229 protein-coding genes, 6 tRNA genes and 3 pseudogenes (1 of these 238 only partly in view) are annotated in these 230,686 nt (G+C 35.4%); 111 read left to right on the top strand and 127 right to left on the bottom strand.

Annotation, left to right across the window (positions count from 1 at the left end; genetic code table 11):
- Positions 1-190: 190 nt before the first annotated feature.
- Positions 191-496 carry a hypothetical protein gene (locus ACMT7R_RS04720; RefSeq protein WP_415310330.1) on the top strand — a complete coding sequence of 102 codons (306 nt, stop codon included), beginning with the start codon at positions 191-193 and terminating at the stop codon, positions 494-496.
- A gap of 79 nt (positions 497-575) precedes the next feature.
- On the opposite strand, the gene ACMT7R_RS04715 is transcribed toward ACMT7R_RS04720, so the two are convergent.
- From ACMT7R_RS04715 to ACMT7R_RS04700, 4 genes are all read right to left on the bottom strand, one after another.
- The gene (locus tag ACMT7R_RS04715) at positions 576-1,151 is read right to left on the bottom strand and encodes a hypothetical protein (protein ID WP_415310329.1); all 576 of its coding nucleotides are present in this window, start codon (positions 1,149-1,151) and stop codon (positions 576-578) included.
- 471 nt (positions 1,152-1,622) lie between these two features.
- Positions 1,623-1,796 carry a hypothetical protein gene (locus ACMT7R_RS04710; protein WP_415310328.1) on the bottom strand — a complete coding sequence of 58 codons (174 nt, stop codon included), beginning with the start codon at positions 1,794-1,796 and terminating at the stop codon, positions 1,623-1,625.
- Positions 1,797-1,934: 138 nt separating this feature from the next.
- Positions 1,935-2,177, bottom strand: a complete 243-nt coding sequence (locus ACMT7R_RS04705) for a hypothetical protein (RefSeq protein ID WP_415310326.1) — start codon at positions 2,175-2,177, stop codon at positions 1,935-1,937.
- A 506-nt stretch (positions 2,178-2,683) separates the two neighbouring features.
- A tRNA-Glu gene (locus ACMT7R_RS04700) sits at positions 2,684-2,779 on the bottom strand.
- A gap of 169 nt (positions 2,780-2,948) precedes the next feature.
- On the opposite strand from ACMT7R_RS04700, the gene ACMT7R_RS04695 reads away from it, so the two are divergent.
- Entirely contained in the window at positions 2,949-3,251 is a 303-nt protein-coding gene (locus tag ACMT7R_RS04695; RefSeq protein WP_415310325.1) for a hypothetical protein, read from the top strand.
- A gap of 141 nt (positions 3,252-3,392) precedes the next feature.
- On the opposite strand, the gene ACMT7R_RS04690 is transcribed toward ACMT7R_RS04695, so the two are convergent.
- On the bottom strand, positions 3,393-3,560 hold the full coding sequence (locus tag ACMT7R_RS04690; RefSeq protein WP_415310324.1) for a hypothetical protein: 168 nt from the start codon (positions 3,558-3,560) through the stop codon (positions 3,393-3,395).
- A gap of 522 nt (positions 3,561-4,082) precedes the next feature.
- Here ACMT7R_RS04690 and ACMT7R_RS04685 point away from each other — a divergent pair.
- Positions 4,083-4,259: a hypothetical protein gene (locus ACMT7R_RS04685; protein WP_415310322.1), complete on the top strand. Its 177-nt coding sequence runs from the start codon at positions 4,083-4,085 to the stop codon at positions 4,257-4,259.
- A gap of 171 nt (positions 4,260-4,430) precedes the next feature.
- On the opposite strand, the gene ACMT7R_RS04680 is transcribed toward ACMT7R_RS04685, so the two are convergent.
- Both ACMT7R_RS04680 and ACMT7R_RS04675 read right to left on the bottom strand, forming a co-directional pair.
- Complete coding sequence (locus tag ACMT7R_RS04680; RefSeq protein ID WP_415310320.1) at positions 4,431-4,961, bottom strand: nitroreductase family protein; 531 nt, start codon at positions 4,959-4,961, stop codon at positions 4,431-4,433.
- Positions 4,962-5,453: 492 nt separating this feature from the next.
- Positions 5,454-6,116, bottom strand: coding sequence for a GNAT family N-acetyltransferase (locus ACMT7R_RS04675; RefSeq protein ID WP_415310318.1), 663 nt, complete (start codon positions 6,114-6,116; stop codon positions 5,454-5,456).
- Between the two features lie 342 nt (positions 6,117-6,458).
- On the opposite strand from ACMT7R_RS04675, the gene ACMT7R_RS04670 reads away from it, so the two are divergent.
- Complete coding sequence (locus ACMT7R_RS04670; RefSeq protein ID WP_415310316.1) at positions 6,459-7,337, top strand: polyprenyl synthetase family protein; 879 nt, start codon at positions 6,459-6,461, stop codon at positions 7,335-7,337.
- Between the two features lie 154 nt (positions 7,338-7,491).
- On the opposite strand, the gene ACMT7R_RS04665 is transcribed toward ACMT7R_RS04670, so the two are convergent.
- Positions 7,492-8,280, bottom strand: a complete 789-nt coding sequence (locus ACMT7R_RS04665) for a tRNA (adenine-N1)-methyltransferase (RefSeq protein ID WP_415310315.1) — start codon at positions 8,278-8,280, stop codon at positions 7,492-7,494.
- A gap of 76 nt (positions 8,281-8,356) precedes the next feature.
- Here ACMT7R_RS04665 and ACMT7R_RS04660 point away from each other — a divergent pair, with 76 nt between their 5' ends.
- Positions 8,357-9,052 carry a hypothetical protein gene (locus ACMT7R_RS04660; RefSeq protein ID WP_415310313.1) on the top strand — a complete coding sequence of 232 codons (696 nt, stop codon included), beginning with the start codon at positions 8,357-8,359 and terminating at the stop codon, positions 9,050-9,052.
- A gap of 72 nt (positions 9,053-9,124) precedes the next feature.
- Here the strand turns inward: ACMT7R_RS04660 and ACMT7R_RS04655 are convergent, their stop codons facing one another.
- A complete protein-coding gene (locus ACMT7R_RS04655) occupies positions 9,125-9,448 on the bottom strand; it encodes a hypothetical protein (RefSeq protein WP_415310312.1) in 324 nt (107 codons plus the stop codon).
- A gap of 120 nt (positions 9,449-9,568) precedes the next feature.
- Here ACMT7R_RS04655 and ACMT7R_RS04650 point away from each other — a divergent pair, with 120 nt between their 5' ends.
- Positions 9,569-10,375 (top strand): metallophosphoesterase, encoded by an 807-nt coding sequence (locus ACMT7R_RS04650; protein WP_415310310.1) that lies wholly within the window; start codon positions 9,569-9,571, stop codon positions 10,373-10,375.
- Between the two features lie 29 nt (positions 10,376-10,404).
- On the opposite strand, the pseudogene carB reads toward ACMT7R_RS04650, so the two are convergent.
- From carB to ACMT7R_RS04635, 3 genes and pseudogenes are all read right to left on the bottom strand, one after another.
- A pseudogene (gene carB / locus ACMT7R_RS04645) lies at positions 10,405-13,721 on the bottom strand (carbamoyl-phosphate synthase (glutamine-hydrolyzing) large subunit).
- 65 nt (positions 13,722-13,786) lie between these two features.
- Positions 13,787-14,908 (bottom strand): glutamine-hydrolyzing carbamoyl-phosphate synthase small subunit, encoded by a 1,122-nt coding sequence (gene carA / locus ACMT7R_RS04640; protein ID WP_415310574.1) that lies wholly within the window; start codon positions 14,906-14,908, stop codon positions 13,787-13,789.
- A 78-nt stretch (positions 14,909-14,986) separates the two neighbouring features.
- Positions 14,987-16,177, bottom strand: a complete 1,191-nt coding sequence (locus ACMT7R_RS04635) for a glycosyltransferase (RefSeq protein WP_415310309.1) — start codon at positions 16,175-16,177, stop codon at positions 14,987-14,989.
- 108 nt (positions 16,178-16,285) lie between these two features.
- Here ACMT7R_RS04635 and ACMT7R_RS04630 point away from each other — a divergent pair, with 108 nt between their 5' ends.
- The 4 genes from ACMT7R_RS04630 (at position 16,286) to purD (ending at position 19,668) form a co-directional block, all read left to right on the top strand.
- Entirely contained in the window at positions 16,286-17,470 is a 1,185-nt protein-coding gene (locus ACMT7R_RS04630; protein ID WP_415310307.1) for a calcium-binding protein, read from the top strand.
- A 31-nt stretch (positions 17,471-17,501) separates the two neighbouring features.
- The gene (gene metG / locus ACMT7R_RS04625) at positions 17,502-17,855 is read left to right on the top strand and encodes a methionine--tRNA ligase subunit beta (RefSeq protein ID WP_415310305.1); all 354 of its coding nucleotides are present in this window, start codon (positions 17,502-17,504) and stop codon (positions 17,853-17,855) included.
- Positions 17,856-18,021: 166 nt separating this feature from the next.
- Entirely contained in the window at positions 18,022-18,342 is a 321-nt protein-coding gene (locus ACMT7R_RS04620; RefSeq protein ID WP_415310303.1) for a hypothetical protein, read from the top strand.
- Between the two features lie 39 nt (positions 18,343-18,381).
- Entirely contained in the window at positions 18,382-19,668 is a 1,287-nt protein-coding gene (gene purD, locus ACMT7R_RS04615) for a phosphoribosylamine--glycine ligase (RefSeq protein ID WP_415310301.1), read from the top strand.
- Here the strand turns inward: purD and ACMT7R_RS04610 are convergent.
- From ACMT7R_RS04610 to ACMT7R_RS04580, 7 genes are all read right to left on the bottom strand, one after another.
- Entirely contained in the window at positions 19,665-20,237 is a 573-nt protein-coding gene (locus tag ACMT7R_RS04610) for a 5-formyltetrahydrofolate cyclo-ligase (RefSeq protein WP_415310299.1), read from the bottom strand. The genes purD and ACMT7R_RS04610 overlap by 4 nt on opposite strands.
- The gene (locus tag ACMT7R_RS04605) at positions 20,224-21,102 is read right to left on the bottom strand and encodes a bifunctional 5,10-methylenetetrahydrofolate dehydrogenase/5,10-methenyltetrahydrofolate cyclohydrolase (protein WP_415310298.1); all 879 of its coding nucleotides are present in this window, start codon (positions 21,100-21,102) and stop codon (positions 20,224-20,226) included. Before ACMT7R_RS04605 ends, ACMT7R_RS04610 begins: the two co-directional genes overlap by 14 nt.
- Before the next feature lie 118 nt (positions 21,103-21,220).
- Positions 21,221-22,042 carry a sulfide-dependent adenosine diphosphate thiazole synthase gene (locus ACMT7R_RS04600; protein WP_415310297.1) on the bottom strand — a complete coding sequence of 274 codons (822 nt, stop codon included), beginning with the start codon at positions 22,040-22,042 and terminating at the stop codon, positions 21,221-21,223.
- Between the two features lie 219 nt (positions 22,043-22,261).
- Positions 22,262-22,897 (bottom strand): DedA family protein, encoded by a 636-nt coding sequence (locus ACMT7R_RS04595; protein WP_415310296.1) that lies wholly within the window; start codon positions 22,895-22,897, stop codon positions 22,262-22,264.
- Positions 22,898-23,125: 228 nt separating this feature from the next.
- Positions 23,126-23,686: a CBS domain-containing protein gene (locus ACMT7R_RS04590; RefSeq protein ID WP_415310295.1), complete on the bottom strand. Its 561-nt coding sequence runs from the start codon at positions 23,684-23,686 to the stop codon at positions 23,126-23,128.
- Between the two features lie 88 nt (positions 23,687-23,774).
- Positions 23,775-23,849 (bottom strand) — tRNA-Gly (locus ACMT7R_RS04585).
- 163 nt (positions 23,850-24,012) lie between these two features.
- Entirely contained in the window at positions 24,013-24,273 is a 261-nt protein-coding gene (locus ACMT7R_RS04580; RefSeq protein ID WP_415310293.1) for a hypothetical protein, read from the bottom strand.
- 146 nt (positions 24,274-24,419) lie between these two features.
- Between ACMT7R_RS04580 and ACMT7R_RS04575 the strand changes: the two genes are divergently transcribed.
- Entirely contained in the window at positions 24,420-24,833 is a 414-nt protein-coding gene (locus tag ACMT7R_RS04575; protein WP_415310291.1) for a hypothetical protein, read from the top strand.
- A 46-nt stretch (positions 24,834-24,879) separates the two neighbouring features.
- The gene (locus tag ACMT7R_RS04570) at positions 24,880-25,848 is read left to right on the top strand and encodes a DHH family phosphoesterase (RefSeq protein WP_415310289.1); all 969 of its coding nucleotides are present in this window, start codon (positions 24,880-24,882) and stop codon (positions 25,846-25,848) included.
- An 18-nt stretch (positions 25,849-25,866) separates the two neighbouring features.
- Here the strand turns inward: ACMT7R_RS04570 and rpsJ are convergent, their stop codons facing one another.
- The 5 genes from rpsJ to ACMT7R_RS04545 form a co-directional block, all read right to left on the bottom strand.
- Complete coding sequence (gene rpsJ, locus ACMT7R_RS04565; protein ID WP_148686504.1) at positions 25,867-26,178, bottom strand: 30S ribosomal protein S10; 312 nt, start codon at positions 26,176-26,178, stop codon at positions 25,867-25,869.
- Positions 26,179-26,189: 11 nt separating this feature from the next.
- Positions 26,190-27,503 (bottom strand): translation elongation factor EF-1 subunit alpha, encoded by a 1,314-nt coding sequence (gene tuf, locus ACMT7R_RS04560; protein WP_415310288.1) that lies wholly within the window; start codon positions 27,501-27,503, stop codon positions 26,190-26,192.
- A 236-nt stretch (positions 27,504-27,739) separates the two neighbouring features.
- On the bottom strand, positions 27,740-28,102 hold the full coding sequence (locus tag ACMT7R_RS04555) for a phosphomannose isomerase type II C-terminal cupin domain (RefSeq protein ID WP_415310286.1): 363 nt from the start codon (positions 28,100-28,102) through the stop codon (positions 27,740-27,742).
- Positions 28,103-28,274: 172 nt separating this feature from the next.
- On the bottom strand, positions 28,275-28,628 hold the full coding sequence (locus tag ACMT7R_RS04550) for a hypothetical protein (protein WP_415310285.1): 354 nt from the start codon (positions 28,626-28,628) through the stop codon (positions 28,275-28,277).
- Positions 28,629-28,950: 322 nt separating this feature from the next.
- The gene (locus ACMT7R_RS04545; RefSeq protein WP_415310284.1) at positions 28,951-32,202 is read right to left on the bottom strand and encodes a class I tRNA ligase family protein; all 3,252 of its coding nucleotides are present in this window, start codon (positions 32,200-32,202) and stop codon (positions 28,951-28,953) included.
- A 237-nt stretch (positions 32,203-32,439) separates the two neighbouring features.
- On the opposite strand from ACMT7R_RS04545, the gene ppa reads away from it, so the two are divergent.
- A complete protein-coding gene (gene ppa, locus ACMT7R_RS04540; protein WP_415310283.1) occupies positions 32,440-32,973 on the top strand; it encodes an inorganic diphosphatase in 534 nt (177 codons plus the stop codon).
- A gap of 3 nt (positions 32,974-32,976) precedes the next feature.
- Here ppa and ACMT7R_RS04535 read toward each other — a convergent pair whose 3' ends face one another.
- On the bottom strand, positions 32,977-34,296 hold the full coding sequence (locus tag ACMT7R_RS04535; protein ID WP_415310282.1) for an AAA family ATPase: 1,320 nt from the start codon (positions 34,294-34,296) through the stop codon (positions 32,977-32,979).
- Between the two features lie 191 nt (positions 34,297-34,487).
- On the opposite strand from ACMT7R_RS04535, the gene ACMT7R_RS04530 reads away from it, so the two are divergent.
- The gene (locus ACMT7R_RS04530) at positions 34,488-35,288 is read left to right on the top strand and encodes a TrmB family transcriptional regulator (protein ID WP_415310281.1); all 801 of its coding nucleotides are present in this window, start codon (positions 34,488-34,490) and stop codon (positions 35,286-35,288) included.
- Here ACMT7R_RS04530 and ACMT7R_RS04525 read toward each other — a convergent pair.
- Positions 35,278-36,144 (bottom strand): NAD(P)H-hydrate dehydratase, encoded by an 867-nt coding sequence (locus ACMT7R_RS04525; protein WP_415310280.1) that lies wholly within the window; start codon positions 36,142-36,144, stop codon positions 35,278-35,280. The two genes, ACMT7R_RS04530 and ACMT7R_RS04525, sit on opposite strands and share 11 nt — an antisense overlap.
- 94 nt (positions 36,145-36,238) lie before the next feature.
- Between ACMT7R_RS04525 and ACMT7R_RS04520 the strand changes: the two genes are divergently transcribed.
- From ACMT7R_RS04520 to ACMT7R_RS04505, 4 genes are all read left to right on the top strand, one after another.
- Positions 36,239-36,445 (top strand): hypothetical protein, encoded by a 207-nt coding sequence (locus ACMT7R_RS04520; RefSeq protein WP_415310279.1) that lies wholly within the window; start codon positions 36,239-36,241, stop codon positions 36,443-36,445.
- 94 nt (positions 36,446-36,539) lie between these two features.
- Positions 36,540-36,704, top strand: a complete 165-nt coding sequence (locus tag ACMT7R_RS04515) for an RNA polymerase Rbp10 (RefSeq protein WP_134482808.1) — start codon at positions 36,540-36,542, stop codon at positions 36,702-36,704.
- Positions 36,705-36,872, top strand: a complete 168-nt coding sequence (locus ACMT7R_RS04510) for a hypothetical protein (protein WP_415310277.1) — start codon at positions 36,705-36,707, stop codon at positions 36,870-36,872.
- Between the two features lie 46 nt (positions 36,873-36,918).
- A complete protein-coding gene (locus ACMT7R_RS04505) occupies positions 36,919-38,145 on the top strand; it encodes an adenosylhomocysteinase (protein ID WP_415310276.1) in 1,227 nt (408 codons plus the stop codon).
- A 223-nt stretch (positions 38,146-38,368) separates the two neighbouring features.
- Here the strand turns inward: ACMT7R_RS04505 and ACMT7R_RS04500 are convergent, their stop codons facing one another.
- Both ACMT7R_RS04500 and ACMT7R_RS04495 read right to left on the bottom strand, forming a co-directional pair.
- A complete protein-coding gene (locus ACMT7R_RS04500) occupies positions 38,369-38,857 on the bottom strand; it encodes a hypothetical protein (protein ID WP_415310275.1) in 489 nt (162 codons plus the stop codon).
- Positions 38,844-39,650, bottom strand: a complete 807-nt coding sequence (locus ACMT7R_RS04495) for an NAD(+)/NADH kinase (RefSeq protein WP_415310274.1) — start codon at positions 39,648-39,650, stop codon at positions 38,844-38,846. Before ACMT7R_RS04495 ends, ACMT7R_RS04500 begins: the two co-directional genes overlap by 14 nt.
- Before the next feature lie 600 nt (positions 39,651-40,250).
- Here ACMT7R_RS04495 and ACMT7R_RS04490 point away from each other — a divergent pair.
- Positions 40,251-40,324 (top strand) — tRNA-Ile (locus ACMT7R_RS04490).
- A 338-nt stretch (positions 40,325-40,662) separates the two neighbouring features.
- Here the strand turns inward: ACMT7R_RS04490 and ACMT7R_RS04485 are convergent.
- Complete coding sequence (locus ACMT7R_RS04485) at positions 40,663-40,914, bottom strand: hypothetical protein (RefSeq protein ID WP_415310273.1); 252 nt, start codon at positions 40,912-40,914, stop codon at positions 40,663-40,665.
- 677 nt (positions 40,915-41,591) lie between these two features.
- Here ACMT7R_RS04485 and ACMT7R_RS04480 point away from each other — a divergent pair.
- Positions 41,592-43,511 (top strand): ATP-binding protein, encoded by a 1,920-nt coding sequence (locus tag ACMT7R_RS04480; RefSeq protein WP_415310272.1) that lies wholly within the window; start codon positions 41,592-41,594, stop codon positions 43,509-43,511.
- 408 nt (positions 43,512-43,919) lie between these two features.
- On the opposite strand, the gene ACMT7R_RS04475 is transcribed toward ACMT7R_RS04480, so the two are convergent.
- The 4 genes from ACMT7R_RS04475 to ACMT7R_RS04460 all read right to left on the bottom strand — a co-directional run bounded on the left by ACMT7R_RS04475 (position 43,920) and on the right by ACMT7R_RS04460 (position 47,558).
- A complete protein-coding gene (locus ACMT7R_RS04475; protein ID WP_415310270.1) occupies positions 43,920-44,618 on the bottom strand; it encodes a DsbA family protein in 699 nt (232 codons plus the stop codon).
- A 152-nt stretch (positions 44,619-44,770) separates the two neighbouring features.
- Positions 44,771-45,190, bottom strand: coding sequence for a hypothetical protein (locus ACMT7R_RS04470; protein ID WP_415310268.1), 420 nt, complete (start codon positions 45,188-45,190; stop codon positions 44,771-44,773).
- Positions 45,191-45,273: 83 nt separating this feature from the next.
- Positions 45,274-46,905 (bottom strand): hypothetical protein, encoded by a 1,632-nt coding sequence (locus tag ACMT7R_RS04465; protein WP_415310267.1) that lies wholly within the window; start codon positions 46,903-46,905, stop codon positions 45,274-45,276.
- Complete coding sequence (locus tag ACMT7R_RS04460) at positions 46,902-47,558, bottom strand: hypothetical protein (RefSeq protein WP_415310266.1); 657 nt, start codon at positions 47,556-47,558, stop codon at positions 46,902-46,904. The genes ACMT7R_RS04465 and ACMT7R_RS04460 overlap by 4 nt, the downstream gene beginning before the upstream one ends.
- Positions 47,559-47,809: 251 nt before the next feature.
- On the opposite strand from ACMT7R_RS04460, the gene ACMT7R_RS04455 reads away from it, so the two are divergent.
- Both ACMT7R_RS04455 and cyoE read left to right on the top strand, forming a co-directional pair.
- Positions 47,810-48,124, top strand: coding sequence for a hypothetical protein (locus ACMT7R_RS04455; RefSeq protein WP_415310264.1), 315 nt, complete (start codon positions 47,810-47,812; stop codon positions 48,122-48,124).
- Positions 48,125-48,199: 75 nt separating this feature from the next.
- Complete coding sequence (gene cyoE / locus ACMT7R_RS04450; RefSeq protein ID WP_415310263.1) at positions 48,200-49,114, top strand: heme o synthase; 915 nt, start codon at positions 48,200-48,202, stop codon at positions 49,112-49,114.
- A 33-nt stretch (positions 49,115-49,147) separates the two neighbouring features.
- Here cyoE and ACMT7R_RS04445 read toward each other — a convergent pair whose 3' ends face one another.
- The 7 genes from ACMT7R_RS04445 to ACMT7R_RS04415 form a co-directional block, all read right to left on the bottom strand.
- On the bottom strand, positions 49,148-49,363 hold the full coding sequence (locus tag ACMT7R_RS04445; RefSeq protein WP_415310262.1) for a hypothetical protein: 216 nt from the start codon (positions 49,361-49,363) through the stop codon (positions 49,148-49,150).
- A gap of 60 nt (positions 49,364-49,423) precedes the next feature.
- Complete coding sequence (locus tag ACMT7R_RS04440) at positions 49,424-51,574, bottom strand: CDC48 family AAA ATPase (protein ID WP_415310572.1); 2,151 nt, start codon at positions 51,572-51,574, stop codon at positions 49,424-49,426.
- Positions 51,575-51,655: 81 nt separating this feature from the next.
- Positions 51,656-51,973, bottom strand: coding sequence for an elongation factor 1-beta (locus ACMT7R_RS04435; RefSeq protein WP_415310260.1), 318 nt, complete (start codon positions 51,971-51,973; stop codon positions 51,656-51,658).
- Positions 51,943-52,122, bottom strand: coding sequence for a zinc finger domain-containing protein (locus tag ACMT7R_RS04430; protein WP_134482821.1), 180 nt, complete (start codon positions 52,120-52,122; stop codon positions 51,943-51,945). The genes ACMT7R_RS04435 and ACMT7R_RS04430 overlap by 31 nt, the downstream gene beginning before the upstream one ends.
- 26 nt (positions 52,123-52,148) lie before the next feature.
- Positions 52,149-53,339, bottom strand: coding sequence for an NAD(P)/FAD-dependent oxidoreductase (locus ACMT7R_RS04425; RefSeq protein WP_415310258.1), 1,191 nt, complete (start codon positions 53,337-53,339; stop codon positions 52,149-52,151).
- Between the two features lie 101 nt (positions 53,340-53,440).
- Positions 53,441-54,613, bottom strand: a complete 1,173-nt coding sequence (locus ACMT7R_RS04420; RefSeq protein WP_415310256.1) for a phosphoglycerate kinase — start codon at positions 54,611-54,613, stop codon at positions 53,441-53,443.
- A 328-nt stretch (positions 54,614-54,941) separates the two neighbouring features.
- Positions 54,942-55,436 carry a 50S ribosomal protein L16 gene (locus tag ACMT7R_RS04415; protein WP_415310254.1) on the bottom strand — a complete coding sequence of 165 codons (495 nt, stop codon included), beginning with the start codon at positions 55,434-55,436 and terminating at the stop codon, positions 54,942-54,944.
- A gap of 54 nt (positions 55,437-55,490) precedes the next feature.
- Here ACMT7R_RS04415 and endA point away from each other — a divergent pair, with 54 nt between their 5' ends.
- From endA to ACMT7R_RS04400, 3 genes are all read left to right on the top strand, one after another.
- Positions 55,491-56,204 (top strand): tRNA-intron lyase, encoded by a 714-nt coding sequence (endA, locus tag ACMT7R_RS04410; RefSeq protein WP_415310253.1) that lies wholly within the window; start codon positions 55,491-55,493, stop codon positions 56,202-56,204.
- Positions 56,205-56,244: 40 nt separating this feature from the next.
- Positions 56,245-56,637, top strand: a complete 393-nt coding sequence (locus ACMT7R_RS04405) for a DUF6659 family protein (RefSeq protein ID WP_415310252.1) — start codon at positions 56,245-56,247, stop codon at positions 56,635-56,637.
- A gap of 919 nt (positions 56,638-57,556) precedes the next feature.
- Positions 57,557-57,868, top strand: a complete 312-nt coding sequence (locus ACMT7R_RS04400; protein WP_134482826.1) for a translation initiation factor eIF-1A — start codon at positions 57,557-57,559, stop codon at positions 57,866-57,868.
- Positions 57,869-58,206: 338 nt separating this feature from the next.
- On the opposite strand, the gene pheT is transcribed toward ACMT7R_RS04400, so the two are convergent.
- Positions 58,207-59,904 (bottom strand): phenylalanine--tRNA ligase subunit beta, encoded by a 1,698-nt coding sequence (pheT, locus tag ACMT7R_RS04395; protein ID WP_415310250.1) that lies wholly within the window; start codon positions 59,902-59,904, stop codon positions 58,207-58,209.
- Positions 59,892-61,457, bottom strand: coding sequence for a phenylalanine--tRNA ligase subunit alpha (locus ACMT7R_RS04390; RefSeq protein ID WP_415310249.1), 1,566 nt, complete (start codon positions 61,455-61,457; stop codon positions 59,892-59,894). Before ACMT7R_RS04390 ends, pheT begins: the two co-directional genes overlap by 13 nt.
- Positions 61,458-61,505: 48 nt before the next feature.
- Between ACMT7R_RS04390 and ACMT7R_RS04385 the strand changes: the two genes are divergently transcribed.
- Together ACMT7R_RS04385 and ACMT7R_RS04380 are read left to right on the top strand one after the other, a co-directional pair.
- Entirely contained in the window at positions 61,506-62,774 is a 1,269-nt protein-coding gene (locus ACMT7R_RS04385; protein WP_415310248.1) for a tryptophan--tRNA ligase, read from the top strand.
- Positions 62,775-62,815: 41 nt separating this feature from the next.
- Positions 62,816-63,088, top strand: a complete 273-nt coding sequence (locus ACMT7R_RS04380) for a hypothetical protein (RefSeq protein ID WP_415310246.1) — start codon at positions 62,816-62,818, stop codon at positions 63,086-63,088.
- Here the strand turns inward: ACMT7R_RS04380 and ACMT7R_RS04375 are convergent.
- Positions 63,080-63,412, bottom strand: coding sequence for a hypothetical protein (locus ACMT7R_RS04375; protein WP_415310245.1), 333 nt, complete (start codon positions 63,410-63,412; stop codon positions 63,080-63,082). The genes ACMT7R_RS04380 and ACMT7R_RS04375 overlap by 9 nt on opposite strands.
- 74 nt (positions 63,413-63,486) lie before the next feature.
- The gene (locus ACMT7R_RS04370) at positions 63,487-63,957 is read right to left on the bottom strand and encodes a phosphopantetheine adenylyltransferase (protein WP_415310244.1); all 471 of its coding nucleotides are present in this window, start codon (positions 63,955-63,957) and stop codon (positions 63,487-63,489) included.
- A gap of 97 nt (positions 63,958-64,054) precedes the next feature.
- Here ACMT7R_RS04370 and ACMT7R_RS04365 point away from each other — a divergent pair, with 97 nt between their 5' ends.
- From ACMT7R_RS04365 to nadX, 4 genes are all read left to right on the top strand, one after another.
- Positions 64,055-64,708 (top strand): ferredoxin family protein, encoded by a 654-nt coding sequence (locus ACMT7R_RS04365; RefSeq protein WP_415310243.1) that lies wholly within the window; start codon positions 64,055-64,057, stop codon positions 64,706-64,708.
- Positions 64,709-64,762: 54 nt separating this feature from the next.
- Entirely contained in the window at positions 64,763-65,935 is a 1,173-nt protein-coding gene (gene purK, locus ACMT7R_RS04360) for a 5-(carboxyamino)imidazole ribonucleotide synthase (protein WP_415310242.1), read from the top strand.
- A gap of 134 nt (positions 65,936-66,069) precedes the next feature.
- On the top strand, positions 66,070-66,612 hold the full coding sequence (gene purE, locus ACMT7R_RS04355) for a 5-(carboxyamino)imidazole ribonucleotide mutase (protein ID WP_415310570.1): 543 nt from the start codon (positions 66,070-66,072) through the stop codon (positions 66,610-66,612).
- Positions 66,613-66,646: 34 nt separating this feature from the next.
- Positions 66,647-67,486, top strand: a complete 840-nt coding sequence (nadX, locus tag ACMT7R_RS04350; protein WP_415310241.1) for an aspartate dehydrogenase — start codon at positions 66,647-66,649, stop codon at positions 67,484-67,486.
- Between the two features lie 4 nt (positions 67,487-67,490).
- On the opposite strand, the gene ACMT7R_RS04345 is transcribed toward nadX, so the two are convergent.
- The gene (locus ACMT7R_RS04345) at positions 67,491-68,111 is read right to left on the bottom strand and encodes a hypothetical protein (protein ID WP_415310240.1); all 621 of its coding nucleotides are present in this window, start codon (positions 68,109-68,111) and stop codon (positions 67,491-67,493) included.
- A 57-nt stretch (positions 68,112-68,168) separates the two neighbouring features.
- On the opposite strand from ACMT7R_RS04345, the gene ACMT7R_RS04340 reads away from it, so the two are divergent.
- Positions 68,169-68,669 (top strand): hypothetical protein, encoded by a 501-nt coding sequence (locus ACMT7R_RS04340; RefSeq protein ID WP_415310239.1) that lies wholly within the window; start codon positions 68,169-68,171, stop codon positions 68,667-68,669.
- A 28-nt stretch (positions 68,670-68,697) separates the two neighbouring features.
- Here the strand turns inward: ACMT7R_RS04340 and ACMT7R_RS04335 are convergent, their stop codons facing one another.
- Entirely contained in the window at positions 68,698-69,759 is a 1,062-nt protein-coding gene (locus ACMT7R_RS04335; protein WP_415310238.1) for a hypothetical protein, read from the bottom strand.
- 349 nt (positions 69,760-70,108) lie between these two features.
- Here ACMT7R_RS04335 and ACMT7R_RS04330 point away from each other — a divergent pair, with 349 nt between their 5' ends.
- Together ACMT7R_RS04330 and ACMT7R_RS04325 are read left to right on the top strand one after the other, a co-directional pair.
- Positions 70,109-70,366, top strand: a complete 258-nt coding sequence (locus ACMT7R_RS04330; protein ID WP_415310236.1) for a hypothetical protein — start codon at positions 70,109-70,111, stop codon at positions 70,364-70,366.
- A gap of 94 nt (positions 70,367-70,460) precedes the next feature.
- Complete coding sequence (locus tag ACMT7R_RS04325; RefSeq protein WP_134482855.1) at positions 70,461-70,700, top strand: hypothetical protein; 240 nt, start codon at positions 70,461-70,463, stop codon at positions 70,698-70,700.
- 6 nt (positions 70,701-70,706) lie between these two features.
- On the opposite strand, the gene ACMT7R_RS04320 is transcribed toward ACMT7R_RS04325, so the two are convergent.
- Positions 70,707-71,633: a hypothetical protein gene (locus ACMT7R_RS04320; RefSeq protein WP_415310234.1), complete on the bottom strand. Its 927-nt coding sequence runs from the start codon at positions 71,631-71,633 to the stop codon at positions 70,707-70,709.
- A gap of 280 nt (positions 71,634-71,913) precedes the next feature.
- Complete coding sequence (locus ACMT7R_RS04315; protein ID WP_415310232.1) at positions 71,914-72,303, bottom strand: hypothetical protein; 390 nt, start codon at positions 72,301-72,303, stop codon at positions 71,914-71,916.
- Positions 72,304-73,995: 1,692 nt separating this feature from the next.
- Between ACMT7R_RS04315 and ACMT7R_RS04310 the strand changes: the two genes are divergently transcribed.
- Entirely contained in the window at positions 73,996-74,505 is a 510-nt protein-coding gene (locus tag ACMT7R_RS04310) for a hypothetical protein (RefSeq protein WP_415310230.1), read from the top strand.
- 1,770 nt (positions 74,506-76,275) lie between these two features.
- On the opposite strand, the gene ACMT7R_RS04305 is transcribed toward ACMT7R_RS04310, so the two are convergent.
- Together ACMT7R_RS04305 and ACMT7R_RS04300 are read right to left on the bottom strand one after the other, a co-directional pair.
- Positions 76,276-77,316, bottom strand: a complete 1,041-nt coding sequence (locus tag ACMT7R_RS04305) for a right-handed parallel beta-helix repeat-containing protein (RefSeq protein WP_415310228.1) — start codon at positions 77,314-77,316, stop codon at positions 76,276-76,278.
- 146 nt (positions 77,317-77,462) lie between these two features.
- Complete coding sequence (locus ACMT7R_RS04300) at positions 77,463-77,825, bottom strand: hypothetical protein (RefSeq protein ID WP_415310227.1); 363 nt, start codon at positions 77,823-77,825, stop codon at positions 77,463-77,465.
- Positions 77,826-78,282: 457 nt separating this feature from the next.
- On the opposite strand from ACMT7R_RS04300, the gene ACMT7R_RS04295 reads away from it, so the two are divergent.
- A complete protein-coding gene (locus tag ACMT7R_RS04295) occupies positions 78,283-78,846 on the top strand; it encodes a methane monooxygenase/ammonia monooxygenase subunit C (RefSeq protein WP_144732171.1) in 564 nt (187 codons plus the stop codon).
- 162 nt (positions 78,847-79,008) lie between these two features.
- Here ACMT7R_RS04295 and ACMT7R_RS04290 read toward each other — a convergent pair whose 3' ends face one another.
- Entirely contained in the window at positions 79,009-79,365 is a 357-nt protein-coding gene (locus ACMT7R_RS04290) for a hypothetical protein (protein ID WP_415310226.1), read from the bottom strand.
- A gap of 536 nt (positions 79,366-79,901) precedes the next feature.
- Between ACMT7R_RS04290 and ACMT7R_RS04285 the strand changes: the two genes are divergently transcribed.
- Positions 79,902-80,318 (top strand): hypothetical protein, encoded by a 417-nt coding sequence (locus ACMT7R_RS04285; protein WP_415310225.1) that lies wholly within the window; start codon positions 79,902-79,904, stop codon positions 80,316-80,318.
- Positions 80,319-81,030: 712 nt separating this feature from the next.
- On the top strand, positions 81,031-81,657 hold the full coding sequence (locus tag ACMT7R_RS04280; RefSeq protein ID WP_415310223.1) for a universal stress protein: 627 nt from the start codon (positions 81,031-81,033) through the stop codon (positions 81,655-81,657).
- A 560-nt stretch (positions 81,658-82,217) separates the two neighbouring features.
- Here the strand turns inward: ACMT7R_RS04280 and ACMT7R_RS04275 are convergent.
- The 3 genes from ACMT7R_RS04275 to ACMT7R_RS04265 form a co-directional block, all read right to left on the bottom strand.
- Positions 82,218-82,436 (bottom strand): hypothetical protein, encoded by a 219-nt coding sequence (locus ACMT7R_RS04275; protein WP_415310221.1) that lies wholly within the window; start codon positions 82,434-82,436, stop codon positions 82,218-82,220.
- Positions 82,437-82,502: 66 nt separating this feature from the next.
- Positions 82,503-82,790 carry a hypothetical protein gene (locus ACMT7R_RS04270; protein ID WP_415310219.1) on the bottom strand — a complete coding sequence of 96 codons (288 nt, stop codon included), beginning with the start codon at positions 82,788-82,790 and terminating at the stop codon, positions 82,503-82,505.
- A 99-nt stretch (positions 82,791-82,889) separates the two neighbouring features.
- A complete protein-coding gene (locus ACMT7R_RS04265; protein WP_415310218.1) occupies positions 82,890-83,957 on the bottom strand; it encodes a cache domain-containing protein in 1,068 nt (355 codons plus the stop codon).
- Positions 83,958-85,129: 1,172 nt separating this feature from the next.
- Between ACMT7R_RS04265 and ACMT7R_RS04260 the strand changes: the two genes are divergently transcribed.
- Positions 85,130-85,603, top strand: a complete 474-nt coding sequence (locus ACMT7R_RS04260; RefSeq protein WP_415310217.1) for a hypothetical protein — start codon at positions 85,130-85,132, stop codon at positions 85,601-85,603.
- Between the two features lie 318 nt (positions 85,604-85,921).
- On the opposite strand, the gene ACMT7R_RS04255 is transcribed toward ACMT7R_RS04260, so the two are convergent.
- A tRNA-Glu gene (locus ACMT7R_RS04255) sits at positions 85,922-86,018 on the bottom strand.
- Between the two features lie 655 nt (positions 86,019-86,673).
- On the opposite strand from ACMT7R_RS04255, the gene ACMT7R_RS04250 reads away from it, so the two are divergent.
- From ACMT7R_RS04250 to ACMT7R_RS04240, 3 genes are all read left to right on the top strand, one after another.
- Entirely contained in the window at positions 86,674-87,057 is a 384-nt protein-coding gene (locus ACMT7R_RS04250) for a response regulator (RefSeq protein WP_415310215.1), read from the top strand.
- Positions 87,058-87,540: an Lrp/AsnC family transcriptional regulator gene (locus ACMT7R_RS04245; protein WP_415310214.1), complete on the top strand. Its 483-nt coding sequence runs from the start codon at positions 87,058-87,060 to the stop codon at positions 87,538-87,540.
- A gap of 841 nt (positions 87,541-88,381) precedes the next feature.
- On the top strand, positions 88,382-88,990 hold the full coding sequence (locus ACMT7R_RS04240; protein WP_415310213.1) for a response regulator: 609 nt from the start codon (positions 88,382-88,384) through the stop codon (positions 88,988-88,990).
- 127 nt (positions 88,991-89,117) lie between these two features.
- On the opposite strand, the gene ACMT7R_RS04235 is transcribed toward ACMT7R_RS04240, so the two are convergent.
- On the bottom strand, positions 89,118-89,423 hold the full coding sequence (locus ACMT7R_RS04235) for a hypothetical protein (RefSeq protein WP_415310211.1): 306 nt from the start codon (positions 89,421-89,423) through the stop codon (positions 89,118-89,120).
- 377 nt (positions 89,424-89,800) lie between these two features.
- Between ACMT7R_RS04235 and ACMT7R_RS04230 the strand changes: the two genes are divergently transcribed.
- Both ACMT7R_RS04230 and ACMT7R_RS04225 read left to right on the top strand, forming a co-directional pair.
- The gene (locus ACMT7R_RS04230) at positions 89,801-90,112 is read left to right on the top strand and encodes a hypothetical protein (protein ID WP_415310210.1); all 312 of its coding nucleotides are present in this window, start codon (positions 89,801-89,803) and stop codon (positions 90,110-90,112) included.
- Positions 90,113-90,529: 417 nt separating this feature from the next.
- Positions 90,530-90,784: a hypothetical protein gene (locus ACMT7R_RS04225; protein WP_415310208.1), complete on the top strand. Its 255-nt coding sequence runs from the start codon at positions 90,530-90,532 to the stop codon at positions 90,782-90,784.
- Positions 90,785-90,996: 212 nt separating this feature from the next.
- On the opposite strand, the gene ACMT7R_RS04220 is transcribed toward ACMT7R_RS04225, so the two are convergent.
- The 3 genes and pseudogenes from ACMT7R_RS04220 to ACMT7R_RS04210 all read right to left on the bottom strand — a co-directional run bounded on the left by ACMT7R_RS04220 (position 90,997) and on the right by ACMT7R_RS04210 (position 93,774).
- Positions 90,997-91,287: a hypothetical protein gene (locus ACMT7R_RS04220; RefSeq protein ID WP_415310207.1), complete on the bottom strand. Its 291-nt coding sequence runs from the start codon at positions 91,285-91,287 to the stop codon at positions 90,997-90,999.
- Between the two features lie 884 nt (positions 91,288-92,171).
- A complete protein-coding gene (locus ACMT7R_RS04215) occupies positions 92,172-92,351 on the bottom strand; it encodes a hypothetical protein (protein ID WP_415310206.1) in 180 nt (59 codons plus the stop codon).
- Between the two features lie 334 nt (positions 92,352-92,685).
- Positions 92,686-93,774, bottom strand: a pseudogene (locus tag ACMT7R_RS04210) (Ig-like domain-containing protein).
- Positions 93,775-94,134: 360 nt separating this feature from the next.
- Here ACMT7R_RS04210 and ACMT7R_RS04205 point away from each other — a divergent pair.
- On the top strand, positions 94,135-94,740 hold the full coding sequence (locus tag ACMT7R_RS04205) for a DDE-type integrase/transposase/recombinase (protein ID WP_415310205.1): 606 nt from the start codon (positions 94,135-94,137) through the stop codon (positions 94,738-94,740).
- Here the strand turns inward: ACMT7R_RS04205 and ACMT7R_RS04200 are convergent.
- The 7 genes from ACMT7R_RS04200 to ACMT7R_RS04170 all read right to left on the bottom strand — a co-directional run bounded on the left by ACMT7R_RS04200 (position 94,710) and on the right by ACMT7R_RS04170 (position 99,884).
- Positions 94,710-95,276: a hypothetical protein gene (locus ACMT7R_RS04200; protein ID WP_415310204.1), complete on the bottom strand. Its 567-nt coding sequence runs from the start codon at positions 95,274-95,276 to the stop codon at positions 94,710-94,712. The two genes, ACMT7R_RS04205 and ACMT7R_RS04200, sit on opposite strands and share 31 nt — an antisense overlap.
- 358 nt (positions 95,277-95,634) lie before the next feature.
- Entirely contained in the window at positions 95,635-96,423 is a 789-nt protein-coding gene (locus ACMT7R_RS04195; protein WP_415310203.1) for a class I SAM-dependent methyltransferase, read from the bottom strand.
- A 184-nt stretch (positions 96,424-96,607) separates the two neighbouring features.
- Complete coding sequence (locus tag ACMT7R_RS04190; protein WP_415310202.1) at positions 96,608-96,748, bottom strand: hypothetical protein; 141 nt, start codon at positions 96,746-96,748, stop codon at positions 96,608-96,610.
- A 425-nt stretch (positions 96,749-97,173) separates the two neighbouring features.
- On the bottom strand, positions 97,174-98,262 hold the full coding sequence (locus ACMT7R_RS04185; protein ID WP_415310200.1) for a sensor histidine kinase: 1,089 nt from the start codon (positions 98,260-98,262) through the stop codon (positions 97,174-97,176).
- A gap of 34 nt (positions 98,263-98,296) precedes the next feature.
- A complete protein-coding gene (locus ACMT7R_RS04180) occupies positions 98,297-98,977 on the bottom strand; it encodes a hypothetical protein (protein WP_415310198.1) in 681 nt (226 codons plus the stop codon).
- A gap of 10 nt (positions 98,978-98,987) precedes the next feature.
- Positions 98,988-99,242, bottom strand: coding sequence for a hypothetical protein (locus ACMT7R_RS04175; RefSeq protein ID WP_415310197.1), 255 nt, complete (start codon positions 99,240-99,242; stop codon positions 98,988-98,990).
- Between the two features lie 153 nt (positions 99,243-99,395).
- On the bottom strand, positions 99,396-99,884 hold the full coding sequence (locus ACMT7R_RS04170) for an integrase (RefSeq protein ID WP_415310568.1): 489 nt from the start codon (positions 99,882-99,884) through the stop codon (positions 99,396-99,398).
- Positions 99,885-101,045: 1,161 nt separating this feature from the next.
- Between ACMT7R_RS04170 and ACMT7R_RS04165 the strand changes: the two genes are divergently transcribed.
- On the top strand, positions 101,046-101,249 hold the full coding sequence (locus ACMT7R_RS04165) for a hypothetical protein (RefSeq protein WP_415310195.1): 204 nt from the start codon (positions 101,046-101,048) through the stop codon (positions 101,247-101,249).
- Positions 101,250-101,303: 54 nt separating this feature from the next.
- On the opposite strand, the gene ACMT7R_RS04160 is transcribed toward ACMT7R_RS04165, so the two are convergent.
- On the bottom strand, positions 101,304-101,615 hold the full coding sequence (locus ACMT7R_RS04160) for a hypothetical protein (RefSeq protein ID WP_415310193.1): 312 nt from the start codon (positions 101,613-101,615) through the stop codon (positions 101,304-101,306).
- Positions 101,616-102,404: 789 nt separating this feature from the next.
- On the opposite strand from ACMT7R_RS04160, the gene ACMT7R_RS04155 reads away from it, so the two are divergent.
- Positions 102,405-102,575 carry a hypothetical protein gene (locus ACMT7R_RS04155; RefSeq protein ID WP_415310191.1) on the top strand — a complete coding sequence of 57 codons (171 nt, stop codon included), beginning with the start codon at positions 102,405-102,407 and terminating at the stop codon, positions 102,573-102,575.
- 347 nt (positions 102,576-102,922) lie between these two features.
- Positions 102,923-103,465, top strand: a complete 543-nt coding sequence (locus tag ACMT7R_RS04150; protein WP_415310190.1) for a hypothetical protein — start codon at positions 102,923-102,925, stop codon at positions 103,463-103,465.
- 421 nt (positions 103,466-103,886) lie between these two features.
- Here the strand turns inward: ACMT7R_RS04150 and ACMT7R_RS04145 are convergent, their stop codons facing one another.
- Together ACMT7R_RS04145 and ACMT7R_RS04140 are read right to left on the bottom strand one after the other, a co-directional pair.
- A complete protein-coding gene (locus tag ACMT7R_RS04145; RefSeq protein ID WP_415310188.1) occupies positions 103,887-104,483 on the bottom strand; it encodes a GNAT family N-acetyltransferase in 597 nt (198 codons plus the stop codon).
- Positions 104,484-104,623: 140 nt separating this feature from the next.
- On the bottom strand, positions 104,624-105,745 hold the full coding sequence (locus tag ACMT7R_RS04140; protein WP_415310187.1) for a hypothetical protein: 1,122 nt from the start codon (positions 105,743-105,745) through the stop codon (positions 104,624-104,626).
- An 86-nt stretch (positions 105,746-105,831) separates the two neighbouring features.
- Between ACMT7R_RS04140 and ACMT7R_RS04135 the strand changes: the two genes are divergently transcribed.
- Entirely contained in the window at positions 105,832-105,963 is a 132-nt protein-coding gene (locus ACMT7R_RS04135) for a hypothetical protein (RefSeq protein ID WP_415310186.1), read from the top strand.
- A gap of 436 nt (positions 105,964-106,399) precedes the next feature.
- Here the strand turns inward: ACMT7R_RS04135 and ACMT7R_RS04130 are convergent, their stop codons facing one another.
- Entirely contained in the window at positions 106,400-107,764 is a 1,365-nt protein-coding gene (locus ACMT7R_RS04130) for a peptidylprolyl isomerase (RefSeq protein ID WP_415310184.1), read from the bottom strand.
- Between the two features lie 508 nt (positions 107,765-108,272).
- Here ACMT7R_RS04130 and ACMT7R_RS04125 point away from each other — a divergent pair.
- From ACMT7R_RS04125 to ACMT7R_RS04115, 3 genes are all read left to right on the top strand, one after another.
- Positions 108,273-108,647 carry a hypothetical protein gene (locus ACMT7R_RS04125; RefSeq protein ID WP_415310183.1) on the top strand — a complete coding sequence of 125 codons (375 nt, stop codon included), beginning with the start codon at positions 108,273-108,275 and terminating at the stop codon, positions 108,645-108,647.
- Between the two features lie 222 nt (positions 108,648-108,869).
- A complete protein-coding gene (locus tag ACMT7R_RS04120) occupies positions 108,870-110,549 on the top strand; it encodes an acetolactate synthase large subunit (RefSeq protein WP_415310181.1) in 1,680 nt (559 codons plus the stop codon).
- A 511-nt stretch (positions 110,550-111,060) separates the two neighbouring features.
- The gene (locus tag ACMT7R_RS04115; protein ID WP_415310179.1) at positions 111,061-111,789 is read left to right on the top strand and encodes an adenylate/guanylate cyclase domain-containing protein; all 729 of its coding nucleotides are present in this window, start codon (positions 111,061-111,063) and stop codon (positions 111,787-111,789) included.
- A gap of 18 nt (positions 111,790-111,807) precedes the next feature.
- Here ACMT7R_RS04115 and ACMT7R_RS04110 read toward each other — a convergent pair whose 3' ends face one another.
- Genes ACMT7R_RS04110 through ACMT7R_RS04100 form a run of 3 tightly spaced genes read right to left on the bottom strand, consistent with a single transcriptional unit; the run spans position 111,808 to position 114,108 of the window.
- Positions 111,808-112,854 carry a ferredoxin family protein gene (locus ACMT7R_RS04110; protein WP_415310177.1) on the bottom strand — a complete coding sequence of 349 codons (1,047 nt, stop codon included), beginning with the start codon at positions 112,852-112,854 and terminating at the stop codon, positions 111,808-111,810.
- 56 nt (positions 112,855-112,910) lie between these two features.
- Positions 112,911-113,243, bottom strand: a complete 333-nt coding sequence (locus ACMT7R_RS04105) for a hypothetical protein (protein ID WP_415310176.1) — start codon at positions 113,241-113,243, stop codon at positions 112,911-112,913.
- A gap of 16 nt (positions 113,244-113,259) precedes the next feature.
- Complete coding sequence (locus ACMT7R_RS04100; protein ID WP_415310174.1) at positions 113,260-114,108, bottom strand: sulfurtransferase; 849 nt, start codon at positions 114,106-114,108, stop codon at positions 113,260-113,262.
- Between the two features lie 105 nt (positions 114,109-114,213).
- Here ACMT7R_RS04100 and ACMT7R_RS04095 point away from each other — a divergent pair.
- The 5 genes from ACMT7R_RS04095 (at position 114,214) to ACMT7R_RS04075 (ending at position 119,401) form a co-directional block, all read left to right on the top strand.
- A tRNA-Ala gene (locus ACMT7R_RS04095) sits at positions 114,214-114,305 on the top strand.
- A 933-nt stretch (positions 114,306-115,238) separates the two neighbouring features.
- Positions 115,239-115,493 (top strand): hypothetical protein, encoded by a 255-nt coding sequence (locus tag ACMT7R_RS04090; RefSeq protein WP_415310173.1) that lies wholly within the window; start codon positions 115,239-115,241, stop codon positions 115,491-115,493.
- A 549-nt stretch (positions 115,494-116,042) separates the two neighbouring features.
- Positions 116,043-117,746, top strand: a complete 1,704-nt coding sequence (locus ACMT7R_RS04085; protein ID WP_415310171.1) for a PQQ-binding-like beta-propeller repeat protein — start codon at positions 116,043-116,045, stop codon at positions 117,744-117,746.
- A gap of 952 nt (positions 117,747-118,698) precedes the next feature.
- Complete coding sequence (locus ACMT7R_RS04080) at positions 118,699-119,010, top strand: hypothetical protein (RefSeq protein WP_415310169.1); 312 nt, start codon at positions 118,699-118,701, stop codon at positions 119,008-119,010.
- A gap of 223 nt (positions 119,011-119,233) precedes the next feature.
- Positions 119,234-119,401: a hypothetical protein gene (locus ACMT7R_RS04075; protein WP_415310168.1), complete on the top strand. Its 168-nt coding sequence runs from the start codon at positions 119,234-119,236 to the stop codon at positions 119,399-119,401.
- A gap of 199 nt (positions 119,402-119,600) precedes the next feature.
- Here the strand turns inward: ACMT7R_RS04075 and ACMT7R_RS04070 are convergent, their stop codons facing one another.
- Positions 119,601-119,846 carry a hypothetical protein gene (locus tag ACMT7R_RS04070; RefSeq protein ID WP_415310167.1) on the bottom strand — a complete coding sequence of 82 codons (246 nt, stop codon included), beginning with the start codon at positions 119,844-119,846 and terminating at the stop codon, positions 119,601-119,603.
- Positions 119,847-119,862: 16 nt separating this feature from the next.
- On the opposite strand from ACMT7R_RS04070, the gene ACMT7R_RS04065 reads away from it, so the two are divergent.
- A complete protein-coding gene (locus tag ACMT7R_RS04065; RefSeq protein ID WP_415310166.1) occupies positions 119,863-120,153 on the top strand; it encodes a hypothetical protein in 291 nt (96 codons plus the stop codon).
- A gap of 80 nt (positions 120,154-120,233) precedes the next feature.
- Here the strand turns inward: ACMT7R_RS04065 and ACMT7R_RS04060 are convergent, their stop codons facing one another.
- Positions 120,234-121,034 (bottom strand): hypothetical protein, encoded by an 801-nt coding sequence (locus ACMT7R_RS04060; protein WP_415310165.1) that lies wholly within the window; start codon positions 121,032-121,034, stop codon positions 120,234-120,236.
- Positions 121,035-121,124: 90 nt separating this feature from the next.
- Here ACMT7R_RS04060 and ACMT7R_RS04055 point away from each other — a divergent pair, with 90 nt between their 5' ends.
- Positions 121,125-121,559: a Mov34/MPN/PAD-1 family protein gene (locus tag ACMT7R_RS04055; protein WP_415310163.1), complete on the top strand. Its 435-nt coding sequence runs from the start codon at positions 121,125-121,127 to the stop codon at positions 121,557-121,559.
- Here ACMT7R_RS04055 and aspS read toward each other — a convergent pair.
- From aspS to ACMT7R_RS04040, 3 genes are all read right to left on the bottom strand, one after another.
- Positions 121,549-122,874 (bottom strand): aspartate--tRNA(Asn) ligase, encoded by a 1,326-nt coding sequence (gene aspS / locus ACMT7R_RS04050; RefSeq protein ID WP_415310161.1) that lies wholly within the window; start codon positions 122,872-122,874, stop codon positions 121,549-121,551. The two genes, ACMT7R_RS04055 and aspS, sit on opposite strands and share 11 nt — an antisense overlap.
- Before the next feature lie 57 nt (positions 122,875-122,931).
- Positions 122,932-123,447: a transcription elongation factor NusA gene (locus tag ACMT7R_RS04045; protein WP_415310159.1), complete on the bottom strand. Its 516-nt coding sequence runs from the start codon at positions 123,445-123,447 to the stop codon at positions 122,932-122,934.
- Between the two features lie 124 nt (positions 123,448-123,571).
- Positions 123,572-123,835, bottom strand: a complete 264-nt coding sequence (locus ACMT7R_RS04040; RefSeq protein ID WP_415310157.1) for a DUF3892 domain-containing protein — start codon at positions 123,833-123,835, stop codon at positions 123,572-123,574.
- 201 nt (positions 123,836-124,036) lie between these two features.
- Here ACMT7R_RS04040 and ACMT7R_RS04035 point away from each other — a divergent pair, with 201 nt between their 5' ends.
- From ACMT7R_RS04035 to ACMT7R_RS04020, 4 genes are all read left to right on the top strand, one after another.
- Positions 124,037-125,041, top strand: coding sequence for an ABC transporter ATP-binding protein (locus ACMT7R_RS04035; RefSeq protein WP_415310156.1), 1,005 nt, complete (start codon positions 124,037-124,039; stop codon positions 125,039-125,041).
- A gap of 95 nt (positions 125,042-125,136) precedes the next feature.
- Positions 125,137-126,387, top strand: a complete 1,251-nt coding sequence (locus ACMT7R_RS04030) for a cysteine desulfurase (protein WP_415310154.1) — start codon at positions 125,137-125,139, stop codon at positions 126,385-126,387.
- The gene (sufU, locus tag ACMT7R_RS04025) at positions 126,384-126,812 is read left to right on the top strand and encodes a Fe-S cluster assembly sulfur transfer protein SufU (protein ID WP_415310153.1); all 429 of its coding nucleotides are present in this window, start codon (positions 126,384-126,386) and stop codon (positions 126,810-126,812) included. The genes ACMT7R_RS04030 and sufU overlap by 4 nt, the downstream gene beginning before the upstream one ends.
- A 78-nt stretch (positions 126,813-126,890) precedes the next feature.
- Positions 126,891-127,859 (top strand): phosphatase PAP2 family protein, encoded by a 969-nt coding sequence (locus ACMT7R_RS04020; RefSeq protein WP_415310151.1) that lies wholly within the window; start codon positions 126,891-126,893, stop codon positions 127,857-127,859.
- Between the two features lie 36 nt (positions 127,860-127,895).
- Here the strand turns inward: ACMT7R_RS04020 and ACMT7R_RS04015 are convergent, their stop codons facing one another.
- Together ACMT7R_RS04015 and ACMT7R_RS04010 are read right to left on the bottom strand one after the other, a co-directional pair.
- A complete protein-coding gene (locus tag ACMT7R_RS04015) occupies positions 127,896-128,237 on the bottom strand; it encodes a hypothetical protein (protein ID WP_415310149.1) in 342 nt (113 codons plus the stop codon).
- 127 nt (positions 128,238-128,364) lie between these two features.
- Positions 128,365-128,523 carry a hypothetical protein gene (locus tag ACMT7R_RS04010; protein WP_415310147.1) on the bottom strand — a complete coding sequence of 53 codons (159 nt, stop codon included), beginning with the start codon at positions 128,521-128,523 and terminating at the stop codon, positions 128,365-128,367.
- A gap of 250 nt (positions 128,524-128,773) precedes the next feature.
- Here ACMT7R_RS04010 and ACMT7R_RS04005 point away from each other — a divergent pair, with 250 nt between their 5' ends.
- Positions 128,774-130,033: a Glu/Leu/Phe/Val family dehydrogenase gene (locus tag ACMT7R_RS04005; RefSeq protein ID WP_415310145.1), complete on the top strand. Its 1,260-nt coding sequence runs from the start codon at positions 128,774-128,776 to the stop codon at positions 130,031-130,033.
- Positions 130,034-130,262: 229 nt separating this feature from the next.
- On the opposite strand, the gene erpA is transcribed toward ACMT7R_RS04005, so the two are convergent.
- The 3 genes from erpA to ACMT7R_RS03990 all read right to left on the bottom strand — a co-directional run bounded on the left by erpA (position 130,263) and on the right by ACMT7R_RS03990 (position 133,772).
- Positions 130,263-130,613: an iron-sulfur cluster insertion protein ErpA gene (gene erpA / locus ACMT7R_RS04000; protein WP_415310144.1), complete on the bottom strand. Its 351-nt coding sequence runs from the start codon at positions 130,611-130,613 to the stop codon at positions 130,263-130,265.
- A gap of 98 nt (positions 130,614-130,711) precedes the next feature.
- Entirely contained in the window at positions 130,712-132,829 is a 2,118-nt protein-coding gene (locus ACMT7R_RS03995; protein ID WP_415310142.1) for an acetate--CoA ligase family protein, read from the bottom strand.
- A gap of 232 nt (positions 132,830-133,061) precedes the next feature.
- Positions 133,062-133,772: a class I SAM-dependent methyltransferase gene (locus ACMT7R_RS03990; RefSeq protein WP_415310141.1), complete on the bottom strand. Its 711-nt coding sequence runs from the start codon at positions 133,770-133,772 to the stop codon at positions 133,062-133,064.
- Between the two features lie 290 nt (positions 133,773-134,062).
- Here ACMT7R_RS03990 and cgi121 point away from each other — a divergent pair, with 290 nt between their 5' ends.
- Entirely contained in the window at positions 134,063-134,620 is a 558-nt protein-coding gene (cgi121, locus tag ACMT7R_RS03985) for a KEOPS complex subunit Cgi121 (RefSeq protein WP_415310139.1), read from the top strand.
- A 60-nt stretch (positions 134,621-134,680) separates the two neighbouring features.
- On the opposite strand, the gene ACMT7R_RS03980 is transcribed toward cgi121, so the two are convergent.
- Both ACMT7R_RS03980 and ACMT7R_RS03975 read right to left on the bottom strand, forming a co-directional pair.
- Complete coding sequence (locus ACMT7R_RS03980; protein ID WP_415310137.1) at positions 134,681-135,214, bottom strand: THUMP domain-containing protein; 534 nt, start codon at positions 135,212-135,214, stop codon at positions 134,681-134,683.
- An 11-nt stretch (positions 135,215-135,225) separates the two neighbouring features.
- The gene (locus tag ACMT7R_RS03975; RefSeq protein ID WP_415310136.1) at positions 135,226-135,900 is read right to left on the bottom strand and encodes an L-threonylcarbamoyladenylate synthase; all 675 of its coding nucleotides are present in this window, start codon (positions 135,898-135,900) and stop codon (positions 135,226-135,228) included.
- Between the two features lie 150 nt (positions 135,901-136,050).
- On the opposite strand from ACMT7R_RS03975, the gene ACMT7R_RS03970 reads away from it, so the two are divergent.
- From ACMT7R_RS03970 to ACMT7R_RS03950, 5 genes are all read left to right on the top strand, one after another.
- A complete protein-coding gene (locus tag ACMT7R_RS03970; RefSeq protein WP_415310134.1) occupies positions 136,051-136,884 on the top strand; it encodes an adenylate/guanylate cyclase domain-containing protein in 834 nt (277 codons plus the stop codon).
- A gap of 81 nt (positions 136,885-136,965) precedes the next feature.
- Entirely contained in the window at positions 136,966-137,568 is a 603-nt protein-coding gene (folE, locus tag ACMT7R_RS03965) for a GTP cyclohydrolase I (RefSeq protein WP_415310132.1), read from the top strand.
- Between the two features lie 202 nt (positions 137,569-137,770).
- Positions 137,771-138,256, top strand: a complete 486-nt coding sequence (locus ACMT7R_RS03960; protein WP_415310566.1) for an AAA family ATPase — start codon at positions 137,771-137,773, stop codon at positions 138,254-138,256.
- Positions 138,253-138,585 (top strand): hypothetical protein, encoded by a 333-nt coding sequence (locus ACMT7R_RS03955; RefSeq protein ID WP_415310130.1) that lies wholly within the window; start codon positions 138,253-138,255, stop codon positions 138,583-138,585. Before ACMT7R_RS03960 ends, ACMT7R_RS03955 begins: the two co-directional genes overlap by 4 nt.
- A 637-nt stretch (positions 138,586-139,222) precedes the next feature.
- Entirely contained in the window at positions 139,223-140,398 is a 1,176-nt protein-coding gene (locus ACMT7R_RS03950) for a VWA domain-containing protein (RefSeq protein WP_415310128.1), read from the top strand.
- 10 nt (positions 140,399-140,408) lie between these two features.
- Here ACMT7R_RS03950 and fsa read toward each other — a convergent pair whose 3' ends face one another.
- The 5 genes from fsa to ACMT7R_RS03925 all read right to left on the bottom strand — a co-directional run bounded on the left by fsa (position 140,409) and on the right by ACMT7R_RS03925 (position 144,788).
- The gene (gene fsa / locus ACMT7R_RS03945; protein ID WP_415310127.1) at positions 140,409-141,074 is read right to left on the bottom strand and encodes a fructose-6-phosphate aldolase; all 666 of its coding nucleotides are present in this window, start codon (positions 141,072-141,074) and stop codon (positions 140,409-140,411) included.
- Positions 141,071-142,009 carry a transketolase family protein gene (locus tag ACMT7R_RS03940; RefSeq protein WP_415310564.1) on the bottom strand — a complete coding sequence of 313 codons (939 nt, stop codon included), beginning with the start codon at positions 142,007-142,009 and terminating at the stop codon, positions 141,071-141,073. The genes fsa and ACMT7R_RS03940 overlap by 4 nt, the downstream gene beginning before the upstream one ends.
- Before the next feature lie 135 nt (positions 142,010-142,144).
- Positions 142,145-143,803, bottom strand: a complete 1,659-nt coding sequence (locus tag ACMT7R_RS03935; protein WP_415310126.1) for a ribulose-phosphate 3-epimerase — start codon at positions 143,801-143,803, stop codon at positions 142,145-142,147.
- 382 nt (positions 143,804-144,185) lie between these two features.
- Entirely contained in the window at positions 144,186-144,425 is a 240-nt protein-coding gene (locus ACMT7R_RS03930) for a hypothetical protein (RefSeq protein WP_415310125.1), read from the bottom strand.
- A 6-nt stretch (positions 144,426-144,431) separates the two neighbouring features.
- The gene (locus ACMT7R_RS03925) at positions 144,432-144,788 is read right to left on the bottom strand and encodes a hypothetical protein (RefSeq protein ID WP_415310124.1); all 357 of its coding nucleotides are present in this window, start codon (positions 144,786-144,788) and stop codon (positions 144,432-144,434) included.
- Positions 144,789-145,117: 329 nt separating this feature from the next.
- Between ACMT7R_RS03925 and ACMT7R_RS03920 the strand changes: the two genes are divergently transcribed.
- The 7 genes from ACMT7R_RS03920 (at position 145,118) to ACMT7R_RS03890 (ending at position 152,755) form a co-directional block, all read left to right on the top strand.
- On the top strand, positions 145,118-146,380 hold the full coding sequence (locus ACMT7R_RS03920; RefSeq protein ID WP_415310122.1) for a S1C family serine protease: 1,263 nt from the start codon (positions 145,118-145,120) through the stop codon (positions 146,378-146,380).
- A gap of 271 nt (positions 146,381-146,651) precedes the next feature.
- On the top strand, positions 146,652-147,431 hold the full coding sequence (locus ACMT7R_RS03915; protein WP_415310121.1) for a metal ABC transporter ATP-binding protein: 780 nt from the start codon (positions 146,652-146,654) through the stop codon (positions 147,429-147,431).
- A 252-nt stretch (positions 147,432-147,683) separates the two neighbouring features.
- Positions 147,684-148,283, top strand: coding sequence for a hypothetical protein (locus ACMT7R_RS03910; RefSeq protein WP_415310120.1), 600 nt, complete (start codon positions 147,684-147,686; stop codon positions 148,281-148,283).
- Between the two features lie 326 nt (positions 148,284-148,609).
- The gene (locus ACMT7R_RS03905; protein WP_415310119.1) at positions 148,610-149,056 is read left to right on the top strand and encodes a hypothetical protein; all 447 of its coding nucleotides are present in this window, start codon (positions 148,610-148,612) and stop codon (positions 149,054-149,056) included.
- 99 nt (positions 149,057-149,155) lie between these two features.
- Entirely contained in the window at positions 149,156-150,928 is a 1,773-nt protein-coding gene (locus ACMT7R_RS03900) for an AAA family ATPase (protein WP_415310118.1), read from the top strand.
- A 32-nt stretch (positions 150,929-150,960) separates the two neighbouring features.
- A complete protein-coding gene (locus tag ACMT7R_RS03895; RefSeq protein ID WP_415310117.1) occupies positions 150,961-151,431 on the top strand; it encodes a hypothetical protein in 471 nt (156 codons plus the stop codon).
- A 13-nt stretch (positions 151,432-151,444) separates the two neighbouring features.
- Positions 151,445-152,755: a hypothetical protein gene (locus tag ACMT7R_RS03890; RefSeq protein ID WP_415310116.1), complete on the top strand. Its 1,311-nt coding sequence runs from the start codon at positions 151,445-151,447 to the stop codon at positions 152,753-152,755.
- 8 nt (positions 152,756-152,763) lie between these two features.
- Here ACMT7R_RS03890 and ACMT7R_RS03885 read toward each other — a convergent pair whose 3' ends face one another.
- A complete protein-coding gene (locus tag ACMT7R_RS03885; RefSeq protein WP_415310115.1) occupies positions 152,764-154,377 on the bottom strand; it encodes a hypothetical protein in 1,614 nt (537 codons plus the stop codon).
- A 113-nt stretch (positions 154,378-154,490) separates the two neighbouring features.
- Here ACMT7R_RS03885 and ACMT7R_RS03880 point away from each other — a divergent pair, with 113 nt between their 5' ends.
- The 4 genes from ACMT7R_RS03880 (at position 154,491) to ACMT7R_RS03865 (ending at position 156,968) form a co-directional block, all read left to right on the top strand.
- The gene (locus tag ACMT7R_RS03880; protein WP_415310114.1) at positions 154,491-155,201 is read left to right on the top strand and encodes a PH domain-containing protein; all 711 of its coding nucleotides are present in this window, start codon (positions 154,491-154,493) and stop codon (positions 155,199-155,201) included.
- Positions 155,202-155,388: 187 nt separating this feature from the next.
- The gene (locus ACMT7R_RS03875; protein WP_415310113.1) at positions 155,389-155,814 is read left to right on the top strand and encodes a hypothetical protein; all 426 of its coding nucleotides are present in this window, start codon (positions 155,389-155,391) and stop codon (positions 155,812-155,814) included.
- On the top strand, positions 155,811-156,359 hold the full coding sequence (locus tag ACMT7R_RS03870) for a winged helix-turn-helix transcriptional regulator (RefSeq protein WP_415310112.1): 549 nt from the start codon (positions 155,811-155,813) through the stop codon (positions 156,357-156,359). Before ACMT7R_RS03875 ends, ACMT7R_RS03870 begins: the two co-directional genes overlap by 4 nt.
- Positions 156,360-156,467: 108 nt before the next feature.
- Positions 156,468-156,968 (top strand): dUTPase, encoded by a 501-nt coding sequence (locus ACMT7R_RS03865; RefSeq protein WP_415310111.1) that lies wholly within the window; start codon positions 156,468-156,470, stop codon positions 156,966-156,968.
- A gap of 98 nt (positions 156,969-157,066) precedes the next feature.
- On the opposite strand, the gene ACMT7R_RS03860 is transcribed toward ACMT7R_RS03865, so the two are convergent.
- On the bottom strand, positions 157,067-157,462 hold the full coding sequence (locus ACMT7R_RS03860; protein WP_415310110.1) for a hypothetical protein: 396 nt from the start codon (positions 157,460-157,462) through the stop codon (positions 157,067-157,069).
- A gap of 320 nt (positions 157,463-157,782) precedes the next feature.
- Here ACMT7R_RS03860 and ACMT7R_RS03855 point away from each other — a divergent pair, with 320 nt between their 5' ends.
- Both ACMT7R_RS03855 and ACMT7R_RS03850 read left to right on the top strand, forming a co-directional pair.
- Entirely contained in the window at positions 157,783-158,421 is a 639-nt protein-coding gene (locus tag ACMT7R_RS03855) for a GNAT family N-acetyltransferase (protein WP_415310109.1), read from the top strand.
- Complete coding sequence (locus ACMT7R_RS03850; protein ID WP_415310108.1) at positions 158,418-159,221, top strand: amidohydrolase family protein; 804 nt, start codon at positions 158,418-158,420, stop codon at positions 159,219-159,221. The genes ACMT7R_RS03855 and ACMT7R_RS03850 overlap by 4 nt, the downstream gene beginning before the upstream one ends.
- A gap of 104 nt (positions 159,222-159,325) precedes the next feature.
- On the opposite strand, the gene ACMT7R_RS03845 is transcribed toward ACMT7R_RS03850, so the two are convergent.
- A complete protein-coding gene (locus ACMT7R_RS03845) occupies positions 159,326-162,946 on the bottom strand; it encodes a hypothetical protein (RefSeq protein ID WP_415310107.1) in 3,621 nt (1,206 codons plus the stop codon).
- A 499-nt stretch (positions 162,947-163,445) separates the two neighbouring features.
- Positions 163,446-163,880, bottom strand: coding sequence for a hypothetical protein (locus ACMT7R_RS03840; protein WP_415310106.1), 435 nt, complete (start codon positions 163,878-163,880; stop codon positions 163,446-163,448).
- Between the two features lie 259 nt (positions 163,881-164,139).
- Here ACMT7R_RS03840 and ACMT7R_RS03835 point away from each other — a divergent pair, with 259 nt between their 5' ends.
- From ACMT7R_RS03835 to ACMT7R_RS03825, 3 genes are all read left to right on the top strand, one after another.
- Complete coding sequence (locus ACMT7R_RS03835) at positions 164,140-165,033, top strand: potassium channel family protein (RefSeq protein WP_415310105.1); 894 nt, start codon at positions 164,140-164,142, stop codon at positions 165,031-165,033.
- A gap of 11 nt (positions 165,034-165,044) precedes the next feature.
- A tRNA-Ala gene (locus ACMT7R_RS03830) sits at positions 165,045-165,119 on the top strand.
- Between the two features lie 361 nt (positions 165,120-165,480).
- A complete protein-coding gene (locus ACMT7R_RS03825) occupies positions 165,481-167,475 on the top strand; it encodes a hypothetical protein (protein ID WP_415310104.1) in 1,995 nt (664 codons plus the stop codon).
- An 827-nt stretch (positions 167,476-168,302) separates the two neighbouring features.
- Here the strand turns inward: ACMT7R_RS03825 and ACMT7R_RS03820 are convergent.
- Positions 168,303-168,587, bottom strand: coding sequence for a hypothetical protein (locus ACMT7R_RS03820; protein WP_415310103.1), 285 nt, complete (start codon positions 168,585-168,587; stop codon positions 168,303-168,305).
- A gap of 1,038 nt (positions 168,588-169,625) precedes the next feature.
- On the opposite strand from ACMT7R_RS03820, the gene ACMT7R_RS03815 reads away from it, so the two are divergent.
- Entirely contained in the window at positions 169,626-170,432 is an 807-nt protein-coding gene (locus tag ACMT7R_RS03815) for a hypothetical protein (protein WP_415310102.1), read from the top strand.
- A gap of 187 nt (positions 170,433-170,619) precedes the next feature.
- On the opposite strand, the gene ACMT7R_RS03810 is transcribed toward ACMT7R_RS03815, so the two are convergent.
- On the bottom strand, positions 170,620-171,264 hold the full coding sequence (locus tag ACMT7R_RS03810) for a hypothetical protein (RefSeq protein ID WP_415310101.1): 645 nt from the start codon (positions 171,262-171,264) through the stop codon (positions 170,620-170,622).
- Between the two features lie 240 nt (positions 171,265-171,504).
- Here ACMT7R_RS03810 and ACMT7R_RS03805 point away from each other — a divergent pair, with 240 nt between their 5' ends.
- Positions 171,505-173,352 (top strand): hypothetical protein, encoded by a 1,848-nt coding sequence (locus tag ACMT7R_RS03805; protein ID WP_415310100.1) that lies wholly within the window; start codon positions 171,505-171,507, stop codon positions 173,350-173,352.
- Positions 173,353-173,479: 127 nt separating this feature from the next.
- On the opposite strand, the gene ACMT7R_RS03800 is transcribed toward ACMT7R_RS03805, so the two are convergent.
- Together ACMT7R_RS03800 and ACMT7R_RS03795 are read right to left on the bottom strand one after the other, a co-directional pair.
- A complete protein-coding gene (locus ACMT7R_RS03800; RefSeq protein ID WP_415310099.1) occupies positions 173,480-174,091 on the bottom strand; it encodes a hypothetical protein in 612 nt (203 codons plus the stop codon).
- 158 nt (positions 174,092-174,249) lie between these two features.
- Entirely contained in the window at positions 174,250-174,882 is a 633-nt protein-coding gene (locus ACMT7R_RS03795) for a hypothetical protein (protein ID WP_415310098.1), read from the bottom strand.
- 625 nt (positions 174,883-175,507) lie between these two features.
- Between ACMT7R_RS03795 and ACMT7R_RS03790 the strand changes: the two genes are divergently transcribed.
- Positions 175,508-175,792: a hypothetical protein gene (locus tag ACMT7R_RS03790; RefSeq protein WP_415310097.1), complete on the top strand. Its 285-nt coding sequence runs from the start codon at positions 175,508-175,510 to the stop codon at positions 175,790-175,792.
- Positions 175,793-175,819: 27 nt separating this feature from the next.
- Here ACMT7R_RS03790 and ACMT7R_RS03785 read toward each other — a convergent pair whose 3' ends face one another.
- Complete coding sequence (locus ACMT7R_RS03785; RefSeq protein WP_415310096.1) at positions 175,820-177,025, bottom strand: hypothetical protein; 1,206 nt, start codon at positions 177,023-177,025, stop codon at positions 175,820-175,822.
- A 450-nt stretch (positions 177,026-177,475) separates the two neighbouring features.
- Here ACMT7R_RS03785 and ACMT7R_RS03780 point away from each other — a divergent pair, with 450 nt between their 5' ends.
- Genes ACMT7R_RS03780 through ACMT7R_RS03770 form a run of 3 tightly spaced genes read left to right on the top strand, consistent with a single transcriptional unit; the run spans position 177,476 to position 179,237 of the window.
- Positions 177,476-178,291, top strand: coding sequence for a tyrosinase family protein (locus ACMT7R_RS03780; RefSeq protein ID WP_415310095.1), 816 nt, complete (start codon positions 177,476-177,478; stop codon positions 178,289-178,291).
- 5 nt (positions 178,292-178,296) lie between these two features.
- Complete coding sequence (locus tag ACMT7R_RS03775) at positions 178,297-178,836, top strand: hypothetical protein (protein ID WP_415310094.1); 540 nt, start codon at positions 178,297-178,299, stop codon at positions 178,834-178,836.
- A 23-nt stretch (positions 178,837-178,859) separates the two neighbouring features.
- The gene (locus tag ACMT7R_RS03770; protein WP_415310093.1) at positions 178,860-179,237 is read left to right on the top strand and encodes a DUF6438 domain-containing protein; all 378 of its coding nucleotides are present in this window, start codon (positions 178,860-178,862) and stop codon (positions 179,235-179,237) included.
- 776 nt (positions 179,238-180,013) lie between these two features.
- Here the strand turns inward: ACMT7R_RS03770 and ACMT7R_RS03765 are convergent.
- The 3 genes from ACMT7R_RS03765 to ACMT7R_RS03755 are packed head-to-tail and all read right to left on the bottom strand — an operon-like array spanning position 180,014 to position 181,386.
- Positions 180,014-180,220, bottom strand: coding sequence for a hypothetical protein (locus ACMT7R_RS03765; RefSeq protein WP_415310092.1), 207 nt, complete (start codon positions 180,218-180,220; stop codon positions 180,014-180,016).
- A gap of 1 nt (position 180,221) precedes the next feature.
- On the bottom strand, positions 180,222-181,226 hold the full coding sequence (locus ACMT7R_RS03760; protein WP_415310091.1) for a PQQ-dependent sugar dehydrogenase: 1,005 nt from the start codon (positions 181,224-181,226) through the stop codon (positions 180,222-180,224).
- Positions 181,198-181,386: a hypothetical protein gene (locus ACMT7R_RS03755; RefSeq protein ID WP_415310090.1), complete on the bottom strand. Its 189-nt coding sequence runs from the start codon at positions 181,384-181,386 to the stop codon at positions 181,198-181,200. The genes ACMT7R_RS03760 and ACMT7R_RS03755 overlap by 29 nt, the downstream gene beginning before the upstream one ends.
- A 90-nt stretch (positions 181,387-181,476) precedes the next feature.
- Between ACMT7R_RS03755 and ACMT7R_RS03750 the strand changes: the two genes are divergently transcribed.
- The 3 genes from ACMT7R_RS03750 to ACMT7R_RS03740 all read left to right on the top strand — a co-directional run bounded on the left by ACMT7R_RS03750 (position 181,477) and on the right by ACMT7R_RS03740 (position 184,914).
- Positions 181,477-181,725, top strand: coding sequence for a hypothetical protein (locus ACMT7R_RS03750; RefSeq protein ID WP_415310089.1), 249 nt, complete (start codon positions 181,477-181,479; stop codon positions 181,723-181,725).
- 444 nt (positions 181,726-182,169) lie between these two features.
- Positions 182,170-183,897: an alpha-keto acid decarboxylase family protein gene (locus ACMT7R_RS03745; protein WP_415310088.1), complete on the top strand. Its 1,728-nt coding sequence runs from the start codon at positions 182,170-182,172 to the stop codon at positions 183,895-183,897.
- Positions 183,898-184,344: 447 nt separating this feature from the next.
- On the top strand, positions 184,345-184,914 hold the full coding sequence (locus tag ACMT7R_RS03740; RefSeq protein ID WP_415310087.1) for a hypothetical protein: 570 nt from the start codon (positions 184,345-184,347) through the stop codon (positions 184,912-184,914).
- Between the two features lie 160 nt (positions 184,915-185,074).
- On the opposite strand, the gene ACMT7R_RS03735 is transcribed toward ACMT7R_RS03740, so the two are convergent.
- The 8 genes from ACMT7R_RS03735 to ACMT7R_RS03700 all read right to left on the bottom strand — a co-directional run bounded on the left by ACMT7R_RS03735 (position 185,075) and on the right by ACMT7R_RS03700 (position 192,626).
- Positions 185,075-185,434 carry a ferritin gene (locus ACMT7R_RS03735; RefSeq protein ID WP_415310086.1) on the bottom strand — a complete coding sequence of 120 codons (360 nt, stop codon included), beginning with the start codon at positions 185,432-185,434 and terminating at the stop codon, positions 185,075-185,077.
- Positions 185,394-185,597 carry a ferritin-like domain-containing protein gene (locus tag ACMT7R_RS03730; protein ID WP_415310085.1) on the bottom strand — a complete coding sequence of 68 codons (204 nt, stop codon included), beginning with the start codon at positions 185,595-185,597 and terminating at the stop codon, positions 185,394-185,396. Before ACMT7R_RS03730 ends, ACMT7R_RS03735 begins: the two co-directional genes overlap by 41 nt.
- A gap of 228 nt (positions 185,598-185,825) precedes the next feature.
- Complete coding sequence (locus ACMT7R_RS03725) at positions 185,826-187,517, bottom strand: hypothetical protein (RefSeq protein ID WP_415310084.1); 1,692 nt, start codon at positions 187,515-187,517, stop codon at positions 185,826-185,828.
- A 24-nt stretch (positions 187,518-187,541) separates the two neighbouring features.
- A complete protein-coding gene (locus tag ACMT7R_RS03720) occupies positions 187,542-188,159 on the bottom strand; it encodes a hypothetical protein (protein WP_415310083.1) in 618 nt (205 codons plus the stop codon).
- 388 nt (positions 188,160-188,547) lie between these two features.
- Positions 188,548-189,912, bottom strand: coding sequence for a hypothetical protein (locus ACMT7R_RS03715; protein WP_415310082.1), 1,365 nt, complete (start codon positions 189,910-189,912; stop codon positions 188,548-188,550).
- Positions 189,913-190,140: 228 nt separating this feature from the next.
- Positions 190,141-190,638 carry a hypothetical protein gene (locus ACMT7R_RS03710; RefSeq protein ID WP_415310081.1) on the bottom strand — a complete coding sequence of 166 codons (498 nt, stop codon included), beginning with the start codon at positions 190,636-190,638 and terminating at the stop codon, positions 190,141-190,143.
- A 154-nt stretch (positions 190,639-190,792) separates the two neighbouring features.
- Positions 190,793-191,191: a hypothetical protein gene (locus tag ACMT7R_RS03705; RefSeq protein WP_415310080.1), complete on the bottom strand. Its 399-nt coding sequence runs from the start codon at positions 191,189-191,191 to the stop codon at positions 190,793-190,795.
- Positions 191,181-192,626, bottom strand: coding sequence for a hypothetical protein (locus tag ACMT7R_RS03700; protein ID WP_415310079.1), 1,446 nt, complete (start codon positions 192,624-192,626; stop codon positions 191,181-191,183). Before ACMT7R_RS03700 ends, ACMT7R_RS03705 begins: the two co-directional genes overlap by 11 nt.
- Before the next feature lie 401 nt (positions 192,627-193,027).
- On the opposite strand from ACMT7R_RS03700, the gene ACMT7R_RS03695 reads away from it, so the two are divergent.
- The 3 genes from ACMT7R_RS03695 to ACMT7R_RS03685 all read left to right on the top strand — a co-directional run bounded on the left by ACMT7R_RS03695 (position 193,028) and on the right by ACMT7R_RS03685 (position 194,614).
- Positions 193,028-193,348, top strand: a complete 321-nt coding sequence (locus ACMT7R_RS03695) for a hypothetical protein (RefSeq protein ID WP_415310078.1) — start codon at positions 193,028-193,030, stop codon at positions 193,346-193,348.
- On the top strand, positions 193,293-193,982 hold the full coding sequence (locus ACMT7R_RS03690; protein ID WP_415310077.1) for a dienelactone hydrolase family protein: 690 nt from the start codon (positions 193,293-193,295) through the stop codon (positions 193,980-193,982). Before ACMT7R_RS03695 ends, ACMT7R_RS03690 begins: the two co-directional genes overlap by 56 nt.
- 125 nt (positions 193,983-194,107) lie before the next feature.
- Positions 194,108-194,614 carry a hypothetical protein gene (locus ACMT7R_RS03685; RefSeq protein ID WP_415310076.1) on the top strand — a complete coding sequence of 169 codons (507 nt, stop codon included), beginning with the start codon at positions 194,108-194,110 and terminating at the stop codon, positions 194,612-194,614.
- 254 nt (positions 194,615-194,868) lie between these two features.
- Here ACMT7R_RS03685 and ACMT7R_RS03680 read toward each other — a convergent pair whose 3' ends face one another.
- Complete coding sequence (locus tag ACMT7R_RS03680) at positions 194,869-195,252, bottom strand: phosphoribosyltransferase family protein (protein WP_415310075.1); 384 nt, start codon at positions 195,250-195,252, stop codon at positions 194,869-194,871.
- 355 nt (positions 195,253-195,607) lie between these two features.
- Here ACMT7R_RS03680 and ACMT7R_RS03675 point away from each other — a divergent pair, with 355 nt between their 5' ends.
- Entirely contained in the window at positions 195,608-195,910 is a 303-nt protein-coding gene (locus tag ACMT7R_RS03675) for a cupin domain-containing protein (RefSeq protein ID WP_415310074.1), read from the top strand.
- A gap of 49 nt (positions 195,911-195,959) precedes the next feature.
- Here the strand turns inward: ACMT7R_RS03675 and ACMT7R_RS03670 are convergent, their stop codons facing one another.
- Entirely contained in the window at positions 195,960-196,820 is an 861-nt protein-coding gene (locus ACMT7R_RS03670) for a metallophosphoesterase family protein (protein ID WP_415310073.1), read from the bottom strand.
- Between the two features lie 60 nt (positions 196,821-196,880).
- On the bottom strand, positions 196,881-198,707 hold the full coding sequence (locus tag ACMT7R_RS03665; RefSeq protein WP_415310072.1) for a hypothetical protein: 1,827 nt from the start codon (positions 198,705-198,707) through the stop codon (positions 196,881-196,883).
- A gap of 309 nt (positions 198,708-199,016) precedes the next feature.
- Between ACMT7R_RS03665 and ACMT7R_RS03660 the strand changes: the two genes are divergently transcribed.
- The gene (locus ACMT7R_RS03660; RefSeq protein WP_415310562.1) at positions 199,017-199,832 is read left to right on the top strand and encodes a DUF421 domain-containing protein; all 816 of its coding nucleotides are present in this window, start codon (positions 199,017-199,019) and stop codon (positions 199,830-199,832) included.
- 235 nt (positions 199,833-200,067) lie between these two features.
- Here ACMT7R_RS03660 and ACMT7R_RS03655 read toward each other — a convergent pair whose 3' ends face one another.
- Positions 200,068-200,544, bottom strand: a complete 477-nt coding sequence (locus ACMT7R_RS03655) for a universal stress protein (RefSeq protein WP_415310071.1) — start codon at positions 200,542-200,544, stop codon at positions 200,068-200,070.
- A gap of 314 nt (positions 200,545-200,858) precedes the next feature.
- Between ACMT7R_RS03655 and pth2 the strand changes: the two genes are divergently transcribed.
- A complete protein-coding gene (gene pth2 / locus ACMT7R_RS03650) occupies positions 200,859-201,218 on the top strand; it encodes an aminoacyl-tRNA hydrolase (RefSeq protein WP_415310070.1) in 360 nt (119 codons plus the stop codon).
- A 198-nt stretch (positions 201,219-201,416) separates the two neighbouring features.
- Here the strand turns inward: pth2 and ACMT7R_RS03645 are convergent, their stop codons facing one another.
- Together ACMT7R_RS03645 and ACMT7R_RS03640 are read right to left on the bottom strand one after the other, a co-directional pair.
- Positions 201,417-202,061: an NADPH-dependent FMN reductase gene (locus tag ACMT7R_RS03645; RefSeq protein WP_415310069.1), complete on the bottom strand. Its 645-nt coding sequence runs from the start codon at positions 202,059-202,061 to the stop codon at positions 201,417-201,419.
- Between the two features lie 94 nt (positions 202,062-202,155).
- A complete protein-coding gene (locus tag ACMT7R_RS03640; RefSeq protein WP_415310068.1) occupies positions 202,156-202,815 on the bottom strand; it encodes a helix-turn-helix transcriptional regulator in 660 nt (219 codons plus the stop codon).
- A gap of 236 nt (positions 202,816-203,051) precedes the next feature.
- On the opposite strand from ACMT7R_RS03640, the gene ACMT7R_RS03635 reads away from it, so the two are divergent.
- The 7 genes and pseudogenes from ACMT7R_RS03635 to ACMT7R_RS03605 all read left to right on the top strand — a co-directional run bounded on the left by ACMT7R_RS03635 (position 203,052) and on the right by ACMT7R_RS03605 (position 214,437).
- On the top strand, positions 203,052-203,996 hold the full coding sequence (locus tag ACMT7R_RS03635; RefSeq protein WP_415310067.1) for a hypothetical protein: 945 nt from the start codon (positions 203,052-203,054) through the stop codon (positions 203,994-203,996).
- Between the two features lie 358 nt (positions 203,997-204,354).
- A pseudogene (locus tag ACMT7R_RS03630) lies at positions 204,355-205,317 on the top strand (multicopper oxidase domain-containing protein); the annotation flags it as partial.
- Positions 205,318-205,646: 329 nt separating this feature from the next.
- A complete protein-coding gene (locus tag ACMT7R_RS03625) occupies positions 205,647-207,353 on the top strand; it encodes a ZIP family metal transporter (RefSeq protein ID WP_415310066.1) in 1,707 nt (568 codons plus the stop codon).
- A 70-nt stretch (positions 207,354-207,423) separates the two neighbouring features.
- Entirely contained in the window at positions 207,424-207,879 is a 456-nt protein-coding gene (gene mntR, locus ACMT7R_RS03620) for a transcriptional regulator MntR (RefSeq protein WP_415310065.1), read from the top strand.
- 242 nt (positions 207,880-208,121) lie between these two features.
- Positions 208,122-210,908, top strand: a complete 2,787-nt coding sequence (locus ACMT7R_RS03615; RefSeq protein ID WP_415310064.1) for a M1 family aminopeptidase — start codon at positions 208,122-208,124, stop codon at positions 210,906-210,908.
- 195 nt (positions 210,909-211,103) lie between these two features.
- Positions 211,104-211,775, top strand: a complete 672-nt coding sequence (locus tag ACMT7R_RS03610; RefSeq protein ID WP_415310063.1) for a hypothetical protein — start codon at positions 211,104-211,106, stop codon at positions 211,773-211,775.
- Between the two features lie 136 nt (positions 211,776-211,911).
- Positions 211,912-214,437 (top strand): DNA topoisomerase, encoded by a 2,526-nt coding sequence (locus ACMT7R_RS03605; RefSeq protein WP_415310560.1) that lies wholly within the window; start codon positions 211,912-211,914, stop codon positions 214,435-214,437.
- A 161-nt stretch (positions 214,438-214,598) separates the two neighbouring features.
- Here the strand turns inward: ACMT7R_RS03605 and ACMT7R_RS03600 are convergent, their stop codons facing one another.
- Positions 214,599-215,144, bottom strand: a complete 546-nt coding sequence (locus ACMT7R_RS03600) for a universal stress protein (protein WP_415310062.1) — start codon at positions 215,142-215,144, stop codon at positions 214,599-214,601.
- Between the two features lie 264 nt (positions 215,145-215,408).
- Here ACMT7R_RS03600 and ACMT7R_RS03595 point away from each other — a divergent pair, with 264 nt between their 5' ends.
- Positions 215,409-217,739 carry an aconitate hydratase gene (locus ACMT7R_RS03595; protein WP_415310061.1) on the top strand — a complete coding sequence of 777 codons (2,331 nt, stop codon included), beginning with the start codon at positions 215,409-215,411 and terminating at the stop codon, positions 217,737-217,739.
- Between the two features lie 119 nt (positions 217,740-217,858).
- Here the strand turns inward: ACMT7R_RS03595 and ACMT7R_RS03590 are convergent, their stop codons facing one another.
- The 3 genes from ACMT7R_RS03590 to msrA form a co-directional block, all read right to left on the bottom strand.
- A complete protein-coding gene (locus ACMT7R_RS03590) occupies positions 217,859-218,266 on the bottom strand; it encodes an ASCH domain-containing protein (RefSeq protein ID WP_415310060.1) in 408 nt (135 codons plus the stop codon).
- A gap of 111 nt (positions 218,267-218,377) precedes the next feature.
- Complete coding sequence (locus ACMT7R_RS03585) at positions 218,378-219,157, bottom strand: SIR2 family NAD-dependent protein deacylase (protein WP_415310059.1); 780 nt, start codon at positions 219,155-219,157, stop codon at positions 218,378-218,380.
- A 149-nt stretch (positions 219,158-219,306) separates the two neighbouring features.
- Positions 219,307-219,807: a peptide-methionine (S)-S-oxide reductase MsrA gene (gene msrA, locus ACMT7R_RS03580; protein WP_415310058.1), complete on the bottom strand. Its 501-nt coding sequence runs from the start codon at positions 219,805-219,807 to the stop codon at positions 219,307-219,309.
- A 602-nt stretch (positions 219,808-220,409) separates the two neighbouring features.
- On the opposite strand from msrA, the gene ACMT7R_RS03575 reads away from it, so the two are divergent.
- Entirely contained in the window at positions 220,410-221,825 is a 1,416-nt protein-coding gene (locus ACMT7R_RS03575) for a hypothetical protein (RefSeq protein WP_415310057.1), read from the top strand.
- Between the two features lie 171 nt (positions 221,826-221,996).
- On the opposite strand, the gene ACMT7R_RS03570 is transcribed toward ACMT7R_RS03575, so the two are convergent.
- The 5 genes from ACMT7R_RS03570 to ACMT7R_RS03550 all read right to left on the bottom strand — a co-directional run bounded on the left by ACMT7R_RS03570 (position 221,997) and on the right by ACMT7R_RS03550 (position 227,295).
- A complete protein-coding gene (locus ACMT7R_RS03570) occupies positions 221,997-222,851 on the bottom strand; it encodes a hypothetical protein (protein ID WP_415310056.1) in 855 nt (284 codons plus the stop codon).
- A 307-nt stretch (positions 222,852-223,158) separates the two neighbouring features.
- Complete coding sequence (locus ACMT7R_RS03565; protein ID WP_415310055.1) at positions 223,159-224,184, bottom strand: LLM class flavin-dependent oxidoreductase; 1,026 nt, start codon at positions 224,182-224,184, stop codon at positions 223,159-223,161.
- Between the two features lie 263 nt (positions 224,185-224,447).
- Positions 224,448-225,914, bottom strand: a complete 1,467-nt coding sequence (locus ACMT7R_RS03560) for an NAD-dependent succinate-semialdehyde dehydrogenase (protein WP_415310054.1) — start codon at positions 225,912-225,914, stop codon at positions 224,448-224,450.
- 340 nt (positions 225,915-226,254) lie between these two features.
- Positions 226,255-226,899, bottom strand: coding sequence for a trimeric intracellular cation channel family protein (locus ACMT7R_RS03555; protein WP_415310053.1), 645 nt, complete (start codon positions 226,897-226,899; stop codon positions 226,255-226,257).
- 78 nt (positions 226,900-226,977) lie between these two features.
- Positions 226,978-227,295, bottom strand: a complete 318-nt coding sequence (locus tag ACMT7R_RS03550; RefSeq protein WP_415310052.1) for a hypothetical protein — start codon at positions 227,293-227,295, stop codon at positions 226,978-226,980.
- A 114-nt stretch (positions 227,296-227,409) separates the two neighbouring features.
- Between ACMT7R_RS03550 and wrbA the strand changes: the two genes are divergently transcribed.
- Positions 227,410-228,042 (top strand): NAD(P)H:quinone oxidoreductase, encoded by a 633-nt coding sequence (gene wrbA, locus ACMT7R_RS03545; RefSeq protein WP_415310051.1) that lies wholly within the window; start codon positions 227,410-227,412, stop codon positions 228,040-228,042.
- Between the two features lie 353 nt (positions 228,043-228,395).
- Here wrbA and ACMT7R_RS03540 read toward each other — a convergent pair whose 3' ends face one another.
- Positions 228,396-229,211 carry a creatininase family protein gene (locus ACMT7R_RS03540; RefSeq protein ID WP_415310050.1) on the bottom strand — a complete coding sequence of 272 codons (816 nt, stop codon included), beginning with the start codon at positions 229,209-229,211 and terminating at the stop codon, positions 228,396-228,398.
- Between the two features lie 102 nt (positions 229,212-229,313).
- Positions 229,314-230,686: the 3' portion of an amidase gene (locus tag ACMT7R_RS03535; protein WP_415310049.1), read on the bottom strand. Its footprint extends 22 nt past the window's final position; the window shows 1,373 of its 1,395 coding nt (coding positions 23-1,395); the start codon falls outside the window, past its right edge; it ends in the stop codon at positions 229,314-229,316.

Genomic DNA, 230,686 nt, shown 5'->3' with positions numbered 1-230,686 from the left:
ACTCATTAAGCAATCACGGCAAGAATTAGAATTTTAACTTGAATAAATATCTGTCTTTTTTACTTGTTTTGGAAAAGGTATTTTACTGATGATGTTCTTGCAAAGTTACTTACGATTTTTCTTCTAGATAAAAATTACATTATAGTTCTCTTTAATTGATAATTATCGGTTTAGTCTAGAAATTATTAGGATGGCTTCATCACTTCTTAACGGTCCTGAAAAACACAATCAATTGGTTGCACATTGTAACTATTTGCTCTTGAAACTTCCTGGTGATGACTATATTCTTCACGACATGGGAATAAGAATTATAGTAGAAGAGCAGATAAATGAAAAAGGTAATAAAACATCTCGACACAAAACCTTTAAGATTCAAGGATTATCAACAGACCCAATTGATTACTGGGATGATAACAAATTAGAGAAGTTTCACTCCAAATTATCACAAATTTTAATGATGATCTACGAAACCGAAGTCAATAATTCCACCATATAAAGATCCGCCTAACTTACAATCTTTCTAAATTGTCTGTGCATGGATAAATTCCAAGCTAAGATAATAGTAATTTTACTACCTATTCAAGGAAGTTAATTGAGCCAAGGATATTATCCCGCAAATATTGATAGTTATTAAAAAATCCACTCAGGCCTTCATCTCCTGATGACGAGATTCTAATAATATACGTACTATTTCCGTGATTAAATTCGGCTACTGTATATGCCGATAGAATATTTCCTATTCCAATCTGTCCCACTGCGGTTACGGAACTTGCCCTCTCTCCATCGATTAAAGTACCGTTAAATGAATTCTCTTCAAAGGTAACTATTTGTAGATCTTCTTTTAATCCTGACAAAGTCAAATTCATTGTATGTTCTGTTATTGATACCTTTTCATCAATACAAGAAGTAAATATACTCATATTCAATGAATCAGGATCACTAATCTGCTTAATACTTTCAATTTGAAAAGTTTCAACCGAACCATCTGATATTTTATCTGTTTTGAATGGGTGCATTAGTGAAATCGCACAATCCTTATCCTCATACAATTCCCATGTAGGTTGAGCGCTTGCAGGAGGAAATGACAAGAAGGCAACGATTATTAAAAATATGATAGGGAACATAATACGTGCTCCCAACTCTTTTTTCATGAATAAAAATATCATTATCAACAAGTATTTTTTAAGGATCATCCTATTATATCCTTTATTGGATAACTTGCATAAACTATGAGGTTTGATATGATTCTTGAACCTTGTATTTTTTTAAAGTTGATATTATTGTTTGGTTAAAGTAAACCCAAATTCAATCATATAACACAGCATAATGATCGTAGCTGCTCTTGCATCTAATATCAGAGAAATATAGAACCGTCAAAAGAGTCAGGTCTTGCATCAGAGTCGGTGGAATTAGCCCTGCAAGACCGTTAAATTATTGGGGTTGTGAAAAATCCGAAATAAGCTTACCGCCTTCCTACCTGAAAGCAGAATTACATACACAATGGTTTAGTAATATAATTTACTACTAGGAGATTAAAATTTGATTATTAGTAATAGAAAGTAAAATAAAAATGAATATAGAATACTGATTCCTTGTATTCTTGTTATCTAATAGACCCACTATTAGGTTAATGAAGTTACAATGTCATACAAGGGAACAGTGAATATGCCTTCTGTTTCTTCGTGACTTAATGCTAAGCTTGCAATATTCCCATTAAATATGCATAATGTAACTGGAACATCGGAAAATGCTGTTTCACCATTAATTTCTATATCTGCAGTTCCTGTGAAAGACATAATATTACCATCCAGGTGTATTGTATCACTACCTGAAGCATCTAAAGGAGTAGCGTCATCGATTCAACTGATAGCAAAAGTGCTATCCGCCTTTCCTGCTAGTGTATAGGATGTTGCGTGCCATGTAAAGTTCTGTAGCTATCCATCTCCAACAGTAAAGATCCAATTACCTCCAATTACCGAACCTACTGAGGGTCCAAGAGACGATTCATTCTGTGTTGCTTCGACTTGTGTTATACTTGGTGGTAAGGTAAGTATTTGGCCAGTATAGCCGGTTACAGAGAAACTGTCAGCGGCTTCGGATCCCTGAGCTAAAGCATACTGAAAAATATTGTTGTTGCTTCCAATTGTGAACTTGCTTGTCAGCAGTATGGGAATCAAAAAAAGCTAATGCTATGGTAGTATTGCTGATTACGCTAAATTTATTCATAGTATATAAGATATCATCACGAAAGTTTATCTAGATGGATATATCGCTTATGAAGATTTGAGTATAATGTGCGGAGAAATCAGTTGATATACAGTTAAAGATTGTATGAATTTAAGACCAATTAAATTTAGGAGGGTATTATGCCTTCCTAAACAAAGGGATTTTAACCTTTAAGAATCGGGTCAAAACCCGCACTTTCGCATGCATTTTTCGTACTTTATTGCATTTGCTTATCAGCATTGGATAAGAATTACTCGAAGATCAAATAGCAGTTTAGTTTAATCACAAATAATTGATTAGATTACTATATGTCGTAGAGGCCTTCATACAACCTACACTAGATTAGGGCCCAAAGCAGTCTTTAGAAAATTGGGCTGTTACTGTATGAATTGTAAATTGTATACGGGAAACGCCTTTCGAGGATCCAAAATGGATGATAAACAAGCACAAATCACGATGCTCCGGCCGGGATTTGAACCCGGGATCTGCGACTCGAAAGGCCGCAATGCTTGACCGGACTGTGCAGCTTTTTCTGCTACTACACCACCGGAGCTTCAAGTTGTTTAATTTGTGGATATTATAAAATCGTTTTTATTTTTCAAATTATTATTATCTCAAATTACCTTTTATATCGAGGAAGAAGAAGATAGTGCCAAGAAAATGACATCAATAACTTGTCAATTTCATTATGTATATTGAAATAATAAGGAAAATTCAAGTATATGTCTATTCTTAATATAACATTGAGTAAGAGACTAGAACCTCCACAGGTCGATACGGATATCATAGTTTCCAAATTGGATGAAAACAGCATTCGATTTCTAGAGGAAGCGTTAAACGATGAAAAGAGATATCTTACAATTTTAACCGTAAAGAGAAATAGTCGAAGCAAGGATAAATTTGGATGTAGAATCTTGTGTAAGGATTGTGAGTTTTTTGTTTGTACCGTTCTACAACCTTTTGGATACAACAAACCAAAAAAAATACAATGTACCAAGTGTGGTTACGTTTATTTTGGTATCTGAAAGAAAAGTTACAATTATTTGGAAAATTTATTTCCCATACCAATTATTGTAAATCAAGAGTTTTCAGGTATTAGGGAACATTCTGCGTGAGAAATTTGAAAAAATTATTTCTCGAACGATTTTAGTCTTGGTTTTTCATACTTAAAACGCGATCCCCAATGCACCTAATACAATCAAAATCACACCTATTATTGCTAGTACAATCCCTAGTATTCTTGCGATCTTTGTTGCGACAGGGGGTAACATACCTGCTACCGCATATAATATCACTCCGATTATTAGGACAATAATTCCATCAATTAATCCCATACTTCTATTGAATGTTTAACAAACCATATTAACTACATAGGAAGAACTTATTAATTACCTTGCAAGCATATATTTTAAAACATTTTATGTAAACTGATTTCATAGTTTTGTCTTAATGTCATAACAAAACTAAAAAATCCATTCACCATGAGGCTTTTTATTGTTACCAATTGCTGGGTCGTGTGTTTCATATTGTGTATATAATTTGCAGCAGGTTTGATTCCCGAGAGTAATTTTCCTGAAAAAAAGTAAATCCAAGAATTTGTGCCAAATTGAATTGTGAGATTTTTGGACAGTCTTAATACTGATAGCAAATAAATAAAAATCTGAATACTATCAAATTGATTATACTCAACGATGGCATGAATTTCCATATTACTTAAACCTGCTAATATTCAAGATAATATTAAAGACCCCGTTGGTGAATTCAAAAACTAGCTATTAATTTACAATTTTTTATAGATATTCTATTGATCATCTTTGAATACTTGAATTGCTGTCGTTTCATACTCTTTAGCTAACATGCCCGGAATAGAATCTTACAAAAAGGAACAAATAATTATAGATGACCCCTGGTATACTGGTCAGATCCCAAAGTCATCACCAGACTTGGAATATCGCCAACTTGAATCTAAATTCTTGTATGCTGGCCACAATGGTCAAATTCAAATGTCTTTGAAAACCTTTCCCAATATTTGATAATTTAATTCAGACAATCAATTATTTTGTTTTTTATTTTATTCTTTAGAACTCGACACCATATTTGGGAGTCGAAAATTTGAGCTGAGAAATATTGAATCCACTGGAAAAAGTACACCTGGTACTTTGTGAGTATTACAACGTCAAGATCGCTCCTATTCCGGGTAGATATCAAGTACGATTCTTAATGCTAGCAATACCGTACTCTTCGAATGACACTAGTTCATTCATTGGCAACCTATTTTTCTTCTTAAATTTTCCGGTAATTTTCTTTTTAGGATATCCAAACCCAACTACAATAACAGGCTTGTAGTCTATAGGTAAGGCAAAGTCGTCACGAATTTTTTGTTCATCTATTCCGGTAAATAAAGCAGATCCTACCCCAAAATTCCACGCCGCTAGCTGCATATTTTGAACAACTTTCCCGGCATCAATTAGATGAAATCGAAAGTAAGGATTGGTTATAATGATAATGGCAAAATTAGCTCCAGATATCCATTTACCACTAGTACTATCCTCAGCCAATTTTTTCAAATTCTCTTGGTTTTGTACTACTATGAATCTCCAAGGCTGGGTGTTGAGTGAACTGCCCGTTAACCTGGCGGCCTCTAGAATTTTTAACCTAATTTCCGAAGGAACCAGACTGCTTTCATCAAATTCTCTCACCTCGAGTTTAGTTACGATGCAATCATATGCGTCCATACTATATTCTCACTGTTTAATCATAATAACTATTTCAGATGAATTTATAATTTAATACTTAGAAATCAATTGCTTTTTGTACAAAAGTCTATCCATAACGTTTTAGAGATTCGACAAGTTTGGTCGAGTCACCCACTTGCTGGCTTGAGTTGGAATAGTTTCAATAATTGTTGGGGGAAAATATTGTTATGGTTATTCAATCATAATAATACTTTTAATTCTAAGTATCATCAAATATCTTAATACTGATAAGATGTTTGATTAAATATATTATGGTACTTGCATACATAGACCCAGACGAATCGTTAGAAATTCTAAACACGCTTCAGCCAATAATATCTAACTATTCATCTAAGAATTGTTCTTAAAAACAGAAGTTAAATAAGCAGCATTAGTCTGATACAGAACACTGAGAAAATAACCCAGACTTTGATAAGGATAGATCAGACGAAAATAGAGATACATTGTTTCAATGGAAAATTAATAGAAGTGTTATTGTTTTGCTGGATCATAATGAGGATTTATCCATTCTATAAAGCTAGCATTGTTTAGAGAGCGAGCATCCTCTAGATAATTAGGTAATATTTTTATGAATTTGAATCCATTTATTAAATCGAAGCTTAAAACTAGGTCATGGAACTCACAATTCACAACTTTTAGAGCATATCCTAGTGGAGTAAAGTTGTTTGAATAATCACAATAATTATACAATCTACCTCCTGCTATCATTCGCTTAAGATTAAATTTCATAGTCAAGTCCTTTCGCCCTTGATAAAGTCTGTGTCCGATACCCTTATGTCTAACTTTTGGATGAGTTGAAATATCTGCGCCATACAGGCTATCTCCAGTAGGCGTGTGTGTAGATAGCATTCCATTACCTGTAATCCCATTCCAAGTATGTTCTGCATATTCTGGATCAAGACTTACAATTAAGCTAGTCGCAGAGCCGACTACCTCTCCATCTAGTTCGGCTACAAGCTGACCTTCTGGAAATACATCCAGATGACTCTGGAGTTCGTCAGGGTGCCATATATTACCAATTTTGGCTAAATCGGCGAAAGACTCTTCTTGTAACTTTACTATTTTAGGAATATCTGATACAATTGCTTGCCTTACAATAACGGAATCGGAATTCAGGACATAAAATGAACTCATCTAGGCTGTATAGAATTACAATATGGATTTATGTTTTTAGTATTTATGCATGCGAGTATATTTTGTTGATCGCTAAGTGCAGAACAAATAGTTGTGCAAGTGTATTTTGTTTAAATGATTTTAGATTGAACTAAATGGACATGGCTAGATTCATATGATTTTTGAGCCCTCAAAGCAAATCGTGAATGTTGAATGACCTTTCACAGATCTGGACAGAAAGCAATTGTGTACAATTTTGACCCATAATATATATATCTGGGCAAATTTTTTAGCACTAATATCGCACTAAACCAAGCATTAATAAGCTCATGTCAGATTATTTATGTAGGCTAGGAATTATTCTTGAATGAAAGAGACTACCAATTTACTCCGTTTATTGAGAGATTTAATGAATATATTGTTAAGATAAATGAGTCATTATCTAAAGAAATTGAATGTTATTCATGGTCTGAATTTTACTTACCACTGAAATATGCCTGCCAAGGAGGCAAGAGAATTAGGCCTCTTATTCTAAATTTAGCTGCTGAAACAGTTCTAGATAAGAATATAGACTCAATGAATGCTAAAATTACAGAAAATATTTTCTCTGTCTCATCTGCAGTCGAGTTGTTACATACAGAGTCTGTTATTCATGACGATATTATAGACTCTGACAATTTAAGACGAGGTCAACCATCCTTTCATGTCAAATATGGTTATAACGCTAGCATCTTGACCGCGGACTTCATTTTGGGAATCATTCTAAATATCAGCGCCAAAGCTAACAATAGCCTGGTAACTCAAGAATTATCCAAAGCTTCTATAAGAATGAGTGAGGGCGAAATGCTAGAATTGAGGCTGGTTAAAAACCACAAAATTTCGCAGGAGCAGTATATAAGTGTGATCGAAAACAAGACAGCATCACTGTTTGAGGCATCTGCAAAAATTGGAGCTATACTCGCCGGTGGAAATGAAACCCAGGTTAATGCATTGGCAAATTTTGGAAGATTACTAGGCATTGCTTATCAGATACATGATGATTTAATAGATTACAATAATGAAGAAAGGTTATTCAATATTTTAGTCAAACAGAACGACGAGGATAACATCTTCATTGAGATTATGGAAAATACTTATCAAAGTTATTCAGACCGTGCTAGAAAAGAGCTTGAAACTATTGAAGTAAGCCATAGGTCAAAAACAATTCTTCGGGAATTGACTAATCTGAGTTCTTTTTCATAATATTTGATATTCGATTCCCATGAATCAATTTCGTATTCAATGGGATTGTTCGTATCCCTAACCAATTTACTAAAATGTCAATCGCCCTGCCACAAACCATCAAAAAATGACCAAATGATAATATACAATCTGAACCCAGTAGAATAAACAAAAATTAACTTTCCATTTTTTTTAGAACTTTTCGAGCAAATCCGAGATAAGTAGTATGTCCAATCATCCGCATAGAGGGTCTTGTTTTGCCTTCCCTTGCTTCTATTTTTCGGATAAAAGTTTCTACGTATTCTGAATCAACAAAGCCGCAATGGAAAAAGTGTGTAGATAACATCTCCAGTTGGTTCATGGTTGGACAAATGCATACTACCGATCCACCACTCTTCATAACTGGATGGACAATATCAAGGTAATTCCAAGGATCCCCCAAATCTATTATTACCAAATCAATTCCGTGAAGTCTACTTATAATTTCTGGATCAAATTTATATTGAGTGACATAATCATTCATTCCGGATTTTTCCAAATTCTTTCTAGCTATGGACATAAAATCCTCGTTTACATCAAATGTATGTACATGACCACCAGGCATTACGATACTTGCCAGGAATGTAGAAAGAGCAGCACTGCCAGTTCCTATTTCCAATACTAGTGATCCATTTTTTAACCCCGTTCTTGCTGCAATGTAACCATAGTCTTTTGGATAAACTATTTGAGTTGTTCTTTGTGATTTCATCACATAATCATAAATGTTAGGAGGCAAAAGGAAAATCTTTTTGTCCTTGTTAGTATAAATATGGGAACCGTATTCTAGGCCTACAGTGGCTCCCACATCAATGATTCCTAAATGGGTATGTAGTTTTTTTTCCTTTTCAACCCTTATCATCCACTTCTTGTCGCTATTGTAAAAATAAAGTACCAACGATCCTTCTTCTATTGACACGCATTTCATTTAAACTGCCGGTTAAATATATATTATTTATACTAGAATCAGAAGATTAATCTAAGCATCAAATCATTCTCATAATATGGTATGGAGTAAAGCCGATGCAAGGGTTTGGAATAGTTTTAGACAACACAAAATGCTGATTGTAAGTATGATCCTCATGCTAGGACTATTAACAGCTGTATCATCTATTAATTCCAGTTTGAGTTTGAAAATAATTCACCAACAGATGGTTAAAGATGAAAATGAATTTTTTCACTTGATAGGGATTGCTCAAAACAATATCAATAAAACGATAGACAATATATATGCAATAGGGACCATTTTTGGTACTGATAATACCAAGTTAGGAAGTTATAGCACTCAAGTAGAGGTTCATCCGTTGAACCCGTTGGAATTAACACCATACGATATTATAATTTATGATAAGGATCAGAATGATCAGATCAAGAATCATTCTGTACGATTTACATTCAATACATCTGACTCTCAGAATTTGAAGAATTTCAATATTCACTCAGTAAATTCAAGGTCGGATATGTTAGGGTTTTATTTTATCAGTGGCAGAATAACTAATGAAATGAGTGCCATTTCAAACAATACTCTTGTAATTGCGACTGTTATGGACAAAGATGAAAAATTACTGGGTGTTTGGAAAGCACAAACCGAGCCGTATAATATCGCCCCGTTTTCCACTGCATCTTTTACAATTCCTGTTACGGATAATAACCAAGGTTTAAGAATAGCTAATTATACTCTTTTCGTTAACAATTCTTGATAAGGTATCAAATTTTATAATAGACCTGAACCCATGAGAAAACACCCAAAACATGAACGAGACACATGAATCTCAATCAGATCTAGGATTTTTTAAAGATAAAACATATTTTTCGATTTCGTTGAACCTTTGTATCGCATTTTCGCTCTGCATAACTGGAGCAAAAGTTTCATCAGTTTTAATTTTTTGGAGTACTAATATGACTTCATCTATTGTAACTCCATGTTTCAAATCGTAATCAACCTGTTTGCAACAATTGGCAATAGTCCCATACCTTTTGTGTTGTCTTTTTTCCCAAATACTGGCTGTTTCCGAGAGACCTGTAATAAATTTCTTAATAGTTTTTTCAACATGTTCTAAATGCCATTGCTTCATGGGAAAACTATTTTGAGTCAAAAAAATATCATATATTATTACACCGAACATACATATAAGTGAAACTTGAAGTGAGATAGGCTCGAAAAAATTTTATAGCAGATGTTCTTTATTTTAAATAATTAGGATAACTTATTAACGATGATTGCTAGGTGTGTTCCGATTTATCCATATCCCGTCTTATCTGTTGAGACATCTGATAATAGAAAATTTCTTGTAATATCTGATATACATATCGGTTGCGAAGATAGAATTAAGCAAGCGGGTATTTATGTTGACCCCAAGGAAAATGTAAAAGATCTCGTTGCCATCCTAATGACAGTTCAATCAAAAACAGGAATTGAGAATTTGATTATTTTAGGGGATGTAAAATCTTCAACCAATGTGATTACAAGGTCCGAATGGGATAACGTTCCTTATTTTATAAAAAATTTGACGAGTAAATTTAATTTGTATATAATTCCAGGGAATCATGATGGCAATTTGAGTCTACTATTACCAGTGGAAGTCAAATTAATGTTGGCAAAGGGAATGCAACTTGATAACATCCTCTTTATTCATGGTCATACGATCCCCAAAATAACTAAGAATTTACAGAAGATTATAGCAGGTCATTTACATCCTATTTTAAAGAAGGAAGGGAGTATACTGAATGGTAAAAAAGTTTGGGTTAAGATTGAACTTTCCAAATCTGATGCTAATCCAAATAATTTAAAAGGCAAAATTGTACGAAATATCGAATTAATACTAATACCTCACTTTAATAACCTTCTCGATTTTTTCACAAGCTCTAACAAATGGCAACAAAGATCCAACAAAAGGTCAGTATTACCTCTCTTGGATACCATGTTAAACAAACAGAAATGGATAATTAATAACGCGTTCGTTTATACTCTGGACGGTTATTTAGTAGGAACGACAGACGATCTAAGTACCATGTTATATTAAGGATGATCCGACACAGAAATAAAATCCAATTAATATTCGTCTACAGGTCTTACTGTAGGCTTGTTTGTTTTGATCCATTCCAATGTCTTGACAAACGAAACTGTGCTTTCTACGGTAGTCAGAACCGGAATACCCATTTCTACTGATTTTCTTCTAATTTGATATTCATCATCTAGCATCCCAACATATTTTTCTATGGTTGAAGTAGAAGGAACATTAATTATAAAATTAATTTTTCTGTCAGTAAGCAAATTCAATATATTTGGTTGTCTATCAGGTTCGCTAATCTTATGAACAAGTTCAATACTTTCAAAACCGGATTTTTTGAAAAATTCAGCTGTATGCTCGGTTGCCAGAATTTTAAAGCCCATTGCGGAAATTAACGAGACTATTGGAGACAATTTTTCTTTATTTCTTATTCCTCCTATGGTAATCAATGCTGATCCATGCGTTGGTAAAGAATAGCCTGCGGCAAGATATGACTTTGAAAGTGCATCATAAAATGTGTTACCAAAACATGCAACTTCACCTGTTGACTGCATCTCCACGCCTAACATTATGTCTGCACCCTCAAGTTGCATAAATGAAAACTGAGGTACCTTGATACCAAAACCAGATTTTTTAAGCCAATGTTCATTATTTATATCGGGCAATTTTTTATCCAGTATTGCTTTTGATGCCAATTCGATCAGATTTAGATCATAGAACTTGGATACAAATGGCATTGAACGAGAGGCACGAACGTTCGCTTCGATGACATAAACTTCGTTATTTTTAACAAGGTATTGAATATTGAGCGGGCCCTTAACATTCAAAGCTCCACCTATTTTTAGAGAATAATCAATGAGAGTATCCATTGTTTCGCGATTTAATCTCCATGGTGGAATGCACATCATCGCATCCCCAGAATGAATTCCAGCGTTATCTATATGTTCTATTATAGAGCCTATCACAATCTTCTCCTGACTACCAATTGCATCAACCTCTACTTCTGACGCATCTTCCAAAAACTTGCTAATTACAATTGGATAATCTGGACTTACACTTGAAGCCTCCATTACAAATTGCTCCAATTGTTTTTCACTCCATACTACCTTCATTGCTGCTCCACTCAATACGTAAGACGGTCTAACTAAAACTGGATAGCCTTCTTGCAGGGCAAAATTTTTAGACTCTTCTAGGCTAGTGAATATTTTCCAAGGCGGTTGTTTTATTCCCAGATTGTCAAGTAATTTACTAAATTTAGAACGATCCTCAGCACTATCAACATCTAAACTTGAAGTTCCTAAAATGTTAACATTATGTTTGTTTAATCGTGAAACCAAATTATTTGCACTTTGTCCACCTACACATGCAACTAAACCTTTAGGGTTTTCCTTTTGGTAGATATCAAGAACTCGCTCCAAAGTCATTTCTTCAAAGTATAGCCTATCAGGAACGTCGTAGTCTGTGGAAACTGTCTCAGGATTACAATTAATGATGGCCAAATCATCTATATTGTTATTTCGAAGGCCATAAACCATATTGACCGTAGCCCAATCAAATTCTACGCTGCTGCCAATACGGTAGGGGCCGGCTCCAAGTACTATAATGGCCTTGTTCATCTGATTCTTGGCAAAAGTTATATCGTCAATAATCCCATTATAGGTCAAATACAAATAGTTAGTCTTTGCTGGCCATTCTGCAGCCAAAGTATCTATCTGTTTTATTACTGGTAAAATACCCAGTTTATTTCTCAATTCCCTTACTTGATCTTCATTCAGACTCCAACATCGACCTATTTGTTTATCAGAAAACCCCAGTTTTTTAGCCTCCCTTAATAAACTCAAATTTAAGTTTGCTTTCTTAAGCTGTTCCTCCTTATCTATAACATTCTTAATTTTTGCTAAAAACCAAGGGTCAATTGAAGAGAGTCTACTGATGTGGTCAATGCTCATTCCAAACTTGATAGCTTTAACTACGTTGAATATTATTTCATCATCAGGATAAATCAAAGAGTATTCTATTTTTTCAATTATGGCTGTCTCTGTATAGCTGGTTACATCCTCTAGCTGTTCTTTCCCAAGGATAACTGGTTCTTCATCTCCAATATTACATACCAGTCCATCTTTACCGATCTCACACATCCTTATTGCTTTTTGAATGACTTCTTCAAAGCTTTTGCCTATAGCCATAACCTCGCCTACAGACTTCATAGCGCTCCCAAGCTTTCGCTTCACCATCTCAAATTTCCTAAAGTCCCAACGAGGCATCTTAACCACCATGTAATCCAGGGCAGGTTCAAAGCACGCAGATGTTACCTTGGTAATCTTATTGACCAATTCAGGTAACGTATAACCAAGGCCAATCTTAGCAGCCATATAAGCCAACGGATAACCTGTAGCCTTACTAGCCAGTGCAGAAGATCTAGACAACCTTGCATTAATTTCTATGGCACAATATTCCTCGGATAGTGGATTTAATCCAAATTGTATATTACATTCGCCGTTAATTCCACAATAACTAGTAGCTCTTAGGGCAGCATCCCTTAGCATATGATATTCTTTATTATTCAAAGTCTGTGATGGAGCAACAACAATATTATCGCCTGTATGAACTTTCATGCCCAACACATTTTCCATATTACAAATTATTACGTTGTTACCTTCAAAATCTCTCATGACTTCATACTCAATTTGTTTCCATTCCCCAACGTATTTTTCTATCAATACCTGATGGACCATACTTAAGGATAATCCTCGTTGAACTATTTCTTGTAAATCGTACTCGTTGTATGCTACTCCACCCCCTCGGCCACCTAAAGTATAAGCAACCCTTATGATTACCGGGAACCCTATTTTCTTTGATATTTTCAATGCTTCTTCGTAAGAATATGCCGTTGCACTATCTAAAACCGGAACGTTACTCTTTAGCATAGCATCTTTAAATTTTTGTCTATCTTCAGTTAGTTTTATACCTTCTATGGAGGTATTGAGCACGTCAATATTGTACTTCTTCAAAATATCATTATCATATAAGTCGACACCGCAGTTCAATGCGGTTTGACCTCCAAAACTTAACATAATTGAATCTGGGCGTTCTCTTTCGATCACCTGTTCCACAAAACTTCTAGTAATTGGTAACAAATACACTTTATCTGCAAACTTATTATCGGTTTGAATTGTGGCAATATTAGGATTAATTAGTACGCTTGTGATCCCCTCTTCCTTTAAGGCCTTGAGGCATTGAGATCCAGAGTAGTCAAAATAGCGGTTAGATAATTAATCTAACTCTCGCCTGCTTCTCCGATCTTTATTGCGCCGCTGCCCAGTACAAGAACCTTACGTATATTCCCGTTTCGAGGCATTAATTGTCATCACAATTACCAATCTAATCAAAACTATCTTCCTTTCGAATTAAATTTATATCTTTTTATGAAGATTCAATCCCTGCTTTTTTAACTAATTCCTTGAATTTTTCGAAAACATACAAGCAATCATCAGGACCCGGTGATGCTTCAGGATGAAATTGCACTGCAATAATAGGCTTATTCTTATGTTGTATTCCTTCAACAGTATTGTCATCTATATTTTTAAACCAGATTTCAAAATCGGTATTCTGTAAGCTATCCGAGTCAATACCGTATCCGTGATTCTGACTTGTAATCAGAGTAACTTTCGAATCTAAATCAATGCAACTCTTATTCTGACCGCGATGTCCAAATTTTAGCTTGTGGGTTTTTGCACCACTTGCTAAGGCAAGGATTTGATTCCCCAAGCATATCCCTAATGTTGGAATTGAATTTTCTATTATCTCTGACGCGGTTGAGATAGTTTGTTTACAAATAATGGGGTCTCCCGGGCCGTTGCTAATCACTACTCCAACTGGGTTATAATCTAAGATGTCTTTTAGTGTTGCATTCCAAGGAAGTCGAACGACACTAAATCCCAATTTAAGCAAGTTCCTAATTATACTAAATTTGGTTCCCGTGTCAATGAGCACAACCTTTAAGTCATTATTTCTATCACCATATAACTTAGGTTCTGAGATTGAAACCTCCGGCATAAAATTATAGGAATCATATTCAAATTTATCCTCAATCAAGTCCTCTGAGCCTTCCATCATTAATTTTCCACTCATTACACCGTGTGAGCGGATTTTTTTTGTCAATTCCCGGGTATCAACGTTGGTAATCCCAGGAATTCTTTCATCGTACATCCATTGATCCAATGTCCTGACGCAAGTCCAATGACTAGACACATTTGATAAATTATTGACAATTATGCCGTTTGTTTGAATCCGGTCTGACTCAAAATATCGAGGTAGACCAAATTCATCCAAGTTATCCATAGAGGGTACACCATAATTACCAATTGAAGGATAAGTAAAACAAAGAATCTGTCCTTTGTATGATGGATCTGTCATTGTTTCAGTGTAACCCACCATGCCCGTATTAAATACAATTTCTCCCGAAATATTAGTCGGAAAACCGAATCCTATCCCTTCAAAAATTGAGCCATCTTGGAGAATAAGCCTGGCTTTAGTATTATTTATTTTATTAAAGAGAGTTGGAATACTTTATCCCCTACAACCCAAAAAATTAAATCATTTATAAATTTTTGTAAAGGTATTTCAAATACTAACCCCGTTGCTGTAATTGTATTCTCTGTCTCTCCACCTAATTTTCGCATTATTTTTAGAGGTCAAAATTGACCACACAAAAGAGAAAGAAACTACCACACAACCTACTGGTGCACCAAGAAAATAAAGTGTATTATGAGTATTAGCTTTCTTTAATTGGTAATAATTTATCATAAAAATACTGACTACGCATAGGATAGAGAAGCTTAACAGTAAATACACAGACAGGTTTGGCTCAGGATTCAAGGCTATCACTAAAAGACAATATAGTATAACTAGAAAAGGAAAGCCCATTAAAAGAAAAATCCCAACAGTCATAACAACAGAATTCGTTCGGTCTGTAAAAAATAAGGGTACAATAAGTCTTTTAAGCGAGTTCCATAATGTACTAAAATCACGTGCCCAAAAGGCCTCGAGTAGATTTTCTCCCCTAAACATTTTCAATTTGTAGCCCTCTTCCTTCAACTTTTTACCCAAGGCACCATCCTCAACAATTTCAGACTTTACAGCCTCGTGAGTTCCGACTCGTTCATAGCATTCGCGGGTGATCACAAAAAAACTTCCAAAAAGATATCCTATTTTTACTCTAGGATCATTTACTCTCATAGGAGAGTACCTACTAAACATGAATACTGAAAGAATCGGCAACACCAACTTGACTATAAGGTTCGGATATTTCAATTTAGGAACAGCAGTAAGCACATCCAATTTTTCCTCCCTAAGAGTATGAACTGAATCCTTGATACTATTCCTTGAATGAATCGTATCCGCATCCGTAAACATCAGATAATTTCCTCTTGAATTTGTATAGCCAATATAGCATGGCCAATTTTTCCCTATCCAGCCTTCTGGCTTAGGTCCTGCCTTAAATATCCGGATTCTTGTATTCTCCTGAAATCGCTGAATAATTTCAAATGTCGAATCAGTCGAATTGTCATCGACCAACAAGATTTCATAATTGTCTATATTTTGATCCAATAGACTAGCAACACATTTCTGTATGTATTTTTCTTCATTTCTAGCTGGAATAATCACGCTTATCAAATCGCCGTCTCCATGATATTCATTACCCTTGAGGATAACTGGGGATAAAGTGAACGATCTTTTCAAAACTACTAAAAGATAAATCCAAATTCCAAAAGCACCTAAAACTATTACTGAGAATAAGAAATTAATAAACAAAGATATATCCAATAAGAATTTAACGCCGATTGTACCATATAAAGACACCCAACAGTCTTAGATCTTTACTAAACATTTTTAAGTTAAAATTATCAATAAGTTTAGTTGATGCCAAAAAGCAAGACCAATAAACTAACAATTAGTTTAATAATAATTGTAATATCAATCATTTTTTTCACCCCAAACTATCAGAGTCAAACCGCATTAGCACAAAGTGATCAAGTTTCAGGAGGGGGCATCCTCTCCTGCGATTTTGTACAATTTTGTTCAAATCCAGTAGAGATAACTAGAAACTTATCGGATTCTTCATCGCTAACTACTTCAGAGCAAACGATAGAAACTACTCAAGCAGCACCAGAGGATGAAACTCAAGCAGCACCAGAGGATGAAACTCAAGCAGCACCAGAGGATGAAACTCAAGCAGCACCAGAGGATGAAACTCAAGCAGCACCAGAGGATGAAACTCAAGCACCTGGAACAACCGAATTAATCCCCGACGTAACTTCGAATATATCCCTAATTATGACCCCTGACTTGCCTGAGAGTTTGGGAGTCGATGAATTCCCGAGTACCATGGAACCTGCATTGCAAAGTGCAAACGATACAATGCAACCCACGGTCGAAGACACTCCAGCGAGTAATTTAAGTGTCATACCTGAAAATATTACTGTAATTACCCCGTCTTCGGAGATTCCACCTTCAACATTAGAGGAAAATGTCACAGTAGCGATCGATAACGAATTAGAAAATAATACAGACAATGTTCTAGACAATGCAACTACAGCATCAAACATTATTCCACTTGAAAATTTAACATCACCTGCGAGTCAGAACCTTACTCAGACGATAGCTGCAAACGAGACCATTGATTCAACTGCTGCAAACGAGACCATTGATTCAACTGCTGCAAACGAGACCATTGATTCAACTGCTGCAAACGAGACCATTGATTCAACTGCTGCAAACGAGACCATTGATTCAACTGCTGCAAACGAGACCATTGATTCAACTGCTGCAAACGAGACCATTGATTCAACTGCTGCAAACGAGACCATTGATTCAACTGCTGCAAACGAGACCATTGATTCAACTGCTGCAAACGAGACCATTGATTCAACTGCTGCAAACGATGTCGTCACGTCTCCTGAAGAAGGGGGACAGGAGCAGGTGAATGTTACCACTACTAATACACCTCAATCAACATCTGAGCAAAGTTCTCAAAATCAACCATCTCCCACAGCATTTCTAGATCCAATCATCAATCCATTTAAAGAACTATTTGGCATAAAATAGCACCTTATAACTTTATTTATAAATGACGAAAATGACAGCAGCTACTAATGACAACAAAACTGAAATTAGCTTTGATGAATTTGCTAAAGTGGACCTCAAAGTTGGGATAATTACGGGTGCAGAGAACTTAGAAGGTTACAAAAAGATCTTAAAAATCACTGTTGACCTTGGTGACGAAAAACGTGTTATAATGTCAGGACTTGCAAGATTTTACAAGCCAGAAGAAATTTTGAACAAGAGTGTAATTGTATGTACAAATCTGGCTCCGCGCAAATTCGGAGAACAAACCTCAAACGGGATGATCTTAGCAGCCACAAATGATGATGGTAAACCAATATTACTTACAGTCTTGGAAGACATTAAACCAGGGTCTCAAGTATCTTAATTCTTCAAGAAATCGGCCTTGTAAATGAAAGGTATTACAAATGAGCAATAATTCAAAAGTCCTATTTAAGGGACGAACTGAGCTATTCCTTTTGTTTTTACATGCGATATTTTGATATACGTTTTAATGATATTATTCCTGACAAACACTCAAAGGTTTTGAGCAAGTGACTGGAAACGAAAAGGCTAATGAACCAGATAATATGGCTCATGAGAGGCCAAAAAAGCATTTGTTTCTACCATCAGGTAATTTTATGTGGGAAATAAGAAGTAAAAAGAACTGGTATACATATTTTATAGACTCTAATAGAGAATATTGTACTTGTAAGGGATACTATTATAATTATAACGAAAAAAAAGGATGTTATCATTTGAAAAAAATAATGGATTGTATTCCCGAATTAAAATACGAAGTCTACTTATACCACGACGATTATGCTATGGAATTTCTAAAAGGAGTGATCCTTCGCATCATTCCTGAGCAATAATCAATTTCAAATATATAATAGTAAAGAAACTTAACGGGTATGCACGGGTTTGAGAATGTACTGATTGTGGGTTCTGGCGGTCGTGAACACGCATTGGGTTGGAAGATCTCTCAAAATGAACATGTCCAGAAGGTCATATATGCTAATGGAAATGGAGGAACTAGCGAGAATATATCAATATCTCCAAATGATATTGAAGGGTTAGCCGAATATGCAAAAAATAATAATTGCTTTACAGTTGTAGGACCAGAAGTACCTCTCTCAATGGGAATAGTTGATTTATTTAATTCATTTGGACTACCAATTTTTGGCCCTACCAAGAGTGCCTCCAGATTAGAGTCTAGCAAGGAATATTCTAAACATTTCATGAAAAAATATTCAATTCCTACCAGTGATTTTCAGGTATTTAGCGATTATGACAAAGCCCTAGATTTTATTGAACATATTGATTACCTGCCTGTTATAAAGGCCGATGGACTAGCTGCAGGAAAAGGAGTATTCGTAAGTAGTAGCAAATCCGAAGCTGTTGATTCAATTGATCTGTTATTAAACAAAAGAATTTTCGGGGAATCATGTAATAAGATAATTATTGAAAAAAGAGTAATTGGAGAAGAGTTGTCTATGATGGCTATATGTGATGGCAACAGTTTTACATTGCTCGATTCATGTAGAGATTACAAGAGGGTTTTTGACAATGATGGTGGCCCCAATACGGGTGGGATGGGTAGTTATTCTCCTCTGCCCGAAATCACAGATATAGAGAGAGAATATATTGCAGAAAAAATATTTCAGCCAGCACTCAAAGGAATGAGTAATGAAGGGAGTCCATTTAAGGGGTTCCTCTATGCAGGATTAATGATAGAGAAGCATACAGGAAAACCCTTTGTGCTGGAATTCAACTCAAGGATGGGTGACCCTGAATGCCAACCCCTCATGATGAGAATGCAATCGGATTTATTCAAATATATCGAGGCTGCTGAAAACCAAGCATTAGATTCGATGAAACCTATCGAGTGGAGTAAAAAGTTTTCAGTTTGTGTTATAATGACGTCGAAGGGATATCCAGACAAGTATGAAACTGGATATACTATTAAAGGGATTAACAAAGAGTATGATCCTGATCTGATGATTTTCCACTCAGGAACGAAATTGAATCAAAATAATGAACTAGTGACAGCAGGTGGGAGAGTCTTAAGTGTAACGTCCATTGGAAACACAATGAAAGATGCGATCAACAAAGCTTATGAGCAGGTATACAAGATAAGTTGGGGCGAAGACCAGCAGCAATTTAGAAAAGATATTGGAGCCAAAGCACCCGGAAACTAGCAGTGAAAGCATTTAGCCTCAATTTCTGTGATCAAGAAGTCCATTTTCGCATCATGCTCACAATGATCGAATTCTTCTGGGTGAACTTGAAAAGTATACCCCAAACCAACAATTGTCAATTTACTAGAAGATATTGACGCTAGGAATTTATCATAGTATCCTTTACCGTAACCTATTCTATTGCCTACAATGTCAAACACTATTCCCGGAACTATTACCAGGTCTAGTTGATTATTCATCACCCCGTGAGTCACATTTGGTTCCATGATATTATATTTTCCCATCCTCAACCCTTTGTTTGATCTGTATTCGTAAAAATTTAGTCTATCGTCGACGAGCGCAGGAAAGCAAACAGTCTTGGAAGTCATTAAAGCGTGATTAAGAATTCTGAAAGTCTGCACTTCATTCAATATCGGGTAGTACAATCCTATAACGCTGGAACTGGAATAGAAATCCGAGTCAATAAGATTACCTTGAATTGTCCAGCTCCTTATAAAAGAATCAAACGAAGACAATGCTTTTCTTTTTTGAAGGTACTGCTTCCTCAAATTTGGTTTATCGGTTTTCATTTTTCTCGGTTAGCAGTCCAGACATCTTACTAGCTTCAACCGTATTCTTTAATAGCATACAGATAGTCATGGGTCCTACTCCCCCAGGGACTGGAGTAACATATCCTGCTTTTTTCTTAACTTCATCAAAATCGACATCACCACACAGCTTACCGTCAATTCTATTTGTTCCAACGTCAATTATGATGGATCCCTCTTTAATCATGTCTGCGGTAAGAATGAAAGATGTCCGTTTGCCGACAGCGGTAATAATTATATCGGCATTTCGAGAAAAATGAGTGAGGTCTTTAGTGTGAGTATGTGCAATAGTAACGGTTGCATTTTTTTTGAGTAAAAGACTCACTAGGGGCTTTCCAACTAGATTGCTTCGATTTATAACTAGCACTTTTAGGCCATCCAGCTCGACATCATAATAATTAAATAATTCCATTATACCAAGAGGGGTACAAGGTATTAATTTTGCTTGATTATTCATTAGCAACCCCGCATTCACAAATGTCAAACCATCTACATCTTTTGTCGGATTGATCTTATTAATGACTTTAGACTGATCCAAGTGTCTTGGCAATGGTAATTGCAATAATATTCCGTGAACAGAAGTATCGGAATTTAGATTCTCAATAATTTGAATTAATTCATTCTCAGAAACTCCCTTATCCAATCGATAATCCAATGTCTTTATTCCAATAGAATTAGCTGATTTTTGTTTATTATTCACGTAAATTATTGATGGAGGGTCTTCACCAATCAAAATGGTTGCTAGGCAAGGTGTTATCCCTGATTTGATCAAGTTATCAATTTCAGTTTTTAGGCTTTCTTTTATGTTCTGTGATACAGTTAACCCATCAATAATTTTAGCTGTCAATATTTAGATATGTAGAAAATGGATATAATTTTAATATTATCAATTCGGATTACTTAAAAACTACGAACTTGCTCCTAGTCCACAATTGCAAAAAAAAGTAATTTAGAAAAATTCTAATTCATTTTGACTTTACCTTTATCTTTGGTGTAATAGACGGTGATTTCAACTTCGCAATTGCAACTTCTGCGGCCTTTTTACCCGACAGTAGCATCGAACCGAATGTTGGACCCATTCTTGGTAATCCATATGTCTCAGTTACCGACATTCCTGCCGCAATCAATCCAGGATATACTTCACCAGTGGAGTTTACTACACCATCTTCTCCTCCTTCGACCCACATTGGATTCATTCCTTTCCAATCAACCAACCCTCTTTGCATAAGTCTCTTCACTGCTACTGAATCGTGGCCGGTAGCATCAATCACTAACTTGCTCTCAAAGGCAACTGGATCAACACATGTAATGTTTCTGGGCAATGCAGATACAGGCATCCAATTGACCACAACACCTCTAACCCTTTTATTTTTCAATACCAAATCATCAAATTTCGTAAGTTGTAAAAATCTTACCCCCGCATCACAAGCAGCAGATATCAATTTTGAACATGCGTCTGGGCCCCACGCAGCATACAGATTTTCATTTACCTTGCGATAAGGTACTCCTAATTCATCCCATACCTTTTGTGCGGGGGCTCTAACAGTTACCGGATTCATCATATATCCACCGACCCAATAACCACCTCCTAAATAATTATTCTGTTCGATAATGAGAGTTCTTAACCCTTTTTTAGCGATTTCTCTTCCGGCTGATAAACCGGCGGGTCCTGCGCCTAAGATTATTACATCTGAATCAGTATATTCTTGAATAGTTTCAAAAAACATTGAAGCTATGGAACGTGTAATTTCCTTCTCACTCACATCAGCAAATATTTTCTTTTCCATAAGTAAATTCCGAGATGGCAATATTAATACATTCTTTAATTAAGACTTGATTTAACAAGTCGATGCTCTAATTACAATGAAATAAACTTGATATGTTGTCAATCCATCAATATTTAATTATATTGAATACAGATGCCTATGCATTCCTAGAAGGTGTTATGCAACAGATCCATAAAATAAAAAAAGAATCCCCTCTCAAGTAAAGTACAAATTATTATACTATTCAATATTGTGCGGAGCCTTTCTTCTCTTTTTGAATATCAAATAGAGTACAATCACACCCGTTAAAGCCCCAATGATTAATGCAGACAACAGAGGAAAATATAACGATAAAGATTCGGATAATTTAACCCAAGAATTGCCTAAAAAGTATCCAGCAAAGACTAAAGCAATGCTCCAAACTAGAGATCCAAGGAATGTAAATAAAGTAAACTTACCAATAGGCATCTTAGCAATTCCGGCAGGAACACTAATTAATTCGCGAACTCCAGGTGCCATCCTACCCAAGAAAACTGCGTATGTGCCATATTTCTCAAACCACTTTTCGGCCGTTTCAATTTTCCTCTCACTTACAAATACATATTTTCCAATTTTTATAATTGCCAACCTTCCAATCTTCAGCGAAATGAAATAAATTAAAACTGCCCCAAAAGTAGCACCTATAGCACCGCATATAGCCATTACAAAGGTTTCAAAATAACCAAAATTAGACTTAAACCCTATAAATCCTGCTAGAGGAAAAATAACTTCACTCGGTATCGGTGGGAAAATTGTCTCTGCAAACGCTGCTAAGAAAAGGCCGAAGTAACCGTACGTAGAAACAAGAGATGTAATGACGTTGATGAGGTCCACCATTGATCAATTCAAGTTAATACCTTAAAATTAATTAGTTTTTGCTATTTTCGAAATTTTGAAAATAAGATTAATAAGTTATCAAAAGTAATTATTACTGTTGACTGACAAAAAATGTGCACTTTGTTTGGTAGAAATTTTAGATGAATCCAAAGTAAGTATTTGCGATGAATGTATGAAATGTGCCGACTGTTGTGTTGGTCTAGAAAAGCTTTAAGTTATCATAGAAAATCAACTTGATTCCACTATTTTCAGAGTATCTGTTAGAGTAATTATTCCAACTACGTTACCCTTTTCACTAACCAATACACATTTTGCAAATCTTACAAGTGACACCAAAGCTTTGGCTGGAGTAGATTCATCCACAAGAGGAGGTGGAGGCTCCATAACCGCTTTTATTTTGACCAAATGAATATCTCTATCCGTATTTTCTATCATGATTTTTGCTAAATCATCTTCCGTCAATATCCCCACTAGTCTTCCTCCATCAAAGACGGGCAATTGACTGATACTGTGATCCCTCATTTTGAGTATAGCCGCGCTGAGTGACTCTTCGCTTTGTATAGTAATTAGATTTCTATTACATATATTTCCGGCCTTAATGGAGGCATCGGATTCCATAGATAGCAGAATTTCAAATATGCGTTTGGCGGTATCGTAACTTGGTTTGCACCTACCTGACTCAATCTGATTAACCATAGAAGTGCTTATTCCGCAGAGAATTGCCAATTTTTTTTGAGTTACTCCTAATTTTAGTCGGGCTTGCTTGATATAATCAAGTCTAGGTAGCATGATAAATATCATTAGTCGAATTCGATTAATAATTTTAAGGGTATGACAAGGTGGTAGGTGATACGCAAAACTAAAATTTTAAAAAATATGCGACGGCCGGGATTTGAACCCGGGTTACCAGATTGGCAATCTGATGTCCTAGACCAAACTGGACGACCGTCGCCTTTCTGACTCTTATAAAATATTGGCTATATTAATTATTTGGTATTACAGAAGCCATGTGCTGATGACCTTGCACTCCATGATCTATGAATTTTGGAGAAATATTGTATGTACAGATTATCAAATTAACTAATAGAATATTGCAAATTTGTCAACTTGACTCCCTAAATTTCTATTTCATGTGTGGGTTCTAAAATTTTTTCTGTTCCAGTAGGCTTTTTCATAACGTTATATTCTTCAAAAAGTGAATCTAACGTATCCTTTTTAACAAAAAACTCTTTTTCAATAAACTCTGTATCGTGATTATCGCTATATTCCCGAATAAGGACTTTGAAAACACCTTTCTTAATTTCCCTCACTAAGAAATCAGCATTCTCACCTTCATAGTTAAAGTAAGTAACATATTCAGAGATAGGTACTTCCAATTTCCTCCAAATAAAGTCAAAAATTAACCAATATTAGTGTATCAAATTAGAAATGACAAGGTATATATCGGATAGCTGCTTGATTCTAGTTTATGACTTCGTGGCTTTTTGCTAATTCTTAAATAGCTAACAGACCCTGTAAATTTATGCACAAAAAGTCTGCTGAGAAAACCCCGATGGTACAAATTTCGGGATCATGTTTAGACTTTGAAAAAGAGAGAGAAACCATACTGGAATTCATAGGCGAATTGGAATGGGGATGTCATTATGGAGCAAAATTTGAATGCTCTTCAGAAGGAAAAACTATGGGTTGGGACTTTTTTAACATGTACTTTGAAATGGAGTTCATCACCACATTAGCGGAAGTGCATCCGAAAATACTAAAAGAAGAGGGGAATATTTTAGAACAACAATTCGTGTTATGGCTAGAGAAACAGTTTAAAAAAATTAAAAAAGACTATCATCTTAAATTAGTAGAAACTCCGTTTGAAATTTCAAAAGGGTTTAGAATTGACCCAGAAGCATATAGGACTGAAGACCGATTATGGGATCTTCGATAAATAATCTCAAATTTTTAAAAGAAATTGTAAATATGAGTTACTAGGATTGAACGTCATTATAGTTTCACATGAATCCGATGTTGATGGAGTTTTTTCAGCTTCGATAGTTCTTATGCGGTATCCTCAAGCCAAGATCCTATTCACTTCATATGGGAAGGTAAATTTTGATAAAATTTCTCAATTGATATATAAGGAGATTATTGAAAAGGCTAGTCCGGGTCTGTTGGTTGTTTGCGATCTGGGGCTAAACAAGGAAATTTTATTGCTAATGTCCGAGTTATTTGAATTTGCCCGCTCAAACAAATGGTCAATTATATGGATAGACCATCATCCATGGCCGCTTGAGGCATTGGAATTATTTGACAAAGAGCCCGAGGGAGATAGGAGATTGATTCTAGATACGTCTGGAAATAAGTGCGCATCAGAGTTAGCATATGAATTTTTTCTAGAAAATAACGTGCGAGCTAAACATTTGGCAATGTTGGCACATACGTCCGACTTCCTAATTAAAGACCAATTTATGCCTCCTTTGCCAGAACTAATCATCTATTACAAAACACTGCCCAACTTTTATACTAGACTGATATATCTTTCTCTAAAAATATCAAATGGGATGCTATGGGATACTGAAATGCAGGAAGAGTATAGAATATTTTCAAGGTTGCGAGATATATCAAAGGCAGAGGCTTGGAGTAAGTTAAAGCAGGTGAACCTAGACGATGATATTAAAATGTTCCTTATACCTACCAGTCCATACATCCAGTCCAGCTTATTCTCCGAAGAAGTATTTCAAAAAACTGATGGAGATATTATTTTTTTTCTGACAAGCGACGGTAAGGTCAGCATACGTCGAAATAATCCAAAGTTAAGATGTAACGATATAGCGGCCGAACTACTGGAAGGTGGCGGTCACAAATATGCAGCAGGTGGAAAAATCAGATCAGACCCATTAAACATTCCCGAAGTAATTATTGAGCTTCGCAATGCTGTTAAAAATTCGCTAAAAATTCAATAAGAATTAAAAAAGATTTTTCTATTGTGTTAATGATACCTCAATATATACATCTTCTGGAATTTTAAGGCGCATCAGCTGTCGGATAGACCTATCATCTGCCCCTAAATCGATTACTCTTCTGTGAACTCGGAGTTCGTATTTATCCCATGTATTAGTTCCCTGTCCACATGGTGATTTTCTGGTTACGACTCTCATCTTTTTTGTAGGCAAAGGATGGGGTCCCTTTAATCTAATACCATTTTTTTCTCCAATATCCTTAATTTCTGTACAGACATTCTCTAATGTTAGTAAGTTGGTACTAGTTAGCTTGATTCTGGCTTCTTGAGGCAACATTCGTCACGCTATTTTTTATTTGGATCGTACTTTTCGGTGATAGTTTTAACGATTCCAGCAGCTATTGTGGTTCCCATATCCCTGAGTGCAAATCTTCCAATTTCGGGGAATTCTTTGAAGGTTTCGATGGCCAGTGGTCTCACAGGTCGAATCTTTACAATTGCAGCATCCCCAGTTTTCAAAAACTTTGGTTTTTCTTCGACTATTCCACCGGTTTTTGGATCTATCTTTGCTACAAAGTCTGAGATAGTGGCTGCAACTTGCGCAGTGTGGGCATGCAATACAGGTGTATATCCAGGAGCCATCGCAGTTGGATGATGGATTACAATTATTTGAGCCTCAAATTCTTTTGCAACACTAGGAGGGCTATCAATATTGCCTATTATATCACCTCTATGAATGGCTTTTTTATCTACACCTCTAAGGTTAAATCCAATATTGTCTCCGGCTTCAGCATAATCCATTTGCGTATGATGAGTTTCTATAGATTTAATCTCTCCAGGAACTCCAGACGGCATGACAATCACTTTCTCGTTTGTTTTCATCTTGCCAGTTTCAACTCTACCCACAGGGACAGTTCCCACTCCGGTAATAGTGTAAACATCTTGAACTGGTATTCTCAACGGTTTGTTAATGGGCTTTTCCGGAGGTGTGAAAGAATCCAGGGCTTCAGCTAATGTTTGCCCCTTATACCAAGGCATATTTTCTGACTTCTTTACTAGATTGTCACCCTTCCATGCTGAAACTGGGATGAAACTGACTTTTGAGGTATTGTATCCAACCATTTTTAACATCTTTTCGACTATTTCTTTGACTTCATTATATCTTGCCTCTGTGTACCCGACATCATCCATCTTGTTTAAGGCAACCACGATTTGTCCTACACCTAGTGTTCTAGATAAAAAGGCATGCTCTCTTGCTTGTCCTCCGGGTTCGGTTGCAGCTTCGGTTTCACCGGGTTTAACAGAAACCACAAGGATTGAAGCATCTGCTTCAGAAGCTCCGGTTATCATATTTTTGATAAAGTCTCTATGTCCCGGGGCATCAATCAGAGTGTAAAAGAATTTAGGGGTCTCGAATTTTTGAAATGCTAGATCTATAGTAATACCCCTTTCTCTTTCATCTTTAATGCTATCAAGTACCCAAGCATACTTGAAAGTATCACCCTTCCCTGTTGCTTCGGATTCTTTAGCAAAAGAATCTATAGTTCTTTGATCGATGACACCTAAATCTACCATTAAATGACCAACGGTAGTTGATTTACCATTATCAACATGTCCTGTAACCACCAAATTCATATGTGGTTTTTTACTTGCGCTCATAGAAGATAAAAATCCATCAGGGGTTTATTTGTATTTCGTTATCTTTTTTATAATAACGTTTTACAAAATCATAAAATTACGAGGGGAAAATTGAGCAGATTGATTTTGCTTGTTTTTTAATCTTGAATACCTCTGTCATATCTTATCGCTGGTTAAAAACATTCTAAATTTTACGCACTATTAAGGATAGAAAAAGTAGCACGTTCTGAAAATCCCATGAAATCAAATTCTAACGCTCATTTTGAATTTCTATTGTATATATCTTCAATTCGAACAATGTCTGATTCATCAAATTCGCCAAAAGAAATTTCTAAGATGGTAGAGCAAGATTCTTGATTAATTATTCTGTGTTTTGAACCTTTAGGAATGAATATGGTGTCATTTTCATTTAGAATCTTTTTTTCACCATCATGTTCTACTGAAACCACTCCCTTAATTATTTTCCACCATTCTTCTCTTTTGTGGTGTAATTGTAAACTGGTTTGAGATTTTGGATTAAGATGCAATAGCTTTACAGTACATTTTTGATTTTCGACAAATTTTTCAAATTTCCCCCAAGGTCTGTTTTCTTCATAAATTTCTATCATTTTATCTAACATTAATGATTCGTCAACCTATATAAAACTAAATATATTTTATATAAATCATGTCAGAAATGTAAAAAAAATTTAACTTATATTAGCAAGAAGAAAACGATTTCAATCATTCATCTCTAAAGTTAACCGATATTACTATAGATAAAATACTCCCAATAAAAGCCAAATCGAAAAGCTATCTTATTGACAATAAAGCATCTTCCAAGGTGTTGAAACATTGCATGAACAAGTTATTGCTCCTATCATAAATCCAATGGGAAAATTCATCAAAAGTAAACACACGTTGGTGTTGAACAGCTATTGGTACATACCCTCCAAATGTAATGACCTGAATCACCACAAAGTCTTCATTTACAATAGCGAGTTCCTGTTCTCCATAATCACTTACTTCATCAAGCAAGGTAGTATACAGTATCACCGGTTTTCCTGTTTCAGCCACATTCTGAGAAAGATCCAAAAGTTTATCTTTAAAATTGTTAATTAAACAATTTTCAAAGGACATTTGTTTGCTTTCCTGCAGACCGGGCACTTTTTTCAATCACCTTAAAGTGGTATTGTAGAATTTATCTACATTAAAGATCATTTCATTTGACTTTTTGACTAATGTTTGTTAATCTCTAATTCTAGTCAAAAGATTTTTTTACAAAACTTGCTCATCCAATTGTTAAGTTGACATTCCAACCCTGGAAACCTCCAAATCTAGTTGAAAATTTCACTAGGACATGTTTGAATATGTGTCCCTACCTGATAGTGAAAAAAGTTTAGGTATATTTTGATGATAGTTTATCATCTTCCAGTGGTTGTCCATCGAATCAAAAGCGTCTTGAACTTTTGATTATTCAGATAAATAATTATTGGATATAGATAGATATATCTCTTCCATCAATTTCTACTTGTTTTGGTTTAATACCTCCATTAGAAATCCTATCAGGGAAAACTATCTTGTTAACTCTAACAAGATTTCTTAGAACATCTTCAAATTTTTGTATCTTACTTATCTCATCCTCACTAAAATTGGAAATATAAGCTGTGTCAAGGATTTTGGTCGGGGAGTAACCTAATTCCTTTCTTAACTGTTGAATATTGCGCGCCAAATCTTTGACCATTCCCTTGATTATAAGCTCATCGTTACGGTGTGTATTTAAGAAAAGAATCAGATTGTCTCGCTCTAATGCTGAATATCCATTCGTGGTATCAAAATCAATATTTACGTCTTCCAAAGTTAACTTAAATGATTTGCCCTCAGAATATTCTAGATCAAGTGATCCTGATTCTTGGAGTTGATCTAGTACAAAGTTTTTGTCCAGCTTATCAAATTTTTCGATGAAAAGCATAATATCGCCTTTTAGCTCCTTCGCAACAGTCTTTCTATTAACTGTCAGATTTGGAATGACAGGAGCATTATTTCTTATCATATCAACCAATTTAGCTGCCTTGTCTGTCCATCTTACCTTTTTAACGATAATATTTTCAATATTCATTTGCTCTCGCAGCAAACCTAGCATACCTTCCATCTCTAGAAACTCTACATCTTGACTAAAAACAAAAATCGACTCCAAGGGCCATCTCCTCTTTAGTTTGAGTTTATTTCTCAAAGAAAAAGACATTGATGATATTTCCTTTATCTTGTCAAATGCGAATTCAACTTTGTCATTTGAAACCTTTTTCAAAAATTCTATGTCTAACGATCTATCAAACAAAATCGATTCAACCCGTTTGAAATTAGATTGATACAAGAATTCCGTGATGAAGGGACAAATTGGATGCAATACAAGATCTAGTGCAAATAAACAACATGACAAAATCTTGTATACCGTAAATCTACGTTCCCTATTTTCCAAATCGTCACTCCATAAATCATACCTTATAAGAGGCACATACGTTTGGCTTAATGAATTGATAATGAAATCCTCAATTTCGTGGCAGGCCTCATGGAATCTACACTCATCTATAAGATTAGTTACATTACGAACCAATTTTTCAAGCTTTGTTAATATCCAAATGTCTTGACTTTTTAGCAGTTTTTTGGAGATTCCCATTTCTGGTTTTTGAGTTGATCCAAGATAATCAAAGACATCATACTCAGCATTTTGTCTATAATAGATATGTAAATAATATAATGTACTTAGCACCTGATGGGGTCTAGAAATCATTTCTTTGGTATCAAAATTTAATGGTTCTATTGGCGATGACTTCCACATAAAGTAAAATCTTACAAGGTCTACAGGGTTGTCTCTTAGAAGAGTAAAGGCATCCACAACATTTCCCAAACTTTTGCTCATCTTATTTCCCTTTTCGTCTAATACGTGACCTGTAAAAAGAAATGATTCAAATGGGGATTGAGAAGCATTCTGCAAAATTACATTTAACATTAATAAGGTATAGGCCCATCCTCTGGTTTGATCTATTCCCTCAGTAAGAAAATAAGCAGGTATCAGTTTATCATACTCTGGATTTGTTAATGAGGAATATGGTGCACTCCCGCTGTTGTGCCATGTATCTAGTACGAATGGCTCCCTGGTCATCTCCGCATGGCATTTGCTGCAATGGATTATTATTTCATCTATCCATGGCCTGTGCAATTCAAAATTTTCGCCATTAGGTAGTTTGGACGCCCTATGAATAATTTCTTTTCTTGAAAATAATCCTTCGATTGAAGAACAATTTTTGCACTTCCATATTGGTAATGGGGTGCCCCAGACTCTTTCTCTTGAAATACACCAGGGGACTTTTTCCTTAATTATTTCAAGAAATCTATTTTTCGGTTGTTCATAATAGTATTTCACGTTTGAAGCTGCTTCAAAGGGCTTATTCTTCAAATTTTCAATCATGTAAAAATATTCTTTTCGAGCTAGCCATACAATCTTGTGGTGAGATCTCCAGCATGTTGGATACTTGTGCATGAGCCTGCTAATTTTTACCACAGAATTTAGTGACTTCATGTCTTCGACGATTTCTGCATCTACATCTCTCACGAATTTATTTTGATATTTGCCTGCATCTACAGTAAAGTATACTCGGTCATCGATAGGCACAAAAATTGGTAACCCTCTCTTTGTTGCAATATCAAAATCCTCCTCCCCATTAGCTGGGGATAAATGTACTAATCCACTCCCTGTGGTAAAATCAACAAAATCTTCGGCAACTACGAAATGAATCTTTTTACTAATCGCAAGTTTACTCAATTCGGGTATGTTACCTAATAATGGATGGATATAGAACTGCCCGTTCAATTCTTTACCTTCAAAGGTATTTATTATCTTATATTCTACTATTTTTAATTCCTTCATAAGTGCTTCAAGCCTATTCTCCGATACAATCCATTTTTCAACAACGTTATCTTGTCTTACCTGTATAGTCACATATTTCGCATGAGGGTTGATGCCCACCAACTCGTCTGTTACGAGAGTAAAAGGCATTGTAGTCCAAACAACTAAGTAAATATCACTATCAGCAAGTTTAACTTTGTAATAAAAAGAAGGATCTTCAACTTGCTCATAGCTCTGGTTAATCTCCGCATTACTAAGAGAAGTCTGACATGAAGGACAATATGCTACTACCCTAAACCACTCCTTGAGAATTCCCACCTCTAGAGCTTTTTTGATGTATATCCATTCTCTTTCTATGTAAGAATCCTTGTAAGTCCAGTAGGCATTTTGGTAATCAAAAGACATTCCAATAAGCTGGTCTACTTCTACCCATTTCTTGTTGTATTCTAAGATTATTTTCTTACATGTTTCTACGATTCTTTCAATGCCCACTTTTCTTAGGTTTTCGGACTTGTTACCTGTCAAGCCCAATATTTTTTCTGCCTGGAGTTCCACAGGTAATCCTTGCGAATCCCAACCGGCACGGAATATCATTTTCTTTTTTTGGATGAAGGATTTTCGATACCAAAGATCTTTTATGATTCTTCCCCTCAAATGTCCTAGATGTGGTTCCCCATTCATGGTTGGTGGTCCTTCTACGTATCCTATAGTTGATGAAAAGTTATTTTGATTATCTATAAAATTCTTGATTTTGATCTTAAAGGAGGGATCATTATAGTAACCTCTAATTTGGTTTTCAATTTCTTTTAAGTCAAGCTTACTTTCCAAATTCATAGTATAACTGAATCCAAGTCTACAACCTCTCTTAAATTTTTGGAAAAACTAGTTCACCTCAATCGCCAACAGCAAAATTATCAAGAAATCTTGATTGAAGTCCACGATCTAGGTCGACTAGTAAAAAGAAAAAACCTGATAGATAGTAAGTTAGCATTTGTGTAAATATGAAAAAGCTTTTTTATGTATAATTGATACATAGAAATATATTAAAAAAAGCGAGAAAAGTTAGACTATATGAATACTTTTGACCAAATCGGGTCTGGAAAAAACCCTCCTAGTAATATTAATGTGGTAATAGAAATTCCCCAAAATAGTAATATAAAGTACGAAGTAGACTCTGAATCAGGAATTCTTTTTGTAGACAGAAAGTTGCATACTTCAATGGTTTATCCGTTTAATTATGGATTCATTCCAAAGACCAGAGAAGAGGATGGTGACCCTATAGATATCTTAGTTTTAAGTAACGATGCATTTTCACCCTTATCAGTTGTGAGATCAAAACCTATCGGTGTGTTAATTATGGAAGATGAGGAAGGTCAAGATTCTAAAATTATCGCCGTTCCCAATGAAAAAGTTGATTATGATTATTCAAAGTATACGGAGATAGAGCAGTTGGATGGCAGAATACTTGACAAAATAAAACACTTCTTTGAGCATTATAAAGAGCTTGAAAAAGGAAAATTTGTAAAGGTTACTGGGTGGGAAAATAGTCAGAAAGCAGAAAAAATTATAAACGAAGGGATTGAACGATTCAGTCAAGCTACCTGATAATTATAATGCCTTAAACTGTTCACTCCAACGTAAATATGCACGGATCATTTCCGGGCTTACACTCGGCTTTCTTACCTTAAACATTTCCTTAAAATCTAACAAGGTCAGTTCTCTTGGAAGAGTGGCCTCGTCCATCGGTTCTCCTTCTTCGAAAAGTTCGTTTACAACTTTTAATTGTGCTGACTGGCAAATATCTTTTATATCACTTGCACTATACGCCTCTGAAAGTTTTGCCAAATCATCCACTTTTACAGTCTGATCTCGAGCTAGTTTTGAAGTGTACTGTTTGAAAAGATTTTTACGTGAAGCTAAGTCAGGCAAAGTAACATATATTCTCTTTTGAAACCTTCTTAAGAAACCTGATTCTAAACTCCAAGGTTTGTTTGTAGCCCCTATCACGTATAGAAAAGAGTCTTTAGATTTACCATTAATACCATCCATTTCGGTTAAGAATTGATTTTTTACTCTTACCTCGCCTCCAACCTCTCCGTTGCGAGTGCCCAATAAGGAATCTATTTCATCAATAAATAACAGAATAGGTATTTTCTCTTTTTCGTGTAACGCTCTAGCAAATGTAAATAGTTTTGAAATATTTTTTTCTGCTTCTCCTAGCCATTTGCTCATCATCGATGCTGCATCGATATTAATAAAATAACCATGTATCTCTGCAGCGGCTGCCGCTGCAAGTAAAGTTTTACCGCATCCCGGAGGTCCAAACAACAATATGCCGCGTGGCCATCCCAATGGAAACAAATCAGCTCGTTTGGTAGGATATACAATAGATTCCCTTATGGCTCTTTTTGCATCATCTAAACCAATAACTTCCTTCCACGTTACCATGGGTTTTTCTTTGAGCACAAGATTTTCTAGCTCTTTACTCAATTCTTGAATCAAATTACCATTGTGGTTGGTTGAATTAGGTCTGTTTCCATGATCATTGTGGTTATTGTTGATCTGAGGATTATTAATTTTGAGTTGAGTATTATTGTGAACATGTTTAGAATTAAGAGTAGACGGACGGTTGTCAATTCTGGCGGGTTCTTTCAAATCAGAACCTGAGTAATCTTGTCGTTTGTCATCGTCTATTATCCCATTTGCCATTTGAATGGCCTTTATCCTATTCTGATATGCACTTGCTCTTTCCAAATATACTCTATTCAGTTTATATTCTGGATAAATTTGAACCAGTTTAATGAGTGCCTCGGTTGCCCTCTGATAAGAGCTAATAGCAGAAGAATGCGACCCCTGAGAATCAAGCTTTATAGCCTCGGCTGCAAATTTACTTGCAGTATTCTCTAATTCCTGTGGTGCAAGTGTCATCGTAGTATATTCTCAAATATGCTTATCAAAGTCTTTGAAAGGATATAAAGTAAACAGAATTCATCTAATCGATAAAAAAATATAGACCTGTACTGAAAAATCTACTGAAGGAATACTTTCTTTTTTTTTAATTAATAATTCAATAATTTTGACTATTGGTCTTACTATACCATTTGCTAAATAATCTTTTGATGTCGAATGCGAATCTAATTAGCAATGAAATTTTGGGTGGATTAGAGGAATTAGGATTATCGAAATACGAGGCATCAGCGTATCTGGGATTATTGGGGAAGGGGATGATCTCAGCCACAGAGTTAGCATTTTGTTCAGGTTTGCCAAGAACAAAAATTTATTTCATTTTAAAAAAACTAGAGAAGAAGAACCTGGTTTTCATAAATAATCAAAAGCCTTTAACATTTCGAGCGCTTTCTCCCAAAGAATCATTTAACAAGTTAATAGAAAAATATGAAAAAAAGGTAAAGGATTTAAGTGATATTATAAATTCTTTGCAGCAAATCAATGATGAGGGATTAGAAAAAAAGGGACTTGAGGAACGGAGGTATTTGATACTGAATCAGATTTTTACTGATAAAAAAATTACAGATCTAATAAGATCCTCCAAGGAAACTATCCATATATCATTGAATTCATGGGGAAATATCCTCCTTAAATCAGTTAAAGATGAAATTCTGAAGGCTGTAATTAGAGGCGTAACGGTGAAAATACTATTTGATCAATATTCAAATGCTGACTCCGTTGTCTTGCCTAACGCTGTTGAGATGAAAAGGGCCAAAATTAGCTCAAATATGTTTATTTTTGATAACGATATTGTTATTTTGATTAACAATGACGGTACCAAATCAGCATATTTTGATTCACATGAAATTTTCAAAACGGTTTTGAGCACTCATTTTAACGATATTTGGCATCTAGAGGATAACCAAAATAGTATAAAGAATACTAAATTTGAACCAATAAACGTTAGTCGCTAATTTTGTCAAATGCCTTCATTACATAGGGTAGTTCATCCAACAAATCTGATGCCACCATATGTAATCCCATCCTATTAAAAATATTGAGGCCAGCCATTCCGTTAAAGTATAATCCAAGGATACAAGCATGTATTGATTCGTATTTGGTAAGGTATCCGGCCACTAGCCCAGATAGAATATCCCCAGTTCCACCGACTGTCATTGCAGGCGTTGTTCTTTGAGTAACAAATGTTTGATCACCATCTGAAACGATATTCCAAAATCCTTTTAAGGCTATAACAAGTCCGTATTCTCTTGCAAATTTAGTGACTAGTTTTAACTGTTCATCTAGTTCTCCCGTAGGAAGAATACCAAACAGCCGTTTGAATTCCCCAGCATGAGGTGTGACAACAGTTTTGGTATTAGTAATATTATTTAAAATTTCAGGAACTAATGCTCCTGCATCAACTATTAATCGAACTTCTTGTTGCAAAAGCCCGTTAATAAGAGCTAAAAGAGATTGAGATTTTGAGAAACTCAACCCCATTCCTATGCCGGCTGCGTCAATTTTTTTAGGGATCATATTTAAAAGTCGCCTAACTGCCCCACTTGTCAATTTGTCGTCTGGAAAAGGAACGAAAATTAAGTCAGCAGAAAAATTCCTAGATGAAGATAAATTGATTTTTGGAATCGCGGTATATACTAAATCGGTTCCGCTCCTAAGTGCGGCAATGGAGGATAACAACGGTGCACCGTGGTATATTCTATTCCCTCCAACTATGAGCGTTATTCCATTTTCACCTTTTCTAGAAAGCTTACTACGTGGAAGGATAATGCTTTTAACCAAATTTGAATCCACAGCAGAATAATTTTGCATTGTTGAATAGTTAATACAAAACTAGATAGGCTATTTAGGATTTTTCTAGATTAGTTAAAAATATAGGTTAACGATATATAGATAGTTAAAGATATTGGAACAAAAAAAGGTCCAAAACTGTAAGTTTAAGCCAAGTGAAAATCCGTTACTTGAAAATTCGGTGGTCCCTCCAGAAATAGATACTCATTATCAACTTTATGGAAAGCACATGTGGGAAGTAGATTATACAGAAAAATGTCCTAGATGTGATAAACGTATTGATGAGTTTGGGTATTGCGCTTGTAATGGGTTTGCAGAGTAGCGAGTAAATTGACTTTTAAGTATAATCCGAGTGCAGGCGTTTAACTCAAATATTACCAAGAATGATTAAATAGCCGGTAAGATATAGAATATGTATGAGTAACGAAGTCATGGGAGCAGTAACTTATGAGTGCATGTCCTGCGGGACCAACGTGACTGCAGAGGAGTTATCATACCTTCCTGAAATAAAGTGTATATGCGGATTTAGAGTATTTAGAAAGGTCAGACAACCTATCATTAAGCAATTAAAAGCGATTTAAGTGAAAATCAGATGTCCTGATTGCAAAAGTGCTGCCGAACTTTCCGATGATTTTTCGTTTGTCAAATGTGAAAATTGCGGATTTGACAAAACTTATGGTGATTATGTAAAATACGTCGCGTATAAGGATGCTCGGTATTCAGATATCCTTAGCGATTACAAGCTATAGTAAGTCAAATTTATTTAATAATTAGATAATTTTTATAACCACAGATTTGAAAGATAGTATCAGTATAGGTAGAAAAGAGTATTTGTGGGCTAAGAACAGAATGCCACTATTAAGTAAGTTGGTAAGGAAATATTCCAACAGCCAAGCATTAAATGGTTTTAGTTTAGGAATGTGCTTACACATTACCAAAGAAACAGCAGTTTTGGTCACAGGCCTTGCAGAGATAGGTGCTAGAATTTCGCTATGCGCTGCCAATCCACTCTCTAGTAAAAAAGATATGATAAGCTATCTACAAGACGCTAATTCAAATATCAGTTTATACACAAATTATCCAGGCGATACCAATTCATTCTACAATAACATGGATAAGGTATTAGATACAAAACCTCAAATAGTAACAGATGACGGAGCAGAGATGCACAAGAAAGCAGTTCTTAGAAAACAAAGTTTGTTAGGAGGAACTGAAGAAACTACTTCAGGGGTCAATAGGTTACGTAAACTTAGTAACTCTGGTTTGCTTTTGTATCCCGTAATAGCTGTCAACGAATCATTTATGAAACAAATGCTTGATAATCAAAATGGAACGGGGCAAAGTGCACTGGAAGGTATTATACGTACTACCGGAACAATCATAGCGAGCAAAAGGATAGTAGTATGTGGTTATGGATGGGTTGGCAAAGGGGTTGCAAGATGCGCACGCGGTATGGGTGCTAAAGTATCGATAACAGAAGTAGAACCCCTGCAAGCGATTGAGGCTTTCTTTGACGGATATGAGGTGAATAATTTGAAGAATTTATTATCAAGTAATGATATCTTCATAACCTGCACAGGTCAGATAAACGTGATCGGAAGAGAACATTTTAGTGAGCTCAAGGACGGAGCGATTCTATGTAACACAGGACATTTTGATGTGGAAATAGATGTCAAATATTTAGATAGAATTGATCCTCATCATTACGAGCCTAAACCAAATGTTACCTGTTATAATATTGAAGACAAATTTAAGGAGAAAAAGCGAATCTACCTCATGACCAAAGGTAGGGTAATCAATCTGGTTGGAGCTGACGGGAACCCTCCAGAAGTAATGGACGCTTCTTTTTCTAACCAGTTTTTAGCTATTGTCTATTTATCCAAATATGCAACCAGATTGGCCAATAAGGTCTACAAACCTCCACAAAAATTAGATAGTAAACTAGCCAGATTAGCTTTATCGGAATACGGGATTAGAATGGATAAGTTAACGCCTGAACAGAAGGACTATTTTAAGAAATAAAAAAGAATTTTTCCTTTTGTACTATCTGGAAGATCCAAAGTTAGGATTAGTTTTGCATTCATGTAAAAATGATTTCCGAGGAGCTTAAATACGCCAACTTGATAAATGAGCAATAATCATCCCAAATGTCGCATGAATGGAAGGAAATCTCATCTTAGTGAGACTATCATCTTTATTGTCTATTGGTAATTCTAAACCCTGGATGAATACTTAACTAAATTTTTCAGGTCTTTGACTTAACAATTAATCTGTTTCCACAATATTCACAAAATTCCAAATTTTTGGTAACGAATTTTTTGCAAATACTACAATATTTTCCAGAAGATCTTGTTACAAAATTCTTTTTTCCTGGTATTACTACTTGTATTGAAAGATGCTTTGCCACGTTTACTAAAGAAAAATCAGTGGATAAGACGGGCACGTTTAGTTGGATACCCAATGCAACAATAGACTGATCTGCCTCAGATAGGACATTCCTGCCTATTTGTTCCTCCATTTTTCTAACTTTAACAATATTCTCATTGGAGGCTTCCATCACGACAACTTTTTTAGTAATTAATAAAAGGTTCAAACCATCAACATTTTTCTTTATGTGTCTTATCTCATCGTAGATTTGAGGTGTAATGTAGTAAGTGTATGTAGAGGTGGTCAGAAAAGGTAATCCCATATAAAAGATATTTGCATCAGTCGCAAATCTATTAGGCGAATCCAAGTTTGGTCAACTGTCTGATCTCATTCTTTTTGAACCTAATAAACATGGCATCTTGATCATATTTTACTATCGAAACAATTTGATTTTTTGGAATTGTTTGTGTAACTTGACCATCCATTATCAGCTGAGTTAAATGATTTGCACTAACCTTTATCACATTTAAAGGCGACACAAATGAAGGCATTCTATTTACCGAGCCAATGGGAGTTATGAGTACACAATCCAAGTGTTCTTGTAATATTGGACCATTATTGGATAAAGAGTGACCGGTTGACCCGGTAGGAGTTGAGATGATTAAACCATCCATTTTTTGATTAAGATTGCAATCATTTATAGTTAACCTAAATACAGGTGTCTTATCAAGTTCAGACCTCATTAAAACGAAATCATTCAATACTGGAACTGTTAAATCATTTCCAATATGAGCAACTATTCTTATCCGTTTGTCTAATATATATTCCCCGTTAAGCAATGGGTCTATGATTGAGTTTACGGAATCCATTGACACTTCTGACAAAATACCACGTGTCCCTCCGGCATTAATACAAAGAACAGGAACATTCGATGGTAACGTTCTAAACGCCTTGATAGTTGTACCATCTCCACCGATTGCTATGGCTAGATCAATATGGGTTTTTAGAATAATGTTTGTTGTATCATTTTTCTCTTTCTTGAATTCTATAATATCAATGCCTTTTTGAACCATTTTATCTTTAAGGAATTTTGAAACTCTATCAGCTTCTTCATTATTTCTCTTAGTAAAGAAGGCAACGATTCGAATTCTCTTATTCAACTAATGTATGTTAAATACCAGGGGTATATTTTTTTACTTATTTTTACCTTTCAAAAATCAAAGAATTACTAAAGTCACATAATTAATTCAAACAAAGTTGTCATTATTATGGCTAAAATGGCTCTATTTCACACTATGAAATTACAGATCTATTATCTGAAAGTAGACGAAGACTACAGAGGCATTTGTATGGAATTTAATCCCTCCCACTTTAAGACTAATAATTTGAGATTAGTATCATCTGCAGCATGGTCTTAATTTATTATCTATGTACTTGAACATCCCCAAAAAGCGAAAACCTAGAATCAAAATCCGCCTCATCAATGTCTACAGTATATCAGAAAATGTAAGGTGATTTAGAGTCAAAGCGATCAAACCACAACGACTATTAACTGTTCTCGATATAATAAATGCTGGTAGCTTATCGCACCCTTTGTCATCAGCAGGAAAATCTATTTCGCGTTCATTCAATGGCCTGGAATGGTCCACATGTGAAAATAAGAGTTTTAAAAACAAATTGTTTTATACAGTAGTTATATGAGCCATGTACCAAAATTACATTTATATTAGAAAAATAGGGCCTTTAAAAACTAACAAATAGGGCCGATAGCTCAGCTTGGTGGAGCGTTCGACTGATAATCGAAAGGCCGAGGGTTCAAATCCCTTTCGGCCCATTGTATCAGCCTATCATATCAGTCAAAGTAACTGAGGCAAATTACAAGGAAACTTTGGATACAGGTCCCCGGATTTAGTAAATCTTACCACACTTTCGAATATGAAACCCTTAGATTATTGCAAGGGGGTATTTTATGAATAAAACCTTAGTTCAAATATGTTTTCATTTGGTTAACATCTTAGAGTCGTACGGAGATATTTCCTATGTGACTCATTTTTAATCGGTGCTGGTTAGTGAGATCACATAAATTTTAAAAATTCCAAAATTTTAATTTGGGGAGTACAGGCAACTTTATGAAAAGATTCAAAATTGAAATTCAAAGAAAAAAATTAGTTTTTATTTACAGGACCCTTTATCCCAACCAACTGCATACCCTTGACCGTACTGTCCTGTTCCACCACTATATGAATAACAGTGGTCATGATCATACCAACCATTCTTGCAACCTTGTATCCAAGCCGAGGATTTTTGAGTATAGTCTGCACAATTATGAGTAGCTGCATTGACATTTTGGATAAGCAAAACTGGAGTCAAAGCCATTGAAGTAACTGCTATTGCAATTACTAACACCCTCAAAGAATTATTCATCACACGTTTTATTGTTATAGATATATAAAAGTTTTAATTGGTTTGGCTCCAGCCATTCAAGATCCATCCTTTTCTTCTAATGTAATATGAGTCAACCATTTTGGAATGGTCACATCTAGGGGGTATCTATTGCAGGAGATCAGAGCATGGATGGTTCTCTCAAGTGGCAACTTAATGTTAATGGTTATCTAGTCCGAATATTAAATCCTGAAGATTATCGTTAATCCGACTGAAATCCATTCAAATGTAAATGTAAATCGGCAGGATGATTCCGTAGTTTCGTAATGAATTATATTGAAACGTCCAAACATGGGGGCCGAAATAAGTCAACTTCAAAATGGATTCAGTATAGGGAACTGAAGTTCGTAATTTTTGATATTTTGAAAAAATAATTACTAATGGGAACTCAAATTGTGAAATAATATTTCATAAATTGTAGTAACCAAAACAAGTCACTATAAAATATACCAGTAAAGAGTAAACTTCAATACAGATAAAGTCAGAACAACAAACTTATTTTGAGACGCAAAGGCAAAAGCTGAATTCAGAAATCTTACTTTATCATTCCAAATATTACTTTTTTCCCCTTATGAAAATCCAGGCCATGAATAGTAATCTATTTAATATTTCATGTTTCTATTATGACTTGATTTAGCACGAAAGTCGCGACGAATATTTTGATTTTACTTATCCCGGTGATAATAGGCTCATTAATCATAACTTCAATTGTATCATTACAAAATATTACTGGAATCAGAGCAAAATTTTTTGATATTTTCGAAATTTCTGGAAACCAATTAGCAAAAAGGCTGTCAGAAGAAGTTCGAGAGGTAACGATTGACCTTAATCATTTATCTAAAAATCCCATGCTCATGAATGAAAGCTTTCCAAAAGCCAAGCAAGCAGAGATCTTACGAGAATACGTCGACTATAGCGATTCAAAATATACAGATGTGGCTATTTACGACTTGAGGGGTAATTTGATAATTGATACTACAAATAAGACTATGAGAGAAAATGTTGCAAATGAGGAATTTTTTAAAAAGGCGCTTGAGGGTAATGCTTTCTTTGATAGCCAGTCAACAACTGAATCATCTGCCAACCATAGTGGATTTCATTTTTCGACCCCGCGCTATGATGCCAAAGGAATACTCAACGGAATTCTGGACATAGAAATTCCAGTTAGTTTCATTCACAATACATTGAATGAAAGTTTATTCTATAACAGTGAGGATGATAAATCTTTTATGTTTGCGGTTAAGTTGTTACACGATAACGGTTTCTTAATTTACGACACAAATTCTAATCAAACGACTACATTGAATAAAGACACTAGTGATACATACCACGATGCAAATCTTACTGGATTGTTGTTGAATAACGGGTTAGATGCTATTGGAGACACCTTGACAATCTCGATTCCACTAATTCTAGGATCAGAGATTTACAACTCAAACGGGAATTGGACTCTTGTTTTTGAAGGAGATCTGTCGACTATAATGAGCAATTATAATAAAACTATAACTAATTTTCTAATTTCAAGTGCTTTAATCCTTATAATTACCATTTTTGTCACCGTTCTATCTGTTAGAAAAATAACTTCACCTATAACTCATTTAAAAAATTCAGCATTGGAACTGAGCAAAAATAACTTTAGTAAAGAGATTATGATAGAAGGCTCTAGTGAAGTCAAGGATTTATCAATCAGTCTTGAGGTGATGAGAAGAAATATAGAAAATTCTAACAAAAATTTAACACGCAAAGTCAAAGAGAGGACTATGGAATTAGAACACGCTAACGAGGAATTGAGGATGAAACAATCCGAGGTAAATCAAGTGAATTCCGAACTCAGAAAATCCACACGTGCAAAAGAAGAGTTTCTCTCTATGGTAAGTCATGAGCTTAAAACGCCCATTACTCCCATGAAGCTTTATGTTGAAATGATACTAAGGGGAGACAAATCAACTAACTTAAATGTTTTTCAAAAAAAGGCTCTTAATATAGTTTATAAAAACATTCTGAAACTTGAAACAATAATCAACGACATATTTACGGTATATAAAATGGAGTCTGACAAATTTCATCTCAATAAGCGGGTTACCAACATAAAAGAAATGATAGAAACAAACGCTGCTGCTTTAAGACCACTTATGATAGAAAAGGAAATTAGTTTTGATACTATTGTTACTACACGTTCAAATGTTTATTGCGATCCGACCAGAATAAGCCAGGTATTGTTTAACTTGGTTAATAATGCGGTAGATCATGTCCCAAATAGAGACGGAAGGATCACAATTAAAGTTGAGGAACAAAGCCTAATGGAAAAGACTAATTCGGACAAATCCTCGCCTCAGGAAATGCAAAAAAGGATCATATTTACCGTAGAAGATAACGGTATTGGGATCAAAGATGAAAACACTGTCGGTATTTTTAAGAAATTCTATCAGATAGATACTGGACTCCGAAGAAAATACGGTGGAACAGGGTTGGGTTTGGCAATTTGCAGGGGCATCATAGAATCCCATGGAGGTTCAATTTGGCTCGACCCCGACTACAAGAACGGTGCTCGTTTTAAATTCTCATTAGAAGGTATCTAAATTAAATATTGTATTAATAGAGAAATTTACCTTGTTTGTTGGGCAAATTGAATATACCGTATATGAATGATAATAAAAATATAGCCGAAGTACCAAAAGACTCTGATATTAAAATTTTTAAGTGCGAGACCATTATCGTAGTCAAGCCCGATTAGTTGAAATCAAGAGTATTGATTGTAACTAGAACCTTTTAAATATAATTATGCCAAATTTTACAAGGTTAGAACCCTTTCATGAATCAAAATAATTATTTTTACATCTTCGGGCTTCAGGACATCTCTTTAATGAATCTAAATAGTCTAGATAAAAAGGTACTTTCAAATCCTAATTCAATAGGTAAATGGATCAGATAATGCTTGAATATTTGATCAAAGCAGACCATTTTTAAAAAGGATAGAAATTATCGGCCTAAAGAGTGTTGTTTAACATTTGATTAACTACGTCATCAAAAACCTCTAATGGTTGTGCGCCTTCTACTGCCGCAATTCTTGTAGAATTTTCCTTAAGGATTAGAAATGTTGGAGTGCTTGCCAAACCTAAATTTTTGGCAAACATATCATTTTCTACTACTAATTGATTGTACTTGTGAGATTCCAAGCAACTGGTAAATTCAGAAATATCAGTCATATTTACATTCTTAGCGAAGCTAATCAAACTGTCCTGAGATATCCATCCAGTGTTTTCACCTCTCGAATTTCTATAAACCTCATCATGATACTCCCAATATTTGTCTTGTTCTGCTGCGCAATAGGATGCTTCTGCCCCTAGAGTAGAAAGTTTATCCTTAGGAAGATCGTTTATGACTAAATCCTTAAAACCAAATCGGACTATACCAGAATCCACATATTTTGAAATCAAATCATCCTTTGTTTCTTGATTAAAACGTGCGCAAAACGGACACTGATAGTCACCGAATTCAATTATATTAATAGGGGCGTTATCATTTCCTATTGCTTTAGCCCCAGGAATTGTCGGAGATGTCAGATTGGAAATCAATTGTTGAATATTCTGAGGATTAGTTGACGAAGATGTATCATTATTATTCCCAAAGTTAGAAAATGCTGTTATCGATCCACCAATCAATAGTGCACCGAATAAAACTGCCATGATTACAACCTTACGATAATTTGTTTTATTTCCTCGCGGCTTCCTATTCCTATGCTTCAATTTATTACAATAAAGAAAAAGTCATACCGTTATTTAAAATAAATATTCCCGTAAACTCAGATTCGCGGGAAACAAACTATCTGGTATATCACTTATTTCAATTTGGAACGAATCAAGTCAAGCGCTCTTTCCGCTGCTTCTTTTTTAGGTAATTGGACAAAAAAAACATTGCTACCGGATGTCTCATGGGGAGCTATTCCCAACATCCCAGACGCAGCCAACGATTCAAAGAAGTCAATTGTTTCATTTGCATATAGCAAAAAGTCGAAATCAAGGTTGCTTTTCAAAAAATTCACGTTCAAATTGACAAAGACATGACTTCCATCATCGAAAATATTCAAGTTGGTATCTATTAAATTCGACTTCCCATAAGACACTTTCATTACGGTTTCAAATAGCGAGGATTCTACTAACAAACATGGAACTTTGACTCCACTATATTCAATCAAGTAATAGCCTAATTTATGGATGTTTGCTATAAAATCTTCAAGGGTATGCAAATCTTTTTTCAATTAATTAAATTAAATGACTCCTCTTATTGCATATTAATATTTATACTGCATATAAATAAAACTTAATTTAATAGCTCAATGAGTCAGCATATCTGAATCGATTTAGCTAGTAACAGTGCCTTTTGAGGATCTTCGGAACTGAATTCGTCACTATCATACTTCTTGCTAAAATAGAGCAGATCCGCAAGTTTCCATTTATCAATAGTCACCAAAGTTGTGCCGTTCTTTTTAATGGAAGTCATATTTGTGGTTAGGATGACTAATTTATCAACGACAGAATTTTTTTTTGTACTTTTAACTATTTTGTCAAAATTTTTATTTTTATCGAAATCTACAGCAATGGATATACCCACCTTCTTTCCCATCTGGTCATTGTATGCCGCATCCAGAAATTCGCCATCAATGATATCTTCATACTTCTTTACGGTCCCTAGTTGTTCAAAATATGTTATCAAATTTCTAACAGCATTTCGCACATTAGCTTCTACTACATCCTTGTCAATAGATATTTTTCTCATCTTAATGAAATCCGATATAGGAATGCCCATAATACTTCCTCTCAACCTCAATCCAGGATACACATTCTTTATGGTATCTTCTATTGACTGTTCATCTATATTTTGAGAATTCTTTGCAGAAGCGACTTCAAAAGCATGATAAAGCACATTTAGAATAGACCTGATATTCCTAAATTCAGGAAATTCATCATAGATAATACGGATTTTTGCGGACAAGTCTTTCTTTTCCAATGCAGTCAGCTTGTCATTATAATGGAGTACATACTGAAGTGCAATATCATTAATTTCATCGAATGAATTGGAACCAGCTAGATCGATTTTAAAATTAGCTTTTTCTAGTCGATCAAAAAGTGAAGGACTTGATTTAGAAATTTCTGCATAGTAGGAAGGTGTAGTCACCACCATCAATATAGCGTATGGAATATGAGAATTTATTAACCCTTTTAAATATTCTAACGAGTTTGGATTGGTATCAAATTCATCAATCTGGAAGATAGTAATTTTGTTAAATAATTTGTAGTTTATTTTTGCAATTGTGGATAACACCATCGTAAGATTCTCGAAGGTTTTAAGATCGGAATAATTTAGGGTGCTTGTTTTAATGATCTCAGTAATTAATTGCATCTCGATTTTAGTAAAATCTTTAGACATCAATTCGAACAAATGCTCGTATGATAAATTCATTTTCTTTTGTGTCAAATGTTCCAGTTTCTCAGAAATAGAATTGCCGTTCAATGAGTCCATAAACCCATACTTGATTACCTTCTTTACGAGTTTAGGGTTTTGTTGATAGTTATCTCTAAGATATTCTATAAATCGAGTTTTAACCGTACTATAATAACCCTTACCAAATCCTGTTACTATAGAATGAAAAAAATTATCAATCTCACGTGGCTGCACCTGAGTTAGGTCGATGTATGAAATGACAGACTTCTCCTCAAACTCATTCAAGGTTTTCATATGAAGTGTTAAGTGTGTTTTACCAGAACCTACATCCTGTATCATGGTTATAACTTTAAACAAGTCTTCATTGTGTAGGTTCTCATTGCCAAGCTTTTCACTCAAATCATCCAGACATGAGTGAATTGAATTTAGAGCGCTAATGTGTCGTTTCCCTCCCAATATATTTGCATTATTAATTGTAGGGGTAGGGCTGCTTGGGAAGGGATTAAGACTCAGGTTATATGGATTCATCATATACACCTCACAAACCCATGAATTATCCCCCTCAGGACTACCCCCTCATAACCACCAGAGGATAGTTCATATTTGTCCGGATATGTTTCAATTAGATCTGATACAAGTGAATAAAACTCTGTACTCGTTATGGTACATCTGGCACATAAATCATCCTTTATTGAGGACAATTCCAACCAACCAATCGATGATGATTTCTCTGCGATCATGGAGTCAAATTGTTCTTTGAATTCCTCAAGATTGATGTTACTAGTATTTTCGTTTGGATTTGAAGTATCGTTCTTTAATGAACCGATCTTTTCTTCAATACGAACAAATGAGCTTTTTACTTCAGACAACTCACAATCAATCTTTTCAACATATTTGAAAATACTATCTGAATAATTGTTTAGTTTGTTTTGGATTCCGATAATAGATTCATAAAGATATTTGAATTTAATGTCAGAAGACAGAAGATATTCGAGATAAAAGTTTTTGCCCCAACAATAAATATATGTTCCTTTTTTTGAAACACAAATCTTATCTTGAACTACCAATTGGTCTAGACTTTCTTCGAAGGTCTCCTCAGGAAACCTTTTCTTTAATTCGGATTTCTTAATTCCAACTGATCCAAAAGAATTAATATCTTCATAAATTATATCTATGTTGGACATATACACAAAGGTATAAAAAAAAGTTAAAAAAAAGATAGTGAAAAAAAAATAATATCCTTGTAAAAAAAAATAAACAATTATAAGAATTATTAGCTTAATGTGACAAGGGAATGATGATACATTATTCTGATCTACTTAATGATGAAAGCACTAGGGTATCTGACCTTATCTACTATTTAAATGAATTAATCACCATTTCCGTTATGATATAAATTAATAAGCAAAGCTTTAGGTACAAGATTGTCTGAAAATTGTCTAGTGACAAGAATACCTACGATAATAATATTGGTGTAGATGAGGTGACCAAGAGAACTAACAGATTATTAAATGACTTCAAAGAAAATTATGTAAGAAACAATAACAATGATTTTGTTAATGATGCAATTACAAATATGGTTGTATGTTGTAAGACTTACGAAAAAATATTTGAAGGATTTATTATCGTTTCACAAATTAATAAAATGCCTCAAGAATTAATAGAAGGATTTGTTAAATGGTCAACTGGTCAGTTAGAAGATCTAAGAGAAAGAATACAAGAAATCGAAAAGAAGAGAGATATGCGTTAAGCAATATAAAGTCCAATTTTTTTGTAGTATCGAATAAGTTAAATTCAGGCATTTGGTCATTAACATTGAATATTAGTGTCTTTGAGTGACCGTGTGGAATCTTCAACTATTAAAGACTATATCGAGGTGTCAAAACCACGGATTGTAATAGTATTGGTTATTACTGCAGTCACTTCGATGCTCGCAGCTACAAGATTCGATGGCACTCCCAATTCGGCATGGGATATTTCGATATTGAAATTATTCTTTTTGATAGTGTGTGGATCGCTTTCTTCAATGGGCGCTAGTGCAATCAATCAATTTTATGATAAAAATATTGATAACTTGATGGTAAGAACTTCCAAACGGCCAATTCCGTCGGGAAGGCTAAAGGCAAATAATGTCTTAATTTACGGGCTGGCCTTGTGTGTTGCAGCAGTGATTTTGGCTTGGCTAACATTGAATCCCATGGCAACTTTCATGATAGCACTTGGCATCTTTTTTTATGTAGTGATTTATACGTTACTACTAAAAAGGAGGAACGTATGGAATATAGTAATAGGAGGATTTGCGGGCAGTGCTGCGGCCATGGCTGGTTGGGCTACAACCACTAATAGCATTGACCTGCTTGGATTCCTAGTAGGGTGGATAGTTTTCATGTGGACCCCACCTCATTTTTGGTGTTTAGCTATTAAAACGAGAGAAGAATATTCAAAGGCCAACATACCTATGCTTCCAGTAGTTTACGGAGACAAAGTAACTGCAAAATATATTTTCACAAACTCTCTAATACTTATACCATATTCGATCTCATTGTATTTCTTTGGGTTAGGTATTTTGTATCTCGTTGTAGCAATTGTTTCAGGCACACTCATGACTATATACCATTATAAATTACTGCAGAACCCTAACCCGGATTTTGCATGGAAGGCTTACAAGGTAACTGCACCATATCTAGTCATAATATTCATAGCAATTGCGCTTGATTCTTTATGGTATTTCAGATTTTAAGTGGCATTTATTTCCAGGAATATACTGATTAAATTAATTTGCTATTTCAATTCGCTTCTTATCTTTAGTAACCCAAGTAACGCGAATGAGACCATAAATCTCCAAATCAAGCAAAACTTTATTTAGTTCATCATCTGGGATGTCAATATCATCTTTAGACAGAGAATTGACAAGATCTTGATCGGTAGTGATACCTCCTAGTTGTTTTATTCTCTCATATATAACATTTCTAATAGGATAGTTCATCAAGACTATTCAATCGCCAGTTCATATTATAGGTTTAGATAAAGAATTGTATGCAGAAGAGGCTCACCCATAAAAAATCTTATCATGAAATTTTGGGATCGCAGTGGTCAACTTTTTTTCGATGGATGAATACCAATTGTGAACATCGTTAGTTATCGACGGCTTTAATGTGTTTAAGGCCTCTTCGAAATCATTATTGAATATCATGTCGGAATTCTTATGGATCGCATTTATTGCGGCTATGCGACATAGAGCAACCAAATCTGCTCCACTAAATCCCTTTGTAAGTGAAGAAATCTTTGTCAAGTCAACATCAGAGGAAATAGGCATTGATGACGTGATTTTCAACAATATATCATAGCGCGATAGTTCATCTGGCGGATTTACAAAAATTATAAGATCAAATCTGCCAGGTCTCAACAAGGATGTATCCAGTAAGTCTGGTCTACTTGTAATCCCAATAACGATAACCCCAAAATTTCCGGAGTCATCCATCTCTGACAATATCTGGGATAAAACCCGCTCATTACCAGACACATCATCAAACGTCCTTGGTCTACCAAGAGAATCCAATTCATCGAATACCACTATACAAGGAGATGAAGAACGTGCCTTCCTGAATATTTCACGTATTGCTTTCTCTGATTCACCAACCCATTTTGATAAAACTTCCGGTCCTCTAACAAATATCATATTCATTGAACCTTCATTTGCAAAGGATTTTGCTAGTAATGTTTTTCCGCAGCCTGATGGACCAAATATAAGGGCTCCCTTGGCAGGTTTTATTCCCATTTTCAAGAATTTTTCAGGTGATATTATTGGTGATAGTAGATTTTCTTTTAAAAGACTTTTTTCCTTTACCAAACCTCCAACTTCATCCCATGTAATACTAGTTGGTTCTACATAAAACTCTCTCAAGGCAGTGGGAATGATCTCCTTCATTGCATTTAGAAAATCATTATGATTTATACGAATACTATTTAGGATCTCTGCGGGCACCTGATTCTGATTTTCGAGGTCGAAATCCGTAAGCGTTCGTCGAATGGATTTCATTGCTGCCTCCCTAGAAAGGGCTTTAATATCAGCCCCTGTATAGCCATTAAGTAATTTTGATAGATCTCTCAATTGCACATCTGGATCAAGAGGCATTTCATGAGTGTGAATCTTCAATATTTCGTATCTTCCGTCCACGTTGTGGATCCCTATTTCGATTTCTCTATCAAACCTGCCTGGTCTCCTAAGTGCAGGATCCAAACTATCTGGTCTATTTGTAGCTCCTAAAACGACCACGTTACCACGATCAGACATGCCATCCATTAGAGCCAATAATTGTGCTACTACCCTCTTTTCAACATCTCCAAAAGTATCTTCCCTTTTTGGCGCTATAGCATCAATCTCATCTATAAAAATAATACTGGGCGCAGATTCTTTGGCCTTTTGAAATATTTCTCTTAGTTTACTTTCAGTTTCGCCATAATACTTGTTTACTATCTCTGGCCCATTGATTATGAAAAAGTTCGCCTTTGACTCAGCTGCCAAGGCCTTTGCAATTAGCGTCTTACCACAACCAGGTGGACCAAAAAGTAGAATTCCTTTATGAGGTTCGATACCTATTTTAGAAAAGACTTCTGGATGTCGTAGAGGCAATTCTACAATTTCTCGAAGTCGTGTTATCTGATTTTTCAATCCTCCAATCTGCTCATATGTCACATGATGACCGGTATGGTATGATTTTTCAGTTCCAATTTTTATTACGATTTTAGTGGATTTTGTAATTCTAACTACCTCCCTTGGAACTGTATTTTGGACTTTAAATTCCAATGAGGTTCCTAAAAAGTTAAGGAGGAACTGCTCCCCCTTAGTTACAGGATATCCATCGAATCGATTATTTAAATAAAGAATAAACTCATCAGAGAAATTCTTTGAGGTATTACAAGCAAGTATTATTTTCTCAGCATCTTTAGGGTCCGATTTCTTTACAATCACATAGTCATTTAAACTCACACCAGCATTCTGCCTAGTTTGACCATCAATGTGAATATAGCTATTCTTCTTATTTTTATCTTCAAAACTATAAGCAGATACGGCTGCTATCTTTTTACCTGCGATTTCGATCACATCACCATCTCTAATCCCAAGTTTGACCATTGTATGGCTATCTAGGATGGCTTTCTTCTTGCCTACATCCTTGATCCTGCATTCAGCCACCTTCATCTTAACGGCATTCGTCTTGCGTAGACTAGAATTAGACTTGTCTTTTTTTTTCAATTGAACCCCAAAAACATATGGTTTAATCTATTTCATTTTGACTGACTGTCTGCTGATATTGATAACTTGCATTTCTCCAGCGCCATCAACTTTCTTGATTGAATCTTCTAACTTTTCCATTTCTCCCTCCGCATCATCTAACAAAAAGTCACCAATTAGTGCGTTTAATCCAAAAGCAATGGGTTCCTTTGCATGTGCCTTTAACTCCATCCCTGGAGGAACATTTTTTTTCAAATGGTCAGCCAATACCTCAATATCAGTTTCGGAATCAGCGGGCAATATTTTTATTCTTGCGACTAGTCTTGCCATGTTATCTACGGCCCCTCGAATCCACAACCAACGCACTTATAAGGCCTTGCAAATTCTCTGCAACTCTGGCATCTCCATATAATGACATATCCGCAATTCGGGCAATAAAATCTAACACAGGCATCATTAGGCATGATTGGCCTATTACAAGAAGTGCAAACAGGTAATTGTAACTGCTTAGACATAATTCCTAAAAAGTTAGAAACCGCATTTATATCTTGCTTAAATCCTTTATTATTTTTCTGTACTCATTACCCATGAACGCGTAAAGCAGGTTCAATGTAGTCTTGGTGTTCAAAAATTGCTTAAGCGAAAACGAATGAAAGTCAAAATCACCGGTATCTGAAATCTTATCAAGAGTGTTGCCTGAAATGTCTGAAAAAATCTTATCAAGGGATTTGTTATCTAACCTTTCAAGAAGTTTTCTTAACAAAAGTAGTCTATCAAATTCTTTGCCAAATCTGGCCAACCATTTTAGCTCATATTTAGGTAAGTATTTAGTTTCCTCACCTTCAGAATGAGAAAGTGCAATAGCTCGGCCAGCATAAATTCCACCCATACCACCAGTGAAAATCCCTCCCGCAGTAGTCGGTTTAGTCTGTCCTGCAGCATCTCCTACAAGTACACCAGTACCTGTGCAAAATGGCTTCACGTATCCATTGATCCATATGGGTGCATAGATTTTTCTAATTATTGAGTACGGCTTACCACGTCTTTTCAAAAAGGATTCTAACAATACATTTGGATTGATATTCCTACCTGCTACTCCAACTTTTCCTTTACCTTCTCCCGTAGGGATAATCCAAGCAAAAAAGCCAGGATAAAGTTCTGCATCAAAGATCACTTCAATAGTATCTTTTTGAATCCATGGAGAATAAACTTCGTACTGACCAGATGGTATAATGTGCCTTAATCCCCTATTAACTAGGGTACCAACTCCTCTAGCATCGACAAAGTATTTGCTCCTGTAAATATCACCCCCCTTGACCTTGACTTTAAATAAATTGTTCTCATAAACTGTAGAAATGATTGATCTGCTGGTATTGATTTCTGCTCCATGTGCCTGAGCTTGAAAGGCGATTTCTTTGTCAAATGACCGGCGGTCAATAACAATTACCTTTTGGTTGGCAGAGTTTACTTCCAAAGAGTTTTCTTTTGTTCTAATGATCGCTCTTCTTATTTCATTATCAATTGTCTTTATCCTTGGGATTATTCCAAGCCCTTCTAGTCCCTTTTGGCTAACGACCCCACCGCAGTGTTCTGGAGTACCTATTTCATGGTCTTCCTCTAATACTAGGACTTTCATTCCTCTCGAAGCCATTTCCCTGGCTGCGAAGAGTCCAGAAACGCTGCCACCTCCAACAATTGCATCAAATGAGTTGGATTCAAGTAATGTTGTCAAGCGAATAAAGTTAATTAAGCAAATATTTATTTTAATTACTTTACTAAGATGGTATATAACATGTACTCTAATTGATTTTTAACACATCAATTCCAGGCATTTCATCTCCTGCTAAGAACCTTAATGAAGCACCTCCTCCTGTTGATACATGTGTTACTTCCTTTTCTGAAACACCTGAAACTTTCATCAGCTTCTAAAGTATCACCTCCTCCAATCAATGTCTTCACGCCTCTCCAATAAGCTAGTGCCATGCTGACTGCTACACTTTTTGTCCCATTTGAAAATATTTCCTTTTCAAAATAACCCATTGGGCCGTTCCAAAAAATAGTCCCCAAGCCGTTGTTATGTATTTCATAGCTAAATTTTTGAATTGTCTTGTCGCCGATATCGTAACCTCTCATATTCTTGGGTATTTCATCCTGAACAATTTGATAAGTATCACTTTGTTCAGAGACCGCCACTTTATGATCTAGCGGGAGGATTATCTTGTCACTATGGGCAGCTAGCGCTCTAGTTACCCAAGGTAAGTAATCTTCTTCAATTATCGATTCTCCTACCGAATGCCCTTTCGCCTTTAAGAAAGTATATGAAGCTGCTCCTCCAATTAGAACCTTGTCTGCCTTGGGTAGCAGGTGATCCAGCGCTCCTATCTTATCCTTAATTTTTACTCCCCCTATTACTAAAGTAAAGGGGTTTGTAGGTCTCTCCCTTAGCAGTGATAAATACTCAAGTTCCTGAGCGAGATTAAATCCTGCAATTCTAGTATCAAAAAATTTTGCGATACCATACGTAGAAGAATGTTTTCTATGAGAGGTGCTGAAAGCATCATTTACATATACGTCTGCAAACGATGAAAGAGTCTCTGAAAATTTTGCATCATTTTTTTCTTCCTCGTGGTAAAATCTTAAATTCTCAAGTAATAATACTTCCCCATTTTTCAAATCATTTACCATTTTTTGGGTACTAATTCCTATACAATCATCTGAAAAGGTAACTCTAGCATTAAATGATGACAAAATTTCGGTTAGTTTTAGTGATACTGGTCGGAGAGAGTATCGAATATCCTTGCCTTGAGGTCTATCCAAATGAGAAGCAAGTATAACTTTGGCTCCTCTTTTGACCAAATATTCAATTGTAGGGATTGCAGATCTTATCCTATAGTCTTCACTTACTATATTGTCTTGTACTTTGACATTAAAATCAACTCGAACAAATATTTTCTTATTGAGATAAAATTTATCATCGAAATCTGTAATAAACTTAATCTGTCCCACAAATTAGTTGAATTTTCTTCGTTATAAAATATTTGTTGTTTATTCATACCTTATTATAATTAATACTTGGGGGATCTCGATATTCAAGAAATCTATGGTAATTTAGATCCGATTCATAAGCTTCTTACGTAAACAAGCCCTCACTTATCATCTATCAATAATTACTTCTAGGATTAAACCAAACATCCGAGCTGTCAGACTTTAATAATTGCTGTAGATGTATGGTATTCTTCCCGCGAGGATTAGCTATTGTGTTAATTAATGAAAATTTTTTGCGAATTGAAAAATTAGTTATTGAAGGATACTTACTTTTTATACTAATTTTTTGTTACTTGAGAGGAGTAATCTTTGTAAAAGTAGGACAGCCTACCTTGCTAGATGCTACTTTAAAGGCCCTTTTAGCGAGTTCCAAATTTTCCTTAGTTACGTATGCCTCATAAATTGTCTTTCCTCGTTCCACTCTTGCAGCTAAGCCAGTTGCCTTACCAAAGGCCCTTCTCATACCTTCCTGCAATCTGTCAGCCCCAGCCGTAGCAATCATCTTATTCTCCCGTAGGAGGACATGAGGATAAACTCTCAATCTAGCGAAAAAGCTCATATCTCCAGCTTGTGCTAAGGTTTTGTTGGCTGCTAATCTCGCTGCCTCAAGTGAATTGTGTCGTATTTGTATACGCTCCGTTACAGTAAGCTCAAGTAAATAATCATAGTCAGCTTTTGCCTGACCAGAGGCAAATCTGGCAATCTTAATCTGAGGCTTTCCAGCTATATATTCACGCCTTACATAAGGCATACCTCTAATTTCTCTATAGTTTACTCCTTTCATTATTAATTCACTATATAATGATTAAATGTGGCTGTTGGCAGTGATTTATGTGTTATGCCCACCACTAAAACTGAAGTTTCTGAAGAAAAAGAAGATGTCAGTCATAGTCCTATTAAAGATAATATAACAAATCAGATGGAAAATCTTACTGAAGGTCAAAAGGACTTTGAAAAGACTGACTCATTGGAAAATCTCACGGATTCAAATTTTCTGGTAGAAGCTAATTATTTTGGCAAAGAAGGAAAAATTGTAATTCAACAGCAAAAGTATCAGGACCAGCTCAGAAATAAAGGATTTGGTGAAAACTTTAATAAAGAATTTTTGCTCAGCAATCTTGAAGCACTATTCCTACTTCAAAGTAACAAAATAAGAATATTAAACAAAACCGAGGAGTTCGATTTTTCGAGCTTTATGAAAACCTTGATTAAGAAGGACAAGAAATTGCTTACCAAGTATCTTGTTTATCGAGATTTGAGAAGTAAAGGATATGTAGTTAAGGATGGTTTTGGATTTGGAACTGATTTTAGAGTTTATGAAAGAGGTGAATTTAATAAAAAAACTTCTAAATACGTGGCAATTGGGCTCAACGAAGGGGCCACAATCAGTGCAACAACTTTCGCAAATATGATTGAAGAGGTAGAAAATATGGGTAAAGGTGCTGTGATAGCTGTGGTAGAAAGAAGAGGAGAAGTTATCTATTACAAAACATCCAAAATGAACTTCTCAGAGAACAGGAAATCAAAGAAAAGAGATAACAATGATACATGACATAAGAATATAATTCGCTAAATATATAGAACAAGTAAAAATGCCCAAAGATAGCGATATTTCAAATTTAAATAATAGGAATTTATGTGATGAAATATTCACAATCGATGGTAATATCAGGTTTGTAGGTTTAGTAAACAGAGAGGGCGAAGTAATAGAAGGAGGTTTCAGAAAAGGGATAGAGCCTTTACTCAATCAAAACGAGGAACAGGAGATGTACTTACAATCTCTTTCTAATATCAACTTCTTTCAGTCATTTTCAGAAAAGTTCGGACCCGTGGATTATTTGGTAATACGGCAAGAAAAAATTACCATGATGACTTTCCCATTTCATGAGAAGATTTTGTGTATATCGACATCATCTAAGTCAGATTTGGATAGGATCAGGGATGAAACAGTAGACCGTCTAAAAAACAACAAAAACCATCAATAAAGTATTAAATAAAGTATTATAACAATATCTTTACAGATGGAAAGAGTAGTTTGCGAAATATGTTTTCATAAAGGTAGTAAAGCCGAGTTTGAAAAAAGTAGTGATTACTGTATTGAATGTATGTGCGATCATGCTATGTGTCCGAAATGCAAAAAGCCATATCATGCTGCAACCATAACAGAATAATTATGCCAAAGAACCGTTATGTTCATATTAAAATATATTGATAGTCGCGTATTTAGTCATGTTACAAAACGATGATGAGTAAGATAGTCCCCCTATTAGGTTAAAAATAACCAATATGAAGAGAATAAACCGGACTGCCGAGTTTTGTAACAATAATGCGTTGAAATTCCTGATTTTTAATAACGCAGGTATATGAAATTATCCAATTTTGGATACTTTAAACTAAATGTTTATACATCATGGAAAATGATGATGTAAAATGGAAATATAAAATTTTCAAAATAGTTAGTAGTATATTATAATATTTATGCAGAATATTATAATATTTATATAGTCAGGAAGTGTATTAGGAAATATAGCCCATGTATAATGAAACGTCATGCAGAATGTGTGGGTGGGAATTGTTAGCTTTACTCAGGTGCAATTTTTGCGAGGAAACCAATTCATGGATTTGTGAAAAATGTGGCAAAACTATTCAGCGATTTCATACACACAACCTTCAACATCTTTCCACAATGACTAGTGTGAATACAATCAGAACAATCTAACAATTCAATGAAAAAGCAACGTCATGAGTGTAGTTTGGCTAATACTTGATACTTTTCGTTCTTTCTTTACCTTATAAATAAAAATGATTTGCGCTGCGAAGAGGAGTCTCGATTGAATATTTGGGTTACCAATTTTGAAAGACAAAAGTATTTATTTAATCTCACGGAACTAGTTATGATTAGAAATAGGTAAGCGCAAAGTCTTAAATGAAGCTCATTTAAAAGAACTAGTCATGCCCCAGGAAGGGGAGTTATTCGGGCGAGTTATTAAATTAGTGGGCGGAGACAATATTATTGTAAAGAGTTCTGACGGGAAGATAAGAACATGTAGAATTAGAGGTAAGATTAAGCGAAGGATGTGGATTCGTGATAATGATTTGGTATTGATAGCCCCTTGGGATTTTCAATCAGATAAGGCCGATATTATATGGCGATACATCAGTGCACATGCTGACAAATTGGAGCAAGAAGGACACCTTGAAGGACTAAATAGGTAAGATTAAATCCTACTGATAAAAATGTACCCCGCCACTGACCCACAATCGAATCATAGTTAGCCTTACACTTTGTGTAAAACTCATCGTGCACTCTCTGACGGGGTTAAACAAACTGAGATTCCCGGATATATATCAGTTAACCTAGAGTTATGAATTTCATTTGTTTATACAAAAACCTGACAATACAATCATACGAGATGATCGTAACCCATAATAGAGCTCCAGATTACTGGTAATAAAAAAAGTTCCTGTTTTATATAAATAAATTATCTTCAGATAATGTGGTCAAAACAACCTCTCTACCCGAATCTTGTTTGTTATTAGTTTCATAATCGGAATTAAAAAAAGCGACGTTCATTTAAGCCCAGTATTTGTATAACACGAGATATATCAATTTCAAACAAACTGACCAAAGTCTTCATATTAAAATTTTCTAAAACTTGAGGATGCACCTCTCCAATGTGTCCAATACGTTTAGAAGTCAACAAGATTTGGGCAGAATGTCCGTCAAGATAAAACTGGGTCCTATCTCTAGGAGTACTAACAGGCAAGTCAAAACAATATCGAAAGACAGATTCTAGTTTTGACTTTATTTCAGAGTAATCAGTATTATCATGAGCTATAGACACACACAGCGACCAATTTTCTCGAACTGAATTTGCTTCGGTTCTAAATATTTTTCCAATCTCAAATAGTTTTTGTGGATATTTTTCATGAATATTAATGGATAACGTGTTAATCATAGACGGAATTAAGCTGGGTCGCAAAATTTCAAATTCAGAATTTTTTGAATCTCCCAACCAAATCAGCTCAGCGTTTGAATCCTTTGCATGGACTAGTGCATCATCCAGTATTCGCTTAGAAATAATACTAGGGTTTACGATTTCAAGAAATCCAAGACCTACCAAGACCTCGCTAATCTTGTCAAAAACAAGCGATTGTATATTCTTCTTTCCGCCAAAATATTCCGAAGGTGTATCCGGCTGTAGATTATTAATCCCATAGCCAATTGCAACCTCCTCCAAAACATCATTTGCTTCGAACATGTCAATTCTATAACTTGGTGCAAAACATTTTACAAAACCTGTGTTGTTAACTATTCCATCACATCGACATTTCCGGAGACTTTCAATTACTTTTCTAGGGGTTAAACACAGCCCCAATAACTTGTTTATTTGATCTATTTCTGCCTCAATGGTTATGGGTTCGAGATTTGGAGATACAACAACGCCTTCGAATGGAGAATGAATGTCCAATGAAAACAAATCAAATCCCATATCGGCAAGTTCATATGAAAAGATCGACAGCATTTCCCTTGCGGATTTGGAATTTGTACCAGTGACTTCTACAAACAAATTTCGTGTATCAGTATCTACTCTTGTTTTCGCTCCGTTAATTATTGGTGGAACCGAAACTACAAAATCGCTGTCATCTTTCAAAACCGGTGCAGATTCACGATCGCCAATAAGATGACCATAACTCCGACCTATGTTTGTATCACATAATATTTGTTCTACGGTTAATTCTACTTGGCTATCTAGCGGAAAAAATTTTCTCGTCCGGGGTGCAAGTACATAATGCAAAGGAAATGTCAACGCGTCATAATTATGGATACCGATGGATGATTTTTTTCTTCTTCTACCTAACCCGTTGTGCAGATCTTCTTGCATTGCAATCAATTGAGTCAACTCAACATCATCGAGATGTACATTTCTCTTCGCTACAAGTCCGTAAATCATTGGCCTACTATCTGCCAAATTCTTATCCACAAAAATGGAATCCCCTGATGAGCGAATTTCTCTGATGCGAGGCAACCCCAATTCTTCTCCTAAAATACCTTTTAAGCCCCTTATTATGCCATTTTCAGAGGCATAATCGGGCCTATTGGGATTAAACTCGATCTTAATGATGCCATTACGTTCATCGATGGCCTCGATATCGAGACCCAAGAAGGGGATATCCTCGGTTAACTTCTCTATGGAAGAACGAGGAAAATGGCGGGTCAACGAGCTAATCCTTACATTCACAACTGGCATTTAGGTACACTCTTAAGCCAACTCAAATTATTTGAGTACAATTCTCTAATATCATCCAAACCAAAACGCAACATTGCTAATCTTTCAAAGCCACCACCCCACGCAAGCACCGGGTTTTTGATTCCCAGTGGTTTTGTTACCTCTGTTCGAAATATCCCCATACCAAATAACTCTATCCATTTATTGAGCTTTTCATTGTAAACCATAGACTGAAGGGAAGGCTCAGTATATGGAAAAAATGTTGGCCAAAATTTTATCTTCTTGATCCCCAATCTTGAATAAAATTCACTTTGAATACCAATGAGTTGTCTTAGAGTAGCATTACTACTAGTATAAATGCCTTCGACTTGATGAAACTCGACTAAATGTTTGAATGTGACTTTTTCATTTCTAAATACCCTGCCGACCAAAAATACCTTTTCTTTATCTGGTGATTTTTCCCAAAGATGTTGAAGCGTAACAGGAGTAGTGTGTGTTCTAAGAACAATGGTTTTGGCATCTTTTATATTCCATTTGTAATTCCAATTAGACTCATGTATTTCGGAAACTACATCGACCAATTTACTTTCTGGTTCTAATGTCGAATAAAGCCCAGATTTGGAACTCAAATAAAATGTATCCTGCATTTCTCTGGCGGAATGATCCTGAGGAATGAATAAGGCATCAAAGTTCCAAAAAGAGGTTTGAGAGAGGTTGCCTTCAATTTCACTAAATCCCATACTTGTCAAAATCTCCTTTACCTCATCTATAAAATCAATTAATGGATTTTTTTTACCAAAATTACTTAACGGCAAAGGTGCCTCGACATCGAGTTGTTCGAAATTGAGTTTTTTCCACTCATGTGAGGTTAGCATTTCCTTATCCAGCTTTCTCGCAAATTTTAGACTAGCGTGTAACATTTCGTTTATCTGCTCCGCATTTTCTTTCAAAAGTCTATATTTTTTCTCACTTTGCTTCTCAATGGTCAAAATATTTGTTCTCCGCACCAAGTCATCATAGGCGATTTTGTCTTCGCCACTAAGTGAGGATGCGTGGATAAATTTTTCAGTTTTTAACCTTTTAATTAGATTTTCCGCCCTCGATGGTAATTCTGCACCTGGAAGAACTCTGACTTTATCTTTTTCAATAATGATCCAATTATTATTTTTTGAATGACGGATGGCTCCGTAGGCTTCCTTCTCATTATTTTGAAATGTTTCGCTCTTGATGACATCTGTAAGTTTATTTTTCCCGTCTTTAACAATATTTACAAGTTTCCTTTCTGGTAAAAGACACTCCGAATTTTCAAGCATTTGAGAATGCAAGGAAACCTTTGTATCAGATGAGTTTGATATTTGAATTAAATTCTTGTACCTTAGCCATTCTATTCCTCGCCTAAGTTGATCCAAGGTTAATCCAGAATCATTAGCCAAATTGATTTCGCTAATCCAATCCGTTTTTTCTTTCAGAATGAGAAGTATTCTTTTCTCGATAGGATGTAAAGAGGAGATTGAGTGATTTTTATCGTTTCTAACTTCATTGCTCTTGCCATCTTCTAAATCATCTTTGTGCAATATTAATAAAAAAAATTAAGAGTGAATGTATTTTTAAACGTTTAAACTTTGGTTCAGGAAAAGAAAGATCCAGATATGACTGGCAGAGAGGAGTATGGGTCATCTAAAGAAGAGGGCATTCACAGTGTTGAGTTTGCGACACATCCTCCAGCCCCGAGCAAGATATCGAGAGATGATTTCAACGTTACTCCATGGGAGGTTGTTGGTTCTGTCGATTATTCCAAGTTAATTGAAAAATTTGGAACCTTTCCTATAAATGAATTCATAATCGACAAGATTAAGAAAATAACAGGAGAAATTCATCCATTTATCAAAAATAAGTTCTTCTTTTCACATCGAGACTTGGACTTGATTTTGAAAGAGTATGAAAAAGGTAATAGGTTTTATCTTTATACCGGAAGAGGGCCGTCAGGGCAGGTCCATTTAGGCCATTTAATGCCATGGATTTTTACAAAATATTTACAAGATAAATTTGACGCAAAGTTGATATTTCAAATCACTGATGATGAAAAGTTTTTATTTAAAGAAAATTCTAACTTTGAGTCAATCCATAAATTTACATATGAAAATATATTGGACATTATTGCAATGGGTTTTAACCCAAAAAGGACCCGTATCATTATTAATACTCGTGATATAAAGTACTTATATAGGATATCAACAGAGATAGCAAAAAGGATCACCTTCTCAACTGCAAAAGCAGTATTTGGATTTGATAATTCAACAAATATTGGCATGATAGGATTTCCACCTATTCAGGGGGCTCCATGTTTTCTGCCTTCATTGATTGAAAAAAAACCGACGCCGGTTCTTATTCCTGCAGCAATTGATCAAGACCCATATTGGAGAGTGACAAGAGATATAGCCGAAAAAATGGGATATCCTAAGCCGGCCCAAATTCATAGTAAATTTATACCGGGCCTGACTAGCGGGGGTAAGATGTCTTCGTCAAGGCCAGATACTGCCTTGTTTACAGTCAATAACCCCGAGACCATAGAGAAGAAGGTTAAAAATACCTTTACGGGAGGTCAACCAACCATAACCCTTCAAAGGAAGTTAGGAGGAAATGCAGACATTTGTCCAGTTTTTTGGTATCTTAATTATCTGTTTGATACGGAAAAAGAATCTCAGGAAAGATATCACGATTGTACTAGTGGAAACCTCCTATGTGGAGAATGTAAGAACGACATGATAAACAAAGTAATACCATTTATGAAAGACATACAGATTAAGCGTGAAAAGGCTAAAGATATGATTTGTAAATTTACGGTTGACGGCAAGGACTTGAACGCTGATAGTGCAATTGAATTTGATTAACTATGAGTAAATTGAATCATTCAAAATCAGAGTTTACTTGTTTGGACAGTTATGAGGCCGAAAAACTATCAAGCATTTTCTCGAAACAAAGAGATGACACGTTGTTTATATACGAAATAGCAAAAATAATTGGCTCTGAAGTGATTGTGAGACTCAAGGATGGCTCACACCACAGCATCATGCTTAAAGACAATAAAAATGCATTAGAATTGTCAATTTTTTTTGGTAACCTAACTCAAAAAAACGGAATTATCTTAGAAACAGTTTATTCCAAGGACAAGGTTATCATTATTTGGAATTATCGTCTAAATTAGATCTCGATTGAATTCGTCCAGGATCAATTGATACACCTTTTCAAAGTACAATGATGTAGTATAAGGCATAAGAGACACATATTGTCTAATTGCATCGAGAACGAGGGGGACAGCTCTCTTAGAAATCTTTATCTCAAATTTCATCCATAAAATTCGATCTTGTTTAAAAACTATTTTTTCTCTTAATTCACTTGAACAGGAGTCTCTTGCTTTGTCCTCAATCCGCTTGTACCAATAGGCCAGTACTTCCGGCTCCATTCCATTTCCAAGGTTTGAAAGATTGCTGCAGTAATCCAGAATTAAATCATCTATTCCGTTTTTCATATCCTCATATTCAGAATTGAGTGGTTATGATTTATCAAACTGGATGAATAAAATTTGAGCAAATAGAGCTATTTTTAAGACAATACCTTTCCTGTGGGATCGATTTCTTTGTGTCTTATTCGTGTAGATGAAATAGGATTTCCATCTTGAGCTAATCTCATGTTTACTAAAACGATCTCTATAGGTAAAAGCCCTTTGTCTGCTCGAATGTTATTTATTTTTTCTCCTTTAATACTAGTTTCAGAACTAACAACAAGACAATCGATATTATCAGAAAACATGAGAGGTCCAAATTCTTCTTCGAGTTTAGAAATCTCATATGATGTGGACTTGATATTGTCCCGGATGAAATTTCTTAAATTTTCATAACGGGATTCGAAGGAATTCCGAAGATCTTTGTTTAGAGTAGATCTTGCAAAACTATCGGAAGTCAACCCAATGACGACAAAAGACCCCACTTCAAATGATTTTTTCAGTAAATCCAAATGACCGAGGTGCAGGATGTCAAATGTACCGCCTGTGGCCACGCACTTGTATTTTTTCAATCAAATCAAAATAATGATAATGAATATATAATCATGCAAATTTGGTTTGCTTTAATTTTGACAAATTTATAAATACCTATTAGGGGATATATCGGTATTGGCATACACTGTTTCAGAGTATATTTGCGAGGACTGTGGTTCATTGCTAACTCATTTGAATCCTACTACATTACAAAGTATTATTGAAGTTCATTCACAATTATGCCCAGTTAAGAGACAAAAAATATTAGCAGCTGCTGAAGCTGAAAAACTTAAGAAGATTAGCTCTGCTAGGAATTCCAGTGTCCCGATGCAAGCTGTTCAAGCTGTCGCTGGTGCACCTCCAAGTGCTGCATCCATTCCCCAACAAACAAGTCAAACCCCCAGTTCAAATGAAATTTCCGATAGCTCCTCCCTTAAATTAACAGGTACGGGTACAGACCATCAAGCTGCTGAAGGCCCAATAGATACAGGTTTCAAATCCACAAGACAGCCTGTGGGTAAATTTCAAGGCATCCAAGTTTGGGGCCCGTATGATGCACCAGGACAGCTTGGGATATGGGGTACAGACGTTTGTGTTGATTTTGACATATGTGTGTCAGATGGCGCTTGCATAGATGCATGTCCTGTCAACGTTTATGAATGGCTAGATACACCGGGTCATCCCGCTTCAGAAAGAAAACCATTTATGATAAGAGAGAAGGATTGTATATTCTGTCTAGCATGCGAAAATGTGTGCCCTCCTCAAGCAATAAAAATATTCAAGAAATAGATAACTCTACAATTTATTTTACCTCTTATTGAACTTATTCATGATAATAATAGATTGACATTATACGATGATAAATTCTCAGTTAATAAACCAATTAAATTAGGAATAATCGGGGGAGGTCAGCTTGGTAAGATGTTGGCCATGGAAGCCAAAAGAATGTCTATGAAAGTAGTAATACTTGATCCCACATTAAATTGCCCTGCATCGAGTATCTCGGATAAGGTTATAGAAGGGAGTTTTTCAGACGAACAGAAGATATATGAACTTGCGAAGGAAGTTGACCTAATTACCTATGAAATTGAATTAGCCAATGCTACAGCCTTAGATAATCTAGAACGGTCTGGGATACAGGTTCATCCCTCACCTAGAACATTATCCATAATCCAAAACAAATATAGGCAAAAAAAATTTCTTAGGGAAAATAATATAAACGTCCCGGATTTTGAGCAAGTTTTAGATGAGGATCAAGTCAACAAAGTCTGCTCCGAATTTGGATATCCTGTTTTACTTAAGGCATGTGAAAATTCGTATGATGGTAGAGGAAATTATCTAATTAGATCTAGTAACGAGATAAAGACTGCCTTGGAATATTTTTCTGGCCGTGAGTGTATGTTAGAAAAGTTTGTCAATTTTAAGAAAGAAATTTCTATTATGATAGCAAGGAATACCTCTGGATGTATTTCCTATTTTCCCGTGGTAGAGAATATTCACGAAGAACACATCTTAAAGACTACAATAGCCCCCGCACGTATTAGTGGAGATGTTGAAAGAAAAGCAATAGATTTGGCGGTGAGAACAATGGAGTCGATTAAGGGCTCCGGTATCTTCGGTATTGAGATGTTTGTAGGTGAAGACAACGAGGTATTAATAAATGAAATTGCTCCTAGACCACACAATTCTGGTCATTACACGATAGAAGCATGTTCAATATCTCAATTTGAGCAACATATAAGAGCAATATTGGATTATCCTATGCCCCAACCTAGTTTAGAATCTGAGGCAATCATGATAAACATCTTGGGACCCGCAGGATTAACTGGCCCATATGTTTTATCTGGAATTCGGGAGACGTTGGCATTACCTGGTGCAAGAATTCACCTCTATGGAAAGGAGGATACAAAACCGAAGAGAAAGCTGGGACATGTAACGATCTTAATATCAGATAATGATCCGCTTGCCACCAGAGACAAGGTCGAACAATATCTCATTGTACAAGAGGCCAAATAAAAGGAATAAAAATTCAAATCACTGCAAAGAGAATTGTTTTTCAGTAATTGGAAAAATCAAGACAATATAAAAAAAGTCAAGATAATAAGAGATTTATTGGACCGCAAAATCAGTCTTCAAAGGCCGGATCAAATATGATATCGAGAGTAGGTATTATAATGGGAAGCGATTCCGACTTAGAAATCATGTCAGAGGCCGTTAAGGTGTTGATAGACTTTGAGGTCGAGTACGAAGTAAAAATAGTTTCAGCTCACAGAACTCCTCACGAATTACTCGAATACGCAGAGTCAGCTAAATCACGAGGAATTGGAATAATCATAAGTGGAGCGGGCGGTGCAGCACATTTACCTGGGATGGTTGCATCATTTACCTCGTTACCAGTTATCGGTGTCCCGATTTGTAGCCCTTCTAACCCCGTTAACGGAATTGACTCCTTGTTCTCTATTGTTCAAATGCCTCCTGGTGTTCCCGTTGCTACCATGTCGATTAACGGAGCAAGAAATGCGGGTATACTAGCTTGCTCAATGCTATCAATCACTGATCCAATTATGTCTGAACGAATTGACAAATTCAAACAAAAAATGAAAGAGGAGATAAAACTGAAAAACGAAAAACTTGAAGAGATCGGACATGACAAATACCTTGACCTGTATCGAAAAACAGCCATGAGGAAATAAATGTATTTGAAACACCATTAGGTAAATAAACACAGTGTCTAAAAATATCTCGCTCATAGGCTGTGGTGCTATAGGACATGAAATAGCAAAAAGCATAGATAAACAACAGGTCCCTAATAGCAGAGTTTCTGCATTGTTTGATGAAGACAATGAAAAATTAGATCAGCTGAAGCAATCATTAATCAATAAACCTGATGGTATTTTTAATAATTTTGATGATTTCGTTAATTCAACTGTGTTCGATGAAACTCATTTTATAATTGAAGCGGCGTCAATAGAGGCCGCTCAACAATATTGCGTTACCTTGCTTGAGAAAGGAAAAGATGTAATGATAATGAGCACAGGTTCTTTTTCTAATTTGACATTTAGCAATAAAATTTACAATCTGATACGAGAAAATGGTCGCAAGGTTTACCTCCCGTCAGGCGCCATAGGCGGGTCAGATATTTTAAGAGCTGTGAGAGCACATATTGATGAGGTTCTGCTCATTACCACAAAAAGTATTAATTCAATTAAGGGTGCTCCCTTTTTTATTAAGAGAAATTTAGATGTAAACACTATTGGTGAGAAAACCGTAATATTTGAAGGAACAGCTGAAGAAGCAATTTCCGAATTCCCTTCTAACATAAATGTGTCGGCACTAGTTAGCATGGCAGGAATTGGATTTCAGAAAACTAAAGTCAGGGTCATTGTTGACCCATTCATATCGACTAATCAACATGAGATAAAAGTAAAATGGAAATTTGGGGAATTCTATATAAAGATAAATAATTATCCTAGTCCATCTAACCCGAAGACAAGCTACCTAGCAGTGTTATCTGCAATTGAGTGTTTGAAGTCTGCTCTTTACAATGATATTCAGATTGGATCTTAAGATATTACTGGGTAACTATTAGCGTAGTAAAACCACGACTCTCTTTCACTACGTTATTTTCTATTTCTTCTATCTTTATGGTGATCGAGATTGCTTCTTGCGTATCAAAATTCTCCGGTTTTATGATGATGAATTCATCTAGTAAATCGGTTGATTCAAAACTTTTGTCACTATAGTTTAGTTCAACCTTGCCACTGGATTCTAACAAGAATACATTTTGTTTGTCGTAATTACATATCCTAACTTGTCTGTTGTGTCTTGGAAAGGATTTTAAATTCAATTTGATAGGTTTTCTCTCATGAAGAACATATCTCTTTTGGTTCGCCGAAGTAACATCTATATTAAAGGGATACCCGGCGGTTGTTTCTGCCATTTTGTTTATTCCATCATTCATAATTATGTCAATTTTTTTAATAGTGTTCCCAAATTTAGAAATCCAATTATTTGTATTTTCGACTATTTCATGGATCCTTTCCTTTCTTTCGTTAGTTTCCTCAGGAGTCAACTGATACCGGTCAACCCAATCCTTATAGTCCCTGCTTATATCTATGATAAATTCGCTACAAGTATTTTGATAATCTTCAATACTAGTAGCCCTTTCAGAATCGCTATCAGAAGCAAACATTGTTGGGTAGATGTATTTAATGTACTTATTTATTAAACTTTAACCGTATGATACGACATGGATGAATTTTCCAGATTAATCGGTGACCTGTCTAATAACATACAGAGTAATATTGAATTCTTTAAAAAGACAGTCGGAAAAAATCCATCCCTTGCGTATTTCAAGCTCAACGAGTTGTCGAAATTTGTTGGACAGAGATATGGTATCACGTTGGAAATTCACTTTCCTGAACAAAAAAAAATTTATGATGTGAATAACTACGGAACTGAGAATCTTAGTATCATAATCGACAAGTTTAGAAAATCATTTCCCCTATCAAGATCGGATATAAAGAAAGAGGCGCTGGCTCAATTTGGGCCAGATGCTATTGTGGTTGACGCATACATGTATGAAGATAAAGAAGGAGTAAGAATAAAATTTGGTAGTAAGTTAGGTAAACCATTTAGGATAGAAGTTTTACCTGGTTCTTTTCATCTATGGTGTAGCATAGATAAAAAAATAGAGGCTTTCTGTAATTGGTTGATGCTAAATGTCTATTCTGATAGAGTCAGTCATTAGACACGACGTACTATATAAAAAATATGGTTTATTGAACCACCAAATTGAATGTAGCGGCCTCTACAAACATTCCAAGGTCTTCTCCTGAAGCAGTTTCAACTATGACCTGTAGATATTTTGGACCAGGAGTGTCAAAAGTGTACGTGAATTGTCCTGTCCCCTCGTTAGCTCTTTGGTTGGTAAATTCATCTATTACGGTCCTGTTTCCATCCATCACGGTATATCCATAAGTTACTCTCTCTACAATATTGTTTCTATCATCAGAAAATATGACCCCAAAATTTGTATTGTTACCAGCCTTGATTTCTGTGGGTTCCCATAGTAACTGAAGGTTGTAAGTTCCCCGTGGTGTCTGGAGATTTAGTGGAGGTACTGGAACTTCTATTTGAGTCTCGGGTAACGGAGGTTGTCCTGTCCCCCTGTCCTTTAATTCATACGTATATTGAATAGGGGCTACGCCGGTAGTTACATCCGCATATGTATCGGCCTTGACGGGATATGGTAGATTCCTATCTATGTATATGTTACTTGTGGCTCCCTTCTTATAGCTAATCAAGGTAGTATCAAAAGATCCGGCAGGAGTCGTCACTTTTGCATTGCCGGAAGGTTTTATTTCTGACCCACCAATGGAGGCTATTTTTCCCCAAGAAGGTGCACTAAGAGACTGGCCAGGTTGGGGAACAAATGCAGTTAACCAGCCTAGGGTAGTAGCATAAGCACCTCTATACTCGTTCATTTCGGGCGGTATCGGTGAGGTCCCCAGTGCAGTGAGGTCAAGATTGCTCAAGTAAAACGTACCATTTATCACATTTCCACTATCAACTACGTAAGTGGGAGCAATCCAATATTGACCTGTTGAATTATATTCTTTAAAATAAATTGTCATTGTAAATGGCTGACCCTGATTTGTATCGGCATTTCTTATTTCATAGGTATAATAAGTATCCGCCTTGGCGCCTTTTCCGACATACCAATTCTCTGATTGACCAAAAGTTGTCTGAATCAATGGGCTGAATTGTAATGTCGATATTCCAAGGATAGTTATTAGAAAAAATACTGTTAGTTTTTTTACGTTGTTTCTTCTAATCATGTATCATTATATCTAGATTATAACGCTTTAAATGTTTACTAATAAGTATCCAAATCACTGATTTGAGAATAAAAGATAAATTAGTATCTAGTTCAATATTAGCAACAATATGTGTAATTGCTCAAAAATTCACTTTTATGATGTGGATTTTAAGTTAAATGGCATGAAAGTAGTACCCTCTTGTAAAAACTGTGGTGATCCCCTCAGCGACGAACAAGCTTCGAAATTTGAAAAAGATTTAATGAAACATTGGGGTTTTGAGGAAAAGAAGTAATTTGGGTCGAAATTTTGACACTTTTTTACGTCACCTTTATTAACATCCTAAATAAAAAAAAAGCAGTGGTATAATATGACCAAGATGTTTAACGTGAATATAGATGCAGAAGGATTTGATGCAAATGAAGCACAAGAGTGGGTTAATGAAATGGGGAATGTTTATGCAGATATGGAAGTCTCTGATGTAAATATTTCGGGAAACAAGATCAGTTTTAAAGCAGGGTTTTCTGGAATGGATGACACAACTGAAGATGACATCAGAATGAAACTAGACGAATATATGACTATGCATGAACTCTTTCAAGCAAAGAATATATCTGTGTCAGCTTAAATAACTTCTATCATTTTTTCTTTGCTTATAAATCCCTATTGAAGCTTATATAAGTTTATAAGTAAGATCGTCGACATTGATATGGTTTTCAAGTATGACTTGTAAAGGTATTTGTATCAGACATAAAGCTCAAAAGCCGGTGGGATCGGGCCGATATGCAAGCGGTCAAAAACGATGCCAAATTTGCGAAATTTTCATTAAATGGGATGGTTTATGGTGTCCGTGCTGTGGATATAGACTCAGAACTAAACCAAGAAACTTGAAATACAAAGCAAAATTGAGAGCAAGGAACAAAACAGTTGAACCACTAGAACAGGCAATAGTGATTCAATAATTTTATTTAGATTAATTCTTTATTAGAATTAATAAGAAAATTTATTTCTTTTATCAAGGTAGTTTTTTCTTTTTTATCAATGTCAGTTGTCCGTCTCAATAATTGTGGATATGAGAGTTTTTGTTCTGGACCCATATAATTGTCGAGTATATAGTTATAAATAAGTAACATACCATCAACATACATCGATTTTTCCCGCAAAAACTGAAGTTTATCCAAAATAAGTCTCTTAGTTGGGGAAGGAATATTCCCTAAAAGGAATTTAAGGGAATTCTCACTTCTATTTAGTACAGAAATGTTAAATCTGTGCGTACCTATAATTTCCAAAATTGAATCAATTCCCTCTCTAATCGTCATCGATTCATTTTGAATAACAGAATTGATTTGATATTTAAGATGAGATGGTCTATGTTCTTTGTTCAAGTACTTATGGATATAATTCCGAAGCGTTCTTAGAGATACCAGCTTCAATTCAAATGAAATAGTGCTTTCATTTGCTCTATTCCTAGATAAAGTGTTTGACAATAAGGATAAATCATATATATTGTTCAAAATCTCACTTTTTAATCTAGATTTAAATGCTCTTCTGTATGTTCGATTTTTCTGTTGGAATGGATTGGACTCTTTGTTTTGAAATAATTGGCCAGGATAATACCCAAAATCAGAGTATCCAATCAAACTGTTCTTATATAACTCCTCGGTGGATAGGAAACGTACTAGAAAAATTTTTTTACTATTTTTATTGCTAGATGAGGCTTGACTAAAATAACGAAGTTTGTGGGGTGAAGATTGTGAATCATTTATCGCTATTAAATTGTATTCACAGCATTCATGTCCTTTAATATTATCATCTGCTCTGCATCCAAGTAGGATTGAATCTGATTGGGGAAGGTTAGCGTTTAAGAATCTAATTACATCTTTATTGCTATCCATGCGCATCCGTTTAAAGTGTCAACAGTATCAATATCCAGCACGAATCTTGGGTAATAACGGATGTTCTCCTTAGTACGTGAATTGTATCACAGTCAACATATCCTAACAATTAAGTTAATTTCCCAATTAATCATATCCCTAAATGAAGTGAAGCATAGCTCATTTAACATGATTAATTATCCAATAAATTCCTAAGATATACTTTGTTTATCAGTAAAGCTAGAAGAAGACGATATCAATACTTGTAAATTCAGCTGGCATGGCAATACCATTGTTTAAGTTAATAATCGGTTGCGTCATCTCTTTCAAATACGGGCCCAATGGAGGCTCCTCGACCAGCACCAGTGAATGTGCCTCTTATTTTTTCAACATCCAAGCTATTTGACAAGTATTCAAGCATTTTCAAGTTGAATCTATGTGCCACAACTATATGAGTACCATGGTCGTAAAAAGCAGGCATTACTCCTAACCCTTCTGTAATAATAGCTTTGATCTTTTCTTCATTTGGCTTTTCGTTAAGGAATATTTCTATCGTATACATGGGAGATTCGTCTCTTTTCATTCGATGAAGCATATCAATGACCAATCTGCTGTCTACTCTTGGTAGTCCAGCCTTCATTGAAATTTCAAAGTCGTCAAATTTCTTAATAATATCTTCAATGCCACTCATCTTTGTTTTTTATAACTTAGTTTATATAATAATTTATCTGATTGCTCCTAATATTGACTGATATTCATCAAATATTGTTATGGTTACAATGAACTTAGAGATTTTCTGGATAATAACATTTTTGATTAGTGTAAATTCACGAGTTACATTTATCACAAAAAGTCTCATTGGTTAAAAATTTTTTAAACTAATAGTTACATCTAATTGTAAATTAATACTACTTATCTAGATATATAACACAATATCTCTGGCTTACCTTTATGAATTATCATCATTATGAGGGATTAAATCCTCACATCAATTGGTGATCTTAAGGGAAACTAATTTATTGATATGATCGAGGGAGACGATAAAAAAATCCAACCATCATACAAAGATTGTCCTGCCGGTAGGAAATAGCCATACAATTCCCAAGATAAGGAAGGATACTATCAACAGCCATCATGATATCAGTATGCGACAATAGGTAAGGCCATTCGACAGGAAAAGTATTAAAGGAATCATATCTAAATTTCATACACTCAAATAAATTCGTATAGATGTTATAAAAAAGATTGTAGAAGATCACTCAAAAATCCAATGAAAGACAATGAACTAACCTTTTCAGTAGGATCATACGAATACTTGCAAGATGAATTCAAGAAGCAGAATCTTATAAACGCGATAAAGAAACTATATCTAAATAAGAAACGTCCTCATCAAATATGGAAAAGTATCGACAATCAAAGATTCAGTTGGGTTATTAGCACCAACTCAGGATAACATTTGAAAAAAGAGAACTGAAGAAGATATACCATCCTACAGACTCCACCTTCATCTATGAGATGTAAAAAAGAAATAATAGTAATTAAAACTTGCAGTGGTACCTCGTAGTTATCCAATCTACCATGTAAACCGAGGTATCAAAGATTAAAAAGATAAATAGAATTCTAAACTTGTTTGGAATACATGATATTGCAAATGACCATACGGAAACATATTGATCTAAGCAATATACAAGCAAACAATTTTTTGATATAATCAAACTAGTTAACCAGAAATATGATTGTATAAAACGGATATTTTTGGTGCTGGATAGCATATAAATACACAAGTCAAACAAGGTACAAAAAAAATCAAACCAGATAATATCAATCAAGAATGGATGAAATATCGTCCTCCAACATGATCTCGAATCAAACCTCATGAAGGTTACCATAGGAAAGGTATGGTTCGAGGGACAATCTACAATTAATTCTACATTCAAGGATTAGTCAATGGTAGGTAAAGTCGTACCTAACCGGACTTGCTATTATAACAACCATTATCTCAGATTCACAACATACTAATTCAGTTTATAGGAAAATAGAGTTGCCATGTTTATATGGCTTAGACGCTATCCGAATCATATCCATCTCTATTTCACTGGTCCAACCGCTATCCGAATCATATCCATCTCTATTTCACTGGTCCAACCGCTATCCGAATCATATCCATCTCTATTTCACTGGTCCAACCGCTATCCGAATCATATCCATCTCTATTTCACTGGTCCAACTGCTATCAAGACTCCTTCAAACAGTGGTCAATCTCTCGTCCAAATGTATCAAAATCTTATCCGTTCAGAGTTTATGGGTGTTAGTTTTCCAAATTTTATGGGAAGGAGTTTGTTTTCTTTATAACTGTAAGTTTATATATAAGTATGTAAAGATATTGGCAAAGCGTATTCCACATGAAATCAAAATCAGGGTTCTTGAACAATGGATTTTTGGCATTCCGGTTAATGCCATAGCTCTCTATACTGGTATAGGTTATGGTAGCGTATACAGAATCGTAGAGTTGTTTAAATCCAAAATTCCAGACTTGGATGTGTTAAGAGCAGTTGCTGTGAAGATATACCAAGAAGGCTTGAGTCTTAGTGACGTGGCATTGGGCATAAGGATAAAAAATTTGTTAGAACAAATGGGTTCTTCTGAGATAGAGATGGAAAAATTACTTACGGAAATAGATATTCATTGTTTCAAAGCGAATCAAACTTTTTCAAATTTTGTTAAAGAAATACATCAAGTTCATAGGTTCGCTATGGGACTAGGGATTTCTATTCACCAAGTCCCTGAATATATTGAACAAAAGAAAAAAGAATTACAGTCATTGCAAATTGAACTAGATAAAATTCATTCACTAATCCTAAAGAGAAAGATCGAGTATCATCGGCTATCATAAAGATCAATTCATTTGGGAATAGTTTTTATGAACTGGATCCCTCTTAGCAATCATAATCAGAAATGGTCGGCTAAATATATTGTAGTATCATACCCAAATAATCATATTCTTTTACAGATGAATGCATCTTATCGTTTACGTAGTTGTTATACCGAGCTATGGATTGTCTTTCAAACTAGTTATTCATAATAATTAAATCACAATCACAATGTGAACTTAATGATGTAAACTCATTTGGTCAAAAATTTATATGATGATGAGCGAAAGAGATCGGTCGTTAATATGATTTTTTATTGAAATAAATCAGTAATTATGGAAAACAATAATCAAACTGGTAAATATATTGCTGGAAATGGAGCATATTATATTCCTAAGAAGGTGTATTCAGATTATGATGATTGCGACTACAAGTTCCAATTCGACTGGATCCCTACGGTTGGATCCTTTCGTGTTCTTTTAATCATTTGATTATTTGATATTATATCAGTACTTCTCTTTTTTCTATCCTGATTTTAATTATATAGATAGAATGTTCGTCTATTACTATTTTTTGCTATTTCCTCCTGATGATTCAAGAAGATGCACAGAGTCTGTTACAGATCGTGGTAAATTTATTAACCCTATCTTACACAGTAAAGTAACACCCGTAGGTTATCTGATAAGAATATAGTCAAAATTATTTAGATTCAAATAGTCTATAAATAATATATTAGATATTAACGGCAATATTATTAACGAAAAAATATCACAAGTGGTAATTGGCCATTTTTGAAAACACTATCAGGCACAACATATAGTATACCATCAGAGCAGATTTTAAATCAAATATAAGGAATCAACGAATTCAAAGCACCTCGTATGCCATCCTGAGCGTTAGAATAATAATAGAACTCTTGAATTATGGTATTTCTTCAAGAAATTGTTTTCAAATGCAGTGACTAATTAACCATTGGAGCAACTACATCAAGCTGTGCTGAATTGTACGGCAAACTCAAGGACGATTCCTTTTCTGATTATGAAAATAGAACCAAAGAGTATAGAATATCGAAATATAACCTAGATATGATCCATGAAATATCCAACAGGATTGCACTTAGAAAGTAAAGATCCCCAGTCTCGATGTTAAAAAAATATTTACTTGACAGTTTTCCTGAATCAGACTATTTTCATAACTCGACTCCCTAACGAATCATCATCTAACAGACATTATTAGCTAATATAATTACATATTGGCGGTGTATGCAAATTTTCTAGACAGCATTATCTTCTATGTAAACATTAAATCTGCATTTATCATAGTACATATTTTTATCAATCAATTTAGGTAAACATTTTGAAAGTTCCTCTAATTTATACATCTTTTTTTGGAACGTTATTTGATACTATTCAATCCTGCTTTGTCAGCTCATTTGCATTGTAGTATCAAAGAATCAAAATCAGATTTCACGATTTAAGTCATGGTTAATTTATTGTCCTAATACGATATGTATTTCTAAACGTTCCTTAGAAAATATATCTGCGTTTTAAGTCAGTTGGGAATAGTAGATTTTCATGATACTGAAGCTCAAAAATATTTAAAAAATGTGAAATTTTTCTTAAAAACAAGATGAAGTAGTTAATAGTTAATCAATATACCAATAATAAAGGTAGTGAATTAATTATTGTAGAAAAATCAAGATAAAATCATACACATGTATTTAATTACTGCACCTGAGAAATTAAATAATTATCTTTAGTTTGCTATAATGTAAATAAAAATTTGTAGGTATTCTATTTACCTAAACAGAGACCTACAGGGACAGATGTATTGCAGTTGTTGTCGTTAAACAGGTTGTTGTTCACATTTAATGGAAGTCCATTTGCATTGTTGATATCAACTCCACCATTATCTAAGATGTTATTTGAAGTTACGACGTTATCACGGCTTTGACCATCAAAGAACAATCCACTAACTGATCCCTGAATGGTATTGAAGGAAACTTCATTTGATGCGGAGTTTACGAAGGTTATTCCTGCAAGGTCATTTGCTTTGAAGAGGTTGGTTACCAAACTGGAGCCTGTTGAAGAGTGTGATGCGACACCTATATTATTGCTAAAGAATAGGTTATTCTCAATTGCTGTGTTTGCTGAACCAGTATTGAATGAGCCTATTTGATTTTGTGTGAACGTTACTTCGGAAATCCTGTCATCTTGACCACCAGTATTTAACACACCTGCTTGGAAGTTTTCAATAATTCCTGGACCGACGATGTTTACGTTATCCATGTCACTAAGCATCACTCCTACTTTAGAAGTCGAGACACCTGGACCGGAGATAGTGTGTCCATTGAGGTCTACTGTTATATCATCTGCTCCGATGATTAACCCGTCTGTTTTACAGTCTAAGTTAGAGGTTAATTTGACGCTTTGTTTGATTACTTCGCCACATGAGACGCTTGCACTTATTGGTGCGGATGCTGCCTCTGGTGCTGGTGTTTCGCTTGCTGTTGCTGTATCCTCTTCTACTGCAGCATCAGTTTCTTCTTCAGAATTGCTATTCTGATTTGCCTGGACGCTGATGTTGTTGCAGCTGCCTACGGTGCTACCTTCAGACAAGCATTCAGAGCTTTGAGAACTTGAACTTGATTGACTAATTCCACTTTGTGAACTGTTGTCTCCATCTTCGCTGTTTTGAGCTGCAGCTTGATTTCCACCGCTACTTCCTCCGCTTTGGGCAAAGGCCAGTGAAGCTGATGATGAAACCGTGAAGCTAAAAACTAGTAAAGACGCTAGTATTGCAATCGATAAGATTTTCTTGGTTTGTATTGCCATTTACAATATGTATATTCTAAAAAAATATATCGATTTTCAGTAATTTTCTAATAACAAATCATATTGGATTTGTAATTGATGATTGTTATATTTATTTCGTCATAAATAATCTATTGGCTCGACTAATCGGTAAATTACAGATTCCCTCACAATGAATCTATAAATTTGACAAAATCTGGAGAATGCACCGATTTAGTCTTGTCCCAAACGTTTAGAAATTTAGGTATGGACTTCATAGCCTTGGCTGATGACATCCACCTCAACCATAGTTGATCATCTATTACCCGAGTTTTATGCAATCGATAAATAAATTCATACAAATCGATAAAGGCCCTTAACATATAAAATTGATCTGGGCTATCTACAAGCGCAAAGCGATCTGCAAAAAAAGGACTCTCTCTTGCCATTTTGATAAATGGTTCTGAAGTTTCAAGCTTCAACCTTGCTTCAATCATACGTGCATATATCTGATATTCGCTCTGAAGCCTCAAGTTTTTTCGATTTACCACTAAGGTAAGAATTGATAAAAATAATAATCCTGAAGTAATGATCGGTAAATATTCTAGCAAACTAACCATTGATCGTTAAGTGGCGAGTTACCATTAAAAAAATTTTGATAAGGTTTATGCAATAATCATTATTTAGTTGTGCTTCTCCCAGGCAGCAAGCCTAAAATTCAATAATAATAGTTATTTAATTAATATCACGTATGAACTCTTCCCATCCGGATCAGAAAGACGAGAAATATGTCTCATGTTCGCTCCCGTCAAGAATTATCTCGATCATCACTCCCGCTAATCAGCAATGCTTTACTTCACAATATCCATTATTTGTTCACTTTTATATAATTTCTATACTATTGACATATAAGAATAGTATTTTCTATATATTGTCCTATTTGCATTTGTAACTTTTATACTTAATATCTTATATACCTAAATCTGGAAGATATGTTGAAGAAAGATTATGGCCCAAATGCCAGCATTAATTCCAAAAGAAGTTGAAATTCAAAGACTAAAAAAGATCTATCTGATGGTCATCATGCTAGGATCTATTGCTGCATCAGTAGAAGTAGATAACTTTGTTGATGGATCACTACACCAAACAGCAATTAGAGATAGTGCATTTACACCAGCTCACTGGTGGTTGTACAGTCACTTTATTGCACTTCCATTAGGTTGGGGATTTGTTGCAATGTATGACAGAAGAGTTCCAGTACTTCGAGGACCAAACAATTCAATGAATACTGGTCTAAAGATCACCATTATCGGTTACTTGGCAACCATGTTTACTATAGGTATCAATGAAATGTGGCACTTTTGGTTTGTTGAAGAGATATTCTCTGTACCAAACCACTGGATGTTTAACATGGGTGTAGTAGTAGCATTTATGGGTGCTTTGGCCTATGTAGTTAGGGTATATGCACGTTTGGTGGAGCTGGGTGCGGAAACGCCTGCAAGAAACCCATACGTAGCAGAAATGTACAAACTAGCACTAGAAGGAAAACTCTACAGCAGATCAGTTCCTTAATTTTTTTATTTTTTTTTTGTTTTAATTATAGTAGAATTTAATCATAAAAAGATAATCAAAATAGTAACAAAGTGTAAGTATTTTCCATAAAGTTTATATAAAATGGATGCCAGCATGATGGCAACAATATTCTAGTTACAATTTATTGATGCTAGGATAATTTTAGCTGATTATTTGTTTTAATTTAGTTATCAATGTAGCAAGTTGTTCAGGTTTCCATGTTCTTATACACGACATATTTTTACCCCCTACTTTGATCTGCTTCGTAAGATATGGCTTGCGCAAATAAATGAACTTTCCATATTCTATAGCATTCTCAACAGTAATTTCCAATTTTTTTTCTTTTTCATTTCTAGCCTGACTTTTATGAAAAGGTAGAATTCCGTCCCAGTATATAGTGTAAGTGCCTACTCTCAATCGTTTTAACAAGCTTCTGCATTCTTCAATTTGTTTAGCTCGAAAGTCTTCAATCTGTTCTTGATCATTAGTTAACGAAGATGACGAAAGTGTAATGGCCATATTATTGAACATTTGAAAATATAATTATAATTAGGTTTAATACAATCATATAGTACGATTGATAGCATCTTTTTTTATAGAATATTTATCGATGTTACCCAGTCAATTCTTTAACCGTTGAATTCTAAATAAAACTAGAAGACATTGAGTTGGAATTTGATTATTAGAGAATTCTTGTTTAATAGATACAGAATCCGAGACAGATAAATTTTGCATCTCTTAATAACAATATTAGAATAAATAATTTTTTTCAGATCAATCTGATTATGAGATACGACGTTATATTTTCATCCAGCAAAATACAAGGATTGTATCAATCGTTAGTGATCCTAATTAGAGAAGAAGATTTATTTGCATGAGGAATATCAATTCGTCTGCAAAAGGTTTTCGTTTTTTTTAATGTCGTATTTGTGCTTTTTTGTAGAATTAAACGTATGTCACAGTAAAAAGTAAATTATCATGACTTTTTAAGTGGAGAAACATCCATATTTTTTGACCATATCTACAAATATACCAGGTTCATAATCATATTATAAGTGAATGACAGTCATCGAAGCGAGTTATTTCGCTATGAGCAGATGATTGAAAATGCATTCGAGCATTATAAGCGAAAATTACAGAATCAAACTAGGCTAGAACAACAAAATAACAACAACCGCGTAGTAATTGCACAGATTAATTTGATTCTACACTCGCTAGAGCTGCAGAAAAAAAACATATTAACTAATTTGATCAGTTTATTTGAAAATTCAGATAATATGAAATCAATGGTATTAATTAATATTTGTTTGCTGCGCAGTGTCCTTAATATTTATTCAAAGGACTTGGATCGGGGTATTGTATTGTTAGAAAACGAGTACGAATATTATTTAAGAGACCATGATATACTAAAGGTAGAAACAGAATTAGTCAACAAAATGATCGAACTTATAAGAATTAGAAATAAGAAATGATAATTAAGAAACGACTAATATGTTAAATTGTTTGTCGTATACATTCTTATACAATTGCAAAAGTAATGTTCAGGTGATATAGTAACTTTCAAAATTTCAATAGGGAAACAATTTCAATTTCTGAAGAGAGACCATAAAGTCAGCGGAATAGTGTTCATGATTCGAATGGTTGGTAAGGATCATCAAATCTATTGGTTTTTTATTCTATATTGATCTCTGTCAATTTGTGTAGCATGTTCCCTCCCAAATAAAAAAGATTGTTCTTTGAAAATTGAATCCATTATCTTCACAATCTTTGTATCCTCATTCCTTGCTGCAACTATCACTGATATCGTGATCTAACAAATATTTGGAATAAAAATGAAAGGTAGGAGACCATATTCGATTCTTTTGGAAATTTCTTTTTTTGAAATAATTCATAAATTATCAATGGGTACGGTAATCATTACTAAAAAAAACGCAATCGTGCAATAACAGAACTTCTTAAATGCTTTGATAAGCGGAAAAGACCATGATAGATAACAAAATAACCAACAGCTCAAGTTTGCTTGCAAGGGTAGCAACATTGGAATGTCTACATTAAATGATTGATAAATTACATACGACTGTATGATCTTACGAAATTTAATTGAAATGATAATAAGTAAGGAAATTTATCTGGCTTTTTCAAATGGTTATTGTCTTATAAATAATATGTTAATTTAAGGATTACATGAGTATAAAAAATGATAGTAATTCTAATAATAAATCAGATAATATTGATTTTAAATATGCCAACAAACCTGAAAATGAAATAAACCTGGTTGGCAATAGTTCTGAATCAATATATAAACCCAGGGTTCCTATTTTTAACAAGATATTAGTAACTTACGACGGGAGTCATAAATCAGAAAAGGCAATTAATTATTCTATATATCTATCCAATATTTCAAGAGCTGAAATTGTTATTCTACAGATTATTGGAAATATAGACAAATTGGAAAACTCCACCATAGATGTGTCTAACAAGTATGCAAGTTCTGAGTCCAATATTTCCGCAAATACAATCAAACAACAAGAGACAAAGAATCAAGATTATTCTGTATATATAGAGGGTAAAATTGTTAAATCGATGGAAGACAAAATTAAGGAAATTGAAAATTCTGGTTTTAAGGGTAAGGTATCGTACAAAATAAGACCGGGCTTCGTAGTGGATGAAATTGTAAAGGAAACAAAAGAATCAAAGTATGATTTGCTCATCATCTCCTCATCTCATATGGATTCTTGGTTAAAGTCGCTGTTCAGCGAAACGAGGAAGATAATTAGTCATGTAGACTTGCCTGTCCTGTTATTACACTAGGTCTGTCTAAGAGGTATTAAGAATTCATTTTCATTGTTAATGCTATTTTAATTATCGAACTAATCAACATCACCTTTCTGTTTTGAAATTGACAATTCTAGAAACTAAAAGTTAAATGCGTTTTGATTATTTGACTGATTATTGTTAAGGTTGAAAAAGGGATGTGAACAACTACAAGCTACCCATTTAGCTATTTATTGGAAATTATCAATCACCCCTGCTGCTGACGGTTTTATGATTTCGTGATATTCTTTCTATCGGCACACTAAGATTGAATGAGTTTTGTTACTTTGCTTTTATGAAAAGGTAGATTAACTTCATCTCCTTTGATAAAGATAGTGAGACATTTTGTATTGTAGACCATACACTATATGGATTCTCTTTCTCTAAGCGGGCGGGTTTTCTGGTATAATCATTTCTACCCTCTCGGGTGTGATTGTCTCCCGTAATGTTTACAGCATTTACCTCTTAAACGGCAGGAATATTTTGTTCAGAACGATACCTGTGATAAACTCAAACAGAACGTGCTTCAACGTAGGTTCGATTTGAAATACAAGATGTCATTCTGCTGCTATATGCGTTCCTTGAACACCCGGAAGTACATACACTTTTGCCTTAACTTTGTATGCACCTTCTACCTGCTTGCTAGTATAATACTCTGAATCCATTATACTTAGACCCCATACAGAGTGAAAGTAATCCCGATCAGAGATTGAAAGCTTATTTTTAACTTTATGATTATTTAGAAAATCCAGATCTAAAGTTGTGTTTCCTCTCAAATTAAAAAGTTAGATTAGATCTCTTTTCAAATATTTATAAATTAAATTTTCAGAATTATTTGATTACTATTGTTCTTTGAGTATCGCGTTAAATTGCATTCCCGTTTCTATATTTATACTCTTGTTGTCCTTTAATGGCTTGTTTATCTTCTTTTTAGTGTTTTCCTTGGCTCGCTTTCTTTTTTCTGCAATTCCCGCTCCTTCTTTCTGCGCAATATAGCAGTCATAAACCAAAGATGAAAAGCCCGCCAGTTCTAATAATTCTGAAGGTGTTATATTGTCTCTATCTAGAATAATTGCCTTTTCGTTCACATATACCTTGTTTTCTCTCTCCACTTTTGTCAATTCAACCATATGGGCTTGTATTTATCATATTTTATAAAAGAATACACTTAGTCGCTATTTAATCCCTTTAAAAAAATGATAATAGGTAATAGTTGCGCTTGAATACCTCTACCTAATCAAGAGAATTACCCATGTGTTTGAAATTGCGAAGACGGGGGTATAAGAAATCTTTCTTTCATCTCCATTTATTTCTTCAACTAATGTTCCGTTCTCTCCGTTCAATGCAAGTTTATAGGACTTTAAGTCTATAAACAAATTATCTTCATCATCATATAAGTTGCTAACATTTTTACTAGACTGTGCCACTATTTTCCCTTTTCCATCTATCAATACAATAACACCTTCATTAGGAACAGCTCTTATTATATCATCTAATGATCGCAAGTTCAACCCTGTTGATAATATACCTGTAATAATGGATTGAGGAGTAGTAACGTTAGTCTTACTCTCATTAAAGGAAGCATCTGCGTAAAGTGGAACTGCTAGCTGTACTTGTTTTAGCCCTGAAGCTGCCGATGTAATCACATTGCCAAGAAATGTAGCATTAGTCGCCATTACACCCTGATAATAGTCTCTAAATGATAAATTAGAGGTGGAAAGATTTTGTTGACGGCTATATGGCTCTAATAAGTATACATCACCATTAGGTAGAAGAAATAATACTGAAACAAAATCCATAGGATAGTTTGACAGTATGTAGTTTGCTATCTGTCTTTTTTCCGGTTCAGATCCAGAAGGGATTCCAGGCGTTTCATCTGTGCCAACAAGGCTAACTAATGATAGGTTTCTTATTTCTGGTAGCTTACCTAAAATTTCAAGAATTGCTTTGGGCTTGTCTAGCCTATTTTCGATCGCATCTGATGCCAAGTTAATAAGTGATTCATCACTACTAAAGGTATCAGACGCTAGAGTGGATATCAGAGATTCTGAGACTGAGGCAGTTGAATTGATTGTTGTTGAACTATTAGTCGAATCAGATATCAACGAATTAAATGCACTATTATTATCTGTGAAACTGCTAATATCACCTGAGTAATTAGAGAAAGTTTGAGCAAACGTACTAGGATTACTTTCAGAATATAGAAAGGTGGTAAAAGTTGCACAGATTATCCCCATTAATACGTAACATGGAAAACGCGTATCTTCTTCTAGATTAAATAGATTTAGAACTTTCATTTGTATGTTGAAAGCAAAATGGCTAAAATATTTTTCTTTAAATATCTAAAATACTAATGGGTGTAGATTCCTAAACTCGTGAATATGGTTGGATAATCCAGATGAAGTAGGTATTCAATCCTCGATAATTTAAACTGCAAGCGTTAGTGGTTGCGTAAATGCTATGAATCAAAGATAGGTACTATTCACATTCCGTCCTATTCATTACATCGACCATAACAAGGACCCAAACATCTTATTCTGGCCCTTAAGAGGTCTACCAACTAATTAAAAGATAAGCGTTTAGATTATCCGGTAATAAAATACTTCATTACTCTTCGGCAATATATATGGACTCTTGTCGTGTCAATAATTTTCACGCTTTGTCTGAGTACAACTGCGACTATAATCAATTCTTTTGTGATTTAATAGATTCCAAGATTCAGCAAAAGTATAATATTCGAGAAATTAATTGTTAGATTACAAATAATTAGATCCTAGGTTTTGCACAAAAGACGCGTAACTAGAACTCTAAGGCCAGATTACAACTATGTTGGAGGCTAAGATCAATCTAGTCTATCACAAGATTATAATCATCGTGTATAGTTAAACCGGGTTGACTGCGGTTATGTTTAATCTTTAAAGATAATTACAATAACTGCTTTCTCATTCTAGTGTCGTATCATAATTAAAGTTGATCTTATTTTGGCAATTTCTTCATCTGTACATTAATATCTTCCTCATGTTTGACACACTCGGGTAAACTTTCAAAAGTCTGAATTTGAGTTATCACTAAATCACTCTTTCCAGACAAAAGTTATAGAAAGGCTCTAAGAAATGACAAGGGTCATTATTCCTCTTTTTTGTATCCGGTTGTTCTAGCTCCTATTAAACATGGTACTTTGTATTCAATCAGGTTCATATTCCTATAGTCATCGAACTAATTATAAAACACCTACATGTACCAAATCATCAGTAGGTGGTAACATAACTCCACTTAATCCAGGATTACAGACGCCTGTAGTTAGGCTAGAAAAACTCAGTTAGGTTTTAACTGAAAAATTGAATTGTTTATTCGTTAATTGATAAATTCAAAGAAATAGAATACTAATTTATGCTCAAAATATTAATTTGAGAGCATTTTGAAAATGCACATGTAAAATTGTAACAAGAATAAAATTGTATATACTGGAATGTTATTTGTAGGTCTTTTGAGCGTTTTGATATCTGGACAATCGGCAGCGGCTCAAACGGTAGTTAATGATGATAGCCTAACTTTGCGAAAGACGGTCTCATCTGTACCTGGTGTGCCATCACCTGGACATGAAGATCATCAAATTGTCTTGGCCTTACCCCTTGTTGGAGACGACAAGATTTGGGTTGGAACAGTATCGTGGATTTCAAGCGAACCTATTGAGGTTGGATTCTTAATAGGACACAATCAAAGTGCAGAGGATAAAGAGCATAGCATGGTGAAAACTCTAAAAGTTAGCAATACCGGCAACACTATTTTTGCCTCTACGAATCTGACTGGTTCCACCCCTGACTTGACTTTTGGAAGTATGGACTTTGCCGTTGACCAATTAGTATTTCATTCTATTAATAACGCAAAGTTTACAGTGACATACGCACTGGATGCCATCGCTAAAGAGATAACTGATAACTAGTAATAGTATCAATAGCTAATGCAATAAAATTTGAATCTGGCAGGTTCAAATCTCGCACTTCACACCTCTTTGTCTTTTTTTATTACGTGCCTATCAGCACAGAATAGGAATTCCTCAAAGATCGAATAGCAGTTTATCGATAGTGAAAGACATTGACAAGATCCTTCATATCTCGTAAAGCCTTTCATATAATCAGCATTAGACTAGGACCCAAAGCAGTCTTTAGAAAATTGGGCCGTTACTGTATGAATCGTAAATCGTATACGGAAAAGGCCTTTCGAGGAGCCAAAGTTGATGGTAAATAAGCAGATAACAGGATGCTCCGGCCGGGATTTGAACCCGGGATCGTCGCCTTGAGAGGGCGAAATGCTTAGCCGGATTGTGTGGCTCGTATTAGCCTCTACACCACCGGAGCTTTCTGTATTTTTTATTAATTTCAGAGGGTTATTAATATAATACTCTGGGAGATTGTCATTCCTTTCATTTGAATCAGGTTTAGCAGGGTAAGTTTTACCTCCATTACGAGAGTATTTTTTGTTTGGGGAAATTATTTTTATTTCCTTACTGAAATTAGTAAGATCTGATAATTTATAATCGATTCCCCCCATCTTACTATATTTGGTAAGATGAGCTGCATGAGGAGGTAGAGAGCTTAACAAGGGTAATTCCTTATCAATAAAGGTCGTAAGTTTCCTCTTAATAATTGACTTCAGCTTATATTCATAAGACTTTGATACACGTTTATGGCCCTCAAGGTATTGAACCTCGGCCTTTGAGAGAAGTGACATAGAGCGGTATTGACAGCAACAAGTTAAAAGATCTTTCGCATGTCTAAATCAAATATAAATATAGATTGCGATTCTGACTGTATTTAATTATTAGGTTGAGTTAAACTATGAATTAAACTTGTCATTTGTGAGAATATGCGTAAATCACATAAATGCATTAAATTACCAACTCTGTGGTTTATTTTAATAATTGTAATCGCGAATGACAAATTTTTTATCGAAAAATAAAGGTGAAATAATTCTTTACATCACAGTTAAATACAATGACTTACAATAATAGATATGTCCACCCTACCATCAGTGATGGTAGTGGACGATGAAGGGGAACTCGCAAATCTTTTTATGAAATTGCTAAAAGGGTCTGGTTTTAATTCTGTTTCTTTCACCGATCCACTTCTAGCCCTTAAACACTTTAGTCAAAATCCCCAAAAATATTCGCTTGTTCTGTTAGAGTTAAGAATGCCGGGTCTCAATGGGATAGAGCTTGCAAAAAGAATTAAAGGATATGACTCTAATGTCAAGATTCTTCTTATTACTGGATTTTTTGATGAAGAATATATCAATAGTGATGAGCTAAGAGAATCTGTAATATCAGATGTGATGCAAAAACCAATCAAATTAAGAGAATTAAAAACCCATTTAAATGAACTTTGTAGGGTGCATTGAATGAAGACTATTTTATCCGGCGGGGTTGACGAATCCGACGTACAAATACTGGACTTGCTGATTCAAAATAAGAACAATAAGCATATATCAACTACTCTAAAAATTCCGCTTTCAACAGTACAGCGAAGAGTAAGAAAGTTAGTTGAAAAGGGTTTTGTTACTTCCAATAATTATATTGATTTTACCAAATTTGGGTTTAAATCAGGATCTCTTCATATATATCTTAAAAATGGAAATGTTGATACCGTACTAGAGAAGATTTCTAAACTAAAAGGAGTTACTTCAATTGAGGTTCATATAGGGAATTCAGACATTATTGCTGGGATAGCATATAAGGAAGGACGTGATCTTTTTGATATAATTGTCAGAATAAAAAAAATGGAAGGAGTAGACAGAATTGTCTGGTCAGAGCGCATCTATGAGTATCCCATCATAGGTAACAACATTTCACTTTTGGAACTAGAATCAATCAAGCAGGATTGATACAATTCTATTCTCATTACAAAGTCAATATCTTTAACATAGATGCGATATTAAATTGAATGCTGGATTTGGCCTGTTCACCTTGAGGAACTATTATTAAACTAAAATGATATTTTTACGTTAAATCAACCAATTTCTAATTCTTACAGTCTGGATTGTAAATTCTAAACACATTAGAGAGAAATAATACTCTTCAAATTTAGAATATCAATTGAACTATTTTATTACAGTATTAAATACTATAACAATAATTTATCAAAAATGTTATATAGTCAGTCCAAGTCAATAGCGTTATTGAAATGAATTCTCATCACAATGATGTAATTAATAATATTCAAAATGGTGAGTTAATTATTAAACCAAAGAAAAGACTAAAGAATATGCTTGTCTGTTTTGTTCATGGGTGTTTGTCTACTCCAGTAGCACGATGTATTCTCTGTTCCAAATTTTCTTGTTATTCACATATTCAGTCGTGCTTTCAGAATCACCCAAACGAAATCGAGATTATAAATTAAGTCAAGTTGAGAACAAAGACCGCTGAAAAAGTGCCCAAGATTAAAATAAATTTATATTTACAATGATTTTTTTGAATACAAGCATGAAAGTCTAGGGCGTCTGTGATTTATCTCTGAATTCTATTTGTTAGATTCATATAGTAATCGATGATTATATATGGAATTTTAATATTCAATAAAGATTAAAGGATCTTAAACATCGTTTCCTTAAACTTGAAATTTGGTGTAAACATACCAAGTTATCATTGTTTTATTATTCACTGATTAAACTTTGTATGAGTTTAAATATCATGTTATCTAAAAAAGTATAATAATGGTGAAATGACTTGTTTGTAAATTTCGTTCATCAGCCAGTTAATCATTCAGAACGTATTATATCAGAAGAAAAAATAAAACTAGGTTCTCTTTATCACTATGAAAATCAACAAGAAAGTAAAAACAGGCATTGCCTTGAATCAACCGAAGGTCAATCTAAGAAAGAAATTGAGAAGGTAGCTGTCGAGAAAAACAATAATAATGGTAGTAATCAGTCATCAAAAGAAGTAAAGCAAACACGAATTTTGATTGCAGAATCAGAGCCCGAATTACTGACATTATTTAAAACATACCTTGACTCGTTAGGTGTAGAATCGGTCGCAGTTGATAATACTGATGAATTCCTATCCGCATTTCTTCAAAGCAAAAATGAGGGTAAAGACTATGATGCTATACTACTAGACACCCATCTGAAAGGGAAAAAGGGTTTGGACGTTGCAAAGAAAATACGAGAAAATAATAAAACACAAAAAATACTCCTGGTTACAACTAGTATGAAAGATCAGTTACCAGTGCATGAATTGCAATCTGCAGCTATCGATGAAAAAGACATCCTTGTAATGCCATTTGCACTTTCCAAATTGTATAAATTGTTAATAAATAATACTTTACTTTCCTAATCACGTGACTTTGTATTTCTGTTTGCATACCCTGACTTGATTTGTTTTCTTCATACGGCAAAATCATTGTCGCTGTATTGTTATATAATCAGCAATCGCATAAAGATTGGAAGTATGTAGTTAGCGTTTATTTCCTCAAAAAGGATTCAATTTCATCAATATACTCTTTTATGAAATAACTAATACAGCTGATTTCCTTAATGTTAAATTCAGTTTCTTCTAGTAGTCTCTTTTTTAAAGTATCAAATAATTTGTCTAATCTGTTTGGATAACCAACTTTAACACTAAATTCTCCACCAACAAAGATAATCTCCAGATACTCTTTAGTTCCTATAATTTGATAAATGCCTAGGCCTCTTAAATAACCGTCAACTCTTATTCTGAGTTGCTTAATGGGGTCGATTATGAATGCATTATCTTTTAATTCTGACATTTACTTTGTCACCTCCTCTTTAGATTGCTCAATTAATTTTCCAATTACTGAATTGAAAGAATCACCAGTCTGACCCAATTTCTTAAGTGCGTTATAATTATGAGTCAATCAGAATTTGTTTGTAACGTTTGTTACTACTAAACCTAATATATGTATTACATTGATATTATATAAGTATTACTCACCATTAGTAATATAGCAAGTACAGAAGTAGATTTCGTCTCACGATTTTTTATTATATTGTTGGGTTAAGTTAAATAACCTCTATTTAATGATGATTTTTCCACTTGAAAACTGTTAAGAAATATAACCTCCGAGTCACATCTTTATTTTGATTTAAACGAAAAGGGTATTAAGCATCAAGTCCTGTTATAGTCATGCTTGTCAGAGTAAATCACATCCATGAATCAGAGAATAAAGTGAGTGTGACATTGCTTGATATAGATGATCTCGGATCAGTTGTTCCTATGAAGGACCTGGTATTGAATGTTCTACCCTATGATGATTCAATTATTGATATATTGAAAACTTCCAATCATGTGATGATTTTCACGGAAGATATTAACAATAATCCTACTACTATAATTTCTGCAATTAATTTGACTGATGAAGAGCTAAACAATGAAAAAGAGAGAATGATAAAAGCAGCCAATAAGGATAAAAATAGCAAATCAGTAAAGGAATCCTAAAAACTTTAAAACTCTAACTGATTTAATTTAATGCTAGTCAGTGGTAGTTTTTCTTAACACTATTAGACTGACTTGGAAGTCAGACTGATTACAGTTTCTCGATTGTTGTTCAAAAAGTTCATGTGACTATAGTAAATCACATCAATCGATACATTCTCTTTTTAAACCCGCATTGGGTAGTCATAGTCACTCCCACGATAAATTCAGAACTAGGGTCTTGCATCTCTTGAGTTCTCCATCACGCCACTCATCATGCAAGACCTAAAGTTATAGTAATTTTCTAATAACTTATGATTTGTCGGATTATTCATAAATGAACTCGCAAACTAGTCTACTGTCAATATATAATTCCATATAGTAGTATATGGACTATTTACATTAAAGAAATAATATTAGACAGCTAAGCGATATATAGATATGAATATAATTGAAAGTGAAACACCATTTTTGGTAGAAGCAAGAACTTGTGGTTGTAAAGAGAGAGGACGTACTGTTTCTTATCACTTTATAGAATCTTCACATAGTCTTTGTTTAGAAAAGGGCGAATTGTTATTGGCTCAAATTCAAGCCTGTGAAAGATTATTAAAATATGCAAAGGATGATGAGGAAATAGATGTGCTAAAGCATGAAATATCCAAATTAAGATTGGCATTGGATTTGGTTCGATACTAACAAATATTTACACATAAAATGTTAATTGCTTTACAGAAATAATTTTAAATAAGATCATATGTAATTACCTAGACATTAGCAATTCCTTTCTAAATACGGTAATATTTTAAGAGGTAAATTATATTTGCATCTAAAACAGATAAAAATGGAAATATTCGTTACTATAATTAAAAATGCTAGTATTAGACAGTTTCCTTTCTCGTAACTAATCTCTAAAGAGGTATCTTGTCTTTCTTTCTATGTTCAACCTCTTTAACACCTTCATAAGTGATTTCGTAGTTTTCGCCATCGGAGGATTGAATTAGTCCTTGGGCTATTAAGTCCTCAATGGCTTGATCGAATAATGGAGACATATTGGAATCTAATGACTCCATTAATTCACTGATGTTGACGGAATGGCCCTCACCACCTATAGAATCCTGGGTAAATAATTTATCCAAAACAAATCGTTCGACATTGTGACGTGCGCTATCGTCATCCTCATAATTGGATATTTTATCCATGATCATAACTGCTTTCTATACTTAAATTCTTATCTTTACCATTTGTTGATAATGAATCGATTTAGAAAGATAATCGGCCAAAAAAGAAGAGGCTAATTGAATATAGCCATCTTTAAATATCTAAATATCTTCTTATTAGTTCGTATCAAATAAGGACAACCTAGAGATATTACCCCATGAGGCTCATTTGGTATTTTTGCATTTTTTAGATAAACAAGGTTTATCCGATAGTGTTAAGAAAATTTACCCCTACGTAGTAGATATCATTCAATTTAGCTTTACATTATAGCAGTAAGATTTTACTCATAGATTAGACTTGATCCATATAGTAGCATTTATCAAATTTGGATTGATAGTAAAAAACAAGAATCATTTAGTTCTAAAAGAATGGTTTTTTCTTTATTGTTTAGATGAGTTCTTGGTATTGACCCTGCAACTTTTTCTGCAATTCTGGGAACAAAATTTATTTTTTCTAGGTAACGAGTAATCATAAAGTTTAGCGCGGCTAATAAGATTCCTTTGTAATTCTGAAAAAAATCAACCAATCATTTGTCAATTATGATTGAATTATTTCCTATATTCTGTTTATAGAGATCTCCTACTGGATCTAGGTGAATAAGAACTTCTGGTTTTATACTTTTGTTGATCACTTCTTTTCTAAGCTTTTGGAACTCTTCAGTTGCTAGTATCTCTAGCGATGGACTTTTTGGTTCCTTGTTGACATTTCTTAATATGGTATTGATATTTGCATCTAATGGACTATGAGATTGTTTTAGCTTGAATTTGAATAACTCCTATTAGTATCTGATGTATCTAATAGCAATAAAATTAAGATCTACTCGTAATTGTTCAATATTTTTCTCTATCCATTGATAGCCAAATAATTAATTTGAGTCGTCATAATCTGAAATATCTAGTAATGATTTTAGAAAGACAGGTTTGTAAGTGCTTGAGAGTTTTTCACTATTGAAAAAAGAGTTAAACCTGTCAAGATATTTTTGTTCGTAATTCGGAGATGACCATTCCGATCTCTTTTCTCCTTCAATCTCTTTAGTTAGCTTCATTTTCTTATGAGATGATAGCAAAGTTGATTATCAAGGCTTGCACTGGATAGAAACGCTTTAGAATTATTATCATCCAAAATCATGCCCATGTTGATAGATGATCTACGGATCAACAATAAGATGAGAACTAGCAAAAGTCAGGGAATTCAAAGCAGACAAAAACTATCCCAATGTTTTACTACTCAATGTATGATATTTGACAATAGCCAATGTTAATCACCTGAATGTTACACGATTTACACTATAGATCACATGCAAATAGAGATGAAATGAAAATCTCTATCAAGAACCTCCATTCGTTAAAGCAGGTAAATTCGGATCTTTTGGAACTAATTCAGCTTTTAAACAGTGGATATGTTTCTACAACACTAGATGTAGATGAAGGATTATCAATAGGATTATGCGATGCATAGGTATTCCATTGACCATTAGCGAGAGTATTGTAATAGATTGATGCTCCGGATGTTTGAAATCCTCCACCAATTAAGATTTCATCTGCAGCGCAAGAACGTTTTGTAACGATATTAAGAAGTGTGTCGCCCTCAGCAGTTTTCTTTTCTCCTTCCCCAACTCTGATGGAAATTTGTAAGTCCAGGTATGGAAGCACAGTTGATGCTAATTGTCTCTTGTCCATCTTAGATAAGATTATTGGAAGAATTCTGTCTACTAGCTTTTCATCTTCAACATATTGTGCAGCATCTTTAAGAACATCTTTCTCTGTTGGACTAGTCTTAATATCACCAAGTATTGCTCCACCTCCACTACCTTCGGAATTGCCACCTCCACCACCAGGATTAGTGGGTATTGATGGAGAAGGTTGTTGAGGTGGTTGCTGTTGTGACGACGACGGCGCCGGTGAAGCTTGAGCTTCCGTAGTAAACGACCAAGGCGAAGCAAAGTTCATAGTGTTACCAGCCAAATCCTTGACCTCAGAAACAGTTGCTGTGTATATTGTTGAACCTGATAAAGCTGACGAGGGTGTAAATATTGCCGTAGTTCCATCAAAACTTAACTAGGTGCTTCCTTGCACCTAGTTATTATCGGTTTCTAGGACAAACGAGGTAGGAGTAACGGTTGATGCATCTATTTGTTCGCTGAATGTAGCAGTTATAGTGGTTGTTACTGGAATACCGGAAGTGCCTATGTTTGGAGTAACGCTTAATACTTCAGGAGATATCGTATCTACTTGTGATAGTTGCTGAACCTGAGGTTTATCGTCGGTATCAATTGCCCCAGTGTTATTTACTCTGTTGTCCGATTGCTCCGAATCCGCATTCTCTTGAGAGGTTTCAGTTACCTCGCTTTCTCCGAAAGTATCATCAGTATTTTCAGATGTCTCATCTTGCTGCTGAGTAGTAGAATATGCTGTGTTATGAGAGAACGGTAATGAGGGGGTATTTGCTATTGAAACAAATATAGACAAAATTGTAACACTCAAAAGCAAAAAGTATGGTTATTGTTTTTCATAACAATTACCATGCAAATGTGTTTATAAAGAATTTGTTTAACTAAATGTAATGTTTGGAATCAAAAAAGTAATTCCATTTATAAATCATCCAATACTGGCCTAATTCTTTTTGTAATCAGATCTAAGTCTTTCAATTGTTATTCAAATAAGCAGACTGACTTTAGCAAAAGTCTATCAGATTCAAAATAGCAGTAAGGTAAACTATCAATAAATAAGAGTAAGGGATACTGAGATATTGTATTTACGATCAATTCAGTCGTTAGGGCTCTGTTCATTTAACGAAATCTTATAGCTTGAAGATGTCCTATCTCTTTTATGAATACTAGAAATAAAACACCTTCAAAGTATGTTTACTATGGGTTGCATTTGTACTTTTCAGGTCTTTCTCTTAGGAAAACATCTGAAAGATTATCTCAAATATACAAGAGAAATCATGTTTCCATCTGGAATTGGATTCAAAAGTACAAACCGCTGAAGATACGGGTTAGGAAAAGGAAAATTCTGGAGTATATTGTAGATGAAACTTTGATCAAAATTGGTTCTGAATACATCTGGATTTGGGTTGCAATTGAGCCTGAAAACAGGCAAATTCTCGCACTAACCATATCTAAGGAGAGAAATATGTTTGTTGCTGAAAGATTTCTGTCAGGGTTAATTAGGATTCATGGAAAACATGCTATATCGACCGATGGTGGAACCTGGTATCCGCAAGCTTGTAGATTCCTTGGACTAGAACATCACATTCATTCTTCGTTTGAGAAAAGTATCATTGAAAGAACAATGCAATACATCAAGGACAGAACCGAAAGTTTCGATGATTACTTTCCATGTAGAATGAAGAATTGCAAATTAAAGCATGTACAGAATTGGTTGCGGGTATTTGTCGACTATTATAACAAGGAGATTAAACCTGTTAAGTGAACAGAGCCGTCGTTAGTGTGGTTATTTTTCTCCTCTTGTTCCTCATCAGAAGTATAAGAATCCTGACTTTGGCTAAACATCAAGTCATTTAACACATTACCTCTGAGATTTGGTTTGGTATCGTCGCTAGTATCGTCGGGCAATTGAGCCGAAGGACTACAGTTACCATTCTGGTCTACTGCCACATTTTCAGGACATTGGTTAGTTGAAGTAGGTGGTGCAATTCCCGAAGGCGGTGGTGCTACTACACTAGAGTCAAGCTGTCCTTTACTTGTACAATTCTCGAAATCCCCTGTATCTGTATTGACATCACAGGTCTGACAATCGTTACCTCCAGTAATTGGATCATACCAGCAACATGTAGCAGTTAGCTTGGCTGGATTATTTTCACAAATACAGGTATAATCTTGAGCACCGCCAAAACAAGGATGCGGCGGTGCTGCCAATACAAGATGTATTGAAATTGGTCCGTACATCAATCCTGCAGTTATTGATGCTACTATACTAAGCAAAACCAATTGGTTAATGCTTTTCATGACAAATACTCTATAAAGTTGTTAATAAGGATTCTGACATATTAGTAGACTATAAAGTCTAGTGAATCAATTCGTTGTAAAGATCCTCCAACACAGGACTTAATCTCTCCGTAATGACTTTGTTTAAGTCAGGTCTGTAGTAATGATTAACAAATACAGAACTACAAATCCTTATCTGAAGTACATTGTCATTATATATTAGTGCTTCCTCATACTACTCGATCTTTCAACCTCACTGCTCTGTTCTATTAGTAACGACATTATAGTTGAAAGCCTAATATCTATTAGTTTATAGTCCACTACTCTAGAAAAAGTCAAGCCAATGAAATGAGTAAACAGTTGTAAACATAATATATTATCACTTAGCCGCAACTACCAACAGATATCCTAATCGTACCACATTGTCAACGATGTATGGTTCGACGGTATTAAGATATTCTTTCCTTAGTATCTCTATCTTTTCATCATTATTTTCTCTCTTGAATGATTGAATAAGTTGAATCATAGAGCCTGATTTTGTTATCATCTCGTGCCAGTAGTGATTTGGACTAAGAATTGGATAGTTTATTGTGTCTCTCTCAAAGGATAGTTCTTTAACACCACTCAAAAGCTCTTTCACTCTGTCTGGATTTCCCCATTCAAACGGAGATGAAGTTGGTGTCATTGGTGCATATTTTGAGACCACTGAAAATATTCTCCCTATAGCAAGTTCAGGTGGCCATGCTGCAAATCCTATGCGCCCGCCTTTCTTGAGAACTCTTAACATTTCTTTTGCAGTGCCTTCCTGATTAGGGGCAAATATGTGACCGAAGGTCGAGAGAACAATATCAAAGGATTCGTCTCCAAATGGAAGATTTTCTGCATTCCCTTCTTTCCATACAATGTCGTTAAATCCTGCAATAGATTCTTCTTCCTTTGCAAAAACCAAAAGTTCTGGAGTAATATCTAATCCTGTCACTTTTGCTCCTAGTCTGCGTGCAGTTATTGCAGTGTTACCAAATCCACAAGCGACATCCAATATAGAATCTGTAGGATTAACTTTAACAAGGCTTACTAATTTGGCAGAAACAGGTGAAATCACTCTACCAATACTCCTGTAATCACCTAATGCCCAGGTCCCTTTGTTGTTTTGATCACTATTACTCAATTAAAATCTACAGAATGTGATTATTATCAATTATACTTTAAGTTTAGCCTTATCTTTGATATTCAATGAGAATTTGAGTTACCTACACAACAGATCTGGAAAATATACTGTTTGGATTAATACCGCTTAATAGTCTGTTCTCTATACTTTTTCCTCATTTCCCATCCACGGAATGATCTAGTTCTTAGTTTATTATTACAACAGGGACAATAATGATTATCCCATTTAATGAATATCTCGCAAGTACTGCATCTCTTCTGTCCTTCCCTATATCATGACGGAATTTCACTATTCCTTTTAGCTTTATACCGTACTCATATTCCATTACAGCTCATACCTATTAGAACGTCTAAGGTGATTCTGCAGTGGCTATAAATAGGTACTTAATTTTGCAAGTCCATAGTCAACTCGTCCAACACTCGCCTTATCCTCTTTAATTATTTAAATCTGGTATTATAGTGAGTTACAATCATTTATCCTCAATTTCTGTGTCACTCACCGGCCATGTGAGGCCTTTAGGTTTTCTTCTGCATTTTCCAACGTTTTAGAGATTAATTCTCATCTTTGCTTACAAACCTAATCTCTCAACTTCTTGACTCTGTTCTATGAGTAATGACAAAGTAGTTGAAGGTGGTAACTCAATCTCAGTACTGGCTTTAGCGTTAACAGGTGTTTATATATTAGAGGTGCTTCGACAAAAATCTTGCAAAGTACACTTTATCCTCTTCTAAGGATATTTTATCGAGAAATTCAATTGTCGAGTGGTAAGGTAAATGAAAATGTTGCCCCCTTTTCTTCATCAGAATTATTTTGAGCCCAAATTTGTCCTCCATGTGCTTCAATAATGCTTTTTGCCAAATACAGCCCTAAGCCAGTACCTTGACTTGATTTGGTCGTAAACTTTGTAAATAACCTTGGTAAAATTTCAAGGTTTATTCCCTTCCCTTTATCTCTAATTGAAACTACAACAAACGTTTCATCCTTATTTCCCTTCGTATTGTCTTTTCCGACTTCATTTCCATTCTGTTGGTGTTTTAGATCTATAGTATTTCTATGAATCTTTTTGACTGTAATGATAACAGGCTTTCCATTTGAATATTTTATTGCGTTCGTTAAAAGATTGGATATTACCTCAAATATTCTAATTTTATCAGCATAAACGGTGATAGGGTCTTCTGAAGGTTGAAAATCTATGTTGATGAACTTTTCGCGATAGCTTGATAATGAATTTATCCTTTGTTTACCATAAATATCCTTTATTACATTTCTTATTTTTTCGTTTAGGTTGAAGTGTTCCTTATCAAGTTGTAACTTTTTGCTTTCGATTCTTGATACATCTAATATATTATTTACAAGCCGCTCAAGTCTTTGTGAATTTCTATAAGTTGAAACAAGACCGGATCTAAATTGCTGTTGTTTATCCTTGTCTTTAGCCAATTGATCAATTTCCTTGTCAAAAGTTTCTTGCTTTTTCTCTTCTCCTTGCGGACTTTCGAAAAGTGACGGGAGATACATCATCTCTATTAATTCTAAATTTCCCGAGATTGCTTGGGTTGGCGTTCTTAACTCATGAGCAGCAACATTAATGAACTCTTTTTGCATTTGTTCGTGATGTTTCAATTCATCATTTGCATTTGTTAATTTATCTACTGATTCTTGTAATTGGGATGTCTTTTGCATAACTATACGTTGTAGTGTTTTATTCCATCTTAGTAATACTACTGCGATAACAGATGCTATCGCAGCAATCGATGCAATTATCGAAAAGTTAGTAGTCCTTTGGCTGTCAATTATAGATGCTACATCCGATGCTAATGTATGGGGAATTGTAATAAACAAAGTACCTATCCTATTGTCAAACCGTGGATTACTGTTAATACCGTGCCCAAGTACTGGGGTCGTGTGCTATGGTTGTGCTACTATTTTCAAAGTTAAATTCTGCCAATCCGCTTCCTGAATGAAGCGCTTTATTTATAATATTATTAAGATCTACTTCTCTATCTTTTAAGATTGTTTTAACATATGATTGAAAATCATTTCCAAAGTAATCTTTACCGATGAATGTCTGATTCTGTGTATATATTATGGTACCATTTCTGTCTATAAAAGCAATGTCGGCATCCAGTTTAGGATGAATTTGACTCTCTAAAAAATTACCAAGTGTCTTTGCTTCGATGGACGCAACAACTACTCCCTTAAAGAAGCTAGTAGAATTGGTATTTGATTGTCCGACTACATTCCCATCTGCTGTTATCCCACCTTGCCCGTTAGTTAATCCATCTGTTTCTGCAGGCCTTGTTTGGTTACTTTCTAAAATAGGAAATGAAAGATACATTCGAGGTATGTTATCGTTGGAATCAATAACCGTGCTGATGTACGGAGTTTTATCTTGCTTTGGAATCTGAAAATAGGCTCTATGACTCAAGTCGATACCCTTGTAACCTGCATTCTCTTCCTTCTCAATTCCAGTAAACGTTACCAAAGTTCCATTACTATCTAAAATATAAAAACCGTCGGTAAGGTCGTTAGTAGTCTCTTGTCCTATGTTAATCAATGTTTGAATTTTAGATCATATTTCCTTCAACAACAGAGGGAGAATTTGCAATTAACCTCAAGTTAGATGTTATCACAGAAATCGCATTTGACAGGCTATTAGAAATACTGTAGGCTTCTATCTCGGCGTTTGTTTGTAAATCATTAATAGCAAGCTCTTGTATTTGGTTCGCTGTTTGTGTAAAATAATTATATGAAAAAATAGCCAAAACGATTGAAGATGCAAGCACAATAGGTAAAATGATAGTTTTTCTGCCGTATTCCAATAATCACATTATTTATTTGACTATAATATGTTTTAATTAGAATTTATCTATTAGTCCGAAATTATAAGGCGGTCATAAAAGATGGTTCTCCAATTAGGCCAAAGTTAATGTCAAAAGTTGTCAATAGTCAGGAATTGCTATTATCATATTCACCTATGTTGAATTCATCAATTCCTTCATCAGATCGTCCAAAACCGGCCTTATCCTCTTTGTTATAATTTTGGCAATGTCGGGACGGTAATAGTGATTGACAAATACAGAGATACTAATTCTACCTTGTAGTAAATCGATTATCTCTGGTTCTATGCCTTTGTTACGTAAACAGGTTGCAAAAACCTTGCGACAATAGCTTAATTTGAATTCTATATTATTTCTATAGAACTTGGATTTGGAGGTTGAATAGGTCTGTGAATTCGATGCCATCCCAATTTTTATGACATTATCATCAACAACGCTGAAATAGGCTTTTTTTGTTTTTCTGATAAAAATTTTAGAGAATTCATAGTGTTTCAAGATGTTGTTTTCTGAATCAAGATACTTGAGACGTCTATAATCATCTTTAATCAAATTAATACTCTCGATTGCCTCCGAAGCTCTTAATCCTGTTAGTGTGCAAAAAACGACTAAATTTTTATAATCAATTCCTATTTTTTCATCTTTGACAAAAGATTCTATCCATAAAATATAATTCTCAAGGTTCTTTAGAATTAAAAATCTCGTGAAAAGTATTCAAACTATTCCTCTCTGACCTCTTCAAGTCATACTTTTTAACAATGGAAACCCATTTGTCATACATTCCGAGGAACTTTGACGGAGCTGCCATTGCTTTCATTATATGACTAATTTTATCTTTAGAGAATTGTAGTATTCCACTGAAATCATCCGTAAATAAAAGTTGGTGATACTTTTTAGCATATGTTAATCGACTATAAATCGTCTTTTTCGCATTAAATTCAGAAAGACATTTTTCAAATTGTTTCCAAGTTTGTAAATCAATAAACATTCTTCGATTTTCGTTTTTGCTTTGAATGTGATGGTTAATCGGTAATTTCTTTTCGTTTCCCGTTAATTTGTTACCTTGAGATGGCGAAATGCTTAGCCGGATTGTGTGGCCCGTATCAGCCTCTACACCACCGGAGCTTTCTGTATTTTTTATTAATTTCAGAGGGTTATTAATATAGACTTTGGTGCAGGTGCATCTAGCCTCCCAGTTTTAGGTTCTAATTGGTAAATACTACCACTTGTAACTTGGTATAGCCATTTGATTCCTTATTGAAGGTTTTTTTGGGCCATTTTGCTTTTTTGAGTTAGATCTTGCTTCCAAATTTAGTAGCGACATGACCACTATAGTTCGCAGAACAAAATTCAGGAGCGGCCTTTCGATAGGTGGAAGATTGTATATGGTTGTCGTTTTCCTATTGCTTCAGATCGTGCTTCAGAGAGTGATACGCCCTCACTTTGCCGTTAACTAATTCACAAAATAACGATTTGACATTTTCACGAAATAGACTTCATTAAAGTCGCAACTCCTTTCGTAGGATTACCACTTCTTTATAATTAAACACTTTAACTTTCTTTCATAGGATTTTGAAACTCGCTTTTGACCCTGAAGATATTGGATTTTGGCCTTTGATAGCATAGTAATATAACCGCTAGGTTCAACGAAGATTTAAGCTTTTTCTGTCTGACATAGATTAAACATTGGTAGTGATCTTTTGGATTTTAGACCCAATAACTTACATAAGCACATACGCAGCGTATGTATGCGTAAAGGTTATATCTATTGATTTCCTATCCTAATGTATGAGTCTAAATGAAGTAACATCAGTCACAGATTTGATAAGATGTGTAAAGTGTGATAAGGAAGGACTAAATCTTTGTCAAATATGTGGGGGCGTTTTTTGTAATGATCATAGTGCTTTTCTTGAAAGGGATGAGGATTATGTGGATCAAAAGTGTTTGTATTGTTATGAAGCTTCGCTGACAGATAGCAATAGTTTGTATTAACGATTGTGGGCGCAAACGTCATAATGATAAAGATTCAAAATATTTTTTAATATATCACAAATGTTTATTTAAATCATGTAATTCTGACTGAATACTATCAAATTGGGATTCCATATCTGTCTTCAGATTATACAATTTGAATTCAAGATAGAGATCTTCCTTAATCGATTGTAAAAGAGACTTGTCAGTTTCGCTTAAAGGAATGAGGCATGATTTTTCAAAAAGTGAAAGTCTTTCTAAATAAATCTGGTAAACTTCGTTAACGTTCTTACTATTATCATGTATTTTTGCAGATATCTCCTTGTCCAGAGAAAGTAGTTGATTGATAAATGTACTATAAGTAGGAGAATGAACTGATTTAACCATATACTATAAGAATGTACTAGAACATTTATAATCTTTTTGCATTGTTTGATGTTCATCTTAATACACGACATAATATATTTCCCATTCGATTTAAAAAATAGGAACTGATAAACCGTCGAACTGTTCTTTGAAATATAACAATATGAGCATAAAACAGCATACAATAGACTGATTTCAAATTTGAAGGTTGTTTTGACAGTTCCAAAAGTACTATCAAAAATGAAAAGCCAAATAGAAGATACAAGTAACATGGGCTGAATTTGATACAGGTATTAGAGATTTTGATCATTGTTCTTCTAGGACTTTTTCATTCGGCTGTTTTTGGGACGCCCTATGTTGCTTTTGGATAATTTGACATATACTATAACCAAGAAAAGGTTCAGCATAGATCATCTCCAATATTCTGATTCGAATCCGACCACTTCAACAGACATAACAAAAATTGAGAATAAAAGCAAAATATTTTCAGATAATATTAGCATGTGTATAAGATTTACACCCGCTCCCAGAACCATGGATTTAGATGAGCGAGCGATAAATACCCAGAAGTTTTTCGAGGATTTGGGTTAAGAATTACTCGAAACAACCCACCCATTAATTATAGATGGTAAGGAGGCATATGCTTTCTCAACTAGAAACCCCAATTTTGACTCTGCCAGGGTCCTGGTTTCTACCGACCATTTTGATTATGAAGTATACATTTCAGTTAGATATTGGCATGGAACATTAAATGAAAAATCTTAAAATTTTCAAACACGTTCTTAATTCGATAAGATTCCTTAATTAAATATGACAAAATTTGTGACATTGTCTATTGTTTTTGTTTCAACTTTAATCCTTTGGGTCCCCATGATCTTGCATGCACAACAAATTCCCAGCTATTACAACTTTACTTCAAACATGAAAAATGGAACGGATAACGTAGATCCTCAGTTTATGATGTCAGGCTGGGACAGTTAAGTTGGAAAATATGATGAACTTTATGTAGGTTTGAAATGTACGGACTATGGACGAGACCTTAAACTAGCTGAGGATCTTTCCTATCATAACGTTCTGTACTATTATGGATTATGTGAAGAAATATTTGGACCTTATAGGGGTAAGGAAATATAACCAAAGATCGCAGTAAGGAAAAATTTTACACTGAAGATTAAACGAGAAAACCAATCAAGATCCAGTTTCTATATCGAAATGGTTAGTGAAATATAGCCCTCGCCAAAACTTTTTGAAACTGCTTTAGTCTAAAGTATACCCCTTTTTGATTCCAAAAAGGATTCAAATTCAAAAAAATGTCAAGTTAAATATTAATGAAACTAATAATCGAATCACATGCTCATAACATATTTGACATTTGTTCTTGTTTTATTAGGTCTATTGACGGAGGGGCCAACTTAGTTTCAGCACAACAATATAACACTTTCTACAGTCCTGAAAAGAGATTTGCTATAGATCATCCAATTTTTGATAGTAAAGATTTTAGTATAAATGATACAAGTGAACAGACGAGGATTTTGACATCCTATGTATTTTTATTAGTAAATATGACTCCTAACACTCATAATGTTGATCTCAAGGAAAGAACGGATGCTATCCAAGAAAGTTTACATCACAGAGGATTTGGAATTATAACAACAACAGAACCGATTCTTGTTGATCATTACGTAGGATATAGATTCGTTGTTTCTGGCGTTCAAAATATGACTGATGTTTTCTTGTATGTTGAACATGATGATATATTTTACCAATTTCAGATTGCATATACGATTGGTTTTGGAATGGATTTTAGTCACTACGTAAACCACGATAAAATCAATCAGGTTATTTTGAACATAGCTGAGTGGATTAGTTAAGTGTAGAAGCCCCTAGTGAATGCCCCGGTTAATCGTGTTAATCACTAACCAATTTTTACAAGTTTTTTACCATCCTTTCGAAGGCATCTCGTTCTAAATCAAACTATATTTTTTTACTAAAGAAGATTAAGCACGGTTTATGGTATCATTTATTACTATAATACACCGGGTGTAACTGTATTTGAATGGCCCTTTGTAAATCTATTAAGCTGTGTCGCTCAAGTAATTTGAAATTGCGCCTCCCCTATTAGAGTAACTCCTAACCAAAATTACCACATTGCTTTTCATAATTCTAAAACGCAATAAGTGATAGATAGAGTATGTGTGGGAATGGGCTCTTTTTTAACTTTGAACACATTAAACTATTAATTAATTCAATTGTACCAAACATTTATTTTTTCTAGTATCTTTTAATTACGGTCTAATGGGTTCCTGACTGAGGTTTGCGAAGCATTGGTACAATTGGGGGGAAATTGTCCACCCGTATTGTCCCAAGAATCTCAAATCCATGGCGTTCATACAACGAAATGTTTCTCGGATTGGACGATTCAAGATATGCCAATATATTCTCGCTATCAAAGTTTGAAGTTGCATGTTTCAATAACGCAGAACCCAGACCTTTACCATGATAAAGTGGATCAACGCCAAGAAGTGGCAAATACCAATGAGGTTCACTTGGATGGTAACTGCCCATTTTCTCAAATACCTGGGGAGCAACTTGTTGGACTTCTACTGAAGTAGTCTCTTTTAACAAACCAAGTAGTGCTTCAACATCGGGCTCGTCATTTGGTGGAAGCCAAAGAGCAGCACCTTTATAATTTCCAATATAATGTGCACTCTTTTTGGCAAAAGCCTTTCCACCAAAAGCTTTTGCAAATTTAGAAAAATATAATAGGTATTTTTGAGGGTCAGGCCATACCCAACGTGTAGCAGGATCAGCCGCAAGGGCTAATTTCAAAGAATCTATAACCATATCTTGTTCCAATCGAGTTGCTGTTTTGACCTCAGATTTAGACATCAAAACATCTTACAAAGCGATAATTTATAAAATTTTAACTGTTCATATATTTACTTTGACAAAAAAGTCAATCTTTTGAAAGTTGAAAAATATTCAAAAGAATTTGATTTCCAATCAAGTTAAGATACTTTAGCGTATCGTCATAGTATAAAAAACTGCACAATCTCGGGTTTTTTTGCGGGAGTGTTTATCCCAAAAATGTACTGATTGTAATCATCGCCATAGTCAAGGTTTACTTCAAACTCAGTCCCAACTGGTACATCGCTTGATTTGAATGTAAATGTCTGTGTAGTGGTTTTTCCTGCCGGAAAATACAGACCATATACGGGTTTGAATATGTTGTCTGGATAGTTACCCACGTTTATAGTGACCCCGCCATATGTATCCTCGGCTAACTGGTTTGTTACTTGAACAATGACTTTGAAAGTTCCCTTTGAATTTGAAGTCTGCTGATTGCTCCCGCTAAAACAAGATTCAAATCCATTGTTATACCCGCTCATAAATTCTGGAGTATGATAACCGGCTCCCTTGCCTGGTTGATCTATGTATCTTTTAGAAGAATCAGATATTTTTGCATCAGAACATCCATGGTTATATCCTGAACTGTAAGCATTAGTAGAAGTATTGTCCTCTTCCTTACATTCCTTCAGATCAGGGTGTTTCTGACATATAAATTCTTTATATTCACAAGAAGGAAAATCAGGACTCATAATGTAACCTGGATCACAGGGAACACTATCAGGAATACACTTTCCACTTTCATCATCTTCATGACTATGATATCCTGAAGGACATTTATCATGATAAGGGAAACACTGTTCATCCTCATTCGTACCAAAGCCTTCAGGGCAGTTACCGTTATTATCTGGAGCGCACTTTGGTAAAGATGGATCAAACAAACAGTCCCCATCTGGCTGGGATTTATCAGCCACTATCTGGGTATTTGACTCTGCTGTTGTGATTTGACTCTCACTAGTATTCTCAGAATCATTTTCTGCAGAACCGTTTCCTAAAGTCAATTGTCCATCTGTATCTTCATTGTTTTGTTCACCTGTAGTATTTGGGATAATTTTGACGACATTTTCGCTTTGTGAATCTGTTTCATTGGGTTGTCCATAAACATTCCAACTTGAGGCGGTCGACCCTACTAAAAGAGTAGTTAGGAGAACAAAAATCGTAAGAATATTGACAATAGATCTAAATATTTTTCCATTTACGGTATTAAAATAAATATATCTACATCTATCAATATTTTTTATCAATATATGAAACTGGGAAATGAATGTTTAAAACATTATCATATATTCTTATAGTAGAATTTCTACGAGAATTCATGCTCAGATGAGCAATGATTGTAAGAGCTCAAGAAATGCTTCGATTTAAGACTTCCGAAGAGTACCACGCTGTCCCAATTAATTCGGCATCATTTGACAAAATGGTTTTCCCAACATCTAAAGCAATCGAAGCTCAATTCGATTAAAACAAGTCTATCGCATCGCATGATACAATTCTTATTCGATATAAATTACATAAATCATTGTGTTTTCCATTTAGAATCGGAAAATAAATTCAAGTAATCAACTTATGAAGTTTAATGAATTTCATCGAATAACATTATCCAAATTAATTGATTTGATCCGGTAATATCATCAATTCAACTGCATGCTGTGTACCGCAAAAAAATAGTGGTTTCCACATATAGAAGCAATTTAGGTACTTTTATTGTAACATTCCTTTCTAAATCTGAAATCTATTCCTTTGCCTACAAAATCACATACTTTGAACACTCTATTCTAGTTTTCTGAAGGAAAGGCTTTGTTACTAGCGATGTACTCCTCTTGACAGTGCATTTGTGCAAAGGCATGGAAGTGCAAAAAAAACAATTAAAATGTAAAAATGTCAATTTATTACTAATGCTATTCAGTGGTCACATTCTCTATTCTAACTAAATCCTTGTTTATAGGTTGACCCATAGTATTTATAGAAACGTTAGCAATCTTGTCTACAGTGTCCATGCCTTCTAGCACCTTTCCAAATACGGTATATTGTTCATCAAGGAATTTTGAATCGTTGACAACTATAAAAAACTGTGATCCAGCACTATTGGGATCTGGCATTCTTGCCATGGACACTACTCCTCTTTCATGAGAGATGTTGTTGAATTCCTCGTCGATTGAATATCCCGGTCCTCCAGTTCCCCAAGTTTCTCTACTAATGCTATCATTTTTTGTATTTGGGTCTCCTGCTTGAATTACGAATCCGGGAACTATTCTATGAAATACTATTCCATCATAAAATCCCTTGCTGGCAAGGTCTTGAAAATTCTTCACGTGATTTGGAGCTACATCCGGGTAAAACTCGATTTTTATCGGACCTTGAGTTGTTTGGATAGTTGCAGTATTGTTAATTGTCGGAATAGAAGTTAGATTAGTTTCCACATCTTGAGATTGGTTATCTTTGATATTCGGTTTTGCTTGAACTGTCAAATTTTGTTGTATAGAAGATCCGTTATCGGATATCCAAGATAAGGAATTGAGGACATGATTATATATTGCATTTGTCTCATTATACTGATTTGTTTTTGTTACGAAAACGAATCTATAAACATTGTTATCATGATGCAAAAATGTGTTATTTGAAACGAATAATGATTTTTCCAAGCCTTCATCAATGAGAGATATTAGGTAGGAATATCCAGGGTCTCCTTTGACCAAAATTGGCGTAACATCATCGACCAGCATCAAGTATGAATTATTCAACCTCATATTCAAGTGAGACTCCTTTGCAAGTTCAACCACATTCATAAGAGATGTTGAATTTTTCCCGTAATTACTTGGGCTTATGCTGAAACCATCCTTCTCAATATTTCCTATTTTAAGTTCTCTATATGGGTCAAATCTAGTTTCCTTGCCTTCTTTCTGAATTAGGACATCTTCCGGATATTCCAGAGAAAGTCCCAAAGAATCGCTTGTATAATTTTTCCAGTCTTTGTTTTGCAAACCTGCTAATTCAATTTTGTCCTGTGCCAGTTTTAATTGATCTTCAAGCAATGCCAGGTCGTTTAGGGTTGAGTTGTTCATTGAAGGTTTTAAATTTTGATCTGAAAATTCGCCATCATTTGAAATATTTGGTTCTAACATAAACGAAAAATTAGAAGATATATCAGCTAACGAGTCCGTACCATTCGGAGATTCTTGAGAGTATATACTCTCCAAATAATCTATCGAGAAAATACCAGAAATTCCCAACAGGATTAATAAAATACAGGATATTAATTTCATATAGAGGCTCTTCTCCAGGATGAAATATAAAAATGATCATTAATTATATTTAAATGACTAAATCCGAGATATTCTTGTCTTTGAATTTGAAATGTAAGTAAACGACAGTTCAATAAATTCTGAAGATAGTTAAAAAATTTGGCAATACTTTGAACCCTAATTGGGAAGCAGAGTGGTTTGATAGCTTTTTCTGCCAGTACAAGAATTTGATTGACGGATCAAGTTTTGTTGGTCATAAAATTATGTTGTTCTGCAAGTTATAACATGTTACGTTGTTGAGTTGGTTATTGATCAATCAGATAAATCATTCGTAAATAGTTTGAGGCAAAAAACAGGAAAATAAAGCTGCATGTTTATCTTTTGAAATAGGTACGTAAAGGGTTTTACATCAATTCTAAATAGATAAATGAACTATCTTTGATGCTAGTTTTCTTCAAAATCGATCTTTAATTATGCCTTGAATTGAAAATATGTTTATATTATTTTAGTTGAGATATTGAGCATATATATGGTGTACTGCAGAAATTGTGGAGGAAATTTACCATCTGAGAATTCTTCTTTCTGTCCTGTGTGCGGAAAACCACAAAATAATGCATCGGCGGTTACCATGGCTTCACAAACCAAGAATCCAGGTACAGCAATTATAATTGCATTAATAGCAGGGATTTTAGGCTTCAATGGAATTGGTCATATGTACATCGGAAAAATAGGTAAAGGAATAATTCTATTGATAGTAGGTTGGATTATCTTGGCATTAACCATTCTTTTTATTCCCGTAGGAATCATTTATATCATATTCTGGCTCTGGCAAGCGTATGATGTAAATTCAAAAGCAAAGTACTACAATAACTTCATTTTGAATAATGGCAAAACCCCCTGGTAAGGAATGTTCATCAAGACAAAAAAAATATCCGACTCAGTTTTTGGGTCGGATAATTTGACTATTCAACCCATCAATGCATGAATTGAGAAACGAGAAATTATGAATTGATTTGAGTGATTCGAAATGATCTTAAGTTTGTGATTTTTCTTTCAAATAAGAATTTCCACTAAAGACTAGAGTCATCTTAATACCTTTATTAACGATCATATCCTTCCAATTTGGGTGAAAGCCTCAGATCTTTTTGTAAAATGCCTTGAGTCTGAAGAAGTGGAATATGTATTTGGAATACCTGGGGAGGAAACAAATGACCTTGTGTTATCAATATCAGAATCAAAAAGAATTAAATTTATTTTGGTAAGGCACGAACAAGCAGCTGCATTTATGGCCGATGTATACGGAAGACTCACAAATAAAGTTGGAGTTTGTCTTGCTACATTGGGTCCTGGGGCTACCAATCTAGCAACTGGAGTTGCCAATGCAAATATGGACAGGTCTCCGATTCTGGCTATTACCGGTCAGACCTTTACTAATCAAATGCATAAAGAATCTCACCAGAATATGGATCCTGTCACTATGTTTACCCCTATAACCAAGTGGACTTGGTCGATAAGAGATGCTGATGGGATTCCCGAGATTGTGAGAAGAGCATTCAAAATTGCACTGGAGGAGAAGAAAGGTGCGACTCATCTAGAACTCCCAGTTGATGTTGCTAAATCAAAAAGTTTACTAAAACCATTAAATAAGAGAAGAAGAGATAGTTCCAATTTATCAACTCTAAATCTTGTTGAGGCTGCAAAAATGATAATCAATGCTAGGGCACCAGTTGTATTGATTGGTAATGGTTGTATTAGAAATCGATCATCCGATGCCATTAGAGAGTTTCTAGATGCCACTGGCATATATTCGGTAAATACCTTTATGGGTAAAGGTGTAGTATCTGACAAAACTCCGACTCACTTGGGAACCATTGGTATAAAAGAATCCGATTTTGCTCTACGCGCATTAAAGTTAGCAGATCTTATTATCACAATAGGATACGATTTGGTAGAATATAGCCCTCGTAATTGGAATGGATCAATTCCTTTGAAGAAGATAATTCATTTTGATTTCACGACAGCAGAAACTGACAATTTCTATGATCCGGATCTAGAAATATACGGGAATATTGAACTTAGTATTAATTCCTTGATGGATTCTCTTAATAGATTAAATCCAGGGTATAATATACAACAAAGTAAGCATAAAGAAACTAAGAGATTAATCAAAGTTTTCAAAAAAATTAGAGATGAGGTAGAGAGTAGAATCGACAAGTTTCAATACGACAACACTTATCCCATAAAGCCAGAAAAATTGATTCATGATGTTCGAGAATCGCTTTCATCAAGCGACATCCTACTCTCTGATGTCGGGGCGCATAAACTGTGGATCGCAAAGGTGTATAGGACATTTGAGCCAAATACGTGTTTGATATCTAATGGATTTTGTTCCATGGGTTTTGCACTTCCAGGAGCTATAGGTGCCCAGTTAGCTTATCCTTCAAAAAAAGTTGTTGCAATGTGTGGGGATGGAGGGTTTCTCATGAATGTACAAGAATTAGAGACTGCAGTAAGGTTAGAGTTACCAATAATTGTTATCGTTTGGTGTGACTATGACCTGGGAGTGATATCTACAAAGCAAAAATTGGAATTAGGCAAAAGCGTATTTACCCGATTCCAGAATCCGGATTTTGTCAAGCTAGCAGAAAGTTTTGGAGCTATAGGTTACAAGATTGTACGGACTGCTGACTTTAAAACTATTTTTCATAAAGCAAAAATGTCGTCAAAAAAACCAGTTATTATAGCAATTGATATCGATGCGTCCAGAAATAAGTTACTTTTTGAAATGAATACTACCTCCAGTTAGTATCCTACCTGAGGATTTAGCAAAATGTGCTAATATTCATTATTATAATGGCTCTTCATCGGACCAGGTTTAGATTTGAATACTGGTTACTAATAAATAGGAAAAAGTCTATTTTGAGGGGTCAGATGCGGATCAACAGTTCTATTTATATCATAAATATCTATTTAGAGTGCAATTAACTTTTTTCCTTTCCTATCGGCGGCATTTGACCCTCGTTTTATGATTATAATATGGTCCCAACGAGATACTAGGATCAAAGAAACTCAAAGTCTGCAATCCTGGAAAAGAAGTAATAAGTTAAGTCCAGTTGTCAAAAATAAAAGAGGCAACATAAAACCCATTAGAGGTTAACTCAGAGTATCATCTTAATCTCATCAACTGTCGGTTCTAATTTCATAGTAAAGTCTAAATCTTTCAAACAGAAATAAATTCAGTCGGTAGAACATTCGAACCCCTCTTTGCTTGGTAAGTATTAAAAGTATAAATCACGTCAGACTAATACAAATTGCAATTGCCCAATCTTGACTCTGAGGAATACGATATTTTCAAAAGTGTACAGGATAGGGTGTCTCACAGTATTGAGAATAAAGGTTTGTTAATAGATCTTTCTACTGATTCATGCAGAAAATATCTACAAAGAAAAGTTAATTCAAATGCGAAAGTTGTCGTCATGTATATCGATATTGTCGGATCTACACAGATGTCTCATGATATCTCTCCACTTAGTTTGTCGATTATAATTCAAATATTCTCACAAGAGGTTAGTCTTTCGATAGTAAAATTTGGGGGTTATGTTTTGAAATTTGTTGGTGATGCCGTAATTGCCCTTTTTCCTTCGGATTATAATCCTACAAAAGCAATAATGAACTCATTGGACTGTGCGAGGTATATTAGGAAAGTAATAAAGAAAGGGATTAACCCCGTATTCCAAAAAAATTGTTTTCAGGAAATAGCTGTTAAAATAGGGATAGAATATGGATCAGCATTGGTCTTATTATATGGCAGGAATATCGAACATGCTCACATTGATTTGATTGGTTTTAGCATAAGCATAGCCTCTAAAATTACATCAATGGCTTATCCTGACGAAATTATTGTGGGAGAAAATATCTACAATAATTTAGATCAGGGTAAGAAAGAAAATTTTCTTGCCCTTTATGATCACCATAATAAATGGAATTCAGTAATGAAGTATAACAACAACCTAAAATACCACATATACAAGTATATCAAAAATTAAAATTATAAATCTGTAAATTTATTTCTTGAATATTTTTATTGCTTGAGGAGGGCACACATTTTCGCATGCTAGACAGAATATACAATCCTTCTCTCTTATCATAAATGGTTTTCTTTCTGAAGCGGGATGACCCGGTGTATCTAGCCATTCATAAACGTTGACAGGACATGCATCTATGCAAGCGCCATCTGACACACATATGTCAAAATCAACACAAACGTCTGTACCCCATATCCCAAGCTGTCCTGGTGCATCATACGGGCCCCAAACTTGGATGCCTTGAAATTTACCCACAGGCTGTCTTGTGGATTTGAAACCTGTATCTATTGGGCCTTCAGCAGCTTGATGGTCTGTACCCGTACCTGTTAATTGCAGAGTAGTATTCTCTGATAATGGAACAGCTACAGGGGTGGGAGGTGTTGGGACAGATGCTAATGATAATGCAGACTGGTTTTCTACAGAACTGTCGACACCAGGTTTACCATTTGAAACTACAGTTGATGTCGCAGACAATGATTTTTGGTCTTCTTTGAGATCACGTGTCTGATTGGCCAGTGGAGTAATCTCTTCCAACCTTTTTATTGCATCTTCTTGGCTTAACTTTTGAATCTTTTGATAGTAAGAAATTAACTTTTGGCCTATCTTTGTGTTTCTTATTATATTATCGATAATTATTTTTGCTCTATGATCGGCCTTTTGCCTGTAATTTTTTATCCAGTAAAAATCACCAAAATTCTCTATTGGCCTAATTTGATAAATTATATCTAATACCTCACCGGTAACTATTTCAACAGTAACATCAAGTTCTGCTGACTCTTTTTTATTTGAAAAAATATCAAATCCCTCTTCAACCCATTTTGATGTGACAAATATTCTATCTGCATAGGTATCTAAGGTGTACCCGAGTTTTTTCAGCTCGTTCATTAAACCACTTATCTCAGATTGGCCAAACAATTCTACAGGCAACCTGAATATTCCAAGCTTTGCACCATGAGTTGGATAAATTCCTCTTTTTGCAACTTCAGAAAGCATTATCCAGACTTTATCTGATAGCAAGAGAGACATAGAATAAAATTACTCTTACAGTAGGATATTAAAACTTATGTGATCCTTTCTAGATTCTAAATGTCGTCTGGACAAGTCATTTCTCTTATTTCCCTATATCTTTTCTCCATTTTTTCTGCATCTTCAATCACATAGTTGAGGTTGTATCGTGACTTCGGATATAACCACCTTATTGTTACTCTGTGGCCCCTCCCTTCCAAGTCATAAATCATACCCCTGACAGATTCAATACCGGTTTGCTCGTCCGTGAACTTGTCTTTTATTTCTAAACCCCGTTTTGTCTTGTCTACTAATTCATAAAAATTCCTGTTTTCATAAATAAAATAGAATCTTGCTTTCTTAATCGGGGAAGGTTCCATAACCGGCTTAACAGGCAGATTATCGTTCAAAGCATATTAACCCTTTCTATTTTTCAATTGGATTTCCAATCATGTTACCCCATTCTGTCCATGAACCATCGTAGTTTTTAACCGATGGATACCCTAACAAATACTTTAATACAAACCATGTGTGTGATGAACGCTCACCTATTCTGCAATAGCATATTATGTGTTTATCTGGAGAAATGTCATTTCCTGCATATAATTTTTCTAGCTCATCTGCAGTTTTGAATGTCCCATCTTCGTTTAGAGCCTGTATCCACGGGATATTTTTAGCACCAGGTATGTGGCCACCCCTTTGTGCATGCTCCATTGGATATTCTGGAGGGGCAGTTATTTCTCCCTTGAATTCTTTAGCAGAGCGAACATCAACCAATCCCACTTCTTGTTTCTGAAGAGATCGTTTAACATCATCAAGGTATGCTCTTATACCCTCATCAGGAGCAGAGGCGATGTAATTGCTGGGGTTAGCGACAGGCTCTTCTTTTGTATACGGCCTGCCCTCAGATTCCCATTTCTTTCTGCCTCCATTCATGATTTTGATTTTTTCGTGTCCAAAGTATTTGAAGACCCAGAAAGCAAATGCAGCGAACCAATTATTGAAATCTCCATATAGAATCAATTCGTCATTTTTTTGAACCCCAAGGCGCGACATTAAATTTTCAAATTGTTTTTTGTTAATGATATCTCGGGTAGACGGATCATTGATATCTCTTTTCCACCATACCATATGCGCATTTGGGATATGCCCTTCCTTGTAGGCATTCTCAACATCATAGTCCACTTCCAGAATTTTGATTTCATTATTTTTTAGATTATTACTTACCCAGTCTGTTTCACATAAGACATTTTGATTGGCATATTGTTTGGTCATAAGTAAATTACCGGCTTTGAGTATATAATATATTTGTCAAACTTGCCATCTGGTTAAAAACAATAAAATAGTACGTGAAATATGTTTGAATAAAACAACCAAAAAGGGCCGGTAGTTTAGACTGGTAGAATACCTGCCTTGCATGCCATAGGCAGAGGATACGTAGGTGGTCGTGGGTTCAAATCCCACCCGGTCCATCCTCATACCAGCAATAGAATTGTCAGCCTACAATCAGAAACTTGTACAAATAGCCACATATAAAAAACAAATATCATACATGCTGAGACCATTCAATGAGATCTGGCTCTCAAGCTCGGGATAAAAAATAAAACATTATGCGACATGAGAATATGATTTGATAATTCGCTTTCCTTGATCCCTCCCCCCAAAAACATTGACACAAAGAAACTCAAATGCCATATTAGCATTGCCAATCTTTTTAATGAAATCCGACAAATTGGGTCATAGTTGCGTGGAAAAGTAAAGACTAGTTCCCATAAGGAAATGTGCGATATTCTTTATTCTCGGGCTAGATAAACCACAACACGTGTAGATACAAAAAGTAGAGAAGGGCATCTGTACACACTAACTATCCTTTTTTAGTAAATAAAACTCGACGATTCTTCATTTTTGCTTCATTTCCTATTATATGTGTTTTAATTTCAACTTCCCCTTTGTTGATATTTCAGGCATCAAACTGACAGTCACTTAATACAACGAATGTGTCCAATAGGCGTCTAATTAGTAACATATTTGATCTTCAATACTCACCACTAGTCAATTTTACTTTAAAAATCGACCAGATTTATGGACATCTGAATCCTCCGGTAACGAACAGACTTTATGGAAATGAAACATTGACTGTCTCACTTGCTGGTCACCCCAACGAGTAAATATATCCAATCAATAATTGAGCCTCAACTTACAATTCAAAAATAAACAGATCGCTTTCAGATACACTTTATTCAAAACTTCCGAGGCTTCCTGATCTTCCCAAGAAGTCTACGTATGATGAGTATGTAGGCCAGGTGGTAGAAAGTAATTCCATTCTCAAATAAGCATTAAGTGAAGCGACCCCCAATTATTTTCAAAATGATACAACATTTGAAATCTTTGTAATTGTTGATCTATTGGATACTGCCGATACGGAATATCAAGAAGGGATTACAAACAATTCTATAACGGCTATGTTGAGATATCAGAATAGTAACGCATTTGTTCAGATCGCGCACAAGCTGTTTTCCGACATGACAATTTACCACGACGACAACAGTACGTTGACTCTTCACAATAATTTTACACATTTATTTGACTTGCTTGATTCTGCAATTCAAAAATATTTCATCCTAAACAACTCGACTCATCTATTGTTAATATATCCCTAAGTTTGTCAAATACTATTGAGTTAGATTTACATACTCTTTTAAGCAACCTGGGAAACACCTCTGACTAGAAAGAATTTTTCTACAAGTATCATTTTCTAATTTAGCATCAATTCATTTTCTAATTTAGCATCAATTCATAGAGATATAATAAGTTATATCTTGTAGAAATCGCTACTATTAACAGTATTATGCATCTCTTGATTATCGGAAAAGGACAATAAAAATTAGCTCAGATGTTGTCTACATTCACTTAGAGTTCCGAGATAACTTTTCTTAAATTAATTTGAAAATGTAACTTGTAATATTTTATGGATGTAATGAATATAGTAACAATCTCAATAGACAAGGCAAATGTAATCAGAATCATGTCACTGATTCAATGGTTTGCAATTTTTCGTATTCTGATTTCTCAGGAAAATTTTTAGCACCATATCGCCAAAAAAAGTAAGCGAAAAAAAGAATTTTATCCCAGTTAGTCTTGCTTTAATATAGGAAGGTATGCTGATTACTAATTTTTTTTTATTTAAATTTCTGTTTATTTTTTGTTCATTGACTTTGGTTATTTTTCTTGGTTCAAGTAATTTTCAACACGTTTTTTCTTCTACAGATGAATCATCCAGTGGTCAGTTGTCTTCACCATTATCTTCATCATTGGCATCATCGGATCAACCAAGTTCTAGTACGGTAATTACATCAAATGATAGTTTAAACAATAATGCCGCAGGGTTAGAAACCTTTGAGACAGGAATGGAAGCCGAAAATAAAAACAATTGGATTTTTGTCAATCACGATATATTGGGGACCCGTAATAGCAATCAGACTGAAATAGGAAAATCGAATATCGACAACTTGGAGGTTAAATGGCGGTTAAATAATACATTTGAAATTCAAGAGCCTCCAATAATCGTTGGAAACACCGGCTATTTTCAAGATTACATTGGTAATATTATTTCCTTTGATACCACAAATGGAGATATCAATTGGAAGTTAGAAACAGGAGGAGGCCCAACGATGGGATTGTATTATTCTAATGGTGCTATTTATGCAACGGTAGGAACAGAAGCAAAAATTATCTCTATCGACGCTGAAAATGGAGAAATCATCTGGGAATCACCTGCGTTAGGCGATACAAGCCTGGGATATGCTATTAATTCCCCTCCACTTTTATGGAAAGACTATGTCCTTGCAGGTTCAGGAGGTAGTGGATTACCACCTGGTGAAGGGTATGTTAAAGGTAACATTACCGCTCTGAACAAGACAACCGGGTATATAATTTGGAATATAGACACTACAGCCGGCGAGTGGGTAGATGATGAAAAAAATCCACCCAATGGAGGAGCCACGGCCTGGTCAGGGGGTTCAATTGATCCTGATACTGGTATCGCATATATTCCCTTAGGAAGTGCCTCTCCTAATTTTAACGCATCTACAAGACTGACTCCAAATCTATATTCAAACCACATGGTAGCCGTAGATATTCCTTCCGGCAACATCATCTGGGCGACTCCGTTTATCGCTCATGGCACAGTGCTGGATATAGATGTACCCGATAGTCACGATTGGGATGCATCTTGGGGAAGCAGTGTCAGTAATGTGAGATTCGACAATGGAACAGTAAAAAAAGTAGTAATAGGACATGACAAAGCAGGTAATCTTATTGCCATGGACGCTATTTCAGGAAAAGAAATTTGGTGGACTACTCTAGGCAAGCAAATAGGGACAGAAAAGTTACCTTCTCCCGAAGGAACAGGTATGACTTGGTCGCATGGTGTATATAATTTTCACGCAGTCGATAACGATACTCTCTACATAACATCAACCAATAGAGGGTTGAACTTTTTTACTGACGGAATAAGTGGACATAAGGAAGCCCCAGATGAATCGATTGAACAAGGTTTGGTGAACGGAACTATTTATGCTATCGAGCTAAAGAACGGAAATGTAAAATGGAAGATTGATACAGAATATCCCCCCCGGGTTTCGCCCATGATCTCAAACGAAATACTTTACACGGGTTACATAGAATTTGGGAATAATGAAAGAAATGGTATAGTTTTGGCTTTGGATAAAGATACTGGGGAAAAGCTTTGGGAATACAATGTCGATGCATCGATTTCTCCTGTAGGTCCTTCTATAGGAAATGAGATGCTATTCATACCAACGGAGAAAGTGAATGTAGATGGCGACAATAATGATGATGAAGATGAAGAAGAAGAAATCGGCGGCTCCATAGTAGCGTTTGGACTAAAGTGATAGAGACTTTGCATGTTCCTTTTCTTCAGCGGAGCAATGCAAACAACACAAAAGAATCGTGTTTGACTTGTTGTTCTTGTACTTTATCGTGCAAGTTTTGCATTGTTCAGAAGCGCAATAGTCACATTTTCTAACTTCGTTCTCACATATTAGATTAGAGCAAATTCTGCAATCGCTATAGTGTTTGTTGCAGATAGTATTGTTACAGTAAAAGCATCTTTTGATTTCGTTTCCCCTAGTAATATCAATATTTTTCTCGCAAACTATACATATTTTCTTAGCAGAAGGCAAATTAACCTACCCTCCCATTGACGAACAATTTCTCCAACAATACATGATATTAGAGCGTATTGCAAATAAAAATCATTGACAAAGCTTGCATTCCAACATCCATGTGTATTTGAGTCAAAGCAGCCTCCCCTCTCTTTTTTTGACATACCCACGTAATCGACCACATTATTAAAGTAATTTGTTGTTATAAATACAGCCAAATTCCAAAAAGAATAGTCGGGTTATCTTGCGACAGCTAAATTCTAATTTAAACGAGTATACCAAAAATCGGCTCAAATATTTGTGAAACTAACAATACCATCTAAATTGAATATACTGATTGATATACTATGGGTCTTTTTGCAATGAAAATTTATCTATCGACCCTTTAACTATTCAAGTAGATATTAAGCATCATCATCGATGACCACTGATCCGACAAATTTAAAAAATTGAGAGGCAGGAGATCCGAATTAGCATCTTACATATTTATATAGCTTTAATTTTCTATTATAAAATACTAGTGTGCTATTATCTAGTAAAACATTTTAGAATAAGACCTTATGCTAAATGTACAAAAGCGTCTTAAGAATTATAAATAAATCAAAAAAGCAAAGTAACTTTGATTATGAACAATATTATTATTCTTAGTCTAATTACTATGATTACATTGTTTCTTGTTATGAATACTAATTATATATTTGCAGATAAAATTGATTCTTCAGAGTTGTTTGACGAGTCGGGTAGTACAGGTCTTGAGAGTCAGGCAAACGAAGCAAAGGACATTAATCAAGATAATTATCAGAATAATCACTGCAAAGATAGTGCAAAATGCGAAAATCAATCTTTCGAACAGCTCAACAATCAAAACAATCATTGCAAAGATAGTGCGAATTGTGTAAATGAATCCGTATCAAATATTTTTGTCTGCGAGGAGAGATCATTATGTTTGATTCAATATGAAGGTCCATTTGAGCTCCTAAATCCCTATTAAATTCTACTTCTACCAATTTTAGCTCAGCTGGGTTATTTGGTTTGAGGTGTATTATCCAACTGATTAAAATAATCAACTCTTCGCGATAGTCAGAAACTATAATAGTATTATGCTCGACAAACCACCAAAGCATTCTGCCAAAAATACTTGAAATCGTCAGTGATTGTAATGTTGAATTCTTATTCTACAAAGGTTTAAAAAATTCAAAAATATCTGTATTATCATGAAGGTGCAACAATTAATTTGCGACAAATGTAAAGTCGTATTATTAGAAAAGGATTCTAAACATCTAGACAATGAAAGGTTTCCTATAACTGACGAGGAAGCCAAAATTATAGATAAAGAACACAGAGGTCATGAATGCCATATTGAACTGGTAGAAAAATTTTGATTCCGACAGGGTTGTTGCAAACAAAGAACTTTAATAATAACTACCAGAAAAAAATATTTGGCAATGAAGAAAATTTTTTATGAAATTGATGATTAAAAAATGTTATCCCTCGGAGCCATCTTTCCTGTATATCTTTTACGTAAATTTTGTTTTTGATGTCGGTGGCGGTTTTTAGTCTCTTTTTTACTTTTAATTTTTTTTAAGAGTTGAAGAATTCGTACTTGTGTTCCTGGCTACAAAAGTATTCTATTTTTTTCACCCCTAAATTGGCATCTCCGTCTATATGAGCCCACGCTTGGCTTTCATGCAACTTTGTACCACAAAAAATACACACAACCGTCTCAGTTTCTAAATTTTCATCTTCCTTACTTTCGGCCAACGTTCGTACCAGATTGCTGTATTCTGTTATATAATTTACATTGGCGAAAGGATTTATGTGAGACAATCAAATAAAAAGATCATTGTCGTTCTTTGGAAATGCAGCCGGCAACAATAGTAAAAAACGAGACAAATACAAGGAATTAACGCTAGCCATAAAGCAAATTGTTCTGGAAAGAGCAAAATACAGATGTCAGAATTGCTCAAAAAAATTATCAGGTACCAATTCACCTAATTTTATTCATCTTGGATCAAAAAAAGATAATAGACCTGAAAGTTTGAGAGTAGTGTGTCCGCAATGCTTTGAGGAAAACGCTCCAAGTGAAAAGGGCCCAATGTTTTCTTCTCTCAAAAAGATTTTTTCCAAGTCCTAAAACTTGGAAAATACCAAAATTTTTTAGTTTTTCACAAGTTAGTTGCTCAGGATAAATATAATAGATATTATCATCCTAGCTTAAAGTTTGCCTTCATGAATGGATGTAAAGTACAAAAGTAACTCGTACTCTGATTCGGATAGAGTTGAAGTATCAAGTACATATTTTTCGTTCGTCATTATTAAAGATGAATCAAAAGACTTGCCATCATCTGCAAAACTAGTAACCGTATGTGGAACATTATCTAAATTCGTCCATTCTATTGCTTCACCTTTCTTTGCTTCTATAATCGCCGGCTCATAACTTGGATTACCTTGGCCAGATGCTCCTGCAGGTATTGTAGCCGGAACTATAGTGGTATTAACTACTTTAGGAATGGTAGCTTCTTCGGTAGAAGTTGCGTTATTCTCACCGTCGGTACTTGCAGTAGCTGTGTCACCCATCCAAATTGTAGAAATCAAAATTCCCGAACCTACGACCATGACAATCACACAGGCCGCGGATATTTTCATAAAATGTGCCATTTTTTTATATGAAGCAATTATTATGATAATCGAAGGAATGCTAATTGTAAGAACAATAGCCATATACTGAAAAATGGATGGGACCTTTGTGCTTACTTGTACGGCGCCGATAATTCCAGCACTGATAAACAAAATGAGGATAATTCCTGCAGCAGTCTTTGCCTTTTTTGAAGTAGGAAATCCATCCTTAAATAACCCTGCAGTTAAAAAGATCAAACCAAAAAACATACATAAAATTGATACAGCATGCATACCATCCATAAAGGTCTTTGCAATTCCAGATAAAGCAACAGTCACACCAACTGCTCCAACAGTTGTTAATCCAGCTCCAGGCATAAGCAAGTCCCAGTCTGTCATGAATATGTTAAGGGTGGTAATGGCATAATTAATACTTTCTTTATTTCAGGTCGTCAATAATTTATTAAATATTAAAGCCAGATTGAAAATATGGACAATCGATCAATGATTGTTAATCAAACGCACCTGTCATTTCTAGATCAATTGGTTAAAGATAGCCGTCCTTTTGAATCCTGTGCTATCCTGTTAGGAAAATGCGACAAGGGCCAATATTTTGTTCAAGAAATAATACCAACTCAAAATGAAGAATCTTCTGAGATACGGTTTACAATAGATGATAATAGGCTTTTTGAAATATACAAATTGGCCGATGATAAAAATATGTCAGTCATTGGAATATTTCATTCACACCCATCCTTGCCGTTTCCTTCGGAAACAGATAAAGTCTATATGAAGATAAACCCTGTTCCTTGGATCATAAAATCAACTACGACAAATGAAATGCGATGTTTTATTTCTGAGGACCAAAAAAATGGTAACGAAAACAATATGATTAGTGAGATCGAAATTAAAGTCAGGGACTGATACGAGTCGTATCCCTTGGATACAGAACAGTTTCTCTTATGTTATTTACACCCGCTAACACCATGAGTAATCTATCCAAACCAAGGCCACAACCTGAATGAGGTGGCATCCCCCATTCAAAAACCCTTAAATGATCTTTAAAACTCTGGTGCGAAAGACCCTGCACCTCTAACCGCTTTTTGAGTTTCGACACGTCATGTTGTCTAGTACCCCCTGAAACTAACTCCAAATAACCAAACTGTAGATCAAAGGATTTGGAGATTTTCGGATCATCTTCCTTCTCATGGATGTAAAATGGCTTTAAATCCAGTGGCCAATCAAGTATAAAAAAGAATTTGTCGAACCTTTCACCAAGTCTTTTTAGCGAAGCATCTGAAAGATCTTCACCAAATTCGACTTTCTCACCCAGTTTTTTTAGCTCAGTTATACAATCTTCATATCTAATTCTAGGAAACGGTTTATTGATTAACTCCTCAAATGTTTTTTGCTCAAGTAAGGGATTTTCTATTTCCACTCGCCCCGAATCTTTAGTAAAGTTAAGGATTCTTTTGATCAGATCTTCTACCAGATCCATCACAGCTGTATAATCAAGATAAGCAGCCTCCATATCCACACTTTGAAATTCGTTTAGATGTCTTAAGGTGTGGGAATTTTCAGCTCGAAAATACGGAGCAATCTCAAATACTCGGTCTAAAGAGAGTACCAATTGCTCTTTATATAACTGGGGACTTTGTGCAAGATATCCTTTCCTCTTAAAATAATCAAATGAAAAGAGATTAGAGCCTCCCTCGCTTGCGCTTCCAATAATTTTTGGTGTATTTACTTCAATAAAATTTTGTTCTGAGAAAAAATCCCGAATTACGCGAAGTATTCCAGAACGAAGCACAAAAATGTTTAGCACCTTGGGGTTCCGAAGGTCAAGGGCCCTGCTATCAAGCCGAGTGTCAAGATTTGATTCAACTCTACCTGTAGGATCAATAGGCAAGCTCAGTGATGCCTCTGAAAGCACAATTATTTCGCTTACACTCAACTCGATTGGAAAATTTTTTGACTTTGTATCTTGAACTATTCCAATAATTAAAACATTACTCTGTCTAGGAATATTGCGCGCCTTTTGCAAATGTTCTCCTTTCAATACGGTTTGAACCAATCCGGATACATCCCTTAACATTATGAATCCAAGTTTTCCTATGTCCCTAAAATCTTCAATCCATCCTGCCACAATAACCTCAAAACCAATATTCTCCTTTGTAATCTGTGACGCATAGTGTGTTCGTGAAAAATTATTCATCCTGTTGTGGGTCGTAGAAGTCATAACAAAAGAAAAGAATCAACAACCTTTTAATTAAATTACCTATAGACGAAAAAAACTCTAACCATCGGATTCAATTATAAGGTCAATTTTTCTAACGGCCATTGATATTTTTTTTATGGTTTCAAGTTTGTTTTTATCAATTTTAGCAAACGCCGATTTTTCAATAACGATTCTGGTTAGCTTACTATCATCTGGTAACCAAACGAAATTTACACTTTCCAGATGTATTGGATGAAACAAGTTCTCTAAAAATCTACGATCGTTTGAATCGGATTCAATTATCCATACAGACTTGCCAAATGCATTGTTAATTATTTTAGAGAGATTGTCATTTGAGCGAATTAATCTGACATCAGAGTTCTTTAAGAGCAATACCTGTTCTTTTTCAATCTCTATGGCAGAAACAAGCGTCATTTTGTTTATTAATGGATCTTTTTGAGCCAGTTTAGAAAGAATAATCGAACTATCTACATCAGCTTGTGTTATTTCACCTGATTCAAGCTTATTTTCACATAAATTGCACAAAATACCTGTTTTAGCATCAAAAGTACAAATAGGAGTCTTAAGTACCACCTTAAATTTTAAAAATAAATGCACTTAAATATCTTTGATTTTGCGACATTCAGATTTAATTACCCCATAAAAAAATAAATTAACAGTTAAACCAAATTGTGTAAAAAATTTTTATACCCTGTTTTCATTTGCATTTTGGTAAGAAATTCAAGTTATTTGGCAACTTTTTGTTGGTGGTAGTTGTCAGGTATGGTTCATTAGTTATTGGATCTCGCAGTACAAAAACCCTTAACCTTATTCCCATCACAATGGTATAGTAAGCATTTTCTCGTTTCAAGATTTTTTCAGAGATTGTTTTAACATCAAATATTTCTCCATCTATCCCAACTTTCTCAATAATTCCTTGGGCATTTTTCTTTACACATGAAATAATGTATTCTGATGTCATTGCCTTCCTTCAATATATATTAAGAATATGGTCCAAATTAAAACCTTAAATAATGAAACTTATATGCAACTATCTGATTGTTTTTGTTACCATTATTATCCAGTTCTCAGTAGCCGAAACAAAATTATCATCTGAGAAAGTATATGCTATAGATATAGTATGCTACTGCGACTACTAATATGGGTTAAAACGTAATTTAAGATGAGAAAAAAATTTAAAGAAAATAATGATCAGGTTAGTGAGACGTCATCTGATAAAGTGATAATTAGAGATTTATCTATTTCTTACAAGACCAGATCTAGAACTGTTGTCGCAGTTGATCAAATGTCTTTTATAATTAACGATGCTGAAGGTATCGGTATTATAGGGGAATCTGGATCTGGAAAGAGCACAGTTGGATATGGAATCATGCGATCGCTTCCAGAAAACGGCTTGGTTGAATCGGGAACTGTTTTGTATGAAAGCACCGATCTTTTGAAAATTCCAAAGAAAGAATTTGATTTCAAGTATCGATGGAAAAAAATATCAATGGTCTTTCAAGGTTCGATGAACAGCCTGGACCCTGTCTTTACAATTAAAAATCAGATGAGAGAAATTTTGGCCACCCATCGAAGGGATCTGCCCAGAGATAAGCATAACCAGATTATCAAAAATGCATTACAAGATGTAGGGCTGGACCCTAGTTATGTATTAAACAAGTATCCCCATGAACTAAGCGGTGGAATGAAGCAAAGAATAGGCATAGCCAATGCGCTACTAGCAGACCCTACGATCCTAATCGCAGATGAACCAACAACTGCTTTGGATGTGGTGACACAAGCACAAATTTTGCAGTTACTAAAAAAATTAAAGAGAGAAAACAAGATGAAAATCATAATAATTACCCATGACATGTCTTTGATACCAAATTTGGTCGATAAGTTGATTATTATGTATGCGGGTCAGGCAGTTGAAATATCTGATGTCGCCTCCGTTTTTAAAAAGCCATTACACCCCTACACTCAGGCTTTAATTCAGTCAATCCCCAAGATTAATTCTACGGAGAAAAACATACGGTTCATTAAGGGGAATCCTCCAGATTTGGCAAATGTAGATAGAGGCTGCAGATTTAGATATAGATGTCCAAAGGCTTTTGACAAGTGCGATCTTGATCCTCCAGACTTTTACGTCGAAGACAACATGGTGAAGTGTTGGTTGTATGAATAACCAAATTATATGTTAAACTCCTCTATGTGAGAAGAGCAATCTTGGTTATATTTGATATTAAGTTTATATCTTAAATTAGAGAAGTATACTTGTTTATGCAAGCTCTTCTCGATGTCTATAAGATTAGACAAGACTTTCCCATATTAAATAGAAAGTTAAATGATGGAAAGAGGCTGGTGTATTTAGATAATGCAGCTACCACTCAAAAACCCAAAGAAGTTATCGACTCTATTAGTAGATACTATTCAGAATATAATTCGAATATTCACCGAGCAGTGTACCAAATCGCAGAAGAAGCAACACAAGAATATGAAAATACCAGAGAAAAAATCCGAAAATTCATCAATGCAAGATACCCAGAAGAAATAATTTTTACAAGAAATACTACTGAATCCATAAACTTGGTCGCTTATACGTGGGGAAATTCAAACATCAAGAAGGGCAACAAAGTAATCCTTACAGAGTATGAGCACCATAGCAATATCGTACCCTGGCAAACTCTGTGTCATAACAAAGGTGCAAAAGTCAAATATCTAGAAGTTGATGATGATGGATACATCAGTCTAGAAGATTTGGAGGTATTGATTTCACAAAAGGGTGGAGGGAAAACCAAAATGATCGCCCTAAGTGAAATGTCTAATGTTTTGGGCACAATTTTTCCTGCAAGAGAAATTATAAAATTGGCACATGAGAAAGAGATCCCAGTCCTTTTGGACGGAGCCCAGTCTGTTCCACATATGAAAACAGATGTTCAACAAACTGACTGCGACTTTCTTGCTTTCTCAGCCCATAAGATGCTTGGTCCCACAGGTGTAGGAGTTCTTTACGTCAAAAAGGAAATTTTGGAGGATATGAAGCCATTTATTTTAGGCGGCGATATGATAAAGGAGGTTCACAAGGAAAATACCATTTTTAACGATTTGCCCTATAGATTCGAAGGCGGGACACCAAATATAGCTGATGTCATCGGGTTTAGCGCTGCTATCGATTATCTCAATAGAATAGGAATGGAAAATGTGCGCGAACATGAGCACAAAATGACGACTTATTTGCTGGACAAGATTCAGAATATCAAATCCACTACAATTTACGGTCCCAAAAATGCCAAAGATAGAGGAGGACTGGTCTCATTTAATATGGAAGGAATACACCCTCACGATTGCGCTACAATACTAAATGATTATGGAGTCGCTATCAGGTCTGGCCATCACTGTGCTCAAGTTCTAATGGAAAAATTAGACATTGTTGCCTCTTCTAGGGCTAGCATCTATATTTATAACACAAATGAGGAAATTGATATATTGATAGAGGCTTTAAATCATGCTAGGAGGATATTTAACATATGAGCGAAGATATTTATCGAGAAATGATTCTCGACCACTATAGAAACCCAAGGAACAAGGGTAAAATTGAAGAGCCCGATATCAGGATTAATGATAGTAATCCACTGTGTGGAGATGAAATTTCTATTGACCTGAAAGTTGAAGATGAAATTATTAAAGATATTAAATTCGATGGAAGGGGATGTGCCATCAGCCAAGCTAGTGCTTCGATGTTGACAGAAATGGTTTCAAACAAACCACTAACGACAATCAAAGAAATCACAAAAGATGACATATTAGAGAATATTGGCCTGACGAATTTGGGTCCAGCGAGAATAAAATGTGCTTTGTTGTCGTTAAAGGTATTGAAATTAGGAATGGTAAAGTATTACGTAGACAAGGACCCATCTTCAGCTGACGAGATGAAAGATCAATCAAAGGTCTTTTGATTCATTTTTTTCCTTAATGAATATTAAATTACAAATTATTTGTGGTAAACGATCATAACAACTACCTAGATTCTTCTCATGAATACACAAATCTACAAAGACACGGCCAACCCATTTTGGAATGCGAAGATATCACTTGTTTTTTTTCTGATTATTTCATTTGTTATAGTTAGTACAATAGCGTTATCGGGAATAACCAATAATTTAGATAATTCTATTACAGCGTACTTCGATACTATACAAAATGAAACACTAGACTTAATTTTAATCATCATTACAACAACTTCTGATACTATCAACCTAATCATAGCAGGATTTGTTCTGACGATTATTAAGCGAACAAGACGGTTTGGAATGATACTATTAATTTCTCTTGTTGCAATAACAATTCTGGTAACTTACATCAAACCACTATTTGGTGTCGAACATCCGCAGGAGACTTTTGTACCGTTAGTCTCTTTGCCTGAAAAATTTACCCTCGAGCGAGATAGCTTTATGCCGCTGGCCCAAGGTTATTCGTATCCGTCCAATCACATTGCATCGGCTGCAGCATTTGGGTTCATAATAGGAGGTCTTTCTTATCGATATTCATACAAATTCGGCCTTGCCTTCATGATTTCATTTCCGGTTCTAATAGGCTTTACAAAATTGTATTTGTTTCAACATAATTTGATGGATTTGATTGGCGGATACCTATTTGGACTAATAGTTGCTGTATTGATTGTAAAGGGACTAAAGGCTAATACCCAGACCCTGAAAAATTCTGCAGAGAGTCAGGACGCAAATGTGACAAAAGAAGAAGAGGAAGAAGTAGGACAAGATGAGGAAGAGTACGTGAAGGAAGTAAAGGAGGAGGAAGAACAGGTAGGACAAGATACGAAAGTTATCCGGGGACTAAACGAAGGGCAACAAGACAGGAAACTGGTAGAAGGAGAGCGGCAAAAACTGAAGAGAGAAGTTAAAGACAAGGCTACAAGAGCGACTATCATCTCAAAGAATGAAAAAAAAGAAGATATAGACAAAAGCTACAAACAAAATCAGGTATGATGTTTGAGAACATCTGCGGATTGTTTATGCCAAATCTTATTCGAAATGATTAGAAAATGAAGGATCGAATAATATCCATCCGTAATAATCAGCATCATGAACGTACCGAAATTCTTTGATGTTAGGTTTTAATTTGGAGGACCTGAGTCCAGACAAAAGTTCATTTTGCAAATACATGCCCATTTTTTTTGAGTTATTATTTACTTTTTGTGAATCAGCAGCCCTTGGTAGAAGAATCCTAAAAGTAAAATTATGATTCGAATAGCATTTTGTATAGTGCTCCAATAATTTCTTTGATATTTTTGGTATCTCTTCGAAGTTAGTTACTTTGACTGTGAAATCTGTTTTAAAAGTTTTTAGCGTTTGCGCATTTACCAATTAAAATACACTTTGTAACTAGACTATATTTATTATATAGATTTTAACAAAGCAGATTTAGACCTGAAGGGAAGGATCGATCCACAGGTCTGATTGTGTTTCGTAATTTCCTGAAAATAATGACTATTTATTTTTGGACCTCGCTTTTTTTCTTAAACAATGACTTTAGTTTAGTCAGATTACTTGACATGGACTTGACAGATGATTCTAATTTCTTGATTTCGTTAAGCGCAGCTGACTCATCTTTTTTTTCACTTGGTTTTTTTTCAGGTTTTTTTGAACCCATACATATTTCCTAAAGTTGAAGGAATAAATAATGAACGTCTAAATCTTGTAGAAAATATTAGTCTTACAATGAAATTCGTCATTTACTACTAGCAATATCTTTTTTAATATTTTCATAGCACAACCTATAAAAAGTTCAATAGAATCCGGATATTGCTTGATTAAATCCATCTGTGCAATGGATTCAGATATTTGAAACCAATTTATTGATTAAACTTAAATATATCAAAATTTTTCCCTGTTATTATAACATGTCAATTGACAATAAAGATAATCCCTATCAAATGGCATTAAAGCAACTTGACGAAACTGCAAGAATTTTAAACTTAGACAAAGGTATACACAAGATTCTGGCCAAACCTAAGCGTGTACTTACAGTATCACTTCCGGTACAGATGGATGATGGAAGTATTGAAGTATTCACAGGATTTAGATCTCAGCATAATGACGCCAGAGGCCCATTTAAAGGCGGAATAAGGTATCATCCTCAGGTCAGTATCGAGGAAGTTATGGCACTGTCTATGTGGATGACTTGGAAATGTGCCATAGCTGGAATCCCATTAGGTGGTGGCAAAGGAGGAATCATCTGCGACCCAAAGAAAATGTCAAAAAATGAATTAGAAAGGCTTACTAGGAGATATGCATACGCAATATCAGATATTATAGGTCCTTACACGGATATACCAGCACCAGACGTATATACCGGAGGCCAAGAAATGGCATGGATTATGGACACCTATTCTGCACTGAAGGGAAACTTTGGTCAGCCTGGAGTGATTACAGGAAAACCCATACCAGTTGGTGGTTCCCTTGGTCGAAATGAAGCAACAGGCAGAGGACTCTCCTTTACAGTAAGAGAAGCATCAAAGCAAAAGAACATTTCGATGAATGATGCCACTGTAGTCGTACAAGGTTTTGGTAATGCAGGCCAATTTGCAGCACAGCTTGTCGAAGAACAAGGAGCAAAGATAATAGCAGTATCTGACACTCAGGGAGCAATTATTAACAAGAATGGATTTTTGGTAAATGAACTAATAAAATTCAAAAAGGAGACCAAATCAATCAAAGGATTTCCGGGTTCAACAGAGATATCCAATGAAGAATTATTGACTACTGAATGCACTATTTTGATACCTGCAGCTCTAGAAAATCAGATTACAAAAGAAAATGCTTCCAAGATAAACACAAAGATAGTAGCCGAAGCTGCAAATGGTCCTACCACTCCTGAAGCTGACCAAATTCTCTATGATAATGGAGTACTAGTAATTCCTGATGTTTTGGCAAATAGCGGTGGAGTTACCGTATCATACTTTGAATGGCTTCAGAATCTAAGTAGAGAGTATTGGACGGAAAGAGACGTAAACGATAGATTAGATACCATTATGACTAGGGCTTTTAAGGAAGTCTATGATGCACATTTGTCTTACAATACAAATATGCGTACTGCAAGCATTGCATTGGCTGTAAATAGAGTAGCAGAAGCCACAAGGCTGAGAGGAATTTGGCCATAACTAAGACAAAGCAAAATTCTTTTTATATAAATTTTTTATATTCAGGTTTTTAGATAAGATAACTTTCACAAAAGAACAAGGCGTTAATATCGCCGTAACGATATTTTAAACCTTATTTTAAAAAAGAGTATTTGCTGACTCTGGAGAACGAAAATACACTAAAAAATAGTACAACTAAAAGTAAAAAGGATAGGTTGAGACTCTACTGCTGCTGCTGCTGCTACTAATACTACTCAGTAGAGAATGAATGTCCACAAGAACAGCTCTTTGTGACATTTGGATTGGTAATCTTAAAGCCTGATCCCATCAAACTTTCAATATAATCGACTACAGCACCTTTGAGATATTTTTGGCTGTAATTGTCTACTAGAATTTTTACATTATTTTGCTCCAACACTACATCATCTTCATCTGGATTTTCTTCAAAACCCATTCCATATGACAAACCTGAGCAGCCACCGCCAGTAACATAGACTCTAAGGAAGAGGTTGTCTTTGCCTTCTTGTTTCATAAATTCTGTTACTTTTTCTGCTGCTTTGGGAGTAACGTCGATAATCTTTGGTTGTTGAACACTTGCCATGATATACTATATTTATGCGAACAAATTTAATAAGGTTTTCCTATAAATAAACTAAAAAAAAGAGAAAAACGTTGTAAAAATTTGATGGTTTTTTGTGTCTATTTTTTAGATAGTGCGGCCCATTTGGCCAATGAACTTGCGGCTATGCTCCAAGTGTTTACCGACTGATAAACTGGGACATTGTTATCCTCAAGCTTGTTAGCCATCTTTTGAGTGAATGGACCCCCCAGTGCACCTACTAAAATCGGCTTTTTGCCAAGTCTGTTAAATTCTGCTAGAACATCTACGATTTTTTCCTCTAATGGATCGTCTTGGAAAACAAACCAAGGCATAATGATATCCACATTAGGGTCGTCCATAAAGGTTTGAATTGCAAACTTGTAGTCGTCAGCATTTGCAGAGCCTGTAACATCACATGGATTTCCAATCACATAAGTGGCAGGATAGTGTTCCTTAAATGATTTCATACTTTGATCACTGAGCGTAGCAACTTGTAACCCCAGTCTCTCAAACTGATCGATGGCCGCAATAATTGGTCCGGCACCATTTGTGACCATCGCTACTCTATTACCCGAAGGAATTGGTTGCCAAGACAGTGCTTTAAGAGAGGCCGTAAGTTCATCATAACTGTCTACTGAAATTATTCCGTTTTGTGTAAATGCCCCTTTTACAACACTGAAGGTCCCACCAAGAGAGCCTGTGTGAGAGGCAGCTTGCTTAGCACCTCTAGTTGTACGCCCGTTTTTAAATACTACAATTGGTTTCTTTTTGTCCCCAATAACTCGTTTAGCAGTATTTACGAATTTTCTGCCATCGCCTAATCCTTCAACATACAAGCCGATAACTTTCGTTTGAGGGTCTTCAGCAAGATACCAGATCATGTCAGCTTCGTCGACATCAGAACGATTTCCATAGGAAATCATTTTGCTCATACCAAATGGGAAAGAGTGTTCCATAAATGCAATGCCTATAGTGCCACTTTGTGACAAAAATGCTACGTTTCCATTCTTAGGTCTCAACATACGTTCATGGCCCTGAAAAGCGCAATCCAATCTATTTTCACCATTAAACATGCCGATGCAGTTTGGTCCAATTATTCTAATCTTTAATTGCGATGAAAGTTCCTTTACTTGTTGTTCGATAGCGGCTCTTTCCCCACCTAGTTCTTTCCCTCCACCAGAAATAATAACGACATTGTGTATGGATTTTTGTCCGCAAATCCTTAGCAGGTCAGGCACGAATTTCAAGTCAACAGTGACAACGACCACATCAATTGGATCATTAATTTCCTCCAGACTCTTGTATGCGGGAATTCCCATTATCTCAGGATAGCCCTTGGCATTTACCGGATAAACTTTACCTTTGTAATCATGCTTTACCAGGGTTTCTAATACAGAATTTCCAATCTTACCGACTTCGGGTGAGGCACCAATTAATGCTATAGATTTGGCATTAAAGAATTGATCCATATGTGTAGAATTTGGCTGGTCAACAGAAATTACATTATGATTAGGTTGCTCAGACAGTAAGATTTTTGCATCCGCTACAAAATAGCTGTTTGGATAAACGATAACCGGGTTAAAATCAATACTTTCGTAATACGGTGCAATATCATACCCCAATTTGCTAATATTTAGCAACGCATCGGATAAAACGTTCAGGTCTATTGGTTCCGATCCCCGGTAACCCTTGAGAAGCATTTTTCCTTGCAGCTCTTCAATCATTTCTAATGCATCATCTTTTGAAATTGGAAGAACTCTAAACGAAACATCCTTGAACAATTCGGTAAATATTCCACCCAGGCCCACCATCATAACCGGACCAAATTGAGGATCGTTCTGTAGCCCCACAATCATCTCAACTCCCTTGGGAACCATTTTTTCCAAAAGAACTCCTTTTACATCATAATCTTTTGACAGCCTGTTGTACATATCGTTAAAAGCAGATCTGACAGATTCCTCATCTTTTAAATCTATTTTAACACCTCCTACATCAGTCTTGTGCAAAATTTGTGGTGAAACTATTTTGGCAACTAGGGGAAATCCAAGTTTTTTTGCTTCGGCGACAGCAGATTCTTCATCTTTCACCAATGCAAATCCAGGTACAGAAATTTGATAGTCGGAGAGAATACCCTTTGCAGTCTCCTCTGTGATTACCTTAACTTGATTCTTAAATGAATCCTCAAATATAGATTTGATTTTGTTTTGATCTGTCAATAAAAATCCAATATTGTATTCGGTTTAAAAATTTACCTTACATTATTAATGTAAAATAATGCTGAATTATTACTAGACTTGCCTTGTCGAATACGAGTCCAGAGGCAAAATATGACGCCATACATGTTTGGATTACTGCGGTAATAGAACTATACTACAACTACAACTACTGCGGCAGCTGCCTATACCACCACTAAAACAGAATTGGCCGACATAACGGGGTATTAGCGACTTATTTGTAAGAAATTACTATAATGGCACCACCAAGGAGCTTTTTTCGAAAATCAACTTTTGAAAATTTTTTTGATAAAAGCCGATTCAAATCATTATTCTTGGGCCATCTCAAATACGTTCCATACAGTGTTCGAAAAGGTAGACCCTGCTTTCCCGCTGTTAAAAAGGCTACCACCACTAAAATATACTTTAGGTACACCGTTACTAGTATCCGTGCCAGAATGTTATCTGGTTTTCCCAAATCTACAATCAGGAACCTGCCATCAACTTTCAAAACTCGATGAATCTCCTCGAAAGCCTTTTCCAAGTCTATAGCATCTCGTATTGAATATCCACAAATAACCGCATCAAATGATTCGGATTTAAATGGAATTTTTTCAAAAATCCCGCTACACATATGGAATCTCGCGTCATAACCTTTAAAGTTGCCAGGTATGCCATTGAGCATCTCGGGGATGGGATCATAAAAATGGAGCGTTACGTCCCTTGAAACATTATCCAAAACTAGTTTAGACATGTTACCATAACCAGACCCTGCATCCAATACCTTGTTACCGGGAAAAACAGACTTGAGTATACCCTCAATTCTAAACTGGTTATCCTTACCCATCGATATTGCGCTATTTACCTTATCATATACGGGGATGATGTTACGGAGTATTTTGATTACTTCACTCCAATAGGTGCTTCCAAGGCCATGACTATTCAATGGGAAAAATACTGGTAGGGAGGATATTGAGTTTTTGTATGGTCAATGAAGACTGAATAACCGATTTAGTGGTATAGCAGCCGAGAATTCATGAAAAAGAGACTTGCATCTTGACACATTCATCAAGTAAGGATGAGGGCCATGTAATCAATATGTCAGTTGGAAAATTCATTTTCACTTGTTAGCGTGTACAACTGCACAGATAGCGGAAGGATATTAGCATGGATTAGTGCAATATTCCTTTGGTGATGGATAGCCATTTCAGAAATAACGTCATGGTGGTTGGAAGTTTGAAAGCCAAAATTGTCCCGATGAAATTTTACATAGACAAGGATGTAAAAGAAGCGTATAATGAGATAAAGGCAAATCCAAAATACAAAAAGGCTGATCTTGTATTTTTAGATTCTAAGCTGGTTTTTGGCTGCGAGCACATTGCTGGAATCATGAAAATATTAAGCGAAAGAAAGAAAAGAAACATAGTTTCGCATATAAAAAATATCGAGATCGAATTTTTGCTGAGAGTTTGTTGTACTGATCAGATAAATGAAGCATTAAAAGTTAATTTTGGCGATAAATCCAACAAGGATTTTGTGATAATAATAATCTCAGATGATGATCACATCTTTGAAGAAATCGAACGCGATTTTGCAATGTATGGTAATCTGGATTACGAAAACGTATCACAAACCGAAATTAAAGATTTGATTGCTGCAGACACCTACAAGAGAGATTATATCATTGAAAAATTTTTTAGAGAAAAGATCAAAGACAAAAACTCTACAGTGTTAAATAGCAATGACGAATTCTTGAAATTCTTAGTTGAAAGAGCAGCGATCTCTTTAGCCTAGTTAGAATAAACAGCCCATCGCTTTTGCTTTCTACTTTTGCAGTAGCAACAAAAAAAATTATCATTCGGTCACTCGCTTTTCGATCATGGAGCTAAACAATAGATCTTGTGGTAATACCGAAATTCCGGAATATTTTCCAATTATCTCGACTAAAAGTATCCACTTTGGGTTCGTCAGATCAACTGGCAATTTGATATGAGGCCCTACAGCATCAATGATGTCCATTTTTTTTAGTGGTGTATGTCTTTTTTCTACAAGAATTTTTATTGGTTCATCTATTGGGATCTGGGAATCCTCAACTAATTTTACCAATGCATTTTTGATATTTTCAATCTCCGTTACCACCACGGTTTGGATCGGTATAAATCGTAACAGGTATCTAATTTCCCAAGATGAATTCTCTAACTTTGATCGCAAAAAAGAGATAAACTCCCTTGGATCTGTAGAAGAAGACTTGCCAGTTATCAATCCTGAAACATTTGTTTCACTTACTTCCAAGTCAGTTTCTCCAAATTCATAAAAAAGGTCTTCCAGCTCATCCATAAGGTCTTCTTCTCTAAACCTAAACGTTGTGGCAACAAAATTGAAATCCATATTATTATAGCCTAACTAGCGATTTTAAGTACCTCAATAATTTTATCCTTTGGTACTATCCCCTGACGAATTATCCGGGGGTTTTGTTCATCTGTGAGATCTATGATTGTCGATTCGCCACCTGTTTTTGTAGTCGAAGATTGTTCTTTTAGTTTTAATCTTTCATCATGAATCACAGCATCACACCTTGAGACCAACTCAGAATCCAATTGGTTGAATTTATTAGACGAAGGATACCTGGAGAGATTGGCGCTTGTTCCTACCAAAAATTTGGTTTTTGTTGCCTCAATTACCTTTTTTATACATTCGTTGCCCGGAACTCGCAAGGCAATAGATTGAGTGAGGCCGTCAAAAACATATTTAGAGAATCCTAAATTTTTGCACACTTCATTAGATTTTAGAATTATGGTCAATTGACCCGGCCAGAATAGATCCATTAGTTTGCGTGCAGGGACAGAAACTTGAGCAACTTCAGAAACCATTATCTGTGAAAAAGTAAGTAGAGGTAAAGTCTTGGTCAGGGGTCGATTCTTGAGGTTATATAATTTTCTTACAGCGCTTTCATTGGATGGATCGCATCCAATGCCATAAACTGTGTCGGTAGGAAATATGATGATTCCCCCTCTATCGATAAGTTTGGCGCATTCAATCAACTCGCCAGGATCAGAACAAGTAAAATTCAGCACTCCCACTCTCACTTTTATGAATAACTAGAGTCAATTTAACTCATACTTCATATATCATGATGTTCAATACAAATTTAGAAATTAAAATAAATATTTGATATTGTAAAATTTTTAGAAAAGCATATATATATGGATTGGTAATCATTGTCAATGTCACACAATATCGATGTCCTTAATCAGGGAGGGTTCTTGGGGTCAGAAAAGCTATTTTTTCAAACTAGTGTTCAGAACCTGGCACAAAATAGCGACAATCAGTTAATTCTCACTGAAACCTACAAACTGCCCATAACTATCGTATTTTGGGACATTAGTGGATTTTCAAGATTAGCAAGGACTTTATATGAAATTGATCAGGAACAGATCGTTTTAGAATTTCTAGAGAAATACTACAACATAGCAAGACAAATTATAACCAAAAATTATGGAGTTTGGGATAAGGCAATCGGAGATGGTATTATGTCTTGGTTTGGCTCCTTTGATAATCGCCAAGGCAAAGTTGAATCCGCCGACGAAGGGGCGCTAGACGCTATTAATGCGGCCATAGAGTTACGTAATAGTTTTAAATCTATGAAAGAGGAACTAAAAAACGAGTGGTTGGGTAGACCATCGCTCCAAGAAAATCAAAGTAGAATAAGAGTAAAAAAAAGAATTGGGGTGGAGATATCGCAATCAATACGAGAGAATAACAGAATAAACAAATTAGCTCAAAATAAGGCAAGCTTGTTTGATTTTGATTTAAAGTGTGGAATTAATACAGGTCCTGCAAGAGTTTGTTTGATATATAATCAGCTTACAGCAGTTGGTAATAACGTCAATATAGCCAGCAGGTTACAAGAATTTGCAAAAAAAGATCAAATAGTGATCTCCTGTGCAACTGAAAGAAAAATTCGAGACAAACATTTCATGTTACGCAAAATTGACATCGATTCGAAAAATCCTTTAAAATCTTTTGAAGATATCCTATGCTGCTATGAAATCATTTAGTAAAATAACGAAAGGATTTTTATTTGAATTCCTTCAGTATTATTAGTTAACATACAGATCAAAATGGTTGCAAAAGAAAAGATGAAATTAAAAAGTAAGGGATTGACCGACGAGATATACATGGACGTTCCCCGAGACGAATTAAACGAAACAGTAAATGGTTATTACAGATTAATCGGAGGAGAAAACAAAAATTATGACAAAGAAACAAGCAGGAGGTTGCGTGCTTTTGGTGAAGAGCTGTATAGAAAAAGGTCCTATGAAAAATTCACGGCTTTCAAGGCCGACCATGATGATATGATAATTGGAAATCATCTTAGGCTATTTTCATTTTGCGAACACCACCTTTTGCCGTTTTTTGGCGAGGTAGCAATAGGTTACATACCAAATAACAAGATTTTCGGTCTGTCAAAGTTTCAACGTCTTGTCGACAAGGTTTCTTCAAAACCTCAGCTGCAAGAGAGACTAACATACCAAATTCTTGAAGAAATTAAAAACAGACTGGAGCCAAAAGGTGTCGGAGTAGTGATTAAGGCTATTCACACTTGTGTCTTTGCCAGGGGTACACAATCTACTTCTGCAGAATTTACAACATCAGCTGTGGATGGAATATTCAAAGAAAATCACAATACAAAGCAAGAGTTCTTTTCTATAATAAATTCCGACGGCCGACTTCGCCTCTAGTCTAAGAATTTCAAGTTTTGAATTTTCTTTATGGGATATCAGTCTATTTAACCTAACAGACAATTAGCATAGAAACGCGTAAATGTAACTTGCATCAAAAAAATTATCGACTAGTTCTGAGATACCTAGAGGCGAGTTGGACACCAGGCTTAATACCTACGATATATTTTAATTAGATAGAAGAGGGAGAAAATTTAAATTGATGTCTACAGCCAGCGATTCAAACATCGAGTATATTGACTGGAATCACGCTTTTGATACGCTTCAAAAAGCATATCAATTAGGAATTTTTGTTTTGATTATAGGTCCAAAGGGTACTGGTAAAACAACTCTTGTAAGAAAATTTGCCTCCCAGATGGGCAAGGAATTATCTTCGGTAAACTTTAGTTTAAGAACCAGAGAATCACACCTAATAGGTACCAATACTTTAGATAATGGTCAAATTAATTTCGTCAATGGAGTACTAGTTCATTCGATGAACCAAGGTGATATATTGTATCTGGACGAATTAAATGCCGCTGAACCTGATGTGTTGTTAAGACTTGATGAAGCGCTTGACGACAGAAGGCAAATTGTTTTAAAAGAATTTCACGGCCAGACGATAAAAGCAAAGGACAACTGGTTTGTAATAGGAACGATAAACCCATTATCTCATGTAGGAACAAAGGAGCTCCCCCACAAATTTTGAGTCGTTTCCCAATAAGAATAATGCTAGATTATCCACCTGAAGAAACTGAATTGGAGATTATCAGAAAGCACGTAAATATAAACAACATTACTCAAGAAGAAAACATTCGAAGTGCTATCAAATTAGCAAGTAATTTGCGAAAAGCTGCTTCATTGGAAGAAATTTTTTATAGTCCGAGTTTGAGGGAAACAATCGCATATTCTAAACTAGTAGTAAGCGGTACAAATGCAAAAGATGCAGCCGAAATAGTTTTTGCAAACGTCTATCATCAATGGGGCGAAATCGAATATAGAAAAGTCATGGATATTATCGCTTCTATTTTCTTATGATGTTAATTAGGGGAAAAAATGTCCATCTTTTGGAATAAGAAGAAAACCTCCGGAGAGGAAGAAGAGAAAGAACAATCCAAGATAGGCGCTCCCTTATCAAACACTTACAACACTAGCAATACTACCAAGACAAACTCCAAATCAGAGATAAAAACAAAACCCGAGTCAATTCTAAGGTTTGATGATATGGATCTGGAAAATATCCATATCAGAAATGATGTGTTACTAGAAATTGCTACTTTTCTTTCTCGCAGGTGGTCGGATAGTTCCGATTCTACGATTCATATTTCCAGAGAAGGAAAAACTTCAACTAATTTAGAAAAAAAAAGAATAACCCTTCCGGGTTTAGATTACTTTTATGGCAATATTTTTCAAAAATATAGACAATGGCGAACGTTACTATGGTATGAATCTATAAGACTAAAATATTCATTTAAAATTTTTGATACTGATGTAGTATTTGGATTCATTTTTAATATCCTTGAGACAAAACGAGTAGAAATTTTGGGGCTAGAAGAATGGAAAGGTATGATTAAAGAAATTATTTTTTATGAGGGTCTTTCATGGCATAACAAGCCACTTTTAAACTCTCTTCATGGTAGAAATAAAGTTCTAGAGGCATTCTCACAGGTACTTTTTGACTGGTTATATAAAGGGAGAATTATTTGGCGGCGAAAACGAAAGAGTGGTAAAGGCTTCAGAGTATGCCCACGAAATTATCAAAGATTATGTAAAGAAATTCAATCTCAAAAACAAAACACATGACCCAACCGAAGATCAAAAATGGTTGGAAAAAGAAACCAGACAAATTATCAAGATTTTGCAAGTTGATTCATTGATGTCGGCTCCTCCCATACCCATGCTTATGCCCAAAAGTAAAGTAGGATTATCCATGAAACAAGAAGAGATATTATCTCAAATAGAAAAATTGGTAAAAATAAAGACAAAGGAAATCGAAATTGAGAAATTAAAAAAAGAGATCGTTCAGGGAGACGACATTAATGAGGAATTTAGGATAATCGTAAAAGAGAGTCAAAAAAATGATAACAAGGGATTTGAGTCGACTGAAAATTTGTCCATTGCAATCCCAGATAATACCGGTATTAACGAAAATGCAATATACGACTTTAATTTGATAAACAAAGTCAAGACTGCTCTCAAAGAATGGAAGAGCGGTTGGAGAGAAAGATATGACTTTACTGGAGAAGAGATAGAAGTTGAAAACTACATTGAGAGACAACCCAAAGTCTTTATCAAGGACAAAAAAATTGCCATAAATGTCAAGATTGCGATATTGCTGGACCTTTCTAGTAGTATCGAAGATAACGAAATTGAATATAAGAAGGCCACTGTAGCGTTATGCGAAGGACTGGATTATTTGGGAATAAAATTTTCAATCTACGCTTTTAACACAGAATCTCGCTCTGTTAAATGCTGGATAATAAAACCCCCCTCTGTCAGATGGGGAGCGTTATATGCCAGAAGACTGATGCAAGTAAGGCCATTAGGTGGAACACCATTAGGTGAGGTTTACAAAATACTAAATCCCAGTATCAATGCTTTTAAGCCAGACATATTTGTAACATTAACCGATGGTGAGCCATCTGACATGGATGCGGTGAGATCCATCGTTTTATCCTATAAGCGCAGTGGTATTCAAATGATTGCAATAGGTTTGGGCGCGGACCTAGGGGATGCAATAGGCATTGGCCATAATCTAAAGTATCTTAACTACCAGAGAACACTAACACTGTCTAAAAAAAGATTACAAGATTTACCCAAAAAGGTTCTGGGTCTGCTAACCGTAGATTAGAATAAACCAGTTAGAATTTGAGGTCTGGATGCTCCTTTTCTAGCTTTTTCCAATCATTTAAAAACAAATCTAGTCCCTTGTCTGTTAATGGGTGTCGTATCATCTTGTCTAAAATATCTGGAGGAAGTGTGACTACGTCTGCGCCCATTTTTGCAGATTCTATAACATGTAGAGGGTGACGTACGCTGGCCACCAGCACTTGCGTAGATATATCATAACTTGCAAAAATTTGAACTATTTCGCTAACAAGGTTTAACCCCTCACTTCCAATGTCATCCAATCGGCCAATGAAGGGACTTACATATGTAGCACCTGCTTTAGCGGCAAGCAGTGCCTGATTAGCCGAAAATATCAAAGTAACGTTTGTTTTAATGTCGTTGCTACTCAACGCCTTTACAACTTTAAGTCCATCCATAGTCATTGGCACTTTTACCACTACATTCTTTCCATATTTTGCGAGTTTCAATCCTTCATCCATCATCTCATCAAAAGTACTGGCTACAATTTCCAAGCTGACCGGTCCGTTGATGTATTGCACAATTTCTTTCATGGTTTGAATGGGATTTCCCTTTTCTTTTGAAAGCAATGTAGGATTAGTAGTGATACCATCCACAATGCCCATTTCACTATATTTTTTAATGGAATCTAAGTTGGCTGTGTCTAAAAAAATCTTCATTTTTTCTCTCTTTTATTTAGTTCTACAGCATTTCTTACTATTTCTTTCGGAGACAACCCATATTTGTCTAAAAGTGAATCGATTTCCTCATCTCTTGCAGATTCACCATACTTGTCTTTAATACCTATTTTTCTTACAAAGGTAGGGCATATGTCGGATGTTACTTCAGAAATTGCAGATCCAAGGCCACCCACAACATTATGCTCCTCAACAGAAATCAAAGATCCAGTTTCTTTGGCGCATTTGTAGATCAAATCAGTATCGATTGGTTTTATGGAATACATATCAATAACCCTGCATGAAATTCCATGTTCTTTTTTCAGAATATCACTTGCTTTTTGAGATGCAGAGACCATAGTACCACACGCAAAAATGCTCAAATCAGCACCATCAGTTACTACTTTTCCTTTGCCTATTTCAAAATCTGTCTCTTCTGGGTAGAGCTCCTCGGTAGATGGTCTTGCTAGCCTCACGTAGAAGGGACCTGGAATTTGCACAATGTTTTCTAACAATTTCTTGACTGATGGAGCATCTGCAGGGACGAGTACTCTCATATTTGGCAACGATCTCATTATAGAGATATCTTCGATTTGCTGATGAGAAGCCCCATCTGGTCCTACAGATAACCCAGCATGAGATACAACAATTTTTACATCCAGATTAGGATAACAAATTGCATTGCGGATTTGATCAAGGCAGCGTCCGGGAATAAAAGCAGCATACGTGCTTGCAAAAGAAATTTTTCCAGCAATTGCGAGCCCAGCAGCAATAGAAACCAAGTTTGCCTCGGCAATGCCTACATTAAATAGCCTATCAGGAAACATTTCACCAAATTTTTTGGTCTTTAGTGAGTCAGTAGTGTCTCCACCTACGCATACAATATTGGGGTATTTTTTGCCCAAGTTTACAAGAGATTCACCATATGCAGATCTCATGTCGGAGAAGCGAATTTCATTGGTAGTGTTCAAAGAGTACAAATCATTTTTCACCTACACATAATAATTTTTTCTTTGTCAAGAATTGCAGCAGCATAAGCAGGGGCAAAGTATCCAGTTAACATTTTCATTAATTTATACACTTTTAATTTCGTATCGATCCAATATAGTTTTTCTGCCTTTGATCCAATCTTCTCGGATATTCAATTTCTTCGAGTTATCCAGTAATGTTTGTTCCAGATGAGAATCTAGCTTAAATTTAGTCTCTGAAATCCTCTTGTCTATGTCCTCAGAACCAAAAATTGCATTACCCATGACGAAAATCCTACAGCCTACTTCAAAACAGCTTTCTATGGTCGATTGATCTATTCCTCCATCAGCCTCAATATATCCTGTGTATCCATTTTCCCTCAACTTTGGTATCAAGTTTTTCATCTTGGGTAACACTTCTGGTATAAACTTTTGGCCAGCAAATCCAGGATTTACAGACATTATGATCAAGACATCCAGATCATCCAAGTGTGAATAAATCCACCCAGGCAAATCTGTAGCGGGGTTTATTGCCAATCCAGGACTTATGCCACTGGAAATTAACTTTGCACTCATTTTCTCAAATTCCTTCTCACCGTTACAAACTTCGCTATGTGTTGTAATTATATCGCATCCTGCATCAATGAAGGAATCCAAATAAGAATCAGGACTTTGAATCATCAAGTGCGCGTCAAATGGCAATTTGGTGATCCCTCTTAGATTCTTTATAACATCAAAAGAAAAAGTGGTATTTGGTACGAATTTTCCATCCATCACATCCAGGTGAATCATATCTGCTCCGAATTTTTCTGCAAGTTCAATTTTATTAATTAGGCTCTTTTCTTCGATTCCGGTAGACCCTGCGATAATGGAGGGAGATATCAAGTATTCACCCTCAAGCTCCTCAATGAGCAATGGCAAATGTTTTTTTGAAGGTGCCTTACCATGCCATTGAGGATTGTTGGCCATATGTTTTATTCCGTTTCCTTTTATGGTATTTGCTATGATTATTTTGGGTTTGTTTGGAGGCCTATTTAGCAGTTCGGGCACCAATTGTTCAATTTTGTGACCATTAACCTCTACGACATCCCAATTAAAGGAACTCCACTTTTCTTTAATCGGATCTATAGGCATAATATCCTCTGTAAAGCCATCTTGTTGGATCTTGTTTCTATCCAATATTGCTACCAAGTTATCAAGTTTAAATTTTGAAGCTGCCATAGAAGCCTCCCAGACCTGTCCCTCGTTTGTCTCCCCGTCTCCCAGCAAGCAGTATACAGTATTGTCTTGTTTATCAAGTCTATTTGCCAAACATAAACCAATTGAGACTGACAGTCCAATGCCTTCTGACCCACCAGAGTATTCAATACCTGGAACGCTATGATGTTTCTGGTATTCGCTGTACCTTACGGGGTGTCCTTGAAGTCGGGAGTTTAGTTTCCTTAGAGTCTTCATTTCCTCCTTTGGAAAAGAGCCAGCCAATGACAAAGTGGCGTAATATCCGGGCGCCGAATGCGCCTTTGAATTAATAAAATAATCTCGTTGACGTAATCTCGGATTGGAAATATCTACGTTCATTATTTGGAAATAAAGTGATCCCATTATCTCAGCAGCGGAAAAGGATGCTCCCGGATGACCTGATCCGGCTTCAGTTATACCAGTTAAAGCTAGTATACGGATTTCTCGAATCTTTTCTTTTAATTTTAAATATCTATTTATAAAGTACAATCTCTTATCGTCCTCCCTAAAATGAACACTTTCCACTCCAACTTACCCATATCCCAATACACTGATCCTTCAAAAGACAAATAGATAAAAAGGTAACTTCCAAAGTTATTATAAATTAACCGAAATAATCGGGTTTCTTCCAAAACCAGTTTCCATATCCTGATTCTCTCTAATCAATGGTCCATCTACAGCATACAATACCGGAGTGATTAGTCCATTATTTTATTAACGTGCCAAGATTTACAAAACAAAAAGAATTTTATCTGGGCACAGAATTCTAGTCAAGTCAATTAAACTAAAATTCTTTCGAGTTAAAAAGAAAAAGAGAGACGGCGTTTTAAAATCTACTATAATTTAATATTTGTACAGAGGTAAAGCAGGCTGCATGAATTACTTTAAAAAATTGCAGGTGGACCAGCTAATTGATAACTCTTCCAAATTCATCATTGTCTGCGGCTCCCTTGAATACTTTATCATAGCACACTTCTGCATTTTCCATAGAAAATGTACCGTTATGATTTGCTGCCCTTGTTACGCAATTAAAATACCTTGTCAAGGCATTTGCGGGCTCTACAATTGAAATTTGTGCTATTATTAGCAAAGAAAATACAATGCACGAAATTTGTAAGATGTTTTCCATATTGGGATTCAAAGTCATTTTGACTTACAGACCTCCAAAATCAAAACCCTGTTCATCAAAAAAATCATAGTCTATGAGTGTTTCTCCAAGCAAGACTTTACCATTACAAGTTTTTATTTGATTTTTTGTAGGTTCCTTTTCAAAGGAATCGTATTTTTCTGTACCTCTGCATTCAGTATCAATTTTTTTTTCATTAATACATTCACAAAAAGCATGCAACCCGCTATTATCAAGGGACTGGTCACCAAAGTTGATTTTAACTAGACTTTGGACCTGAGTGTTAGCTGTTTTAAATTGAGTTTGAAAACCTTTGTCTATACTGGTCGACAAAGTAACTATAAAAGTTGAGATAACTAATGAATCTGCCAGAAGATGCTTCATCTGTACAATCTTCTAGATAAATTATATAACCCATGCTACATTATTTTATGATTCAATTCTAAATAACAAATTTATTGTCGTTATTGTCAAAACCTTCCAAGGTCAATGCACAATCGGATCATTGAATGTTGGGATTGCGGTATTTGTGCAGCGGAACGATAACTACCGGAATATTCTTGGTGAACTTGTGTTTTTCTTACGATGAATATTTTAAAATGCTAAAAATAAATTTTCTCTAAATATAATATATAAATATAATTATTGGTATAATATCATAGTGATTTTTTTTGCATCAAAGTAGTTTGTTATATTTGATTTTAATTTTTGCGGTGAGTTTATTTCTTTCTCAACAATCAATCTCATTTGTATTTGCTCAAAGTCAGAATTTAGAAGAACATTTGGGCCTTTTTGGAAATGGAAACAACTCTCTGTTAAATGACGTTTTTAACAATGTAAAAGACTCTGTCGTACAAATAACAACAGAGTACCAAGATCCAAACTATCCTGGCGGCCTGTATGATTCCACTGGAGGTGCTCCTATTCCAATGAAGTTTGGATCAGGATTTGTTTATGATGATTCGGGGATAATAATTACAAACTACCATGTGGTGAGTTCGGCCACCAACATCATTGTTACTTTTAACAATGGCAATAGCTATACCGCCAAGGTTGTTGGTGTAGATCCGTATGGAGACATTTCAATACTTAAGTTGGATAACCCTGCAGGTGAAAAGCTTGTTCCCGTCACTTTATCAAATTCATCAAACCTAAAGGTTGGAGATCCCGTATTGGCAATTGGAAATCCATATGGATTAGATAATACACTTACATTTGGAATTGTTAGTCAGATTGGCAGGCTGTTACCCAATTCTGATCTAGGATATTCGATTCCAAATGTGATTCAGACCGACGCTGCAATCAATCCTGGAAATTCCGGAGGTCCGTTAATTGATCTGGATGGTAAAGTGGTAGGCATGAATACGGCTATATTTTCAAATACTGGTGCGTATACAGGAGTAGGATTTGCAATACCATCCAATGATATTATCCGAATCATCCCATCATTAATAAAAACAGGAACCTACGAACATCCCTGGCTTGGAATATCTGGATCGAAATTGTCCCCAACTTTGGCTGAAGTATTTGGACTAGGTCATAATTACAAAGGGGTTCTGATCGAGGATGTAGTGCCCAATGGGCCAGCAGATAAAGCAGGATTGAATGGAATGCTAATACAAGGAAATAGGTATGGAGAGCAACAGATCATAGATAAAGACATTATAGTGGAGATAGATGGAAAACCCGTCTCTAGAATTGATGATATTATTTCTTATTTGGACATTAACAAGAAAGTTGGGGACAAGATTACTTTGACTGTGAATCGTAATGGCCAAATAGTTAATCTCGTGGCAACACTGGATGCAAGACCTGATTTACCTTTGCAAGAAATCCAATCGCAGTCAGAACCGGATAATGAAATTCGACCAAACACTCCGTTTCCTAATTTCAAATTGCCTGAATTGCCTGATTTCAAATTGCCTGAATTGCCTAACTTTAACCTACCGGGATTGATTATTCCTTTTACAAGATAGATAATTAGATCTTTTTTCTTTTCGAGGTAAGGCAGCAATTAATCAATCTATTAACCAATCAATCCTGCTAATCCACCAATACCCTTTAGTTTTTTTAATAAAATTAGTTTATGACAGCGGCAGCAGCAGCAGCAGCTGTTAATCAAGAATTTGTTCTATATGATCTGAATCTTAATGGTAGGGATGACTTGTTTCTTTACAACTTGTGGCCAAATAATCAGAGACCCAGACGAACCGTTAAATACACAAAATTGTAAAAATAATTAAGGATATGTCCGAGTCTAAACTGATCCCCTCAGAGAAACCATCGCCACCTACGCCGTTAGTCGTGTTGGAGAATGTAAGTGTTAAAAATAACTCGGATATCATATTAGACGATATATCTTTTAGAATAGATAAAGGAGATTTCCTAGGAATAATTGGTCCCAATGGAGCAGGCAAGACAACGCTTTTCAAGTGCTTGCTTGGATTGAACAAAGAATTTAAGGGAACCATAAAGATTTTTGACAAAGATATAAGAACTAACGCCAAAGAAATCTACAAGAAAATTGGCTATATCCCACAGTCGAATAGCTTTGATCCTAGATTTCCTGCAACTGTGAAAGAGATAATATATCTTGGGATATCAAGAAAAAAAATTGACAATCAAGAAAAAATTGAAGAGCTGATCCAATTGACCGGTATCGGCGATTACCTTCAAAAAAGAATTGGAGATCTTTCAGGTGGCCAACAACAACGTGTAATGATAGCCAAAGCCTTGATTCACGAACCAGAGTTGCTAATACTTGATGAACCAGATACTGCCATTGACGCTGGTGTTTTAAAACTATTTTACAAGCTTCTTATCAAGCTCAATAGAGAGAAAAACATTACCATAATATGGTCATCTCATGATTTGGATGCTGTAAATATGGTATCCAACAAAGTGGCATGTTTATACAAAAAACTCTTTTTTCATGGAAATTCTGAAGAATTCTTTAACAATGAAAGTAACCTCAAAACATTCAATGAATATTCCATGCATATCCACATAAAGAGTCATTCGCATTAGTTAGGTTACAACCGTAATAGTAATTGTCATCATCATCAACATCATCCATCCTATTTGTAATTTAGTGCTTGTATGTACTAATTCACATTACAAACTACTGATGTAAGCTATTAAATTATCAGATCGATGTAAAAAATAAACTAATTAATTCGGAAAAAGAATTTCTTAGCATTTACCTATTAAATTGAACAAACAAAATGTGTAAAAGACATAATAACAAATGATTCATAATACTTTAAGAAAGTAATAGAATTGAAAGAGAACGAAGTGTATGATAACAAGCCTAGCAAAACAAGGAGTATCACTTTCAGGTTGGAAAGCTCGGTAATTGAAGAGCTGCAATTCGAAGCAGACTACAGGGAAACCTCTTTAAATGTCTTGATAAATCAGATTCTTCGTAGGTATTCAAACTGGGAAAGATATGAAAATAAAATTGGAATGATACCCATTCCGAAGATTATCTTGTTTAGTGTCATGGACCAAGTAATCAAGTCAGGAGCAGAAAACGGTATTGAAGATATGACAAAATTTAAAGAATCCTTGGTGAAAGATCTAGCACAAATTGCATTTAGCTTTTTAAAGGATTCAGTATTGTTGATAAAGAAAAATTACACTCTATTTTCGGTATTGGAAGTATTGGAGCAATACATGAAAGTAATTGGAATCAACTCAGACCACAGAATTGATGATGACGGAAGGCACGTATATGTAATTCAACATAAATTAGGAGACGTGTGGTCACTTTTTATCAAAGAGTTCTTGATATTGATATTTGAAAATCTTGGTAAGGTAAAAGTAGAGATTTCAAGCACTCCTAATACTACAGTAGCAAAGGTATTTCTCAACTCCTGAAATTTTTCCTCCAAATAAACTGAAGGAATTATGGTATTGACCGACTGATTCACATATAGTCAGGCTTTTAATCTTCTATTAATTAGTTGAGCAGACAATATGAAAATTATAACAAGGATGGAGGTTCTTGCTATTCAAAGTCAATCTATTTGCCCAAGTTTTTTCGAAAACACATTGTAATAAACAATGGGCTCTGAAAAGTGATAATACAACCATGTCTTTTGTTTACCAGATTAGATAATTGTCAAAAGAAGATTTCAATCAATCGAATAAAATGAGTTAGTGCAGCATTCTAATTTTTATATGATATCCATTAAGAAAAACTATTGGTTTGGAAAGCAGTATATTATCTAATAAAGAGAGATAATTATCTTAAAGCCTCAACCTTGTTGTTATGTATTTGTTCGATTTCTGCAGTTGCCCTTAACATTGAGGGAAGTAATTGTATCAGACAGGTTAATTCGCTGGCGCTTACAGAAAACACTCGTACTCAAGACACTGAAGATAGTATAAGAAATAATACAGGTTTTTCAAATCAATTTCAACAGCAGGTGGAAGAACGAAGACAACAATTAGCTGAACAAGAAAATAGACAGACCCAAGAAGAATTAATTCAGGAGTCTTATGAGTTACGAAAGTATTGCTTTCTGGTTACAAACATGTATGTTTACTCACTTTTTGGAGTCATCATTGGATTCATACTCCTTGTAATATGGTATATTAGATACAAAAGAATATGGGCATGGAACAAAGGCAAAAAGAATGGTGTTTAGATGAATCAAACAAAAGGAAAAGAATACTCATCAAGTTTCATAGATAAAGTTTGCATAGATTTTTAAAGAAAAGGCACCTACTTCTTCCCCAGACAAGGATTGTCCCGCGCAGATACTATTCTAGAACTCGTCAAGGCGTCGTACTCAACACGTCCTTCATTCAAGGACCCAAGTTATTTCGGAGTACCAGAAAATTACAAGGAAATAAAGACATTAAGAGACCTCTTAGAAATAAATTACAAATATAACCCTACAAAAAACCAGCTTAGAGAAAATCTAATTTCTAGAATAAAAAATAACGAAAACCCTTTCGTAGGGATAATTGGTTTTGAAGATACTGTCATTCCAGCAATAAAACGTGGGTTACTAGCAGGACATGACATTCTATTTGTTGGTCATATTGGACAGGGAAAAACCAGGCTAGCAGAACTAGTTTCAGAAAAATTACTTTCTCCAATCCCAATTGTGGAGGGAACCATGACAAACGACATACCAACTGAGATGCCTTATACCCATCTTGTGGACTTGATTAATGGAAAGGATATTGAAAAAAAGGCTCCAGAATTTTTTGTTTCAAAAGACTGCGAGGAATTGATCAAAAACAACGGACTGGATACCAAAATTAAATGGGTTGACGGCAAGCAAAGATACAGGTACGTATTGGCTACACCTGATATATCGGTAAAGGATTTGGTTGGTCAAATAGATGTTGTAAAAATTATCAAAAAAGGGATTGAACTTTATGATATCGACTCTTATTCACCTGGATATTTACTACAGGCTAGATACGGTATACTGTGCCTGGATGAATTACCCGTGCTTGATCCAAGAAAACAAGTGACGCTTTTAAGTGTATTACAGGAAGGTAGGTTTACCACTGGAGCGTATCCGGTCTTTTTTAAGCCCGACGTTAAAATCATAGCAACTGCAAATCCGATGGATTATACACACTCTGGAAAAATTATAGAACCACTAGCTGACAGATTAAAAAGTCACATAGAAACCCACTATCCAAATACTGTCGAAGATGAAACCCTAATACTAGTCCAAGAAATGGACATGCTAAATAGAAGCCCAGGTAGTACTTTTCTCCCTGTTTTTATTTTAGAGACCATTACCAGAATTTTTCAAAAAATTAGAAATCATCCAGACATAAATAGCGATAGAGGAGTGAGTGTTAGATCAACAATCCATTCCCTTGAAGCCGTCATCGGAGAAGTAGAGAGCAGAAGATCTCTTTTAAATAACGTCATTACAATCCCCAGATATTCTGATCTGCAGTGTATTTTTCAGTCATCGAAATTCGAATTAGATGAGATTGAAGATACATCTGAAAACAGAATCGAATTTCTTAATAATGTTATAAGCGAAGTGATGCAAGAAACCTCGGTGCACTTTTTCAACGGTTTCTTCAAATCTCCAGAACTTGTTGCAATTAAAAATGACTTTAAAGGAAAATCTTTTACCATCCTTCAAAACCAATATCAAAGTCCAAACTCCAAAGTAGGGGTTAGCACCGTTTCAACTACAAAGTCAAGCCCTAACCTATATACTGTGCAGCTAAAGCAATTTCCGCTTATGACAAAAGTAGTAAAAAGAACAATTGAAGAAATGAAGAGAATGCAAATTGACTTTACTAAGTTAGCTAAGCATCATGGAATCAAGAAGAATTTAGAATATGTAGATTTTAAGAATGTATTTGAGGATATGGATGATTTTGATATTGATAACCCTCCTAATAGTGTTAAGGGAGTAGAAGAAATATGGGCTGCGGCCACAGAATTAGTGCTAGAGTATCTGCGATTTACCTCTCCTCCCATATTAGACAAAAAAGAAGATATATTTGAAAGTAGTAACAGTACTGTTTTGTAGTATTAGTAGGAGGAATAGTAGCACTGCTTGATATGAAGAACCGTACCGCAGAAAAACACATAGAGGCATCAGAAGACATTGGTAAACAGTCTGAAACAGAAAAATCAAAGTCAGGTGTGTTAATTTCGTCTAGCAGCAGCAGTAGTAGTAGTAGTAGTAGTAGTAAAAATAACAACACTAGGAAACATTTGCAGCAAAAGAAAAAAACCATTTATTTTCCCAAACAATTGGGAGGCGATTCCGGCGATGGTGCAAGAGGAAGGCATGGAACAGACGATACAGAAATTATTGAGCCGGCAGAGTATCAAATCAAAGATGACCTGCACAGCAATAGCGAGAAGAATAAAAAATCAAGAAATGATCTTTTAAAGAGGTTTTTTCCAGACATTTTAAAGGCCATAGGTAATAAAGCGATAAAAGAAAGCCCTCCATCCCTACAGGAACTTGAAATTTATCTGCAGCAGTATATTTCAGATTTAGAAAATACCGGCTGCAAATACTAAGAAGGGTAATTGGATGGATAACAGCGACTCAGATAAAAAGAATAACAGCACTGTTAATAGCACCGGCGTTCGAAAAGCTGATACTACGAGTCCCCCTTCCTTCCAAACCACCCAAACTACTGAGACCCATCCAACAAGCACACTATCTAGTCAAAGGGGAAGGAGATTTGGAATCGATTTTAGAGACACGGATATAGCAGATAACCGACTTCCTATCGTTACTGAACTCATCAAGAAAGGATATCTGACAGACTCTGACCGGTGGCTAAACAAAAAGGGATTTGTGAAAATGGGAGAGCAAATACTCGTTGAGATCCTGAAATCTTTAAAGGCAGACAAACTGGGAATGCATGAAACAAAGTTTACCGGTTATGGTAGCATTATAGAGGAAACCTCAAGAAGATATGAACGCGGAAACGAGATTTCAAATATCAACATTAATTCTACGATACGAAACTTTATAGAAAGAATTTCTGATAGTGATAAGAAAAATAGGAATCAAGTTTCAGATACGAAAATTGAATTTCCTCTAGACATTTCCTATGAAGATATTGAAATATATGATACATTGGAGGAGATTCAAGTTTCAACAGTTTATTGCATTGACTTGAGTTCCACAATGAAGTATTCATCTATGTATAATGAATTAAGTAGAATAGAAGCTTCAAAACGCGCCCTTTGGAGCCTGTACATTTTAAATAAAAAGTTCTTTCCTTTAGACATAATCCATACGATCGGATTTGGCTCAGTTGCCACCCGGGTTGATGCTATCGATATTCCCTTTTTGAAAACATTTGATCCAAATGCTGATTTTTTGCATTACACAAACTATCAATCTGCATATAGATTGGCCAAAAAGATTCTAAAAAAAGATGGAGTCAAAAATAAAAGAATTGTGATGATTACCGATGGACATCCAAGTGCATGCTACATAGATGAGAAAAGCGAACGGGACAGGATTATGAGACAGAGGCCATACTCCCATTTTTACAAACCAGATCCAAAAAGAATCGGCGCTCAAAACTCTGAGAATAACAGAGTTAAGTTTGACATACACGAAAGCCAAACTGTTTACCTGTGTTATAGATACCGTCAAATAGACCAATACATAGGCGAGCAAACAATAATAGATGCAAAGAAATTGAAAAAGGATGGAATTAATATAGACACCATTATGGTTAGCGAAGAGGATACGTTACTAGACTTTGTTAATGAACTAGCGAAATCTGTCGATGGAAAATCTATTTATATAAACCCAAAAGATATTGATAAGGTCCTCATTACTGACTATCTGTCAAACAAAAAGAAGATGATCAAAAAGTAATATTATCATTATTGCTTGCTTTGAAAGAACTCCAGCATTCTAATTATGTCTAGGGTAGTAGAGTTGTCAGAACTATTATTAGAGCCTGCAGAAGATAATGATGATTGATTTTCAAACTGACCACCAAATAATCCTGCATCGTTTGTTCCAAACAGCGCTGCAAGGGGATTAAGGCTTGAACCATTTTCAAGTCCTGTATGATTACCAAACCCGGCACCTGAAAATAGTTGGTCTAGCAGCACCGAATCTGTTTGATTATTTGTTGAAGAGTGGGGCATAGAAAATAGTGATGCAAAACCAGAATCATCAAAAAGAGGGTTAGAAGTTGCATTGTCTGAAAAAGAAGATGATGGTGATGGTGATGGTGATGAGGACATCATCGCAAATGGACCAAGCAAATTCCTTAACTCGGATAGATTGAACCCCTCACCTGCGCTTTCTCCACTTAGCAGGCCAGTAGAGCTAAATGATTTGTTAAAGAGATCACTCAAGCCTCCAAATGTACTTTCATTGTTTAAGAAAGACGCAGTAGAGTGATTTGAAAAGACATCTCCCTTACAGAGGCCAGACAAAATTTCAATACCACAGAGGGTTTCAGAGTTCAGCGAGCCCAGACCCGTTCCCATTAATGAAGTAAGGTTTGATGGAATGGACCCCAAAGCAGCAGAAGAAGCGGAAGATGAATTTGCAAAGAGACTTTGGAGAGTAGATCTTGTAGTATCATTTAGGCCCAATGTCCCCAGTAAGCTGTAGGGATTGGTTGTGAGATTTTTCATGTTCAGAGAAGAGAACAGACCCTCTAAAAAGGGCACCTTTTCTTTTATTGCTGCTATGCTGCTAGAATTAGCAAGTTTGTTAAGGGAATCGGCCAAATTGGTCATTGAATTAACCTTGAAAGAGTAAATCATCTTGTTTGCTATTGGCAGAGAATCTTGTACTTTATTTGTATCGACCTCATAATTAAGTGAGTATAAGGTATTTCCTACAATAGTGCCTATTTCAATATCATCTATGCTTGAATTACCATCATAACTTCTTGTTACCAATTTATATGCCGGATTGCCAGATAATATAGAATCAGTTGAAGCTTCGACGATGGTAACATCAGCATCCTGTTCCTGAATTGAATTTGCTTGGTCTTTAAGATAGGAACTAATATTTATGGGGTTGTCAGAGATTGGCGGATACAACTCCTCCACATATACATTAAACCACGATATGTATGTCTGCGGGTAATCACTTGAATCATCATACGCTGGGAAGAAGCTTACTTGCTTTACGGTCTCGTTAGAGTTGCTTTCATCAATTAGAAAATTGGATGGATACTTTATTGAAATTCCCATTGCGCTATTCTCATAATTATTAAACACCAAGCTGTCGTTTCCGCTAGAAGCCGAATTAGCAAAGGTTGCTACGGTGCTCTGGGCAAAGGCCAGGTTTGGATTAGATTGATAAAGGCCAATAGCATAGGTTTGAGAATCAAGACCTCCAGGCGACGAGGAGGATGATGATGATGTTGTTGCTGTTGCTGCAACTCCAACTCCCAATAACAGGAGTGCTGAGGCAAACGTGATAACAAAGAGAAACGATGAACTATTAACTGAATTTCGAAATTTTGTCAACAGTAGGTATTAAATTAAAGGCATAAAAATATTTTACTGTACAATTTTACTCAAACAAGATTATTATTATATGTTATAACTTTTTAAAATTGTTTGGCTAAATTAGAGTAAGGATGTCAGATAACAAGAATAATTTTAATACAGATATTACAGATGAAGATGAACTAGATGAAATAAGAAAAATAGCTGAGATGCTTAATGCTGATGAGAAAGTGCTTGTGGTTGCCAGACAGTCAAGAATAAAGCCAGGTGGTTCTCACTTTTCTCCAAATGTCATTTATGCTACCGATAGACGAATAATCTTAAGAGATCCGAGCATGCTTGGGTTAAAACAAGACATTATTGATATACCCTACAATGTAATTACCAACGCAAAAATCGAAAAGGGCCTGTTGTCTGCCTCAGTCATATTCCACGCACCAGGATTGTTTAACCCAAATATGCCAGAGAGAGTACCAGGTGTAAAGAGACTCGAAACTCACGATCATGGAGAAAATGGAATAATCGATGCCATTCCCAAGAAAAAAGCAGAAGACCTGCTTGAAGTTATTAGATATGGAATCTCTCATGTTAGGGCCCCCACAACTGCGTTTAGCAGTGGTGGAGGTGCAGGTATGGAAGGAGGAGGAGGAGGTCCTGCGGGCGCGAGTGGAAGCGCAGACCAACATCACCATCATCAGCAACAAATATCTCATGCCGACGAATTAGAAAAACTGGCCAAATTAAAAGAAAAGGGCATAATCTCAAAAGAAGAGTTTGAGAAAATGAAAGCCAAAATCATACATGGTGATACAGGTAATAGTTCAATTGATAAGACGAAGTGACCCACTATTGAATCTATTCAGATCCAAGAGAATAAGTGAATAGACATACGCAGAGATAGAGGTAGCGTGAAAAAGAGTATTTTGCAAGAAATTTTCTGAAAATCTGAAAAACTGCAGCTTGAAACAAAGATGAGTTTCATCTTTGTACCAATTTATTTTTAAATCACATTGAAGTATATTATCCATATTGCTAAAGAGAGATAGCACCATCTCAAAGGAAAGTTTTGTACAGCTTTTGAGCAACAAGTCTAGTCTTTTTTTGATTCTCTCAATTTCAGTTCTTAGTATCGCTATTTACCCCATCATAATTCCTCATATTACTCACCCTTCGATGATTTACCACATTATCTTGCACATGATAAGTTTTGATGTGGCCCTTTTTTTGACTACCATTTCTGTGATTTCATATAAAAAGACCAAAAGCAAAAAAATCCTCTTTACAGCTTTAAGTTTTGGATTTTTGCTGATTACCGAATTTTTATATCTGCTTCAATCAAGCGGCTTGCTAGGCGATTTTTTTATACCTTTAATAGAGGTAGAATTCCCACATGTATTGCTGCTCATAATGCTAGGATTGTTTGCTGCAGGTGTTTTGAGGATAGAAAGAAAATGAAGGTCGGCTCTATATACAAAGACAGCGAAATTACTACAAATGGAAATAACAGAGATACAATTTTAAAAATCATCAATTCGTTTCCAGGAATAAGATATAGAGATATTCTTAGGTTAACAAAGCTTAACAACGGTACGCTATCTCATCATTTGACTACTCTTGAAAAGTGCTCTACAATAAAGATCGGAAGGACCGAAAATAGCAATATTACCAGGTATTATCCTGCTTCTATTCCCACCGATGAAACTCTTATTTTGAATTATTTAAAGATCAAAACCACAAAAAAAATTATTCTGATGCTTGTAGAAGTTGAAGGTGCATCATTTAATGAAATTGTTAATCATATAAACAAAGCACCTTCAACTACTTCTTGGAATTTAAAGAGACTTTTGGATTCGGAAATCGTAGGAAGAAAGAAGAGAGAAAATGTGTCGTTTTTCTATCTTTATAAAAAAGAATTGGTTAAAAAACTGGTCGCAGAAAATAACAAGAGTCTTCTTGATAGAAGTATCGAAAACTATATCTCGATTATCGAAGAGTTATAACTAATTTTTTGACGCAGATAAAATATGAACTAAACAATATTTAATTTTACAAACCTTGACGTTGATAATTCGTAAGTATGATAGGAACGGGGCTGTAAAGGAGATTGGATGTCTTGGAAAAAGCAAAAAGTCACCATAGAGCAATTGAGCACACATATTAAGGTCCGTGGTTACAGCTTTTTTCAAATGACAGATAAGGCAAGTGATAGCAAGCACTACGAAGATAAGTTAGAATTTCTTTTCAATTCACAAAAATCACTAATCAGTCAAAATTATTCAAAATTGGAAAGCATGGGTAGTAATAATCAGCCGCCTCAAAATAAGATGAAAAGACTATACGAAACTGTAGAGCCCTTTAGTGGATATCGGATCTTTATGTTATGTTCAGCGCTGCTACACGAAGTCGTAGAACTGCAAAGAGAAACAGGGTGGAAATGGTGGAAAACAGAGAAAGCATTAGAGGAACAAAGAATTCAAGAAGAAGTTATTGATTTATGGCATTTTTTGATACAACTGTCTATAGAAGCAGGATTGGATCCCCAAATGCTGATCTCAAAATATATTGAAAAAAATAAAGAAAATACCAAAAGACAGCAACAAGGGTATTAAAATTTATTTGTTAAGAAAGTGTGTTAGAGATACGTATGTTACTGACTAAAGGACTATATACTGAAGTCATTTTCTGGTCTTATTTAAATTCTGTACGGTTAACCTAAAATTTCTAATTCTTCATATTGGCCCTTAACGGCTAGTAGTAATAGATCCTCTTCAAAAATCAATAACCAATCACTAAGCCCTTGAATAGGCAGTTTTCTCACGAAAATACGTGAATCCTTTAGGGTTGTTTGAACGTAGACAAAAGGAGGATAGTCTTGTCCGGATTTCAACCGAATTAGATCGCTTTGAAGCTTTATTCCTCTTGTTCCAGCTTGAATGTTTAGTTTTCTGATGTTTCCATCTCTATCTTGGATTTTTGCAGTTACATAGCTTTGGCCAATGTCAAAATCTAAATTAAATGATAGTTTCACCTTGCAATCCTTACTGTGTGGAACCTGACTGTGAAGAACTTCAGATTCTTCATCAAAAAAGAGGGGCTTGCTCAATGACTAAATTGCATCATATCTAGTTTAAAAGAACTTTCACGGATTTGTAAAAATTAATAGAGAAGATCTTCAAGTGATAAAATAAAAAAAGTTAAAGAACTTTGGTCCGTTCGGGTCCATAAGAAAAGTTATTAGTAGATGAGAAAAAATTCAAAGCTAGACTATTATAATTGCTGCTATGACCACAGACAATCGAAATATAATCGCCACCATCCAAAGCTAGCATATTTACTAATCCCCAATGTTAATATTTGAAGGCTTGTTAATAAAAATCTGCAGAGCGAGAGCGAGAGCGAGAAAAAGGTCATGTGAAATCTATAATGCCAGAGGATAAAGTAACTATCAGAAATTTAACTTATCAAGATATCGATGGCGTAGTCGAATTACAAGAAAAATCGTTTCCCTCAATGTTTGAAGAAGGAAGCGTTTGGAAGGATTACCATTTAAAGAGCCACATAGATATTTTCCCCGATGGACAATTCTGTGCAGTTTATAAAGACAAGATAATAGGGTCTTCCAGTAGCCTTATCGTAAAATTAGAATCAGAATATGAAATTCATACGTTTAGCCAAGTGACAGGAAACAGCTTGTTTACAACTCATTCTCCAGTCTTAGGCGATTCTCTGTATGGGGCAGATGTGTCAGTGCATCCTTCGTTTCGACGACTAGGTTTGGCATCAAAATTTTATAGAAAAAGAAAGGACTTGGCAATCAAGCTAAACTTGAGAAGGATAATAGCGGGCGGTAGGCTTGTCAATTACTACAAGTACGCTAACAAAATTTCAGCTGAAGAGTATGTTAATGCAATTTTGAACAAAAAACTTACTGACCCGGTTTTATCTTTTCAATTGAGAAATGGATTTAGATTCATAAAGATTCTGCCAAATTATCTTAAAGATTCAACTTCATTAAACAATGCAACATTTATTGAATGGATTAATCCATACTTCAAAAAGTGACTCAAACTATCATCGACTGTCATATACATGTCAATGGCTATGAAAGTTTGAAAGATCTTTCTCTCAAAGAAAGAATAGATGCTCTTTTGAATACTATGAAATCAAACAACGTGGATCAAGCCATCATATTATCGTCATATATTGTCAATGAACAGAGGCCTTCAACTTCCGAGATACTTGCGGCCATAGACAAGTATGATAATTTACATGTTGTTGCAGGATTTTCAATTAGCAATCACGATGAAAGCATTATAGAAGAATATCGACAGCATCTTAAAAATGGTAAAATCAAGGGTCTAAAAATTTATCCTGGTTATGAACATTATTATCCATATGATCCAAACTATCAAAAAGTTATGGACCTATGCATTGAGTACGATGTTCCTCTAATGATACACACTGGAGATACATATACTCCTAAGGGTAAAATAAGGTATGCCCACCCGATAAATGTCGATGATGTGGCCGTTGATAATCCCGAGTTAAAAATAATAATCTGTCATTTGGGGAACCCGTGGTTTTTGGATTGTCAGGAAATAATCTATAAAAATAAGAACGTGTATGCAGATATTTCGGGGCTTGTATTAGGCGACTTTACGGAATTTTATGAAAAATATTTGGTTGGAAAGATTACAGATTTTTTGAACTATGCTGGTGAGCCCAAATATCTTTTGTATGGAACAGATTGGCCAATATCAAGTATGAAATCTTATTTAAATTTCGTTTCAAAGTTAGATCTCAATGATCAGGAACGAGAACTGATAATGCGCAAAAATTCAGAGAGGTTGTTTAAATTATAATCTCGGATCGTGTAACAATATCTAGCGAAACTGAATTGTAAGTTATCCTATGTTGTTATCATACGATTAAACTGAGAAAATAAGATGATTCTAACGAGTTTGTTTTAACCGGTAGAAGTAGTGTTTTGTAAATTACTAGTTGTCGTTGTGGAATTTATAGCAGCTATAGAGTTGCTACCTGTTTGGCTACCAGTGGTACCTCCTGTAGTACCGCTTGTCTGACTGCCTGTTTCACCAGCGCCTGATGTTGAACCAGAACCGGTGCTACCAGTGGTACCTCCTGTAGTACCGCTTGTCTGACTGCCTGTTTCACCAGCGCCTGATGTTGAACCAGAACCGGTGCTACCAGTGGTACCTCCTGTAGTACCGCTTGTCTGACTGCCAGTTTCACCAGCGCCTGATGTTGAACCAGAACCGGTGCTACCAGTTTCACCAGCGCCTGATGTTGAACCAGAACCGGTGCTACCAGTTTCACCAGCGCCTGATGTTGAACCAGAACCGGTGCTACCAGTGGTACCTCCTGTAGTACCGCTTGTCTGACTGCCTGTTTCACCAGCGCCTGATGTTGAACCAGAACCGGTGCTACCAGTGGTACCTCCTGTAGTACCGCTTGTCTGACTGCCTGTTTCACCAGCGCCTGATGTTGAACCAGAACCGGTGCTACCAGTTTCACCAGCGCCTGATGTTGAACCAGAACCGGTGCTACCAGTTTCACCAGCGCCTGATGTTGAACCAGAACCGGTGCTACCAGTTTCACCAGCGCCTGATGTTGAACCAGAACCGGTGCTACCAGTTTCACCAGCGCCTGATGTTGAACCAGAACCGGTGCTACCAGTTTCACCAGCGCCTGATGTTGAACCAGAACCGGTGCTACCAGTGGTACCTCCTGTAGTACCGCTTGTCTGACTGCCAGTTTCACCAGCGCCTGATGTTGAACCAGAACCGGTGCTACCAGTGGTACCTCCTGTAGTACCGCTTGTCTGACTGCCAGTTTCACCAGCGCCTGATGTTGAACCAGAACCGGTGCTACCAGTGGTACCTCCTGTAGTACCGCTTGTCTGACTGCCTGTTTCACCAGCGCCTGATGTTGAACCAGAACCGGTGCTACCAGTTTCACCAGCGCCTGATGTTGAACCAGAACCGGTGCTACCAGTGGTACCTCCTGTAGTACCGCTTGTCTGACTGCCTGTTTCACCAGCGCCTGATGTTGAACCAGAACCGGTGCTACCAGTTTCACCAGCGCCTGATGTTGAACCAGAACCGGTGCTACCAGTGGTACCTCCTGTAGTACCGCTTGTCTGACTGCCTGTTTCACCAGCGCCTGATGTTGAACCAGAACCGGTGCTACCAGTTTCACCAGCGCCTGATGTTGAACCAGAACCGGTGCTACCTGTTTCACCAGCGCCTGATGTTGAACCAGAACCGGTGCTACCTGTTTCACCAGCGCCTGATGTTGAACCAGAACCGGTGCTACCAGTGGTACCTCCTGTAGTACCGCTTGTCTGACTGCCTGTTTCACCAGCGCCTGATGTTGAACCAGAACCGATGCTACCTGTTTCACCAGCGCCTGATGTTGAACCAGAACCGGTGCTACCTGTTTCACCAGCGCCTGATGTTGAACCAGAACCGGTGCTACCAGTGGTACCTCCTGTAGTACCGCTTGTCTGACTGCCTGTTTCACCAGCGCCTGATGTTGAACCAGAACCGATGCTACCAGTTTCACCAGCGCCTGATGTTGAACCAGAACCGGTGCTGTCAGAGGAACTATCGCTTCCACTTCCACTTCCACTGCTGTCAGAGGAACTATCGCTTCCACTTCCACTTCCACTGCTGTCAGAGGAACTATCGCTTCCACTTCCACTTCCACTGCTGTCAGAGGAACTATCGCTTCCACTTCCACTTCCACTTCCACTGCTGTCAGAGGAACTATCGCTTCCACTTCCACTTCCACTGCTGTCAGAGGAACTATCGCTTCCACTTCCACTTCCACTGCTGTCAGAGGAACTATCGCTTCCACCAGAATCTTGTCCAGCAGAGATACTTCCTTCATTATTCTGACTTTGAACTGCTACATTGTTTCCCGATCCTAGACCACTTATGATATCGTCAGTCGCAGTAGGCGATGCTGAAGAAGATTCATCCGATTCTACCTCAGGAGAATTAGTAAAAGCTTCGTTATTTGGAGCCAAATCGGTACTTTCCGGCTGTTCAGCTGATACGACCGGAGGTAAATTTGAATCTTGACTTGGTTGTTCATTTCCATAACATAGGCCATTTGGTAGTGAAACATTACAACTATTATGATAGTATTCATTGTCGTTAATGTTCGTCGGCAATCCATTGCCATTATTGATACCTATTTCGGTTTCGTGAACCAAATTATTGTATGTAATGTTGTTTCCATGGCTCTGACCATCGGTAAAGATTCCATTCACTGAATCTTGCACTGTGTTTAAATGTACATCATTGTTATTTGATTCGACCAATGTCATTCCAGCTAATGTATTAGACTCAAATAGGTTTGTTACAATTTCAGAATTAGATGAAGAATAACTAGCTACTCCGATGCTGTTGTTAGTCAATCTATTATCTGATATTGTAGAATCGCTAGAACCCGAAACAAATGCTCCAACATGATTGTCCTCCAGATCAAGAGAAGTTATATTAGTGTTCTCACTTCCAGTAACCAATACTCCTGCTTGGAAATCAGAAATACTACCAGGACCTTGAATGGTTACATTGTCCGTATCAGTCGCCATTATTCCAATCTTGGAACTATTTTGACTAGGTCCTGTCAAGGTAAAACCATTCAAGTCAACGGTTAGATCGTCTCCACTAACTAGAATCCCATCCGACTTACATTCGAGATTGGATGATAATACCACACTCTCATGGATTACTTGACCGCATGAAACGCTCGGTGCTGATTCTTCAACAGGTATATCACTGCCTCTGGGAGGGGTAACGGTAGATTCACTTGATTCTCCAAAATCATTACATATTACACTACTAATTGAATCATCAATCTCTCCGTTGTCTTCAGAACCTCCAACGCTGTTTACATTGGGTTGTGCAGTTGTTGAAGGTGAGATCACTTTGCCTGGTTTATTACTAGGCTTGACTGTTGAAATATCGCTTTGTTTATCATTGTCATTGTCAACGCTGCTAGTACCTGAGCCGCTGCTAGTACCTGAGCCACTGCTAGTACCTGAGCCGCTGCTAGTACCTGAGCCGCTGCTAGTACCTGAGCCGCTGCTAGTACCTGAGCCGCTGCTAGTACCTGAGCCGCTGCTAGTACCTGAGCCGCTGCTAGTACCTGAGCCGCTGCTAGTACCTGAGCCGCTGCTAGTACCTGAGCCGCTGCTATCATCAGAATTTCCAAAGCTGTTTACATTGGGTTGTGCAGTTGTTGAAGGTGAGATCACTTTGCCTGGTTTATTACTAGGCTTGACTGTTGAAATATCGCTTTGTTTATCATTGTCATTGTCAACGCTGCTAGTACCTGAGCCGCTGCTACCATCAGTATTTTCAAATAAATTTGTGTCTGTACCTGTAAGTTTGGCATTTTCAATTTCGTCACATACAAAATCAAAAATTGACCCTTGATACTCATTCTCATAGGTCTGAGCTGATATGGAGTTACTAAGAAATGTATTGGTAGAATTACATGTAACTAATAATACAAGTAAAAAACCCGATATTATGATTGTACTCTTGTTTGTCAATGTTTTTTTAATGTTTGTTTAGAAATATATCGATTAATGGTATTTGCTCTTGACAATAAATTATATAGTTTTTATCAATAGATTGTTCTTAAGGTAAATACATAACGAAACGGATTGGGTTATAATAATAGACTCTTTTCTAATAGATAGAATAAAGAGAATTCAGTATAGTTATGATTGAAACTCCCATAATGTTACTATTAATGATTGCTATAAGAATGTACATACTAAGAGTTAAGAATCTTTTTTGTTTTAGGTACATATTCGATACATAATCTTTCATGAAGCTATGAATAATTCTTCTAAATATACAGCGGAAATAAGATATTCGTACTTTGTATTATTATTCTTGAAAAGAGGAGGACAATAAAGATACTAATGTAAAGTATCTACCACGGTGATATAATCATACCTGTCTAAATTTACTAATCAATTACTACCTAAAACCAAATCTAAGATAATTTAATTAAAGTTGACATTAAAAAATTCATTATAAATTTTATTTCTTCGGTCTTTTTACTTTGGATAAAACTCTTATCTTTACATTATAAATTGGATCACCGTTCTGCAAGAATAAGTCGGATTTTGTAATTCCTACAACACTATTTTTTAACCTCACTTTAGTATCATCATCTAACAAATATTCATTCCATTTTTCTGAAGTGATCGAGAATGTCAATTCTTTATTGGAGCATGATTCAAGTTCTTCCTTCGTGTATATTCTTGAATGAGAAGCGCCTTTTGCTTTTTCTGAAAACACAAAAGATTGAATTGACTGAAAATCAAATTCATACTCACTAGATGGATTCGTCTTGGATGATTTTTTTACTCCTGTCAACACTACTCTACTTTTGAGCTTTGTATCGTCACTTAGAAGGTATGAATCCCAGTATTCCTTAATGACCTTAAAATCGATTGTGATAGAATCAGCCATCTGATTATGTAGAGGTTCAAACATTATTTTAATCAATACGCACCTATGATCTTTGAGTGGGCAAGACAAAAACGAGAAATCTCAATATTGAATCGATGATCCAATCCTGATGGAATCGGTTAGAAGTTTTTTTATCTTTATGATTAATTAGACGAAAAGAATTTGGCATGACCGGAAAAACTTACATAAAATTTGATAAATGGAATTGTAAATATCAAAGCTTCTTAAAGCTAAATTAATTTAGTAGGTTCTCAATCATGTGAAAAGGAATGCCAGTTTTGAAATATTCGTTGTCACGGTAACTTCCTTTTCAATACTTTTGGTTCTAATACAGTATTTTTATAACCCCCTTGGCGAAGCACTTGTTGCAATATTTTTGTTCGATATTATAGTTTCACTAATATTGACAGTTGACTTGATTTTGAGAGCAAGAGAATCAAACAAGCCGTTAAAATACGTGCTAAAACATGTTTATGAAATTCCCGCACTTATTCCAGTTTACGCTATATTTTTATTGAATGGAGAGACCATATTTGGAGCGGGTTTAAAAGGTCTTCGATTCATTCATATATTTAGAGTAATTCACACGCTATCTCGGATAATCATAGTATTTGATGAAATCAAGAATAGACTTGTCTTTATAATATTTTTATCAATAGCAACGGTAACTGCTGGAGCTTTGGGCGTATATGTTGTGGAGAGAAATGCCCCTGAAGCAACCATAACCAATTTAGGTGATGCTTTTTGGTGGGCGGTTGTAACAGTGACAACTGTAGGCTACGGGGATGTCTATCCTGTTACATTTGAAGGACGAGTGATTGCTACGGTTGTCATGATTGTAGGCATAGCAATATTGGGGATGTTAATTTCAACATTAGGAGCACAGCTACTAGAATCCAGGATAAAAAGTCAAAGTAAGAAAGAGGAAAATAACATCAAGGAATTAATCAAAAATAAGATTGACAGGATAGAAGGATTACAAAATGAAGAAATTGTGACACTTCTAAATCTAATTTCTAATCTTCATGGTAACCCGAGTCAAAGAAAAAGTCAAGAAAAAGCTGTTGAATGTCCCAAATGCAAGAATATAAATCCAGAGAATGTGGTTTATTGTTATAGGTGCGGAAATATCTTAACCACTGGTAACCCATAAAAGGTATTTTAGGGCTGGTGGTTCAGCCTGGTACGAACGTTCGATTCGCAATCGAGAGATCGCGGGTTCAAATCCCGCCCAGTCCACTTTTGGAGGTATTATTTGAAGCATTACCTATTTGATACTTAACAATAGCAATTTACTTGAATCAAATAGGTATTATCAAGGCATAACAGAGATTAGAAGATATAAAAACATTGTAAATAGAAAAACAAACAGACAATGTATCCTTCATGCCCCGCGTTAAATTTCTGTAAAACAAGACCGGCTCATTTAGGCCTTTGAATATTACCAACAGCTCGGTTTTTCATAGCGATTATTAACCGCATATATGATAAATAGAGATTAAGAGAATATGACTAAAAAACTGACTGCAATGACCAGAATGATGACTGAAATGACTAAAGAAATGAACATTCTTATTAGTTTGGCAAATCTATAAAATTCATGACCAAGGTTACAACCGAGCTTGTAGAAATGGTAACTCTTAGGTATCTCCATGCCAGTACAATGGATCATATTGCTCAAGAGACTGGACTCTCAAAGGGCACAATATTCAAAATTATCAAGACATGGGAAGATAGTATAGGAGGAAAAGGTATAGAAGATATACGTAGTTTTATCTCACTTGTAAAGAAGTCCAACATCTCCTTACAGGATTGTGCTTTAGGGTTTAGAATAGCAAATATGCTTAAACCATTGGAGATAAGAGACGAGTTTGATGAAAAAACAAAATGGTCCAGGGAAAGTAACAATGATGACGATACTACTAATCGCATTCTTTACTCTAAGGAGATTGGAGACTATATTAACAACAATCAGAATGAAAATAAAAAGCCTACAGAAAGAGTAGCGAATCTAATCATCAATTTTTTAGAAAATGTTTATCTTAACTGTAAAAAATATGATATCCAACCGCCAGCACTTGTAAGTTGGATGCAGGACCTGTTTGAGTTTTATTCATCTTCTATTGGCTATGAATATTCAGTCGACATTCATAAAGAGAGCAGCAGTCGTAGCCAGAAGGTTAATAATTCATCTCCATCATCACTTTATGGACAAGATCATGTTGATAGATATGACGATTCTGACCATGGCGAGAATACAAATCTTGGCTCTGCAAAAACTTCTGAAAACTTAAATAGAAAAATGAAAGGCGAAAGTCAAGAGTTAGAAATAGATACTGAGAAAAAAAGTTCGAGCAAGATAGTCTCGAGAGACATACCCTTTATCTCTCAAATAGCATACTATATCGAAGAAAAAAAAGAAGAAGTAAGAAATCTAAAGAATATCATAAAAACAATTTATCAGGATATCAATACAGCAAACGATAAAAAGAGTTCGATGCTATACGAACTTGAAAGTTTAGCAAATCAACAAAGAAATATGCTGACTTTTTTTCAATGGTATAGTAACCTGAAACAAGAATTGCAAAGCAAATCTAATGTAATCCTGGAGGAAGAAATTGATTCCTTTGCAAAAACAATTAATGATTTTAAAAACCATAACTATGATATACAATCAATATTAAAGGATTATAAAGAGATAGAATCACTCGGACAACAAATAAAGATTATTCAGAATATCATTACCACTTACCATCCCATTAAGGAAAACCTTTTGAATGAGGTAAACAAACTAGAAGAACAGATCAGTTTTTCAAAACAGACTATGAACACTTACAATGAACTATACAATGCAGGTTTCGGACTAAAGGAGCTCAAACAGCTTTCTAAAACCATTTTGGAAATATCACTGGCCAACAAGATAAGCCTGTTTGAAGGAGTATCAAAATTCCTGAAAGATGTAGAAGATCAGTACGACAACAAGCTCGGCTTTGAAAAGAAGGTAAGCGAGCTTAAAGCAGAAATGGAGAAATTGAAAGACGAGGTTCCCGAATATAGGCATTTTTTACAGATTCAAGGAATAGTGGGTCCCGTGTTAGATCATCTATCTAGTAACGGTGTAACCAACGACGATATTATAGGTATAAACTACTTCGTATCTCAATTTAAGAATGGTGATTTTCTTGCAGATCTATCTTATCAAAATAAAAGCAGCAACATATTAGGTAATAGCACTTCAAAAACTAATTACCAATATTGGGATAGATTCACACAAAAATTAAAGGAACTACGAAATCTTAACCTTGAAATACAAAAAAAGTCTGCAAGATTAAACAATCTAAACAAACAAATAAGTATTTTAGATGGCAATAGACAAAATCTAGATAGAGTTCTTTCAGACGCAGGTGCCAATCTAAATAATGTTTTAAATAAAATTGATCGATATACTGAATTCGGCAAATTATTTGATGAAATGAAAAATAGCAAGGTTTTGATACCATTCATAGTATTATTTCCAGTTTTCATTGAACATAGATCAAAAACCGGAAAATCAAAATACAAAAAGGATAAAAATGATATTCATAATCATGAATGATTTATCTTGTATAAATCTAATAGTTACTGTTTGAGTTTGTGTGATAGAATGTTTATGGCAATTATTTTCGGGTAGCGACATATATTGAGGGATGGGTGTTTAATATTGACTTTTATAGGCTAGTCGATATACGAATTAGCTAACCTAAAAAAAATAAAGACATAGAATACATAATGAATCCATTTTGAAATTCTTATCATTGATCATGATTGTTTTTATCATGTTAGAAGAATTTGATATTTTGTTATATATCGTTATATTGGTATTTACCTGATAAATACGACCATAAGGACATAATAAAAACTAATCTACGGGTACATTACGGTACTACAAACTTTATCATATTTTCTTACCCGTATAGTATTTATTTTGAATAATAGCTGAAAATATACTATAGGGTTCTATGGACACATATTTTATCGAATAGACAATTATTCCTAAAGACGACCTATAGATGTTAAGTTATTGGAAAATGTCTAAGTTGATGATAATATCTTATAAAGAGAACCACGCTAACTTAGAACATACAAATAACCATCCAAACCTACCTCAATGTCAGTTATACCACCAAATCCTCGTCTAGGTATCAATATCTGGTTTTCACTTGGCTTATCCACCTCCTTATCTAATGCTTACGTATTTTCGTTAAACCTGTCATCTACTAAAATATTGAAAATAGGTATACCCTCACTATCAGGAATAGTGATCCTCAATAAGATTATAAAAAAGGACTAAAATCTACAAAAGTTGCTTTCAATCAAAGTTTACTAATTTATTATCTGCGATATGTCACGATCGATGAGAGATTGCCTAAAACCAAAATTTTCTTATTCTGGTTTTATGGTTATTTTACATCCGCCTTTTCCTTCGAATGATACTAACAGCTTAGTGATCACGCCGGTTGTAATGACCCCTTCAACATACAGTTCAATACTATCTATTTTAAAACCTTCGAACCATTCCTTCAAGTCGCTGAGATTAGCCACAAGTTCTCCCATATTATCACGTACATTAAGACTTTGTAAACTTGCCTGGGCCCTAGGGGAGGACAAAAATGAAAGTTGAATCGATGATTTTGTTTTTTTAATTTTTTGGTTTTTATTTGAACTCATAGCCATTTTCAGTCTTATTGACCTAATAAACTTATAGTCGATTTATATGAATTAGCTTTATATCAAAAGTTCATTTGCTCTAATATTTTTAGAATATATTCTTTGGTTATTTGTTCGTTCAGCTTAATGAGATCTATCACATATTGAGTGATAAATATTGATATACATTGTATTCACTCTGCAAGTACTACTAAATTAAATTCATGTAATAGGCAAACTCAGTCTTAAATAGGATACATTAACAATATCCATTGCCATCAGAAAATCAAATTTGTTATTATCCTGATCCCGATTCATTTTTTGATTATACAATTCATTATAATTCCACGGTTAGATTAAAACAAAAAGCAAGACCTTTAATTTGTAATACCCTACTCTGGACTTATCTCTGAGTTGAATCAGAAAAAGGAAAGTAACATTGACTTGATAATACCAAAGTAATGAGAATATTTTTCTAGCTAGAAAGCATTTTGCATTTCTAGCAATATCAACCATTGAAAGAAATGAATTACTCCCCTGACCTTAAAGAAAATGAAAATTCAGGCTTTAATGCCTATTCTACTTGGTAGAATATCATGAATTGAAACCTGTAACAACAGCATTCGATTAAAAAAAGATAACAAAACGCCATGACTATAGGATAATTAGCGCTTAAATCAATGGTGGGTATTGTCTGTTATTATACATTGAATGGTAGCATTATTGAGAAATGCATAGGCAATCAACATTCATAAAATTTCTTGTATTATTTTTTTGTATCAATAAGTAAGTTAATACCTAAAGTAACAATTTAGTAGAATTCAACTAAAGACACTTGACTTCAGAATCAAGTTAATCTATAAATTATCAGAGAAATCTTTACCACTACCAAACTCCATTCATTTATCTGTGTATTATAGCAACTCAGATTTTTAAAAGAAACAACCCATCACTTTTGTTAGTTTAGTAAATTGCAAAATATAGAATATATAATAAAGAAGCTGACTATAGTTGACTTATACTTTAATATGATTACATTTGTATTCATATGTATTTAGAATGTTATCAAAAGTTTTTTCTTTTGCTCGCACACTGAAACATGGCACACATATTAAGTTCAGAGATAGGGAAACGGCGGCACTTATTTTGACCTCGGTCTTAAAGGACAAGGTCAAAAATATAGAAGATCCAAAAAAACAAGTCCTTGTCTTAGGAATACCACGAGGAGGGATAATCATGGCAAAGAAAATATCAGAAAAACTTGGTTGCTCGTTTGATTTCATAGTCCCCCTAAGATTGGTCGCTCCAAACGATCATGAACTAAGCATAGGTGCGGTTATGAGTGATTCGACTATTACATATCTCAATATGTCCTTAATAGAGGAGTTGGGAATTGAAGACAGTTACTTAAATAAAGAAAAGGAAAAGAAGTTAAAGGAAATAAACGAAAAAACTCGGAAATATTTATCAAGTCAAAATAATAAAAAATATAACAATAATTATATAAACGATGTCAATTCAACTGGAATGCTTGAGGAAAATGGTGGATATCTTCTAAAATACTCTAACCGGTGTAAGTTAGTAATATTAATAGACGACGGAGTTTTTTCTGGTGCATCGATTATTGTAGCGGCTCGATGGATAATAAAGAACTTGAGCCCACCAAAGGTAATTGTTAGCTCGCCAATAATACCAAAGGAGATTATTCCAACCATCAAACATGAAACTGTAAAAAGCATTGATGTAGTGTCCTTGATTTCCCCTAGTATCAACAGATTTAAGAATGTCGGAAATTATTACATCAACTATTTGCCAGTCAATGATGATGAAGTCATGAAGTGCCTAGGTAAAAACAACTACGGATAAAAGTGTTACAAGTTTTTCCGCCATTGCCTTGCAGCTATAACAAATCAATTTTTCTAACGGACCATAACCCGTGATCATATTATTAGGGAATAATACTAATTGTTCATTACACCTTGGATGATATATTCACATAAAACTATCTAGATAATAATGAAAAAATGGAGGTAAATATTTTATGGTCCGTTCATCATTTAATCGTAATATTGTAAGTCACGTCAGAGATAAAACTCGCTCCTGGATTTGCTCCAGATGGACCAAACATGTGACCCATAGATTCGATCTTGTATGTTCCAGCAGGCAACGGTTTCAACATGATATAATATCCATCAGTGACTGCTTGAGTAGGGCCAGGAGGATATCCTGCAATATTATTTTGAGGTAATTTTATATCAAAAATTGGCGATTGAAAACGGAACTTGTCATAGTCAGTTATGACCTCCACATCGTTCACCTTTAATTCTACAATTTTAACATTATCTTGGTCCCTCTTCGCAGCATCTCGCAGCTCTGCTTCTGTATGTATACCCGCCTCTTTAAAAGTAAATATTGCGTCTATAGGGCTTATCAGTATACTCTTTCCTTCTGGGATGGTACAATCTCTCTCCGCACCATTTTTATCCGACGTTCCAGCAAGGAACCAAACTGGTCCGGTTGCATTTTGACCTGTCGCACAGAATTGCCCAGTCTCGTCATTTGATGGGTTTACCTCTCCAGGTATACTAGCTAGCCATTTCATCCATTTTGCACTCCATTCCTCGTAACTAAGTCCATAAGGTTTTGAATCTGGTGGAAATACTTCGTAAGACGTGACCGCGTAAGATGACAATACCATACCAAATATCCCAAAAACTAATATTGTTAGCACTGCATTAGCTCTACATAGCAGGAGACTCATATTACATTGGTATTATAATATAGTATGCTAAAAACATTATTGGATTTATCACCCCTCTAGCGATATTATATGGCCTTTATCCATACGGCTTAATTCATGTCATTTTACTGCTAAAAAAGCACAAACTGTTTATATTAATGGTTGTTCTCTGAGATCAGAGAGTTACAGACCAAATAAATGTCAACCAATAGACAAATCGTAAAAAAGTCTTGGAATTATAAGAATAGGCTTATCAGCGGTCCAATTTTGAAGATTTTGATGATAGTAGTAATTGTGTTTTTATTGATTGATATATCTTCTCTCAGACTCTATGATTTGTTACCAAAGAGTACTTCTCCATTTGAAAAAAAGGTATTGGCAACTGGTCTTGCAGCCTTATTCATCTTTTCTCAGATATTCATATACTTGTATATCAATAATCAAAATATATCGTTTCTAAAAACAGGACAATTTAGAATAATACATCTGGCGATACTAGTTGTAAACGGCATTTTATCCTTGTTCATCATGAAAGTCATAGTTGAAATATGGCTTAAATCATATTATGAAATTTTACCAGTTAATATTATAGTGTGCTTGAGCTATGGTTTGGGTATTGCTATAACGGGCTATCTATCATTTAGATTCCTAATTTGGTTCAAATCGAGACATGATAAGACAATACTCCTTTACTTTATTTCTTCCGTTTTAATTTCAACGAGCGCCTTGATCATCCTGATATTTCTTAACTCGGTCTTAAATTTGCATACATTAGGCGTTCCCAGATTCGGGGGTACGGCACTGTATTTGAATATATTTCAAACAAATCTTGTTTCGGCATCTAATGCTCTTTCAACTGCTGCTTTCATTACAACGTGGCTTGCAACGGCAGTGTTGTTGAATTATAGATCTCACATACTTGGTTATGTTAAATATTGGATTATTATTTCTCTTCCTTTAGTCTATTTCCTAAGCCAATTTCTATCCTTGTTCACTGATATCTTTTTACCCTTGTTCCGAGATGATCCAGTTTTCTTTGGAATAATTTTATCAACAATCTTTACATTTAGTAAACTTGTTGGAGGCATTCTTTTTGGGTTTGCATTTTGGACAATGGCAAAGACTATAGCTGCCGAACTAGAGCTTCCAAAAAATCTAATCAGATTAGCTGGCTATGGATATGTAATTTTGTTTATGTCGACACAGACTATCTCATTTTCTGTCATCCCTTATCCTCCATATGGAGTCTTTACAATCCTCTTTTATGGATTAGCATCATATATGATACTTGTAGGAGTATTTTTTTCAGTCACTGTTATCTCACAAGATTCAAAGATGAGAAGCATGGTTAAGAGGGCGACTGAAACAGAACCCTCTCTGATTTCTGATATTTCATATGCTCAATTGGAACATGTAATAGAAAAGAGAACCATGAAATTAGTCAAAAAGATGACTACAGATTCTCTATCACAATCACTTCCACCTCAACCTGATATAGAAGACATCAAGTCTTATACACTATCAATTATAAATGAGATACAAACCTATAATGAACCTTACAAAACGATAATAGAAAGAGTAAAGGAAATGTTTCCTCTATCTCAAAATTTTTTATTATGTATAAGTTCAAATTCGCTTAAAATATTGGCAAATAATCTCTTGAATCTCTTTAAAGGTCAGGGCGAACCAGACCGTGAAAAGATGAACAAAAGGATCTGCATAATTACATCGATTAATCTAACCACAATAAAAATAGTAGAGGAATTGCTTTCATTGAAATTAGAGATCAAACATCTTTCAAGTTTAAATTTCAAAGAATTCATAATTTCAGATGTAGAAATTTTAGAAATAGTTTCTTCTGAAGATAATAAGCCTAGCCTAGAAAAAACAAACGACCCTCTCTCTATTAGTCGTTACCAAAAGCTATTTGAAGACCTGTGGACCGAGTCAACAGATGCCGCAGAACAAATAAAAAAATTAAAAGTTAACTTGTCTATGGATAAACTTAATGAACCAGAGACAATACAACATGAAAAAAATTACTAATTATGGCCACCGTTTTGAAGTAAAGTAGTACCGCAATCTAGACTCACTCTTGCCCTTCTCATAGCAACAGCATATAATAATGCGACTATTTTTGACATAGGTTCTGACTTTCACCTCCCTCTATTATTTAAACTTGTGCCTCAATATCATAGGTTACTTCTGTATTGAAGTCCCCGCCAATTATCTTCTCACCTTGTGCATTCTGTTGATATGTTTGTCCACCGGAGCCACCGAATCTAAGACTACGAATACCTTCTGGAGATACTTTAGCCCAGTAGCCCGTTGAGTAATAAACTTCTTTTGTCCCGGGTTCTTCTTCGAAACTGTTATTTTCAACAAAAACTATAGGGCCAACAGAGGTCTGCTTCTTTATCGGACGCGCTTCTACTTCATTTATAAAAAATCTAACCTTTGGGGCTTCGCCCAGGAGTTCTTCTGCAGCATCAAAACTTATTTCAGAAGCTGCTACAAAGACTGGAATTAAAAGGTCCATACCACTGGCTATTGCAGCTTTAAGTGGACGGGTAACTACATCCCTTCCGCCAGCACCAGCCGTACATGAAAGACAAAATACATGGACGTTAACCGGCTGGCCTTTAATGTTATAATCTCGACCCTCCTTTGCCCACTCTCTGGCGAAGGGAGTACTTGCCATGGAAAACTGCGAAGCCCAATTCCACCATGCTTTTATTTCTTCGTCAGTTGGTTCTTTTATAGTTATGTCACTAGTCTCCGACAAGCTTTGACCTCCTATTTACACAAATTTGGGTTTTATTGCCTAATCCGTATGATTCTATCATATTTGTTCGTTAATATCCTTCCTTATAAACATGACTCCAATACAATAGATTTTTCGCAACTGAGCCCTTCTTCAATGTTAGAATCAGAATGATGAGGTCAATGAGCCACCGTAATGTTGTACTTTGCTTCAATTGTTACAGTGCCGGCTTTACAAGAACCCAAGGTTTCAATTGTATGAAAGCCTTTGGAAAGAGGTTTTAAAAAAAGCCAGTATCCTTCAGCAGCGCCTCTCGTATGACCAGGAATCCCTTTTGTTATATTATTTGTCGGAAGTGTAACGTCAAATAATGGGGAACGAATTCTAAGTTTTTTCAGATCATCCTCAATAAATTCCATCTGATCTATAGTAGCTGTCAATTTAGTAATCTTATCCATTTCGCTAGTGGCTAATTTGACTAGATCTTCTTCACTCTTAATTTCCGGCTCGTCGGCCAACGTTGCTCCATAATTTAAAATTGGTATCAGCAATGCTTTATCACTCGGAACTGTGCATTTTCGAAGAACGGTTTTTTTATCATTTACAGTGTCCATGGTGGATGCCAAAAACCAAACGGGTCCTGATTGTTTTGTTTCGCAGCAACCATTTGTTGTTTCAGTAATCGGATTATCATATGTTGGTATTGACAGAAGCCATTGCCACCAATTAGCTGTCCATTCATTAAAACTTTTATTGAAGGGACGCGAGTCTATTGGATATGTTAACAAATCGATATTAATCTTTCTCTTCAACTCCGCTCTTTACATTCCAAATTATTACAAGAATTTGCAATGCCATTAGTAAAATTATCTTTGTTAATAAACACTTCGGAGGAGTTGAAATTGCGAATAACATATTGCCTCGTACCTAGTATTATTTAGACGATGAAAAAACTTTAACAAATGATCCTTTTTTTGCCGCGGGGTCAAAAAAGAAGGTCGCATTTCCATGATATGCGACCCTTTTACAGCAAGATACTATGCTATATAGGTATTTGCATGAGTCCTCATATTGAATTTGTTTATTTACTACCCTGATCAATTTTGATGGAATTTGAATAGAGAGCATATGAATTCATTATCGCTCTTTGTTGTAGTCAATTATGCCTAACATTCACACAGTCATTCCTATGAAGATTGACATCGTCAAGCAAGGCGGTAGAGGCTACCCTATAATTAAGCAAAAATACTTACCATAGATATGTCTAATCCTGCCTCGTCTATTTCTGATCAATTTGAGATAAGATGTTGGCAATATAACTTAGCATAAGACCAAGTTTTTTAAGATTAGAAAATTATTTATAATTTTCAATTTAAAGAAGAAACATGTCGACGATGTTTTTTGTTGCGATAGTATATTTCAGTACTATCAATTATTTTGTCAGCATCCCCATCTTATTCACAACAAAATATCAAATCATTTGATCAAAGGTTGATTGAAGAAATATCCATTAACAATGTATCTCTTCCGAATTCTACTAATTCGTCAAATTTGATTTCAAATTCTACGCTTCTTGATCTACCAAGAAACTCAAGCCTCTCACAGATTCAAGCCGGCAATGAATCAATTAGTAAATTATACAATAGTTCTTTACAAAACATGGGAGCCAGTGCAGAAAAAACACGTCAAAACTTAACTGACATTCTATCAATCCTGAAATGAAATCTATTTTTACTTTAACAAGTATAATCACGATCGTAATACTCTCAGAGTATGATACAATTTGATAACTGACACGAAACCACAAATAATATAAAGGATGACAAAAACCCAAAAATAGGCATCAAAAACAAAAAAGGGATCAAATTTTGCCCATATTGACAGCATGAGTACGCTATAAATGACATAAATCCATAGTGGTGATGAAGTTAATAGCGCTTTTACTTTTTTTGATGATGTAGAGTAAAGAATAAGGGGATTAATTTTATCGATTATATCGCCAGATGGGATATGTTCCTTCTTTAGCCTTATAGTATCGCATAATAGATATAAGAAAGCAACATAAAAGAATGCAAGTACGACGGGGGAGAAAACTAGAATCTCCTCAAAACCGAGAGCAATACTCCCAACCGGAGTACCTATATCCCCTATTCTTTTTGTGATAGAAGAAATTAGATTTTCTGTTACTAAGATATCGCCTTCAACCTTCGTTAGATTGGATTTAAAGGATAAGAGTAGTTCCCGTAATGATGCTTGTGTATTTTCGATTGAATCACTTTGGATTGTATTAGTTCCTCCTAAAAAGATAGATAAAATTATCTTAGGCAAATCCTTTTCAAAGTAATCCTTTGTTAATTGACTTAGCTCTTCTGGAATTTTTAAGAATGAGGAAATTGAATTGGATCTTTCTACTACTTCTTTGTAATCAGACTGTAAAAGATTTTGTAATGTAACAATTCTTGTCTGAATACCTAATTTCCAATCATCAGATATAGATTGAAAACTTGCGGATATTATCGAATTACTTTGGTTCTTTATTAGATAATCATATTCATTCTCTGTCATACGATGAATATTGCATCTAAAGAAGTCACCAGTAATTAAAAATGAATCACATGTTGGATATATGCTTTTTCCAGTAAGTATCATTTCACTTATTCTTTTCGAAATATTTTTAAAATCGTTATTTATCAAAGGCTCAGCAATTTGCCCATAAGTTTGAAAATAATTAAATAAACTACTATTAAAATTACTGAAGCGGTCAAACTCGGCCTGAAACTGAATCTTTTCTTCTTTTAAATCCTTTAAATGTTCTAATGACAAGTAATACGGTATAAAAACAAATAATAGTAACAAAATAGAAATTCCAAGCATTACCATAAATATTCTATTGGTCAGTATGGATTTTTTTATGTATTCGTCTCTGAATTTCCCAATATCATCGCTATTTACCAACTGTTTTCAAATGTTAGTTAATATATTTATCTTTATCTTTATCTTAAATATGTGTTATAACTAATAGTTCCATTCCTTTGTAAAGTACTTAATCTTCGTATACAGATCTTGTATGCTGTTATCGATAAAAAGAGATAGATCGTATATTTTAGTTGAAAAGCTTTTTTTGTTGAACGCATCAGATTCAGATAACAGTTCTTCATTGCAGGATGAAAAAATCTGAATTTGAAAATGATGATGTATGATATGGTCGTCATATACCACCTAACAATCAAAAAAATTCTTTGTTTTTCCGAGTTTTTCTTGTACTATTGGATTATATTTGAATATGATTATTACTTTGTAATTAAATCACGTTTTAATCATTCGTAGATAGTTATAAAGTGTTATTTATATTAGGTTCATAATCACCGAAAAAATCTTTTATACAATATAATCAATCTGAAGTTATTGTCAAGTAACAGAAATGTAGCTATCATAAGAAAGAATATCAGCAATTACTTGCCCAATGAATTATTGGATTTTAGAAATGCAATGGAAAAATTTATGGCTATTAGGGACAATAGAGGCTATAATCACATTGCGGGATTTCATGGAGCACCAGACTTTTATTGCTGGCATCACCAAAGAAACGATAAAAGTGTTCTTAGAGCAAGACTTTTTCTTCCATGGCATCGAGCTTATCTCAAATATTTGGAAGATCACTTGCGTGATCATGACGCAAGAGTTTCTCAACCCTGGTGGGACCCTACTTCGCCCCTATCACATCAGGAAGGATTACCAAAAGATTATAGTGTGGTCTCTGTGAATAAAAAGCAAAACCCTTTAAACAAATTCCACATTTTTGTACCAAAGGCCTCGGTAAAGGGATTGCCCAATATTTCACTAGATGAAGATACCTTCCGAGATCCTAGTCCTCCTGAAGAACTGCCTGAGCCCGCGGTCGTAGATTCTTTATATGAGGAAGAAGACTACGGCATATTTAGTGACAAATTAGAGGATTTTCATGATAGAATTCATGTTTGGTGCGGAGGTTCAATGGCAGATGTATTGACGGCTGGCTTTGACCCCATTTTTTATGCGCATCATTGCAACATTGATAGGATTTGGTGGATATGGCAACTTCGACACGGAAATTCAACCATGCCCAGTAATATACTTGATCTACCACTACCGCCTTTCAATTACACTGTAAAGGATGTTCTGAATATATATAACCTTGGATATGATTACGCCACAGCAAGTGCAGAGGTAATAACAGGTTGACCAAAATGGCAAAAAAAAGAAGTAACAAAAAAAACTCAAGGAAGGTTGACAAACAAAGTAATCGCAAGGTAGGCAATATTTTTACTAGTCCCTCCATCAAGTTAAATTGGGAAAAAGAAGAAAATGAATTCTATAGGGCTGATATTGAATTTTTTGGAATTGACATATCTGGTCCTTCCTACGAGGGAAGAGTTTTTCTGAATAATCCAAATGCAAATGAAAACACTGATCTTAGCTTAGAGAGTGGGTATGCAGGTTCGTTCTATATTTTTGGACATGGAGGCTGTTATGGTGATGAGGGACACTGTGAAATTAAGCAACGTAGAACTTTTGATTCAAGAACTGAACACGATCTGACCCCTGCATACAAATCTATGATTGCTACCGATGCTATTAAGAGAATTTTAAGAACTACTAGGGAAATAGTATTAAGTGTGGTTCCTATTACGGCAAGAAGCGGTAGAATGAGTGATGCTAAAGAAATTGTGTTCATAGACCAAATTAGAATAAGCTGTTATGAAAATTATTCAAAGTTAAATAAGTAGGCAATGTACACTAATCCAAGATTTTGGACAATGTTAAGATAAAAATAGAGAAGAAATCTGAAAACAACATTGATCCCTCATATTCTATGATCATTACCGCTGATGGGAAGGTACAATATAATGGAGTAAGAAATGTTAAAGCACAAGGTCATCGAGTCATCCAGATATCTCAAGCAGATGTTTTAGAAATGGTAGACAGATTCAAAATGATTTATTTTTTTTCATTAAAGGATAAATACGTATCTGACAACCAAAATGAACCGATGACAATTGTTTCAATTCAGGTAAATGACAAATTCAAACAGATAGAATTTTCAAAATATAGCAGAGCTCCTCATAGCTTGAATAATTTAATCAGCCAGATACAAATGATTACCAAAACTAGAGAACTAATAGAATAAATATCATCTACTGACTGCGATTCGATGACGATTCTCTTCGGAATGAATAAGAATCAATTTCTAGATTCAATAGCTAAAATTAATATTTAATTGGATTTAAGTCGCTTAGATTATTTAAATTTCAAGAGTGTTTGAATAATTTGAGCTAAACACACACGACTAAGCAAGTTGTTCAATGAAAAGATAAATAACAAAATCATAATATTGGTCCCATTGATATTGCCAATTTTCATCGAATATATCTCAACAAACAATAAATCAAAAAAGATGGATACGATAGTGATAAATTATAAACGATTAATCTTGTATAAATCTAATATTTAATGTCTATGTTTCATGTCATATACGGTTTAACGCAACTATTTCTTGGTTCCGACATACTTTAAAGATTTGTGGTCAGTACTGCCTTTATACTTATTTGAAATTAAAAATATCCTAATCTAAAAAGGGTTAAAAAATTCGTATACGATTTGAAGTCATCTAATATTTTTATCATGAGTAAAATGTTTATCATTATGATCATCATTAATGATTTGTCATCTATTGTTATTTTGTTATTTCCATTCGTAAATACATATTATGATAATAACCTAACACTGACGAGTCTACCCCTACATTATGATACCGCATACTTGATGATGTAACTTCGGGGTTCAATATCTATTCCTAATATTGACTAGAAATATACTATCGGAAGTTAAATGGATATACATTTTATTAAACGCATGATTATTCCTAAAGATGATCGATGGAAGTTTGGTTAATAGTAAAAGGGTCTAGGTTGATGGCAATATCCTGTACATAGACCCACTGTAACTTAGAACATATAGATAGCCATCCAATCCCACCTCGATGTCAGTTATACCACCAAACCCTTGTCCAAACACCAGGGGTTGACTTTCACCGGGCTCATCTACTTCTTTATCTAATAATGCTTGCATATTTTCATTAAACCTGTCATCTACAAGTATGGCATTTCTCAAATCATTCTAAAACAAATCGGTATAGATATCCATTATTTATATCGCCAACAAACATATCATTTACATACTCACTACCCAGTTTATCTGAATCCAAGAAAGTAATATCGGTTATTCCTATGGTATTTACCCATACAAATTCCGGATCAGAATAATGACTATTTCCGAAGTATACCAAATTTTTTGGGTATAATTTCTCTGCATTTAAGGAATTACCATTCTTATCATTACCGTCATAATCTTCCCCATATCCTTGAATTTGTGACCATCCACTATTGAATCCGGCGGTAACAAGATTGATTTCATCTCCATAAGAGGCACCGTTCTCTGTATCCCATAAATTACCAGTTACAGGATCAAAATCCATCCCAAAGCTGTTACGAATACCCATAGCATAATAGAGATTCAACGGCGAACTTTCACCAAAGATAGGGGTATCGGATTCCACAATTTTTCCATCTTGTGTGATTCTCAGAATCCCACCTAAACCATTAGGGTCGGGCCCATCCGCGATATTTTGGGCCTGGGTTCTATGGCCTCCCACTTCTCCAACAATCAAGTATACATTGTTGTCAGGTCCGACAACTACCTTTCCTCCATTGTGATCAGTTCGACCTTCTTTAATTGGATCAGCGGGCAAATCAAGCAAAAGTAACGGATTTATCATTTTATCTTCAACTAATTCATACCGATATAGTCTATTGCCTAAAGGATCTACACCATTTTCAATGTCGCTTGCATCTTCGCCATTTCCGGATTCAGTGTAATAAAGGAAAGCATAGATTTTTCCAGAATAAGGGTCTTTAGAAACATCAATACCTAAAAGACCACGCTCTATTTGGGTGGCTACTGCTACGTCAATTACAGGCTCATCTATAATCTCTCCATTCACAATTCTTATGACTTTGCCGGTATTCTTTTCTGCTACCAATACATCATTGTCTCCAATAAAGGCCATGCTCGTAGGAAAATCTAGTTCATCAATCGACCATTTCGACTGCAAGACCATTATCTGCAAGTACAGGACCATCTGAGTGAGGAGAAGCTTTGGAATAAGCACCAATTGCCAGTGGCACAGAAAAGTATAACGGAAATATAAACAGAACGTTCAGACAAATAAATGACAAGAACAACAATAACATCTTATTGTTAGTAGAGGATGCTCCCATGAATTGTACAACAATAACAAACAATTATGAATTCAGAGACAATTCACAATAACAATAATACCTCATAATAATGTCGATTATCTATTTTTATTGGATAACAAGCCTGATTCAATTCCATTTTTTTCTACATCATTTATGATAGATGTAGGGAATAACTTTATGCTATTTACTCAGCATTTCTTGTTTTCACTTCTTTGTTACCTAGTGTTTAAAAATACAAGCATCCATGAGGCATCCTATAAACGAGATACCCAAATAACTGACTTGGAACATATCGGATCAAAGGTAATTACTGCCTCGCTCTCATATGGAGCATATAAACCGAACCTACGCTTGTAAGGGTCAACCCTAGCAGAAATGATATTCACAAGGTCATGTTATTATCATTTTTTAGACTTATTTATTATTTGTAATCGCATATTATTGCTTATGGTAATAAAGAAAGAATATGAATAACTGGATTATCTTTTGCGCAAATGAGTACAAGGGGGGATATATGGTGGATAAAAAAACTTGTACGTGATTTTTTTATCAATCAAATAAAGGTCAATTGGACCGCAAGATAATTCTCACTTCCACAGGTTTTGCCTCATCTCACCTTAAAGTATGAGTAGGATAATGGTTACCATTTAATTAAAATCAAAATACCTAGATATTCTCCTTTATTTTTTTGTGTTGCTACGTAGAATCTCGTAATTCACAACAAAATCAGAGAAAAATAAAATGTTATAATTTGTTAATATCCCAAGGAAAATTAATTATGGATCCTGTTCAAAGAACCTTATGAGCAATAACACTCTTAGCGTAGGAGAATATCTAATAGAAAAGCTTTACGACCTTGGTATAAGGCATGTCTTTGGGGTTCCAGGTGACTTTATAATTGGATTCTACTCTCAGCTTGCTAAGAGCAAGATCAAAATCATCAACATGTGTGATGAACAAGGTGCCGGATTTGCAGCTGATGCATATGCTCGGATGAACGGCCTAGGAGTAGTATGTATAACTTATTGCGTCGGAGGGCTCAAAGTTGTCAACCCCATTGCAGGTGGTTATGCTGAAAAGTCCCCAATTGTTGTAATAAGCGGGTCACCAGGCATAAAAGAGAGAAAAAAAGGGCCGCTAATTCATCATGTGGTAAAAGATTTTGATACCCAGCAAAGAATATTTGAACACGTAACGGTCTCTTCTACAGTACTCTACAATGTAGAAACAGCTCCACAAGAGATAGACAGGGTACTAAATTCAGCGTTAAAGCATAAACGTCCAGTTTACATCGAAATTCCAAGAGACTTGACATATTCATCAGTACAATCTGGTGATGGAAGAAGAAGTGGTGAGGAAGGAAGAGGGGAGGGGGAACATTCTGTAGCAGATAGTAAAAGAGATAATACCTCATTTTCTTCAAAGGGAATATATAAAGACAACTTTACTCCAGAAATGACGGAAGCCTTAAAGGAAGTAGCAGCCATGATAAATTCATCCAATAACCCCGTCATATTAGCTGGGGTAGAGTTACACAGATACCTAATACAGGATAAATTACTTTCCTTTGCAGAAAAGTTCCAAATACCTGTGGCGTGCACTCTTTCTAGCAAGTCAGTCATAAGCGAATTTCATAGGTTATACCTGGGATTGTATGAGGGGGCCATGGGACATGACTCTGTCAGAGAATACGTAGAGTCAAGCGATTGTCTGATCCTGTTAGGTGCATTTGTAACGGATTTAGATATAGGGGGACTTGCATCCAAACTAGATCAAGGTAGGACGATATCAATTACAAGCGAAAAAATAACCGTCAGGTACCACTCTTACGATGGTATAGATTTTATGGATTTTATTAACAAAATATCTGCATCAAAAGACATCATACCAAGGAAACAGGTACCCGTGTATTTTAAACACCTGTACGATCTAGAGTTTTTGCCTGAAAAAGATAAAAAAATTACGATTAGTAGATTATTTGAATGCTTAAATGCGTTCCTAAATGATGACATGATAGTTGTAGCAGATACAGGTGATGCACTTTTTGGGAGCACGGACTTGACGATTCATAAAAGGACCGAATTCCTATCTTCTGCCTTTTACGCTTCCATGGGATTTGCCATGCCAGCAAGTATCGGCGCTCAGCTGGCCAATCCTAAATTACGACCGGTTGTATTAGTTGGTGACGGAGCATTTCAAATGACGGGCATGGAAATTTCAACTGCATTTAGATACAATCTAAATCCCATAGTTCTTGTATTAAACAATAAGGGATATGGCACCGAGCGCTCTATTCTGGACGGAGTGTTTAATGATATCCCAATGTGGAAATACAATATAATACCGCAAATGCTTGGAGGAGACGGTAAGGGGTATAGTGTAGAAACGGAGGCAGAGCTAGCTGATGCATTGCTGGAGGCTGAAAAAAATACCAAAAGCTTTAGCATATTAGACATACATTTAGACCCATACGATAAATCTCCTGCTTTGCAGAGGCTTACGGAAAGTTTAAGAAAAAAAGCCCTTTGAAATGAATAAGAAATCATACGGTATAATTTTTAATAGTTTTTGGTAGACTGTTTCTACTATATTGCCAATGGAAAAAACTTAAGCACGACAAATAGATTTTGTATGATAAAATCTCCTCAATAGACTATTCATCAATATTTTTTAACCTCCAAATTGAAGATTACCAACTATTGATTATCTATCCCAGGAAGGAAAGAAAAGAAAAAAATCTTGTTTAGTAACAACAAAAAAATTTTTTCATAGGATCTCAGTGGTTTATTGGGTCACCCCAGAAATTGAAGAGAAGGTAATCCAGTCATCTCAATGATAATTTTCTATTGTCTTTATATTCTACATTTTGGTTTATTTAATATCAAATCTTGTGAAAAAATCATAATTATCAAAATCAATAACCCTAATCTATCGACATTTCTATCAATTTATATAAAACATTAGAATTTATATAATATGACTTTTTCAAATCCTCAAAATCAGATACCTAAAATGTTTATTGTTTATTGTACCTTGGCTGGATTTATTGCCGCTTGGGGAATCTCCGGATTACTGGTTATTATAGATTTTATTTCCCAAACTCCGCCTGGTTCCTTTTTTGGAGCAATTGGGGTATCGTTGGGTTACTATGACCCTATTACCGCACCACTTGTTGGATTCGCATTGCATATATTGACAGGTACAATCGCAGGCAATATATTCGGACAAGTATCTTTATTTTGGAAACGCATATCACCATATAACCCCAAACATGGCTTAAAAACTGGAATGATTTTAGGGGCTGTACTATGGGCCGTTTTGTTTGTTCCAGTTGCCGTAGTGGCTATCCAACCCATGTTAAATTCATTTAGTACTGGGACCACTCCAAATCAATACGTATACTCAATTGCCTCTAACTTTGATGATCTCTTTGGAATAATAATATTTGGTTCATTGATATTTCACTTAATCTATGGAGCATTATTGGGCTTTATGGCAGGAAAGATGATGGAGATAAAAGCATTTTCATTCCCCAAAACAGTTTGATGATTAATTCAAAAAGCATTACCAAAATTTGATAGTTGATTTTTGGAAAGTAATCGGCAAACAAGAAGGATATGCCCCAAAAACATTAACTTTGACAATGACGTTGTTTATCATAATTAGTACCTAGTAAAAAAAGAAAAATAGTGTGTGATAGTTACCTTTATTGTGTCTGTGTACCTGCAACCTGTGACCTTATTGCAGATAAAGTCTGGTCTATCTGGTATATTGCTAGTTTGTCGTCTCTTCCCAGCAATTCAAATTTTTGAAGAATAGTTTGAAACAGTGTCTCTTCCTCTGTCTGTTCGGTTACAAACCACTGTAAAAATGAATACGTTGAATAATCTTTTTCTTTAGCAGCTATATCTACTAGTTCATAAATCTCTTTTGTAACCTTACGTTCGCTTTCTAAGCCAAATTGAAAGGCAGATTCTAACGAGTTGAAACTTCCTGGTGGCTTTTCAATTCCAGGGATTACTGCCTCATATCCTGCGTTGTTCAAATAGTGGATGAATTTTAGCATGTGGTCCGTTTTCCTCAGCTGCTTGTTCAAAGAAGAATTTTGCACTTCCGTCATACCCTGTTCTTTCACACCACGATCCAATCGCGGTATAAGCATTTGAGGAAAACGCTTCATGAGAGATTTGTTCATTAATTGCTTTTATCATTTCTGGCGAAATTTGCATTAAACCTACTAGCAGTCGTAATGGCTATATTTTTTACTATCAAATAAACACAAATTGATACTAATTCATCCAGTTTCATAAGAAATTATTATATTGGTATGAGCTAGAGCGAATTAACAATCAATTTGACGCAAATAATTTGGGATCCAAACATAATTATGGAGAGCGTATACGATTTACCACACATGACTCAGATTGAGGCGTAAAAATTTTATAAACTTTATTCAGTCATGGCAACGCCCCAAATTCAATGTAGTACGGTACAATGTGATGGCTGTCTACCCCACCTTCCAGTACCAATGCTGTGCCCGACCAGAGGTTATTGTCTTCGGGCTGAGGTATGACTCTGTAAAAATCACCCCACTCATTGGTGTATGGAAAATTTGTACCATTCACAGCTGACATCATATTCCAGGTTACTTGACCCCCTTGAGATATATATCCAATGCCAACAAGATTATTAGGATAAGAAGTCTCGTTGTTTTCAACATAGCTGTATGCAGTTACTATTGCAAGAGTATTATTCTTAGGATAAACATTACCGTAAGATATGTGTAGGTTAGGATTCGTCAAGTATATTGGACCCAGATAACTTAAGTCACTAACATCAAATACTGCACCTTCGATATGAACCGTCTTAAAGCCATTTCCTATTGGCACGTTCCAGAGAAAGCCAACGGTATCTTGGTTAATCCATCCGGTAGTAATACGGCTATCTGATGATCTGCACCAATCAAATCGAATATCTAATGAACATTGGAATTGGTCCGAATTATTCCAATTATTTACTACATTGTCACTCCAATTAATAACGTTTGAGTTGTCTTTCCATTGATAAATCCTTATTATATCGATCGTTGGATCAGTATAATGAGTACCCCAATACATAGTACTTTGAGCTCCATTAACAAAGGTAAATACTCTGTTCTTAGAATCCGAGGATAGGTAAGACATAGGAATAGTAGAAGATCCAGAACTCAACAAGTCCCTATCAACGCGAACAACCAATGGCCCCTCAAATGTGGCGCCTTCTGCAGTAAAGTTACTAAACCTGTTTACACTAATATACAAGAACTTATCACTAAAGGATATCTGAGGATAATCAAATAGATTTTCAGTCCAATCAGCATTTAACATTTCTGCAGAGAGATCATACATTTCCCAATTGCTAGTATCCTTTGAAACACCTATCGATATATTATTAGTATAGCGACCATTATCAGTTTCAATAGGCAGATTCATCATACTCCATATAAAATTAACATTACGATCATCGTAGAGAAGATCCATGTCTCCTCCTATAGAGTTACATTTTTCTCTCAAGTTTACATATTCCCAGTTTTGAATTTCATTAATTGCTCTAACCATATAACATGTCCCCACTAGTAACGTTATATCGTCGCTCTTTGCAACAGAGGGTTCATTTCGATAATAAAGCTGATCTGAGGGTATTACCGTATTTAGTCCTATTTTATTAAGTATAGAAAGGTTGTTGTTTATTCCTAATTCCACAGTTGGTTCAATATGTATTGGATTCAAATTGTTTGGTGATATGGTCAAATTAGTACTACTAGTGTCCATTTCAGGCATGTTTCCAGACGAGTATAACTTTGTAGTAACGTTAGAATTTGATGAATCTTCAATTGCCCCTTCGCCAATTTTCTCTTCCAATTCAAAGAACATTTCTTTCTCCACACTCTCTTCAGCATACGAAGATACATTATCCATAGTGGAACTAGCCGTGCCCAATACAAGCGAATATGGCTTCAAATTTGAGGTAGATTGATTTGACAGAATCGTGTGGTTCGAACGATTATCATTCTGATCGCCGCTAAAACCATCAAGGTAATTAGATTCGAAAAGAAATCCAAAGATTCCACTAATTGAAAAAACTAACAAAGCAAATAATGCTTTCTTCATCTTGAATCAAAAAAAAGGGTTGGTTTAGCACTTTCCACAATAAACCTTGACTGCATCATCTCCCGGGATTACATAATACACGAGATATTTGCCTGTGAGTTCATCAACCAATAAAGTCGATGAATTAATGTTGGCACTACTGTTGCTTATTTGAACAGCAGGATCGAATGTCTGTCCCGCATCAGAACTTTCTGCAAGGAATACCTCGAATATATTTGGAGCAACCTCTTGTTCATATTTTAAGTATGTATATTCATGGCTTGAATCGATTTCTAAGTTACGTATAACTGAAGTAGAATTAGTAAGATCTTGTAAGGCTTCACTAAATGATTGGCCTCCATCTATGCTTGCTGCAGTGCTCAACTGGGTGGCTGATTTATTTGATAAACTATCTTGTTGTAACCATGAGCAGACTACATACCATCCTGTGCTCGTAGTACAATCTAAATTAGTGATAGTATCATTAGTTTTAATAAGTGTATTCGAACAATGATTCGTCAAATAATTGCTCTGGTTAATTGTGTCACTAACACAGTTTGTCATGTTACTTGACATCTGTGCTCCACTATATGGTAAGATATTTGTACCGTAGAAACCGACCAATCCTAATGCTAGGATTAGGACGATAAAAGAATATTTCATTCTCATAAAATTTGTTAATAATACACAAATATATAAGGTTTCAAGGTTTTAATGACAAATGGATACTATGTCACATTTATGACAATATATTCCATCACTGTGAATTCCTTTTTAGTGTCCAATTTCTCTTGTGCTGCTTCTGGTAATACCTAGGTATGATACAACAAATAATAACTAGATAACATGTGTAAATTCTTAAAAGAGAATTACTGAATCTCCATATTTATTGCCATATGTAATAACAAAAATTGCTCGTTTCCATGGAAAAGCATTTCAAGACAGTCGTTTGATCGCCATTTACATTATACTCAAATCTTTTCTATTTTTAAGGTTCTTGAATAATCCTGATAATTTGCACTTATTCGATTTACCTGGTCAAAAGTTATGTCTATTTCTCAACTTTTTTCTTTGATTTAATGACTTCTTCCAGAACCTCATTAACATAGTCTTTGATTTCATTTTCCGAAATAGACGGATAAATATTGTTAGATTTTGAAATTTCTTCGGATTTCAATTTGGAAAGTTCCAGTATATTTTTCTCCAATTCATGACGATTCTGAGCCAAACCCATGCTAGACAGGAATCTCGATTGGTGAAGTAATGATTTTCGAATGATACTCCGTAGCTCCACATCACGAGATACAGATACTGCTGAATTATATAGACCGGTAAATATCATAAACGATGCTATACCTACAAAAGAAACGTTAGCGAGGCCAAACGGAGGATAACCAGTTTGTATTACGGTAGCGAAGGCAGAAATAAAGTAAAATATGAAACCATATCCAGCGATTATTAAAGAATTACGTGCATTTTTATTTTCTCTCACAGACCGGGCAACAGAATAAAAACCTATCCCAATTATAATCCCTATAAGGGCAGCTGCATAATCATATGAAAGCCAAAATGACCATGCTTCAAGTGGAGTAGCTTGAGTGACAGGATTATTAGGGATAGCAGAATCAAATAAGATAGCATAAAAGTATATGAATACGAATATCGGCAATACAACCATCAACCCAAACCGAAGATATCCTACCCTCTTAGCGTGATGGATTAGTAATAGTAATGTCGCTCCCCATGTCACTACGAAATATCCAGCCATAGAATATAGCTGAATTAAAGAAATATAGTACATAAATGACCCATCAGCGAAATGAGTTTCAAAAAGTACTATAATACTAGGAGTAATAATATCAATCTCTCTTTCGATTGCAATTACATATTCAAAGTATACCAAAGAAACAAATGCATTGGTAGCTATCAATACGCTAGCAACACCAAAGAAGAAAGTTACTATATTTTTGCTCATCAAAAACCATCTAAATAATCTTACAGCAAGAATTATCATCAAAATAGTTGCGGTTCCATAACTAATGGCAGATGCTATCATAAGTTCTACCTTATGGTAGTTAAAAAACATGAGAATTTGAAAAATTATTACGACCATAACGACACTTAGTACAATATGTTCAAACTGAATTTGAAAATGAGGTGAATATCTTTTAGCCATCAGGATACCAATTTCCTTCGGGAAATAAGGATGATTCAATATTATGAACGGGGCAATCACAAAAATTATTCCAATTGCAATAAATAACCATATGCCATACGCAGAGACAGAAAATTCGAATATTATATCAGAAAGCACATGGATAGAAGTGTCGGCTATCAGTGCAATATACAAGGATATAAGAGCAATATACAAAAAAATTTTTTTATGAAATATATCATTTTTGAAAATGACTCCCAAATCTACCCTGCTATGATTATGGAGATACTTGTAATTATCTTTTTCAAACAAAATTTGGTAATGAGGTATTCGCTGAAATCTTTTCTATCCATATATCAGGAATATTTATTTCATGTTGTAAATTAAAAATTAAGAAAGAATTATTTCTAGAACAATATACTTTTAAATTTTAAGATTGGCAAAAAGCATTCTTTTTCAAATCAATATAAGAGGTCGCCAAAATGATTTTCATATTTCAAAATTGATTAGTGCTTCACTATGTCTTAAATCGTCATTTTCCAGATAATATAATTTATGCACCAATATTTTAGAATCAAAATCGAAACTAACATGGCCGATGTTATTTCTTGCTAGAACAGGTAAAGAACATTGTCCCTTTGGTTTGATGAGTAATCGATGCTCAGTCCATGTCGAGTTCGAGAGGTTTGGTCCACTTTTATCTCTCTTTAAAAATTTTACGAGATTAGATAAAATTAACTTAATTTTTTCTAATATTGATTTATCATCTCCAATTTTTGAAAAGTGAATTGTATGTTTACGGCAAACGTCATAATTGAAAATACTCTGATGACCACTTATGTCGGGAAGTCTCTTAAAATAATCGTAATTGAAATTATGATTGTTTGAACTCTTTTTTTTCATCGCTTTTCTAAATATAAATTCCTTTGAAACGATAACTTTATGTACCAAGTTGAGAATCAAAATAGCCACAACCCTATTTGTCAAGCTGTTACTCCTAAAAGGACTGCTCGTCAATTGAGCAATAGGCATCACGGATTTTTCTTTTGTTCTACGTATTTCTATCTGTAAATGATCCCATTTGACGGGGCAGGTTTGAGATGATCAAAACTGGGCCTTCATAGTAAATGCATAATGAACATCACCTGACAAAAAAATACAATAGAGCAGGATCAAAATTACTAGCTAAATATATTAGAAATTTTGCGAACCCTATTTCATTGGCTCTCCATGTTTCCAAATCCCATTTATATGAACCAGAAATGGATGTCAGGAACCGTTGGACACTCTCGGCAAGTTCAAATCCGAATACGGGTGTTGGGGATATGATTATCAGTGGATCGCGATTTTTGTATCCGGACTTTTCTAAATTTGATTTTAAGTATTCGAGTGCATCCTCACTTAAGAGATGAGGCGGTCCTTCTTCGTCAACAAATGTTCTTTGAGTACGACAATCAAGAAATACGGATAATAGATTAATAGGTGCAACAAAGGTCCAATTTTTGGACATAAGAATATTCTTTTCCAAATCACGAATCATGCTTGAATCCAGAGCGATCATTTTTTGGATCAAAGGACGACCCAGATTGTTTTATTAGAGATGTATCTGGCAGTCCGTCCCTTGAAAATCCTAATTGCTTTTTTAAGTTTAGATAATGTTTTATCTTCTCAATAAAATAGTCATCAAATGAATCAGGATCGTTTCCCCATGCCTGAAAAGCCCAGTATGCTAATAAGCCGTTGGAAATTATTTGGTTGCCACAACTACTTTTATCAACTTCATCGCACCATTTCTTATTTATGTTCCAATCATCGGTAATTTCATGGTCATCACAGATCATATATGTTGGGATATTAGCCAAGAGCCTCCGAACACCGGCAAGACTTCGACGACTCTGTTCTAACTCTTTTAATTCATTGATATATTTTTTAAGTTCAGATGAATCCAATGAATTTTTCATTGCTTGCTGCTCAAATTGTTCTGGCCAATTCTCTTTGTTCCAAGCAAGCAGATACATTGCAGCAAATTCACCAAAGCCTAGTAAATGATTATCTCCTACGTCAGTAGAAAAATTAGCGTATTTTTGAACTATTTCCTTGCGCTCACCAGTACCTAGTTGGCCCAGTTTTTTTTCTATTCCGTCCAAAGATTCTTCCCAGCCCAAAAGGTTGGATGAAAGTGTTTTTATGAAGGTTATCAGTGGTGCAGCTACATTGTCTGCATAAATTTGATCGCCTATCAGAAAAAGCGCACTAGGTCTTTTGTTTAGATCATAAAAGAAATCTCCCATGAGTTTGTCTCCGATAATGAGACTATCTTCATCATCCCCATGCAACTTGCGACAAGATCCATATAACAAATTAAGATAAGAAACATCCTCTCTATCAGCAATAAAAAAGATTGGCAAAGCAGGGTAATTGTATCCATTTTTATAGTTGTCATAGTGCTCAGCGGAAGGGGACGCACCGTCACCTCGAGAATATATAATACTATTTTCTCCAGATAACAACCCTAAATCCTTTAGAGAAATAGTTTCTCTAATTCCTGTTTCAGAGTCAGATATCAGTTCCAAGTCATAAGCAAGCAACTCATTTGTAGGAAAGCCTAGAGATTCAGAGTCTTTAATTAAAACCTCTTTATCGTGTGTTCGATGCAAAGGTTTTGCAATTATCAAATTTATGAATAATTTATCTCCGAGCTGCAATGGAGAATTGTTGCCTTCACCTACTAATTGTAAATTCGGCGAGGATTCTGGAATTATATCCACACTATCTGGTGGGATAATTTCACTTGAATTCACTTGGCCTCCATTCACAAGTCCACATAGTCTAAATATTCTTAATCTGGCTTGGACTTTTTTACTTGTTGCTATCCAAACACATACTTTGGATTTTTCGACCCTACGGAGTATTGGTCCAGCTAACAACAGAGGAATATCAAAATCCACTTTTTTAGACTGATTGTAGATGTTCATCTCTTTATACCAAGGATCGCCGAAATTCTAAATCTTCTACCTTTGTATTTTCTGAAACATCTGACGTGCTATTATTTATGAGGGTACTAGAAACTAGGTAGAAAACAATGTTTAGGTTCAAGATGAATTCCAGTTAAACTAAGGATATTAAAGAATTTATCTGTTCAAATATGAAGTATAGCGAGTATTCGAAGCTTCGGCTACTTTAGAACAAAAGAAATCCTACTAATCTTAATGACTTAGATAGTACCTTTTGATCAAGGCCAAAAAACTCTATTTTCCAAGATATTTCAATCAGAATTAGTTTAACCTCAGATGAAGAAAAGAACTATATTTCTATTGACTAAATAATCCATTTTTAAAATAATCAATATTAAATATTTTGAGGATCATTAGAGAATATGAAAAAACAACTAAATATTACGAGCTACTCTGGATTTTCAATCCTTTGTTTGTTGATATCGGCGATAATTTTTGTGCCAGGCATTAACTTTGCAAGTGCACAAACCAATAACAATAGCAGCAGTAATCAAACCATTACCATTTCAGATGATTTTGCAAGTTCTGACGATCTTGTGTCATCCAACGGAACATTAACCCTATCAAATAGTTCAGTTCCATTGCATAAAGAAAATCCGAATTACTATAAAGATACTAGCGGATATCTTGTATATCCAGAAAATATATCGACGCAAGGAGGAGGAGGAGGAGGAGGACAATGAGTCAACTTCAAAACTACCAGGTGTAGTCATGATCCATGAATGGTGGGGCTTAAATGACCAAATCAGAAATATGGCTGATGAACTTGCCAAAGAAGGATACGCAGTATTGGCAGTAGACCTATACAATGGCAAAGTAGCTGCCTCTCCAGATGAGGCTATGAGTATGGTAACAGCCGCTAGAGACAATCAAAATGAATCGAATTCCAACATGATGGCAGCAGTAGATTACCTAAAGTCCTTGGATATTGTTGACTCTTCAAAGATAGTCTCAGTTGGTTGGTGCTTTGGAGGAGGTCAAGCTCTCCAACTCGCATTAAATGCTGATCAGGCTAATCCTATGGCTGCAACTGTGTTATACTATGGTAATTTGGTAACTGATCAACAACAACTTTCAAAGTTAAAGGGACCTGTTTTAGGAATATTCGGCAGCGAAGACCAATCTATTCCTGTTTCAGAAGTCAATAAATTTGAAGAAGCATTAAATGCTAACAACATTACAAACGAAATCTATGTTTATGAAGGAGTAGGACATGCTTTCGCTAACCCAACGGGAGAAAGTTTCGCACCTGCTGAGCTAAAAGACGCATGGCAAAAAACTGTTGAATTTTTGAATTCTCACGTAAAGAATGGATAAATCAATCCGTCACCACAATTTTTTCTGTGATCCTACAAGATAAATCAATGTTACATTCTACAACTGATATCCATAGAGATTTCTTTCTGAAATAATATATTACACATTACAAGGAGATATTTTGAATGCTTGTTCTCATATCTTTCTTTGTAATGTTTGTTGCCAGTACGTTTCCATTTCTTTCGGGATTTACTTTAGAGAGCTGGGCGCAGTCAAATTCAGAATTTGAATCAAGATTAATTTTTGGAAACACTACTGCTGTAAACGATAACTATACTATTGGAATAAATGACAATTTAGTGGTTTCCCTTGCGTTAATTGATACAAAAATCTCTGATCAAATTCTCCGCGAAGACGGAATCCACTTTATATCAGTAGTCTGTCCGATTCGTTCTCCTGTGGTCGTGTCACCAGTAACTAGTTCTATAAATTCGGATGAACTCACTCAATCCACCAATCTGACACAGATAGATGGTATAGTTTATTGTCAAGCAAGCAACATTTCTGACATAAAGTCTAAAAAAAGTATTAATGAACAGCTAATAGACGCTAAACTCGCAACATTTGATAGTAAGAATTGTAACAACCAGACTTTTGCTTATCCGCCACCATCTAGAATAGAAAATTGCTAATAATCTGAATACTAGTACTATTTCGTGTAACCCATGTATATTATAAACATTAACAAGAACAAATCTCAGTTGTTACCATATTTTAACATGATTTTTTTTACTTCCCCGTCACTTACCTGATCAAAACTTTGGTAAAACTGTCCAACTGCAGAGAATTCTATTTTTGGATAAAGTATCAAAAGTTTGTCTACTATTTCTTTTAGTATAGTTATGGTTTTATCATTGGCTGGTGCAACAGGGACTGCTACGATAAGTTATTTACATTTGAAATTATTTTTGATCCACTTTGCTGAAGCAATGATGGTGGCACCTGTAGCCATACCATCATCAACAAGTAATATCACCTTTTCATCAAATTCCCGCTCATAAGAAACCTTTCCTCTAAACAATAACAATCTGCGATTAATTTCCTTTCGATGAAATTCTATTTCCTTGTTCAAGTAATCGCTGCTGACTTGAAAAAGTTGCACAAATCCATTATTGACAAAATATTCGCCATCTGGTATAACTGCCCCGATAGCAAATTCCTTGTTAAACTCAGACATGATTTTTCTAGATATCAAGACATCTAATTGGCATCCCAATTTTTTGGCAATCATTTCTGCCAATATGATGCCACCCCTTGGAATGGCGACCACGATCAAGTCATCGACATTAAAGGGGGGATATCAGCACTTTTTAATTTTTCTTCAAGCTTTTTGGCCAGTTCCATCCTTGCATGTTCGCGGTCTCTAAATAAGGCAATCACAGATATCTTCCTCCCTCTCTATTACATTGCTTTTTGACATCAAATTTTATTAAGATCACTATAATTTTCGTGAATATCATCAGCTTGGGATACTATAAAGTCAAGTGTGTATCAAATTCATAGGACTAGAGAACCGTTGACCTAAATTTGTATAAGCTCAGAGAGCGAGCAGAATTGCATATACCCATCACAAAATACTAATTCAAGAAAAAATACAAAAAAACATGGAAGAAATTTTTGATACTATGGATGTCCTGTTGGAACTTGACAAAAAAGACTCTAACTATTTTTCAGACTTTTTACTCAATGATAGTTTTGAAGCAGGTATCTTAAAACTTTCTCCAGGTCAGAAAGATATCCAAGGTCCACACAGTGCAGATGAAATTTATTTTGTGATAGAGGGAAACGGATTTATTAAAATCCTTCAAAAGGATTATAAGATCAAAAAAGGATCTTGCATCTTTGTTCCTTCCAATACAAAGCACCATTTTCACGGAAATGAATGCGATCTTGTAGTTTTGTACGTGTTTAATGTGTCGGGTCAATGATTCATAACATATTGATAAAATGATCCTTCGCGTACCTCAGAAGTACGAGTCAGTGCGGCGACATCATATCAGCAATTCTTGTTACCCGTGCTTCAGGATCATACCTGTTTACAATCTCAGATAGAGGCATCCTGTCACCACCAACAATTTTTATGTCAATTTTTAGTGATTTACCTTCATCCATATCTATAATGTTGTAGGTATCCTCAAATACTCCACGGTATCTCCAGGAACAGGCTGTTCCTGCATATGCGATCTTCATTGTCCCCAAATCCCAAAGCCATGGTCGATGCTTGTGACCGCAGATAACTAGATCAACATTGTTAGCCTGGCAGGTCCTTAAAACATCACCAGCATCAGATATTCCGACTACATTTGTGTATCCGGTATCAGGAATGGCTATAAGATGGTGGTGCATTGCTACAATTTTTCGTATTGTTTTAGGATTGCCTGTTTCTTTTCCCTTTGAATCACGTGAAGTTCCATACTTTTTTAAAACTTTATTTAGCCACAGATTCTGTCTATAACCTACTTCCCCTTCATCCCGATCAGCTCTTGCTGTTCCTACTGTGGTAACTATTACTCTCTGGTCCTGATTGGATGGATCGTTGAATTTGTAAACCTTTGCTCCCGACGGGCTAGCAATAGGAAAAAATTCTCTAAAAAGCAGATATCCAGTATGTCTATAATCGTGGTTGCCAGGAAATACAATCATGTTTTTACACTTGAACTTACTTAGTTCACGTTTGGCTTGTTCAAATTGAAAATACAATCCATCATCTGTCAGGTCGCCTGAAACTATTAGCACGTCGGGTCTTAGGTCTGTGTTAACTTCCCTCACCAAGGTATCGAAAGTCTCTTGCTTAAACAGACCACCAATATGTAAATCAGATATTTGTATAATTCTCAAATTGATTTTCTAACTCGCATCTATACACTAATAAACTTTGAATAAAAGGCTGAGCACGTATCATGGTTTTTTAAACATTGGTTTTGGAATTGTTATTTTTATTGGATGCCTAAAAGCAGAATGTACCAGTATAAATTCGCCTTTATGCAATTTGCTTACGACTGACTTTGTGACATCATCTATCATAGAATATGAACCTGTTGTCAGTTCCGATAATCCCAGTTTAGCAAGCACATGAAGACCAGTATTTTCATTTATTCCAGGGTCAATCTGACTCTTAAATTGCTGAGCAGAAAAAAGGATGCAATGTCTAGACTTTCCAGTTATTAGAGTTTTAAACAATTCTTCGCCTACCGTGGACCGGCTGCCACTACTACCACTATTGCCTGCAAGAGAGCTGCTACCACTACCCCCCATGCCGCTTCCACTTGCAATTCGATGGGGAAGAAATCTATTAACTTCATCGAGCAGGATTACAATATACTTTGGTTTTTTCTTGTTTTTTCCCCTATTCTCACTCAAAATAATAGAACCGGATTCTTGATCACTTTTTGCATTCAAAGGATATGAGTCAGCTTCTCCCATCGAATACATTTCATCTATAGTTTTCATAACATCACCTACTACAAAGGCCTGTTCCTCCAGTGTAGAAAGCATGGCAATGTCTATCACCATCACTTCATTTTTTTTCAACCGCTTGATTTCATTACCCAAATATGTACTAGTCACTTTTTTATCCACAAAGAGGCTGGCAGGTTTGCGAAATCGTTGTATCATTCCTTGAAACTTTAATAGTGTAGATTTGTGCGTTATTATCTCTTCAGGATAACCATCAAAACTAGAAAGATCGGTCCAATTCATTAATCGTCTGGGAGCAGTTGCATCCACAGTATCAACCGACAATGGCCATGTTTCATAAATATAATTCAATATTGCCGCAATATTATGTCGCGTGTCAACCATAAAATCAGAAGAAAAAAGCAAGTCTAGTCTATCGTAAACATCGGCTAATTCGTAAGAATAAGTCGTTACATTTTTTTCCGGTACATGTGCTGAATTTGGTCTACCATTTCTGCCACGAGGCAGAAAATATTTAACATTACGAAAAGGTTTCAAATCTAAACGAAGAGAATCTAATAATTGCTGATCCTCTTCTGAAATCTCCTTTTCTCTATCTTTATCAACGTACAACAGATCTTTTTCTTTTGTATTGAACATGATTATTGAAACTCCTTCATCGTCAAGCTTGTTATGTATTACTTGCAATAGAAACAGCAAGTAACTAGTTTTCATGTTACCTGATATGCCTGTAGCATTTACATGAGTTGTATCGGGTCCAAACAAGTAGGTAACATCCAAGTCGATAGGTATCTTAGTATTATTTGTCATGGTAATTAATCCAGCGGGAATTGGATTTTCCATTTGAGGGATTCCAAGGGCGATGCGCACCTCCTTTTCGCTCGCAAAATAAATTAGTTTGCCTTCTTGGACAGGCATATTGATAGGAGGTGATTTGACTTTTTTTACGGCTTTTTTTGAATCGATCCGTCCGGGCTTATTGAGAGATTTTTTTTCAGCAGAAGGAAAATTGGCCATTACGTCAACGTTAGCAACTGTAATTCCCGTGTTAAGAGAATCTTGCTGATTTATAACCAATTTTGATTCCAAAGGATACTGTTTAATTGGTAACGCATTCATATCTAAAAATATACGTCTGATTTCTTTGACTATGCCTATGGTAGTAGTATCATGAATATTTTCAACTTTAACAAAATCAAATGGGTTAAGAAGGGTATTAGGGTTTACAACCATCCAAAAGTTATCTATGGTATTTGATAATTTTTCGGAAATAAAACTCAAGCCAACTGCTGATTTGACATCATTCATGTAATCTATTTTGTGAACAAAATTTATAACAATGAAACCAACGTTGTGATTATATTTCTTATATCCATTGCAATGGGAAAAATGGATTAGGTTTTTGTTCTTCGTATTTTGTCATTAAAAGATTGGAGAAAACGCTTTAAGAGAATATGAATTCTTATTCTTAAGGAAAGTCCCTTTAGAAAAAATGTAGCGGATAATTTTTCTCAAGATTCTTAGCTTAATTTGTCTACTAAATTAGATATTGATCTTGCACATCAACTATTTAGACACTAACTTTAACACAGACATAAAATGAAGTTTGTTGTATTGATGAACAGTATTAGGATTCTTACATTCACTGTCGTATGTTTGGCATTAGTAGTCTTGTTTTTTGGATACCAGGTTTATCATTTAAACAATAATTTGTCTTTTCTAACATCCAATTTGGTAATAAACCAAGAAAGTAACCTAAATGGAGATTATCAGATTGGTCAACAGACAGGCAGTAATGAGGTAGCTGAGCAATCGGGTGGCGGTAATGAGACGGGTGAAGTAGCAGGAGGAGGAGGAGGAGGAGGAGGAAGCGATAGTGAGGAGAGCGGTGGGGTAGAAGGGAGCCAGACACAGGCAACTTCTGAGGACCCGATAACAAGTGCTTTGTTTCCTGATCCTTCTGCCTTGTTATCTGTTTTTGTAAGAACAACAATAATAGCACTTTTAGTGTTTGCTATAGTCAAATGGTTAGGTGGTAAAGGAATTGGACAGTTGTCCCCATTTGGACTGTTGATTGTAGTAGGGTTGGGATCAGCAATTGGTGACCCGATGATATACAATGAAGTATCTATCCCCCAGGCAATGGTAGCTGTTATAATAGTTGTTGTTTTCTTCAAAATAATTGATTACTTAACTTTAAAAAGCAAGAGATTCAGAGAATCAGTAGAACCGCATCCTATTCTCTTGGTGGACTATGGACAAGTAAGCAAAAAAGGACTAGAAAAAGCAAAAATGGATAAGGAAGAATTTGAAGTAGAAATGCGACTTGCCGGAATTGAAAGAGAAAGCGAAATTAAGTTTGCACGCCTGGAACCAAACGGAAAGATCAGTTTTATACTAAGAAACAAAGAAAAAAACAAGGATATAGATTGACTTTGGAGAAGAATTAAGTTCACTAAAGTATTTGATTTGCGTATTACTCTAACTTGATATGTGAATCGTTATCATACATCCCTTTTTCTAGAAGGTAGTGATGAATGATTAACCACCTGAACCCATAGTTGAATAAATTTTTTTTGATGAATAAATGTAAATTTTGCCATCATACCACAATCGGATCACACCTGCGAAACCAAATTAAATGAATGAAATAAAATATTTGTATAAACTATTTAACAACCAAGACAGGACAGTGGGCATAGGTAACAACTGATGTGGCAGTACTTCCTAAGAGTAATTTTTTGAATCCAGTCCTTCCTTTAGTACCAACTACAATCAAGTCTACATTCTGTTCCTCTGCAAATTCCAGTATTACATAATCGACAGGTCTTGTACTGTTAATAAGCTCAGGTTTCAAGTCGACTCCCATGGATGCAGCGTTTTGTACAAAATTATCAAACCATGTTTCAGAGTCTTTGGTACCTGCTGCCGATTCATCTTCAACCAGACCCTTTCCTATTACCTGTTTTTGAGTCAACTTGTCTTGAGTTGGTATGTAAGTAACAGTTACTGCAAATAATCTAGAACCATACAATTTTGCCAGTTCTAATGCATATTCCGCTGCTTTAAATGAATGTTCAGATCCGTCAATGGCAACCAAGATATTAGAAATTTTCCTATTTTGGTAAGCCGCATTTGTAGCCATGTTTGGTTTAAGAATTGATTGATATAAAAAGAAAGTGGGGCCATATTCTCACCATTTTGAATCATTAAATCATTAAGGACGATTGATTTAATTTAACAACATTTTTTTACTAGGCAAAAATACTGCATGCGGGTCTTACTCTTGTTCCAAAGAGAAAAAGTTTAGGGAGGGAAATTGTCGGGCTATTGAAATCCGTATCTGATTCATAATTTCTTTTGATACCACCGTTTGAACCAATACGAAACACGATTTATCATATTACTTGTCGATAAATTCGTTAGATTAAATAATTCTCTACAGGTCCTTTTATTATATTGAAAAATGCTGATGATGATATAAAATTCGTGGTAGTAGTGAGAAAAGATTTAGGAATGGGAGTTGGAAAAATTGCTGGTCAAGTAGGACATGCTTGCAGCTCCGTTGTCTGGGAAAATCCAAATCGGGTAGCAAATTGGATTAGATATGGCAACCAAAAAAAGGCGATTCTAAAAGTACAATCAGAAAGCGAACTTGTAGAAATAATTAAGAAGGCTCAGGCATATGGTATCGTTACTACTATTATTAGAGACGCAGGCAAAACCCAGATTGAACCAAATACAATGACCTGTTGCGGGTTTGGTCCAGACTCATCGGCAAAACTTGACAAGTTAACAGGACATCTCAAACTTTTATGATTTTTGGACTGATTATTACGACGAAATGTAAATGATTAATCGGTAATATTCTATTCTTGCTGCCCAGGGAATTAACTGAAATCTAGATACTTTATAAAGGTAGATTGATTCCAGCACAAAATGATGAATCTACGTACAATGCTGCCTGAGAATTGATTTGTAAAAATCAAAATGTGGATTTTGCAAAATCAACCACCTCTATTTTCTATAATGAACTGCATAAGAATTTTCTATGGTAGAATTCAAATCCTTTTTAAATTGACTGTTTATCAAAGTCCCATAAACAACCAAATCTCTAGCATAGCTATCTAATCTTTTAATCAATTGTTTGTTTATTAATTGACGCTTTTCGTTAAAGTCAGTACTAGAGTTTATAGATATTCCATAAGGTAAACTCCATCCATAACATTGTCTTATTGCTGTTCTCATTTGATCCATAACAGTTAACCCCTTTTCATGAGACGAACAAAGATAACCAAACGTTTTGCCAGCAAATTCAGACCAGAAATAATCCATAAAATTTTTCAGTGAACCTGCCATAGATCCGTGGTAATCCGGTGTAGCAAAAATGAAGGCGTCGGCCCAACTGACCATTTTAGTAGCTTCCTTTATGAAGGGGTTGTCGTTATCGGTTTCCGGAGAGTATATGGGTAAAGGATTATCAAACAGGTTTAATAATTTGGCTTTTCCACCGTTTTGATTAACCTTGGATAAAACGATTCTTAATGTTTCAGTTCCGTACGATTCTTTTCTCATGCTTGAACCTACTCCCAATACGTGGAGCCCAGTTTGCTCGCTAACTTCACCATCATTAAATTTAATAATAGAATAATTCTTGTTCACATAAATGATTAGTTTAATTAATTTATAAACATATCAGTTTACAAATTATATAAATTCTCAATTGTGTATGTTATTAACAAAGTTAACGACTTGATCAGAGATCAGATTTTTTCTGTTTTATACTAAATTTGCAGATAGAATCGCCTTTTGCGGCCCTATGAGTAGCTTTTATTTCGGCGTCTAACACTTTTTCAAATAGCTCTGTTTCTATTGAACACGCCTCCCAGTGTTTTTCAGCGATCATAATTATAGGACAATTGTATTCTAACAAGATATGACTATCGGTTTTCTTGCCTGTTTTTTTTGATTCGGCAATATAACCTTCCTCATCTCTCAACCTAGCGAGACTCTTTACCTTCTCTTCGAAATCGAGATTCTTCAAAATCTGATGATACTTTTCTAGCAATTCGCTTTGTCTCTCTCTTAAAACAGCCTCAACTGCAAGTTTTCCTAGATTTTTTTCTATATAGTCAAGCGCAAAGGTAGCTATTTGGCCATAAGCCTTTGGAAAAATAGATTTACCGCTGTTGGTCAACGAATAGCACATTATTGGCCTACCAACACCTCTTCTAACCTCTGAGCTTTGAACTAAACCACGGTCCTGCAAATCTGTCAAATGCTTGTGCACACCCATTCTGGAAATTTTCATCCTCTTAGATAAATCCTCTAGGCCAGCACTCCCAAGAATCTTTAGAATATATAATAATCTTCGTTTAGGATCCGATTGATTAAGATATTCTGAGTCAAGATTCATGTCTGCTACATTACATCCATATCATATAGGATTTATAAACAATAATGTTTATCAATTGTTTTAATGAATTCTCGGCAATAGGAGGTAACATATTGCTTATATATCCATGAATAACCTAAACAAATATCTAAAATCTTATTAGAATATAGAGATAAAATTGGATTTCAAATTAAAATTAAAAATTACCCCTATTCCAATGAAAGTTTAAAAAAGGTACGTATTAAATTGTAATAGAGTTGAACGTAACAAAACCACAGTTAGGAGTTATTATAGCTTTAGCTATTGTTACGATTATTTTATTATTTTTCTATTTTAATGGATTTTTCATGGGACAACAGGAAAAAGAACAAACGTCAATAGAACCGCAAAGAATAACGACTCCCGAAGGACAAGATCAATTTGGTGTAAATGAAATTTATCCAACCAAAGAGGGCGGCCGAGAGTGGTTCATTAATATGCAAAATCCCAAAGAAGACGACACATTTTCTATGTCATCAGAGGTACCTATTCTCAGGAGCGCAATAGATAACGAAGCATGGCTAATTAATGATACTCAAATACGAATGAATGTAATCACACCCCAGGGAGAAGAGCCTTGGAGAGATATTGAGATGACTGGCTACTTCAAAATTAGATCTATTTACGACCCTAATTCACCAGGCCAAGAGCAAGAAGGTAATGGGAATGGCAATGAAGGTACTTTAGTTCCCGACTTGACAATGAGAGCGCGTGGCGGGGAACATAGTAGTGATAACCCTTGTGAAGGTACAGCATTAAATGGTGGAATTGACGTTCTCAAAAGACAAGCATCATGGAAAAAAGAGATTTGGCATACTGGTGGATATACAGATTCTAAAGGTACAACGACTGCTTTTGAATCACCATTGCTAAATCATTGGATTGGATGGAAGGTCGTTATGTACAATATCAATAACAACACAGGTGTTAAAATGGAATCATATGTCGATGTTAACAATACCAATGAATGGGTGAAGGTAAACGAGGTAACTGACGAAGGTGGGTGGTTTGCGAATAGTTCGGATGAAGTTTTCAATAGTGCAAACTGCGGAAAGAGCAAAGATTATGTGATCACCAATTCAGGCCCTATTGCCACATTCAGAGCAGATAATTTAGCTTTTGATTTTAAGAACCTAAGTATTAGAGAAATTAACCCTGCATAATCAGTTTAGAACAGAAAATCACACAACCAAACAGCTAAAGATCATTACTTTATGTGCATTCTAGTTACAAGAGTGCGAAGTTTGATAGACGCTTAACATGTTTTAGCAAGTCACTTTTTTGGTAATCGTATTTTAGCAGTTTAACCATTTATTTTATCTTTCCACATCCAAATAATGTTATATCCCTCTCAATAACTTAACCTAGGCTAACATTTATTAATTTGGTTAATGAATATAGATTGTGCAATATTCAAGGCGGCTAGCTTGGCCACTTACCTCAATTATTATTTTGATTTCCGTAGTAACTGTGCTTGTAACTAGTTATGTTCATAATCCATGGCCTTCAGACGTCAATACAATGGCTCAAAATTCTTCTGAAACTGCCAAGTTAGTTGGGGGTCACACTCCAGGTTACCCCGTTATTAAAACTGGTGGGGACGTTTTAGACCCAATTACTGTACCAGGCAATTCAAAAAATGCCGTAGTTGATCCAGAGGAGTATCTCCGCGATTTTAATTACGGCCATGTGACGACGTATCCAAATGGTACTTCCTTAAGAGAATTTACACTGATCGCATCTGATTCAGAGATTAAGGAAGTATCGCCAGGGGTTTTTTATAATGTTTGGACATTCAATGGAACTATCCCAGGTCCAACTATAAGGGCAACAGAAGGAGACAAGATAAAGATTAATTTTATCAACAATGGCTCAAAACCTCATTCACTTCACACCCATGGAATACATCCTGCTGAAATGGATGGAGTATTCGAGATGATAGGTCCCAAAGGCAAGTTTACATATGAATTTACAGCCGAACCGTACGGAGTATTCCCATATCATTGTCACATGACCCCCCTTGAGGAACATATAACACATGGACTTTATGGTGTAATGATCATAGATCCAAAAATACAGAGACCAGTTGCAGATGAAATGGTTATGGTAATGAATGGATACGATACTGACTTTGATACAGAGAATAATTTCTACACTGTAAATGGAATACCCTATTACTACATGTACAAGCCCATTGAAATCAACAAGGATGAAATGGTAAGAGTATACCTAGTAAACATGTTAGAATTTGATCCCATAAATAACTTCCACTTGCATGCAAACATGTTTAATTATTATCCTAGTGGAACCAGTAAGATTCCGGTCGAGCTAAATGACATAGTAACCATGAGTCAAGGAGAAAGAGGAATACTGGAATTCAAGTACAAGTATCCTGGAGACTATATGTTTCACGCTCACAAAACTGAGTTTGCAGAAAAGGGTTGGATGGGACTCTTCAGGGTTCTAGATAACTACACAAACAGCAGTAGTAGTAATGTTAACAGTCATTTAATGCATGAGGATATGCAGTCTTCTACCTCTTCTTCCACCTCGTCTTCCTCTCCGTACTTTGAAATTAATAGTACTAATTCGACTTATAGTCCAAATCCACAAGTCAATTCCACCACCACCAAGATTGAACCAAGCAAGAATAACACCATAGATGGGACAGATGAGAATTCTACTCCATCCCAAGTTTATACAAGCAATTATAATTCCAACAAGGATTATATCGGATCAAATACTAACAGTAATTTGCATACCATTTCGCCAATTAGTAACAAAACTAATTATATTAACGGAGGGATGTAACAATGAAAATCAAAAAAGATTTAACAGCAGACGAAAATAAAGAAATTTCCGATAGTGGTATGGGAGTTGCAAAGGACTCTAGCAAGACTACAGAACGCTGTACAGATTCAATTAATGGTTCCATTCCAAGGCCGGCGGACAAATTAAATTTACAAGGTTCTCTAGGAGATACTGAAAAAATCATTACTCCAGGAGATCACATTTTTCAAAAAAGGAAAAACAAGAAATTTGTGTCAATTGGTCTTGCAATTATACCATTAGTTGTTTTGTCAGCAATGATATATTTTCTCACTAGCCCTTTCGGTCAAGATTTAATAACAGGCGGAACCCCCCTTCCTGAGATAACAATAGAAAAGATTGAGTTTCATGAAAATCAAATAGTCGCATATATCCGTAACACTGGTCCAGAGACTGTAACAATTTCGCAAGCAGATATTAATGACAGGATACACTCAGCAGCAATTGAACCCTCACAGACCCTTCCTAGACTCGGAGATGCGAAAGTAATCATTCCCTTCTTTTGGAACCCAGCTGAACCTTATGAAGTTGGGATAACAACTTCTGACGGAACCCGATTCAGCAATACTGTAGAAGCAGCAGCACCAGCACCTGTTCCAAACATTAACCAGGTATCAATATTTGCAATATTGGGTATATTTGTAGGAGTTATTCCAGTTCTGATTGGGCTCGCTTGGTATCCTTTTATGAGAAAAATAACCAGGAATCAATACAATTTCTTTCTTAGCTTGACGGCTGGCCTCTTAATATTTTTAGGAATTGAAGCTTTCCTAGAAGGCAATGAAATTGCAACAACGAGCTTAGCCCCAGTATTTAACGGTCAAATGTTGATTCCTGTGGTAATCATTGCAACTTTCTTGGGATTATTTTTCTTGTCAGAGTATTTTGTCAAGAGAGCCGAATCTAAAAACATTCCTGACAGTGTCAATTCGAACAAATCCAAGCTTAGACCCAGATCTAGAGACCAAACTGGCGACGAAGGACTAATAAAATCAATAGCAGTTCCAGACAAAGAATCAAATTATTTAGCCGGAAATAAGGGCATTGTATCTCCTGTCCAGAGTGATGAAGAAAAACCACGCATTTTAGGTACTTTCCACAACGAAGGTAACAGTAGTAGTAATAGCCCCAACAGCATTCTGAAACCCTTGGCAATCTCTCTTATGGTAGCAATAGGAATAGGACTTCATAATTTTGGCGAAGGCCTGGCAATTGGTGCGGCCGTCCTTTTGGGTGAGATCGCGTTGAGCACATTTCTTATCATCGGCTTTACTATTCACAATACTACCGAGGGACTAGCCATAGTTGCTCCACTTGCCAAGTCAGGAAAATTAATGTTAAGACGGCTAGTACTGCTGGGCTTAATCGCAGGAATACCAACCATCCTAGGAACATGGATAGGCGGGTTCATTTATTCCCCTCTGGCCTCGGTAGTCTTCTTAGCAATAGGAGCAGGAGCTATATTCCAGGTTGTATATTCATTGATTGTTTGGATGTCAAAATCATTTAAGCAGTCAACGCCCAATCGAACAGCTTTTAGTTCTGAAAATAGCGTTCAAAATTCCAATAACACTACTCAGACAAACACCGCGGGTATTCAAGAATCAACAATGACCAATTCAGGCCTATCAATTATTTCAGGCTTTATTCTGGGAATGCTTATAATGTATTTAACGGGGTTATTTGTATAATGACATCCAAAATTCTTTTATTATACGGCCTGCAAACCATTGATAATTTAAAGAAGGTATATCAGTACTAATGTCAAATTACCCACTTCCAACTCGGGAAACGTCCAATATAGATTCCATAAAAAGAGTCAATAGTTTCCAAAGAAAGGAACGCACTGACAGAATGGAGGATTACTTGGAGATAATTTATGAACTCGTCCAACAAAAGGGTTACGCCACAAGTGTTGACATTACTGAATGCCTCAACGTATCAGCTCCCAGTGTTACAAAAATGATGCGCAGATTGGATCTCAAAGGTTATTTAGAATATGAAAAATATAGAGGGATACGATTAACGAATCAAGGAAAAGCTGTGGCAGAGAATATAAAGAAAAGACACAAACTTTTGACCGAGTTTTTTAAAATTATAGGTGTTAGTGAGGATATTGCCATACAGGATGCAGAAGGCATTGAACATCATTTGCATGCAGAAACCTTAGAAAAGCTTGAAAAGTTTCTTGGAACCGTTAACGAATATAGAAGCTAATTTCCACGAGATTACACTACTTTTTAACCTTGGCTGTGGATAGGATAATACGGGAAACTAGTCCAAAAATCTGTTAAAAATACTATAGACCCTGCAAAAGCGATGATAGGCTGATCAACAAACTTATTTCTAATTGAAAGATAGCATATACAACAAGTATTCAAAATGAAACTGGCCAACAAGAAGAAGAAGGAGAAGAAGGTAGAGGATGGGGAGGAGGAAGAGAGGAGGAGGACACGAGGTTGAATAAGACTGACAATCTAAAGTGCAAAGATAGCAATTTTGCTCGTAATAGATTTGAATTCCCCGGAAGTCGGCTTCATGAAATTCCCTTATACCCCTATAGAATTGATCAAATGTCACTAAAAATTTTCCCGGATTTTCAAAAAAGCACCCTCAGTGAGTGTATCCAAATTCTAAACATCAAATTTCAAAGAGATACAAGCAAAGTAGAATTAGATATTGCAGAGCTAAAAATATTGAATGTCTCTTCCCCTAATGTCAAAATTTCAGGCTTTGAATTAGAAGAAAACGAAAAGAAATTGTCCATCAAACTTGCTGAAAGCGCGACAGTGGGAAGTAGCGCAGAGATTTGCATTACTTACTCTGCAGGATTTTTCAAGGAAAATGACAACGACGGTGTAGCGGGGTATGACATTCGAGCCCCAAAAAACGGCTTCCATTTCATGGTGAAAAAAGACCGAGATGACAGACCCGAGGCATACCAAGTATGGACTCAAGGAGAAACTACCGATGCCAAGTATTGGTTTCCATGCGTCGATTCACCTAATGCAAAATTCTGCTTTGAAATAGAAATTGCTGCACCAATAGAATTTGATGTACTTTCAAACGGAAAACTTGTTTCCAAAGTATTAGACGACAAAAACCAAAAAGCTACTTGGAAATACATTGAGAAAAATCCCTTACCTGCCTATCTTGTTTCCGTGGTCATTGGCAAGTTTTCTAAAAGCGAAACGATGTATCAAAATATTCCCCTAGAATATTATTGGCCAGAAGAAATTCTAGAAGATAATGCAATGCTCACATTTTCTGAAACTCCACAGATGATCAAATTTTTTGAAAAATATTTTGACACAGAGTATCCCTTTGACAAATACACGCAGGTAGCCGTCGATAACTTTGAATTTGGCGGAATGGAAAATCTAAGCTGTACGACATTCACAAGGAGGGTGCTTCATGATAAAAAAACGTCCCTTGATTATAAGAATGATTTGTTGTTAATTGTGCATGAATTGGCACATCAATGGTTTGGGGATCTAGTAACGTGTGAGGGGTGGCAACATATATGGCTAAATGAAGGATTCGCAACTTATTGCGAATCACTTTATCTAGAAAACTCTAGAGGAGTTGAAGAATTTCATCTTAGCCTTATAGAAGCTACCGATGTTTATTTTGAAGAAGCAAATGAATACTATGTCAGACCCATTGTCACAAATCTGTACAAACATCCAGATGAGCTCTTTGATGCTCATGCTTATGAAAAGGCGGGATTTATCCTGCATATGTTAAGAAATTTTTTGGGCGAAGATAATTTTAAGAAATCCTTAAAACAGTATTTGGATCGTTACCAAAACTCAAGCGCAAGTTCAAATGATTTGCTCCAAACAATAGAAGAGGTTTCAGGAATTAAGGTCCAAACTTTTTTTGATCAATGGATTTATAGGAAAGGACATCCAGAAATTGAAATCGAGTATACACTACTCCCTCCCTCAAGTGAGACAAAAGCGAATGAACAGACCAATAAACTAAATATAAAAGTGATCCAATCACAACAATATCAAGTTGACAACCACCAAGAATTCTTACCTCCATATAAGTTTGGACTCGAATTAAAAATAGTTTCCCAAGACGGCTTTGGAAATAAAAAGGAAATTCTTCATTTAATGAATATATCCCAATGGAGCTCTGAAAGTTTGGTTGAGTTCGATGGTAACTCTTCAATTTTGTATGTATCCGTTGACCCCCAGTTCAAGATTTTAAAGACTATAAAAACCCTAAAAGTAAATGACGAAACAGAGGAATTTCAATTAAAAAACCTATTGTTAAATCAATTAAAGAGTGGAGATACAGTGATTGAAAGAATTCAGGCTGCTAGGATGCTTAAAGATGTTTTCTCTGAAGAGATTGTTGAGATCCTACAGGACATAGTTCTAAACGACAAGTTTTATGGAGTCAGTAAAGAAGTAGCCAACACTTTAGGCTCGTACAGGGATAAAAATAATTTCTCAAAATCAGATAAAGCTTACCGAGCTTTGTTAAGCATATCTAGTGAACAGAAAAAGTTCACTGGTTTAAACAACCACATACAAAGAAGCGTATTAAAAAATATAGGATTATTTGAGAGATGGGATTCGATAACTTTGCTAGAGTCTATACTAAAGGACGCGAGTATAGAAAGTGACTTTATAAAGTCTGCTGCTGCTACCGCTTTGGGTAAAAGTTGTAAAAAAGGTTCTGGCCAAGATAAAGAAAGAATTAGTTTTATTTTGCAAGAAATCATAGATAATTCATACTCATTTCAGAGTATGATCGCAACAGGGGCTTTAGATGGTCTAGCTGAATTATGTAGTTATTTTAATCATCATGATAATAAAAAAATCTATCTGGAAGTTGCTAACTTCCTTCTACAAAATACATCAGCATCAAAAGACTATTTTATAAGGGCAAAATCATCTAAACTTTTGGGAAAATTCTTAACTAACAAAATAGACCCAGCAGACTCTGAAATCTTGGATATGAATCTTAAGGTATTTTGCAGATTGAAAGACTTGCTAAAAGATGAGAGAAGAAAAATCAAAATGAATGCTTGCGAAGCACTCTCGGATAAAGATGCAAAGTTTACTAAATATCCAGACAAGATAACGTATGAATCGATTCAAATACTTGTAGAAATAGCAAGAGAGGACTTGGATGGGTTTGTAAGAAGAAGGGCCGAGACAAGCGCGAACCACATCAGAGAATGGATTCATAGTTGGTCCAGCAGCCCACTTCTCATTGATGAGAAATAACTTGGGAATATGATGACGGTTTGGAGCACAATTAGCGTCACTTCTACTCATATCTTGTTCAACAGCCTACCACAAGATGAAGCCACAAAATCCCTATATTTGAACCAACATTTCGCCGTGAAATCGTCTTTCAAATCTTGTATGGTTTGCGAACAAGGTTAAATGTTTATATTTTTCACATTCAATTTTTCTATAATGATCTTTAATACACTAGTTAACGAAAAATTTCAATATCTGATTCTAAGCACCATCTTAGCAACCGGATTAGCAATCATTTTAGATTTTTCAGTTGATCCCAGTACTTTAGTTGTATTGGCCCAAAATGATAATTTAACGTCAGGCTCAACATCTTTGACCAGTACAACGATATTGGATTCAGTAACTGGTAATGAATCCGATATTGCAGAAACTTTGGGTCAGCCATTTTATGTCGAAAATACCAAGTCTACCTATATGCGTGTCTTAAATGTTGATAATCTTCCTTCAGTCGAAGTATCCTACAATGGAAACAGTACAATAAGCGGCTCTCCAACTCAGACAATCGGAACAGTAGTCGATAAAATGGGTTCAGATGGAGCAGTGCACTCAAATGGCCAGGCTATTATTTTGACCGCAACCGGACAAGTTATTACATATAAATCCCAATCTATTGGATATTATAATCCAGATGGCAGTTTTTCAGACAGTGGTATTATTATGTTTAGTTTACCTTATCATGGTTCTGCCAATACAAGTGATAATCAAACGAGCTCACAAGGTAATTTAGGTGAAAATGACTACTCCGAGTTCAACAACGTCCTTGGAATTTATAAGAAAACAGTCGATCCATTTGGAAACGGACTGACCAAGGTATGGAAATGGGGTTAGATGAATTACACACCATAATCAAGAGTCCACCTTCCAAAGTCTCTTAATAATTTTTTGTAAGGTATAGAACAACCTGCGATAGTTGTCTAGGTATCACATGCAAACGATTAATTTATTTCCATAACATAAAGATGTTATCTATAAACACAAATATACAGTTGTAATCTGTGAGAAACCCTCAGCAGCAAAAAGGATATTTCAGGCACTAAATTCATCTAGATCAGACCAAAGTAGACCCGACGAAGTGGGCTTCAAAAAAGGATTTCAATATTTACTCAAGTCAGGCTCGTCACTTTTGCCAGCAATTGATAAAAAAGGACATTGCTATATTATCTGTCATGCCCTTGGTCACTTGTATGGATTAGCAGATTCAAAAGAAAGTAGCAGTAGTAAACCTTTTCCTGTTTTTGATCCAGTATGGCTTCCGTTATCATCTAATCGGAGTAACAGATATTCAAATTCAAAGTTTCTGAAATACAAGATTGAAAAATTATTGAGAGAAATTTCAGAAGTTTCTAAAGGTGCTACCGGTTTCATTCACGCCTGCGATTATGACCAAGAAGGAGAGGTAATAGGGTATAATATTTTGCAGTTTGCCTGTAACAAGAAATATGATGTGTCAAAAAGGGCCAAATTCTCAACCATGACCGATGAGGAAATATCAGGGTCGTTTGAGAATTTGTTACCCCCCAATTACAGTTTAAAGGATGCTGGAATTACAAGACACATGATAGATTTTATTTATGGAATTAATTTTTCACGTGTCCTAACCAATTCCATAAGAAAGTACCAACCTGATCAAAGCAAAGGAAAAAAATTTGTTCCTTTGTCGATCGGTCGAGTGCAGGGCCCTACACTCGCATTTGTGGTTGATAGAGAGAACGAAATCTCAAGACATGTACCGATACCCTATTGGAATATAGTTGCTGATTTTGTCAGAAAAGGAAGGGAAGGAGGGGAAGATGATCTTAGAGATGGTGAAGAAAAAAGAAGACCTTTCGATAAAAATCTCAAAAAAGATGGTCAAAATGTAAATTTGATTCGGACTCTTTATTTTCCTCAAAAAATAGAATCTAAAGATCTTGCAATGACAGTTAGAAAGGAATGCAAGGATCAAGAAGGTGTAGTAACTTTCGCAAGGACTTTTAAAAACATTATAAAGCCCCCAAACCCCTTTAATTTGGGTGATCTGCAAAAAGAGGCCTTTAGGGTTTTCAGATTCACCCCTAGTTATACACTTTCTTTGGCTGAAAAGTTGTACTTGGCAGCGTTGATATCGTATCCAAGAACTTCAAGTCAAAAACTTCCGCCCAATATCGATTACAAAAATATCATCAACAATCTTTCAAGTTATGAAAATAAAGCATCCCAAGCCTGGAAAACAGAAGATGACAGTAGTAGTAGTGGTCACTTGCAACAAAGGCTTTCAGTGCACGAGATATGTCAAAGGCTACTAAAAAAATCCGTAAATTTAAATCCAAATGAAGGAAAGCAAGATGATCCTGCTCACCCTGCCATTTATCCAACCGGAGAAAGACCAAAAAAGGGTCTAGAACAACCTGAAGCAAAACTTTTTGACCTTGTAATCAGAAGGTTTCTTTCCACATTCGGTACGGAGGCAGAGGCAAGCCAGACATCAATTAACGTTACCGTAAAAGAAAAGTACATTTTCAAGTCTGCGGAAAAAAAGATTCTCTCCAAAGGATGGATCGAATTTTACGATCCATATTTTGACTACTCTAGTTTTGCCACAGGTGAATCTTTCCTCGCTATTTTAAAAATAAACGACAAACTAAGAAATATTCATATAGAAATCTTGGAAAAAAATACCCAACCTCCGTCCAGATATAATCAGTCAACCTTGCTTCAAAAAATGGAAAAAGAAAAGATTGGAACAAAGGCGACCAGATCTGAAATAATTAATACACTATATAAAAGAAATTATATTTACAATTTTTCTCCACGTGGTAATGAATATACCTCCGGTGATTCCCAGCTATCAAAATCAAGCGAGAACCTAAGAAAGTTTGATAAATCTCAAATTGTATCAGAGTCTAATTCAGATGGGGATGGGGTTTCATTCAGAAGTTCGGCTATACGTCCAACACAACTGGGAATTTCGCTAATAAGGTCCATGCAGAAGCATGTTCCAATTGTTGTTTCAACAGGTCTCACCCGAACAATGGAAGAGCGTCTGTCAAATATCGAGTCAGGAGAAAGTAGCAGTGACTCTGTTATCCGACACGCCCAAACCATGGTAAAAAAGGGTTTAGAATCCTTTGCAAAAAATCAGGATGAGATTAGTAAAGAGATATCAGCATCATTAAACACCGATTCTCAAACCCTTTATCCTGAGTCAAAAAGTCCAAGAATAATCACACTGGGGAAGTGTCCTATATGTCTAAGAGGAGATTTGATAGTAAAAAATTCTGCTAAAACCAAAAAAAGGTTTGCGGGATGTTCCACTTATTCTACAGACAAGTGCAGTACAACTGCTTCGTTACCCCTAAAGGGTGTGGTCAAAGGGACAGGCAAAAATTGCGATCGGTGTAAATGGCCTGTTATCTTGGCCAGCGGGGTGAATGCGGGAAAAAGGTACCAGTGGAAATTGTGTCTAAACAGAGACTGTCCATCAAAAAAGGAAAATGACAGTAGAAAATAATAGTAATGATAATGATAATATGACTGGAAGCATGCTGCTCCCCCCCCCCTTTTACATATGTTAAACTTTAATGATGCTATAGTATAAATACAGTCTATCAATCGAATTATTTGGTTAGAAAGGTTTACCTGTTGAATCTCCGAAATTTAGAATCAACTTTGTTACCTAACGACTATGACAGGACAATGAGCATACTTTACCACTTCAGTGGCCGTGCTACCAACTAACATTTTTTTGAGACCCGTTCGTCCCTTGCTTCCAATAACCAGTAAATCCACATTTTTGGATTCTGCATAATCGACTATGGTCGAAGCAGTGGAGGTTTCAGCTTCAACTATCGCAGTCTCAAATAACCCATTTCTATTATTAGATTTAGCATTGGCCGAATATGTCGAATCAGATAAATCAGCCACATCTGTCGTCGCATTATCGTCCCTTTTTACATCTTCTGCACTCTTTACTGATAGATATTTTTCCTTCAGTGATTTCATTAATTTATCGAATTCTTCTCTTTCCTTTTCAAATTTTTCCGATCCAAATGTTGGGGCGAGTATAACAGAGGATAGTAGATATGGATACTTGTAACTATCTAGTACGTGTAGAATAATTAATGAAGAATTGTATTTTTTGCCTATTTCCATGGCACTCTCAACTGCATCCAAAGAGGGTTTTGAACCATCGAAGGCAACTAGAATCTTGGAAAACATCAGGCCCTTGTTAAAATTAAATGTAATTTTAACTATGTGATTTTCTTTCTTAAATCTACTTCTGATCTATTAAGAACTTGTAAACACATCTATGATGCAGTCATCTTACCTTTGCTATCTCTGAGAGCCAGCAAGAATAATCAGATAGAAAAGTCAATGAGCCTATAGGTATGAGTAGTTAGACACCTGCTAGTGAAATCGAGTCAAGGCTCAGTGCTTTCATTATCGATAAATATCGGATATGCGGATTAGAGAATATAGTTTATGACCAATCAGCTAAACAGCGTAAAAGGAAAAATTACTACCCAAGAATTGGTTTCTAAAAAATATGAAAAATTGACCCAAAATATTCTTAAATTTAAACAAATATCAAACAAACCACTTACTCTAACTGAGAAAATTTTAATAGGCCATCTAGATGAATCTACCAACTTTTCTGAATTTAACCAGCTGACCCCTGGCAACGGATATATTCTCTTAAATCCTGATAGGGTTGCTCTTCAAGATGTAACCGGCCAGACTACAATATTGCAGTTCATGCAATCTGGTATAAAACAAGTAAAGGTTCCTACAACTGTACATTGTGATCACTTGATTCAGGCAAGGGTTGGCAGCGAATCAGATACTAAAGCAGCAATATATGAAAATAATGAGGTTTATCAATTTTTAGAATCTGCATCTCGAAAGTATGGGATTGGTTTTTGGAAGCCTGGTGCAGGAATTATCCATCAAGTAGTTTTAGAAAATTATGCTTTTCCAGGTGGCTTGATGATAGGAACTGATTCGCACACACCAAACGCAGGCGGATTAGGAATGCTCGCAATTGGAGTTGGCGGTCTGGATGCTGCTGAGGTTATGGCCGGACTTGCATGGGAAGTCTTGTATCCCAAAAGAATCGGAGTATACTTGACTGGTAAACTAAACGGATGGACCTCTCCTAAAGACATCATTTTGTATGTTGCATCCAAGCTCACGGTATCAGGTGGGACAAATGCAATAATAGAATATTTTGGACCTGGTGCTCGGAATGTGAGCTGCACTGGAAAAGCAACAATTACAAACATGGGAGCCGAGATAGGTGCTACATGTTCGGTCTTTTCTTACGATAAAAAGATGGAAGAGTATCTCAAATCTACTGGCCGTAGCGAATTGGCCGACCTAGCTAACAACAACAAAGAATGGTTGGTACAGGATTTGATAATCGAAGAAGAAATTGCTCAAAATAGAGAAAATGCAACCAAATACTTTGACCAGCTAATTGAAATTAATCTCGATGAACTTGAGCCGTATATAGTAGGTCCTCATACACCCGACCTGGCAAGACCCATTTCAAAGATGGCAGAAGACTTGCAAAAAAATAACTACCTGGACACAATTTCAGTTTCGTTAATTGGAAGTTGCACTAACTCTTCATATGAGGATATGTCACGCGCTGCCGATATTGCCAAACAGGCTATTGAAAAAGGTGTTAAAACAAAATCACCTCTCCAGGTTACCCCCGGCTCTGAAATGATTAGAGAGACGATTGAAAGAGACGGACAAATTCAGTTACTTCGAGAGATTGGTGCCAATGTTCTGGCCAATGCTTGTGGTCCCTGCATAGGGCAGTGGAATAGACCTGAAATAAAAAAGGGAGAGCCAAATACAATTGTAACTTCCTACAACAGAAACTTTCCAGGCAGAAATGACGGCAGGAGAGAGACAATGAACTTTATTGGTAGTCCAGAAATTGTTATCGCACTTGCGTTAGGCGGGCGACTTTCTTTTAATCCCTTAAAAGATGAACTAATAGCAAAAGATGGTACAAAGTTTAGATTATCTCCGCCAAGGATTGCCCCAGAGGTACCACCTTTAGGGTTCAAAGATACCGTAAATATCTATGTTCCTCCTGCTGAGAATCCCGATGAAGTATTAGTAAGAATCGATAAGGATAGCCAGAGGCTTCAAATGCTACAACCATTTTCAGAATGGGATGGTAACGACTTTAGCAAGTTACCCATATTAGCAAAAGTAAAGGGCAAATGTACCACCGATCATATTTCTCCTGCAGGGCCCTGGTTAATGTACAGAGGACATTTAGACAGATTAAGCGACAACCTGTTACTTGGCGCAGTAAACTCATTCAGAGAAGGGGAGGTTGGCAAAGGCTTGAATCAACTAAACAACAACATTGAAACATTTTCCCATATCGCTAGAGAGTATAAAAAAAGCGGAACGCAGTGGATCATCATAGGAGATAAAAACTATGGCGAAGGTAGCAGTCGCGAACACGCTGCCATGACACCACGGTATCTTGGATGCGCTGCGGTTATTGCCAAGAGCTTTGCAAGGATTCATGAAACAAATTTGAAAAAGCAAGGTATTCTCGCCTTAACATTTGTCGATCAAATGGACTATGATAAAATTAGGGAAGACGATAGGATTAGTATTCTTGATTTGCAGAACCTGCGTCCCAAGGGAGTGGTAACCGCTATCTTGTATCATAGTGACGGCTCTGAGGAACAAATCCAATTAGTTCATTCATACAATGATTCACAGCTAAAGTGGTTTAAGGCTGGCTCTGCACTTAATATTTTACGAGCTAGTGAAAAATAAAAGAAATTTAGCCAGCAAAAGATAAAAAGGTACAGGGTTTGGCATCAAGCAATAACTTTTTTTGCAAGTATATTCTGATACCACTTTTCTGGTTAATCAACGTTCAATATTATTGACAGTCACAATTCAACTTCAAACATTCCTAATTTACCAATGAATGGTATTGAATTACTAAATAATATTGTATCTTTTACCAAGAATCCGTATCTCTTAAATTTGGAAGATGATAAGGAAGAAGGACTGCTGTTGCTTTTTTCTATTGAAAAATGTTTATCCCAGTCTCTTTTAAAATCCTCACAAGTGTCATAAGTCTTTACATCATACAAAAAGCCCTTACCTATTATCTCACCTTTTACAAGGAGATGTCTCTCTATGTTTAGAACATAACAAGCTTCATCATTCATGGTTTTTGAAGCGTGAATTAAGAATTCACCCCTGTACTTGGTATTCCACTTGCGAATCTCAATGGTCTTTTTCCCGCTGGCTAATAAATATGCATAAGGCTGCTTTAGAGAAAGACACTTCAATGCTTATCCAGTCAATTTCTTAAGGTGGTCCTGATTTGTAACCATTTGGATATCGAAATCGCCGGTTATTATAACTACATTCTTGGTATTCAAGATAATCAATAAGACGGTTCAGGGTATATCAAAAATTTTTGGAAGAACCAAAGATGCACTTGACCGGATGGAAAAATCCATTAGGCGCGACATTTCAGTCGGGTTTGGATTGATCTCAATTACAGTTGCGTTATTTTTCAGAGCATAGTAAGGTAACATGTTAGCTGGCGAAACATTCAGAGATGATCCGACAACAAACATTACATCACAATTAGAAGATAATGTTATAGCCTTTTGCCATTCTAGTGTTGGTAAAGGTTCCTCAAAAAGCACTACACTTGGTTTCAAAATATTACTACAGTTCTTGCAATGAGGAATTCGCTCCTCATTAAAATTCTCAAAAAAGGTCTGATGATCATACTGCTCTTCAATTTCGCATTGCAAGCAGACTAGTCCAAAAATATTTCCATGGAGTTCTATAACATTCAAAGACCCTGCTCTTTGATGAAGCCTATCTATATTTTGGGTAATAACCCAGCAGCTTTCAAACTCCCTTGTCTCCAGAGTTGCTATAGTTTTGTGACCATCATTAAATTGGGCTCCGCATACGAGCCTCTGGCGTGAATAAAAAAAGTCCCATACTAATTGTGGATTTGATTTAAAAGCTGAAAGAGAAGCAAGTTTGCTAGGATCGTATTTTTTCCACAACCCGTCCTTATCCCTGAAAGTAGGAATGCCACTTTCCTTAGAAATTCCTGCTCCTGTAAAAAAAACCACGTTGCGTGCGTCTTTTATAATTCGTTGGATTTGTGCTAAATCATTGGACCGTACATCAAACTCCTCTTTTTCCCATTCCAATGTACAGGTATGATCTACTGATACTTTTAAATGCATCCCAAGACTTTGGAATAATATCGGTATCCCAAAAGGATTAATGTTTAAGATATTCGCCCTTTAAACTAGAAGAAAACTTTGTCAATAATTTGCTTATCTTTGGATCAATCACATCAGCTGCAATAAGGAACTGTTTTATTATTATCATAATAGTCCTTATGATACTCTTCAGCCTGATAGAAATTCTTAAAGGGTGTTATCTCAGTCACTATTGGATTTTGGTATACTTTTTTACTTTCAAGATCGTTTTTTATTTTCAAAGCAATATCTTTTTGACTTTGGGAATTGTAAAATACCGCAGATCTATACTGTGTGCCTACGTCATTTCCTTGACGATTTAAGGTTGTGGGGTCGTGAGTGTACCAAAATATTTCAAGGATCTGTTCAAGTGATATAATTTTAGGATCAAACTTTACCTGGACAGCTTCTGCATGACCAGTTCTCCCTGAACAAACTTGATCATAAGATGGATTATCTACTGGGCCACCAGAATATCCGGAAACTGCTGAAATAACGCCATTAACTCGCTTAAAAACTGCCTCTGTACACCAAAAACATCCACTGGCTAACGTGACAACTTCCAAATCATCTGAATTTTCTGCAGAGTTGTTCATATGAATTGAACAAATTAACACCTTATTAGACTTACGTATAGAATTTGGCCAGTCACCTATTGCCTCTAATATGCCCTCAAAGGTTACTTTAGTATCAAAAATATAGCAAATATGTCAATTAGTAGCCGGGGTAGATATTCATCGTATGATCAAGTCCAAATAAGGCTTTAATTTTTGCAACATACCAACCACCCAATAGTACAAAATGAGATAAATCATTCTTGCAAAGAACAAAAGTGACCATCAAATAAATTATTGATTCACATTATCTGATTTTCTAAATTACAAATCACTATCTCATACTGCATTTTCATAAAAATAAGAATTGCTGTTACTCTTAAATTTAAGACACTATTACCACAGTTATTCCGCATTAGCATAGTTATAGGAATTGAGATCCTACATTAGTTTTAGTTTTCTAGTATAAATATCAATCTCCTTAATATGGTATTAAGTTAGTAAAAAGACATTAGTCACAATTATGCAGAAAACAGTAACGTTCACTCTTAAAGTTATTTGCAGCATCACATTCAAAATATAAATGTTATCTTTCTTTTTAACTATCCACTTATATACCAATGCTATTTACCCTATATAAAAAAATGGTAACTCGACTCGCTGGCCCAATCCTATTGATGTCCATAGTTATATTGGTACTATTATCTGCTAATTTCGGATTATTAAAATTTCAAGGCAAGGTCGAAGTGGTGAATGGCCAAACTGCGAGTCATCTAACAGATAAGAATTTCGTTTTAATTAATACAACAGGTGTTGATAATTGCTCAGAGTTTTACAGAAATAATAACGATCATCCCATCAATCAAATTAATAGCACATTCGGTAATGGGAATTCGACTTTTGATATTACTCCTGGAAGCGGTATTCAAAATAATGATAATGATACTATAACGAGCTCATGTCCGTTCCTTAAAATAGTTTATCCGTTTGATTGTTCCACTGATCGGCTCGAGGTAAACGAAATTATGTGTAGATTTACGGAATCAGAATCTCAGAATAATATTGACGAGGAAGGTGAGGGCGATGACGATAATGATGGGCTGAATAAAACAGAGGCCTCATTTCTTCGCTCTCATCCTAATAATAATAATAATAATAATTCAGACAGTAAAATAAGAATTTATGATCCTCGCAGCGAAGATATTCTAGACAATGAAATCTTTGATGAGGATGGACTACTAGTAGTCGATACTAGGTTTGGAAAACAATATTCATATCAACTTGCGGATCCTCTAAATCCAAATAGAACCCTGGAAGTTAATTTAGATCTTGCCGAACACTCACAGGGTCATTTAAATGATATCAACTCTCCTAGAATTGAAATTGAAAGAAAAAGTCTAAATGGTAGTCTAGACATGACTGCTGCAAAAAACCAAATGATAATCTGGAAAGGAAACATCTTGGATTATTTTGAGGAACCAGAAGACAATTATGAAAATGAAACGTATATTGAGATGATGTTTAATACAGGTTTTCATAATTCTGATGCACCTGATAACGAAAGAAGAGGGATCGGGGTAGTGTTTGATGTTTCAAAAGATAGTAACCCCTATATTCTTGATTATAGAGATGATGGAAAATACGTCAAACTAACAATGAACGATGTAAAGAATCTATCAGGCTCGGATTTTGTTTTCCATTCCAACGACAATAAAAGCGATAACTACTACTTGAATGATCTGATTAATAAAACGAATGTTACGCTAAAGATTAAAACATTCCTAACAAGCGAAAACAACAGAGTAATACAAACATATATTGATCCTGGTACGGGCAAAGAAATTCTGTATTGGACATTAAATAATGTGTCAAAGCTACAAGCTTATGAAGGAATAGAAGACAAGGCAGGTTTCATTGAAACAGTCAATCAAGGATCTGGATTTACATATGTACGGACCGATAATATAGAGACCCGTCTTGCGTCATTGCAATCCATTATTTTGGATCCTAAAGACCATAGAGTAAATGAGGATTTTCAAAATCAGTTAAATAAAAATTAGAGCATTTATTTGCTTCCTTGTAATGTATGAAGAGTTCATATGAATACCACCTTCATTGATAATATCGATAAAGGTAGTTACAAAAGAGATTTGTCTAAATAAATCAGGTTTATGGCTTTCTTGTTTCTAGAAAAAAAAGAAGGGCAAAAACCACTCGACGTAATTAATTAATTAATTGTCTCTGTCTAACTTTGTTAACTCCTTTGAAACTGCATCGATAGTATATGTTACTGTAAAGGGTTCTCCAGTAGTTTTATGAAACACTAGGGCGTTTCCTGCAAAATTCAAAGTACCTGAACTTATTCCTGTACCATTGATCTCAATAGGAACATCTACGATATGCCTGAGATGGGTAATAGCAATACTATTATTTCCTGGTAAGACGGCATAATATGGCTCACCATGTACAGAATCAGGTATTGTAGAGGGTGTGTAAGTATGGAGAACCTCTACTTCAATGGGCTTGCTCGCAGTAAAAGTAACGGTTCCTGTCCATATGTGTCCATCATTTCTGAGGGGCAAAGCAAATACCACTTCGTGAGTTGGTTGTCCGGGATGTCTGACTGGAGCAGGAATGGACATCGTGGTGTTTTGAATTACAATTTCTTTAAGGTTTAGTAGCTTTGATGGACTTGATCGCTGATCTAAAGATTGATTTGAAATTGAAGAAGAAGCAGGAGTAGATGAAGTCATATTTGATACAGAGCTGTTGCCTGATGATTCTGATCTAACTTTGCTATTAATCTCATCTACAAAACTAGAAAATGATTGTAGCGATAAATTTCGTATGCCTGGACCTGAATCAGAAGTTGCATTGGTACCTGAGCTGTTGTTTATTTCGCTGCTTAACGTGTTTTCTGTATCCGCTCCTACATTTTTATCTAGACCCAGGCTTGAGTCGCCTGTCATTGTATTTAATTGTGCGATGGCTACGGGGTTGCTCATAAAAGCTAACAAGCCTGCAAAACCTAGCATCAATGACAAAATCCTAGAGGTTTGATAAGCATTACTGCTTCTTTTGAGCATGCTATTAGAGAATCGTATATTTTCATTATCTTTAATGTTAGAACACATTATTGTAATAGATATCGGTACGTTAGAAGTAAAAAAGTGTTTTCAGTCGAAATACAGTTGGCACGTGATTCAATTTGAATTAATGTTTGCAAGCAGAGTGCATTCAGTTTCTAAAACAAATCATAATTTTTTTTTGGAACGGGTAAAGACAAAGAGAGGAAGGGAGTGGGTGAGTGAGTGAGTGAGAAAGTTATCGCAAAAAACTAATAATAATTGATTAGCTGTGTCAGCTAAAAAATAAAAGAACGAAATAATCAAGCTATTTGACCCCTTTGACAGACTGCATGAATAATTCCATTGATTTCGGATCCAGTGGATCCTGAAAAGCCAAGAAAAACTGATCGATACCCAGCTTTATATATGCTGAGATCTTTGATTGAATTTCTTTTGGGGTGCCAACGAGTCCTTTTTGCAACACTTGCCTATATGCTTTAGGGCCTCTTTCTACAGCAAGGACCTTTTTCTGGTCCTGTAATTCTTTATTTGAATTGGCAATAATTACGTCTAATTCTATTGATCTCTTTGGAGATGAGTTTGGATTACCTCTAGTTTTTGAATCTTTATTAGAATTTTCTTGCTTTGACATTTCTTCGAATTTTCTGTTCTTTGCTGAGAATTCCATTGGTGTCAAGTACGATGATTCCCAAATATCTGCAAACCTTGCTGCAATTCGCATCATTTTAGTACCGTTGGCTGCAATAGTAATGGGAATATCTGGTACGGACTTTTCCATTTCGGCTCCAGTTGCCCTAAAATATTTTCCATCATGATAAATGGCATTAGAATGTTCATCAGATCTATCGATCTCTTTTTGTGTTTTTGGTGATTGAATGTCGTTTTTGTCAAAATTAACCAAAAAATTCCTTCCTATATATTTACGAAATAGCGACAGACCTTCTTCAAAAATTGCGATACGTTTTTGAGGTTCAGGGTAATCAATACCATAGGGGTCCCACCAAGAAACAGAATATTTTAATTTGGCCCCAGCCCCTGTCCGAAACTCAAGTCGTCCATATGATATATCTTGGAATGTGATGGACTGTTTAGCGAGTAAGGCTAAACTCCTGTAATCAGGATTAATATAAGTAATAACTGGTCCAAGTTTGATAGTTTTGGTTATTGGAATTAGGGTAGACAGTACCGTCCAACAATCAAGATCAAGGTTAGTTAGTGATTCTCCGTAAAAATACCCGTAGTATCCCAATTCTTCTGCGAGAATACAAGTGTCCTTTATTCTATCATAATCTCTACCCCATATTTCAAGACAATACTTTGGTTGATTCAATAAAGAGAAAAAAGTACAATGTGCTTTATGCTTTAAGTAGTCCGTCAGTATACTCTTAGAAAATTCTGCTAACTTTTTGTATTTCTAAATTTGCAATGTTGGAAAACTTGCAAATTGTCATCTGCAAACTTGCTAATGACTTGATTTTTTTTTGCCAAATAATTGGCTTGGTAAAATAAAACCCTGTTGCTGTGGCTTCCTCAACACTAGCAAATATTTGTTAATACTTTTCTTTTTTTTACCAAAAGAGTTAGGATCTATTATCACTCTACGTAATGCTGATGAATCAATTGATCGTAAAACCTTATCGATTTTATATTTACAAATTCAAACATTCCATGTTTTGAAAGTTCACGTCCAAATCCACTATTTTTGATTCCCCCAAAAGGAACTCTAGGATCAGATACGACCACGTTGTTGACAGTCACGATTCCTGCTTGGAGCAGTTTTGAATATTTTTCAGCTTTGTTTAAATTTTGCGTCCATACACTTGCACCCAATCCAAATTTTGTATCGTTTGCTATTTCAAGTGCCTGTTGCTCATCTTCAGCAACAATAACAGGTGCTACCGGACCAAAAGTCTCTTCCCTAGCCACCTCCATCCTTGGAGTAACGTTCTTAAGTATGGTGGGTTTGTAAAAGAAGCCTTTATTGTTGCCACCATTTTCCTTTCCTAGCCTTTGCCCGCCAGTAGCTAGTTCGGCTCCTTCTTTAATGGACTTTTTTACCATTTCATCGATATTTTCAATAGCCGCCAGATTTACCATGGGACCGATATCAGTTTCCTCTGATAAGGGGTCACCAACTTTGAGCTTTTCTGTTTTTTCAATGAATTTTTCCAAAAATTGATTGGCTATATTTTTTACGACAATAAAGCGTTTGGAGGCAATACAGCTTTGTCCACAATTAATAAATCTACCCTTAACCGCGCCACTTGATGCCTTTTCTATGTCAGCATCTTCGCAAACTACGAAGGGATCACTTCCGCCCAGCTCTGGTACCACTTTCTTTAACTTTGAAGTTGCGTGCTGAGCCACTTTTGCACCCACCGGTACGCTGCCGGTGAACGTAACCGCACTGACATCTTCAGAATCGATCAAATATTCAGCCTCTTTTCCTGAAGCAATAACTGTTTTAAATACATAATCAGGCAAACCAATTTTCTCAAATATTTTTTCTATTTCCAACCCGCATTGCATCGTAACACTAGACGGCTTTAAGATAATCGTGTTGCCTGCTATCAACGAAGGTGCAGCAAACCTCAATGCTTGCCAATATGGAAAATTCCAGGGCATCAAACTGGCAATAACCCCTAGAGGCTCAAACGTTACTATCGATTTTCTTGCATCGGTATTAATAACCTCGTCATGTAAAAAGACACCGCCGTTATCTGCAAAATATTCAACTGCCCAGGCACATTTGTCTATTTCGGACCTTGCCTCCTTAATGGTCTTTCCCATTTCGAGTGTGGCTACCTTGGCAAGTCGCTCTCTTTCTTTTTTAAATTCGTTTGCGAAAGCATACAGAAATCCAGTCCTTCTTTTATAGTCCTTGCGCCATTCCTTGTATGCCTTTTTAGACTTTCTGGCCAGATCGGCAACTTCCTCCTTGGTTATGAGATTATATTCACGTAAAACTTCCTCAGTAGATGGATTTATTGTACTTATAGTCCTAACACTTTTGGGTTGACTATCATTTAACTTATTGGTAGAAACATTAGTAGAATTCAATTAATGATCAATAGTCTCCTATATACAACTAGCAATTTAATAGTAGTTTTTGACATAATATGAGAATTAAACTTTGCTAACAAAGGGTTTGTAGAGATATCATAAATATATGCACATTGCTCATCTAAGACGCAGATTGGTTCTAATTCCAATTTCGTTTTACGTATCATTTGCCGAATTTAGACCGGTCGACAGAGTCTATCCTGTTTTGTTGCTAATGGGATGATGGCGACAAAAATAGAAACAAGTACCAATCTTGTAGTCTTGTAGTCTTGCAATTTACAAAAGTACAAACCATAGAACCCAACATGATTAGCTAGTAATTCATACAAACACTAGTTTACGATATTCTTGCTTTTGGTAGATTCCAATTATATTTCATCGCCAATAGCCTTATTCCTGTTGCAGTTATGATTCCTGTAATAGCAGCGATCACCGGGTCTGCTAGGAGGACCAAGGCATAAAAGACGAGTACCCCTCCAAAACTTGCTGTTGCATACAACTCTCTAACAAAAACCAAGGGCATCTCATTAACAAATACGTCTCTTAATATTCCTCCACCTGTTGCAGTTATCAATCCAGCAAATGTTATTAAAAGTAAATTTGGTCCAAAAATTGCAAAAGCCATAGTCGCACCTATTATGGTGAAAACACCTAGACCAACCGCGTCGCATTTTAGAAATACATTCCAGTGTTTTTTAATTTTATGATATGAAAAAAACACCACAAACCCGGTAAATATTGTAAGCACAAAATAGGTAGGATCAGATAGAGCAGCCGGGGGAAAGCGACCAAACAACACGTCTCTTATTATCCCCCCCGATAACCCGGCTATAGTTGACAAAATAGCCACACCAACTAAATCTGATTTTTGCTCAATCGCTTTAAACGCTCCAGTTACAGCAAATGCAACTGTACCAAAATAATCCAGATACAGAATAATTTGAGGATAGTAAAAATTTAAAATAGAAAATATTTCGACCATTACTTATACCAGGTCTACATACCTAATATCTAGATCGTAATTACAGAGAGTCAGGTGGGATTAGAATTCCTCGTCTTATCAAAATGGATTGGGAAATGTAGGTAAAAATGTGCCCACAATGGCAACCACAATCCAAAGTACCACTGCTATCAAAATCGCTTTGAGCCATCCAGTGCTATATAACCACTTTAGAGAAACAAGCCAAATGATACCACCTACAGCTGCCGCAATAATGCCGTTTCCAAAAATATAATTTATAATTCCAAACATTATTGAACCCAACAGTGCCGCAAAGAGCGCTATTTTAATGCCTTCCTTTTCCCCAAGTAACTTTGTAACAATGTAAATCAAGATAGTCGAAATTGCAAGACCAATTAAGAAGCTAATTATTCCCAAGTACAAAAAATAAATATCCATTTATAAATATTAACTTTATCGTTCTCACAATAACTACAGTAAGTGGTCGGAAAATTTAGATCCTTTAAATATTTAGAAAAGGACTAAATCATCATGTCTGATAAACCGGTAAAAATTCTAATCTTATTTTATTCAAGATATGGCAATACTGTAAAAATGGCTGAAGAAATAGCATACGGTGCCAAAGAATTGTCAAATGTAAGTGTAGCCCTTCGCAGAATCGCAGACGATGTCCCAACTGAAGTTATTTCTCAGAATCCACAATGGTCCAAGGTGGTAGAAGATATGAATAATAGATACCCGACAAGCAGTGTTGATGATTTGGTCAAAGAATTACCACATTATGACGCAATTATTTTTGGTTCACCTACAAGATTTGGAAATATGGCAGCACCCCTGAAAGCATTATGGGATAGAACAAGCAAACTTTGGATGGACGGGGCTCTCATAGGCAAGTTGGGTGCTGTTTTTACCGGCGCTGCCTCTGTTCATGGAGGCCAGGAAACGACCGCAATTTCGATGATGTTTCCAATGCTTCACCACGGGATGATAATTGTAGGGGTACCCTATTCTGTTCCTGAACTAACCCAAAGTGGTAGTCCGTACGGTCCAAGTAGAATTGTTGGCCCACTGGCGAATAGAGAAATCGATGATGCAGACATCAAGGTAGCAAGAGCGTTGGGTAAAAGAGTAACTATGTTGGCCCAAAAGCTTTTCAGAGAATAACTGCTGTCTCCTTAACAGATAACATCACTCGCGATTGGTTCCCAATTCTCACTAGTTTATCTAATAAATCCAAGACCCTCGAGAAATGCGATATGATAATCAAGACAAAATAGTTGCTCATTTTAGTATCATCTAATTACTGACCATACTGCAGATTTATATTTTGATACCAAACCAACTGTCCAAGTACCAAAGAAAAAACACATTATTTTCACACAGTGTTACTAGTCATAGAATCCAACATGGATTTACAGACGACATTAAAAAAAATAATGAAAATGAACGAACTCAACGTAAGAAATCTTGAGGTTAAAGTCCATGTATGAACCTGACTCGTTATCAAACGTATCTATCTATTTGTCATCAATAGTTGAAATTCCATATTTCCAACCGTTTGAATCCATTTTTTCCAAAAAATCAACTATAACCTTTGTGAGAATTCTTATTATTTCCTCCCCCTTCTCTACTGTTGCCGACTTGGGTGCGCCTGTCGATCCAGTGTTTGTAAGCTCATTAAATTTCCAATAGATTCGGATATCCTCTCCAGGTAAATTTGGAATAGTTTGTTCAGGTGCCAAACTCAAATTGACTAGATCTGGCCTTACAGCGAGCAAAGCCGATGTTTCGGCTTCACCACCATGACCAAGTCCGTCCCACACATCAAAAACATTCCTGTTTTTTTGGCCCACCAAAGTCCACCAAGATTCCAGGCATGCGATCACCATATCGGGATATTCATTTTTGATGTTTCTAGCAGCGGTCTCTGCAGGAGCAATATTTCCATCATGACCATTTAAAATTATAACGCGCTTAATCCCGTTTGATGCAAGGCTTTTCAGAAGATCCTCTATTAGGCTTATCATGGTTGATGATCTCAAACTAATTGTCATTTGATAGTCAATGTGGTGGATGCTCACTCCATAAGGAACAACAGGTAATACGATGAACTTTTGATCATTCTCTTGCTCGGATTTAGATTTATGAATATTATCTAAAACTAACTGCGCAAGATTAACTGGAAAAATAGAATCAGATCCAAATGGGAGATGATTACCATGGTTTTCGCATGAGCCAATCAACAAGAATGCTATTGCTCTAGATTTATGAAGTTTGCTCACCTCCACCGCATTCATATTTTCAAGCAGGTATTTTTTTGATAAACCGTCCATAATGATTCAAATCCACTATGTTGTTTTAAAGATTCTTATGATTTATAGAGTTTTTATCTTATTAACCGATATTCACATGGCCTTCATTTCTTTCTTTGGTTATTAATATTTGTTCGATAAATTATAAGTTGAAACAAGTGATTCAATGGCAGACCCAGTTCTCAGGACTAATTTATCACTAAGAGGAGCACCCACAATTTGCAATCCTATTGGAAGTATCGATGGGGATGAATTAAGATTATTCAAAGGGATTGTTAATGCCGGAAATCCAATACTGTTAAATACGATTGTGTTTCTTAGGAGCAGATCACGAGTAATAAAATTCCGATGATTGATATTTATATTAGTATTGCGTAGTTTTGGAGCATGTATAACGGTGGTGGGCAGTAAGAGAATCTTATTAACATTATCAAATATGTCCATAAACTCCTTTTTGATATTTGCTATCTTTTTCCGGGCTTCCTGATACAAAGAAGACCGTATTTTGCTCCCTCTTACTAGCATCATTCTCACCTCTTCAGATAATAGGCCCGAGTTATTTTTGATTTTGTCCGAATGAACTTGTGCTGCTTCATATAGACGGACTATTCTCCAACTTTGAAAGTACTGTTTGGCTAGTCTAAAATTAACAAGCTTTAAATTGAATCCGTTTTTTCTCAATAGCGATAAAATCTCAAAGTATCTATTTTTTATTCCCTCGTTTAAAATATCAAGGAAATAGTTTGCTGGATATAATAACACTAAATGATGGAAATTACTAAAGGCATTAGTGTTAGAAGGCAAAAGTCTTTTCAGTTTGGACCTACTGTACGATGATTGGATGACTTCAAAAACGATCTGGGAATCAATCGTATTCCGAGTTATTATTCCAATGTGATCTAAAGAGGGCGAAAGAGGTAAAGTACCGGATACACTAATAGTACCAAATGTTGGTTTTAATCCTACTACACCACATAGCGAGGATGGGACTCTTATCGACCCTCCTGTATCAGTACCAATTGAAAAGACAACCATTCCAGTAGCAACTGCGACTGCTGAACCCCCGCTTGATCCCCCCGAAATTTTTGATAAATCAAGGGGATTTTTGGTATCACCAAATAGGCTATTTTTTCCAGTGATTCCAGAGGCCAATTCATTTAGATTGTTGCTACCTATAAGAATAGCTCCTGCATTTTCTAATTTCTTGACTACTGGAGCGGTGTTTTTTGAAATATAATTATCGTAATATTTTGAACCTGCAGTAAATTTTAGATCCTTTACATGAATCAGATCCTTTACTGAAAATGGGATCCCATGAAGAGGGCCAATGTAATTGTTTGATTGAATCGATTTCTCACATTCTTTAGCTTTTGCGAGAATGACGTCTTGTGGTAACACTGTTATAAATGAGTTGAAAACGGAATTTAATTTTTTTATTCTATATAGACAAGTACTTGCCAATAAGACTGGAGATAATTTTTCTTTTTTGATTAGCA

The sequence above is a fragment of the Candidatus Nitrosocosmicus sp. FF01 genome, from assembly GCF_047711275.1.
In the GTDB taxonomy this organism is placed as follows: Archaea; Thermoproteota; Nitrososphaeria; order Nitrososphaerales; family Nitrososphaeraceae; genus Nitrosocosmicus.
The sequence above is the reverse complement of the archived record's forward strand: the minus strand, read 5'-3'. Positions and strand labels throughout refer to the sequence as shown.

Excerpts from the sequence above, each read along its gene's own strand:
- ACMT7R_RS04710 (WP_415310328.1), bottom strand. The coding sequence starts at position 1,796 with ATGTCTTTCACAGGAACTGCAGATATAGAAATTAATGGTGAAACAGCA.
- ACMT7R_RS03700 (WP_415310079.1), bottom strand. The coding sequence starts at position 192,626 with ATGAACATCTACAATCAGTCTAAAAAAGTGGATTTTGATATTCCTCTG.
- ACMT7R_RS04260 (WP_415310217.1), top strand. The coding sequence starts at position 85,130 with ATGTTATTTGTAGGTCTTTTGAGCGTTTTGATATCTGGACAATCGGCA.
- ACMT7R_RS03840 (WP_415310106.1), bottom strand. The coding sequence starts at position 163,880 with ATGGCTGATTCTATCACAATCGATTTTAAGGTCATTAAGGAATACTGG.
- ACMT7R_RS03960 (WP_415310566.1), top strand. The coding sequence starts at position 137,771 with ATGTCTACAGCCAGCGATTCAAACATCGAGTATATTGACTGGAATCAC.
- ACMT7R_RS04055 (WP_415310163.1), top strand. The coding sequence starts at position 121,125 with ATGGACAATCGATCAATGATTGTTAATCAAACGCACCTGTCATTTCTA.
- ACMT7R_RS04650 (WP_415310310.1), top strand. The coding sequence starts at position 9,569 with ATGATTGCTAGGTGTGTTCCGATTTATCCATATCCCGTCTTATCTGTT.
- ACMT7R_RS04040 (WP_415310157.1), bottom strand. The coding sequence starts at position 123,835 with ATGACATCAGAATACATTATTTCATGTGTAAAGAAAAATGCCCAAGGA.
- ACMT7R_RS04375 (WP_415310245.1), bottom strand. The coding sequence starts at position 63,412 with ATGAAAAACGGAATAGATGATTTAATTCTGGATTACTGCAGCAATCTT.
- ACMT7R_RS03655 (WP_415310071.1), bottom strand. The coding sequence starts at position 200,544 with ATGGCTACAAATGCGGCTTACCAAAATAGGAAAATTTCTAATATCTTG.
- ACMT7R_RS04575 (WP_415310291.1), top strand. The coding sequence starts at position 24,420 with ATGCACAAAAAGTCTGCTGAGAAAACCCCGATGGTACAAATTTCGGGA.
- ACMT7R_RS03865 (WP_415310111.1), top strand. The coding sequence starts at position 156,468 with ATGTCTTGGAAAAAGCAAAAAGTCACCATAGAGCAATTGAGCACACAT.
- ACMT7R_RS03880 (WP_415310114.1), top strand. The coding sequence starts at position 154,491 with ATGTCAGATAACAAGAATAATTTTAATACAGATATTACAGATGAAGAT.
- ACMT7R_RS04010 (WP_415310147.1), bottom strand. The coding sequence starts at position 128,523 with ATGGGTTCAAAAAAACCTGAAAAAAAACCAAGTGAAAAAAAAGATGAG.
- metG (WP_415310305.1), top strand. The coding sequence starts at position 17,502 with ATGACAGCAGCTACTAATGACAACAAAACTGAAATTAGCTTTGATGAA.
- ACMT7R_RS04465 (WP_415310267.1), bottom strand. The coding sequence starts at position 46,905 with ATGATGAATCCATATAACCTGAGTCTTAATCCCTTCCCAAGCAGCCCT.
- ACMT7R_RS03820 (WP_415310103.1), bottom strand. The coding sequence starts at position 168,587 with ATGAGTTCAAATAAAAACCAAAAAATTAAAAAAACAAAATCATCGATT.
- ACMT7R_RS04665 (WP_415310315.1), bottom strand. The coding sequence starts at position 8,280 with ATGAAATGCGTGTCAATAGAAGAAGGATCGTTGGTACTTTATTTTTAC.
- ACMT7R_RS03745 (WP_415310088.1), top strand. The coding sequence starts at position 182,170 with ATGAGCAATAACACTCTTAGCGTAGGAGAATATCTAATAGAAAAGCTT.
- ACMT7R_RS04160 (WP_415310193.1), bottom strand. The coding sequence starts at position 101,615 with ATGGTTAAATCAGTTCATTCTCCTACTTATAGTACATTTATCAATCAA.
- ACMT7R_RS04200 (WP_415310204.1), bottom strand. The coding sequence starts at position 95,276 with ATGAAAAGCATTAACCAATTGGTTTTGCTTAGTATAGTAGCATCAATA.
- ACMT7R_RS03970 (WP_415310134.1), top strand. The coding sequence starts at position 136,051 with ATGTCACACAATATCGATGTCCTTAATCAGGGAGGGTTCTTGGGGTCA.
- pheT (WP_415310250.1), bottom strand. The coding sequence starts at position 59,904 with ATGCCAGTTGTGAATGTAAGGATTAGCTCGTTGACCCGCCATTTTCCT.
- fsa (WP_415310127.1), bottom strand. The coding sequence starts at position 141,074 with ATGAAGATTTTTTTAGACACAGCCAACTTAGATTCCATTAAAAAATAT.
- ACMT7R_RS03730 (WP_415310085.1), bottom strand. The coding sequence starts at position 185,597 with ATGCAAATTTCGCCAGAAATGATAAAAGCAATTAATGAACAAATCTCT.
- ACMT7R_RS04335 (WP_415310238.1), bottom strand. The coding sequence starts at position 69,759 with ATGATTAGAAGAAACAACGTAAAAAAACTAACAGTATTTTTTCTAATA.
- ACMT7R_RS03705 (WP_415310080.1), bottom strand. The coding sequence starts at position 191,191 with ATGATTCGTGATTTGGAAAAGAATATTCTTATGTCCAAAAATTGGACC.
- ACMT7R_RS04515 (WP_134482808.1), top strand. The coding sequence starts at position 36,540 with ATGAGTAACGAAGTCATGGGAGCAGTAACTTATGAGTGCATGTCCTGC.
- ACMT7R_RS03610 (WP_415310063.1), top strand. The coding sequence starts at position 211,104 with ATGATCTTTAATACACTAGTTAACGAAAAATTTCAATATCTGATTCTA.
- ACMT7R_RS03775 (WP_415310094.1), top strand. The coding sequence starts at position 178,297 with ATGGCAAAAAAAAGAAGTAACAAAAAAAACTCAAGGAAGGTTGACAAA.
- ACMT7R_RS04545 (WP_415310284.1), bottom strand. The coding sequence starts at position 32,202 with ATGAATTTGGAAAGTAAGCTTGACTTAAAAGAAATTGAAAACCAAATT.
- ACMT7R_RS04265 (WP_415310218.1), bottom strand. The coding sequence starts at position 83,957 with ATGAAAGTTCTAAATCTATTTAATCTAGAAGAAGATACGCGTTTTCCA.
- ACMT7R_RS03720 (WP_415310083.1), bottom strand. The coding sequence starts at position 188,159 with ATGAAATATTCTTTTATCGTCCTAATCCTAGCATTAGGATTGGTCGGT.
- ACMT7R_RS03675 (WP_415310074.1), top strand. The coding sequence starts at position 195,608 with ATGGATGTCCTGTTGGAACTTGACAAAAAAGACTCTAACTATTTTTCA.
- ACMT7R_RS04155 (WP_415310191.1), top strand. The coding sequence starts at position 102,405 with ATGACAAAATTTGTGACATTGTCTATTGTTTTTGTTTCAACTTTAATC.
- ACMT7R_RS04475 (WP_415310270.1), bottom strand. The coding sequence starts at position 44,618 with ATGGCAGTTTTATTCGGTGCACTATTGATTGGTGGATCGATAACAGCA.
- ACMT7R_RS03940 (WP_415310564.1), bottom strand. The coding sequence starts at position 142,009 with ATGAGATCTGCATATGGTGAATCTCTTGTAAACTTGGGCAAAAAATAC.
- ACMT7R_RS04035 (WP_415310156.1), top strand. The coding sequence starts at position 124,037 with ATGAGAAAAAAATTTAAAGAAAATAATGATCAGGTTAGTGAGACGTCA.
- ACMT7R_RS04005 (WP_415310145.1), top strand. The coding sequence starts at position 128,774 with ATGTCAATTGACAATAAAGATAATCCCTATCAAATGGCATTAAAGCAA.
- ACMT7R_RS03540 (WP_415310050.1), bottom strand. The coding sequence starts at position 229,211 with ATGGACGGTTTATCAAAAAAATACCTGCTTGAAAATATGAATGCGGTG.
- ACMT7R_RS04150 (WP_415310190.1), top strand. The coding sequence starts at position 102,923 with ATGAAACTAATAATCGAATCACATGCTCATAACATATTTGACATTTGT.
- ACMT7R_RS04590 (WP_415310295.1), bottom strand. The coding sequence starts at position 23,686 with ATGCTACCTAGACTTGATTATATCAAGCAAGCCCGACTAAAATTAGGA.
- ACMT7R_RS03570 (WP_415310056.1), bottom strand. The coding sequence starts at position 222,851 with ATGCTCAAAAGAAGCAGTAATGCTTATCAAACCTCTAGGATTTTGTCA.
- ACMT7R_RS04405 (WP_415310252.1), top strand. The coding sequence starts at position 56,245 with ATGCCCAAAGATAGCGATATTTCAAATTTAAATAATAGGAATTTATGT.
- ACMT7R_RS04075 (WP_415310168.1), top strand. The coding sequence starts at position 119,234 with ATGAAGGTGCAACAATTAATTTGCGACAAATGTAAAGTCGTATTATTA.
- ACMT7R_RS03815 (WP_415310102.1), top strand. The coding sequence starts at position 169,626 with ATGTTATCAAAAGTTTTTTCTTTTGCTCGCACACTGAAACATGGCACA.
- endA (WP_415310253.1), top strand. The coding sequence starts at position 55,491 with ATGCCCACCACTAAAACTGAAGTTTCTGAAGAAAAAGAAGATGTCAGT.
- ACMT7R_RS03810 (WP_415310101.1), bottom strand. The coding sequence starts at position 171,264 with ATGGTATTGTCATCTTACGCGGTCACGTCTTACGAAGTATTTCCACCA.
- ACMT7R_RS03665 (WP_415310072.1), bottom strand. The coding sequence starts at position 198,707 with ATGAATGATGTCAAATCAGCAGTTGGCTTGAGTTTTATTTCCGAAAAA.
- aspS (WP_415310161.1), bottom strand. The coding sequence starts at position 122,874 with ATGACTTCTACGACCCACAACAGGATGAATAATTTTTCACGAACACAC.
- ACMT7R_RS04630 (WP_415310307.1), top strand. The coding sequence starts at position 16,286 with ATGCCAAAAAGCAAGACCAATAAACTAACAATTAGTTTAATAATAATT.
- ACMT7R_RS04600 (WP_415310297.1), bottom strand. The coding sequence starts at position 22,042 with ATGGAAAAGAAAATATTTGCTGATGTGAGTGAGAAGGAAATTACACGT.
- ACMT7R_RS04690 (WP_415310324.1), bottom strand. The coding sequence starts at position 3,560 with ATGGGATTAATTGATGGAATTATTGTCCTAATAATCGGAGTGATATTA.
- ACMT7R_RS04525 (WP_415310280.1), bottom strand. The coding sequence starts at position 36,144 with ATGCAAAATTATTCTGCTGTGGATTCAAATTTGGTTAAAAGCATTATC.
- tuf (WP_415310288.1), bottom strand. The coding sequence starts at position 27,503 with ATGAGCGCAAGTAAAAAACCACATATGAATTTGGTGGTTACAGGACAT.
- ACMT7R_RS04230 (WP_415310210.1), top strand. The coding sequence starts at position 89,801 with ATGCTTGTCAGAGTAAATCACATCCATGAATCAGAGAATAAAGTGAGT.
- ACMT7R_RS03595 (WP_415310061.1), top strand. The coding sequence starts at position 215,409 with ATGACCAATCAGCTAAACAGCGTAAAAGGAAAAATTACTACCCAAGAA.
- ACMT7R_RS04060 (WP_415310165.1), bottom strand. The coding sequence starts at position 121,034 with ATGACAGACTGGGACTTGCTTATGCCTGGAGCTGGATTAACAACTGTT.
- ACMT7R_RS04245 (WP_415310214.1), top strand. The coding sequence starts at position 87,058 with ATGAAGACTATTTTATCCGGCGGGGTTGACGAATCCGACGTACAAATA.
- ACMT7R_RS04215 (WP_415310206.1), bottom strand. The coding sequence starts at position 92,351 with ATGAAGCTAACTAAAGAGATTGAAGGAGAAAAGAGATCGGAATGGTCA.
- ACMT7R_RS04270 (WP_415310219.1), bottom strand. The coding sequence starts at position 82,790 with ATGGTTGAATTGACAAAAGTGGAGAGAGAAAACAAGGTATATGTGAAC.
- ACMT7R_RS03600 (WP_415310062.1), bottom strand. The coding sequence starts at position 215,144 with ATGTTTTCCAAGATTCTAGTTGCCTTCGATGGTTCAAAACCCTCTTTG.
- ACMT7R_RS03915 (WP_415310121.1), top strand. The coding sequence starts at position 146,652 with ATGTCCGAGTCTAAACTGATCCCCTCAGAGAAACCATCGCCACCTACG.
- ACMT7R_RS03625 (WP_415310066.1), top strand. The coding sequence starts at position 205,647 with ATGAAAATCAAAAAAGATTTAACAGCAGACGAAAATAAAGAAATTTCC.
- ACMT7R_RS04325 (WP_134482855.1), top strand. The coding sequence starts at position 70,461 with ATGACTTGTAAAGGTATTTGTATCAGACATAAAGCTCAAAAGCCGGTG.
- ACMT7R_RS04135 (WP_415310186.1), top strand. The coding sequence starts at position 105,832 with ATGATTGTAAGAGCTCAAGAAATGCTTCGATTTAAGACTTCCGAAGAG.
- ACMT7R_RS04225 (WP_415310208.1), top strand. The coding sequence starts at position 90,530 with ATGAATATAATTGAAAGTGAAACACCATTTTTGGTAGAAGCAAGAACT.
- purD (WP_415310301.1), top strand. The coding sequence starts at position 18,382 with ATGCACGGGTTTGAGAATGTACTGATTGTGGGTTCTGGCGGTCGTGAA.
- ACMT7R_RS04535 (WP_415310282.1), bottom strand. The coding sequence starts at position 34,296 with ATGACACTTGCACCACAGGAATTAGAGAATACTGCAAGTAAATTTGCA.
- ACMT7R_RS03870 (WP_415310112.1), top strand. The coding sequence starts at position 155,811 with ATGAAGGTCGGCTCTATATACAAAGACAGCGAAATTACTACAAATGGA.
- ACMT7R_RS03575 (WP_415310057.1), top strand. The coding sequence starts at position 220,410 with ATGGTAACTCGACTCGCTGGCCCAATCCTATTGATGTCCATAGTTATA.
- ACMT7R_RS04720 (WP_415310330.1), top strand. The coding sequence starts at position 191 with ATGGCTTCATCACTTCTTAACGGTCCTGAAAAACACAATCAATTGGTT.
- ACMT7R_RS04110 (WP_415310177.1), bottom strand. The coding sequence starts at position 112,854 with ATGTCTCTCTTGCTATCAGATAAAGTCTGGATAATGCTTTCTGAAGTT.
- ACMT7R_RS04315 (WP_415310232.1), bottom strand. The coding sequence starts at position 72,303 with ATGAGTGGCATTGAAGATATTATTAAGAAATTTGACGACTTTGAAATT.
- ppa (WP_415310283.1), top strand. The coding sequence starts at position 32,440 with ATGAATACTTTTGACCAAATCGGGTCTGGAAAAAACCCTCCTAGTAAT.
- ACMT7R_RS04280 (WP_415310223.1), top strand. The coding sequence starts at position 81,031 with ATGAGTATAAAAAATGATAGTAATTCTAATAATAAATCAGATAATATT.
- ACMT7R_RS03555 (WP_415310053.1), bottom strand. The coding sequence starts at position 226,899 with ATGGTCGAAATATTTTCTATTTTAAATTTTTACTATCCTCAAATTATT.
- ACMT7R_RS04295 (WP_144732171.1), top strand. The coding sequence starts at position 78,283 with ATGGCCCAAATGCCAGCATTAATTCCAAAAGAAGTTGAAATTCAAAGA.
- ACMT7R_RS03725 (WP_415310084.1), bottom strand. The coding sequence starts at position 187,517 with ATGAAGAAAGCATTATTTGCTTTGTTAGTTTTTTCAATTAGTGGAATC.
- ACMT7R_RS04660 (WP_415310313.1), top strand. The coding sequence starts at position 8,357 with ATGGTATGGAGTAAAGCCGATGCAAGGGTTTGGAATAGTTTTAGACAA.
- ACMT7R_RS04610 (WP_415310299.1), bottom strand. The coding sequence starts at position 20,237 with ATGAAAACCGATAAACCAAATTTGAGGAAGCAGTACCTTCAAAAAAGA.
- ACMT7R_RS04685 (WP_415310322.1), top strand. The coding sequence starts at position 4,083 with ATGCCCGGAATAGAATCTTACAAAAAGGAACAAATAATTATAGATGAC.
- ACMT7R_RS04205 (WP_415310205.1), top strand. The coding sequence starts at position 94,135 with ATGAATACTAGAAATAAAACACCTTCAAAGTATGTTTACTATGGGTTG.
- ACMT7R_RS03980 (WP_415310137.1), bottom strand. The coding sequence starts at position 135,214 with ATGGATTTCAATTTTGTTGCCACAACGTTTAGGTTTAGAGAAGAAGAC.
- ACMT7R_RS03685 (WP_415310076.1), top strand. The coding sequence starts at position 194,108 with ATGCTTGTTCTCATATCTTTCTTTGTAATGTTTGTTGCCAGTACGTTT.
- ACMT7R_RS03640 (WP_415310068.1), bottom strand. The coding sequence starts at position 202,815 with ATGAATCTTGACTCAGAATATCTTAATCAATCGGATCCTAAACGAAGA.
- ACMT7R_RS04020 (WP_415310151.1), top strand. The coding sequence starts at position 126,891 with ATGAATACACAAATCTACAAAGACACGGCCAACCCATTTTGGAATGCG.
- sufU (WP_415310153.1), top strand. The coding sequence starts at position 126,384 with ATGAGCGAAGATATTTATCGAGAAATGATTCTCGACCACTATAGAAAC.
- ACMT7R_RS03735 (WP_415310086.1), bottom strand. The coding sequence starts at position 185,434 with ATGCTAAAATTCATCCACTATTTGAACAACGCAGGATATGAGGCAGTA.
- ACMT7R_RS03895 (WP_415310117.1), top strand. The coding sequence starts at position 150,961 with ATGAAGAACCGTACCGCAGAAAAACACATAGAGGCATCAGAAGACATT.
- ACMT7R_RS03760 (WP_415310091.1), bottom strand. The coding sequence starts at position 181,226 with ATGGTCTTGCAGTCGAAATGGTCGATTGATGAACTAGATTTTCCTACG.
- ACMT7R_RS03855 (WP_415310109.1), top strand. The coding sequence starts at position 157,783 with ATGCCAGAGGATAAAGTAACTATCAGAAATTTAACTTATCAAGATATC.
- ACMT7R_RS03825 (WP_415310104.1), top strand. The coding sequence starts at position 165,481 with ATGACCAAGGTTACAACCGAGCTTGTAGAAATGGTAACTCTTAGGTAT.
- ACMT7R_RS04675 (WP_415310318.1), bottom strand. The coding sequence starts at position 6,116 with ATGAGTTCATTTTATGTCCTGAATTCCGATTCCGTTATTGTAAGGCAA.
- ACMT7R_RS04165 (WP_415310195.1), top strand. The coding sequence starts at position 101,046 with ATGAGTCTAAATGAAGTAACATCAGTCACAGATTTGATAAGATGTGTA.
- ACMT7R_RS04330 (WP_415310236.1), top strand. The coding sequence starts at position 70,109 with ATGACCAAGATGTTTAACGTGAATATAGATGCAGAAGGATTTGATGCA.
- ACMT7R_RS04320 (WP_415310234.1), bottom strand. The coding sequence starts at position 71,633 with ATGGATAGCAATAAAGATGTAATTAGATTCTTAAACGCTAACCTTCCC.
- ACMT7R_RS04130 (WP_415310184.1), bottom strand. The coding sequence starts at position 107,764 with ATGAAATTAATATCCTGTATTTTATTAATCCTGTTGGGAATTTCTGGT.
- ACMT7R_RS04080 (WP_415310169.1), top strand. The coding sequence starts at position 118,699 with ATGAATACTAATTATATATTTGCAGATAAAATTGATTCTTCAGAGTTG.
- ACMT7R_RS03805 (WP_415310100.1), top strand. The coding sequence starts at position 171,505 with ATGTCAACCAATAGACAAATCGTAAAAAAGTCTTGGAATTATAAGAAT.
- ACMT7R_RS04305 (WP_415310228.1), bottom strand. The coding sequence starts at position 77,316 with ATGGCAATACAAACCAAGAAAATCTTATCGATTGCAATACTAGCGTCT.
- ACMT7R_RS04715 (WP_415310329.1), bottom strand. The coding sequence starts at position 1,151 with ATGAAAAAAGAGTTGGGAGCACGTATTATGTTCCCTATCATATTTTTA.
- ACMT7R_RS03925 (WP_415310124.1), bottom strand. The coding sequence starts at position 144,788 with ATGAAGCATCTTCTGGCAGATTCATTAGTTATCTCAACTTTTATAGTT.
- ACMT7R_RS03695 (WP_415310078.1), top strand. The coding sequence starts at position 193,028 with ATGAAAAAACAACTAAATATTACGAGCTACTCTGGATTTTCAATCCTT.
- ACMT7R_RS04345 (WP_415310240.1), bottom strand. The coding sequence starts at position 68,111 with ATGTTTGCTTCTGATAGCGATTCTGAAAGGGCTACTAGTATTGAAGAT.
- ACMT7R_RS04220 (WP_415310207.1), bottom strand. The coding sequence starts at position 91,287 with ATGGATAAAATATCCAATTATGAGGATGACGATAGCGCACGTCACAAT.
- ACMT7R_RS04440 (WP_415310572.1), bottom strand. The coding sequence starts at position 51,574 with ATGAAGGTGGCTGAATGCAGGATCAAGGATGTAGGCAAGAAGAAAGCC.
- ACMT7R_RS04415 (WP_415310254.1), bottom strand. The coding sequence starts at position 55,436 with ATGAAAGGAGTAAACTATAGAGAAATTAGAGGTATGCCTTATGTAAGG.
- erpA (WP_415310144.1), bottom strand. The coding sequence starts at position 130,613 with ATGGCAAGTGTTCAACAACCAAAGATTATCGACGTTACTCCCAAAGCA.
- ACMT7R_RS04250 (WP_415310215.1), top strand. The coding sequence starts at position 86,674 with ATGTCCACCCTACCATCAGTGATGGTAGTGGACGATGAAGGGGAACTC.
- wrbA (WP_415310051.1), top strand. The coding sequence starts at position 227,410 with ATGTCTGATAAACCGGTAAAAATTCTAATCTTATTTTATTCAAGATAT.
- folE (WP_415310132.1), top strand. The coding sequence starts at position 136,966 with ATGAAATTAAAAAGTAAGGGATTGACCGACGAGATATACATGGACGTT.
- ACMT7R_RS04340 (WP_415310239.1), top strand. The coding sequence starts at position 68,169 with ATGGATGAATTTTCCAGATTAATCGGTGACCTGTCTAATAACATACAG.
- mntR (WP_415310065.1), top strand. The coding sequence starts at position 207,424 with ATGTCAAATTACCCACTTCCAACTCGGGAAACGTCCAATATAGATTCC.
- ACMT7R_RS04485 (WP_415310273.1), bottom strand. The coding sequence starts at position 40,914 with ATGAATAATTCTTTGAGGGTGTTAGTAATTGCAATAGCAGTTACTTCA.
- ACMT7R_RS04290 (WP_415310226.1), bottom strand. The coding sequence starts at position 79,365 with ATGGCCATTACACTTTCGTCATCTTCGTTAACTAATGATCAAGAACAG.
- ACMT7R_RS03755 (WP_415310090.1), bottom strand. The coding sequence starts at position 181,386 with ATGGGAGCATCCTCTACTAACAATAAGATGTTATTGTTGTTCTTGTCA.
- ACMT7R_RS04100 (WP_415310174.1), bottom strand. The coding sequence starts at position 114,108 with ATGACCAAACAATATGCCAATCAAAATGTCTTATGTGAAACAGACTGG.
- ACMT7R_RS04530 (WP_415310281.1), top strand. The coding sequence starts at position 34,488 with ATGTCGAATGCGAATCTAATTAGCAATGAAATTTTGGGTGGATTAGAG.
- purE (WP_415310570.1), top strand. The coding sequence starts at position 66,070 with ATGATATCGAGAGTAGGTATTATAATGGGAAGCGATTCCGACTTAGAA.
- ACMT7R_RS04460 (WP_415310266.1), bottom strand. The coding sequence starts at position 47,558 with ATGTCCAACATAGATATAATTTATGAAGATATTAATTCTTTTGGATCA.
- ACMT7R_RS03890 (WP_415310116.1), top strand. The coding sequence starts at position 151,445 with ATGGATAACAGCGACTCAGATAAAAAGAATAACAGCACTGTTAATAGC.
- ACMT7R_RS04430 (WP_134482821.1), bottom strand. The coding sequence starts at position 52,122 with ATGTCTAAGCAGTTACAATTACCTGTTTGCACTTCTTGTAATAGGCCA.
- ACMT7R_RS03660 (WP_415310562.1), top strand. The coding sequence starts at position 199,017 with ATGAACAGTATTAGGATTCTTACATTCACTGTCGTATGTTTGGCATTA.
- ACMT7R_RS04030 (WP_415310154.1), top strand. The coding sequence starts at position 125,137 with ATGCAAGCTCTTCTCGATGTCTATAAGATTAGACAAGACTTTCCCATA.
- ACMT7R_RS04145 (WP_415310188.1), bottom strand. The coding sequence starts at position 104,483 with ATGTCTAAATCTGAGGTCAAAACAGCAACTCGATTGGAACAAGATATG.
- ACMT7R_RS04125 (WP_415310183.1), top strand. The coding sequence starts at position 108,273 with ATGGTGTACTGCAGAAATTGTGGAGGAAATTTACCATCTGAGAATTCT.
- ACMT7R_RS04235 (WP_415310211.1), bottom strand. The coding sequence starts at position 89,423 with ATGTCAGAATTAAAAGATAATGCATTCATAATCGACCCCATTAAGCAA.
- ACMT7R_RS03740 (WP_415310087.1), top strand. The coding sequence starts at position 184,345 with ATGACTTTTTCAAATCCTCAAAATCAGATACCTAAAATGTTTATTGTT.
- ACMT7R_RS04595 (WP_415310296.1), bottom strand. The coding sequence starts at position 22,897 with ATGGTGGACCTCATCAACGTCATTACATCTCTTGTTTCTACGTACGGT.
- msrA (WP_415310058.1), bottom strand. The coding sequence starts at position 219,807 with ATGAACAACTCTGCAGAAAATTCAGATGATTTGGAAGTTGTCACGTTA.
- ACMT7R_RS03930 (WP_415310125.1), bottom strand. The coding sequence starts at position 144,425 with ATGACTTTGAATCCCAATATGGAAAACATCTTACAAATTTCGTGCATT.
- ACMT7R_RS04555 (WP_415310286.1), bottom strand. The coding sequence starts at position 28,102 with ATGTTAGATAAAATGATAGAAATTTATGAAGAAAACAGACCTTGGGGG.
- ACMT7R_RS04190 (WP_415310202.1), bottom strand. The coding sequence starts at position 96,748 with ATGGAATATGAGTACGGTATAAAGCTAAAAGGAATAGTGAAATTCCGT.
- ACMT7R_RS04680 (WP_415310320.1), bottom strand. The coding sequence starts at position 4,961 with ATGGACGCATATGATTGCATCGTAACTAAACTCGAGGTGAGAGAATTT.
- ACMT7R_RS04695 (WP_415310325.1), top strand. The coding sequence starts at position 2,949 with ATGTCTATTCTTAATATAACATTGAGTAAGAGACTAGAACCTCCACAG.